Genomic DNA, 230,686 nt, shown 5'->3' on the forward strand with positions numbered 1-230,686 from the left:
GAGAATAAATAATGGAATGCATCTTGAAGGACTTCACGAATGGTTCTTCCTTTTTCAAGCACGGTATGCTGATCGAGGTAGCCGACACGGACATTTTTTGCCCATTCGACCTTTCCTGCATCTGGCTCAAGCTTGCCAGTAATAATATTCATAAACGTTGACTTTCCTTCACCGTTGGCGCCGATCAAGCCGACATGCTCGCCTTTTAATAACCGGAAGGAGACTTCGTGGAAAATGGCTCTGTCGCCAAAGCCATGACTTAAATCTTTAACAGATAATATCATTTTTTACACCTCAAATAGATTCAAAACGGCTAGTGCCTCTCATGATTATATCGAACTGTACGGCTCGATAAAAGCATCAAAAGAAAAATTGCGTTTCAAAGCTGATTTTGAGATACTTAAGGATAGATTGAATGAGGATAAAGGAGATCAACATGACGGAAAATTGGGCATTTTTGAAAGAAGCAAAGCCATTTATTCAAAAGAACTTTGAAGCGGCTGGCTTTGAGAAGCCAACAGCGATACAAGAACAAACAGCAGAGTGGATTACGGAAAAACGCGATGTGATCGCAGAATCACCGACTGGAACAGGGAAGACCCTAGCGTATGTTCTGCCGCTTTTAAATAAAATTGATGTGAGTATCAAACACCCGCAAGTCTTAATCTTGGCACCTTCAAGAGAGCTTGTGATGCAAATTTTTGATGTTGTGCAAGAGTTCAAACAAGGTTCAGACATCAAAGCTATTTCCTTAATAGGTGGGGCAAACATCAAGAAGCAGCAGGAAAAGCTAAAAAAACACCCGAATATCGTGGTGGCGACACCGGGTCGCGTACAAGAGTTAATCAAAATCAAGAAACTGAAAATGCATGAAGTGAAAACGATCGTGTTAGACGAGGCAGACCAGCTTCTTGTCCCAGAGCATATGAAAACGATCCAAGCGATCATTAAATCCACATTAAAAGAAAGACAAATCCTTTGTTTCTCTGCGACGTTGAAAGAGGAAACCGTTCAACAGATTAAAGACATTGCATCTGAACCAGAAGTATTGAAAATTAGCAGAAGCCAAGAAGAAGCGCAGAAGGTAGGGCATTATTACCTGTTATGTGATCAGCGTGACAAGGTGAAATTACTGCAAAAGCTATCACGGCTTGAGGACATGCAGGCACTTGTCTTTGTGCGAGATATTACGAATTTGAGCATTTATGCAGAAAAATTAGCGTATCACCATGTCGACCTTGGTGTGCTTCACAGTGAAGCGAAAAAAGCAGAGCGAGCTATCATCTTAAAGGAATTTGAACAGCGTGAATTCCCGCTTCTTCTTGCAACAGATATCGCAGCAAGAGGGATCGATATTGACGATCTGCCTTACGTGATCCATGCCGACCTGCCAAACGAAGAAGGCTATATCCACCGTTCAGGCAGAACCGGCCGCGCAGGAAAAGAAGGGGCTGTTATCAGCCTAGTCACACCTCAAGAGCATTCAATGCTTAAAAAAATGGCGAAAAAGCTAAATCTTTCGCTTCAGGAAATTGTTTATAAGCAAGGTCAGCTGCACCTTGCGCCCAAGCAAGCATAAAAAAAGGACCCTTCCACATGGAGGGTCCTTTCTTTTTATGAAACTTTGACAAGTTGTTTTCCGACATTTTCCCCTTTGAATAGTCCAAGGAATGCATCTGGAATGTGGTCAAAACCTTCGATAATGGTCTCTTTGTAAGTCAGTTTGTCTTCTTTTACCCATTGTGCGAGATCTTTTGCCGCCTCTTCAAAACGATCAGAGTAGTTGGCAACAATGAAGCCCTGCATCAATGCACTTGTTTTAATGAGTTTTGTTTGCACACGAGGGCCAATGTCTTCGCTTGCACTAATGTTATAAGAAGAAATGGCGCCGCAGACTGGAATACGTGCAAAACGGTTCAAATGATTCATTACAGCATCAGAGATTTCGCCGCCCACATTGTCAAAATACACATCGACACCGTTTGGACAGGCTTTTGCAATGGCGTCATCTAAATCATTTGTTGTTTTATAATTAATGGTTTCATCAAAGCCCAGTTCTTTTAAATAAGCCAGCTTATCATCAGATCCGGCAATTCCAACGACGTGGGCACCTTTGATTTTAGCGATCTGTCCGACAACAGAACCAACGGCACCTGCGGCTCCAGAAATGACAACAGTTTCGCCTTCTTTTGGCTGACCAATCGCAAGAAGTCCAAAATAGGCGGTTTGTCCTGGCATGCCCAAAATCCCTAAGTAATAAGATAACGGCGCAATGGATGGATCAATTTTTGTCAGAGACTCTGCTTTGGCAGTAGAATATTCCTGCCAGCCAAGGAATCCAAGTACAAAATCACCTTTCTCAAATTGAGGAGATTTGGACTCGACGACTTCTCCGACCACTCCACCCTGGATCACTTCATTGAGTTTAAACGGAGGTGTATAGGATTTGGTATCTTGCATTCGTCCTCTCATGTAAGGATCTACAGACACATATTTCGTTTGAATCAAGACTTCGCCATCTTGCGGCGTTGGTATATCAACTGTTTCAAAATGAAAAACATCTTTAGTAGGTAACCCTTTTGGACGTTTTGCTAATTGAATTTGTTTTTGTTGACTCATGTCAAATCCTCCCTTTCACTTGCAACCTAGATTTACATTAACATGATGCTTCTTTTCGTTCAAAACATACGGTCTTTTCCAAGCACATACAAAAAAGCAGCCACCATCTAAAAGAAGGGGACTACTTTTTTTGAAGAGAGACAGAAAGGAGCGGCGGGAGACAACCAAACAGTTGATACTCATCCGCATCACGTTCTTTTAATAAATATTCATTTGCATTTTGCATGGAGGCTTTCATCATATCGTGCGTCACAAAAGGAAAAAGGATATTTAAATATGAGGACAACAGGTCTTGTGGATCTTGTTCGATTGACTCGATATCTCCAATGTTAATAATAATAGAAAAGAGATAATCGATGCAGATGTGAAAGTGCTGTTCAGCAAACAAAGTAAGCGGCTTTGCTTTTGATTCTTCAGGATTCCATTTTTGAAAAAGCTGTTTCACCAAATCACTGACAACCCATGCATTAAACTGCTGCTCAGCTGAAAAATAATACATCAGCTCCACCCCATTTCTAGCCTCCAGTATAAGAATTGTACAACAAATGACAAGGAATGAATACGATTTTTCAGAAAATTTAGTCATATTAACAGTCTTTTTGTCAAAAATAAGTCCATAGACGCATTAAGTTCACAGAGTAAAAATGGATGTGCTGGAGGAAGGTTTAATGACAAAAGTGACGGGTAAAAGATTCGTAAGACGTTAAAGGAGGAATAATAAATGAAACCTGTTGTAAGAGAGTATTCAAATGATGAAACACTTCAAAGAGATGTGGAGCAATTAAAACAACTCGGTGTTGCAAGAGAGGACATTTATGTTCTGTCCCATGACGATGATCGAACTGAGCGTATTGCAAGCAACACAGATGCCAATACGATAGGTCCAAAAGAAGTTGGACTCAAGCATGCGGTTGGAAACATCTTTAGCAAAAAGGGAGATGAACTCCGCAATAAGATTCACGAAATTGGTTTCTCAAAAGAAGAAGCTGAGACATTTGAAGAACATTTAGATGAAGGAAAAGTTCTTCTCTTTGTGACTGACCATGAAAAAGTGAAAAATTGGGCATAAACGCCATTGTAAAAAGCCTCTTACTTTTGTAAGGGGCTTTTTTTCATGCTGCGATAATTAAAATCTACCATCTGTCTTTTTCACTATAATAAGAAAGGTTGAAAAATTGGGATAAACAGTAAAATGTCTAATTGAAAATATAGAAATATCAAAGGGTACCATCAAAAAAATGAAAAAAGTAGTGAAAATATCACAAAAAACCATTCGGGAAATAATTATGATATCTTTATTTTTATTTCAAAATGAAATGAAAATCTTGTGTAATTTAGTAGATAAATTTCTTAGTTCTATTGGTTTAAGTTGTATTTTTGTGTAAAAATAAGTGTTTTAAGGTCAAAAAACCACGAAATATACCTGTATTTTCAATTAGAAAATCATTCTAATGTTTAGGAAATAATTTGTTGACAAAATAATCTAAAAACAATATATTTGGCTTAATCAAGTTATTATGGAAGTAGTTGTTAAATTTTCGATAGGTGGATTTCAGGATCAATTCGGTAAATGATGATGCATTAAGACCTAAGGGAGAGCGCTTCTGAGGCAGAGCGATACTGAAGAAATATCTATTAGACAAAAAAATAGATGAAAGATAGCTTAGAATGGTAGATTCGTCTTTCTACTATGCCTATTTCTCAATGATATTGTTCAAGGTATTCAGAGGATCATCATAAAGAAAGCGCTTTCTAAACGATGTTAAGGAGGTGAATTCATATGAAGAAAATGTATAACAAACTGAGGCGCTGTAACAGTTGAATGGCTGTGGTTGTATGTGAAGATGAGTGCTGAAAAAGAAGAGTGACATGTGGGATGCTTCTCTCCTTTTTCAGAAAACAGATTTCCTAAAAAATCCATCTTTCATTTTATCATAAGGCTTTTTGCTTGAAAACCACCTTTATTAGGAAAGGTGATTGTGAATTGAAGGAGGTCACGTGATGAAAAAGGCTTTGTATCATGAAGACAGCGGGTTGTATTTAGAGAAAATGCGCATGGCTTTTCAAGAACACTATGAGCAAAGAACAGATATGTGGTCCACTGATCCATCATTAACAGACGCTGCTGTGATGTCTCTGAAGGCATGGCGTTCCAGGGAAAAGGATGCACTTGCTTCTGTGCTGGATATCGGCTGCGGGAACGGCAGGGCTCTTGAACATTTACAAGGACTGTCGGCATATACCGGCATTGATCTTTATGAGCATGAGGAATGGGAAGGATTAAAGAAGAGAAAAGAGGTTCCTGTCCATTTTTATCATCAAGATTTTATGTCCTGGTCGATGAATCAAGGGCGCGAGCTGACGTTTGATTTGATTTTAGATCATGGCTGCTTTCACCATCAGCACCCTGATGACCACGAACGATACTTAAAGCAGATTTCCTCGCTGCTTCATGAAGGTGGTGTCTTTTCCCTTGTTGTATGGGGAGAAGAGTGGAAAACAGGCTTAATCGGAGAAGATGGACGCTTCCATTTTTCATTCTCAGATACTCAGCTTGGAGAAAAGATTTGTACATCAGGACTTGAGCTCGTTTCGATTACACCATTACAAGCGAAGGCTGGGATCAGCCAGCATCATGTCATTGCTGTCAAAATCTAGTGCAAAGGAGGATAAACGCGATGTTTGATGTGATGGTTCTTGGTGCATACCTAGGCGGGTGTCATGCTTCAATCAATGTAGCTGAATTGAAGTACGGACTATTCATCCAATCAAAAAGGGTACAACCGGATGACGTGCATTTGAAGAACCAGAGCTTCTAGTAAAGGAGAAAGCAGCTCGAAGCTAGCAGAGATATTCTTTTAGAGAAAGAGCATGTCAGTTTCCATTCAAGAATCATCAAATGGTGTTGCTCTCTTACAGAGAATACAGCGTGAAGCTCGATTTCTGCTCCTTTGTACTGGACAAGTGACAGTCTAAAAAGAGTCTTTATGAAAGGTACTGATGGATGATTGGCATCGCACATCTATTCAGCCAGTATGACAGGAAATTTCTCCTGAGCCATGATTCTAGCTGGAACCGGTGCTCAGGATGCAAAGGGAGTGCATACACATATTCATCACGCCATCACTGCGCTGAGAGAGTTCAATGGGGTGCAGTGATGAATAGGGGGAGACAAATGAACAAGTTTGTAGCTGAACTACAATCAATGATTCATCATTTTACATTTCAAGAAAAACACTATTTGCTCGTGGGGCCAGTGAACCTGCCGATCTCTATTGAACATGAAGAAGTGCAGTTTACATGGTATGCCTTTGCGTCTGTAGAAGCTGATACAACGCCAACGGTTGAGTCTATTGTACAAATGAGTACCGAGCAGCAAACATTTTCCTCTTGTCTCCTTTTTGGCGACTTTGAAAATGAAGTGCCGCCGCTTGTGCGAATTCATAGTGTCTGCCAAACAGGGGATGTGTTTGGGTCACTGAAATGTGATTGCGGTCCACAGCTTGCATCATCGCTAAAAAAAATCACCGATTACGGAAAAGGCATGCTTGTGTATATGGCCAATCAAGAAGGGCGCTCTATTGGGCTAATGGCCAAAGCCTTCACGTATAAATTACAGGAAATGAAACTGGATACATTTGAGGCGAACAGGTTGATCGGCTGCGGAGATGATGATCGGCATTACGAGGAAGCAGCGGCTGTCTTGCACTATTTAAACAAAGGTAAACCATTGCATCTCTTAACCAATAATCCAGATAAAGTCGATTCCATTGCTGCTTACGGTCTTCCGGTTTTACGGTTTGATCATACGGTAGAAGCCTCTCTCTACAATGAGGCGTATTTAAAGGCAAAAGCAGCATCAGGGCATATGGTCGATGAGAAGAAATTAATTAATCAGTAGATGAGTTTATTTAAAGAAGGCGGGAGAAAAGCGTGAAACCTGATATCAATTGGATTCAAATCCCAAGCGGCTATGCGACGATTGGAAGTAATGAAGAAGATATGAAAAAGGCATCAGAATTTTGGAAGGACAAACTTCTGAATCCAGCCTATGGCCGTGAGAAAAAATTTCAAAAATGGCTGTACAAAGAATTTCCATCTTATCAGCCGTATATGAGCGAATTTTTCATTTCAGATACGGTCGTCACCAATGAATGGTATCAAAGCTATTGCGACGAGACAGGAAAGCCTTATCCAGAGAGCTTGACGAACCTAGAACTTGGCGGGGGAAAAGACCATCCAGCTTGGGGCATGGACATCGAGGAAGCTTTCTCATTTTGTCAGTGGCTGAGCGGGAAGCTTGGATATGAGGTATCGATCCCTACTGAGGAAGAATGGGAATATGCTGCCCGGGGCAATACGAGACATCAATATCCTTGGGGAGATGAGTTTGATCCCTCTTACTGTAATACGCACGAATCAAATATTGAAAAAACGACACCTGTCCGTCATTACGAAAAAGGAAGATCTCTATTTGGACTATATGATATGGGTGGCAATGTCGAAGAATGGGTCAACACCAAGTATCACATATATGAAGGCGGAATTGAGGTTGTAGATGATTTAACCGAGACACTCGGCAGTGATTACTACATTTTAAAAGGTGGCTCCTTCGCAAGAGGCGGAGATTTATGCAGAGTCGCAAGAAGACACGGGAAACACCCAGACCCTGTTTTTCGATTTACTGGTTTTCGTGTAGTTACTCGTCAAAAACAACATATAAAGGTGGGAGTGTAAAACCATGCATAGAGGACCGATTACATCCGTTTTATCAACTCAGCATGACCAAATTGTCTACACAGGTGGCTATGACCGCTGTATTTATAAATGGGACCGTGCCACGGGAGAAGGAACATTCATTGGCAGTCACGAGCATATCATCAACTCTTTATCCCTTTCGGAAAATGGAACGTATTTAGCGAGTGCATCGTCAGACTATACCATTCAATTATATGATACTAGCACACATACAAGAATTCGTACGCTATATGGTCATGCGGATGATGTGGAAGCTGTCGCATTTGCAAAGCAGGATACGCTTCTTGTATCGGTGTCCAGAGACAGAAGATGCTTAGTTTGGGATATTGAAACGGGAGCCATTTTAAGAGAATTTCATGGACATAGCAAGGATGTATTAGCTGTATGGATTCATGAGGATAAAGCTTATACAACTGGTGATGATGGCTATGTCCTTGTATGGCTCTATGAAACAGGAGAAATTGTAGGTGAAATTGGCCCGTTTGATTATGAGCTGGATACCATCAGCGGCAGCAATCAAAAAGAAGTATTCGCCCTTGGTAGAGACGATGGCACGGTCATCATTTATGATGCCGCTACATTACAGGAGAAAAAAATCATTAAAGCTCATTTACAAGGTGTGAAACGTGTGAATTTTTCGCCGAGCGGTAACTACTTGCTTACAGCGGGTTATGACCATCTAATTAAGCTGTGGAATTATGAAACCGGTGAATTAATTGATACGTTGCTGCCTCATAAATATCAATGGGAGCGCTCGCTTGTTTGGACAGAAGACGAGCAAGCCATTTTAGGAGCCAGCTTTGGGAAAACGTATTGTGAATGGTCAATTCAAGAAGGAAAAGTGATCTCTGATGAGCAGGAATTGGCGACACCTTCTATTAATGATATTGCGTTGACTGAAGCGGGTGATATTATCACTGCATCAGATGACGGAAAATTCAGAAAGAATGGAATCGAAATAGCAAAATCAACAGGTGTTCTCACAAATGGAGTGGCTGTTGCACGGGATGGAAGCTATTATGCATGGGGCGATCATGCGAGTCAGGTGCATATTGTACACGAGTCATTGCAGCAAATGGTCTCTTTTGATCTCAACACAGGTCCTGTCAATAGTGTGTATTTCCATGAGGAGGATCGTCAATTTTATATCGGCACTTATGGCGGTTATGTGCATGTCATTTCGACAGAACACTTAAAGGAAATCGGCCGTTCTAAAGCACATGATTGCGCAGTCAAAGCATTAAAGGTAGAAGGAGATCATATCATCACAGCGGCAGTTGAAGGAACCATCTGTCTTCTCGATAAAAAGAGTTTGTCCTTAACAGCAGAATATATCGGGGCGACAGAGCTGTTAAATGATGTATTTATTGATAGCAAAAGAGATCGTATTGCCATTGTCAGCCGTGATAAAAACGTCCGATTGTTTGATTTGCATACAGGCAGAATTTTAAATCAGCACAACGAGCATCAATATTCCATTAAATCCATCACTGTGACAGACTCTGGCTATATTGTGAGCGGAGACTATTGGGGGTATATTGTGGTATGGAATCCAGAGCTAGATGTCAATACAGGTCCGATTCGAATTGCTAAGAATGGTATTAGTGCCATTAGACAACTAGGAGATGATGTGTATGCAAGCTCATATGACGGTGGTATTTATCATATTCGAGAAGATGGCACACATACGGAAGTACTGCGCTTATTTGAACAATTTCCGAAAGAAGTAATCTCTCATTAAGAAAAAGAATGTAAGCGGGGGATTCTCATGATAAGTGTTTGCAAGGAACATATGAAAAAAGGTCTGACTGTACTCAATTGTCCGCATGTGCTCCTCATTAATAAATATGAATGTCGCAAATGCTGTTTTTGTAAACAACGAGCATCATATAAACTGTTTTATTCCTTGCCTTACTATGATCGATCTGAAAAGAAACGGCTTGAGAAAGTATAGCACATGAGAATAGAACTCCTTCATTTTCTGAAGGAGTTCTTTCCCTTGAGAGAAGAAAGGAGTCCGAGATGAAAGACGATGTTTTTTATATGAAGCTGGCGATTGCCAACGCGAAGGCGATGAAAGGACAAACCTCACCCAATCCGCTTGTTGGTGCAGTGATTGTTCAGAGCGGTGAGATTGTTGGGATTGGTGCGCACATGAAGGCTGGCGAGCCTCATGCTGAAATTCATGCGCTACAAATGGCAGGAGAAAAGGCGAAGGGAGCTGACATGTATGTGACACTCGAACCTTGTACACATCACGGAAAAACAGGCCCTTGCACCGAAGCGATCATCAAAAGTGGTGTGAAGAAAGTGCTGATTGCCACCCAAGATCCGAATCCGGTTGTTGCAGGTAAAGGAATTGCCTTTTTGAAAAAGGCTGGAATTGAAGTGGAGCAAGGTATATGTAAACAGGAAGCAGATCGTTTAAATGCTCCTTTTTTTCATTTGATGCAAACAAACCTTCCTTATGTCATTTTAAAATCAGCTATTTCGATAGATGGGAAAATTGCCACGGCTGAGCAAGAAAGCAAATGGATCACAGGAATAGAGGCGAGAACAGAAGTGCAGCGCTTACGTCAAGAAGCAGATGCGGTGCTGACAGGAGTGGAAACGATTATTCAAGATGATGCCGGCTTAATTGTAAAGGATTCATTCAACCATCAGCCCATTCGTGTCATTTTAGATTCAACATTAAGGATACCGCTTCATGCCAAATGCTTAACAGATTATAGGGCAGAAACCATAATTTGTACATCACAAGATTATGATCATCAAAAGTATCAACAGTTGATACAAAAAGGTCATCAAGTATTTGTCACAAGCGGAGAACACCGGACAGATCTTCAGGATGTGTTACACCTGTTGAAGAAGCGCTCTGTGATGTCAGTGCTTGTAGAGGCAGGGGGCAGTGTGAGTGCATCATTTTTAGAAGCATCACTTGTGAACGAAGCTGTTATCTATATGGCACCTTTGTTGATTGGAGGGAAAGATGCACCTACTTTTTTTGAAGGAGAAGGAGTAAAAAAACTAAAAGAGGCGATCCGTCCAGCGGATATTGAATATAGTATGGTAGGAAAAGATTTAAAAATGACGATGACATTTTAACGATGGAGAGAGGTCCTTGCACGCAGAGTGCAAGACCTTTCAAATTTTTTGATAAAAATAAAATTGTACATACACCTTTATCGATCATGATGAATACGATGGATTGGGGTGATTCTATGAGAAAATGTAGACAATGCGGAAAGATATACCCAACTCATTCGACAGACCACTACCAAAAAGGAAGCTGGTATGATGCGTATAAGGATGATGGCTGGGAATGTGATAGTTGTAAGAAAGGTAAATCAGACAAACCAAGGAAACCAGTAAAAAATCCATGCTGCGGAAAAGATCCTTGTGTGTGTGTCATTCAAGGACCGCCAGGGGGAAGAGGAAGAAGAGGCCCAGCAGGTCCGGCGGGTCCAGTGGGTCCAGTAGGCCCAGCGGGTCCAGCAGGAGCAACGGGCGCAACCGGTGTAGGCTTAACTGGTATCGTAGCATTTGATCCAGCGGATGCCCCAACCTATCCAGAAGGTCAAGTGGTGACATTTGATGGAAGTACGTATGTGGCGAATACAGCTTCACCAACAGGTACGCCAGGTACGTCTCCAGATTATACATTACTAGCAGCTGCGGGGGATACGGGTGCCACGGGAGCAACAGGAACAGGAGCGACCGGTGCTACAGGAGATACCGGCGCAACCGGAGCGACAGGAGCCACCGGAGATACGGGTGCCACAGGAGCAACAGGAACAGGAGCGACCGGTGCTACAGGAGATACCGGCGCAACCGGAGCGACAGGAGCCACCGGAGATACGGGTGCCACAGGAGCAACAGGAACCGGAGCGACCGGTGCTACAGGAGATACCGGCGCAACCGGAGCGACCGGAGCCACAGGAGGTACGGGTGCCACAGGAGCAACAGGAACCGGAGCGACCGGTGCTACAGGAGATACCGGCGCAACCGGAGCCACCGGAGATACGGGTGCCACGGGAGCAACAGGAACCGGAGCGACCGGCGCTACTGGAGATACCGGCGCAACCGGAGCGACAGGAGCCACAGGAGATACGGGAGCCACGGGAGCAACAGGAACCGGAGCGACCGGTGCTACAGGAGATACAGGTGCAACCGGAGCGACAGGAGTCACCGGAGATACGGGAGCCACGGGAGCAACAGGAACCGGAGCGACCGGTGCTACAGGAGATACAGGTGCTACCGGAGCGACCGGAGCCACCGGAGATACGGGAGCCACGGGAGCAACAGGAACCGGAGCGACCGGTGCTACTGGAGATACAGGTGCTACCGGAGCGACCGGAGCAACAGGAGATACGGGAGCCACGGGAGCAACAGGAACAGGAGCGACCGGTGCTACTGGAGATACAGGAGCAACCGGAGCGACCGGAGCCACCGGAGATACCGGCGCAACCGGAGCGACCGGAGCCACGGGAGCAACAGGAACCGGAGCGACCGGAGCCACGGGAGCAACAGGAACCGGAGCGACCGGAGCCACCGGAGATACCGGCGCAACCGGAGCGACAGGAGCCACCGGAGATACCGGCGCCACCGGAGATACCGGCGCAACCGGAGCGACAGGAGCCACGGGAGCAACAGGAACCGGAGCGACCGGCGCTACAGGAGATACAGGAGCCACCGGAGCAACAGGAGCAACAGGAGATACGGGAGCCACGGGAGCAACAGGAACCGGAGCGACCGGTGCTACTGGAGATACCGGCGCAACCGGAGCGACAGGAGTCACGGGAGATACGGGAGCCACGGGAGCAACAGGAACCGGAGCGACAGGTGCTACCGGAGATACCGGCGCAACCGGAGCGACAGGAGCCACCGGAGATACGGGAGCCACAGGAGCAACAGGAACCGGAGCGACCGGTGCTACAGGAGATACCGGCGCAACCGGAGCGACAGGAGCCACCGGAGATACGGGAGCCACGGGAGCAACAGGAACCGGAGCGACCGGCGCTACTGGAGATACCGGCGCAACCGGAGCGACAGGAGCCACCGGAGCGACAGGAGCCACAGGAGATACGGGAGCCACGGGAGCAACAGGAACCGGAGCGACCGGAGCAACAGGAGCCACCGGAGATACAGGTCCAACCGGAGCGACCGGAGCAACAGGAGCCACGGGAGATACGGGTCCAACCGGAGCAACAGGAGTCACCGGAGTCACAGGAGATACGGGTGCAACAGGGGCTACAGGAACAGGAGCCACGGGCGCAACTGGTGCAACAGGATCGAGTGCGATTATCCCATTTGCATCAGGTTTACCTGTCGCATTAACAACCATCGCAGGCGGTCTCGTTGGTACATCTAGCTTGGTCGGCTTTGGTAGCTCGGCAACTGGTGTCAGTATCGTAGGCGGAATCATTGATTTAACCGGAGCAGCAGGAACATTGTTAAACATGGCGTTCTCAGTTCCAAGAGCAGGAACCATTACGTCATTTGCGGGCTATTTTAGCACGACAGCCGCTCTTTCTCTAGTTGGCACGAGTATTACAGTGACAGCTAGCTTATTTGCTTCACCAACACCAAATAACAGCTTCACTCAAGTAGCAAGTGTCACATTAGCTCCAGCATTAACCGGAATTTTAACGCTTGGCGCTATCTCAAACGGAATTGCTACAGGGCTAAGTGTACCGGTCACACCAGAAACAAGATTGCTTGTCGTATTCTCTGCTACTGCAACAGGCTTATCTTTAATTAACACCGTAGCAGGCTATGCGAGTGCTGGTTTATCCATCACGTAATAAAGAAACAGGGATGACTCAATACTGAGTCGTCCTTTTTTAGTCTGTGTGAATTTTTTCTTAACTTCATGAGAAAAAATGATATGATTTTCTTAAAGTCTATTCGGGTGAATCTACTGAATTAGGGGTTGTGGCGGTGAGGATGGGCAAAAGGAAAGTCACTTTACAAACAAAAATTTTGGGGTTAATTATTGGTCTTTTGCTTGTTGTTATTGCCTTATTGACCATTTGTTTTGGTTTTCTGCAGACATCAGAAAGGCAGAGCCAAGCTGAACAGCTGGCGGTGCAAACTGCTAGAACGATATCTTATATGCCGCCCATTAAAACATCGGTGGCCACGGGAGATTCCCAAAATGAGGAACAGGATGTGCTTGAGCAAATGAAAGAGCAAGTAAGAGCGCATGCCATTTTTATCACCAATCAAAAAGGGAAGGTTCTTTTTCATACGAATCATGAGGATGTAGGAAAAACCATCAGTGTGTCGGAAGGAAGAAGTACACTGCTATTTGGAGGAACCTCCATATCTACAGGTGATTCTGGTGGTGAAACCGTTGTCAGAGGCAGTGCCCCGATTATGAAAGAAACAGGCAGTCATGAAGAAATTATTGGGACAGTCAGTGTCGAATTTTTAAAAAGAGATATCGATCAAGCGACAGCTCATCAACTCTTCAAATTAAGTTATATTGCCCTTCTTGTGCTCTTGCCTGGGGTTTTTGGAGCGATTTTTTTAACAAGGAGTATTCGAAAAGACATATTAGGGCTTGAACCGCATGAAATTGCTTCATTATATCGAGAAAGAGAAGCGATGCTGCATGCGATTAAAGAGGGAATCATTGCATTTGACCGTAAAGGTGCCATTACGATGATGAATACGTCAGCTGAACAGATGCTACGCGTCTCTTCAACGCTGCCTCTTCATATTGATCAAGTGTTGCCAAATGCCAATCTTCTTTCCTATCTAAAGGTAGAGACGATTGAACCTAACATAGAATCAGTCGTCAATGATAAAACCTTCGTGCTAAATGTCAAAAAAGTGGTGCAGGACAATCGAGTATTTGGAGGAATTGTGAGTTTCAGGGAGAAAACCGAGCTGACAAAGCTGCTGGATACATTGACAGAGGTCAGTCAATATTCAGAAGACTTGAGAGCACAAACACACGAATTTTCGAATAAACTGTACGCTATTTTAGGCTTGCTTGAGTTGAAACAAGTGGATGAAGCCATTGAGTTAATTAAAGAAGAGTATACACTTCAAAATCGCCAGCATGATTTACTCATGAAGCAAATTCGCTCTCCGAAGATACAAGCCATTTTACTTGGGAAGTTAGGAAAGGCATCTGAGAAAAAGGTTCATTTTCACATTGATGAAAATAGTTCATTGGAGCCGCTCCCAGCCCATTTAAGTTTATCTCACTTTATTACCATCATTGGCAATCTCGTAGACAATGCGTTTGAGGCTGTATTGAATAAAGAGAAAAGAGAAGTCAGCTTGTTCATCACAGATATTGGATTTGATATTATCATAGAGGTATCTGATTCAGGGGACGGTGTAGATGAAGGAGCCATTTCACAACTTTTCACAAGAGGACATTCATCAAAGGGAGAAGGGCGAGGTTATGGACTTGCCAATGTCAAAGAAGTGCTAGATGAACTTGGGGGCTGGATTGAAGTTGCGAACCAAAAAGAAGGCGGTGCCATCTTCACTGTTTACATACCGAAAGGCACAAAGGGGGAATAGGTTGTGATCAAGGTACTCATTGCGGAAGATGATTTTCGAATCGCTGCGATTCATGAATCTTATATACAAAAGGTACAAGGCTTTCAAGTGGCCGGCAAGGCAAAGAGTGCAAAGGATCTGTGGGAGGCACTTCAAAAAGAACAAGTGGATCTCATTTTACTTGATGTCTACATGCCTGATGAGCTCGGCACGAACCTTTTGCCGCTGTTAAGAGAGCGCCATCCTGAAGTGGATGTGATCATTATCACGGCTGCAACGGAAACGATGCTGTTAAGAGACGCATTGCATTATGGAGTCGTTCATTATTTAATCAAACCAGTGACCGCCCAAAAATTCACGCAGGTTTTAACCGAATATAAAGAGAAGAGAGAGTTAATCAATTCAAAAGATGAAGTCAATCAAACGATGATTGATCTGTTTTTTGGTCAAATACAGGAAGAATCGCAGCAAAAGGATGAACGAGACTTGCCAACAGGCATTAATTCATTGACTTTGGACAAGGTGAAAACATTCATGACAGCAGAGATGAACGGAATTACAGCGGAAGAACTCGGAGAAAAAATGGGCGCATCACGCACAACAGCAAGACGATACGTAGAGTATCTTGTGACAACGGGAGAATGCCGGGCAGAGCTGGCGTATGGAATCATTGGTAGACCAGAACGGAAATATTATCCCGCCAAAAAACAAACGGAGTCATAAAAATGAAAAAAGGAATACTCTTACTCATTTTGGTCTGCCTTTGTACAACGCTCACCTTTAATGAAAAAACAGCAAAAGATTCTTTCCTGGAGCACAGCCCATTATATATTGTGGTATCAGGTGTACCTGATGGCGGATTTGATCAAACAGCTCAAGTGATGAAAACCGTGCTAGAACAAGAAAAGCTAGTGGAAGAGCCTGTGCATATTCTTTATCAAAGAGGCGGAACGGTTGATAAAGGATGGACCTATATGATGGAGCGAGATGCCAATTATATCAGTTTAAATTCGAGCTTATTATTAAGCCGTAATTTGCTGGGCAGCAGTAACGTGACCATGAATGATGTCACCCCGCTTGCTATTCTTGCGGAAGAGTGGCAGGTAGTCGCAGTGCCAGTTGATTCTCCTTTCTCAGATGGAAAGGAGCTATTACACGCACTAAAAAAGAAACCAGATTCCTTAAAAATTGGGTTTGCCCCGGACTTTGGAAATGATGATCAAATCTCATTCGCACGGGCTGCTGAAATGGCAGGAATTGATCCGTACCGCATTCAGTTTTTAAAATTTGATAGTGCAGATGATTTATTTCAAGCACTCATTGACCATGAGGTAGATGCGGCAACTACGACCATTACAGAGGTTCGCCATGATTATGAAAAGAAAAGACTGAAGCTTGTTGCGACCACAACGAATCAGCGTTTAGAAGGATTCAAAGACGTGCCCACTTGGAAAGAACAGGGGATTCCGCTCATCTTCTCTCATTGGCGTGGTGTGATGGGACCAAAGCAAATGAATCAGCACGACATTCGAGCATGGGATCAGCTTCTTCAAAAAATGACGCAAACGAAGTCATGGAAAAAGCAGTTAAAACAAAAAGGCTGGACAAGCCGTTATATGAACAGTAAAGAAGCAAAGGTCTTTATGGAAGATCAATTAAGGCGATATGAGCAATTTATACAAGGAGAACAAGCGGTCAAATGAGACCGCTTTTTTTCATGGAACCAACAAAGAACAACAATTGCACAAAATGAACAAAAAGCATTTATCGACCAAAAAAGAATTAAAATTCATAATATTTACTTCAATTCAGGCGTCAGATATCATGACAGAAAGGGTTGGAAATGGGATACCAACATTTAATGAAAGCGTATACAACATAAGGGGTGAACAAAATGTTAGCGATCTTAGGATTTCTTATGATGGTTGTATTTATGGTTTTAATTATGACGAAACGTATGTCTGTTCTAACGGCATTGGTATTAACACCGATTGCATTTGCTCTTATTGCAGGTTTTCATTTTACAGAAATTTCAGACATGATTGTCAAAGGTGTACAGCAAGTTGCACCAACGGCGGTCATGATCATGTTTGCCATTTTGTACTTCGGGATTATGATTGATGCAGGTTTATTTGATCCGATGGTGGCAAAAATTTTAAACATCGTCAAAGGCGATCCATTAAAAATTGTTGTCGGAACAGCTGTCCTGACGATGCTTGTCGCACTTGACGGTGATGGAACCACAACGTACATGATTACAACAACAGCCATGCTTCCGTTATTTACACTGCTTGGCATTCGTCCGATTATTTTAGCGGGTATCGCCGGAGTCGGCATGGGGATTATGAATACGATTCCATGGGGAGGGGCAACACCTAGAGCGGCAAGTGCACTTGGCGTTGATCCATCACTTTTATTTGGCCCGATGATTCCAGTCATTGGCGCAGGGGTTTTGAGCATGATTGTGGTGGCATACTTTCTTGGGAAGTCTGAAAGAAAACGTCTTGGTGTTATTGAGCTCGAACAGCCGATTCATGCCAATGAAATGGCAGCGGCACTGCAAGATGATATTAAGCGACCGAAACTTTGGTGGTTTAACCTGACACTGACTTTGCTATTGGTTCTCTTGCTTGTGTCAGGAAAAGTAAGCTTAACGGTTCTGTTTGTTCTTGCCTTCTGTGTCGCCATTATCGTGAACTATCCGAATTTAGAGCAGCAGCGTGAGCGGATTGCGGCTCATTCAACAAATGTTTTGGCGATTGCTTCGATGATTTTTGCGGCAGGTGTTTTTACAGGCATCTTAACTGGGACGAAAATGGTTGATGAAATGGCGATTTCGATTGTTTCAGCTATTCCAGAGCAGCTTGGCGGGTTTATTCCAGTCATTGTCGCGCTAACAAGCGGGATCTTCACTTTCTTTATGCCGAATGATGCATACTTTTATGGGGTACTGCCGATCCTATCAGAAACAGCGGCAGCATACGGTGTCGATAAAATTGAGATTGCGAGGGCATCTATCATTGGTCAGCCGATTCATATGTTAAGCCCACTTGTTCCATCGACTCATTTACTTGTTGGACTCGTTGGGGTATCACTAGATCAGCATCAGAAATTTGGCATGAAATGGGCGGTTCTTGCAGTCGTCGCCATGACAGTGATGGCGGTTCTCATTGGGGCCATTTCGATCTGGTAATGAGAAGAGTGTCTGCTGCTCATGCAGGCGCTCTTTTTTAGGTCCTATTACAGGGCAAGCTCCATTCATTTGCCCTATATAAAGCCATACATGATTCCTCCAAAAGATATATTTTTGAAAAATGCTGACACTTTTGCTGTTTTTTTCTTTATAATGCAAATCAACGAAGGGAGAGGATAGCATGTCCAAACAGAAAAGTACCATTCTTTTTGCTGCTGTATGCCTCATGGCAGGAAGTTTGTCGATGGTGACCCCAGCTTCAGCGAATGCAGAGACCCCTTATTATGGAAAAAGCTATGAGCAGCCAGCCTCGGTTCAAAAACTGTATCCTGAGCCTGACGAAACGTTTGATACCCCTGCTTTTCAGAAAAAAGGAAAAGCATTTACCACACAAGAAGAGCTTCAAGATTTTTTACGTGACATTGTCAGTAAAAGTCCTTACGCCACGCAGAAACAGATTGGAACATCCATTGAAGGCAGGTCCATTCCAGCCCTCTATTTTACAAAGGATCGTCACATCTCTCCACTGTCAAAAAAGCCAACGATCTGGCTCCAAGCACAAATACACGGAAATGAACCAGCCTCCGGTGAATCTGCCCTTGTCATCGCCAAACGACTAGCAGGTGATGAAGGAGAGCGTATCCTGAGCCATGTCAACGTCATCATTGTCCCAAGAATCAACCCAGATGGTTCTTATGCATTTGACCGCAGGCTTGCAAACGGAATGGATGGCAACCGTGACCACATGACATTAGAATCTCCAGAGCTGACAGCCCTTCATCAAGAATTTAATCGCTATGCGCCCGAGGTCGTCATCGATGCCCATGAATATGATGTCGGTCAAAAGCAGTTTGAAGACATCGGTGCATCAGGTGCTCTTAAGTATCACGATTTGCTGATATTATCCGGTAAGAATTTAAACATTCCTGAAAGCATTCGTTTCACGTCAAATGAATTGTACGTCAACGGAGTACGTGAAACATTGACGAATAAAGGATTTTCCAACGATTTATATTATACAAACACAAGAGGAAAGGACGGAAAGATCGACCTTTATGAAGGCGGAACCGATGCACGAATTGGCCGAAATGCCCTGGCGCTTTCACCAGCTTTATCATTTCTTGTAGAAAGTAGGGGGATTGGAATTGGCAGAGAGGACTTTACTCGGCGTGTGGCAGCACAAGTCACCACTCATGAAAAAATCATTGAGACAACAGTGAAGCATGCTAAGCAGGTGAAGCAGCAAATGGTGACGGAGCGGCTGAAACTTGTGAAAAAAGGTCTTCAATCAAACGATGATGATCAAGTAGTCATTCAAGATGCTTTCAAGGCGCCTGTGAACGATTCACTTGAAATGGTGGATATTGAGAAAGGACAAACCACCAATGTCCCAGTGCGTTTTCATAGTGCAAGTGATGCGGTTCCTGTATTGACAAGAGAACGGCCAACAGCTTATCTCATTCTCCCTGGACATGAAGGGGTAGATCGAAAACTTAGAACTTTAGGACTGAAAAGTGTGACTTTGCCAGTTGGCATGAAAGTGCCAGTTCAAGCCTATGAGGTGACAAAACGAGTGGAAACAAGCAAAACAGATATTCAGCTTGAAACGAGACTCGTTGAAAAGAAACGTCAACTGCCAAAAGGAACAAAGGTATATGTGACTGCACAGCCAGAGACCAATTTGTTGTCACTTGCCCTTGAACCAGAATCAAAAGACAGCTATATGTCATCAGGTTTTATTGCATCGAAAGTAGGCGATGAACTACCAGTTTACCGATTCTTGTTATCTCAAAAGACGTTAGGTATAAATAAAAAGGACTAAAATCAAGTTCATTTTAGCCCTTTGTCAACCACCCTAGAAGCGGCACAGTGCGTGCCGCTTTTTCTATTTTCGTCCAGCTCTGATCTCATCGGTCATGCCTTCATACGGTGCTTCTGCGATAATCGTTTCATCGTTTACCCCAGCATGGTGGATGTACGTAATGTCTGCGAATTCTGGTACGACATACTTCGGATAGGTTTCATATTTTTCACGGGATTCTTTCATGAGGTCGATATAGTCATTTTGATAGCAAACGGTGATATCTGGACGTTCATGCACCCATTTTGGGAAGAAAATGACGCCATGCATGCGTTTTTCCTCAGGCATAAAGTTTAAAGACACGTCTGTCCCAGTCGGTTCCGTCCAGGAAACTTTGTATACCCCTTTTGTCAGTTTCACAATATTCACTTCTTGATCACGAACCCAGCGGCCTCCAACCATTCCGCTATGAATGCGGTAATCAATGGTGTGATCATTTTTAATGTAAATCTCATATTCCCAGCCATTTTCATACGTATAAATCATATGAAGTCCAACGAATTGATCCATGTTTATTCCTTCTTTCAATTAAAATGATGTTGTTTCAAACATGTCACGATTTACATGTTTATTTTAGGGTGTATGGTATACTATTGTCAAAGAATATGCGTTGGAGGCATGTCATGAGAGTACTGAAATATGCCATTCTTGGCTTACTAGATCAGCGTGAGCTGACGGGATACGATATGAAGAAACACTTTGAAGATTCCCTTGGACAGTTTTGGAGTGCGAAGCATAGTCAAATATACCCTGAATTAAAGCGGCTAACAGAAGAGGGTTTTATTGAATTTGATATTCACATACAAGGAAAGAAGCTAGAGAAGAAGGTTTATCAAATCACTGATGCAGGAAAAAGAGAACTGCATGAGTGGTTAAGGAAAAAAGGCCCGATTCCAGACACAACAAAAGATGAATTTATGTTAAAAACGTTCTTTATCTCATCTATGGATCAAAAAGAAGCGGCCGGTCTCTTCTCACATCAGCTGCAGGAGCGAACAAAGAAAGTAGAGATGCTTGAACAGAAACTGAATGTTTTAACAGAAGAAGATCCATCTGCCCAATCACTGCATTCAACACAATTCGGGCATTATTTAGTACTGACAAGAGCAATTGAAAGGGAAAAAGGGTATGTTCGCTGGCTCCAAAAGACCCTTGAAGTCATTGATTCATCCATTGTCTAAGGACAATCGTCGCACGATATGATAAAAAATGGTTTGAAACAAGTGAATTTATCAATAGAAACCGCTACAATGGATATATTCGTATTAAAGTGAGGCGAGTATGTTTGAGTAACCAAGAAGCGTTGTGGAATGAAGCAGAAGCTTTTATTTCTGTATGCTATGAAGAATTAGGCAAGTCAAATGAAGAAAAAGCAGCACGTCTGCATGAAATAAAAAAAGAAATTGAGTCTGACGGTATGTATACTCATACGCAGGAAGAATTAGCTCACGGGGCAAAAATGGCATGGCGCAACAGCAACCGGTGCATTGGGCGCTTGTTTTGGTCAACACTGCATGTGCATGACTGCCGGCACGTGACAACAGAAGATGAGGTGAAAGAGGCACTCTTTCATCATATTGAGTATGCGACAAATGGGGGTAAAATCAAACCGTCCATTACCATCTTCCCACCAGAGAATAAGGGACGGAAGGAAGTCGTTATTTATAATCATCAACTCGTTCGTTATGCGGGATATGAGTCGGAATATGGCATCATTGGGGACGAGGCATCACTTGAATTAACCAAGTTGTGTGAAGCGCATGGCTGGAAAGGCGAAGGCACGCATTTTGACCTTCTGCCACTTATGTTTCAGCTAAAAGATCAGCCGCCGGTTCTGTATGATCTTCCGAGAGAGATCGTTCAAGAGGTAGAGATCACCCATCCTGAATATGATGGATTCGGTGATTTAGGACTGAAATGGTATGCTGTTCCGATTATTGCTGATATGAAATTAGAAATTGGCGGCATTCATTACAATGCGGCACCGTTTAATGGATGGTATATGGGAACAGAAATTGGCGCACGAAATCTAGCTGACGAAAACCGCTACAATATGCTGAAAAAAGTTGCTTCTATTTTAGGACTGGACACGACAAAGAATGCGTCACTTTGGAAGGACAAAGCCATTGTCGAGTTGAATGTGGCGGTTCTTCATTCTTACCGGGAAGCAGGGGTGACCATTGTGGATCATCATACAGCTGCCCATCAGTTCAAACAATTTGAAAAACAGGAAGAAAAGGCTGACCGTAAGCTGACTGGTGATTGGACATGGCTGATTCCGCCAGTATCACCAGCTGCTACGCATATCTTCCATCGTCACTATGACAATACGATCGTGAAACCGAATTATTTTTATCAGGAAAAACCCTACCACGGGACGGAAAGAGCCTAGCGAAAAGCTAGGTTTTTTTGTATGAAATGAGTCTTTTGAATGTTGTTTGATTTGGTAAATGATGGTTTAATGTCGGTGAAATCAAAAAGGGGGAATAGAGATGAAAAAAATGACGTTGCTCATATTTTTGGCTGTATTCAGTTTCAACGGATTTCTACCGCTAGGTGATGAGAGAGCTAAAGCAACTACTGGAACAATAGTTCAGAATGTCATCGATTTAAAGGTGACAACCGATCGTTCAACTTATACTTCGCTTCATCCTCAGGTCAACGTCAACATGACCGCAACAACAAATGAAACACTTTATTATACAGCTACTATTCGAAAACTTACTTTCCCAGTGACACCAGTCTTTACACACGAAGGGTCTATCTCTGGACAAAACGCTTTCGCAGCACCTACTCGTTTATTATTTCCTAACAGTGGATCAGCCAACTATGATGTTCATGTGAGTCTCTACAAAGATGCTTCACGTACAACCTTGATTGGATATTATGTTGCAAACCCATTTACTGTTGTGAAATAAAGGACACACATCAACTATCCTCTAATCCGAAAGTCTTGATAATGGGCGAACTTGGTGAGCGGCTCCATGTCAAAATGTGTGACTTTTGAAAAAGGACTGCCTTTACGGACGGTCTCTAAAAAGTCAAAAACCTCCTGCTGCTCTCCTTCTACTTTTAACTCCACGTGACCCTCATCTGTGTTGCGTACCCAGCCTTTTATCCCTCGATTGACGGCCTCTCCTTGAACAAAATATCGAAAACCGACTCCTTGCACTCGTCCTTTTACAATAGCGTGATAATGAACCAATGTCATCTCTCCTTTTTTCTCATCGTACCATAACCTGCCTCGTTCCTTCACGTACCGACTATGATTTGACTGTCAAACCATGTAAAATAAAAGGCAATCAGACAATCAAAGGAGATGGCGAGAGTGGGGCAGACAAGGTACGACATCGAAGGAATTCAAGTAGGGCAACCTATCACCACCTATGTGAATGGTAAAGAAATCAAAACAGCCATCAACAAAAAGCGTATTCACGAGCCTGTTTATTTGAGTAAGCTCAATTTTGATGGAGATGGCCAGGGTGATTTGGTCCATCACGGAGGTGATGATAAAGCCATTTGCGTCTTTCCATATGATCACTATACTTATTTTGAGCAATTTTTAGGGGTGCCGTTACAGGAGGCAGCCTTCGGTGAGAATGTGACCGTGCATCAGCTTGTAGAGACAGAAGTCCGTATTGGAGATGTATTTCAGTTTGGGGAAGCGATTGTTGAGGTCAGCCAGCCAAGACAGCCATGTGTGAAGCTCTCTCTTAAGCATGGAAACATGAAGCTTGTGAAGGAAGTGCAGCAAACGGGATATACCGGTTTTTATTTGCGTGTGCTGAAAGAAGGAATGGTCTCTCCTGATGAAGCTCTTGTGTTAGTCGAAAAAGCGCCCCATCCCATCACTGTCCACGAAGTCAATGAAGTTAAATACCGTCAAGTAGATCAAAACAGGCTGAAAGCAGTTCTTGACGTAGATGCCTTAGCAGAAGTGGTCAGGAAGTCTTTAGAAAAACGTGTTCAGCCCATATAAAAAAGCCGTACATCTGATATGGATGTACGGCTTTTCAACATTTAAGAGCTCGTTTTCTTTTGCTCAAGAAGATTTGCAAGGAAATAAGTTTTAAAGCTTTGAAGCTTTCTTCCTTCATGCTTGGTCACACCAAGCTTCTTTAATTCTTCGACATACCAGCCTTTGCTACCATAATGCATGATAGAAAACTCCTTTCAATGGAAACTGCCTGCATTGTAACATCTCAAAAAAGGACGTGAAAAGTGTGCAGGTGTTTAGAAATGAAAACTGATTCTATCTGCCTATGATCCATGTATATGCTGGAAATAATCATTTATGAATTTGGCGGGTTGAGGGTAACGATGATCATGCCCACTGTCATAATCATGATGACAATACCGAGGTAGGTCATCATGGATTGTTTTTTCTTAATACCTACAACCGTTAAAATAATACTTTCAATAAAGAAGATAACACCGATGATGATGAACCACATATCAAATAAGACCCCTTTCGCATATCTTTGCCTATTTTACCACAGGCATTTTTGTTTAGTCGTGACAGATTCGTGAAACGGGCATGAAAAAATCCCCTCCAGTGAAGGAAGGGACCTGCTTGCTTACAGCTTTGTTAAAATAATCGGTTCGTCTTTTGTGATCACAATCGTATGTTCAATCTGTGCGACCAGGCTCTTATCAGGTGTTTTAAATGTCCAGCCGTCATCCGCTTGATAAATCGATTCAGCATTTGTTGAAATAAAAGGTTCAAAGGCGATGACTGTCCCATTCTTAAACAAAGCATTATCGAATGGATCATAATAGTTCAAAATATGGTTAGGTGCTTCATGCAGGCTTTTCCCAATACCGTGTCCTGTCAAGTTCTTAATGACGGTAAATCCTTGTTCTTTCGCTGTATTGTAGACCGCACGGCCAATTTGATTTTGTCTTTTACCGGCTTTCGCGTGCTTTAATCCTTCAAGGAATGCATCCTCTGCACACTGGCATAATGCTTCAAGACGAGCATCTCCTGTACCTAAAACGAATGAAATCCCAGTATCGGAATAATATCCATCAAGCTCTGCTGAGATATCAATATTAATGAGGTCGCCCTCTTGTAAAATGGTTTTTTCACTTGGAATGCCATGTGCGACTTCATCATTGACACTGATGCAAGTCGTACCGGGGAAATCATATTCTTTTTCAGGAGCTGAATTGGCTCCATGCTCTTCTAATATTTTTTTCCCAATCAAATCTAATTCTTTTGTAGACATGCCTGGTTTCGCTTGGCTTTTCATTTCTTCTCTTGCCAAAGCGACAATTCGGCCGACTTTTTTTAAGGCTTCTAACTCATGATCATGTTTGACAATCACTGTTCATTCCCGCTTTCTATAACTTCATTCTATTCAATAGCTTACCACATTTTACGCCAAAAGAGTAAAGGCTGAGATTCGGGTGAGATGTGGACAAATTGGTATAGATAACTAGATGTGCATATGATATATTTTTTATGAACATCATGAGAGATTTGTTCATGATGATGACGAAGGGGGGAGAAATAAGATGGTGTTTCAGTTTTTTCAAAAGTTAGGAAAATCATTTATGCTTCCAATCGCTGTGCTTCCTGCAGCGGGTATCATTTTGGCTATTGGGCGTGAAGATGTATTCAACATCCCGTTTATTCATGCAGCAGGAAATGCAATTTTTGCGAATTTGGCTTTAATTTTTGCTATGGGTGTAGCGATTGGTATTTCAAAGGACGGTAACGGGGCAGCGGCGTTATCTGGAGCGATCTCTTATTTTATTTTGTCAGCTGGTACCACGTCGATCAATTCGACCAACAATATGGGGGTATTGGGTGGTATTTTGTGCGGACTTTTGGCAGGTTACGTTTACAATAAATTTAAGGACACGAAACTGCCGGAATACTTAGGTTTCTTTAGTGGAAGACGGCTTGTGCCAATTATGACAGCACTTTTTACCATTCTATTAGCAGCCGTTTTTGGATATGTATGGCCTCCAATTCAAAGTGTGATCAATGATTTGGGAGAGTGGATTTTAAGTCTTGGAGCAACGGGTGCCGGGCTGTTTGGCTTCTTTAACCGCTTGCTCATTCCATTAGGACTTCACCATGTGTTGAATAATCTATTTTGGTTTCAATTCGGTGAATTCAGCGGAGCGACAGGTGATTTAGCACGGTTCTTCAAAGGCGATCCAAGTGCAGGTGTCTTTATGACTGGTTTCTTCCCAGTGATGATGTTCGGGCTGCCAGCGGCATGTCTTGCGATGGTTGTGACCGCAAAGCCTGAAAAACGAAAAGCAACAGCCGGTCTTATGATTGGAATGGCACTGACGTCATTTATTACAGGAATCACAGAACCAATTGAATTCTCATTTATGTTTTTATCTCCACTTTTATATGGTGTTCATGCGATATTAACTGGTCTTTCGCTCTTTATTGTCAACACCTTAGGCATTCATAGCGGTTTCGCTTTTTCAGCGGGTGCGATTGATTACGTTTTAAGTTTTGGAATAGCACAAAAGCCCATTCTGTTACTTGTAGTTGGGGTCATCTATGGCGTGATTTACTTTGTTGTTTTCTATTTCCTGATTAAATTGTTAAAGCTAAAAACACCGGGCAGGGAAGATGATGACATCGAAGATATCTCAGGTGATGATACACATACTGCTGGAGCAAGTATGCTCGTAGAGGGACTAGGCGGCAAAGACAATATCACCACAATTGACCATTGTGCAACCCGTCTTCGTTTAACAGTAGAAGATACCAATTTATTAAATGAAGGTACATTGAAAAAAGCAGGTGCCAAAGGGGTACTGACGTCAGGAAAAACTTCCGTACAAATCATCATTGGAACAAATGTCGAATTTGTCGCCGATGATCTTCGCAAGGAAGTCGCTCGGGACTAAAAAAAGCGTTCAGCCAGATCAAATGGGCTGAACGTTTTTTTGTTTTCGCTGTTCGATCACCAGTACAATGCTGATGACAACAAGTAAAAACCATGAACTGATTTTACCAAGATGGACGAGAGACCAAGCATGCTGCTGATTTGGATATTGCCATGCTCCTAAAAAGGTCGTGACATTTTCGGCCACCCAAATAAAAAAGCCAATCAGTAAAAACGAGATAACAAGCGGCATGCGAAAGGTCGATGAACCGACCTGAAAGGACACGGTTGTTTTTCGAAACACAACCACTAGGAGTAAGGTCAGCCACCAGCGTAGATCATAAATCCAGTGATGAGTAAAGAAATTGAGATAAATACATAAACTGATCCCCACTGAAAGAAACGGGTGAGGCCACGCATTCACCTTCACGCGAAGCCGAGTCAGTGCCTGATAAATATAGCTTGCCACACTGGCATACATAAAGCCGCTGTAGAGCGGAACCCCAAAAATTTTCGTATAAGCTTCTTCAGGATAGGACCATGAACCCATATGTACTTTGTAGATTTCTAAGCCTATTCCAATCACATGAAAGAGACAAATAATCTTCAACTCTGTCAGTGTCTCAAGCCGCAGCATCAGCATGAGGAGCTGTGCGATAAGGCAAAGCAGAAGAATAACATCATATCGAGGAAGAAAAGGAATAGACACGATCTTTGATAGGGCAAGCGCTGTAAAGATCATGACGGGGAATAGACATGAAATAGCCTGTAAATAAGCAAAATGAAATAATGTTTTCATACAAAATGTAACCCCTTTTTACTGTCTGAAATAACTTAGACGGAAATAGCAAGGGAAAAGTTTACCTCGACTAGATATTCATGAACAATTTGTGAATATATATGTGAAAAGGATCACAAATGATATTTACATAGTATAATAAGATCATAAAGAAAATGTGAAATATTTCACATAATTTAAAAGGAGGCATCATCATGTTTACAAAATTCTTACAAACGAATGTATGGGCAGCGGTTATCCTTTTGGCAGCAAGACTTTATATCGGATGGACTTGGCTGACATCTGGTATTGGAAAACTAACAGGCGGATTCGATGCATCAGGATATTTGCAATTTGCCATAGCTGAACCTGTTGTGAAAGATGGACATCTTGTTTATCCGTTCTATGTTTGGTTTTTAGAAAATGTCGCGTTGCCAAATGCCGGACTCTTCAGTGTCATGGTCATGTGGGGAGAAATCTTAGTTGGTCTAGGATTAATTGTTGGATTGTTCACAACAACGGCAGCCTTTTTTGGAAGCGTGATGAATGTCTCTTTCTTACTAGCTGGAACCGTCTCTGTTAACCCGCTTCTTCTTCTGATCGCCGTCTTTATCATAGCAGCGAAAGGAAATGCCGGAAAATTTGGTCTTGATTATGTAGCAGGTCCAATCCTTAAGCGAAAACTGAAAAGAAAGCCGCATTTAGAAGTGGCATCATAATAAAGAAAAGCATCCTGAGAAAACTCAGGATGCTTTTTATTTAAGAACCGGCTTTGATGAGGTTAATATGCACCACAGTCAGCTCGTGCTGACTGATATCTGGATCATGTCCGACGATAAATTCGAGCTCATAATCACCGGTCTGATAAACGTATTTTTTCTCTTTTGTTTGCGGGATGGTGCTGACTGAATCTGCTGAACCAAGCTGTTTCTTTAATAGGGAAGGAGTCATTCCTCCGATATTCGTTTCTTTTTCTACATTTGTTCCAAAATAACGGATTTCGTTAATCTTGCCTTTTTTGTCATAGTGAAAAGCAAATCCTGGGTTCCCCATCTCAGCATGATACAAATCAAAGCCGCTTTGACCGGTTTCTGGATAAGGCTGTCCTAGTTTATGCCGAACGTCTTTTTTTGTTTGAACCCCTATTTTGAGTCCTTCTGCATAGTATGGCATTTGTCCTTGATGTGCGAGCTGATAAATGCTGTTTAGCGCTGCTTTCGGCCCTTGAGGAATGGACTGTTCTGTCTCCGTTTTGGTCATGGTGTGTGCTGAAATCGCCGGGCTAAAACCGAATAAGGTGGAAGAAGCGAGTGAAGCGGTCACGACAAAAGCTGCTGTTTTTTTCATGATTAATCAATCCCTCCTTCTTCAACTATACCCGGTGCCATGTGGATCAAACGTAAAAAGCCCCAGCTGATCTTGGATCGGCTGGGGCCTTAAATGAGAAAGTTATTTGGAAGACGAGCTGGATTCATCTTTGGCGGAAGAGGAATCTTTTTCATCCTGTACTTTCTTTGTGTAGTCATAATCATTGCGTTCAATTGGTGTAAAGCCTTTAGGTTTGTAGAAACGGAGTAAATCTTCCGTGACAATCTTATCAGATGTCTCTAGCATCTTTTTCACCGTTTCGTTTTCTTGTGATGCCTTTTCAGTCGGCTCGATTTTTTCACCTGTTTTGTTGCTGTAATAGTTGTTGCCTACTTTCGTGTAGTCCTTAGACACGAAGTCTCCATTTCTAAATGGCACAAGCTCTTTAAAGTTCTTCGATAAGATATCAGAACCAGACATTAAATAGTTCTTCGTATCATCTCCGAGCAGGTGGAGAAGGGTAGGCGCAACATCCACTTCACCAGAGTATTTATGAATCTGTCCGCCTTTTACGCCTGGCACATGGATAAAGAGCGGCACACGCATAAGCTGGGCATTTTCATAGTCTCCAATTTTTTCGCCAGTCACTTTTTCCATCGCTTCATTATGGTTTTCTGAAATGCCGTAGTGGTCACCGTACATAATGACGACGGTATTGTCATAGAGACCAGATGTCTTCAAGTCATTAAAGAACTGTTCAATGGCTTCATCTAAATAATGAGCAGATTGGAAGTAGTTATCAACGACGGAGTCTCCAAAGTCGCCAGGTTCAAAATCAGTATCACCTTCATCCATACCAAATGGGAAGTGGTTTGACAGCGTAATGAATTTTGAATAAAACGGCTGTTTCAGATTTTCAAGCATTGGCATGGATTCTTTGAAGAACGGTTTGTCTTTCAATCCATAGTTCTTCGTATCTTGTTCATTCATATCGTAGTACTCAGAATCGTAAAATCTGTCATATCCAAAGGACTTAAACATTTCATTTCGGTTCCAGAACGTTTTTGTATTCCCGTGGAATTCTGCGGACGTGTATTGGTCCTTTTTCAAAATGCCAGGAAGCGCCTGATATGTGTTTTGAGCTTTGTTAATAAACACAGAGCCTTGTGATAATGGGAAAAGCCCCGTATCCATCATAAATTCCGCATCAGATGTCTTTCCTTGTCCTGTTTGATGGAAGAAGTTATCAAAATAAAACGTTTTGTTGTCATGGGCTAATGAATTTAGGAAAGGAGTGACCTCTTTTCCATTCACCTTGTAATCAATGACAAAGTTTTGCAGTGATTCAAGAGAAATCGTAATGACGTTCATGCCTTTCGCTTTTCCGTAATAAGCCGGGTTAGGATCAGCGCTGTTCGCCTTTAGATAATTCTCTACATCTGTTACGTCACTTGAATTTGCCAGGGCACGCTGGCTGTTTGATTTCACATTTTGAATGGCATCAAACACCGTAAAATTATAAGCACCCAAGTATTTGACTAAATAATTGCGGTCGAACGATCTTGATAAAAGCTCTGGGCGATCAATTTCTGCTGCGATTAAGTTGACAACAAAGATCAGAACAGAGGACACAAGAACGAGTCTAAACGATTTTGTTTTTTGAACAGGTACAGTCGCTGTACTTGTTTGCTGCTGTCTTTTCATGCGGACTGCGAGTACGATCAAGATGATGGTATCGAGAAAATAAAACATATCAGTCCAACGCATGAGTGAAAATGCACTATCACCTAATTGTCCGCCATTCGTTCCTGCCTGCATCACTGTAGGCAGCGTGATAAAGTCATTGAAGAATCGATAGTACACGATGTTTGCGTAAAGTAAAAAAGACATGAAAAAGTGAATCACAATGATAGCGGCAGGCTGCCATTTTTTCTTGAACAATAAAGCAAAGCCAAGAAAGAACAAGCTGGAGCTAATAGGATTCACAAAAAGCAAAATATGCTGAAGCACATTTGATATACCAAGTTTAAATTCGATTAAATAAGCTGTATACGTCTTGAGCCATAACAAGATGGCTGCAATTACAAAGAAGCCGAGGCCCCTTTTTTGAATAAATGTTTTCATTTAAACACTCCTTTTCTCCGTTAAACGGAAGAGGCGGAACGAAAGAAAACGAACCATTAGAATATACCATGAAATGCACAAATAGAAAAGTCATAACCGGTGAGCCGGTAAAGCAGCCTGTCCGCGCTAAAAATGGGAAGACATCGGAAATGTTCGATCTTCGAAAAACTTTTTATGAAATTCATCCTATTATTGACAGAAAATTCTGGTATTTTCCTGTTGCTATATCAATAAAACAGGTAAAAAGACACAAGTCTAAAGAATTAATTTGATTCCTACAATGGTGCTTTTAGGTGAATTTCCAGTGTTTATTAATGTTTATGCAGGTTAAGTAAAAAAAATGAGGGAATGAATGGATGAAATCACTGGATAATAATTCCTTCATGAAAATATATTGATATATTTTATTGCTTCATAAACATAAAGGTTTTGATGTGCAGTGTAAGGGTTTTATTCGTTTTGACGAGCGAACAAATTATCTAAATATACTTAAGCGAACAGTTCGACACTATAAACTTTTGAAACGGGGTCGATATAGACAGTGACAGGAAATCTTCCATTGAAAGGATTGATAGTATATGACTGTACGAGCACAGAACCTCGTTCAGAACTGGTTTCCGAGTGAGGACGGAAATGCAGAAGAGCGGAAAGAACTCATTAAATTAATGGAACAGATCATTTCAGGGGTCGATGACCTGAAGGATCCGAACCGTGCTCACCTAAAAGGTGAAAAGAATCGTGAGGAGGACTTTTACAAAAAGCTCACTGAAACAAGTCAAATTCCGATGAACGGACAACAAGCGGAACTTGTGAATGAAGAATTACTGAAGCTTTTACATAATCATCCATACCACACGAAGTATTTCTTCACGAACATTTTGCCAATGGCAAGTACACCAGGAATTCTAGGCATGCTGACGGCTATGCTGGTTAACGGAAACAACCTATGGGATGTGTATGGACCAGCAGGCGCAGAAGCTGAGGTCAGAGTGGTCTCAATGATGTCTAAGCTCATCGGATATGATCCAAATGTGAGCGGGGGCTACACAACATGGGGAGGTCAAGGGGCTATTTTCTCGGGGCTTCGTTTAGCAATTTCGAAAGTTGCACCGGAGTCATTACGAAAAGGTGTCCCGCAAAATCTTTATGCGTTTTGTTCTGATGCAGCACATTACAGCTTATTTAAGTCAATGGAAGCAACAGGGCTTGGCACAGACAACTTAATCAGAATTAAGACGAATAAAGATCATTCGATGGATATGGAAGATTTGCGTTGTCAAATGGAACGTGTTGCCCAAAATGGCGGAATTCCCGTTTATATTGTGGCAACAACCGGAACAACAGATGCCATTGCAATTGATGATGTAAAAGGGGTACGTGAAACGGCAGAAGCCATTGCTGAGGAGTATGGTCTCAAGGTGCCGCATATTCATGCGGATTCGGCGCTTGGTGGATTCTTTGCTTTCTTTAATGAGTATGATGTATCTGAAAACCCGCTGCAATTCTCAGATGGTGTTCTTCGTATGCTAAAAGAAATCAAAGCGAAATTCCAGCATCTTTCTCTTGCTGACACGATGTGCTTTGACTTTCAAAAGCTCGGCCAAACGCCGTACACATCTAGTTTATTCTTAGTGAAAAACGCAGCAGACCTAAAGCGTTTAGATCTGGAAGAACAAGAGACACCATACGTTGGACATAGAGGCTACGGCGAATACCATACGGGTTATACACTGGAATGCTCAAGAATGGGAAGCTCCATCAGCATGCTAAGTGTGCTGCTAACGTTTGGAATTGAAGGATACCAGCGCTTGCTCGGTCAATTTTTAGAGGTGAACCTTGCATTTAGAGAAGCACTTCGTCAGGAAATTCCACAAGCAGAAGTCGTCAATGATGACAATGTCGGAATGGCTACATTGTTTAGAATTTACCTAGACGGCTCTCCTCGTTTTAAGGAAGAAGTGTCTGGAGAAGCAACTGCTATGGAAATTGAGCGCAACAATGATTTGAACAAAATCCTCTTTGAAAAGCTTGGAGAGAAAAGAGACGAAATGTTCTTTGGCGATACAACGAAGTTTTTACAAGTCAATGCCAAAGAAGGTCAAGAATTCTATCTAAGTGTGAGTAAATTTTTTGTGATTTCACCTTATACGTTACCGGAGCATATCCCTCATATCGTATCTTATTTAAAAGATGTGATTGCATCTGTTTGTGGACAATTTGAAAGTGTAGAGGCTTAAATTAAAATTGAGAGTGGAGATGTAGAAAAAAATGGCGAAACAAAGGAAGTTTGGAGGACTTACGATATCCTCCAAAATCATGTCAGTCGTTGTCGTAACATTACTCGCAACCGTTGCATTATTCGTTCTAACATTTTATTTAGTTAGCCAGGATTTATCTTCCCAATTATTAAAGCAATTTGATTATCGATTAACAACAGATATTGATACAGCGAAAAAAGAAATCGATAATATGGATGGAAATGTCCTTAGCATTAGCGGGAAGGATGATCCTATTTATGTGGAGATCAAAAAGAAATTCACAGAACTGAAAGAAGATCATACGCTTGAGAACTTATACGTGTTATCAAATAAGGGCGGCAAAGAAAGAATCATCGTACTAACAGGGGAAGACAATGATTTTGATCAAGATTATGTCTTTTCAGATGAAATGAAACAAGCTCTTTCTGAAGATAAAATGGTCAAAAGCGACATTTACGTTGATTCGTATGGGACTCATAAATCCGTCTTTTTACCAATTAAAGATTCAGGCGGTGAACTCACGGGGATTTTAGGAATTGACTTAGATGCGTCTGTTGTTCCAGCAACAACGAAAAAGCTGACAATTTATATTACAGTAGCATCTGCGATTGTGCTCATCGGTGGATTACTCTTCTCATTCTTCATGGGAAGAAGAATTGCAAAACCAGCACGTTCATTAATGGAATCAGCAGATCGAATTGCAGATGGTGATTTAACTGGCATGGTAGAAGTTCAAAGTAAAGATGAGATCGGTCAATTAGCAGCTTCCTTCCAGAAAATGCAGGGACGGATCAAAGAGCTTATTGGAAAGATCTCAAACTCATCAAGTGAAGTGTCGAAAATGTCTTCACAGCTTCGCACAGTGACAACAGAATCTAGTCAAAGTGCACAACAAGTGTCAGAAGCGATGACGAATATGAGTGAAGGAATCAATGATTCAGTCGCAAACATTACAGACTGCACAACATCTGTTGCGGAAATCGATACTCAAATCGAAGGCGTGACAAAAGAAGTGGATGAAATGAAATCTGTTTCATCAGAAGTACAAGAGCAGTCAGAATCTGGTCAAAAATTGGTGCAGCATGTGCTTGAACATCTCAACATGTTACACGACATGATGACAAGCTCAAAGCAGGCGGCAGAAGAATTGCAATCACATTCAACAGAAATTGAAAGTGTCATCTCCATTATTACGGACATTTCAGCGCAAACGAATCTGCTTGCACTGAATGCTTCTATTGAAGCCGCCCGTGTAGGAGAAGAAGGAAAAGGATTTGCTGTTGTGGCGGATGAAGTCCGTAAGTTAGCTGAACAGTCAGCTGATGCAGCTAAAACGGTCTCAGACTTAGTCATTGGCACACAGGAAAATAGTCAGCGTGTCCTTGAAAGCGTGGAGGAAAGCAGTAAAGCAGTGGAAGAAGGCCGTGAGCAAATGAAAGGCACCTCGCAGAACTTCGCTGGTATTTATGATGGAGTGTCTCAATTTGCAAGCAGAACGAACAATTTGCTTCAATCTATTAAGCAGGTAGAACGCGCTTATCAAACAATTTCTACATCGATTGAACAAATTTCGGTCGTGTCAGAAGAACATGCGGCAAGCTCTCAAGAAGTAGCGGCAGCAACAGAACAACAAAGTGCTGGCATGCAGCAAATTTCAAGTGCGATTGAACAGCTCTCTGACATGTCAGAGGACTTGGCACAAATGGTATCTACTTTTAAAATCGACAAAAAATAACGAGAAAGCTGGCTCTTGTGAGAGAGTCAGCTTTTTTGCTATGCTTAACCAAAATATCAGACGATCTGAAAGGAGACGTGTCATGGATTTTGCGCAGAGATTGTCAGAAGAACGGATCAAAAAGGCGATGGACCATGGAGCTTTTGAAGGACTATCAGGCTTTGGGAAACCTCTGCCAAAGGATGATGCTGCTCATGTACCAGAAGAGCTGAGGATGGGCTATCGAATCATGAAAAATGCTGGCTTTGCCGGGGAAGAAACAGCTTTGAAAAAAGAACTAATGACGGTTAAAGAGTTACTGAAAACGAGTATAGATGGAGAAGAAAGAAAAAAACTCTCTCTCGTATGTGAGGAAAAACAAAAACGCCTTGATGAACTCACATCCAAGCGCCAAACGTTTGCTCGACCAGCCTCCTCCTTTTATAAGAATAGGGTCTACGAAAAACTAACGGAGCATAAAAAAAGATGATGACACGCTGCCTCTTTGAGCACATTGAGGGAGCTTTTTTTATGAAAGCGCTACATTTTCTTATTGACTACATGTATATACAAATATAAAATATGAAGTGAACATGTATATACAAGTTTTGATTCTTTTTTCTTATAAAAAAACGATCTCGGAGGGGATAGCATGGCTGATTATCAGGCAGCGGCAGATCAGATTGTGAAAGCCATTGGCGGCAAAGAAAACATTGATCAAGCCACACATTGTGTGACAAGACTTCGTTTTGTGCTAAAAGATGAAGGTAAGGTGGATGAGAAAGCACTAGAACAAATTGATGAAGTGAAGGGATCTTTCTCAGCGAATGGCCAATACCAAGTGGTCATTGGTCAAGGAGTGGTGAATCGGGTTTATGCCGAAATGGTCAAACAGACGGGAATCGGCGAAGCGACAAAAGAGGACGTCAAGCGTGCCTCTGATCAGAAATTAAATCCACTTCAGCGTGCGGTGAAAACGCTTGCAGATATCTTTATTCCAATCCTTCCAGCTATCGTGACAGCCGGTTTATTGATGGGGATTAATAATATTTTAACAGCTCCTGATATTTTCTTTGATCAAAAATCCATTGTGGATGTGTATCCGGCATGGGCGGATTTAGCAAATATGATCAACTTGATTGCAGGTACTGCCTTTACCTTTTTGCCAGCATTAATCGGCTGGTCGGCTGTCAAGCGGTTTGGAGGTAATCCGCTTTTAGGGATGGTCCTCGGACTGATGCTTGTACATCCAGATCTGTTGAATGCGTGGGGGTATGGAGCGGCGGAAAAGACAGGTGACATTCCTGTCTGGAATTTGTTTGGACTTGAAGTACAAAAGGTAGGTTACCAAGGGCAGGTTCTTCCGATACTTGTCGCCTCCTATTTACTCGCAAAGCTCGAATTATTTATAACAAAAAGGACACCTGAAAGTATTCAGCTGTTAGTTGTTGCACCAATTACATTACTACTCATTGGATTTTTATCATTTATCGTCATTGGTCCCGTTACATTTGCGATCGGAAACGTTTTAACATCTGGACTCGTCACAGTATTTCAGCAATTCGCAGCACTTGGCGGCCTTTTATATGGCGGATTATATGCAGCGTTAGTCATTACAGGCATGCACCATACGTTCCTAGCAGTCGATATTCAGCTGATTAACTCAAAACTGCACGGCACGTTCCTATGGCCAATGCTCGCCCTGTCTAATATTGCTCAAGGATCAGCGGCACTTGCGATGATGTTTGTCTTAAAAGATGAAAAGCAAAAAGGGCTCTCGCTGACATCAAGTATTTCTGCTTACTTGGGTATTACTGAACCGGCGATGTTTGGGGTGAACTTGCGCTATAGATTCCCGTTTATTTTTGCCCTGATCAGTTCGGGGATAGCTGGTATGTTTATTGCCTCACAAGGGGTACTGGCAAGTTCAGTCGGCGTTGGAGGCATTCCAGGAATCTTCTCGATCATTCCGAAATATTGGGGTGCATTTGCCATCGGAATGGTGATTGTGCTGATCGTCCCATTCATTGGTACCCTTTTATATGCAAAACTTAAGAAGAAGGATGTATCACAAGAACTTAACTAGTGGTGGTGAAGGAAATTGAATCAACAAACAAACGAACCGTGGTGGAAAAAAGCCGTGGTCTATCAAATCTATCCGAAGAGCTTTTTAGACACAACAGGCTCTGGTACAGGTGATATCAATGGTGTGACGAAAAAGCTCGACTATATCAAAGAGCTAGGGGCGGATTGTATTTGGCTGACCCCTATGTATGAGTCACCACAGCATGACAACGGTTATGATATTAGTGATTATACAAAAATCCATGACATGTACGGCACAATGGCCGATTTTGAGCACATGCTGAAAGAAGCACATGAACGAGGGATTCGTGTCATCATGGATCTAGCCGTGAACCATACGTCGATTTTCCATGAGTGGTTTCAAGCCTCCCGAGAGTCGAAGGAAAACCCGTATCGAGACTATTATATTTGGAAGGAGCCGAAAGCGGACGGCTCTCCTCCGAATGACTGGCAGTCAAAGTTTGGCGGGCCAGCGTGGGAATTAGATGAAGCGACAGGTGACTATTATCTTCATTTATATGATGTTACCCAGGCAGACCTCAATTGGGAACATGATGAAGTGCGCAGGAAAGTATATGACATCATGCACTTTTGGTTTGAAAAAGGGATCGATGGATTCAGACTGGATGTCATCAATAACATTTCAAAGGATCAACGCTTTTTAGATGATGCCGGGCAATCAGTGCAAGGTGACGGGCGTATGTACTATACAGATGGGCCGAGAATTCATGAATTCTTGCATGAAATGAACCAGGAAGTGTTTTCGAAATACGATAGCATGACCGTGGGGGAAATGTCTTCAACGAATATTGCAGACTGCATTCGGTATACAAGACCTGATCGGCAGGAGCTGGATATGACGTTTAATTTTCATCATTTAAAAGTTGACTATCCTAACGGTGAAAAGTGGGCCATTGCGCCATTTGATTTTCTAGAGTTGAAATCAATTCTGTCAGAATGGCAGACGAAAATGCATGAGGGCGGCGGCTGGAACGCACTCTTTTGGTGCAACCATGATCAGCCACGCATCGTGTCTAGATACGGTGATGATGGCACGTACCATCAGCAATCAGCGAAGATGCTGGCGACCACCATTCATTTGATGCAAGGCACTCCTTATATTTATCAAGGTGAAGAAATTGGGATGAAGAATCCTCGCTTTGAGGACATTTCGTCATACCGCGATATCGAATCACTTAATATGTACGAAGTCATGCTTGAAAAAGGGAAAACAAAGGAAGAAACTTTGGCGATTTTACAGGTCAAATCAAGAGATAACGCAAGGACACCTATGCAATGGACGTCGGAAAAAAATGTGGGGTTCTCAAAAGGTACGCCTTGGATTGAACCAGCTCAAAACGGCATTTCAGTAGAAGCTGCCTTAAAAGATGAGACGTCGATTTTTTATCATTATCAAGCCCTTTGTAGACTTCGCAAAGAACTTGATGTAATCACCTATGGGAGCTTTACTTTACTGCTTTCAGATGATCCAAAGGTGTTTGCGTATGTGCGAGAAGGCAAAGATGAGAAGATTCTCGTGATCAACCATTTTTATGCAGGCGAGACGGACTTTACACTACCAGATGAGCTTGCAAAGGATGTCAATGAAATGGAAGGGCAAGTCTTGCTGTCCAATTATGAGGATGTGCCGGCAGATATCAAGGGATTTACGTTGCGTCCATATGAGTCAATCGTTTATCATTTAACCAAACGCTAGTAAATGGGGCGGAAGGAAAATGAAAGAGAATAAGTTTCGAGTGATTTATGATCAGCTCGCTAGACGGATTGAACAAGGTGAATGGCAGGATAAAGGCATCCTCCCATCAGAACATGAGCTGTCTGTCATGTATGACACATCCCGTGAGACGGTGAGAAAGGCATTAAACATCCTTGTGCAAAATGGCTATATCCAAAAAATTCGTGGGAAAGGCTCAGTATTGCTGAATCGAGAGAAAATGCAGTTCCCAGTTTCGGGTCTTGTCAGCTTTAAAGAGCTTTCCCAAACGCTTGGGCGAAAGACGGTAACAACGGTTCATGAGTTCGGTTTAATCAAGCCAGATCAGTATATTCAGTCTCAGCTGAAAATCAGTGGGCAGGAGGACGTTTGGGAAGTCATTCGCTCTCGCAATATTAGCGGAGAAGAAGTCATTTTAGACAAAGATTACTTCTTGCAAAAACATGTGCAGGTCTTGTCTAAGGACATTTGTGAAGGATCGATCTACGAGTATATTGAAGGAGAACTCGGGGTCTCAATTAGTTACGCTCAAAAGGAATTTGTGGTCGAGCCATGTACTGAAGAAGATGAGAGGTATCTCGATTTGAACGGGTTTGATCATGTGGTGGTGGTGAAGAATTATGTGTTCTTGGAGGATACAAGTCTATTCCAATACACCGAAAGCCGCCACCGGCTAGATCGTTTCAGATTCGTGGATTTTGCTAGAAGAGAGAAATAGACAGGGCCGAGGCTCTGTCTATTTCAGGTTGTAGGGAAACAAGAGCAACATTCTAGGAGGACAAATGATCAGACTGAATAGACCATTAAAATTAAGAGATGTAGAAATTTTTAGCGTGATGAAAGATCACAGGATTTTATGTTATGTCATCATTGAAGACACGCGAAAACCGTTTACGGAAGAAGATAGAAAATTAGAGCCATTATGTTATATGGATGAAGAAGACATTCAAGCGATTTTGAATGTATTTCATATTTCAATTATCAGTGATGAAACATTAAATGAAGAAGATTTAACCCTTGTGAAATCGTACTTTGCTGAATTTGTGAATAACACGAACTTAACGAATTTCATTACGAGAGAATATGTTCAAAAGGATTTATATGCCGTTGATGATGAAGATGATATCACGTTCTTTAATAGAATGCTGCGTCATATAGGGTCAGATGATGTGAAAGAATTTGATGACCGTAATTGGATGTATTTATCCCAAGATTGATAGTGAGATGCAAAAAAGGACAGAGCTTCGGCTCTGTCCTTTTCTTTTAAGAAGACATCTTGATTCGTATATTGAAAGTCATTCAAGATACATAAAAATCCAATGATATCAAAAGATAATGTGGTTATCAGCGGAAGTCACCGATTTGGAAACCATTTTACCCAGTCTGATACTTATACCAGAAAATGAATTAATCTAGAACATGAAGACAGTATGCAAAAGAGTTTCTGCTATTAAATTAGTAGAAAAAAAGGTTGCTGGGTCTCGAATTCTGTATATTATTTTGTAATGAAATGATAATATATATATAGGATTTAGGGAGGATGTACTAATAGAAGAAAAATTTGAAAATTGAATAGGTGTATTCTATTTTATAAAAAAGTGCATTAAAAGAAGATCAAGAAATTGAAAGTAAGAACGAGGAAGTAGTGTCCCTCCTAAATATAAAAGAAAATAACATAATGAAAAATTTTGTGGAGAGTGAATGAATGTTTAAGGATGAAAAAACTTTCGATAGTGAAAAGAGTGTAAAGTATGTATTTAGAAAATCTTTCAAAGAAACAGATGCGCTTGTCATTGTCTTTTCTGCATTCCAAAAAATTGGTTCACCACCTAGCTATAACTATGTTCGAACGATAGAAGAGTTTGATTGCAATAAATTGTTCATACTAGATGATTTCGGGGCAAGGGCTTCTTATTATTTGTGTGAAAATAGGGACTTTTCGATTGAACGCTCGGTAATAAAATTGATCAGGAAAATCATCGAAGAAAATGACATAAAGACAGTCATATCTGCTGGATCTAGCAAAGGTGGATACGCTGCAATGTATTATGGAATAAAATACGAATTCGATTATATAATTTCTGCTTCTCCGCAATATTTACTAGGTGACTATTTACTAAAACAAACGAGAACGAACGAAGTTGTAAAATTTATGGCCGGGAATGACTTAGAGGGAGATCATATTTTTTTAAACACGATAATGAAAAATATGATAATCAAAACTCACAACAAGCCAAATATTTTAATACATTTAGGTAAAGGCGAAATGCATTATCAAAAACATGTACTGCCTTTAACGAAAGATCTAGATGATGCTGGATTACAATATAATCTCGACCTAGGAGATTATGATAAACATAGTGATGTAGCAAAGGCATTTCCACCAATATTAAAGGGGAAAATAAGGGAATATATAGGATACCCAAGTCTGGATATTGAGATTCAAAGGAACAATGTTGATGGTAGTTGTAAATTTATTGCAAAAACAGAGACTGATAATAAAGTTGCTTGGTATGTCTATCAAAACAATAAAAAGATAGATGCAAAAAACTATTCACTAGACAAATTTTATGATTTAAAGACAACAAATCATGGGGAATACAAAGTTAAGGCATTTGCACAAAATGAGAAAGGGCTAAAGGTATCTTTATTTTCCGAGCCAATCATTATTCAAATGGAACAAACTATTCAGTCGTAATTAGTTAAAGGAAGACAAAATCATTGCATGAAAAAAGACAGAGCCGAAGCTCTGTCCTTTTTCTATTAAGATGATACTTTGTTTCGTGTGCGCTTGCGCTGGTAGTAATAAAGGATACCGCCTGAGGCGAGCATGAGCAAGCCAATTAATACCGCTGTATACATCATCGTTGCCGTATTCGGCAGTGTGCCCCCTGGCATGCCGCTTCCATCCTGATTTGGATCCGAACCGCCTGGAGCAGAAGTTCCACCGTCTCCGCCAGTTTGGTCTGGAGCTGTTCCAGCAGCTTCACTTTGATTGAGTACGGTGTATTCACTAAAGTGCTCCGTTTTACCTGAGACAATCCCGTTTTCGAATGAACCGTTACTTGTTTTGGCATAGCGGTTTTTCTCACGATCGACATAATAGACACCTGGTTTCTTCGCTTTTTCAGGCGCGTCTAATGTAAAGAACAGTGTGACGGGATCTTTAAAGGTAGAGACATTTTTCTGATCTTGTTTGATTTGGAAATCGTATGTGTCGGTTAATGCGTTTTTCACTTTATTTGTTTTTGCCATTGATATATCTGTTTGTTGCTCTGACAAATTGGAGAGCGGTAATGCTAGACCGACTTTGTCATGATAGATGGTGACGTTTGGATCTTGCTCTCGTTTCTTCAGTTCAGCTATTTGCCCTTTTGATAGAGACAATTGAACCTTTTTCGCTTCGGTTGCTTTGTCTAAATAGAGCAATGCTTTGTTCGTATGCTGCACATACGTTTGGAATTTCTCATCATCTTGAATGTCATAGGCGCCTTTTCCTTTCAAGCGAGGAAGGAATACTTCTTTCACTCGATGGTCGATGACTGGAGAGATATGACCGTCTGCCTGTTCAATTTGTTCTTTGAAGATTTCATAGTCAACATAGCCTAAGTCTTCACCATGAGACGCTTCTGTAAAGACGCTGTAGCCATCACCGCCTGTGCCGACGAATGCGTTAGTCGCCACGCGGTATGTTTTCTGATCATCAATGTCAGTCAGATTGCCCTTTTGATCTTTCAATTTGACATCAATCAGTCTGCTGCCAGCTGGTTTACTCAGTGTAAACGTATATTCAATACCGGCTACATGAGGAAATGCGCCTCCGCCTTCTTCAATGCCTGAAAGACCTTGTTCAAGCGCTTTTTTAATTTGACTGCCTTTTAAATCTGCGACATATAGTGTGTTTCCAAAAGGCATCACCGTTAAAATATCCCCTAATGTGATATCTCCTTTTTCAATGCTGCCTCGAATACCGCCACCGTTTGTAATGGCAAGGTCAGCACCAGCAGATTCTTGTGCTTTCTTTAACATGCCATCTGCAATAAAGTTTCCAAGGTTCGTTTCCTTTGCACGGACGTGTTCACGCTGTCCATCTAAGAAGACATCTGACGTCCCGACTTTTTCGGTTTTTAAATCTTGGATATCTGCTTTGTACTGATCAAGAATCGCTTTTGCGTCCGCATCTTCTTTCACAGAGTCGTCGATCGTGATGAGGTCAAAAGTAGATTCTTTTGGCTGTACGACGCCTTTTTTGTCAAAGGCCACGTCTACTTTTCCTAAAAATTGTCCGTAGTCTTTTACTTGTGCAACAATCGTTGGTTCTTTTTTATTGATGACCTTTAATTTTTCAACAAGGGTGTGGGTATGACCACCAATGATGAGATCAATGCCATCTACTTTTTGAGCCAGCTCTAGATCACGGTTATAGCCAATATGTGTGAGCGCAATAATTTTATTGATTTTTTCTTCAGTTTGAATGGTTTTGACTGTTTCTTTTGCTTTTTTGTATGCATCTTGAAATTGAATGTTGGGACCACTGCTGGATGTAATGGCTGTGTCTTCAGTGGTTAGACCGAATACAGCGACCTTTTCACCATTTACATCAAGTAGAATGTAAGGGTAAATGCCAGCTTCTTTTTTCTCACCAGCTTTAAATGTTGCTGGTTTTTTCACTAAGTCGCTTAACTGTTTTTCCTTAGAGACATTCACGTTTGATGACACGATCGGGAAGTTCGGTTTTTCAAACTGATGACGGTTTTTAGCATCTACACTGGATGCGTCACCTGTCAGGAATTGACGAAGGACAGATGGACCTTTGTCAAATTCATGATTCCCAAACGTCATGGCATCGTATTTCATTAAGTTCATCAGTTTCAGATCGGCAAGTCCTTGCCATTTTGTGAAATAGAGATCACCAGAGAAGACATCTCCAGCGTCTAATAAAATATTGTTTTCGCTTTGGGCGCGAACTTCTTTGATCTTGGTTGCGCGTCTTGCTGCATCATCCAGATGGGCATGTGTATCGTTTGTATGCATCACCGTTAAATGCCAATTGTCTGTTGCAGGTGGTTCTGTTGTACCATCATCTTTAAACGCTAGCTTGTACACGCCAAGTCCGTCTGTGCTGGCATTCCGAATAAAGTCGACGCTGCTTGATTTCTCTGCGAACGGTTTTGCTAAAAGAGAAGATTCAAAAGTGACGGTTGCGCCTTTTACTGGTGCAATGGACCAGTTTTGATCTGCGCTTGGGTTAATGGTTTTTTGTTCAATAATATAATCCATCAGCACTTGGCGGTTCTCATCTGCTGAGGCAAGCACGACTTTATCTTGTGTGAGGTGCGGGAAGCCTCCGCCGCCAGATGCACGGTAGTTGTTTGTCACGACTAAAAATTCTTGATTGTCAGAAACGGGTTTTCCATTGTAAGACAAGTTTTTGATGCGGTTCGCACTAGCGTTAACAAGTGTGCCCGTTGTGCTGTATTTAGCAGGCTGTGTGACATCTACTTGGTACGTCACACCATCAATCACATCAAAATTATATGAGCGGTATTCTTCGTTTAAAATAGGCTGTTCATTTGAAGTATTTGGTTTGATTTGGTTAAACTGACCTGCAGACATTTCAAGCCAGTCTTTTACTTCACTGCCTTTTAGTTTTACAATCTGTACGGTGTTATCGTAAAGATAGAGATCGCCGATGTTTTTAATCGCTAAATCACCTTTTGCGATATTTGTATAATAGTTCACACCGTTGCGTCCGCCGGCTTTAAATGGCGCACCCGCAGAGAGAATCGGCAAGTTTTTGTACGAAGTATCTTTCATTTTTTCTTGTGCATACCATTTCTGGGCATCTGTCACGATTTGAATAGAAGGGTCATCCATCACTTGAGCGAAAAAGCTGTTAATGTCTGCTTCTGTTTTTCCAACTGGCTTTCTGACGTAATCTAGGGTGTTTTGGTGAGTTGTTTGAATGGCATTTTTCACTGTACTGTTTTGAGATGTCACCCCGGCAACGGATTCGATTTTGCCTGTTCCATCTGTGACTTTCCAGTTGCTGCCGTCTGGTTCTAGCGTTAAATCAATGACCCCGAGGTAGCTTCCCCAGTTTTTTGACATGACGACAGGAATGCCATTAATGGTTCCCTTTGCGACATCAAATTTGTCAACGCCGCTATATTCAGCGCTTGGGAATGTGCCATGCTGGTGGCCAGACACAATCGCATCAATGCCTTTTGTTTTCGTGGCAAGGTCAAAGATCATATTTTCTGATCCTTTAGGTGAAGCTGTTTTTTCAATTCCTGTATGAGCAAGAGCGACGATGACATCTGCGCCTTTTGCTTTCATTTCTGGAATGGTTTCATTGGCAGACTCCACAATATCTTGCACTTGAACTTGTCCATCTAAATGTTTCTTATCCCACGTCATAATTTGTGGTGGTACGAATCCTATGTAACCGACTTTCACAGTTTGGGAGGCTCCGTTTGCATCTTTAAAGGTTTTATCCTGAATGACATAAGGAGTAAATCGGTGTTCTCCGTTTAACTTTTTGACGTTCGCATTGACAATCGGGAAGTTGGCGCCCGCAATGGTACCGTCAAGAAAAGATAAACCGTAGTTAAATTCATGATTGCCGAGTGTACCTGCATCATATTTTAATTTGTTGAGTGTATGAATAATGGGGTGAACCTTTGTTTGATTGATGATGCTGTCTTTTTCATTTTTATAAACGTATTCTCCAAGAGGGGTTCCTTGAATCAGGTCTCCGTTATCAACAAGGAGTGTATTGGGATTTTGTGAACGGTGCTTGTCAATCAGCTCGGCTGTTTTTGCCAAACCGAATTCATTTGTTTCTTTGTCGCTGTAGTAATCGTAATTCATCATGTTCGCATGAACATCCGTTGTGGCTAAGATACTGACCTTTACGGCGCTGCCGCTTTCTGTTTCTGCATGAGTAGGTACTGCTGGGAGAATGAGACTAATCAACATAATGGAAGTGAGCAGAATAGACAGGTTTTTCCTTCGTTTAGACCTATGTGCTTGCTTCTTCACCTGATCTCCGCCTTTCTAATTTTTTTGACCACAATACCTATTGTAGAAATGTTTCGTTAACTTTTGTAGTTATTTTTTGCAGATTATTGTAAAGATAACATAAATCATACGAATTACCTTGTTAAGGGAATGTGAATGAGTCTAAATGCTTATTTTTATGAAAGGGGGTTTTCTCATAGGGATAGGATGTTTGATTTCAATTGGTGGGGGTATAGTGTGTAGTGTAAACGATAATCAAGCAGGAGGGTTTCTACATGGGTAAGAAAATTGCAGTTGTCTTAACAGATTACTTTGAGGATGTTGAATTCACCGAGCCTGCAAAAGCCTTTAAAGACGCAGGCCATGAGATCACAGTAATTGAAAACGAAAAAGGAAAAACAGTGAAAGGAAAGCAAGGAGAGGCAGAAGTAAGAGTCGATGCGTCTATCGATAACGTGAAACCAGAAGACTTCGATGCACTTCTGATTCCTGGCGGCTTCTCACCAGACATTCTGCGTGCGGATGATCGCTACGTGCAATTCACAAAAGCCTTTATGGACGAGAAAAAACCAGTATTTGCGATCTGTCATGGACCGCAATTGCTTATTACAGCGAAGACGCTGGAAGGAAGAGGCGCGACCGGTTATACATCCATTCAAGTAGATATGGAAAACGCAGGCGCCAAATTCAAAGATGAAGAAGTCGTCGTTTGTCAGGATCAGCTTGTCACAAGCCGTACACCTGATGACATTCCAGCATTTAACCGTGAATCATTAAAACTGCTCGCAAAATAAGTAGTTTTGACAGGATAAACAAAGCCAGCACCTTGCGAGGTGCTGGCTTTTTCTGTGCATGGATGTAAGAAAGCGGCGTCAACCGCAATTCAGTATCAGGTGCACAATTATTTTCTTAAGCTTTTCAGCTCGCTTGCAATGGCTTGCATTTCACTTGGGCTGAATGAAGATTTTTTCATCACCATTTGGTGAAGAAATTCAATATCTTCATACTTATCTGGACTGAAGTCTTCGGCTTTGATGACTCCAATATTCAGCATATTGAGCTTTTGCGAAATGTCTTCAATCAGCTGATTGACTTCAGCCGCTTTTTGCTGTGACAAGGGCGGCACGTCCTTTCCTGCATGTGTCGAATAATATGTCTATTTTAACAGAAAAGCAAAAGAATAAAAGGGCTATTATGACGACACTGAAATGTTTTTTTCCTTTTTCTCCTCTTTGATCTTATCAATGATTCGTTTGGATTCAAATACCACAACACCTGATAAACCGATGAGGCCAATTAAGTTTGGAATGGCCATCAGTCCATTGAGCATATCTGCTACGCCCCAAACGAAGTCATTCTTAAACACGGCACCGAAAAAGACAGCTATCACAAACACGATACGGTAATACATGACGTACGAATCCTTAGCCAAATATGTAAAGCATTTCTCTCCATAATAGGACCAGCCAATGATGGTTGAATAGGCAAACAGGAGCAACCCGATTGCCACGATGATTGAGCCAGCTGGACCGAGGAAGTGAGCAAAGGATAACGAAGTCAGCGCATCACTTTTTTCTGTTAAATACATATCTGCCATGACAATCGTAATGCCAGTGATAGAACAAACAATGATGGTGTCAATAAACACTTGCGTCATAGAGACGAGAGCTTGACGGGCAGGCATATCCGTTTTCGCAGCTGCAGCAGCAATTGGTGCTGATCCAAGACCTGCTTCATTGGAAAAGACTCCTCGTGCGACACCCCAGCGAATAACGGTTCCAATCGCACCACCTGCTACGGCTTGACCTGTAAAGGCATCTGAGAAAATAAGACTGACTGCGCCAGGAACAAGATCAGCATTCATGACAAGAATGATGAGCCCGCAAATGACGTAAAATAAAGCCATGACTGGTACAAAAATAGACGTCACTCGGCCGATACTTTTAATTCCGCCTAAAATCACGAGTGCCGTAAAGGCGGTAATGATGATACCTGTTACCCATGTTGGAATTTGAAAAGTAGAATTCATGACGCCTGAGATGGAATTAGACTGTACCAGGTTGCCGATCCCAAAGGCAGCACTGGCACCGAAAACAGCAAATAGCACCCCTAGCCATTTCTGTTTTAAGCCATGCTCTAAATAATACATAGGTCCGCCAGACATTTCGCCTTTTTCGTTTTTGACCCTGTATTTTACAGCCAGAACAGCTTCTGCAAACTTGGTGGCCATCCCGAAAAATGCAGCAAACCACATCCAAAATACTGCACCAGGACCACCTGCAATGACAGCTGAGGCAACACCGACGATATTCCCAGTACCGACAGTTGCAGCAAGAGCCGTCATTAATGCTTGGAAATGGGAGATATCTCCCTCTGATGTTTTGTCTTGTTTTGAAAAAGCGAGCTTTAAAGAATAAGGAAGTAATCTAATTTGAATGAAGAGGATCCGAAAGGTGAGGTAGATTCCAGTACCAACAATTAAAATTAATAGGGGAGGCCCCCACAAAAAATTGTTCATCGTCGTGACAAACTGCTCAATGATTCCCATCTAATGTCCCCCTTTGTTTGTGTAATTCTCCTAAAGTTTCTCCTTTTTTTGTGTATTTTGTCAATGCCGATGGGAGTTTTTCTTGCAAAGTTTCCAAAAGAAAAAGGGCTTGATATGATAGAGAAAAGGTTTTCCAAAGGGATTCTTAGGGAAAAGATAGGAGGAGAATGAAGGATGATTCATGTATTATTTGTGTGCCTCGGCAATATTTGCAGGTCACCGATGGCAGAGGCGATGTTTAGAAAACGAGTCGAAGACGAAGGGCTGAGTGAACACTTTGTGATTGATTCAGCAGGCATTGGCGGCTGGCATCAAGGCAGTCCTCCGCATGAAGGAACACGAAAGCTGCTTGATGAAAAGGGCATCAGCTATGAAGGAATGACGGCAAGACAAATCATGGATAAGGATATCACCACATACGACTATATCATTGCGATGGATGCTGAAAATGTAGGCGCCCTCCGCAGTTTAGCCGGCTATGGAAAACATCACTTTATTGGCCGTCTTCTTGACTTTGTAGAAGACGACGATCGAGACGATGTGCCAGATCCTTATTACACTGGGAACTTTGAGGAAGTACATGATTTAATTGAAACAGGAATTGATCGTTTTTTGACGTATGTAAAAAAAGAGAAACACCTTTAACTGAAAGGAGATCAGATGAGATGGAAGAGAACAAACAAATCGTGCTTCGGGGAGCTGTTATAGGCGCAGCCTGCGGCATATTGCTGACATTATTTCATCGTCCAACAAGAACTGCACTGAAAGAAAAATGGAATGACTGCCAGCAAAAGCTGGACGAATACCGCCTGGAGCCTGGCAAGATGTCTGCTTGCGTAAAGGAAAAAATGGAAGAAACGAAGCAATTGATGAGAACAGTCTCAGATGATTTGTCTTTTCTGAATGAACAGGTGAATCAGTTAAAGGAAACAACACCAAAGGTATTAGAGATTATTGAAGAAACAAAGGATCACTTTCAAAAGAAACAGAAAGATTGATCATTGGAGATGAGACGTATGGGTTTTGTTAAAGCGTTAATTGGACGCTTTTTGCTGCATGAAGGACCGGCAAAATCAGCTGAACTTGCGTATTTCTTTTTGCTTTCATTATTTCCGTTTCTCATCTTCGTGCTGACGCTTGTTGGTTATTTGCCGCTGACATCAAAGGATGTTCTAAGCGTCATTTCTGGTTATGCGCCAGAGGGAGCGCTTTCGATGATTGAATCCATTGCCGAAGAGACGCTGAATAACCGTAACGGCGGATTGTTGTCATTCGGGATTATTGCGGCACTCTGGTCTGCATCCAACGGTATTAATGCGGTTGTCAGAGCATTTAACCATGCTTACGAAGTCGAGGAAAATCGTTCCTTCATTCTCGTACGTTTAACATCGATTATCTTAACCATTGCGATGGTGCTTACGATTATTTTTGCCTTGATGCTGCCTGTCTTTGGAAAAGAGCTTGGCTTATTTGTCGCTAAATTAGTTGGGCAGTCAGATGCTTTTCTCACCATTTGGACCGCCATGAGATGGATTATTAGTCCACTGATTTTACTAATTGTTTTTACATCCCTATATTATTTTGCCCCTAATATCAGGCTGAAATTGAAATTTGTGCTACCTGGTGCCATATTTGCTTCTGTTGGCTGGATTCTCGTCAGCATGCTGTTCTCATTTTATGTAGGCGAATTTGCTAACTATAGTGCGATGTACGGAAGCATTGGGGGAATCATTATATTAATGATCTGGTTTTATTTAACCGGCATTATGATCATCCTCGGCGGCGAGCTCAATGCGCTTTTACATAAGCGTAAAATCGTACCAGGCAAGGTGTAAAGAAAACCGGGCATCCTAAAGGAGAACGAACATGTTCAATCTTGACGGATGGGGGAATAACGAATGTCTAAACAATCGAAAAAAGGCGGAAGCAACACAAAACAAAACAAAGGCCATCAGCCAAAGCACAAAACAAGCGGAAGTGCGAATGGGCAAAATGGGTATCACTAGATGAAAAAACTCCTCTGCATAGGTGCAGGGGAGTTTTTAATGATTCAATTTCGTATATAACGTTTCAGGAGAAAAGTTGATTCAGGCTTTGGCTGATAGTTTGGATCGAGCTGAAAGCCTGCTTTCATCGCAACACGTTCACTTCTGACATGCCCAACAGGACAAAAGATTTCAAATTCATCGACTTCAGGAGCAAAGGCATCTGTCATACATTTCACTGTTTTGGTCACAATACCTTGCCCTTGCGCATCTTCACCAATCCAATAGCCAATATTGCCTATCCGATGCTGAAACGTCATACGGAATACCCCAATTAATTGACCGTTTAATACGATACCCGCTTCTATATCTTTTTTTTCAGCATAGGCAGCGCGGGCAGATTGAATAAATGATTGAACATCTTCTATGCGATGACAGTGATTCACCCATGGTAGCCACTCTCCCAAGTGATCTTTATTCTGCTGGATAAGTGCAAATAATGCCTCTGCATCGGCTACTTGTAAACACGCCAATTTTAAGTCATCTGAAATGTTAAATGTAAACAAAATAGATCCTCCATTTAGTTACTTTCAACCACTGCCAGCGTCTTCCCAAATCGAACACAACAAAACACAAATAAAATCACAATGCTGACAAGGTAAAGTAAATTCATGCCCTCGAACGTCTGCACAAAGAATCCGCCAAGAACCGGACCGAGAATACTTCCTGCACTAAACGCCATCCCGCACATCAAATTCCCAGCAGGCAGCAGATGCTTTGGCAATAAGTCTGTCATATAACTGATGCCAAGTGAGAAGGTCGAACCTACAGCCATACCTGCGATAAAGAAACAGATCGCAACAGCCAAAACGGACTGAATGAAAATCCCTGCTAAAAGGAAAAAGAATGAACCGACGAGTGTCACAACTAAAATCATGCGTCGTCTGCCGAAACGGTCACTCAGCATCCCGAGAGGAAGCTGAAAAACAATACTCCCAATCGCAAACGCAGGTAAAATAAACGCAACAGCATCTATCGTCACCCCGCTTCTCAGCGCATACACAGGGAAGTTACTATTGAGCGTCGTTTCTAAAAAGCCATAGCAAAACGGCATCATAAACGCTACCCAGCCAAATTGAAACGCCTTCTTGAAGCGCTTCAAACTATTTGTCTGCTCTGACGTCTGCATTTCACATGTATCAGGATATGTATTTTTTAAAACAAACACAAGCAGCCAAATACACAAACTAACTGCACCAGACACAATAAACGGCAAGGATGGATTGATTTCAATGAGTGGTGTTAAAAAAGGGCCAGCGGCAAAACCGAGTCCAAAGGATAACCCATACAATGAAATATTTCGCCCGCGATTTCTAGATGAAGAGGCATAGGTTACCCACGTCTGTGTGGAGAAATGAAGCATATGATCACCGATGCCGATCATCAGCCGCAAGAAGAACCAGACGACATAAGATTCAATAAAGACAAAGCTAAACAAACTTAAAAAGACAGCAGCGCCCCCAATGACGATCAATGGTTTAAATCCGAAGCGGCGCAGCGGCGCTTCCATAAAAGGAGACGCAAGCAGCACGCCGAGATATAAGCCGGTGGCATGCAGTCCGTTTAACGTCGGGGAAGTGCCGGCATGTTCGAAAATAATCGAAATAACTGGCAGTAACGCTCCCTGCGAAAAACCAGATACGGATACAAGTAAAATTAAAATCATAAAATGAATTCTCGACATAAGAAGCTCCTTACAAGTTCATGCTTTCATCGTACAATGGAACCATAGGGGTTTCAATAGAAAGGTGGAAAAGGAATGAAGCTGATATACGAAAATGATCGGTGGGTCGCTAATGCTGATCAAAGGCAGCTACATATTTCAGGAAATGAAGAAGCGGGATACAGGCCGTATCAATTGTTCACCTCGGCTATTGCGGGCTGTTTTGGAGAAATGGTCATTCATGTATGCCGGAAAAAACGAATATCCTATCAAGGGCTGACCATTACGCCTGAAACGACAAGAGAAGGAACTGTAAACAAAATTACTCATATTCATTTACATATGATCTTTGAAAGCATCAGCACCTCTGATGAACAGCTGGAAAAAGTAATGAAACTTGCGTTGAAGCATTGCTCCATGGTGCAATCCGTGAAAGGAACGATTGATATCACCCTTTCACACGAACGAATCTAAATGTATATGATGCCGGCACTCACGAAAGAATAACAGTCAGATATGATGTAAAGGAGATTGGCTGTATGAATCGTTTGTTTCTTGTGATTGTCGCGATCGGTGTTCCATTATCTGTAATTGGTAGTTTTCTTCATTTCCCTCAGGCTGTCATGTTTGCCGTCTATTGTATCGCCATCATCGGTCTTGCAAGTTTTATGGGAAGAGCGACAGAGAGTCTTGCCATTATAGCGGGACCAAGAATTGGTGGGTTATTAAACGCTACTTTTGGAAATGCAGTGGAATTAATCATTTCATTTTTTGCATTAAAACAAGGACTCACCGCTATTGTCCTTGCTTCACTCACTGGCTCAGTGATCGGCAATTTACTGCTCGTGGCTGGACTGTCTTTTTTCGTTGGCGGATTGAAATTTAAACGACAAGAGTTCAATGTCCACGATGCAAGGCATAACTCTGGGCTCCTTATGTTTGCGATTATTGTGGCATTTGTCATTCCAGAAGTCTTTTCCATAGGGATGGCAGAAGATCGTCAATTTGTTTTAAGTATCGGCATTAGCATTGTGATGATTTTGCTTTATGTCGCAGCACTCTATTTCAAACTGGTCAGCCACAGAGGTGTTTATGTTGCCAAGCAGGAAATTACGGAAGGGGAAGCAGCGACGGAAAAAGAAACACCAGAGTGGTCGGGGAAGTTTGCCACGGCGATTTTACTCCTTGCGACAATTGCTGTGGCGTATATTTCAGAGCGGCTCGTCCATACATTTGACACAGTCGGAGAACAGTTTGGCTGGAGTGAGCTGTTTATCGGGGTCATCATTGTTGCGATTGTCGGTAATGCAGCAGAACACGCATCTGCTGTGATTATGGCGTATAAAAACAAAATGGATGTCGCAGTGGAAATTGCTTTCGGTTCCACGCTTCAAGTCGCCATGATGGTCGCACCGATCCTTGTGATCAGCTCTCTGTTTTTTGAAAAGCAAATGCCACTGATCTTCTCATTACCAGAGCTCATTGCCATGGCATCCTCTGTATTACTAACGGTCATCCTCTCAAATGATGGGGATACGAACTGGTTTGAAGGTGCTACATTGCTCGCTGCCTATTTCATTATGGCGATTGGATTTTTCCTTTTATAATCTTTTGTGGATAAGGGACGTCTTTCGGGAAAATACTATGGAAAAATGAATGAGAAAGAGTGATGATATGAAAAAGATGCCCCGCATCATGTTTGTTGTTCTCTTATCCTTAAGTTTTCTATACAGTTTTCCAGCCGAGGCAGCAAAGCCGTTTAAGGTGCCATCGTCTGTCGCCAGTATCTCAAAGGAAAATACGTATCCAAATGCATCACAGGATCAACCGCTGCTCCAGCCGAGCGAGCTGACGGCCGAATTATTTAAAACAACAAGTGTACCAATTGAAAATACACATTTAATTAAAATGCTGAATGAATCCAGTATCTCAGGTACACCGCTAGCAGTTGGCTACAGGGCAACGATTTTTCTTGGAAGATGGGCACTCAGCTATGATTCAAACGAAACCGTCGCCAATTGGGAATACAAAAAGGTGAACACGAATCACATTGATAATAGAGGCGGAAACAAAACAGCCATCGGCAAATATGTGCAAAAGCAACAAGTAAAAGTAAGTGGAGGGCTCACAGCAAAAGTACCAAACCCAGAAGATGTGAAAACGTTGATGATGCAAAAAGCCATCCAAAAAACAAAACTTCCGCTCGCCTTCGACACAGTGATTGGTGCAGGAACAAAGCGAGATCAGTCCTACCACGTCTCTCCGAAAAAAGCAGCATCTCTTCATGCCTATGCACCAGCGATTAATGAAAAAGGAAAGGTCACATACGGAGAAGTGTACCTTGTGCTCAAAGGAAATAAACGCAAACTTGTCGTAAAAAATGTGACCTCACAAGGAATCGGCGCTTGGATTCCTGTTCAGGATCACCTGACGTTTGGGTTTCAAGGGATGAATTAAAAACAGTCATCTCCTCTTACCAAGGGGAGATGACTGTTTTTTGATTAAGATGTCCTATCTTTTTTCTTTTTCATTTCATGAATGTAAAAATCAAAGGCGTTATATAATAACCATACAAAGAAAAGAAAGAGAAAGACTTTCGTGAATATCGTCAAATTGTTGAAAATTAAGCATAGGCCAATAAAAGGGAGGATCATAAAGCCATAATACGAAAACCACCATGTTTTAAAAATGAAACTCAGCTCCTTGGTTATTTGTGGAAACGACTCTTTCTTCATATTACATGGTCTTGAGTAGAACGTAAACCTTACCTAGACAATAAAAAAGCCAACGCGGAAGTTGAATGAATCCAACAACTACGATGGCTTAGCTGATTATTCCCCTAAATCCACATTATGATAAACTTGCTGCACGTCTTCAAGCTCTTCTAATACATCGATTAGTTTCTCGAATTGTGCTTTCGATTCATCATCTAATGTCACTTCGTTTTGAGGCAGCATTGTGATTTCAGCGACAGTAAATTCTTCTACGCCTGCCTGTTTGAACGCTTCTTGAACTTGATGGAATTGATCTGGTTCAGCGTAGACGATCACCGTATCATCTTCTTCCATAATGTCACGTACATCAATGTCTGCTTCCATTAAAAGTTCAAGCGTTTCTTCTTCACTTTTCCCTTCGACACCGATCACCGCTGTTTGGTCAAACATGTAAGCAACAGATCCACTGACGCCCATATTTCCGCCGTTTTTCCCAAATGCTGCACGAACATCAGACGCTGTGCGGTTGACGTTATTGGTCAGGGCATCAACGATCACCATAGATCCGTTTGGACCAAATCCTTCGTAACGCAGCTCATCGAAGTTCTCTTCTGCGCCGCCTTTTGCTTTTTCAATCGCACGGTCCACAATGTGTTTTGGGACACTATATGTTTTTGCACGTTCTAGGACAAAACGAAGTGCTTGGTTTGATTCTGGATTTGGCTCACCTTGCTTGGCAGCCACATAGATTTCACGCCCGAATTTTGCGTAAATACGACTTGTATTGGCATCCTTTGATGCTTTCTTTTCTTTAATGTTGTTCCATTTACGACCCATCTTATTCACTCTCTTTCAATTAGTAAATACACAGTATGAGGGTCCCCATGCTGCATGAAATCAATCTGCTTTCTATTATACATGAATCAGTCAAGAGGATAGAAGTAAGAGGGCTGAAAAGAAAAGAATTCCTTAGCTGATATGTCCAAGTTGTTCAAGCGTCTTATTTTTCTCATGCGGTCTAGTCAGCTCATCACACCGAATGATTCTACCATCTAATAAAGTAAATAACGCCATCACATCTATTAGACCGTGGTCTCCTGTGGACAGCTCAATATGTACAGTGTAACGAAAACACCCTTGCTGAGTCTCTTCATCAAACAACATATCATGAAAGGCGGGGATGTCGAGCTGTTTGGTCATGACTTTTAATGTGGAGAGATGCTTTTTAAATTCATTAAGGGAAGAGACCTTTCCATCAGTGACTTGCTGATAATCTGAAGAAAAATAAGTCTCCACCTTTTCTATATCTAATTGGATTAACACCTCTTGATACATTTGCTTAATAAAAAAATCGCTTCAGTTTTTCTCAATGTAAACACCCTTTCTTTTAGTTAATTGGTGAACTATATAATATTATAATTAACTGGTTAACTAAAAAAATTAAAAAATAACCCCATCAAAAATGAGGTTATTTTGCAGGCTGTGGATAGACGAGATCCTCAAGCAATTTCACATCATGCTGATGAAGTTGTGTGATCATTTCTTTTCGCACAGCGAGGGCGGCTTCGAAGTATTTTTCATCCTCGACCATTCCTTTTACGGTGATCTCAATCCCGCGATTCAATTTATTGAGCCCCATAATGCCATGAACCTGAAAAGGTTCAATGGCGTTTTGGAATTCATCTTTTTTCAGTAAATCATGATGCATTTGATTTAACTGATCACATGCTGTTTCTAGCGCCTTGAAAGCAATGTCAGGATTTTGGTTTGCGCTGATCAAGACTGACTCTGTGATACGCATGTAGTGCATATTGTAGTTTTGGATTTGACGAATGTCTCCGTTTGAAATGGTTAACAGCTTGCCGCTCCATTCTCTAATTTGCAAAGACCGGAGACCAATTTCTTCAATGGTTCCGTTAAAAAGATTATTGACCGTCACATAGTCACCTTTATGAATTTGCCTTTCATAAATGAGGAAGATGCCGGCTAGAATATCACGAATCAAGGTCTGAGCGCCAAAACCAATGACAATTCCAGCGACACCAGCCCCCGCAAGAATCTTCCCAAAGTCATGAAAAAATAGAGAAATCACATATAAGACAAAACATATGGAAGCTGTATACTTTGAAACCGATTTGACCAAGCTCTCAATCGTTTTTTTCTTCTTGTCTTCAATGAATTCAGTGCGTTTAAAGAAAATCTGAAGCGCTTTGTTGATCATAAAGACGGCAAGCCAAAGAATGAGGCCAACAAGGAGAATTTCAATGTATTTGTTCTTGACCACTGTCAGAAATGTTTCGTCCATCTATCGGTTACCCCCTGGCTGTACGAGAAGTAAAATCAACATCTTGATAATAACTGTTTTTCACAAGAACATTCGGACCAAGGCATTGCACACTTGGGCAATGACAATTCAGTTCTTTTGCCAATTTTGTGTTCATCCAGCGTGTATAAGCTGATTGCAACGTATCGGTTTCAATATTTCCTAATGGCGGTGTATCGCCAAAGTCTGTCACAATAATATTCCCATCAAAAATATTCACATTCAACCGTGAACGGCCATCAGGGTCATTTCGTACTGTCACATTTTTCGCTTGACGCAATCGAGTCAAGAGGCGCTGGTCTTCTTCATCTGTGCTGCATGAATAAAATGGCAATGTGCCAAACAGCATCCATGTGTTCTCATCACGAACATCGAGCAGCTGATGAATCGCATCCCGCATTTGCGGAAGCGACAATGATTCAAGGGCGCTGGCAAAATCACTTGGATACATCGGATGAACTTCATGGCGCTGGCATTTCATCTCGTCCACGATTTGACGATGGATGTGTTCAATATAAGGAAGCGTACGCTTATTCAGCATCGTTTCAGCAGATACGGTTACACCCGCTTTCACAAGTGCCTGACTATTCTCAATCATGCGGTTAAACAATTTCTCGCGCTGTTCAAAGGTTGGCTTTCGGTCCATCATTGCAAAACCAACCGTAGCAAACTCTTCGACTGTTCCCCAGTTATGTGAAATGTGTAGGACATCCAAGTATGGAATAATCTCTTCATATCGAGCCAAATCAAGTGTTAAATTCGAATTAATTTGGGTACGGACGCCGCGTTCATGGGCATACTTTAATAAAGGAACGACATATTCCCGTACAGATTTCAGAGACAGCATCGGCTCTCCGCCTGTGATGCTAAGGGAACGCAAGAGCGGTACTTCATCTAAACGGCGAAGCAGTAAATCGAGTGGCAGTGCATTCGGATCTTTTGGCTGCAAAGTATAGCCAACCGCACAGTGCTCACATCTCATGTTACACAACGTCGTTGTCGTCAATTCAATATTTGTCAGCTTCATTTCTCCGTAATCCTGCACATCGAGATAGGCTTCCCAAGGGTCGAATGCAGGTGTAATCGGGCGAAGTGCTGTTTTTTGGTTCATGGTATCTATCTCCTTTTCATTCGGGCAAACATAGACCCGCCAACAGTTAATTTTAAGCCCCATCACCGTTATACGCAAGAGGGGACACAATTGATTTACAAAGGAAAAAAAGATAAGCTATAAACAAATGCTAAAGGGAGTGTATCTATGGGCAAGGCAGCAGACAGCAAAGAGCAGCAGGTTGATTATTTAAAGAACCGATTAGATATGTTTATGAATGTGATTGATTCATTAGATCCTGAATCCACAGACGTTGAGGATATAGACAGACTCATCCAGATGATTGACGACCTAGAAGCGAAATATGAACGGTTTAAAACCGATTGGAAGGAAGAATAGCTCGCGCTGATGCGGGCTTTTTTCTTTAAATTGGCAGGTCAAAAAGTGTATGAGTACCCGGTATATTCTGCACAATAGAAGAAAAACCGGGAAGTGACGTAAATGAAAAAATGCATACTGATCTGTCTATGTGCGCTTTTTGTATCGATGCCTTTTTCAAACTTAGAAGCCGTGTCTAATCAGCCGATTCATTGGGGATTTGCTAAAAGCAAAGAGCACAAGCCAGCAGATGCCGGCAAGGAACTGACGACACTCTTAAAGAAATATGATGCTTTCTATTTAGGAAATACGAAAAAGAAAGAGATTTATTTTACATTCGACAATGGCTATGAAAATGGGTACACACCCAAAATCTTGGATGTGCTGAAAAAACATCAAGTACCCGGCACCTTTTTTGTGACTGGGCACTTCGTAAAGGACCAGCCTAAGCTCGTCAAACGTATGGCAGAGGAAGGTCATATTATTGGCAACCATTCCTATCACCATCCAGATTTAACAACAAAGAGCACGAAAGAAATCAAAGAAGAGCTAGATCGTGTCAATGAAGCGGTATACAAAATCACAGGAAAACAAGATAACCTCTACCTTCGTCCACCGCGCGGGGTGTTCAGTGAAAGGGTACTAAAGGAAACGAAACAGCTTGGCTACCAAACCGTTTTCTGGTCAGTAGCGTTTGTAGATTGGCACATCCACCATCAAAAAGGAAAACAGTATGCGTACAATCAAATGATGAAACAGGCGCATCCGGGTGCCATTTACTTACTTCATACCGTCTCAAGGGACAATGCCGAGGCACTTGATGATGCCATCACTGCTTTAAAAAAACAAGGATATACCTTTAAAAGCTTAGACGATCTCATGCTTGAAAAAGTATGGCATCTCCCTCAGCTATAGAAAAAAGCTTGCAGACATCTGCAAGCTTCAGCGTGTAGCCAAACCCTCGCATTCTTTGTCAGTTCTGCGTGCTGGTGCTCACGAATGTGAAATTCGCTCCGCGCCAGTACTCGTCCTTCCTAGACTGCAAAGGTTTTCTATCACGCTGAAACGAAGACAAAGGGCTAAAATAAAGTTCATTTTAGCCCTTTGTCAACAATCCGAAGCTTGCAGACACTGCAAGCTTTTTGACTTACCCTTCTCTTATTTTACGCTGGAACAAAAGGGGACGATGACGAGTAAAGGAGTCAATCAAGCCCTCACCGAAAATCGTGATGCTTTGCTCCCAAGGATGTCCTAGTAAACCCCAGGTCATCTCTTTTGATAAAAAGAAATAGGGAGCACAGGAACTCTCCATTCTCCAAATTCATCTTTTTCAAATGAGCCGTATGGTGTGATCGTGATATTCTCCTGAAAAGACAGCAGTGCCTTCTTTTCAAGGTCTTCATCCCCACTTAGGAGAGAAGGGTCCTCGAAATAAGCAGAGATATCATATGTGATGTAAGGAGATGGTGCTTGAAAACCGGGAAAGCGAGAGATGCTTGGGTTAAATTTAAACTTTTGATCAAATGTTTTCCATGCGTACTTTAGTTCTTTGTCTGTCAGTGGAATCCAGTTTTCCATAGTATCTCCCTTTCAAGCACTTCTCTCAAAAAACTATTTAAAAATCCTAAACCATCCTTTATGTTTAAACCACAAAAGCATCCCTGAGACAAGCAAACCCATGAAAATCAGTACGCCAAAATAGCCATATTTCCAGTGTAACTCAGGCATGTTATCAAAGTTCATCCCATATACCCCAACAATAAAGGTCAGTGGAATAAAAATCGTCGAGACAATGGTCAGTGTCATCATGATGGCATTCATTCGATTGGAATTTAGTGTTTGATAGCTGTCTCGTAAATCGGCTGTCATATCACGGTTTGACTCAACGATCTCTGTTAGTTTCAATAGATGATCATAAATATCATTAAAATATGCTTGCCGGTTTGCATCGCTTTTCATCATATTCGTGTTCACAATTCGATATAAGAGGTCCCTCATCGGGATAATGGTTCTGCGCAGTTTGAGCAAATCGGATCGAATACCGAATACTTCGTTCATTAATGTACCATACGTTTTATGTCCTTCTTCATCCTCGATTTCATTGAGCCTGTCCTCAATTTGATAAATAATAGGAAAATAATCATCGACGAGCTGGTCAATCAGCATATAAGCCATATGCTCTGGCCCGCTCTTTCGTGCTTTATCAGACCCTTTGAGCTTTCGAATGACTCGATCAATGTAGGGTGCTTCCTTTAAATGAAAAGTAACGATATAGTTTTCTCCAACAAACAGGTCGACTTCTTCAGATCGAAGTGTTTTTTGATTGAGGGCATGAAGGACGAAAAATAAATACCCTTCATAAAAATCAAGCTTTGGCCGCTGTAAATAATGGAAGCAGTCTTCAATCGCAAGCGGATGGAACTGAAAAAATTCCTTTAACAGTGCTGCTTCTTTTTCCGTTGGCGCATAAAAATCAATCCAATACCAGGCAATATCGGGGCTTGAAAGCTGCTGCAATGTTGCATGTTCAATCAAGTCGCCGTTTTTTGTCACTGCAAGTTTTTTCAGCATGTGCACCCCTCCAGACTTGCATTATATCATGAAGCAGCAGCGGTGAACTTATACGTTTTCACCATAAAAAAGCCGATCTCATCGCTGAGATCGGTCCAATGTGCGTGTATGATTGATGGATAAAGCGAGAATTAAGGACGACGGAAGTTGACGAAACCACCGTTACGGTCGAACCAACCTCTAAATGCCCAGTTGATGTAACCGCCATCACCTTTGTTTGTGAAAGATCCATTTTCAAATACCCAAACTCCGTACGTAATGCTTCCGTATTTAACAGTAGCAAACGTTTTAACACCGTTGAAACGAGTCTCATAGCCTTGGCTTAAGTTAAAGACCATGACATTGTATTTTGCGCCAGCAGCATAGAAAGCAGACTCCATTAATCCTTTGACAAAGCCTTCACGGTTCGTGTTAGCATTTGCAGCATTAATTAATGCATTGGCAATTCCAAGTACGTCAAAGTTAATGTTAACATTTGTCGCATTTGTTGAAGCTTTACCTTCAGCAGCTTTGTTTAACACAGTTTGCTGAATAGTTGTTGAAACTGGAGCAGTTTTTTGCTCAGCAGCGTCAGCGAATACTGGTAGTGTCGAAGAAACAGCAGTGGCAAGGGCAACAGAAAGAATTGTTTTTTTCATTGGTCGGATCTCCTTTGTTTTTAAATTTTGGGTCTTCTTTTAGTAAAACGTGAAACTAGGTGAAGCCGGTTATCAATGAGGTAAATATGTTCCTGCAAGATGAAACAAATGATTGCCTAATCCGCTAATTCCTTTGTTCACCTCCTTGATATGTCATAATTATACAAATATTTTTGAAATAGAAGATATCACCCATAGGTTCTATTTCTAATTTAAGGAAAATGATCCTAAAATGTTGAAGATTGCTGTCGAATTTTAGCTGAATTCGACTAAAAATTTTCATCTATCCAAAAGGAGAATGACCATAAATAAGGAAGATATAACTGATAAATTCTTGTACTCTTTATATTTAAAAGTATTCAATATAGAGAATCATTCATGCAAAGTGAAACAATCACATCTGCGTGTGTTGACAGAAAGGAAGAGGAAAAACATGTGGGAAAAACACCTATTGGTTGAACCGCCCTATCACTTCGATCAAGTGCTGAGACGTTTGTCGAGCGATCCATTAAAGGCGGTCGATCTGGATAAAAGAGAAATCAAAGTACCGATGAGGCTGAATCATAAACCGTACATTGCAGTCGTTCAAGCGACAGGAACAAAAGAAGCACCTTCGTTCCGGGTACAGGGAAACGGGCCGGAGGAAGCGATCCTTTCTGAGGTGAAGCGGATATTTGGCATGGAGCATCAATTACACGCCGTGCATGACCATTTTGCTCAAACAAATCTTGCGCCCATTTTTGAACGTCATATCGGAACGCCGCTTATGCTGGATTTCCATCTATATCATTGCTTGATGAAATGCATCATTCATCAGCAGCTCAATCTTGCATTTGCTTATGAGCTGACGAAACGGTTTGTTCATACGTATGGTGAGCAAATCGACGGCGTCTGGTTTGACCCTTTACCGGATACCATTGCATCACTTGAAACCGACGATTTGAGAAAACTGCAATTCAGTCAGCGAAAAGCGGAATATGTGATTGATGTCTCAAAGCGAATAGTGAGTGGCTCTCTGAATTTAGAAGAATTACACGACTTAACGGATATTGAAATTGAAGAACGTCTGCTTCCGATTAGAGGAATTGGACCTTGGACGGTTCAAAATGTCCTCATGAATGGACTTGGAAGACCAAATCTCTTTCCAATGGCAGATATCGGGATTCAAAATGCGATCAAACGTCACTTTGACCTGCCAGAAAAGCCAACAAAAGAAGAGATGGCAGTTTTAAGCAAGGAGTGGGCACCTTATTTAAGCTACGCCTCCCTTTATTTATGGAGAAGTATAGAGACAGATAAATAATTGAAAGGCATTTTCTCTCTTCGTCCAAGTCGTGATATACTATTCAGATGGAATAAAATGAGGACAACCGATAAAGGTTTAAATAGAACGGAGAGAATAAACGTGAAAGAAAAACAGCAAGGAGCCCTTCTGCAAAAGGGGCAGCAGTTCCCGCTTACCATTAAACGCCTTGGCATTAATGGGGAAGGGGTCGGTTATTTTAAAAAGCAAGTGGTCTTTGTCCCAGGTGCACTTCCAGGTGAGGAAGTAGTAGTTGAAGCAACGAATGTTCAAGCGAAATATGCAGAAGGTACGGTGAGGAAAGTTCGCAAGCGCTCAGAACATCGAGTGAAACCGCCGTGCCCAGTATACGAAGAGTGCGGAGGCTGTCAGCTTCAGCATTTGGCATACGAGCAGCAGCTAAAGGAAAAACGCGATATTGTCATTCAATCAATGGAGCGTCATACAAAGCTGTCGGTTGAAAAGATCGACATTAGAGCAACAATCGGTATGGAAGATCCATGGCACTACCGGAATAAAAGTCAGTTCCAAGTCGGAAGATCACATAGCGGTGACATCATCGCAGGGCTTTATGGGCTGAATTCCCATAAACTTGTCCCGATCAAGGAATGTATCGTCCAGCATCCGAAAACGAATAAAACAACAGGCGTCGTCCGCAAAATTTTAGAGAAATTCGGCGTATCTGTCTACAACGAGCGGACAAGAAAAGGCGACGTGCGCTCGATTGTTGTGCGTGTCGGCTTTGAAACAGGTGAAGTACAAGTCGTCCTTGTCACATCAAAGCCTGAGTTTCCAAAGAAAAAAGAAATCGCCGAAGCCATTCAAAAACGTCTGCCAGAAGTGACGTCTATTATGCACAATATCAATGGCGAAAAAACGTCAGTCATCTTTGGACATAAAACATCGCTCCTAGCTGGCAACATGGTCATCCAAGAATTTTTAGGAGACGTCTCCTTTGAATTGAGTGCACGGGCTTTCTTCCAATTGAATCCGAAGCAGACATTAAAGCTTTACGACGAAGCGAAAAAAGCGGCCAAACTGACTGGCAAAGAAAAGGTAGTCGATGCGTATTGCGGCGTTGGAACCATTGGAATGTGGCTCTCAGATGGAGCAAAAGAAGTAAGAGGTATGGATGTCATCAAAGAATCAATTGATGACGCGAAGAAAAATGCCAAAAAACACGGCATGAAAAACGCAACTTATGTGACAGGCACAGCCGAACACTGGCTGCCAAAATGGGTCAAAGAAGGCTTCCGTCCCGATGTTATCGTCGTCGATCCGCCAAGAACAGGCTGCGAACGCACTTTCCTAGACACCGTCAAACAAGTCAAACCAAAACGCTTTGTCTACGTCTCTTGCAACCCATCTACACTAGCAAAAGACCTCGAATACATGTCAAAAGACTACAAGATCGAATACATGCAGCCAGTGGATATGTTTCCGCATACGGCGCATGTGGAGTGTGTTGTATCAATGGTAAGACTGTAAAAAAGTGAAGTAAATAAAAGACTGTCCGTAATTTGAATACTGGTGTCTAGCTGGTAGGATAATTACGGATTTTTTTATATACTAATCCATAGTGTCGATCAGAGTAAACCATATGAATGAGGTAGAGGAGGATGGAATGAGTCAATTCGAGATTCTAACAAAATACATACCGATGCTTCACGAGGACCATATCGGAGAATGGGTGATCGATCAAGAAAATGATGGAACAGCGGAACATCCGATTCAGATGCCCTATGTGAATTATTCCGAAACGGTCCGTCGTTTTATCGAGGATGTCTATACCTTTGCAGAACAACATCAAGAAATGGAGCTTACCCGCTACAGTGAGATCCTCAAAGAAAATGGCATTGAGGGTGGAACGAACGATATGGAGAATGTGGACATCTCAAATGTAAATGCGCAGTGTGTACTGGCTCTCATCATTGGGGTTCTGAGAGCTGAACGATTTTGCGAGGGTGTCATACTCGATGTCTTTACAAAAGGAACTATTGTCAAGTGGCTTGAAAGATTGGAACGTTTGGAGTAAGAGAGACTAGTTTTCGGGGTGATCAAATGAAAAACAAAACAGATGTAGCCCACATGTTTCCTCCTATGAAAATAGAAGAAATTGATCATATTTTATTATATGATTTTGATGCAATAAAAATGGAAAAAGAAGATGAACGTATAAAATTCATTTTACAAGATCCCTATTGTCCTGATAAACATCATATTCACAGTGTGTATGTCATCTATAAAAGGTCTATACTCAATTTACTTGAAGGTAGGATTCGTTCTATTCATAGTCATGAATTCATGACTGCTAAGAAAAAGGATCGAACGATTTCTATAGAAGATATAGAATATGTATTAGAGATCGCTACAGTTGTGGTTCTTGCAAGTGAAAATAATGGAATATTGACGAATTATTTTTATAGTGGAGTCGGACAAAGGTTAGATTGTATTTTTAATCTATGTTTAGGTTATTCAACAGATTTACAAAAGAAAGAACATAAAGTAAGTTTGCAACGATTTATGGATGATATAAAGATTGTTGAAGAGATGGGATTGTTAGAAAAAATAGTAGGATAATGAGCAAAACCTAGATTTTAGAGAAATCTAGGTTTTTTTGTGCTTTTGAAAAATTTAATCAACTTCATGTTGACCTTCCCCTTAACTGAAAGGTTTATACTGTGATCAGATCAACAAAACGGAGGAGATGCAGGATGTTCAAGATCGGCGATTTTTCTATGTTAAGTAAAGTGCCTGTCAAAACCTTAAGATATTATGACCAAATTGATTTATTAAAGCCTCAGCAGATCGATCAAGATTCGGGATACCGTTATTACTCAGCTGAGCAGTTACTTGAGGTCAATCGAATTTTTCTTTATAAGGAATTAGGCTTTACGTTAAAACAAATGGGGCAGCTTCTTCGTGAAGACATTTCCGTAGAGCAAATTCAGGGCATGTTTCTCTTGAAAGAGAGTGAGATTCAGCAATTGATCGAGAGAGAACAACAGAAATTAGCCCGTATTAAGGAGCGGATGCACCTCATCAAACGAGAGGGGTGTGTTGAAAAAGAACAGGAGGTCATCATCAAATCTGTTGAAAGCAAACGCATCATGTCTTTTCAATCCAACGGAACTGTTGAAGAAATCCCTTCATTCTTTCAAATGTTTCATCATTTATTACATAAACATCAACAAGAATCGATCTCGGGACCACAAGTGGTGCTATGGAGAGAATCACTGGAGAAAGAAAGTGAGTTCGAATTTGAGGTGGGGTATTCCGTCAAATCGTTAAGGTGCTCTCTTCCTCAGGGAATGACAATTCGCACGTTACCTGCAGAAGACACCATGGCAACACTCTTATTTCATTCCCATTCTCCATCTGCACAAACAGCTTGTGTTGACCTGGCGACATGGATCGAACATAACGGATACCGCGTGAAAGATGATCAGCCGGGCCGAGAAATCTATTACCCATTGTCAGAAAATGAAGAAGGCAGGCTCATTGAAATTCAAATTCCTATTAAGAATGAAATCAAATCGTAAACATGGCCCAAAGGAGAAACGTCACGATGCAAAATAAAACCGTTGTCTATTTACTTGCTTTAGCAGCTTTTTTAATCGGAACGATCGAATACATCATTACGGGCATTATTCAAATGGTCGCACATGATTTACATGTCACAACGTCTACTGCTGGCTTATTGGTCACATCTTTAGCACTTTCGGCCGCAATCGGTGCACCGATTGTCATCGCACTAACCATCAATATGGACCGCAGAAAAATATTAACATGGACGCTGATCATTTTTATTTTAAGTAACTTCATCACAAGTATCAGCCATTCGTTTGAAATGGTCATGATCACAAGAGTTTTACAAGGAATCAGTGGGGGAACGGCGATTGTAGTGGCGATGGCGGTTGCAACTCGTCTTGTAGAACGGGAAAAAAGAGGAACAGCGATTGGCATCATTTTAATGGGATTAAGCAGCTCCTTGGTTTTAGGCGTTCCAATCGGGACATTTCTAAGCAGTATGATCGGATGGAAAGCATTATTCGCAGCCATTGGAGTGATCACGCTTATTCCGCTGATTGTGGTGTATAGGCGGATCCCTTCTATGAAAGAACAAGAGCCGGTGACGCTTCGTATGCAATTATCGATTTTAAAAGACAAGCGTATATTACTTGCAGTGGCAGTCACGTTATTCTATGTAGGGGGATATTCCACGTTATTTACCTATTTAACGCCCTTCCTGCAAAAGTCAGCCAACCTAAGCATCACAGAAATCAGTGGCATTTTGTTACTAGCGGGAATATGCAGCTTTTTAGGATCAAGCCTTGGAGGGATGGCAGCAGATAAAAAAGGGCCAATCTTCACGATTTTTTCTGGCATCACTTTGCAAATCATGATGCTCATGCTACTAGCATTTGTCACAGGGAATCTCGTGGTCATGGTGGCTGTTATCATGATATGGATGATCGCAACATGGAGTACATCACCAGCTCAGCAGCTATATCTAGTAACCCTTGTTCCGAAATCTCCTGATATCGCATTAAGTGTTAATACATCATTTATTCAATTCGGATTTGCTTTAGGCTCGGGGTTAGGGGGGATTGTGTTAAACGGAACCTCTGTATTGAACCTAAGCTGGCTCAGCGCCGGTACGGTTTTCCTTGCGTTACTCATGACCATTCTCATGGTGGCGTTTGACCGATTTTCTCAACATAAGCGTTTGAAGGTGATCGAGCAAGGAAGGTAACTTAAATTCAATTTTGTATGGAAGGGACTACTTATTTCGGGTAGTTCCTTTTTGATTTGAAGAATGCACCAGTAAAGTTGTTTATTTGATACAATAGGGGGCAATATCCAAAGATTGAAGGCATTCATATATTTCTTTTAAAAACGATGAATATCAAACAAAAGCACCACTAGACGAGGAGAGAAAATAAATGCAAATAAGCGAAGAGATCATCAATCGAAAAGGTGCTCGAAAGGGGACTGATATCCCTCATGACGTCTTGTTCCTTTTGAATCAGGGAAAAATAGAGAGTGTGAATTTAACTGAATGGCTGGCTGTCAATCATATGACGTTATTACGTCATGTTTTGCCATCCGTTGGTTTAGACCATCATTTAGACGGTTTAACATCTAAGATCACTCAACAAAAGGCTGAGTCTGGAATGAAAGCAATTCGTCTCATCGGTCAATTGTTAGATGAATGGCTACAGAAAGAGAATGGGGAAAAACAAGCGGAAGTGCTACAGGCATTTACTCACCATGTATCTGATAGCGTCCGCTGTTGGGCTGCTTATATGAACAAACACCGTTTATCAACTTTGGAAGAGAAATTGGTGTACATTCAGCCATTTGCAGCTGATCATCATTTTGGAGTTCGAGAAATTGCGTGGATGTCAGTGAGAGAAAGCCTAACGGATCAGCTCGATCAAAGTATAGAACATTTAACAGCATGGGCTAAAAGTAAAGATGAAAATATTCGCCGATTCTCAGTAGAAGCTATTCGCCCAAGAGGTGTTTGGACAAAGCATATTGAGTCATTAAAACAAGAGCCAATGAGGGCACAGCCTATTCTAGACTTGCTCAAATCTGATCCATCAACATATGTTCAAGATTCTGTAGGAAACTGGCTCAATGACGCTAGTAAAACACAACCAAATTGGGTCATAAACCTGTGTGAACAGTGGTTAAAAGATTCTGATACAAAAGCAACCAGCAGAATTGTCAAGAAAGCCAAAAGAACGATTGTGAAGGGGAATTTTTAAACACTAATATGAACTGATTAGACAGTCCATGAAAATGAGTAAGCAGTCAATTCAGCGGTTTGAGAATAGGATTAAACCCATAGAGGCAAGCGAAAAAGTAAAGGGAATTACTCTTTACTTTTTTCGTGTGTGAAAAACCAAATTCACAATAGAAAGGAAAAATATTGAAACATTTTTCCGGTAAAAACGTAGTACAGGTAGAGCTTTTATTAGAACCAATAGAGAAGGAGAGGAGTATTGTATGGAACAAGTAGCACTGAAAAAGATGAGAACAAACCAATTAGTCACATGTAATTTAATAGCTGGCATCATGATCGTGACGTTTTCAATCTTTTTTCAAATCTTACATATTCAATTAACTCATTTGTTTTTTTGTCTAGGAATTGTCATGCTCTTTCAAAGTATTTTAGGATTCTTTAAAAGGAAATCAACAAAATCTTTCATTCCCATTTTTGAGCAGGTAGCTATTTATGAAAAAGAGAAGTTAGGAAAAGAGTGGGAGAAAGAACAGAGAACAGAAAATATTTCGAGAGTAGTATTGAGTGGTCTGATGTTTTTTCAGTCATTTAGCTTCCGAGATGTAACGAACCCATTCTTTGAAATACAACCTGCATTTCTATTTTTCTTAGTGGCTATGTTTCTAGTTATTATGAATGTAAGCATGCTTTTTCGCTTTAGAAAAATTGATCGATCTACTGAGGAACACGAATTAAAAGGGTATACAAAGGAATCAAATATGATGGGTTTGGTTTTAGGCCTTTTATCAGCTATCATCCTATTCGGCTTTATCATTATTTTCGTCCTTCCATAAGATAATCACTTAACAGATTGAGGTGAAACAAATGAATGAAACTCTACAGCATCTAATAGATGATACAAGAAAGAAGTTCGGCTTAGATGATTATCGTTTAAAAAACTACGAGTATTACCGAAATGTGAATATGTTTAATGAAACAATTTATAAATTGTGTATGGAATGGTTTCCTCCACATGAAACGGAACCTGTGGACGAAGATTTAAACCCGGATGGCACAGCCGTGATAGAAGTGAATTTGAATACAGGAAAGGTTGAGAGTGCTGTTTTTGTCATGGGTAAAACATATGCAAAGGAGGGTGTGTGGTTTGATAGCGGCCAGAATGACGCCATCAAATGGATTGAACAAGAAACAGGGTTGATATATGGAGAGCACTTTCACTTGCATAAGGAGGAAAAAGGGGAGCTTATTTTTGAGGAAAAAATTGCTGGTGTACCAGTGACCCCTTCGGGCATGATTGATGTGAAATGGGATGAACATGGACAACTCATTTACTTTGTTCGTCACGGCCCATTTGTCTCAATAAAAAAGCACAGGGCTGAAAAATATACGCTGCTCATTGAGAAGATTGAAAGCTTAGCCCTTCAGCAAGTGCAACGAATCGAATGGCCTTCCTTTGATCAGAATAAAATTCGTCCAATTTATGCGTTAGAAGAAGTGTATGTAAAGAATGATGGAACCGGAATCCTCCCGTTTGAAGGTACGATACAGGAACATCAATGTCTCAATATCAACCAAATCATCAAATGGGATGAACCAATAACTGAACCTTTTGTAAGAAAGGAATTAAATATTCAAGAAGACATCTCAGATGATCAAGCCTTTTCAATTGAACCCTCACCAGATACAATGCCAATAACAGAGGAAGAAAAAGATAAGTGTTTGAAAGCAGTTCAAAACTTGTTGAGTCAGGAATATCCTAACGACACTGGAAAATGGGTTTGCATTTCTCTTCATCGTGATCATTACATTCATGCAACAGTAAAAGCAAATAGACAAGAGAGAAGCTTGCTTACAGATAAAATCTTGATATTCATTGATGCCCTTACATTTGAAGCCGTTAATTACATAGATAGAAAAGAAATGTTTAAGGAGTGTGGCATGTTGGATGAACTCCAACCTCCTGGTAAAATCACCATGACAAAACAAGAAGCCTTCGAAAAATTAAAAGATCGGTTAGAGCTGACCCCCATCTATGTATATGATTTTACAGAAAAGCAGTATGTCTTATGTGGAAAACTAGATTGTCATGATGGAGTGGATGCAGTGAGCGGGGAAGTCATTCCTTTACAGGATATTTGAATTGGCACTTTACGCTATTGAAAGAACAGTCAGTGCTGTTCTTTTTTTTGTCCCATCTCCCTCTTTTTTGCAGAAAAATGGAATTTTGTAGCAGGAAGTTGTCGTTTCATCACGAAAGAAAACAGGTAAGAATATGATCATAGGTCCATTGTTTGAATTCGTGGTGGAGTCAATGAGATGACATAGGAAACGTTATACATATTGAACATTCGTGACAGTACAGTCGATCTACAGTTCATGTCTAAAAAGTGAGTGATCATGTCTCAAGCCGTATGCGAAAATACGTGTACCGAGATCATATGATGAGTTGGTTCCGTTTGTTTTTAGGTGAGTTTGAAGCCAAGTTAGAAGAAAGTGAGGATATCTACCTTGAGTACATTGGAAGTGTTTCGTCAGTTTTTGGTTGACCATTATCCTGCGTTACAAGATGAGCTTTGGCTGAAAGATGTTGATACCCTTCGAATCTCTCCTATTCTTCATCCTTTTCTGAAAAGCAAGCTGCCAGATGGGATTGAAAAATTCACTTGTGTCCTATTCACGCAGCAAACAGATCAAACCACTGCCCCGCTCAAAGTATACCTTCTATTAGATGAATATGGGCAATCGCTCTACGCCATTGATTTGATGAATGAACAAATCGTGCTTCATTAATACAGAACCAAAAAGCTGCTTGAGAATGTCTCAGCAGCTTTTTTTTATGATGAACATTAGTTTGTCATATCAACCAATCTTCGGTGTAAGTTGTCCAATTCTTTTTTTGTTGGAAAAGAGCTGATCAGCAGCGTAGATCGACCGAATTGAAGAGGAAGCTCAGTATCGGTCACAATCATATCAACCCCAAGTAGATCCATCGTGACATCATTTAACGAATTTTCTGGACTTGTGAAAATGTGAATGAGAGGAGGCACGCTTAATTTAATTAAATCAGCAATAAACAAACTATGATAATAACCTAATGTTGAAATAACAAAAATGTTCAGCACGTTTCTCCGTTCCATCTCCAAATGAACAAGCCCTCTCCAGGAAGATGTAATGATACGAATCAATTCCCGTTCATTTTTCACAAAAGAAGCAAGGATATCGTCTGTTTTTAACTCTTGGATGATATGACTAATCCTCGAATAGAAGTAGGGAAACTGTTTTTTCACCTCTGATAAATAGCTCGATTTCTTTTTGAAAAGGAATCCATCTCTCACGGTAATTTCATTGGAATACACATAATATTGGAGAAGAACGAGTGTCATCACCTTACGATTTGCTATTTCTTGATGAAAAATCGACTCCAACTGGGTGATAAATGAATGAATGGCATCATAGAGGCGTGGTGTATGCGACTGAAAGAACGTCAATTTTTCTTCGACAGTTTCAATTGATTTAAAGTGTCCAATAGCTGGTTCGATCAATAGCAAAAAGACAAATTCATGATGATCCAGCGTCACATCAAATACGTCTTTGGCCATTCGGCAGATGTGCTCTTCCCATCTTCTAATTTGATCATAGATTCCTTTAGCCGTAGAGGTTTGTTTTTCTTCAGTTATTGAGTATGTATATTTACGGCTGATTGTAAAACCTTTTCGCATTCGGTGAATGGAAACGCCGAGCCACAGGCAGTATTTATCTATCGCCACATCTGGCACATTGACTTCAAGCACCTGAAATAGCTCCTGTAATAAATCAACTGCGTCTTGCTTTGGAATATCATCGAATGGCCAAAGCCGGCTTCCATACACTTCAAACAAAAATTCAACAAAGAATTGACGAATCTCCTTCTCATTCCCATGAAACTGCATACTATCTGGACGTAACTCAATTTCATAGGATGTAAGGATCGAGTTGATTTTATGAATCGTGTTATACAGTGTGGATCTACTGATATTAAGCGTGTCCATCCATTCATAGAAAGATCTGTTTTCTTCGAAAAAAATGCCGTCAATCAATCGGATTTCAATCGTATCTTTTAAAATTTCTTTAATATAGTAGTCCACTCGAATCGTCTGCGTATTACAAATGGAAATGCCTTGTCTTGGCTTTATGTGGATTAACGGCTCTCCATTCTCTGTTTGGAACGATTTCATTTGTTCTAAATCGCTTTGAATCGCACGAACCGAGCCGATATGTTCATTCGATATCTCTTGAAGGCTCCACCACTTATTTTTGGATACAAGCAATTTTAAAATGTTTATCCATCTCTTTGATTTATTATCAATGAGCTCCATCAAACAACTAACTCCTTCCTTTGACTTGCCTCTATATATTATGAAGTTCAGATGAAGAACATTTGAGCTCAAAATAGGCATGAAATGATTGTAATGTTTTGCCTAAATCGTTTTGTCTTCACTTTTGACGATAAAAGAGAAAAAAATTAGACGAAAACAAATGTTATTCGCTGATTCTCCATATTTTTCTTTTAAAAGGTGATAAGTATGCCATGAATCCTATAAAAATGGATCATTTTGTTTATTTTTTTGCTGCTTAAACGGTAAATGTAAGAATAAAAAGCATCGGCTTTTTGATTACCATATGGAAGGGAGTAGAAGGAATGCGATCTATATGATGCTGAACTATCTAACCATACATACCATATGAGTCATGCTTGTTTTATATGAACGTTCTATATGTGAATACATGCTTATATATGCATGTACTAATCATTTGTTGTTCGTTCCAGTATAAATAGAAAAATTCACATGTCTTCTTTTCATGTTCCCTCTCACTATTCCCCATTGCTATAGACCCCTATCCAGCTACTATATCTACTACTCATGATGACCTTTCAAACTCATGATTCATCAACTCATTTTATTCATTGGGTCTTAAGGTGCAATTTTTAGAAAAATTTGATCAGAAGCGGAGTGATTGATCAGACAGTATACAAATGATTTTTTAATCGTTGTTGAAAAATAATTGTAGAAAAGGGTGGATGTATTGAAAAGAATATTGTCGGTGGCACTGATGACCATGTTAGTCATACAGTCTATTATATTAGGAATCTTGCCTTTAGCAGGGGCACAAGCTAAAGTCATTCAAGAGAATATTTATGGGAATATTGAGTTTGCTGATAGCGAAGGAAACAAGTTATCAAGCATAGAAGATCAGCAAGTTAGAAAGGCCATTGTGCATTGGTCTATTAAAGGAATTGATCTCAAAAAGCAATATCCTTATATTCTCTCTCTTCCTTCAGTCATTCAGGTAGAGAAGGAGCAGAAAGAACTCATTACTGTCGATGACATACCTGTTGGTGAGTATACCGTTTCGAAACAAAATGAAGTGACAGTAACATTCAATGAGGATATTGAGCTTGATCCGAATTTAGAAGGATCTATAGATATTGACGTCACCAGTATAGCTGAGAAAAAAGAGAAAACAAAGCAAAACGAGCGTGAAGGAAATCTTTCAAAAGATAATTCAACCTCATCGGAGAAAGACAAAGCTGCTAACAATCAAGAAAATGTTCAAAAGACACAAAGCGATGAAGATGAGTTACTAAAAAACAAAGTGAACGTGTCTAAACGTGTAGGATTGCAAAGTGTCTCAAAACAAATGACGATCCAAGAAAATCTTCTCACTGATGCGCAATTGATATTTGAAGATCAAGAAGGAAATTCAGTAGAAAGGCCTGATATCAACTCACTGATTTCCATTAACTATAAGTGGGCCATCCCGAATGGTCATAACTATAATGGCGGCGATGAATTCCATTTCAAGGTTCCAGAGGAATTAGTCATTTATGAAAAAATCGATCGTCTCGAGATGAAATTTAATCAATCGACCATCGGTTATTTTTCTGTAGATGAAAGCGGAAATGCCTCCATCGAGTTCACAGATTTTATTAAACAATATTCAAATATCCAAGGAACACTTCAAGTATGGACACAATTAGATAAAAAAACAGTGATCACTGAAGAAAAAGAAGTGGTGATTACCCCGATTGAAGGCAAAGATACGATATCGATCCCGATTCAATACATTCCAAATGGTCCAAATGTCTCTAAAAAGGGAGAACCCAATCGATCTTACAATGCTGAAACTATTCAATGGACAGTCGATTTTAATATGGACTTAGATGATGTGAAACAAGCGAAACTGTTAGATCCGATTCAAGAAGGTCAAGCGTTAAAAAAAGATTCAATCAAGCTTTATCGTGTAGATACAAAACTAAATGGTGAAACATCGATTGGACAGCTGCTTGACGAAAACCACTACACAATCGGCCAAACAGCAGATGGTCAAGATTTCACGATTGAATTTAAAGATGACGTGCATCTCGCTTACCGTTTAATGTATGAAACGGACATTACGAATCAAGATCAGTCTGCGTTTCGTAATAAAGCGTCCCTTGTTTCTGCTGATAAAGTGATTAGTTCAGCAGAAGGAACAGTGAATGTGACAAGAGGCAGTCCTTTAAATAAAAAAGCCGCCCACTACGATCCAGTCACACAAACGATTACTTGGGAAATTCGGTATAACTATAACGAAAAAAAGCTGGCTCAAAAGGATGCTTTGATAGAAGACTTCTTTAACGGTACACAGGCACTAATATCTGACTCAATTCAAGTCAAAGAAGTCACAATTGATCAGAACGGCAACGAAGCAGGAACAAAAGCATTTGAAAATTACGTGGTTCAACCTCAAAAAAAGGATGAACAAAACGGGTTTACCTTGCAATTCAATCAAGATATTCAATCGGCTTATCTCATCACATATCAAACAAAAGCAACCGAGCGGATTTTCGAAGCTGAAGAGATTATCAATACTGTAACAGCTGGTAAAGAGAGCAAACAAGCGAAGCAAAGAATTGATCAGCAAATCCTAACGAAAAACCACGGAACACCGAATTACAAGAACAAGACCATTCCATGGCATATCACCTTTAACAAAGATCAACAAACCATGAACAACGTGATATTAAAAGATACGTTCACAAACGAAGGATTGACGCTGCAAAAAGATAGTTTAAAAGTGACGACAGGTAATACAGTGCTTGAAGAAGGCACAGATTATCAAATCGTTGAACATGCAAATGGATTTGATATTCAATTTACGAAAGAAATCAAGACAGAACATACCATCACATATACAACGTCTTTTGATTATGAAAAAAGAGCAGATAAAGATCAAAAGAACCTACGTAACCATGTGAAACTTGAATGGGTAAATGAAGATGGCAAGGATTTGACGAAGGAAAATCAATCTGTCTTTACGCCTGACACATACACGCAGTCAAATGGATTCAAGAACGGAACATATGATGCAAAGAAAAAAGAGATCACATGGAATATTGGTGTGAACTATAATTTGAAACATCTAGAAGAGGCGAAAATCGAGGATTTCATTCAAGGAAATCAGCGTTTGCTTAAAGATTCAATTATCGTCTACTCGCTTGATTTACAAGGCGGGGAAAATGGTGCGGAAGAAAAAGAGGTATTAGCGAAAGAACATTATGACATCAAATTCCTTGAAAATGAAAAGGGAGAATCAGGCTTCGAAGTCATTTTCAAACATGCCATTGATTCCCCATACAAAATCACGTATCAAACAAGTGTTGAAGGAATGGATTTAGTACAGAAAACCTACGAAAATAAAGCGACCCTTTATGATGGAAAGACGAAAGAATCAGATGTGAATGCTGTGGTGTCCATTCCAAATGGAGGGAAATACACGAGCAAATCAGGAAATCAACAAGGGAAAGTCATTGATTGGAAACTGAATATCAACTTTGGTCAATCAACAGTCCAAGATGCGACGATTATAGACCATCCGAGCAGTAACCAAGCCATAATAGAAAACTCATTTCATCTGTATTCGACAACAATAGATGAAAAGGGGCAAGTGACCAAAAAGGAAGAGCTGGAAAAAGGGAAGGATTATGAACTAGACCTTGAATTCGATCCAGATTCTTTTCAAATCAAATTTAAAGAAGAAATCACGAGACCCTATATTTTAGAATACCAATCTCTCATTTTAGATAAGGTGGGAAGTACACTTCAAAACGAAGTAACGTTTAGAGGTGAAAATGTAAAAGAAATCAAAAAGGAATCCGAAGCCTCAATTGTGGTCAAACGTACCGCTGGCATGGGAGATGGCACAGGAGCGATTGGCGCTTTAACCATTCATAAGGTAGATGCGAGTAGTGGAAAAGCGCTAAAAGGAGCAAGCTTTTCACTGACAGATGCTGCGAGCGGTATCGTCATTGGAACAAAGACAACAGATGAAGAAGGAGCTCTTCGATTTGATCGTCTTCTGTATGGTGACTATATCGTGACAGAAGAGAAAGCACCTGATGGTTATTTGAAAACGAAGGAACCGATCAATGTCACGATTGATCAGCCTTACGAATCAGGAGATCAAACGAAAACAGGAAATAGCATGACGGTGCAAAACCAAGAAATTCGTCAGCATGTGAAGCTCACGAAAAAAGACAAAGAGACGGGTACGGCATTAGAAAATGCAGAATTTGAACTGAAAAATGAATCTGGAGATACCGTCCAAACCCATTTGAAAACGGATGAAAAAGGAGAAATCCTTTTCAAACATCTTGAGCCAGGTTCCTATTATTTTGTTGAGACAAACGCACCGAAAGGCTATCAATTAAATCAGCAAAAATGGCCGTTCACCATTAAAGAAAATCAAACAGAAACAACGGTTGTCACCGCAGTAAATGACATCATCAAAGGCTCTGCTGAATTGAGCAAAATAGGTGAAGGCGGAGAGAGACTAGAAGGTGCACAGTTCAAGCTCTTAGATCAAGATGGGCATGAGCTAAAAGGTTCGCTTGTCACAGGAGAAGATGGCAAGATCACGATCAACGAACTAAGACCGGGTACGTATCAGCTCATCGAAACAAACGCACCAGACGGTTATGTATTAGATGAAACACCCATCACATTTGAAGTACCATTCGATCCGAAAGAACCAGTCATCATTTCACAAAAGAACCTCTATGAAACAAGTGGATTAGAAGTGATGAAAGAAGGAGAAGATGGCAAGAAGCTTCAAGGTGTTCGCTTTGAAATCACGGATCAAAATGACAAAGTGGTACGTAAAGATTTGACAACAGATGAAGATGGAAAGCTTTTGGTCGATCACCTCAAACCGGGCAAATATCAGCTTGTGGAGACAGAGAGTATTGATGGTTACCAAAAGAAAAATAAACCTTATCCGTTTACCATCGAAATCGCACAAAAAAAACCGGCAGAGATCAAAGTGATCAATGATCTCAAAACTGGAGCTGTCCAGCTCACGAAACTCGGTGAAAAGAATGATGTGCTTGAAGGAGCAGAATTCAAGCTTGTAGATGCAAATGGAAAAGAGATAAAAACAGGTCTTGTCACCGATGAGAACGGGAAGATCATCGTCAACGATCTGAAACCTGGAACCTATCAGTTTGTTGAAACGAAGGCGCCATTCGGTCATGAGCTTGACGAAATACCTGTCACTTTTGCTATTCCATTTAACCCTGAGAAGCTGGTCAGTGTGACAAAAGAAAATAGCCGCACAACTGGCGGAGTGCTGTTACACAAAAAAGGTGAAGATGGGAAATCATTAGAAGGGGTTGTCTTTGATCTATCTGATGCCAAAGGAAAGATAGTGGCAGGAGGAGAAGGGATTACAACCAATCAGGATGGAAAGATTACCTTCACAGGTCTAAAACCTGGAACCTATCAATTTGTTGAAAGAAAGAGTCTTGAAGGCTATGAATTGAGTACGAAACCACTTGTCTTTGAAGTTGAATTAGGTCAAAAAGACTTGATTCAAGTAGAGGCGATCAATCAGCTCAAGAAAGGTTCTGTAGAACTCACAAAAATAGGGGAAGAAAAAGAAAGATTGAAAGGCGCAGAATTTACACTTTTCAATGACGATGGTAAAGAATTGATGTCAGGTTTAACAACCAACGAAAAAGGCATCATCACTGTCAACGATTTGAAACCAGGCGCTTACCAATTGGTTGAAACGAAGGCTCCTTTTGGACATCAACTTGATGCAGAACCAGTAGACTTCAAGATTGATTTCAATCCAAATCAACTGGTGAAAGTGACAAAAGAAAATATCCGGACGACAAGTGCTGTGAAGCTTGAGAAAAAAGGGGAGGATGGTCAATTGCTCGCTGGCGTGACCTTTGACCTGATTGATGCGCACGATCAGCGTGTGAAGAAAGACTTAAAGACAGACAAAAACGGTCAACTGACAGTCGATCAATTGAAGCCAGGAACCTACCAATTTGTTGAAACAGCAAGCATTGCCGGCTATGAATTGGATCAGACACCTGTCTCATTTACGATTCGTTTAGGTCAAGACAAACCAGCAAAAGTAGAAATGATCAACAAACTGACGCCGGGAGCAGTGGAACTGACCAAAGTGGATGCTGAAGGACACACGCTGGAAAACGCAGAGTTTGCTCTTCAGAGTAAAGACGGGAAAACGTTGAAGAAATCACTTGTAACGGATCAAAAAGGAAAGCTTCACATCAACGATCTAAAACCGGGAGAATATCAATTCGTTGAAACGAAAGCGCCTCACGGCTATGAATTAGATGATCAGCCGATCCGGTTTACGATTGAGAAAAATCAGCAGAAGCCTCTTCAATTAACAGCGAAGAATCACTTGATTTTAGGAAGTCTGCGTATCATAAAGGTAGACCAGCAGACAGATAGAACCTTAAAAGGTGCAGCCTTTGACATTCGTACAAAAGCTGGGAAAACGATAAAATCTGTGACAACAGGAAAAGACGGAGAAGCCATTGTTAAAGGGCTTAAACCTGGTGATTATACACTCACAGAGACGAAAGCTCCAAATGGTTATGTAGCGTTAAAAAAACCACTCGCTTTTACAATTCAAATGGGCGAAGTGGAGATCAAGACATTGATTGTAAAAAATGCTCCAATGAAGAATGAAGAGGATCACACAAATCCTCCAGCTTCAGATCAAGGGGATCAACATCCGCCTCATGACTCAAACGGTGAATTGCCAAAGACTGGGGAAGAATGGCTACGTTATTTGATGTATGCAGGGATTTTACTAGTAGTGTCTGGAACTGTTCTTCTTGTTGTCAGAAGAAGAACCATTCAGTAAAAGGAAGGAACGAGTATATTGATGAAAAAAAGAACCTTATTAGGCAGCTTTTTGGTGGTCGCGGGACTAATGCTCATCTCCGTTCCTTTTCTATATGAGTGGCGAACTTCTCAGGAGACAGCAGCCATGGAACAGGCATTGAAAATGATTGAAGAAAATGACAGTGATGCCCTTTCTTCTATTCCACATTTAACAGTGTCAGAAGAAGACCTGCGAGATACGATGGAGCTTGAGATCCCGTCAATTGATTTAAACGAAAAAGTGCTTCCTGTTACAACAAAAGAAAATTTAGGTATTGCACTGACTCAAATCAAATCTCATCAAATGCCAGGTGAAGGAAATTTCACGATTGCAGGCCATAGAGGGTATAGAGGCGACCGGCTTTTCCGGCAGCTGCCAGAGGTGCCTAAAGGAGAAAAAGTCGTCTTACATCATCAAGCAGAAACATACGAATACAAAATTGTCAGCTCAGCTACGATTGAACCGACGGATGTGAATGTACTAAAGGATCGCGGGAAAAATGAACTGACATTAATCACTTGTACTCTTGATGGCCAGAAACGATTTGTCTTAAAAGGAATACGAATCAATGCTTCAAAGGATAAGCAACCGTCGGATGTATAACACCAACATAATAGATGATGGGTATGCTGGAAAAGCAGCGTTCACGACCGACATGTTACACCAACTGTTAGTAGAGCATTATCCCACTTTAAAAAACGAACGTTGGGATGTGGATATAGATACAATTCGGACTTCGCCTATTCTTCATCCTTTATTAAGAAGAAAGATTCCGATAGGTATTGAAAAATTCACCTGTGTTTTGTTCACGCAGCAGACAGAGTCCTTTGGAGAGCCTTTGATTGTGTACTTTTTATTGGATGAAAAAGGCGAATCGATTTACACAATGGATCTCTTGCTTGAGCAGCATGATCCACATTAAACAAGAAATAAAAAAGGAAGGTCTTTGATTAACGGGTACGGTTTTAAGGTGGGAAAATTGTATTAGTCATATAATGAGGACTCTAATTCGTATATGAATTGGAGTTCTTTTATTTGTTTATATGAAAGAGTACGAGCTATCGTCAAGACCTGTGCAGAATATATGGAGTATAGTGAAAATCGTTGATATGTTGTTGCTCCATATTTTAGATGATAAAGATTTTATAAATCGGAAAGAATAATGTTTTGACTCCAAACTTCTGATAAAATTCATTTAGATATCCATCATTCGTAGGTGTGGAGGTAAAAGAATGCTCAAAGAAGACCCTGATTATATTTTTCGTCATGATGCCCAACCAGAAGTTGTTCATGATTTAGCCGATGTAGATGAAAATGCCACCGAGTTGTTAATCACAGGAAAAACAAAAAATATTGAAAGGTTGAACTCTTTTTCTAACCTCACGACATTGTGGATTTACAAAGTGAGCCAAAAGGAATTCAATACGATCTTGAGCTTAGTTAATCCCAAAATGCTCTATATGCGTGAACTGAGAGTAGAAGATTTATCAATCATCAGTTCTCTTCAAGATGTTGAGGTATTGGCACTTGAATGGAATACAAAGGCACAAAGTTTATGGGATCTATCAAAAAACACTTTTTTAAAATCTTTATCCTTAACAGATTTTTCAAAGTTGAATGACATAGCCCCTTTGCAAAAAAACACTGGTTTAGAATGGTTGCAATTGTCAGGCGGGATTTGGAATACATTAAATTTAAATACTCTACAACCTTTAAGATACCTTAAGAATTTAAAATATCTGTGCTTATCAAATATAAAAGTGAAGGACGAGTCTTTAGAACCAATATCGGCATTAGAGGGACTCAAGGAGCTTGACATTTCAAACCAATTCCCGACAGAAGAATACGCTAGATTATCCGTAACCCTTCCAAATACGAAGTGTGATCGTTTTGCACCATACATCTTTTTATCAAGTCCTATTGTAGATAAAGATGTAATGGTAATTGGAAAGCGGAAACCGAAATTAAATTCAAAAGTCGATGGGAAAAAGTTGCAAAAATACGAAAAACAATTTAAAGCGTACCAAGAAAAGTATAAAAATTAACTTAAAAAGCAATGGATAATCTATTCCATTGCTTTTTCTATTACGCAAACAACTTCAGCCCAACGACGCCAATCACAATCAGCAGCAAGCTGAGGATACGAATCATGTTTTTCGGCTCTTTAAATAGAATCATATTAAACAAGACAGAACCCGCTGTTCCAAGTCCAATCCAAACCGTATAGGCAACGGAGACTTGAACGGAAGAGAACGAGGCGTACAAAAACAAAAAGGATAAGGCAAATCCGCCGACAAATAAAATGCCTGTCGTGAGTTGCTTTTTCTTACTGAACATATTGAGACCAATGGTTCCGCCAATTTCGCAGGCAGAGGCCAACAGTACAAAAAACCAGCCCATTTATACCGCTTCTCCTTTCTGCTCATGTGCATCTCCATCAGACACTTTCAGTCCAATAATTCCGAGAATTAAAATGCCCATAAATAAAAGCTTTTCTAATGAAAATGAACCGCCGAACAGCGCATAATCCATCAAAGACGTACCAATCGTTCCAACTCCGGCAAACACGGCGTACACAGTCCCAGTCGGCAGCTTCTCGCAAGCTTTCATTAAAAAATAAAAATCAACCGGGATCAGGCAGATAATGATCGCCCACTCCCACACAGCATCAGCTCTATTTAAACCAAACACCCAAAGTAATTCAAATAAACATGTGAGTGCAACATACATCCAGCTTTTTTTCATCGTATTTCCTCCTAAAACTGAAAAATGACGATTCGTCATTTTGAAGCCAAAAAAGAGCGTACAGCAAGTGCTGTACTAAGTTAAGGTGTCTCTATGCCGAGTGCGTAAAGAAGGAATTGCTTGACCTCTTGCTTTTGAATCAGAACCTCTTCTGTATCTGTTTCTGTAAATAAGTACATTTGCTCAGCTGATGATTCAAGTAAACCGATAATGAATTTGGCTGCATATTGACAGTTCAGATTCGCACGGACTCTTTTGTCCCGCTTAGCTTTTTCTAAAAAAGCAGCGACCCATTTGTAAATCGGCTCATAAATATCTTCCCATTCCTTTAAATGCTCGGTGGCAGCTAAGCCTGAGTAGGTGAGGGCAAGGACATCACGGTATTGCCTTGTAAAAGCGAAAATGAATTCAACAAGCGCATCTGCTTGATCGAGGACATCTGCATGCTGAGTTAATTCCTTTTCGATCGCAGGCACCATCTGTGCGATCAGATGTTCAGCGATGGCAGGCATGACAGACAGCTTTGAAGGAAAATATAAATAAAAAGTTCCTTGCGCTACTCCTGCTGTTTTCACAATATCCGATATGGTCGTCTTTTCAATTCCCTTCTCTTTAAAGGCATCAATCGCAGCAAGCATAATTTTTTCTCGTTTTGACACAGGATCACCGACCTTAAAATGACTGAATGTCAGTCAGTTTAGCGGAAAAATGACGATTTGTCAATATGGGTTTCTCGTCATTGAATAGGAGAATAAGTGATGAATAGATGCGGGCAAGCCTGAATAAGCTGTAAATATGGTCAAGCATGATGTGAGAAAGGGGCAGCTCTCCGTATGACATTCAGTGCGATGTTTTCCATGACTTATTTTCTCTTGCTCGTCCCGCTCTATTTACATATGAGATACAGACAGGCGAAAAAACAAAAACGATTTATCTATTTACGAACTGAAATCGTTCTTGCCTGTCTGTTTATGTATACAAATGTTTTATTATATTTGACGGTCTTTCCTAATCGTTTTTCCGCACCAAGGGATCAGGTGAGTGTCAACCTCATGCCTTTGCAGTCCATTTATCAAAATCTCCATGCCTATCATCATGGCTATCCCAATCTTGTTTTTTTAAATTTGGCAGGGAACATTTTGTTATTTGTGCCACTTGGTTTTTTTCTTTATCAAGCATTCCGAACCTTGCGCTCGCAAAAGGCGATTCTTGCTGGCTTTTTCTTGTCAACAATAATTGAAGTGCTTCAATGGATATTCTCGCAATCTGGTATGATTACAAGAAGCAGCGATATTGATGATATTCTCTTAAATACACTTGGCACAGCGCTAGGTTGTATGTTGTATCGGATGTATCAACGAAGGAAGGAGAAAATCAAGTGAAGCGAGTTTGTATCATTCCATGTGGGGCGAAGAAAATGTGGGACGTCCATCCAGAGGCAGGGAGCCAGCCGGCGAACCTCGTTTATTTAAGTCCGCTGCATCAGCGTACGAAAAGCTATGCCCGAACGTTCTTTTCAGACTACCTAATCATTTCAGCGAAGCATGGATTCTTAAAGGCAGATGATATTATTCATGAAAATTATGATGTGGCTTTTGGTACACCGCATACTGATCAGATAACAAGAGAAGCACTAAGTCAGCAATTTCATGAAAAACATCTCACTGCATATGATGAATTAGTGATACTAGGTGGAAAGAAATATCGAAAGGTAATCGATCCGTTATTACTTCCTCATCAGACAGCGATTTATCCGCTGGCTCCATATAAAGGAATTGGCTATATGCTTCAGGCGTTAAAGCAAGCCGTTGAGACAAAAGTAGAACTTCCGCCGCATATTTAACGTATTCACATCTACCGGTAAGCAGGGTTTTGATCATTCAAAAGAGAATGAATGAAGTAGCGATGCTGATTGTTTCATATCTTTTCAGCAGCCACTTGGATGTCCGCATCGCTTATTAGAGTGGCTATATGAAAAAGGGGGCGTATGAACATGACAACCATCTATTTAGCTGGTGATTCAACCGTTTCATCTTATCCAGATCGTCCTGTTCAAGGAGGATGGGGAGAGTTTTTACATCGCTACACAGCGCAGGGTGTGAGCGTCGACAACCGCGCAATCGGTGGAAGAAGCTCAAAAACATTCATTGAAGAAGGACGGCTTGATAAAATATTGGCTGACATTCAGCCTGGGGACTGGCTGTTTACACAAATGGGGCACAATGATGCTTCAACGGAGAAGCCCGAACGGCATACAGATCCTTTCACAACGTATAAAAGCTATTTGTCTCAATATATTCACGGAGCAAGAGCGAAAGGAGCTACACCGCTTTTATTAACGCCAGTCGGCCGCTTTCATGAAAAAGACGGAGAATATATCAATGATTTCCCTGATTACTGTGCCGCGATGAAAGAACTAGCTGATGAAGAAGAAGTCCTTCTTGTAGATTTAAATACGGCAAGCCTTCAGTTTTATCAAATTTCCGGCATAGAGAAAACGACTTCTTACTTTATGCTGTCAACAGGCATAGAGGATCGCACGCACTTTACAAAAGAAGGAGCAGATGCGATTGCAAGGCTTGTTTCGCTGGAATTAAAGGACCTTGGATTAACGATTGTGTGATGGATGACAGGACGAGAAAGCGCTCGTCCTGTTCTTTTTTTGCAGAAAGCTATTGATTCCCTTCACCAGAGTAGACTACAATAGGTACATATGATAATGAGAATCAATATCACTTATAAATAGATCAATCGATGAAAAAACGGAGGGACTCAAATGACAGATCAGCTTGAATTGTTTGACGTCACCATTATTGGCGGCGGTCCAGCAGGAATGTACACTGCCTTTTATAGCGGGATGCGGGATTTAAAGACGAAGGTACTGGAGTATAACGAAAGCCTTGGCGGAAAAATCCTCCTCTATCCTGAAAAAGTCATATGGGATGTGGGTGGTTTGCCACCAACAAGAGGTGAACAACTGATTCAGCAGCTAGAAACGCAGGCGAAAACATTTGAACCAGAGATTGCGTTGAATCAAAAAATCACGCAATTCGAGCGGGATGAGAATGGTCATATCCTGCTGACGGCTGAAAATGGCGATCGTCATTTGACAAAGACCCTCATCTTAGCCATGGGTCACGGAATACCAGTTCAGCGAAAACTTGAAATCGAGCATGCAGACCGTTATGAAGTAACAAATCTTTATTACACCGTACAGGAACTAAAGACGTTTGCAGGGAAGCGGGTGGTCATCTCTGGAGGCGGAGATTCAGCTGTTGATTGGGCAAATGCCCTCGTTCCAATTGCTGAAAGTGTGACCGTTGTGCATCGTCGTGATATGTTTGGCGGACATGAAAAAAACGTCGCCAACATGAAAGCATCTAGTGCTCGCATTCTCACACCGCATGAACTCACAGAGCTTCATGGTCAAGGTGACAAAATTGAAGCCGTCACCATTCAGCACTTAGAAACAGGCGACATCGAACGAATCGAAACCGATGCTGTCATCGTCAACCATGGCATGAAAGGTGATTTAAGTGTTCTATCAGAATGGGGACTCAAGCAAGGTGAGTGGGGACTCATCGAGGTCAATGAAAAGATGGAAACCAATTTACCTGGTGTCTATGCAGTTGGCGACTTATGCACACATAAAAGTAAAGTGCGTTTAATTGCCGGTACGTTTGTTGATGGAGTCAATGCACTCAATAGCGCAAAGCTATACATCGAACCAGAAGCAGAAAAAGTAGCGTACGTGTCTTCACATAATGAACGCTTTAAAGAGAAAAACAAAGAATTACAAACGGCTGGAGCGCGATAATCACCATTCAGTCAGACATTGAAGTGCTAAAATGGTTTATTTTAGCACTTTTTTATATGGAAGGAGAAAGAGAAAATGACCGCCTATACTCATACAATTCTTCGCATGAAAGAAAGCAGTAAACGATCTCTTTCTGTGAAACAAACGGACTCATGGCAAACATCTTCACTGATGTTCTTGACTACGGACGGTGCGGTGAGACTTGACATGGAAGGAATTCGATATGAGCTAAACGCCAAAGACAGTGTGTTGATCCGCTCAGGAATAGATGTCATGGTTCAATCTTTATCGAGCGAGCAAGTGGTGATCTATACTGTCACATTTGACCAATTCACTCTGGCACAAGATGCACAAAATGAATTGGTCTATAAGGTGAATCACGATAATCTCCCTGATAACGGGGAAGTGGTGAAAGGCTCTGCCGTCCTTTTTTCTTACATCAAACAAATACAGACGAGCCAAATCATACAAGAACAGGCGAAATGGCTGGAAGAAATCATGTTCATTTTCCGCAAACAATCCAAGCCATACAACGAAAAAGTGCATTATTCGATTAACATGATCTTGCAGTATATGGCTGAGCATTATGATCAAAAACTAACAAGAAAAGACTTAGCTCATAAGATGGGGTTTCATGAGAGTTACTTTTCTACCTTTTTCAAACAAAGTATGGGGATGAGTGTGACAGAATACATTACACAAATTCGAATAGACGAAGCCAAAAAACGTCTTCTGCAAACAGACGATCAAATTCAAATCATAGCACGGCAAGTCGGGTATGCAGACAGTTTATATTTCAGCAGGAAGTTCCGTCAAAAAACAGGGAGAACGCCCAGTCAGTTTCGAATGAACCGAAGACCAGAGCGTATTGCTGCTTTTCAATTTGTCGGGTCATTGGTTGCAATAGGCATTGAGCCTGTTTGTATTGACGAAGAAACCTATCTCCATTCAGATATACTGAAAGAACAACTGGCCGGTTCGCTCGTCATAAATGAACATACGCCTGATGACGTCTTTAAATCACTTCAATTAGATGTCATCATCGTCCCTAACTATTATTATTCAAAACCTGCATTGATCAAGCGGTTGGAGCAAATCGCACCAGTTCTTGTTCTGCCATACGTCGGTCATCATGCTGTACAAGAGGTACTGTCTATAGGACGCCTTTTAGGAAGAGAAAATGAGGCAAACGATTGGGTGAAGCGATTTGAACAGCATAGTCAACAGGCAAGAAACACCCTGTCTTCCTTTAGAGAAAAAGGCGAGACCGTTGCAATCTATGAAATGAGAGGACATGACAAAGTGTATATGTGGTCCTATGAGGCAAGAGGGGCCTTCTATCTTTACGAAACGCTTGGCTTAAAACCTCCAAAAGCCATATTAGAAGAAGTTCTTCTTCCTAATCAACATACAGTCATTCCTTTAGAGAGACTTGGAGAATACGAGGCGGATCATATGTTTTTTATTGTCTCTGACCAATATGGGTGGTATAAGCAAATGGACAAGCGAATGGAAGAAAGTGATGTTCTTCGTCAATTATCGGCTGTGAAAAATGGTACCTTTTATCCAGTAAAACTGGAGGAGTTTCGATTTGATGAAGGAGAGCGTGCACTTCTTTTGATGGACCGGTTTGTCTCTCAATTGACACAGCCAGCCTATCCAACAATTGTCCATATGTAAGTTGCGAGAATCCTCCATAGACCACTATGGGTGAGGTTGATAGAATACATGAGACTAGTAATTGATAACTATTCTCATTTGTAGTGGTGAAAATGAAGGAGGAATATGGAGATGAAAAAGACGTATTGGATATGTGCTGTCATTCTTCTAATGATATTGACGGCTTGTGGCAATAAAGAACAAGCCAAAACAGCAGAATCAAAGCAAGAAACGAAAACGGTTGAAACAGTGAAAGGAAAGATAGAGATTCCAGCTGAACCTAAACGAATTCTCGTAGATGGATATTTAGGGAGTGTGATTGCACTTGACGTTCAGCCTGTGGGATCGACCACGCAGGATTTAAAGAACGTACACTTAAAGGACAAGATAAAAGGAATAGAGGACATCAGTGACGAGCGTTCAGCTGAAAAAGCACTTAGCTTAAAGCCTGATCTGATTATCACAGCAGTACAGGATGAAAAAGTCTATGATGTGTACAAAAAAATAGCGCCTACCATCGTGTATCCTTACGGTTCTTTCAAAGATGCACATGAAGAATTGACGACGCTGGCAAAAATTTTAAATAAAGAAGAGGAAGGAAAAGCATTCCTCACCGCCTTCGATCAACGAATCGAGGCTGCTAGGAAAAAAGTGAAGTCTGCTTTAAAAGAGAATGAAACGGTCTCGATCATGGGCGCTTTTAAAAATGATGTCTATGTATATGGTAACGGAATTTATCGAGGCGGGCAGGCATTATATCAGCAATTACAGGTAAACCCGCCAAAACAGGTCAGAGATACGATTTTAAAAAGTAAGACAGGGTATGAAGTCATTTCTTATGAAACCCTTCCTGAATATGCAGGAGATTACATTTTCATTGATGAAAGCAACGGCGGAACATTTGATAAAAACAATTCTATTTGGAAGAGTCTAGAATCTGTCAAAAAAGAGCAGACCTATCAAATGGATACAGAGTTCTTCTGGCCTTACGATCCGATTGCAGTAGCCAATCAAGCGGAAGAGTTTGCTGACATATTGACAGAAATGTCTGATCGGTAGGAGGTCTGTCAATTGTTAAAGCGTTTCTTCTCATACTACAAACCATATATGGGGCTGTTTATATTAGATTTTTCCTGTGCGGTACTGGCAGCCTTACTCGAATTATCCTTTCCCCTTGCCATCAGTAAAGTGATGGACGATTTGCTGCCAAATGGTGATTGGGATGCCATTTGGTTTTGGGGCATTCTGCTCCTCGTTTTATACGTGATCAGTTCTACGATGCATTATGTCGTGACCTATTTTGGGCACAAATTAGGCATTAATATAGAAACGGATATGAGGAATCAGCTATTTTCTCATGTGCAAAGAATGTCCTTTCGCTTCTTTGACAAAAAGAAAACGGGAAAACTCGTGTCCCGTATGACAAATGATTTAATGGATATTGGTGAAATTGCGCATCATGGCCCGGAGGATTTATTTATCGCTATCATGACACTCACGGGTGCCTTTGGCTTGATGCTGTCGATTAATTGGCAGCTGGCAGTTCTCACATTTATTGTCGTTCCATTCTTGATCGGATTATCCGTCTACTTTACGAAAAAAATGTCTGCTGCTTTTGATAAAATGTTCTCGAGTATTGGTCAATTCCATTCACGTGTGGAAAACAATATTAGTGGCATACGGGTTGTGAAAGCATTCGGAAATGAATCACATGAAATGGACCGATTTATTGAACATAACGAGCAATTTAGAAAGACAAAGCTAACCACATATCAAATGATGGCTGTGCATACCGCTGTCAGTCATTTTCTTATTAAGAGTGTGACAGTGTTTGGCCTTGTATGCGGCGCATGGTTTGTGTTGCAAAAAAATATGACGTATGGGGAATTTGTGTCATTTGTACTATTAACAGGCATCTTCTTAGGACCCATTCAACAAATCAATGCAGTCATTGAAATGTATCCAAAAGGTGCAGCGGGCTTTAAACGATTTGCATCACTCATCGATCAATCGCCAGATGAAAAGGATGCGGATGATGCCATTGAAGTTGATCAGTTAAAAGGGGATATCGTTTTTGAGCACGTGTCTTTTCAATATGAATCAGACAAACCGGTTCTTCATGACATCAATCTTGAGGTGAAACAAGGAGAGACCATTGCGGTCGTAGGTCCCTCTGGTGCTGGGAAATCGACGCTTTGCAGTTTGCTGCCACGTTTTTACGAATGGCAGGAGGGTACCATTACAATTGATGGCATAGAGACAAGAAAGATGACACTGCCTTCGCTGCGGAGACAAATTGGTGTCGTCCAGCAAGATATTTATTTATTCCATGGGACCATTCGAGAAAACATTTTATACGGAAAACTCGATGCATCTGATGAAGAAGTGTGGCAGGCAGTGGAGAAAGCCCAACTGAAGGATCTTGTAAATAGCTTGCCAAATGGGCTTGATACGATCATCGGTGAACGCGGAATGATGTTATCTGGCGGACAAAAACAGCGTATCTCTATTGCACGTATTTTCCTTAAAAATCCGCCAATTTTTATTTTAGATGAAGCCACATCTTCTCTGGATACGGAGACAGAATCCTTTATTCAGGGCTCACTTGAAGAACTATCTGAAGGACGAACCACGTTTATTATTGCGCATCGCCTAGCGACCATCCAGCATGCTGATCGGATTGTGGTTTTAACAAAAGAGGGCATCAAGGAGCAAGGCAGGCATGAAGACCTGCTGGAAATGGACGGGATGTACCGGCGTTTGTATGAAACACAATTTAGAATGTAAAAGAGGAAAAGCCGGTATATTGCCGGCTTTTTAGCGTGTGATCATCATCCGACCATTAACTGCGGGGGGCAAATAACATCACACTGACACCAGCTAAACAGATCAAAGCACCCATCCAGTCATAGAAATCAGGGGTTTTGCGATCGACCCACCAGCCCCAAAACACAGCGAGAACGACAAAAACACCGCCATAGGCCGCATAAACCCGCCCAAAGGTCGGGAACTGCTGGAATGTAGGGATGACGCCGTAAGCGACCAAGATGAGGCTACCTGCGATTCCGTAGCTGACGGGTTTTGCTTCACGCAGCCACAGCCAGACAAGATAACCGCCACCTATTTCAGCCAGACCAGCTAATAAAAAAAGAACAATCGTTACAATCATTTTCGGACACTCCAGTTCTCCAGTTTCGTTCTATTATGACATGATGAAAGGATGCGTTCTACCTGATATAAATTGAGAGCCTGACGAGAGTTTGCTAAAATCAACTGAACAGTGAATGAAACACATGGATTCTTGACTTTCCTTGAGGCGAGTGATCCAAATGGTCAATCCATCCGTTGAGTAAGTACATTCTCATGAGGAACACATTTCCTTTTTCAGCGCTCTTTTTTTCTCCTTGAAAAAAGAGTAAAGTACAAAGGAGGCTTATCTCAGCAATTTGAGTGATGAGCCATACGTGAAGATTTCATGATGAATGCATAATGCTCTTTCTCATGAAAAAGGAAGGAGATGACCATGGACACACTGAAGGATTTTGAGCTGTATCACAAGATCAAACATGATCGACATAAGCCCTCGCTTGAATTATTGTACGATCGCTATGAACGTGTGTTATATTCGTTTATTTATAAAATGACTGGAAACCGTGAGCTGGCGGAGGAAGTGCTTCAAGAAGTCTTTATCAAGCTTTGGCGCGGCATAGGAGAATACAATACAGATAAAGGGAAATTTTCCTCATGGTTATTTATGATGTCACGAAACACGGCAATCGATCTATTAAGGAAACACCGAAATGAAACAGCTCTTGAAGATGAGCATATTGAATACTTGGCAGATCATCAAGAAGATGTGTCAAAAGAAGTAGAATGGAACGAAGAAAAACAAATCATACGTGAAGCAGTATCAACATTGTCGAAAGAACAGCAAACCATCATCGAAGATGTCTATTTTAAAGGAATGACACAAAAGAGCATTGCGGAAAAACTAGGCATCCCTATTGGAACGGTGAAGGGAAGAGTTCGATTGTCATTGAAGCATTTACGAACGAAACTGTCTCGCGGAGGAAAGGAGGAAGAGGCATGACTCAGTGTAAACATCAAGTCATTGATTACTTTAACGGGCATTTACAAGGAGAAGAAAAGACGCAATTTGAAGAACACATCAAACATTGCTCGGATTGCAAAGAAGAGCTTGAAGAACTGACATCGCTCATGTCTGATATTCCGTTTCTAGCAGAGGACGAAACGCCTCCGGCAGGGATGAAAGACCGCATTTTATCAAGAGTATTTGAAGAAGAGATACGAGAGACAACAATCGCTGCAAAATCGAACCCGCCTCAAGATCTCAAAATAGTTCGTGATGCAAATGAGACGAAACCGCCAATGAAGAAGAAAAATCAATGGCTTTTGCCTCTCGTTGCCGCACTACTTCTCATTTCTGCAGCTGGGAACGTGTACTTCTTAACAAATGGAACAGATCAAGCAGAACAACCTGTCAAAGTTGTTGCGACAAAATCACTGGCATCTGCCGAATCGGCAAAAACAACGGGTGCTTTTTCAGTGATTGAGCATCACGGCAAAAAAGAGCTTGTAGTGAGTGCCGACGGATTAAAAGGCCAGCTTGATTCATCAGCTGTTTATCAAGTATGGCTCATTAAAGGAGATCAGCCCGTTCCGGCCGGTGCCTTTAAAACAGATAGCAAAGGGGAGGGCACCGTCACCTATGCGTTATCTGAAAAAGAAGCAAACGAATCATGGGATACTGTGGCTGTCACCCTTGAACCAAAAAAGGATAACAAGCTTCCGCAAGGCCCTGTCGTACTGAGTGCTGCATTTTAAGCTTGATTCATGAAGGATGCCTTTTTCAGGGCATCCTTTTTTGATAGGCAGAAGGAACCTTATGACAAATGAGACGTACTACATATAGAGGTGAGACACATGCAGCGATACATAGAAAAACAACTATTTCTCTTATCAGGTAGACACGCATTTACCGCATTTTATTTTTTGGTGATCCCATTCATTATAAAAGACCTTTTTAAATCAACTCCTTTATTTATGGTCATGATCGCTCTTTTTATCATTCATCATCTAGTGACAAGTATCGTATGGTTTTATAAATCAAGAAACATTCGAAAGCGTCAATCAGGTGACCTAACCAAACGGGGACATCTCGTTGTCCAGATCATGCAGAGGCTCGAACAGCTCATGATGCTCGGTTTTGTGATGTTATTGATCAGTGGATGGATGCAGGGAGACATTGTGACGTTATTATTCACAATTTTTCTGTTCATCGTCGTTTTCTTGCAGCACATTCAGTTTTATTATGTTCAGTACTTTTTTAAATCGAGCGGCTGGTTCACCTATGTCCTCTCTTTACAAAAGGCTCGTCCTTCTTACATCGTGAGGGAACGAAGGGCTTTGAAGAAATCCTAAATGTGCAATCGCTTGCTGACTGATCCATCAGCATCAGAAATGTATGATAAAATGTGGAAAAGAAGCATGGAGAAAGGGAGTGCGAGCGAGTGAAAGCAGTTGGATTATTTGAGTATTTGCCAATTGAGCATGAACAAAGCTTGATCGATCAGGAGGTGGCAAAGCCCAAAGCAGCTGGCAGGGATATTTTGGTGAAAGTAGAGGCTGTGTCGGTGAATCCAGTGGATACAAAAGTGAGGTCACCGAAGAATCAGAAAGAAGATGAATTGAAAATTCTTGGCTACGATGCAAGCGGTACGGTGGTGGAAGTGGGCGAAGCGTGTACGTTGTTTCAGCCGGGTGACCATGTCTATTACGCAGGAGATATCACGCGACAAGGCTCAAATAGTGAATACCAGCTTGTGGATGAGAGAATTGTGGCGAAAAAGCCTGCAAATCTCTCTTTTGCCGAAGCAGCTGCCATGCCTCTTACAACAATTACGGCATATGAAGCGCTATTCGACCGAATGCATATGAAGCGGAATGCAGAAGGTTCGACCTTGCTGATCATCGGTGGAGCAGGCGGAGTGGGCTCTATCGCCATTCAACTCGCCAAATTAGCAAAGGCGACTGTGATCGCCACTGCATCAAGACCTGAAACAAATGAATGGTGTCTCTCATTAGGGGCTGATCATATCATTGACCATCACCAGCCGCTCTTAGCGCAGCTTCAGGAAAAAGGGATTGGCGAAGTGGATTACATTTTATGCTTAAATGATACAGATGGCCATTTCAAAGGGATGGCAGAAGCGATTAAACCTCAAGGGACGATCTGTACCATTGTTGAAAATCAGCACCATTTAGACATTCAATTACTCAAAAATAAAAGTGCTGCATTTGTATGGGAATTCATGTTCACACGGCCGATGTACAAAACCTCGGATATGATGAAGCAGCACGAGCTTTTAAAAGAAGCAAGTACATTATTTGAAGAGAAGAAGTTAAAACATACATTAACAAAGGTGCTCAGCCCCATCAATGCCGCCAATTTGAAGCAGGCACATCAAACACTTGAGCAAGGGAAGATGATAGGTAAATTTGTTCTAGAAGGATTTTAAGGAGGGGCAGCAGATGACATCATTACAATATCCGATTGGCTTATACGAACCGGTGGACCAACAAACGAAAAAGCAGGTGGAGGCATGGATTGATGAGTTGGCACTCATTCCTCAAAAGTATGAAGAGGCAGTTGTCCCATTGACAAATGATCAGCTGGATACCCCCTATCGGCCAGGGGGATGGACCGTTCGTCAGCTCATTCACCACGTAGCGGACAGCCATCTGAACGCCTACTTGCGATTTAAACTTGCGCTGACAGAAGAAACACCGCACATACGTCCATATGATCAGGAGGCATTTGCTTCACTTCCTGACAGTAAGGCGTCTATCAGTCTATCACTGCCGTTAATCAGCAGTCTGCATCGCAGGTGGGTCACATTACTTCGCGAGATGACAGAGGAAGATTTCAACGCTGCATATTACCATCCAGCCGATCAACAAACGGTGTCCTTATATAATGCAACAGGAATGTACGTCTGGCATTCACAGCATCATCTTGCCCATATCACGGAATTAATCAAAAGAAATCAGTGGAAGTAAAGGAGTCAACACATGTCAAGTAGAAGAATTGTCGGCGCTATGTTTATCTGCACGGCGGCATTGTTTTATATAGCAAAATTCGTTTTGTTTGAGATTCGTTATGGTGGAAATGTAGGCCCAGAAAGAACGATCGAGGAACTGGAAGATATACTCCCAGGCGGTATGTGGATCAGCATCATTTTTCTCATTATCGGTTTAGGTTATCTCTTGTGGGATGACCGGGAAGTCATTCGTCAATATCTTTTCACCCCAGATAAACAAGGAAAAGAAGAATTAAAAAAGACGGACCTCAAGTGACCGTCTTTTTTTCTTTTTTATCCACGTTCGGGACGAAGTGCTTTTTCTAAAATAGCTAGACCTTCATTGACTTTTTCTTTTTCTTCGTCATTGAGCCGTTGCAGGGAATTTTTAATTTTTTCATGCCCTTTTTGATAAATACTTCTGAAAATATTTTTCGCTTCCTCTGTCAATTCTACGACAATGATTCGACGGTCACGCTCAGAATGCTTTCGTTCCACAAAGTTCGATTGTTCTAACCGATCAAGCAGCCCTGTCATATTGGACAAAGAAGCCCCCATTTTTTCAGCAATTTCGGACACCTTAAGAGAGCCATGGTTATTGAGCAGCATGAGCACCTTCATTTGAGGCATACTCATATCCAGCTTCATCCATTCAGAAACATCTCCAAGTCCTGCAGCAGTGAGCACTTTCATATACAGCACCCATGTCTTTTTTTCCTCAGGAGATAGGATTTCCTCTTTTAGTACGGTGGTGTCATGAATATTATATTCCACGCTTGTTCACTTCCTTTAAGCGGCTCTTTTCTTTATATTACTGATTTTTACTTCTAATTGAAAGTATCATGAAGCTTTTGAATGTTAAACTGCATGAATTAAGTGGTATTTGTTGTATAATAATGGTCAGTTGAAATTAATGAAGCAACTTAGAAAGTTGGGAAAAACATGTGGAACAAAAAAACGGGTATGACGATCTTAAAAATGCTCTTTCCGATCGTGATCATCCTTGTCTTAATTTTTGTCGCCAAGCAGGAGCTGAGCGGCCTTTCCATTAAAAAGACGTTTTATATTATTGACAGCTTGAATCGAATGGACTTGTTTATTCTTGTCTTTCTTGGACTTGTCGCTGTTTTATCCATGTCCTTATATGATTTTATTTTAAGAAAAAGCCTTAATATGCCTATCAGCGGCTGGAAAACGATCCGAATTTCTTGGATCGCCAACTCCTTTAATAGTGTGCTTGGTTTCGGTGGTTTATCAGGAGCAGGGCTTAGAACGCTTCTATACAAGGAATACATAACAGATACGAAAAAACTGTTGAAAGGCATTGCCCTTTTAACATCCTCTGTTCTGCTGGGCTTATCTATTTTCAGTGATTTGATTTTAGTTAGGGTCCTGCCTGTTGAAAGTATTATTAGTCAGGAGCCGTGGTTATGGGCATTTGTCATTATTTTTGCTTGTATTGTGCCCATTTACATCATCATGGCGTCCATTCGAAAAAGCTCGATTGAGAGCGGTGAAAACGGACTGAAGCACCCGATCTATGCTTATATTGGTGCATCGTTTTTAGAGTGGCTGGCAGCTGGTCTTGTCATGTACATGGCTGTTGTCTCTATGGGGATGAACGTTGATGTCCGTATTGTATTAGGCGTCTTTGCGATTGCGTCAATCGGCGGTTTAATCAGTATGGTTCCGGGCGGATTTGGTTCGTTTGATCTGATCTTTTTACTCAGTATGCAATACATTGGGTTTGATAAAGAGATGGTGCTGACAGCGCTTGTATTGTACCGCTTCGTTTACTCCATTTTCCCGTTTATTCTTGGACTTTGTCTAGCGGCATACGATTTAACTGGAACAACACTCAGGCGTCTTGAGGGCAATCCGAGAATGGCGCCTGCTATTGAAACAACAAACGTCTTAATTGTGTTGCACCGAGCTTTGCTCATCCGTTTATTGTACGGATCTTTGTCCATTTTAACGTTTGGAAGCGGTTTGCTCATTATGGCTTCCGTTGTGCTTCCTGTTGATCGTTTAGGTGTGATTACAACCATTCCACGCTTTTTGTTATCAGGATTTAATGGTCTTTCTTTAATGTTCGGGATCATTTTAATGATTTTGTCCATTGAAGTGTATAAAAGAACGAAGCGGTCTTATCTATTGACAATGATTGCCCTAGCAGGCGGCTTTGTGTTTACTTTACTAAAAGGGTTTAACCTGAGTTTGATCTTTATATTGCCGGTCATCATGGTGGTATTTTTCTCGCTTCGAAATCAATTTGTGAAGCAGCAGGCGCCTTATTCTTTGAATCAGTTTGTGGCCGCCGCCGCCGGATATTTACTCGTGTTGTTTAACTATAATGTCATTGGGAACTTCATTTGGATGAAAATTGGACATTTTCTAAGCAAGGACTATTTGGTTCATAATGAACGGCATATCACGATGACCAGTATGATTGCTTTAATTGGCGTCCCTCTTTTCTTTTTCATTAGCAAATTGATTTTTAATAAAAAAGCAGTTCCAATCGGCGAAGAAGCCGATGAAGAAAAATTAAAAACTTTTCTCGAAGAAAAGGGAGGAAATGCTCTTAGTCATCTAGGTTTTTTGGGAGACAAAAAATTGTTTTTCTCAAGTGATGGGGAGGCGATGCTTCAGTTTGGCCGGATTGGCCGTTGCGTAATTGTGCTTGGAGATCCTTCTGGGCGTAGAGCCTCTTATCCGCTTGTACTGGAAGAATTTTTGGAGCAGACAGAAAAAGCAGGCTATCGTGTCGCTTTTTATCAAGTAGAACGTGAAGGAATGGCGCTTTATCATGACCTAGGTTTTCACTTCTTTAAGCTTGGGGAAGAAGCCATGGTCGATTTAGAAACGTTCTCTTTGTCAGGAAAGAAAAAATCAAACTTACGGGCTGTCGCAAATAAATTTGAACGAGAAGGCTATACGTTTGAAATGCTGGAGCCGCCCTTTTCAGAGGAATTGATCTCAACCTTAAAACAAATCTCTGACAGCTGGCTGGGCAAGAAAAAAGAAAAAGGATTTTCATTAGGCTATTTCCATGAAGACTACCTTCAAAAAGCACCGATTGCGATTTTAAAGGATGAACAAGGGCAGATCATATCTTTTGTGTCCTTAATGCCGATGTATCAAAAAGGAGAGATATCCATCGACCTCATGCGTCATATGCATGATGCACCGAACGGGATGATGGATGCACTCTTTATCCACCTGTTTCAATGGGCGAAAGAAAAAGGCTACACATCCTTTAACATGGGAATGGCGCCATTATCGAATGTAGGCACGTTCCACCAGTCCTTTCTGACAGAACGTTTGGCGAGTGTCATCTTCAATAACGTCAGATATATGTATAGTTTCAGCGGTTTACGGTCGTTTAAACAGAAATATAAACCAGAATGGCGCGGAAAATATTTAGCGTATAAAAAGAATACATCACTGCCTGTCACAATGGTGCTCGTCACTAAGCTGATAGGAATGGACCCAAATCGAAAACGGCGTCCATAAGTCCAAAGAACCTTTACCTTTCACTAGGTGAAGGTTTTTTTAGACAAAAGAATAGCAAAAGTGGTAAAGTTGAAGGGTAAGGGGGATGTTCACATGACACTAAATGAATGGTTTACAAAGGGATTAGCTGAACGTACATATGTACACAACATGGAGAAAAACCGTGAAAACTTACTCACGGTGTATAACCAGTACGCAATTCATCAAAAGGAAAAAGAGCTGCTTCAAAAACTTCAAAAGAAAAAGCTCAGAGCGCTTGTGATCACGGCAGATTGGTGCGGTGATGCGATGGTTAATGTACCTATTTTCATGCGTATTGCAAATGAAGCACTGATTGATGCGCGCTATTTCATTCGGGACGAGCACCTAGACCTGATGGATCAGTATTTAACGAACGGGACCGCAAGATCGATTCCGATTATCGTCATCATTGATCAGGAAGGGAAAGAAGTGGGGAAATGGGGACCTCGCTCAGCAGAAGCTCAGCGCTTTGTCGACGAGAAAAAGCCGGATAAAGATGCACCCGATTTTGAGGAAGCATTTAAAGTGTTTGCGAAAGAAGCCGCACATCACTATACGACAGATCGTTACTTATGGAAAGATATTGAGAAAGAAATAGTAGAAGTTTTGGCAAAAATATAAACCAAAAGACTACTTCGCCGCAATGGGAAGTAGTCTTTTTTTATCTTGTTTTTGCGTTTTACCTACAAAACACCGCATAAAGATGTAGAAAAACCGCAGAATTCTATCAAATACCGCAGAAAACCGCAAAGCATCACGATTTTCCCAACCACTTTTAGTTGAAAAACCTCATATATGCCATGAAATCAGCTATTTTGCCCTTATCTAAAGGCTCATATAACGCACGTCGGATGGCTTTTTCCCAATACAAGAGGCCCAGCAACTATAGTAATCTAGTTGTAATCTCCTTTGAACGAACTAAAAAAATAAATGAAGGAAAAGGGCTGGCGATCAATTTATGAAAAAAATCATCTATCTCGATCAAGAAAAAAAGAAGCTCGCTGAATCAAAGAAAAGAGAACAGCGTTCCATCAAATCACTCAGACTGCTTGTGTTTTATGACGGACAAAGTCCTTCATGTGCTAAAGCGATTGACCTGTTGAAATCACTCGATTGGAAAAACCGAATTCACTTTGAATCATTTAGACACTCACAGCTGCTGAGACTGAATAAAATTAGTGAAGAGAAGGCAGAGAAACGAATCGTGTCTATTTCCTTAGCGAAAAATCAAAAAAACTCAGGGATTTATACGTGGCTGAGAATGGCTTGTCACATCCCTGCATTATGGGGAACGGTCCCATTCATTGTACTCAGCATTTGGCTTGGCTTTGGGCAGCATGCTTACGATTATTTTGCGAGAAAACGGTACATTCATTCTGTCGAACAAGTCACCCGTCCCGATACAGATCAACAAAAGACCATCTAATCATAGAAAAAGCATGACCTTCGATCGGCAGAAGGTCATGCTTTTTTATAATACGGGATATATGATGCTAAGTGATCAAGCAGCTTCGTTGTGTAAGACATATATGCACGCTTATCAAGCTCAGAAGCCGCATAGGAAAGCAAGGTTCTAAGAGCAAACAAGTACTCATTGTGGAGCTGATTGTGTTCAAAGTAAGGAATCGCTGCTTCTACTAAATAAGTTTTCAAATCATGAGGATTCTCTTCAATCATCAATTTATAGATTTTAATCATATATAAACAGTTTGGTTGAATACGAGGCTGTTTGAGCAGCTCGTGTATGTATGGAAGCGCCTTTTTGCGATCATATTCCGCATACAATGTCGCGATTTCATAAAGCGTTTCACAGTAACGATCTTCTATCTGTTCTTGATTAAAATAATTGAGTGAATCTAGTAAATAAGGCACAGCGGATGAGAAATCGCCTTGGCGTTTTAAGAGAACCCCGTAATAAAAATAAGCTGTCATCTTAATATAAGCATCAGGGTGAAGCGATGTGTGTAAAATCACTTCTTTTAAATATCTTTTAGCTGTTTGAAAGGCCTTTAATTCCAGTGAGATGACCCCATGAATGAGTGTACAATGAATGACCCGCTTGAAATTATTTTTTTGTCTATACAAATCCATTGCTTGATGTGTGGCCTCAAGCGCATCACCGAGATGTCCCATGGCTCCAAGTGCTTTTGCATAGTGATAATACAGGTCGCTCTGTTCAACAGAAGCGTAAGAAAAGCAGCTTTCAAGTCTTTTCAATCCTTCTTCGAGCTGACCGATTTTAATCTGGTGGATGCCATCTAGATATTCAAACGTTTCTTTTTCTGTGTCAATAAAGGTTTTTTCAAACTTCTTAAGCACGCGGTGCGTTTTTAAGGCAAGCTGCTGTTTTTCTGTTAATAAATAAAATTGAAATAAGGACAAATGATACTGAATCCCTAAATCTAGCGAAAAGAACTGTTCCTCGTGATGAATGATCATTTCTGCATTTTGCTCTGCTTGATCGAGCGCATAGAAATACATGTTCATCTGAAACTCATCGAGCAATGACAACAGATGACGCGCCTTTTGAGACAGCGTTTCTTGACTAATTCCAAGCCGTTCAAGCAAAAGATTGATCGTATCTTGATTGGCCTCTTTTGAGCCATTTTCAATTTTACTTAAATGAGAGACAGAACAAATTCCTTCTGCCAACTCCGATTGGGTCATATTTTGTTTATAACGATAGAGTTTGATGATTTGCCCAATATTGATTTTCATTCCATCCAGAAGCCTCCCTTCCAATCATGGGTTGAAAGCTTTTTGAAAAAATAGCCGTATGAGACAAAGTGGAAATACCTGAAATCATTTCATCATCTTGGCTTTTTTCTCAAAATTTGTTTAAAACGTAATATGATTGTAACATTACTTGAAAAAGGCAAACAACTTTTTAGCAGAGAGGTGAGGTCTTATTTGCAAACAGCACATGATCATGTTTATAATGTGAATGAGAATCAATTTCAATTAAGGTTGATTGAAAGGATGACATATATGCCAGAAACAAAACAACAAACAGAAGCGTTAACGGTTCGAGACGCTGTCAGATATAGACGATCGATTCGAAAATTCAAAGAAACGCCGGTGAGCATTGAACAGCTTCAGCCATTATTAGAGGACGCAGTCTATGCACCCAATCATAAAATCACGGAACCTTGGCGTTTTTTATATGCAGTGACGGATGAAGCAAAAGAGGTATTTGTTGAGCGGTTTATTGCTTTCTTTAAACGCAACAATCCAGACGCAAAAGAAGAAAAGATCAATCAGTACAGAGATTATTTTTCTAAAGTACCAGCACTTTTACTTGTTGTTCTAAAAGAAGACGAAAATCCAGTTGTGAGAAATGATGATTTTGCCGCTGTGAGTGCGCTCATTCAAAACTTCCAGCTGCTGGCTTGGGATCAAGGAATCGGTATGGTATGGAAGAGCGGCCGTATTTTATACGACAAAGGGTTTCAACAGGATATGGGATTAAAGGAAAACGAACGCTTTGCCGCGATTCTTCACATCGGTTATCCAGAAGAGGTGCCTGAGGAAAAGTCACGTCAGAAGGCATCAAGCCTGCTAACTGAAATCAAATAAAAACAGACCTTTTGATAGGGTCTGTTTTTTTTTACTTATTGTTTTTTGGCACGCTGATCGGCTGCTTTCATACGTGCCATCGCTTTTACGTCATTCGGATCTGCAAGTTCTTTGGAAAATTCAACATATTCGCCATCCGTCTCTTGTGCCGCAAGCTGGTGGTTGGATTTTTTGTGTTGGTCTTTTTTCAAAGCTTTTCCCTCCTTTACAAGATCACTTTAGTTATGTGCTTGTAAAAGAGGAATATCCGTTTTATTTGTTTCTTTTTTCTGCTGCTCTTTCCGCTTTTTTGAATTCCTGCTGATACAGAACTTCCTGGGTTTTCTTCAGTTTTGAAGTCGGCTGGTGTTCTTTTTTCTTCATCAAAATCGCCCCCTCATCTCATTTTTAATAGGATGGGTGTTTTTGACAAAATTTATTCCTCTGAATGCAAAATCGCTTCTTTTAGCTCAGGGTGTAAAAATTCATAAGAAGACAGCAGTGCCTTTTTCGGCAGAGCACGTTGGCCTTCTAATACAAGCAATGACATGTCGCCAAGTGCGGTTTTGATGACAAAGGACGGCACCTTCAGCCAGTGAGGGCGATGAAGGATAGATGCAATAGTTTGCCCCAGCTGCTTCATTTGAACAGGATTTGGAGACGTGACATTGAGTGGACCTGATATGTGTTCATGTTGAATGGCATACGCAATGAGATGTGCTACATCCTCCACGTGAACCCAAGATACCCATTGCGAGCCAGAGCCAATCGTTCCACCGGCAAACAGCTTGTATGGCAAGGTCATAAGAGGAAGTGTGCCTTTTTCTCCTAGCACTACCCCAAAGCGTGTATAAACTGTGCGAATACCGAGCGCCTCAATTTTTTGCCCTTCAGCTTCCCAAAGTTTTGACGTATGACTTAAAAAGTCTGTATCGGCTGGAGGGGCCTCCTCCGTAAAATCCTCTGTCTTAGAAGTGCCGTAGATACCGACAGCACTTGCTTGAATGAGTACAGATGGTTTCGATTCCTGCGCTTCTATAATGCGTCTCACTTCTTGTGTGGATTGAATACGGCTGGAGAGAATGCCTTTTTTTGCTTTGTCCGTCCAGCGTGTGAAAATGGATTTTCCAGCAAGGTTAATCCATACATCAATCGCAGGCAATTCATGTTCAGGCTTAGCACCATCTGTCAGCCACTGCACATAGTGTAAATGATTTTGTTCGGATTCCTTTGGATTTCTTGTTAAAATATATAGATGATGTCCTTCAGCTGCGAGCACCTTTGTGACATGCTGGCCGATAAACCCGGTTCCTCCGGTAATGGCGATATTCAATTGACATCTTCTCCTCTCATATACATACCTATATCTTTCACGATTTTGAATCAGAAGAAACATCCTGACTGTTTGAAAAAAGGAGTGATCACAGGATGCCCTATATTACGAAAATCTCTGCTCAGAAAAACAATACAGAACGCGTGAACATCTTTCTTGATGAAAAGTACGCTTTTAGCGTTGATCTAGATGTGCTCGTCCAGCATGATTTGAAAAAGGGAAAAGAGCTGGACGAAGCCGATATCATAGAGATTCAATTCGGTGATGCAGTAAAAAAAGGATTTCAGCAGGCCGTCGATTATTTATCGTATCGGATGAGATCAGTGAAAGAAGTCACCGATTATTTGACGAAAAAAGACATACCAGCACCTGCTATTAGTGAAATTATACACAAATTAAAACATTATAAGTATGTAAATGATCTTGAATTTGCAGAAGCGTATGTAAGCACCCACCGAAAAACGAATAGCAAAGGCCCGTCAGTGCTAAAAAAAGAATTAAAGCTGAAAGGCATAGACGATGACACCATCGAACAAGCACTATCGCAATATCCGAATGATTTGCAGCTAGAGGAAGCAGTGAAACAAGTGCTAAAGCTGGTTAAGAAAGAGAAAAACCGGTCCGCAAAAGAAATTGAACAGCGTATCAAATTGCAGCTTCAGCGAAAAGGATTTTCATTTGATATCATTGATAAAGCCCTTCAAGAAGCCTATGATGGACAAGAAGAGGAAAAGGAAGAAGAAGCCCTTCACTATATGCTTGAGAAGGCAAAACGCAAGGTAGGTTATGACGGATCATTTGAGAAGAAAATGAAAGTGAAGCAATTCCTTTACCGAAAAGGATTTGATCTTGATACAATTGATCACGTTTTAGACAAAGGGGAATGACAGATGGAAAAACGCTATAGTGAAATGACAGAATACGAATTAAAGCAGGAGATTGCCGCTCTTTCTGAAAAAGCAAGAAAAGCTGAGCAGCTAGGCATTGTGAATGAATATGCCGTGTTGGAGCGGAAAATTGACATGGCGAAAGCCTATTTATTAGATCCAGCTGCTATTCAGACCAAAACGACTTATCACATCAAAGATACAGACGAGCAGTTTTATGTGGAGTATTTAAATGGTGTTTTTGCTTGGGGCTACAGAGTTTCAGCGCCAAATAAAGAAGATGCTCTGCCGATTTCAATGCTTACGCAAAAGGACTGATCCCTAGAGATCAGTCCTTCAGCGTGTAGACAAACCCTCGCATTCTTTGTCAGTCCTGCGTGCTGGTGCTCACGAATGTCAAATTCGCTCCGCGCCAGTACTCGTCCTTCCTAGACTGCAAAGGTTTTCTATCACGCTGAAAAGAAGACAAAGGGCTAAAATCAAGTTCATTTTAGCCCTTTGTCAACAATCTGAAGGACTGATCGTTAGAGATCAGTCCTTTTCTTTACTTCGAACGTTGTTTACGGACGTTGTTCTGAAGTACGATGTCGTGCTGCGTTTGCTGCGTTTCTCCGTTGACCTGAGAGGCAGAATGTTTAGCATTCGCCCATGGTTGAGGGTAAGCGGTTGTTCTTAATTGAACAAAGTCTTCCATATACGATTTCCCATTTGAACTCATATCTCAAGCACTCCCTTTGGAAAAATTAGCGTTTCCCTGATGCCCTCATACGTTCCTGTGGACGTGTATTCGTCTCACCGTTCGGCCTTTTAGACGCATAAGCATCTGTGGCCCCTGGTTCGCCTTCAAACTTGTGATTCACTTGATTTGGAAAGCCCTTTGCTTTATTACGCATACTGATTCCCTCCAAACAATACAAATCATTTGCGTCTTTTGAAGACGTAAGGGTAGTATATGAAAAAAGAGATTTTTTTAAAAAGGCACTTTCTGCTAGATGAAGGAGGAACCAGTATGGAACAATATTTTGAGCGATTAACCGAACAACTAATGGAAAAAAACAATATGCTCACATATGAAGAAGCACGTACATGGGTAGAGCTCCTTTGGAGTGATTTTGAAACAACCTATGCAAAGGCTGGCCGCAAGTATAAAGGACAAGAAACGACTGAACGGATTGTCCGAGAATGGATCGAAAGCTACGGCGCTCAGCTGCATTTATTTCAAAATAAACAATCGAAGGCAAACGAGCATCTGCAACAAAACGACAAAGGGCTGCTGCATTAAAAGGGTTGCCCTTTTCACTTCCACTCATCTTTTTCAATAAACAGGAAAATATATAATTGACCAAACAATTTTATGAAACAATACCCAGTCTGTGATCAAAATTACAGGCTTTTTACAATGGATAAATTTAAAATTACATTAAATTCATGTTGGTGAAAATCACTGGAAATAAAACTTTGATATAATGTAACGATTAAGGATACATGAAATTTATGGATAATAAAAAAGGGTTTCGTTTTCTGACAAAAAAGGAATAATGAACATAACAGACTATGTGAAAAAAGTGAAGAGAAGGTGCGATATGGAACGGGAACTGCTCTCTGTTATAATTCCTTCTTACAATGAAGGTGAAAACATCAGACGAATCTTTGAGGCACTCGAGGAAGAGTTTCGCGATTTTCATTATGACTTTGAAATCATCTTTGTGAATGATGGAAGCAAAGACAATACGCTTCAATACATGAGAGAGCTCTCTCACAAAAGTGCAAAAGTCAAATACATTTCCTTTTCTCGTAACTTTGGGAAAGAAGCTGCAATTTTAGCAGGTCTTGAGCATGCAAAAGGGGAAGCTGCGATCATTATGGACGCCGACCTGCAGCACCCAACGTATTTGATTCAGGATTTTGTTAGAGGCTACGAAGAAGGTTATCATCAAGTCATTGCCAAACGAAACCGTAAAGGGGACAGCAAGCTTCGTTCTTACCTATCATCGATGTATTATAAAGTGATGAACAAGGTGGTTGAAGTGGACTTGCGTGATGGTGTAGGAGATTTCCGCTTAATTTCCCGTCAAGCGATCGACGCATTGCTTCAGCTAAAAGAGGGAAATCGTTTTTCAAAAGGCCTTTTTTGCTGGATTGGCTTTGAAGAAAAGGTCATCTATTATGAAAATGTGGAAAGACAGCATGGTGATACAAAATGGTCACTAAAGAAATTATTTAACTACGGGATTGATGGTGTCATTTCCTTTAACAACCGCCCGCTGCGTATTTGTTTTTATACGGGTATTTTGATCTTATTTCTCTCTTTGATTTACATCGTGGCGACCTTTATTCAAATCGTCAGAACGGGCATCATGGTACCGGGTTATTTCACTTTAATCTCAGCTGTGCTTTTCCTCGGTGGTGTCCAGCTCTTGAGTCTAGGTGTGATCGGAGAATACATTGGCCGGATTTACTATGAAACGAAAAAGAGGCCGCATTACTTAATTCAAGAATCAAATGTCATGGAACAAGAGACAAGCTCAAAAGAACAAGACCGAGTGTTAACGCAGTTATTTAAATAACGTGGAGTCAAATAACCGGCAAGCACGAATCGCTTGCTGGGTTGTTTTGTTTCAATGAACAGTGGATCTTTTGGAGAAAGGATTTAGATGATGAAACGTAGATGGATACTCATTGGAATGTGCCTCATTCTTGCTTTATTAGGACACTCCTTTTTCTTATATGAATATACGCAAGGCCGATATATGACGGGAGATGGAGATGGCATTTCGCAAATGCTCCCGTTTAAAAAACTGCTGTATGACGAATACGTCAAAGGAAACTTCTTTTATTCCTATCAATTTGGCCTAGGCGGCGGTACATATACGCAATTAGGTTATTATTTTACAACGTCGATGGTCTTTATGGTCACAGTCGCTGTTGTCTGGCTGTTAAATGCGCTTCACCTTGTACAGTCAACAGACATTCACTTTTGGGCAAATGCTGTTATTTGGCTGAGTGTGATCAAGCTGACAGTCATTCTGTTCATCGCATATCGTGTGCTTCTTTCGATTGTGCAACATAGGCTGGGGGCGCTGACAGGTGCCGGTATTTACGGACTGTCTATTGTGTACTTTCGGCATCAAACGTTTTGGGAGTTTTTCACCGACAGCATGATGTGGCTTCCGCTGCTTGTGCTCGGGGTTGAACGGATTTTTAAAACAGGCAAGCCGGCATGGTTTATTGCGGCTTGCAGTCTCATGCTGATCAACAATTTTTACTTTGCTTACATTCACTTTATCTTTTTAGCCATTTATCTCGTCTTCAGATATATGATTAAGCTTCAAAGCGAGGAGCGAGGCTGGAAGGTGTTCTGGACACTTGCGATCTCTACGTTGTTATCGTTTGGGATCAGTGCTGCCTTTTTTATCCCGTCTGTTTACGGCTTTCTCAATAATGTAAGACCGCCGTATGAACAGGCAATTCCTTGGTTTGAGCTGCATGATCATCTGCTGTTTACAAGCAGGGTGTATTTATTGCCGGTCATCTTTCTGATTTGTCTGTTTCTCGTTCCGCTATACCGGAACAGATGGTTTTTCATGTTCACATCGATCAGTGTTCTGCTGATCATTTTTCACTACAGTCCAAAGATGGCGAGCGTGTTTAATGGTTTTTCTGCACCGCAGTACAGATTTGAATATATTCTTGCTTTTACAGTTGGAGCAGTTATAGCCATCACCATCAAGCATTTCTCGCAAATGGAGTGGAAGTGGAAAACACGTGCGGTTTTAGGCGCTTGGATTGTATTCCTTCTCGCAGTCGCCCTTTCAGAACGAGCAAAGGGAAATATGGATGTTGTTGTATTTACCGGAATAGGACTGCTTGTGATCAGCTTGTTCTTCCTCTCGATACATGCGGGAAAACGTCTGCACCTTCGTCTCTTGTCAGCTGTGCTCATCGTTGTGAGCTTACTGACAGCAGGCGTGTATCAGCAGGGCTACTTATTTGAAAGAAGCAATATTAAGAGCGTATCAGATACGTATCTGAATAGTGAGGCGTATGCTGGACATGAGCAAATGAAGCTCATTCAGCAGATTGAAAGCCGCTCAAAAGAAGATCCGCTTGCCCGGATTGATTGGATGAACGGCGTGCGCAACAACACCCCGTTATTTGAAGGCTTTCAAGGCATGAGTGCGTATTCAAGTATATTGAATCAGCATCTGCTCCATTTCTACTGGAATGACCTGCAAATTGATATGGGACGGGAAAGTGTCAGCCGGTATGCAACAATGGGGGACAGGGCGAATTTATACAGTCTGACCTACGGGAAGTATTATATGAGAGACAAATCGATGTCTTTCTCACCGCCGGTTTATTTTAAGCCCATATTGGAAAGCGAACATTATGAAGTGTATGAAAATACACGCCCGCTCCCATTTGCAAGAACAACGAGTACCGTCTATTCAGAAAAGTCACTAGAGCATGCGTCAGCACTTGATAAAGAACATGCGATGTTGCAAGGTGTGATCTTAAACAAAAAGGGAAATGCTGAAATCGACCAATCGCCTGATCGAATAAAGGATACAAACATTCATACTGAACAAGCGGTATACGAAAATGGCGTGCTTGATGTATACGGGAAAACGGGTGGGCTGAATATCACCCTCCCAGATGATATCGCTCGCGTGGGGGATGTGTATGTGAGCTTTTATGTGAAGCGGACCGACCGTAACGAAGGGTTTCAGTTATCTGTGGATGACTACGTCACATCACGCAAAAGCAATACGTCTATCTACAAAACAGGCGTTAATGACGTGACGATCAGAGTCCCTGCGGAAAAAATCCTTTCCATACGAGTTCCAAAAGGGACGTATGAGCTGAGTCAATTAAAGCTGTATCATGAGCCTTACCGCACCCTTGCGCGGGCATATGAAAAAGAAAAACAGGATGATGGCAGCCAGCAGGTGAAGCTTAAAAATAACCGCTTTACGATTTCTTATGAGAACAAGCGCGGCGATGATTATATGATTCTGCCTGTTCCATATGAAAAAGGCTGGGAGCTCACGGTGAACGGCCATCAAACCGAGATTGAACAAGCCAATTATGCGTTTATCGGTTTTCCAATAGAAAAAGGCAAAAACGAGATCGTGCTAACCTACTATCCGCCTTATATCAGAATTCTCGCATTGATTTCACTCGTCAGTTTGATCGTTGCGATTTTATATGCACGGAGAAAACACAAGAAACACCACTTTACATCATAAGTGGTGTTTTTTCTCATCATTGATACAATCTACATTAAAGCATGTGAATGGGGGAAACCATTTGACGTTAAACAAAGAGTCCACTATTGCTCATTTTGAACACTCCATTGAATGGGTACAGTCACTAACGGAATTAACAGACAAAGAATGGCGCAGAGCGATCGCTGATGGAAAATGGAGCACCGCTGAAATCATCGCCCATTTCGTTCCATGGGATGAATTTATTTTAAAGGCTCGACTAAAGGAATTTTGGAACGATCGGCCATTACCTCAAGCTCCTGATGTGCACAAAATGAATCAGCAGTCAGCTGAAAGAGCGAGAAAGGAAAAGAAAAGCGAGACGATCGTTCGATTTATTGCTGTCAGAACAGAATTACTTCAAGAAATGAAGAAAATTGAACCATCTCGCTGGAATGAACCTTTTTTTATTGGTCAAACCAAGCTGACGTTATTAAGTTATTTCCAAGGACTGATTGAACACGATACCCATCATATGAAGCAAATCAAAGAAGCACTCTCGTCAGAAAGAGAGTAGAGTCATGAAGCTTCTTTCTCAAATGGAAACGTCGCATAATCAAACAAAAAATGAAATAACCAAAGGCTTAGCGCAAAGAGAATTTCTTCAGAAGTAGTCAGCAAAATGCCGTCAACTAATTCGTCTGATACATAGACAGCACCCCAAATAAACAAAAGGTGAAATAAAACGGCATAGAAAACGATGGATCGTTTTTTGGACCGACACTTACGAACAAACCGCATGAGCACGTGTTCCAGATGTTCAAAAGAGATCCCAAGTACAACATAGATGCCCATAAACAGAATCAACGATAAAATCGATTGATAAAAAGCACCGGTCAAATGAAAGAACAGCACACAAAACAACAAAAATATGTAACAGACAGCTGATAGCGCCATGAGCCATTTCAGCCCTTGCCATAAAGCGTGAACAGATTGTTGCATGGGTAAACAACACTCCTTTACATGAAGATACCTGCAAAAAGGACAGCCTTTTTGCAGGAAGGTGGAATTAATCCTCTTTTTTAGGTGCAGCGATGACAGGATGTTTTTCTGTATCAAGCAGTTTTAAGAATTCTTCGCCTTGATCTAAATGATCCAAAACAAGCTGTTTCGGTGTGACCGCAAGCCACTGATTGAGTGAAATGTCTGCATAATGATCGCTCTTAAAGATTTCTAAGAAATAGAGCGGTTCGTCGCCTGTATTTTCTACATAATGCCCCATCGCAAATGGCACATAGCCAACGTCTCCCGCCTGATAGTTGAAGGTTCTCGCATGTCCATCAGAAGCAAAGACCGTCATTCGTGCCTTTCCAGAAATGAAATATTGCCATTCATCCGTATTTGGGTGCCAGTGTAGCTCACGAATGGCACCTGGATCAACTTTCACAAGAGCGGAGGCAATCGTTTTAGAAGCTTTGAAATTGGTAGAATCCGCAATCCACACTTGTCCGCCGCTTGACGTAATCGGCTCTTGCTTTAACAGCTCATATTTAAAGGAGTTCGGGACTTCTCCTTGCTCTGTTTTCACCTTGTCACACTCAAGGGAACCAGGAATTCCTTTTTGGAAAATATACTTCTCTTTCTCTGGCAGTTTTTCAAATTGCTCCTTTGTCATTCCAAAGTTTTGGAGCACAACTTCCTCTGGCGTATGGGCAAGCCAATCAGTCACTTGGAACGTACTATTTTCAGAGAAGGAACCATCATCAAACACAAGCAAGAATTCAGCTCCCGGTTCAAGTGCTTGAATAGAATGCGGCAAGCCTGAAGGGAAGTACCATAAATCTCCCTCGGTCACATCCTCTGTAAAATTGCGCCCCTCTGCATCAACCGATGTAATTCGGGCTTCTCCATAAATCATGTACGCCCACTCGGCTTCCTTATGCCAGTGCAGCTCGCGAATCGCACCAGGTTTTAGCCGCATGTTCACAGAGGCAAGACTTTTAGAGATTGGTAGTTCACGTACCGTGACTTCTCTTGCGTAACCGCCTTTTTCTAAACGGTTGTGCGTATCAGAAAAAGAATATTTCATGTTGGGAACCGTTCCATGATCGGTTTCTGGTGGCGTGAGCATATCTGGGTTTTGTCTGTCTCGCTCGAGATTACGTGGAATTTTGACCGTTGCTCCTTTTTCTCCTCGAATCGGCTGCGGTACACCATTTTGCTTTTCACTCATGATAAAATCCCCTTTCAACATCGTATTGTGTGAGGTGACAAAAGGCCTTTCATTTCGCCCTCGTTTTCAAAAGGTGAAACGAATCAAGAAGATGTCAATCTGATTCATCATTTTTTTGAACAGCGACCAATCGTTGGATGAGCTTGCTTAATTCATCAAACTTTCGTTCAAAACGTGTCAGCAAATAAATCGTCAAAATGGCAGGAAAGCCAGCCTGACCGAGCTGCTTCAGCCATTCCTCCGAAAAAAAGGTCTCCATTTGTCTCACCTCCCAGCGGATGCTCGTCTTCTCTATAAGTGGTATGAAAGAAGAAATAGGAAATCAAAAGGGGAGAAAATGAACCATTAGACCCGTTTCACAAAGTTTACTTTTTTTAACTTTTGTCCACTTAATGCAAGTAGAGAGAACAAAGGGGAGGATGCACATGGATTATCGGCTGTTATTGAAAGCAAAATGGAAGGAAATCGTTGACCACCCGCTCATTCAGCAGTTTTTAAGCAATCCTAAAAACCAGCAGTTGCTCCGGCAAGTCATGGAAGAGCCAAACGAAGAAAATGCGAAAAAACTAGATTCCGAGTTCAAGCAGTTTTATCAAAAAATCCGCATCATCAAGTATATTTCCACAATGATCCGCATCTTTTCAGTCGACTTTGACAAACGAGTGAAAAAAAAGCAGCAACGTTTTCCGCTCATACTCGATCATCCTGATACGCAAGAAGTGAAAGACCCTGTTCAAACAGATACGTATGAAGCTGTGCTCTTTAACCAGCAAGACTTAGGGGAGCACCTGCAAGACCCAAGATTGTACAAGGCCTATCAGCAGCTCACAGACAAACAAAAAATGGTTTTAACGCATATTTATGTTGAAGGTCAAACAATGAAAGAAATAGCCGACCGGCTAGGCGAAACGAGACAAAACATCTCAAACATCCACAAAAAAGCACTCAACAAACTAAAAGAAGAAACAGGGGGAGATGTCCGTGCAAGAAGACAAAATGACCAATGGAGAAATGGAAGAACTCATTGAAACCTTCACACCCATGATCAAAAAGAAACTACAAAACACGGCATATCAAGAAAGAGAAGACCTCGAACAAGAACTCTACATCAAACTCATCGAAAAAATAGACCGGCTGATTTACCAAGAAGGACCTGGCTTTTGGGAGTTTATTGTGGAATATATGACGAAGTTGTAAGAGGAACTGATGGTGCGAATGTCAGGTGAACATAAAATCCCTGGAACATTCGCACCTTTTTATTCGACAAAATTGGGTAAAAATGTATATTTCATGAAGGAGAAAACAAAATTCTTTATTGAAAGTTGAGGATTTTACCTATCATTTCCTAAAAAATGTTACAATTAGGGCAGAAATCGCAGTCGCACTCTATGTGAGTGCGTGGATTGAAATTGTGAGGATGTCAGATACAATATCCGCTGTTACAGTCGCACTCTATGTGAGTGCGTGGATTGAAATAATTACTTGGAGGTAGTCGATCCCATCCGCTCTTGTCGCACTCTATATGAGTGCGTGGATTGAAATGATCTTGGCTTGATACATTGGATTATCGGAAAGCGGGTCGCATTCTACATGAGTGCGTGGATTGAAATCTTGAAGTAGATGTCCCAGTAATGGTGATAGCTAGTCGCACTCTATATGAGTGCGGGATTTTAAATGATTGTGTCTTAAACGGGTATGACATTCTCAGAGATCATGATCTTACAACACCCTCTTTCAGATACAAAATCCATCAAAATATACCGTTCATTCGTATAGTGAAAACATGACTTTTTGCAGTCATGTTTTTTTCTTCTTCTTTTTCCTAAATACACCTTAAAAAATCTCAAAATAAGTCGAAATGAAAAGTAGTCAATTAGATTCAAATTTTATCCATTCGTAAAGAAATGAAGGAGGAATTGTTTTGGGTGAAACGGAGCGAACCGGTAAAGTGGAGCAGCTGATCTTAGAGAATTATCAAAGATTAAACAGCATGATATCCGAAGAAGTCGACTTTGCTTCTAATCATGGCGGGCTGACAGGAGATTCTAGAGAAGTGATGTGGTTGGAGTTTTTTCGGAAAATCATTCCTAAAAAATATTCATTAGCACAAGGTGTCATCATTATTGACTCAGAAGGAAATCATTCTAACGAAGTCGATATTGCCGTTTTTGATGAGCAGTATACGCCGTATGTGTTCCAACACAATTCGTTGAAGTTTATACCGATTGAGGCGGTTGCGGTTGCTATAGAATGTAAAAGTTCAAATTTCGATGTTGATAATTTAAAAGTTTGGTCTGACAATATAAAAAAATTAGTACCGAAAACAAAAGGAATAGCTAGGATGGCCGCCCAAGGGGTTGTCATGGTTGAAAATGATACACAGAAACGAACACGTCCTATATTAATTTTAGCAAGTAATTTAAAAAGGCAAACAGCAAACTCATCTTCAGGGATGTTTAAAAAATTAGACAAAGCATTTGACTTTATACTTATGAAACAAAAGAGTGTATTTCATTTAAGAGCTCCTAATGAAGGTGAACACCTAAGATGGTGGGCTAATGAATTAAATTGTTATGATCCAGAAAGATCTAAGAAACAAGAGGATGAAAAAAAGAAAGAAAATATTGAAAATAATGAAGATGATAGTAAAGACAAAGTGATTTCGAACAAACTCAGTGAATTACGTATTGATCACAATGAGCTGTTAACGCTAAACTTCCAATTAAATCAATTGCTGATGCTCATCAACAATCCCATGTTTTTCCCTCACTATGCATATGCCGAGCTATTTCAGAAACAGATAACAAAGTGAAGAAAGGAGAGCGACATGACAAGGGAATCTAGTAAACCCAAAACGAATTGGCATGATGTGAAACATGCGATTGACACGAAAATTCATGAGGACCAAAGACTTTTTAAAGAGCCGCTTACTATTCATTTGGTTACGCCAATGTTTGGGGGAGGGCCCAAATCAAACTCAATTGATCAAGACAGACCGATTCGAGAAAGTGCAATTCGTGGACATCTTCGTTTCTGGTGGCGTGCAACTCGAGGAGCTGCCTGCAAAAATGCGAATGAATTATCTAAAAGAGAAGCAGAGATATTTGGTCATACAGAACAAGCGAGCCAGATTCAAGTGGTAACCCATTATGAAACAGACGAAGTGAAAAGAAATTCAAAAGTATTTTTTAAAAAGAAAAATCATCCTTTTCCACGGTATGTTCTTTCAAATATGAAAGATGAAACACCATACCTCATGAAGGCGCAATTTTCTTTAAATATCCGGTTATCTAAAAAAACAACCGATTTTGAGTTAATCAAAAAAGAAGTTGAAGCAGCATTATGGGCTTGGATCAACTTCGGTGGACTTGGGCCAAGAACGAGACGTGGGTGTGGCAGTTTATATTGCAAACAATTTTCACCATACAACAAGAGGACAAAAAGCCAATTGGAAAAATGGTTTGAGCAAAAGCTTTTAGAATATGACATTCAATTGCCAGCATCAAGTCGAGAATGGCCGACGCTTAGTCGTGAATTCAAAGTACAGGCATTTCCATCATCTATGATCTCATGCTGGCAATCCGTCATTCAGACATATGAAACATTTCGAAGAAGATCAAACCCGTACAAAAAAAGGGGAAGAAGTTGCTGGCCGGAAGCAGATACTATTCGTCTGTTAACAGGTAAGGCTAAATCAGGTCATCACATCCCTTATCCAAAAGAGAAACCATTTCAATATCAAGCATTTCCTAGAGCTCAATTTGGTTTGCCTATTCAGTTCCGATTTGCTCCTAAAGATAGTGGGAAAGATCCAGATCCTGTAACGCTCCTACCTAAAGGAAAGGATCGTTTGGCTTCACCACTCATCTTAAAACCGTTAGCTATTAATCAAAAGGAATCGGTGGGCATGGTGATGGTGTTGCAGCAACCAAAGATCGAAGCGTTATCGCTTTTAGGGTACGGAAAGCCTTTGCCCAATGTGACAGATGAACAAAGTATCTACCCAACAGCCTCCTACTCAAACAACCCATTACAAGACGAGAGTGGCCGTACGCACTCATCGGCGATTCAAGCCTTTTTACATAGCAAGGAGGTGCAAACATTTTGTCAGAAGAATTACAAAAACAAACATTAATGCTATTTTCGATAGGGCCTGTTCAAGAATTTATTGCGCAAGCAAGGCGGACGCGTGATTTATGGTTTGGCTCTTTTCTTCTATCTGAATTAAGTAAAGCAGGTGCGAAGAAATTTCAGGAACTGGGTGGAACGCTTATTTTCCCTGTGTTCAACGAATCCTCTGCAAAAACAAACAACGCACCAAACAAAATATTGGGAGGAATTTCACACGAACAACCTTCATCCGTTGCAAGACAAGTAAAAAAAGCAATATATAACAAATGGAAGGAATACGCAGACTTCGTAAGAGGGATTGTGGATCCTTATATTCAAATAGGCACATGGAATCGACAAGTAGATGATTTAATAGAATTTTATGCTGTGTGGACTGAGATGCAAACTCAAGAGGAAGCGGCAAATGCGTCCGCAAGTCCATATCATATGGCTCTTCAAGAAGTCGAAGGTTTAATGGCGGCACGGAAGTCTTTAAGAGATTTTAAACAAAATGAGCCAGGGGCGTTATTCGGTGAACCAAAATCATCACTTGATGGTGGCCGGGAATCAGTTTTCCAAAAGCAAAAAACACCACAGCAAGTGGCGCAATTAGCAAAATGGGGAATTGGTGAACATGAATCATTAGATGCGATTTCAGTGATCAAACGATTGTCCTTACATAAGCATCCGAGCAAGACATTTCCATCAGTCTGCGATAAAGCTTTTGTTCCCTATCAAAACATGTTGGAAGAAAATGAACAGATGAAGAAAGCTGCCACTCAATATGTGAAAGATGTAGAAATGTATCTTGAGAATATGAATCTAACAGTAGCCCCTATTGATTTGAGTGAGGCATCGCTTTTTTATGATAGAAGAATAGAAGATTATCTTGAACAACGTGGACTTGTCGGGACCACACGAACAGAAGCGAAAAATGATATCACACAGCTGCTTGAAAAATATTTCAAAGGTGAATACAGCAAGCATCATGGCCAGCCGGTTAAACCACCAGCACCTTCACCTTACTATGCCTTTCTCATGGCGGATGGAGATAAGATGGGCAGCCAACTACGAAATATACAGCATGTAGAAAGCCATATTGCATTTTCTAAAACGCTCTCAACTTTTGCTTCAAAGGCTCGTGGGATTATTTCCAAATGTGAAGGTACATTGATCTATGGCGGTGGAGATGATGTCATGGCTTATGTACCGGTTCACAAATGCTTAGAAGCAGCTGGGAAATTACAAAGAGAATTTGTTTCAACGATGAAGGCTCATCAACATAGTGAGACACCTCCTTCGATTTCAATTGGCATCGCCATTGTTCATATGCTTGAGCCTCTTGAAGAAGTAAGAAGTATGGCACGTCAGGCTGAACAATATGCAAAACAAGAGCGAAATTCATTAGCGATTCATTTCCAAAAGCGAGGCGGAGGAGACACAATGAATATCTCAGTCTCATTTCAAATAGATCCAGTGGACTCTATCCAAGAGATGACGACGTGGTTAAAACAGTCTTATTTCACGACTGGCTTTGCATATGGCTTACGAGAGTTGTATCAAACATACGAACAGTCTCCATTTAAAAAACAGCCAGCAATTTTAGATGAACTCATTCCACTAGAGATAAGACGTCTTGCATTCAAAAAGAAAACGGAAGCAAAAACAGAGCAAGAAACGAAAGAGTGGATCGATCAATTGATTGCGAAGTATATACCGAAGAAGAATACATTAGAAGAATTACATACAATCGCTGAATGTATGATCATTGCTCTTCAACTAGAGGAGGTAAGTGGACATGCCTGAAAGATGGTTTCACATTCAACCGCTTGATCCGCTGCTTATTCGTGATGCACGCCCATTTCAAAGTGTACCGGGTATAAGGGCGCGTTCATTAAACGATGTTCCGCCGAGTGTGGTCGCAGGAACACTTCGTACAGCTCTAGCGAAGAAACGACAATCAATAAAACACACGACGCCACTTTCTTATTATGCGAAATCTCTTGTGCGAGGTCCTTTATATCGCTGGCATGATCATTTATATGTTCCAATGCCTCATGACCTTGAGTTATTCGATGATGAGTATGGCATGTATCAAGTGAGACCGAAGCCAATGATGTCGAAAGGCCAGGGCTTTTTTGGTACAGGAAAAACAGGCCGTTTTAGTGAGGCATTATGGCCGCCAATTGGAGCTGGTGCTCGTAAAAAAATGAAATCGCCGCCTGCTTTTGTATCACTAAAGTGGATGGTGAACTGGCTGACAGACGCAGTGGATGAGAGTCAGGTGAAGGAAGCCTTGACTGAATACCAACACTTGCAGAAGGAAAATCATTCGTTCAAAAATGATGCACCACCTGCATTTATTCCAGCATTACAGCGTCAGGAACGAACACAAATTGAGGTGGAAACTGGCAGTAAAAGAGCAAAAGATCAGCATCTATTTTCAACTGAATCGCTCTTATTCCCAGATGACTTTAAATTGGAGGCAGGAATAGATTTATCTACTGAAGAGTCAGAAGAATTAAAGCCTTTCTCAGGCATTCACCCAATCGGTGGTGAACGGCGGCTGGCTCATATAGAAGACCGGCCACATGTATACCAACAAGATTGGACATGTCCGGATCCTATTAAAGAATCGCTCAAAAACAAGCCGTATGTTCGCATGATATTGGCGACACCTGCTTATTTCAGTAAAGGATGGCAGCCCGGATGGCTGGATGAACAGCTCATGTCAAAACCACTATTTGATACAAATGTACGACTGAAATTGGTTTGGGCCTCTGTTCCACATTGGCAGCCAATTTCTGGATGGAGTTTAGCGAATAAAGACAAAGGGCGTGAAAAAGCAATACGACGCTTAGTCCCCGCAGGTAGTGTTTACTTCTTTACAGTAGAAGAAGGAGATCCAGCAGAACTGGCCGAAAAAATGTGGCTTCAATCAGTATCTGATCGTAACCGGCGTAAAGAAGCGTTTGATCGTGAAGATGGCTGCGGGTTAGCACTTTGGGGAACATGGAAGCCGAATGAATAAGAGGAGTGAGATGATGGAAGCAAGCCGTTGGTTTTGGATACATTGTTTATCCCCCCTCCATATTGGAGCGGGTGAAGGAATTGGCGTGATTGATATGCCTATTCAACGAGAAAAAGTAACAGAATGGCCGATTATACCTGGAAGCAGTATCAAAGGCGTGCAGCGTGAGCATTATCGCGCGAAAGGACAAGACACATTCGTACAAAAAGTATTTGGTACACAAGGAGATCAAGATGGAAGCGCAGGAGCAGTCGTCATGACAGATGGCCGGTTATTTTCATTCCCGGTGGCGAGTAGATACGGTACATTTGGATATGTGGCAAGTCCACTCATATTGAAAAGATTAGCCCGTGATGCAAAAGCATTAGGTGTATCGCTGGATATCCCTGATCTCATAGAAGAATCAAGCACGCTAGTCACCATGAATTCTAAATTAGTAGAGAATGACGAATTATATCTAGGTGAATTTCAAGGGGCTGCAAAAAAATCTCAACAACTAACCGATTTTGCTGAACAGATGGCCAAACTTTTATTCGACGATAAACAATCACAAACTCTTTGGATAGAACGATTTGTGATTGTAAGTGATGACGTTTTTCAATACATTGTCACTATGAATTCTGAAGTGACACCTCGTATTAGAATTGATCATGAAACCCAAACAGTTAGTAAAGGAGCTCTCTGGTATGAAGAGTATGTACCAGCAGAAGCCATATTTTATGGGCTCATGTGGTGTGATCGTGTCGATGGAAGAAATGATTTATCTGTTAGACACCAACTTTTAAATCAACTAGAAAAACAGATGTATCTTCAATTAGGTGGAAACACAAACGTAGGTAAAGGAAGAGTATCCTGGCGTATGACAGGAGGGGAGAGATCATGAAACTCATTCAACATCATTATGCTGAGAAAGCGTATCAACATGTGATGAATGCCAAAACGAATGAGGAGAATTTCTCAAATCAATATGGACAACTCTGTCACAGATTCGCCTCAATGATCTTAACAAATGGATTAAGGCTCACCATTACATTTTTTGAAGCAAAATCAAAAAAAGGAAATGCTTATCAACAATTCGTTCAGGATATAAAAGAAACACTAGATATACAAGGAGATTGGTCAGCTTCTAATCGAAATTACTTAATCAAATCAAGACAAGCTTTAAGTGCATCTGTTTGGTTAAAAAGATATGCGGAATCTATTTTAAAGGTGGAACAAGGGGCGGAAAATGTGGAGGACATCCAATGAATCTGTCATTAACCTTAAACAAAAGCAAATGGGAGATTGATGGTTCTGCATTGTCGAACATCATAAAGGACAGTTCGAAAAAGCAGTCATTTTATGAAAATGTGATTAGTCTACATCGAAAACAATGGGGAAAAAATCGCTTATTGTATGAAAAATTTTTGGAGCGATATTATACCGATACGAACCCCACATGCTTAGTCAAATCCATATCGCCGTTAGTCATTGGACATGGAGGAGAGGGTGTGCTTGAAACGGGATTGTTATTACACCCGATATACGGCGTTCCTTATTTACCAGGAACAGCTTTAAAAGGCGTAGCCTCTCATTATGCCCACTCTGTATTAGGTGAAAACTTTCCAGAACTAAAACAAGGTGGTAGTGATTACAACACATTGTTTGGAACAAACGAACGTGCTGGCATCATCGAATTTCATGATGCGCTCATGATGCCTGAGACGGTAGGAGAAGCATTCAAAGTAGATGTGATGACACCACATCATTCAGACTACAACAGCGTCAAGCTAGATAAGATAAACAAAGGGGGAAGTGTTCCAGCCCCTCGAGACGATGACTCACCAACACCTATTCATTTCTTAACGGTGGTCAACGGCCGCTTTCAACTTCTATTGAAAACAAAAAAGAATCTACCAGAAGAATCGGAATGGCTCGAACTCGCCAAAACCATCTTACTAGGCGCTTTAGAACACGAAGGAATCGGTGCTAAAACAAATGCGGGTTATGGAAGACTTAAAATGGACGACGTCATTTCTTAAGCCATGGTGCGAATGTGAGGTGAACATAAAATCCCTGGAACATTCGCACCGTTTCATTCGACAAAAATGGTAAATAATGTATATTTTTAGGGAGGAAAACAAAATTCTATATAGAAACTTGAGGATTTTGATGATCATTTCCTAAAAAATGTTATAATTAGGGCGGAAATCGCAGTCGCACTCTATATGAGTGCGTGGATTGAAATTAGAAAACTGTTGACATATTGGTATTACCTGAGTGTCGCACTCTATATGAGTGCGTGGATTGAAATTCTTCAAAGAATTTTGAGGCTTCAAGTCGATCTTGTCGCACTCTATATGAGTGCGTGGATTGAAATCTGTAGCTCATGACAAGCATAAAGACTCGGTTAGTCGCACTCTACATGAGTGCGTGGATTGAAATTCTATCTTCTTAAAGGTTTTCCAGTCATGACTATCGTCGCACTCTACATTAGTGGATGGATTAATAATTGCGAAAACTAACTCTGCCTCCTGCATCAGTAGTCATGAATCTAATTGAATTCAATTGTTGCTGAAATATAAAGAAGTATGATTAACAAGTTTCAATAGATTTCATACTAAGAAAAAGTCGGTGCGAATGTGAGGTGAACATAAAATCCTTGGAACATTCGCACCTATTCATTCGACAAAAATGAGAAAAAATGTATATTTTTTTAAGGGTAAAAACAAACTTCTATATAGAAACTTGTGGGTTTTGACGATTATTACCTAAAAAATGTTATAATTAGGGCGGAAATCGCAGTCGCACTTTACATGAGTGCATGGATTGAAATATGTCATTTAACTCTTTGACTGCTGCCTCTGGGTGTCGCACTTTACATGAGTGCGTGGATTGAAATAGCTAGATTTTGAATACTGTTTCCTAGCTCCTTGGGTCGCACTTTACATGAGTGCGTGGATTGAAATGAGTAGTATCATAGTTTTTTCTCAGCCTTACCATGTCGCACTTTACATGAGTGCGTGGATTGAAATACCTTTTATACAAATGTTACCCTCTACCCAATTAGTCGCACTCTACATGAGTGCGTGGATTGAAATTTTGAATCATCCCAAACGCTCGGACCATTTTTCAGTCGCACTCTAATGAGTGCGTGGATTGAAATTTACGGATGAAGAAGAACCAGAACACAATTATTAACGTCGCACTCTACCTGAGTGCATAGATCACAGTGTCTTTGTTTTATACAAATTCAACTACCTATCCAGTTCAAAATCTACACAAAATGAATAATCAATAATGTACGTCCCCCCCTAAATCCAAGCCCTACACAACAAAAAAAGACTCGCTCACACAGAGCCGAGTCTTAATTTTTTTTGCAGTTTTTCTTCACTGAAAATCCAGCCGGTATAGGAATTTTTGATTTGGTGGTCCATGTCGATATGGCAGATCGCAACAAAAGGATAGTGACCTTTGCTGCGGTAGCGCAAATCAATGAACCGTACCTCATAATGATCCTTGTATTTATCTACTTCCCACCGGTAGACAGGGGAGAAGGAGAGAAAGGCTGAAATGTTTTCATCCTGTTTGGCAATTTTCATAATCTCAGTATCAGGGACCGGCACACGGTTAAAGGTGTCTAAAATGATGATCTCACCATTCATACTGCGTCCAACATGGAAAGAGGATTTACATTTCACAGCAATACGCCATTGTCTAAACTTCATTGTAGGCGAAATGATTATTTCCTCAATCTCATCGAATCGTGCACGCAGCTGGCGTTTAATCTGAAGCTGCATGATGACCCTGACGATATAGTAACAGAAAATCACGGCATACAGCGTAATGAACGTATAGCCGGGATGCCCGCCAATCGCCCATACGACAATGGCGACAAGATGTGTAAAAAAGATGAATGGATCGAACGTGTTAATGATCCCAAGCGCTACCCATTTCTTTGAAAATGGACGAATGGCCTGCGTGCCGTAAGCATTGAAAATATCGACAAACACATGAAGCACAACGGCTAATAGTGTCCATAACCAAAGGTGAAGTAAATTTGCCCCCGGCACAAATGGGAAAATCACAGCCGGAATTAGCAATGACCAAAACAGTACAGCCGGAATGGAATGAGTAAATCCCCGGTGATTTCTTATATAAACTGCATTATTTTTTAGTTTTAGCACAGTATCAATGTCTGGTGCTTGGGAGCCGGCGATGGTCGCGATCATCACGGCGTGTGCCATGTGTGGATCTGCGCTGACGGCTGGATCTAAAAGCGCAAGTCCCCCAAGAGAAATGCCCATTACTACATGAGTACCAGTGTCCAATTGATTACCTCCTAGTTATCATGCTTAGGAACAATCATAAAAAGTATACGTCTCTCATCAAGACTATGTGCAAAATCACTTTTGCTTTATCCCGATTTAATGTAACATGTTAACGTATCTACAAACAGTATACAACAAATAAGGTTCTTTTCAGAACGTTAGCTCTCGGTTCGATAAGAAGGAGTATAGAGATGAAAGACATTCAAGAAAAGCTGGACCGCAAAGATATTGCGGGCTTTCAGCATGATTTAATCGATTGGTATGAAAAAGAACAACGAACACTTCCATGGCGTGAAAATCAAGATCCATATCGCGTCTGGGTATCAGAAGTGATGCTCCAGCAAACAAGAGTGGATACGGTCATTCCGTACTTCAATCGGTTTATGGAGCAATTCCCGACGGTGAAGGATCTTGCTTTAGCTGATGAAGAAAAGGTCATGAAAGCATGGGAAGGTCTTGGCTACTACTCACGAGTGCGTAATTTACAGGCAGCTGTGAAAGAAGTCTATGAATCCTACGGGGGCGTTGTCCCTGATACGAAAGAACAATTTTCAAAACTGAAAGGTGTAGGCCCGTATACGAGCGGCGCAGTGCTGAGTATCGCCTATAACAAGCCATACCCTGCGGTAGACGGCAACGTGATGAGGGTCATTTCCCGTATCTTGTCCATATGGGATGATATTGCAAAACCAAAAACGAGAAACATTTTCGAATTTGCGGTTGATCAGCTCATTTCCCGGGAAAAGCCGTCAGAATTCAATCAAGGGCTAATGGAGCTAGGTGCACTTATTTGCACCCCAACCTCTCCTGCATGCCTCATTTGTCCTGTAAACATGCATTGCTCGGCACTTGAGGAAGGCGTTCAGCATGAGCTGCCGGTGAAAAGTAAAAAGAAAAAGCCGACTGCGAAATCAATGGCAGCGGTGGTGTTATTTGATGATGCAGGCCACCTCTATATTCATAAGCGTCCAAGTACAGGTCTGCTTGCGAATTTATGGGAGTTCCCAAACATAGAAACAATGAAGGGAAGAAAAACGGAAAAAGAGCAGCTGATTGATTTCTTAAAAGAGGAAGCGGGTGTACAAGCAGAACTTGGTGATTTAGAAGGCACCATTCAACATGTATTTACCCACCTCATCTGGAATATTTCTGTTTTCTTTGGACGTGTGACCTCTGTATCTGATGACACGATGCTGAAAAAAGTCACAACAGAAGAATTTGAGGCATATGCTTTGCCAGTCTCACATCAAAAAATATGGAAGATGGCACTTGAACAGCCTAGTCATATTTAACCGTTGTACCATGGGTATAATCGGCTTCATTTCGGTGCAGACCCCCGCGGTTTTCAATTTCAGAAATGATTTCTCGATACTTAGATTGCCCTTCTTCGTTTAAATAAGGTAAAATTTGTTGGAAAGCATGATGAAAAAAAGCAAGCTCAGTATCTTTCCATTGATCCTTTGACATCATGCCAAGCTGGCTTAAATCGCGTCCGACATACATGAATGTAACCTCCTAATAGGAACTTTCCTATTAGTGTGAAGCGAATGGACGAAAACTATTCAAATCAGGAGATGAACCATAATGAACAAGCGTAAATGTGCACTAATTACAGGCAGCAGTAGAGGTGTCGGGAAAGAAGTAGCCCTTCGCCTGGCTGAAAAAGGATATGACATTGTCATTAACTATGCAAGAAGCAAAAAAGCAGCACTTGAAACAGCTGAAGAAATTGAAGCGATGGGTGTTAAAACATTAGTTGTCAAAGCCAACGTTGGTCAGCCAGAGAAAATCAAAGACATGTTCCAGCAAATTGACGAAACGTTTGGCCGTTTAGACGTATTTGTGAACAATGCGGCATCTGGCGTTCAGCGCCCAATCATGGATCTTGAAGAAAATCATTGGGACTGGACCATGAATATCAATGCGAAAGCCTTGTTATTCTGCGGACAAGAAGCAGCCAAATTAATGGAGAAAAACGGCGGCGGACATATCGTCAGCATTAGCTCACTAGGCTCTATCCGCTACCTTGAAAACTACACGGTGGTCGGTGTATCTAAAGCAGCACTAGAAGCTTTGACACGCTATCTATCCGTTGAGCTGTCACAAAAAAATATCGTCGTAAATGCCGTATCAGGCGGCGCCATCGATACAGATGCACTCAAGCACTTCCCAAATCGTGAAGAGCTATTAGAAGACGCTAAGAAAAATACACCAGCAGGCCGTATGGTGGAAATTAAAGACATGGTCGACAGTGTAGAATTCCTTGTATCAGGCAAAGCAGATATGATTAGAGGACAGACGATTATCGTCGATGGCGGACGTTCTTTGCTTGTTTAAAAAAATTATGAATAAGATGTACACCTTCTGCACAAATTAATGTGCGTGGAGGTGATAATGATGGATAAACAACAAAACAAAACAAACGCACAACAAGTGAAAAAACAAAACCAAGCTGCTGCACAAGGCGGTCAATATGGCACTGAATTTGCTAGCGAGACTGACGCACAGCACGTAAAAAAATACAACCAAAAAGCTGAGCAAAACAAACAACAAAACAGCTAATCACTGAAACAAAGGGAAGCACTTCATCTACGAATGAAGTGCTTTTCTTTTTGCCTCTCCCCACCATCCGACAAAACCTGTAAAACCTCTACATAAACAGTCAAAGGACTTCTTCCTTCTTTCAAGAAATGGTATAGATACAAAAAGTGGAATCGAAGGAAAGGGAGGAGTTAGATGTCTGATTTCGATCAGCTTGTCAAAGAACAAATGCAGCTTATGGATCAGCTGCTCGATGTACAAGGAGAACTTGATCTGTACTTAGAGACAGAAAAACGATTGTTGCAAGGTGAAAAAAAGGAAGAGCGGCATAAGCTTCATGATCAAATCAAACAGAAACGAGAGGAACTGCAAAAAGTCCAAACACTATTTACAAAACAGACTAAACAAGTCATCAATTCGTATAAGCAAATGGAGAAGAGCTCAACCGTGATGTAAAAGAGTGTGCCGTTCAATTGGGTTGAATGGCTTTTTCATTTCATTTTTTAATGATGTAACGGTATAATATAATAGAGACATGTTTAGTTGGGAAATTAGGTCTTTGGACTGTTAGGTTTGTTTGTTATAGAAAGTAGGGGAGAAAATATGGGCTATCCCAAGGAAGGAGAAACCATCCAAATTCAAAGCTATAAACATAATGGCTTGATCCACAGGATTTGGAATGAAACCACCATTCTGAAAGCAACGGAATTGTGTATCATTGGTGCAAACGATCGAACAATGGTGACTGAATCCGATGGCCGAACATGGATGACAAGAGAACCGGCTATTTGCTATTTTCATGCAAAACAATGGTTTAATGTCATTGGGATGCTTCGAGATGATGGGGTGTATTATTACTGCAACATCAGCTCTCCTTTTGCGACAGATGAAGAGGCGATTAAGTATATTGATTACGACTTAGATGTCAAAGTCTTTCCGGACATGACGTATAATATTTTGGATGAGGATGAATATGCAGATCATAAGAGGCAGATGAATTATCCAAAAGAAATCGATAGTATCTTACGAGAGCATCTAAATACATTACTGCATTGGATTCACCAGCGGAAGGGACCGTTTGCTCCAGAATTTGTGGATATGTGGTATGAACGTTTTTTGCGTTATACAAAATAAGTAACAGCAGCTAAAACCTGTTTGGCTTTTCAAAGCCAACAGGTTTTTGATTGCGTACGGATAAGAGGCACTGATAGATTGGGAAGGAGATTTACATGGGGGTCATAAAACGTTACATGGCTTTTGTAACACCGTATAAAAAACAGATTGCATTGACAATGGTGATCGGAATGATTAAGTTCTCGATCCCCTTAACATTGCCTCTGCTTTTAAAGTATGTCATTGATGATGTGATTCAAGGCTCTGGATCGGCTGAAGAAAAAACATCCACTCTCTTTATTATTATGGGAATCATGCTTGTATTATTTTTAGTGATGAGACCGCCTGTTGAGTACTACAGACAATACTATGCGCAGTGGACAGGCAGTAAAGTATTATTTGATATTCGGGAAAAACTGTTCTCGCACATTCAAAAGTTGAGCCTTCGTTATTACGCCAACACGAGAACAGGGGAAATTATTTCAAGGGTCATCAACGATGTGGAGCAAACAAAGGAATTTGTCATCACAGGGCTTATGAACATTTGGCTTGATTTGATGACCGTCCTGATTGTGATAGCCATTATGTGTACACTGGATCTTAAACTCACCATTGTGTCTGTCATTATTTTTCCGCTGTATGCGTTAGCAGTGAAGTATTTTTACGGACGGCTTCGCAAGCTGACAAAAGAGCGGTCGCAGGCACTGGCTGAGGTACAAGGGCACCTGCATGAGCGAGTACAAGGAATGCCTGTCATTCGCAGCTTTGCGATTGAAGAATACGAACAAGAGAATTTTCACGATGAAAATAAAAATTTCTTAAACAAAGCGATCAATCATACGAATTGGAATGCCAAAACATTCGCTGTCGTCAATACGATCACAGACATTGCGCCGCTGCTCATCATTGCTTTTGCTGGCTATACCGTCATTAACGGGTCGCTTTCAATTGGGACAATGATTGCCTTTGTTGGCTACATTGACCGGATGTACAACCCGATTCGCCGTCTCATTAACTCATCGACGACTTTAACTCAGTCAGTAGCATCAATGGATCGTATTTTTGAGTTTATTGATGAACCGTATGAAGTAACAGACAAGCCGAATGCAAAAGAAGCCAATCACTTAAAAGGAGAGGTAGAATTTAAAGATGTGTCGTTCCGTTACGAACATACACAGGAAGAGATTTTACACAATATCTCCTTGAAAGTAGACAAAGGTCAAACCGTTGCGCTTGTAGGAATGAGCGGCGGAGGGAAGTCGACACTCGTCAGCTTAATTCCAAGATTTTATGATGTCACAAGCGGATCACTCGAAATTGACGGCATTGATATTAAAGAGTACAAGGCAAGAAGCCTGCGGAATCAAGTCGGGATGGTGCTCCAAGATACATTCTTATTCAGTGACACCATTAAAGAAAATATCGCTGTGGGAGACCCAGAAGCATCCTTTGAGAAAATTGTGTCGGCGGCCAAAGCGGCTAATGCCCATGAGTTCATCATGTCTCTTCCTGAAGGATATGACACAAAGGTAGGAGAACGTGGCGTAAAGCTATCAGGCGGTCAAAAACAACGAATTTCAATTGCGAGGGTATTTCTTAAAAATCCACCGCTGCTTATTTTAGACGAAGCGACGTCTGCACTTGATTTAGAAAGTGAACATTACATTCAAGAAGCGATGCAAAAGCTGGCAAAAGATCGCACAACTTTTATTGTTGCGCACCGTTTATCAACGATTACACATGCGGACCTCATTGTGGTCATGGAACAAGGCGAGATTGTGGAAAAAGGAACACATGAAGAATTAATGAACCGAGACAGCCACTATCGTCATCTATTTACCATTCAAACATTAAATTAGTAGAAGCCTATCCGATTCTAGCGGATAGGCTTTTTTATGCTTGTCAAAAACATGACATATTTCCCAGCTTGTCTCAATACAATTTTAAAAAGTATGACGGGGTGGTGAAGATGTGAAAGAACAAAAAGTATTGCTAGATGTCAAACAGCTGTCTATTGCTTTTCAGCAAAAAAAGCAGAGAGTGCCGATCGTTCATGACATCTCATTCTCTATTCAAAAAGGAGAAACCTTAGGTATTGTGGGCGAATCTGGCTGCGGGAAAAGCATCACATCGATGTCTTTAATGGGGCTGAATCACCAAACAGAAACAACAGGTCACATACAATTTGAAGGTCAAAACCTGCTGTCACTGTCGGAGAAACAATGGCGAGAGGTCAGAGGGAATGACATCTCAATGATTTTCCAGGAACCCATGACTTCTCTCAATCCACTCATGACCATCGGCAAGCAAATGACAGAAGCCCTTTTCACACATCAGACTATCAGCCAAAAAGAAGCAAAAGTAAAGGCGGTAGATTTGCTTCAAACGGTAGGCCTGAAACAAGCAGCGTCATTACTCAAAAAATATCCACATGAACTATCGGGCGGCATGCGTCAGCGTGTGATGATTGCGATGGCGATGCTGTGTCACCCAAAGCTCATGATTGCAGATGAACCAACGACTGCACTTGATGTCACCATCCAAGCACAAATTCTTCGTTTGCTCAAAAAGTTAAATGAAGAGATGGACACCGCTATTTTATTTATTACTCATGATTTAGGCGTCGTGCGGCAAATATGCCAGCGTGTCATGATTATGTATGCCGGTCGAATCGTAGAAGAAGGAACCGTTGACCGTATTTTCCAAAAACCTCTCCATCCCTACACGAAAGGTCTTTTCGCCTCTGTTCCATCATTTAAAGAGAAAAAAGAAAAACTCATGTCTATTGCGGGTCATGTACCTAAGCCAGGAGCTATTCGGTCCGGCTGTCAATTTGCACCACGCTGTCCATATCAAATGACGCAATGTCTTGAAAAAGACCCATCTTTACAATCCATTTCACACAATCACCGCGTCGCATGTTTTCTAATGGAAGGAGGAGAAGACACTGAATCACCCACTGTTGCAAGTGAATCAACTGACGAAGCGTTATGACACATCGGCATTTTTTTCTAAACACAAACAGACGACTTTGGCTTTAAATCAAGTGTCCTTTCACGTGAAAGAAGGAGAGACGCTCGGCATTGTGGGCGAATCTGGCTGCGGGAAATCAACCCTTGGCAAAAGCTTAATGAGATTAATCGAACCGACTTCTGGCTCAATCCAAATGAAAGGAAAAGAAGTGACGCTTCTGAAAGAACGAGACATGCGTTCCTTCAGAAAAGACATTCAAATGATTTTCCAAGATCCATACGCTTCCTTAAATCCACGAATGAAAATCAAAGACATTTTAGAAGAACCGCTCATTGTTCATAAACACGGAACAAAAGCAGAAAGACAAAAGCGGGTAAAAGAGATGCTGCACATTGTTGGGTTTGACCCATCCTATGGAGACCGTTATGCGCACCAATTCAGCGGCGGTCAGAGGCAGCGTATTGGAATTGCTAGGGCGCTCATTACTCATCCAAGTCTTGTGATTGCCGATGAGCCAGTTTCCGCTTTAGATGTATCGGTTCAAGCACAAATATTGAATTTAATGCTCGAATTGCAAAAGACGCTTTCTCTGACGTACTTGTTTATTTCTCACGATCTAGGCGTTGTCAAGTATATGAGCGACCGAATTGCAGTGATGTACGCTGGCCGTATTGTAGAAATGGGTCCTGCGGAGGACGTCTTTCACAAGCCGCTTCATCCCTATACATCGCTTCTTCTGAAATCCATTCCACATATGGATCACGTGCTGGAAACGCAGGATGTGTCAGCGGAAGAATCCACCCTGGTGTCAGAAGATGGCTGTCCTTTCTATAAAAGATGTCCAAAAAGGTGGGCGCAATGCTTGCAAGCTGTTCCGCCTTTGTATGAGGAGGAAACAGGCCATGCAGCTGCGTGCTATTTATATCAAAAGGAGGAACACAATGAAGAAGACATGGTTATTCAGTAGTTTCATTCTTGTGCTGGCACTTGCGTTATTTTTAGGGGGTTGTTCATCTTCATCAACATCAGAAGAAAAAGCCACAAAAGACACTCTCGTATTCGGCAGAGGAGGGGACTCTACGTCACTTGATCCGATTACAACAACAGAAGGCGAAACCTTCAAGGTCACAGAGAATATGTTTGAAAAGCTTTTGAATTACGGTGAAAAAGACACGACCATCCATCCGGGCCTCGCAACAGAATGGGATGTTGCAAAGGACGGAAAATCGTACACGTTCTACTTAAGAGAAGGTGTGAAATTTCACGATGGCACAGATTTTAATGCAGAAGCAGTGAAATTCAACTTTGACCGCTGGATGAATGGAGATGCCGAAAAATTTCCTTACTACGGCATGTTTGGCGGCTATAAAAAAGATAAAGGGCATGTCATTAAAGACATCATCGTCAAAGGAGAGCATGAAATTGAATTTCAACTCAAACGCCCGCAGGCAACATTTCTGAAAAACATCGCCATGTCACCATTTGGTATCGCTAGTCCTGCAGCAGTTGAAAAAAGCGGTGATTCATTTAGAGAAAACCCAGTGGGCACAGGACCATTTAAGTTTAAAGAATGGAAGCAAAACGACCGTATTGTCTTAGAAAAGAACGAAGATTACTGGCAAAAAGATAAACCAAAACTGAAACAAATCATCTTCCGCTCTATTCCTGAAAACTCTGCTCGTTTAAATGCGCTTAAAACAGGCGAAATCGACTTAATGGATGGCGTCAATCCGTCCGATTTAGATGGCATTAAAACAGACAAAGCGCTCCAGCTGATTGAAAGACCATCCATGAACGTAGGTTATATCGGGCTGACAGTGACTAGAAAGCCGCTTGATAACAAGTTGGTTCGTCAGGCACTCAATTATGCAGTTGATAAAGAATCAATCATCGAGTCGTTTTATGGAGGGCTTGCTGAACCAGCAAAAAATCCACTTCCTCCGTCATTAGAAGGCTACAATGACGAGATTGAGCCATATCCATATGATCCGGAAAAAGCAAAAGAACTATTGAAAGAGGCAGGCTTCCCTAACGGTTTTCGCATCAAGCTTTGGGCAATGCCTGTGCCGCGTCCATATATGCCAGACGGGATGAAGGTAGCTGAAGTCATTCAGTCAAACTTTGAAAAAGTTGGTGTCAAAGCCGAAATCGTCACATATGATTGGGCGACTTATTTAGATAAAGCAAGTAAAGGCGAAGCAGATGTGTTCTTATTAGGATGGACAGGGGACAATGGCGATCCTGATAATTTCATCTACACATTATTAGATAAAGACAGTATTGGCGGTAACAACTATACATTCTTCCAAAACGATAAAATGCATGACATCCTCATTGAAGCGCAGACCGATACAGATCAAAAGAAGCGAAATGAATTATATCAAGAAGCTCAAGAAATCATTCATGATGAAGCGCCTTGGATCCCATTAGTCCATTCAATTCCAATGCTTGCCGCATCTAAAGATTTAAAAGGCTACCAGCCGCATCCGACTGGTTCCGAAGCATTGACTGACGTATATTTCGAATAAGCAAATAAGGGAGATCGTTCGATCTCCCTTATCCAAACAATGAAAAGGCGGTGAAAGCTGTTTGTTTGCTTATTGTATGAAGCGAGCAGGAATGCTCATTCCAGTACTGATCGGAATGACCTTAGTTGTATTTTCTATTATTCGGTTTATCCCTGGAAATCCGGCGCAGGTCATCTTAGGACAGCGGGCAACGAAAGAAGCAGTAGAGCAATTGACGATTCAGCTTGGTTTAGACCAGCCGTGGTACGTACAATATGGTCACTACATGCTGGGGCTTTTAAAAGGTGATCTAGGGACTTCCATACGAACAGGAGCGGCTATTGCCCAGGAAATGAAGCCTTACTTATTCGCTACATTAGAATTGACTTTCTTCGCTATGTTGCTGGCGATTATTGTCGGTGTGAATGCCGGAATCATTAGTGCATGGTTTAAACATTCTTTCTTTGATTATGTGGCCATGTTTATTGCTCTCATTGGGGTGTCCATGCCGATTTTTTGGTTAGGCTTAATGGGACAGTGGCTATTCTCGATTGAATTAGGTATTTTGCCGACTACAGGACGAGAAAACGTCAGAAATCCGGTAGAGTCGATCACTTATATCCATACGCTGGACACGCTTTTGCAAGGACGATTTGATCAATTCTTTGACAGCATCAAGCATTTAATTTTACCAAGTACCGCTCTCGCAACGATTCCTGCTGCGATTATTGCAAGGATTACGAGGGCAAGTATGTTGGAAGTCCTTCATTCAGATTTTATTCGAACAGCAAAAGCAAAAGGGGTACGTTCATTTTTCATCATTTATCAGCATGGGCTGAAAAATGCGCTCATTCCGATTTTAACGATTATTGGTCTTCAAACAGGTCTCTTGCTAGGCGGAGCCATTTTAACAGAAACGATCTTTGCTTGGCCGGGAATTGGGCGGTATATTTACGATGCAATTAGCTATCGTGATTATCCTGTTATTCAAACTGGCATTCTTGTTGTTGCGCTCATATTTGTGCTGATCAATTTCATTGTGGATATCTTGTATGCAGTCATTGATCCGAGGATTAAATACTAGAGAAGGGAGAGTGACGACATGGAAGCGCAAAAAGAGCTTCAAGCACCTGAACAAAAGGAAGAACGCTCTCAATCACTGATTCTTGAATCGATGAAACTGTTCTTTCAGCACAAGCTGGCGGTCATTGGCACTGTGATTGTCTTTTTATTTCTGATCCTAGCAATCTTTGCACCGCTCATTGCTCCTTATGGAATCAACGAGCAGTCACTAGGCGAACGATTTAGTGCCCCTTCAGCTGCGCATTGGTTTGGTACGGATGATTTCGGGAGAGACATATTTTCTAGAGTCGTGCATGGAGCTCGGATTTCATTATGGGTGGGTTTCTTCTCCGTTCTCGGGTCGGTTATTTTAGGGACATTGCTTGGGTTGATGGCAGGTTACGGCGGTAGATTACTGGATGCTGTCATCTCAAGACTATTTGATATTTTACTCGCTTTTCCTAGCATTCTATTAGCGATTGCGATCGTTTCCATCTTAGGACCTTCCTTACAAAATGCCCTTATTGCCATAGCGATTATTAACGTCCCCACATTTGGCCGGCTCGTTCGTTCAAAGGTGCTGAGCATTAAGCAAGAAGAATATGTTTTAGCAGCAAAGGCAGTCGGGATGTCACACCGCCGCATCGTTCTTCGTCACATACTGCCAAATAGTATGGTGCCGGTCATCGTTCAAGCGACGCTTGCGATTGGTACTGCCATTATTGAAGCGGCGGCTTTAGGATTTTTAGGATTAGGTGCACAAGCGCCAAGTCCAGAGTGGGGGAAAATGCTTGCAGATGCGAGACCTTATCTCGTACAAGCGCCATGGACTTTATTTTTCCCGGGGATTGCGATCATGCTGACGGTTCTTGGCTTTAACTTGATGGGAGATGGATTAAGAGACACCCTTGATCCTAAAATGAAGAAAATAAAATAAGACCGATTCTAAGAATCGGTCTTTTCTATTTAAGCTTCTTTTTCTTCTGTCTCAATCTCACTATCTTTTGGGTGATACGTTTGGAAGCTTGTAATTAAAGTATCTAGATGCTCCAATTCATCACGGTATTCAATAATACTCGACATCACATTCAGCATATTGTAATCCAGCAAGTCGTTTTCTTGATTTTGCTGATGCTGAATAAATGATTTCGTTAATGTTTCAAGACGAAGAGAGCATTCATTTTGGAAGTCATCGTCCTGCGGTTTCATTTTTCCAACAAATTTCATTAAGGTACGTTCATGCCAATAAAGTAAATAATCAATCTCATCTGTTAAGCTCTCTCTGAAATGCTCTGGCATCAAATGAATTTCATTTTCTAACTTATGAAGCTTTTTCAGCAAGTACAGCGCTCGATTAGACGTCATGATTGCCTGTCTGAATAAAACAAGCTTTCTAGATTTGACATAGGTCGTTTTCTTTAAATAGCTTCGTTCTTCTTTGTATAACAAGTAAATGTGATCTAATTTGATCATACGTTCTTTTATTTGATCGATGTCATCCTTTAAAGTGGAATGATCAGTAGACTGTCTGGAGCTCAGACGGATCCATTTTAAAATCTCCTCCGTATTTTCCATAATGTGATGAACAAGCTTTGTTTCATACTTTGGCGGCAGGAAAATCAAATTCACTAAAAATGAAGAAAGTACGCCTAACACCACAGTTGCTGTTCGAATTAAGGCAAAGGAAAGGAAATGATCCCCTGCACTTTCTAAAATCGCGATGACGGTTACGAGTGCAATCGGAATCGTGTGTTCAATCTTCAGCTTTAAATTAATCGCAATGACCATGACGGCAGTTAAGCCGATGATGACTGGTCCTGTGCCAAAAAGCAGACCAAACGTAATGGCAAGTGCTGCTCCAATAATATTGGCTTGCACTTGATCAACAATCGTTAAAAATGATCGATAAATAGATGGCTGGATAGCAAATACAGCTGCAATTCCCGCGAAGACGGGTGTCGGCAACCCAAGCCATGTTGCCAGGTAAAGCGCGAGTACAATGGCAATACCAGTTTTTAAAATACGGGCTCCAAGTTTCATTGGTTTTGTCCCTGCATTCCTTTCTTTTCGATAATAGATGACCACTTGTCATATATCATAAATATTTTGATGAAACAACTAAGTAATATACAGCGGTCTTCCGAAATATTCAAGTGATTTTTGAAAGTTCATGAAAACATCAAAAGAAGGTATTGAGAAAAAATGTAACAGATTCACTCGCTTTTGACAATCAAGAGCTGGTAAATAAAAAAACAGACGCATGAATTTACGTCTGTTTTTCTCCTCATTATGATTGTTTCAGTTGTTCAAACGCATGATCTACTGCTTTGAGCGTTTCAGAAATATCATTTTCAGTATGTGCAATGGTTAAGAACCAAGCTTCATATTTAGAAGGCGCGAGGTTAATACCTTGTGCGAGCATGAATTTAAAGAAACGGGCAAACATTTCACCATCCGTATTTTCAGCCTGCTCGTAGTTCACAATCGTTTCTTTTGTAAAATAAATGGTGAGAGCACCTTTTAAGCGATTCACTGTAATATCTACTTGATGTTTTTTTGCGTGGGCTAAAATTCCCTCTTCTAACATTGCCCCGAGCTGATCAAGACGTTCGTACACCCCGTCTTGTTTTAACACTTCCAAGCATGCAATACCAGAAAGGATGGAGGCGGGATTACCTGCCATCGTACCAGCTTGGTAGGCTGGTCCAAGCGGGGCGACTTGCTCCATAATTTCTTTTTTGCCGCCGTAAGCGCCGATTGGAAGACCGCCGCCGATAATTTTACCTAATGCAGTGAGGTCAGGTTTTACTTGAAGCAAGTCCTGTGCACCACCATACATAAAGCGGAAAGCTGTAATGACTTCATCATAGATGACTAGAGCCCCTTTTTCATGAGTCAGGTCATTAACCTGCTGCAGGAAACCGTCTTTAGGCTCTACGATGCCAAAGTTCCCGACAATTGGCTCAACAAGAACAGCTGCTACTTCATCACCCCAGCGGTCTAATGCTTCTTTGTAGCTGTCTATATCGTTGAATGGAACTGTAATGACTTCATTGGCAATACTTTTAGGCACGCCCGCTGAATCTGGTGTTCCTAAAGTGGAAGGTCCAGAGCCGGCCGCAACTAGCACAAGATCAGAATGGCCGTGGTAACATCCGGCAAACTTAATGATCTTTGTTCTGCCTGTATAAGCGCGAGCGACACGGATTGTCGTCATCACAGCTTCTGTCCCTGAATTGACAAAACGAACTTTGTCCAAAGCAGGCATCGCTTCCTTCAGCATCTTAGCAAAAGTGACTTCATGCTTCGTTGGTGTTCCGTAAAGGACACCCGTCTCGGCTGCTTTCGTGATGGCTTTTGTAATATGAGGATGAGCATGTCCCGTAATAATTGGACCGTATGCTGCTAAATAGTCGATATAACGGTTTCCGTCAACATCCCAAAAATAAGCGCCTTCGCCTTTTTCCATTGCAACAGGTGACCCGCCGCCCACTGCTTTATATGAACGAGATGGGCTGTTAACCCCTCCAACAATATGCTCCAGCGCCTCTTGATGTAATTTTTCTGATTCGGTGAATTTCATAAATAGCCTCCTATCTCAACGTATCACGTCGTCTATCATTATTTTAACATGCCGATGCAAGCGTCCTTAGTTGAATATCTTCTCGAAATTGGATAGGCTAATGAAAAAATAGGTTGGAGGGATTGTATCATGACAATCGAAGTGGGGCAGCAAGTACCTGATATTGAATTACTTGGTGATAATGGAGAGAAAGTAAAGCTCTCTGATTTTAAAGGGAAACACATTGTCCTTTATTTTTATCCAAAAGATATGACGCCAGGGTGTACAACGGAAGCTTGTGATTTCCGTGACCGCCATCAAAGTTTTGCCGAATTAGATGCTGTCATCATCGGCGTAAGCCCAGACGGTCAAGACAAGCACCAAAAGTTTAAAGAAAAACATGACTTACCTTTCCTGCTTCTTGTAGATGACGAACAAAAATTGTCTGAAGCTTTCGGTGTATGGAAGCTGAAAAAGAACTTTGGTAAGGAATACATGGGAATTGAACGCTCAACGTTTCTTATTAATAAAGAAGGAAAGCTTGTGAAAGAGTGGCGTAAAGTAAAGGTGAAAGATCATGTGGAAGAAGCGCTTGAGGAACTGAAAGCTCACGCTTAATATGTTGACGAGATGAGATCGGCAGTCGTGCCGGTCTTTTTTGTATAGAAGAATAGGTAAAAAAGAGGATTGTAATTGACAAAGTTTCGGCTCTGGGGGTACACTATTTATAAAGATTATAATATAAGAATATTTTTGAAAAGAGAGGTGCATGATGAAATGGCTGCTCACGAACTAAAAGACGCTTTAGATGCTCTAAAAGAAACCGGTGTTCGAATTACTCCGCAGCGCCATGCCATCTTGGAGTTTCTCGTAAATTCTATGACACACCCAACCGCGGACGATATATATAAGGCACTTGAAGGGAAATTTCCTAATATGAGTGTAGCAACGGTTTACAACAATTTACGAGTCTTCCGGGAATCTGGATTAGTAAAAGAATTAACGTATGGGGATTCCTCAAGCCGATTTGATTTTGCGACATCTGACCATTACCATGCGATTTGTGAAAACTGCGGAAAGATCGTTGACTTTCACTATCCTGGCCTTGATGAAGTAGAACAGCTTGCATCCCATGTGACAGGCTTTACAGTAAGTCATCATCGCTTGGAGATCTATGGCACTTGTCAAGAATGTGCAAAAAAAGAAAATCATTGATGAAAAAGCTGACCAGTTGAATGGTCAGCTTATTTTTATGACTTTTTTCGATTGTAGGATTCATCAAACTCTTTGCCTTCTAATGCTGGATCGAGTGTAAGTGGCTCTCTGCAATGCATGCACATGTCCACCCGCCCAAGCACTTTTGTTTCCTTCTCACAGCCTGGACATACGACACGGACTGCCTTCGTAGAAAGCATACCGATCCAAAAGTAAACGGCTGTACTCAATCCAATCGATAACACGCCGAGTAGCATAAAGAAGGTCGACAGCCAGACCGATTCCTTGAAGAACACACCGATATACATGATCAAAAAACCAACAAAAACCAAACTAAGTGCAAATGTTCTGATTTTATTAATCTTACTGGAGTATTTCGCCATCCCTAGACCCCCTCATCTCCAATATAGCACATTTTACCTTTCTGTTTGAATTAGTTATAGAGTTTTGTGAATAAATTGCTTATAATGATTCAACGATCTTTTTTCATGTATTGAAGGAATTTTGATTCTATGAGGAGAAATACATAGCATTAGAGAAGAACCTTACACCCGAGTATTGGAGGAATCACTATGGAAAATCTTCTCCGTCCTATTTATCAAGAGAGAGCAAGTCATCCAGATACATTAGCTGTGATTATAGTAGAAAGAAGGCATAAAGTATCTTCTGAGACGGATAACTTTGATGCAGCGCTTCTAGTCATCGTAAAGGATGCGGAAGAACCTTTATTTATTAAGCACTATGAATCCGATCACCAGACAGCTTCTTTAAATGTTGTCACAGATGATCAGCTGAAGGAATGGATTACCTTAGGTACCAACAGGCGTATTATTGATTGGATTTTAAACGGAAAAGTCCTGTTTGATCGAAATGAATATATTTTCAACTTGATTGATGAACTGAGTACATTCCCGTTTTCTAACCGTAAGCTCAAAATTGGTTTAGAATATGGCAAGCTCATTCGCAGATATATAGAAGGAAAAGCATTTTTTGAATCAAATCAATTCCTCGATGCATATAATTCCATTGTGCATGCCCTGCATCATCTGGCGCGTATTGAAGTGATTGATAAAGGCTTCCACCCAGAAGTGACCGTTTGGAACCAAGTACGTCATATGGAGCCGGAAGTATATAAACTTTATTCAGAGTTGATTGAAAGCCACGAAAGTCTTCATAAACGGTTAGAACTTTTATTCCTAGCGAATGATTTCTTGATTCATTCAAAAGCAGAAATTGGTGCGGCTCATTTGCGTCATGTCATGGAACAGCAGGATATTTGGCTGTTTGGCGAGCTTCTTGCACATCCTGATCTCAAACATTTCACACCTGATCTTAGTGTGATGATTGATTTCTTTGTGGAAAAAGGAATTGTGCTAGTAGAGCCAATTGAGACGAAGGGGCAAAAAATCTATCATCGAGGATATTTTGTTAAAAAAGATATTGACGTATGAATATTATGATGGTATATTATTAAACGTCGCTAATGAGCAACTGAGTTGCTTTTAAAGAAAAGCGGACAAAAAGAAATTCAGAAAAACACTTGACGCACACGATGCTCAAATGTTATATTAAGAAAGTCGCCTCTGAGCGATAATGAAGATGATCTTTGAAAACTAAACAAGACAAAACGTACCTGTTAATTCGAGTTTTTATAAAAAAATCCTATGATACATCATAGGTAGTCAGTCAAACGCTGACGAAAAACAAAACTTCGGTTTTGTACTTTTTCGGAGAGTTTGATCCTGGCTCAGGACGAACGCTGGCGGCGTGCCTAATACATGCAAGTCGAGCGGACAGAAGGGAGCTTGCTCCCGGATGTTAGCGGCGGACGGGTGAGTAACACGTGGGTAACCTGCCTGTAAGACTGGGATAACTCCGGGAAACCGGAGCTAATACCGGATAGTTCCTTGAACCGCATGGTTCAAGGATGAAAGACGGTTTCGGCTGTCACTTACAGATGGACCCGCGGCGCATTAGCTAGTTGGTGAGGTAACGGCTCACCAAGGCGACGATGCGTAGCCGACCTGAGAGGGTGATCGGCCACACTGGGACTGAGACACGGCCCAGACTCCTACGGGAGGCAGCAGTAGGGAATCTTCCGCAATGGACGAAAGTCTGACGGAGCAACGCCGCGTGAGTGATGAAGGTTTTCGGATCGTAAAGCTCTGTTGTTAGGGAAGAACAAGTGCAAGAGTAACTGCTTGCACCTTGACGGTACCTAACCAGAAAGCCACGGCTAACTACGTGCCAGCAGCCGCGGTAATACGTAGGTGGCAAGCGTTGTCCGGAATTATTGGGCGTAAAGGGCTCGCAGGCGGTTTCTTAAGTCTGATGTGAAAGCCCCCGGCTCAACCGGGGAGGGTCATTGGAAACTGGGAAACTTGAGTGCAGAAGAGGAGAGTGGAATTCCACGTGTAGCGGTGAAATGCGTAGAGATGTGGAGGAACACCAGTGGCGAAGGCGACTCTCTGGTCTGTAACTGACGCTGAGGAGCGAAAGCGTGGGGAGCGAACAGGATTAGATACCCTGGTAGTCCACGCCGTAAACGATGAGTGCTAAGTGTTAGGGGGTTTCCGCCCCTTAGTGCTGCAGCTAACGCATTAAGCACTCCGCCTGGGGAGTACGGTCGCAAGACTGAAACTCAAAGGAATTGACGGGGGCCCGCACAAGCGGTGGAGCATGTGGTTTAATTCGAAGCAACGCGAAGAACCTTACCAGGTCTTGACATCCTCTGACAACCCTAGAGATAGGGCTTTCCCTTCGGGGACAGAGTGACAGGTGGTGCATGGTTGTCGTCAGCTCGTGTCGTGAGATGTTGGGTTAAGTCCCGCAACGAGCGCAACCCTTGATCTTAGTTGCCAGCATTTAGTTGGGCACTCTAAGGTGACTGCCGGTGACAAACCGGAGGAAGGTGGGGATGACGTCAAATCATCATGCCCCTTATGACCTGGGCTACACACGTGCTACAATGGACAGAACAAAGGGCTGCGAGACCGCAAGGTTTAGCCAATCCCACAAATCTGTTCTCAGTTCGGATCGCAGTCTGCAACTCGACTGCGTGAAGCTGGAATCGCTAGTAATCGCGGATCAGCATGCCGCGGTGAATACGTTCCCGGGCCTTGTACACACCGCCCGTCACACCACGAGAGTTTGCAACACCCGAAGTCGGTGAGGTAACCTTTATGGAGCCAGCCGCCGAAGGTGGGGCAGATGATTGGGGTGAAGTCGTAACAAGGTAGCCGTATCGGAAGGTGCGGCTGGATCACCTCCTTTCTAAGGATATATGGAGCAGCGTACGTTTTTCGTCTTGTTTAGTTTTGAAGGATCATTCCTTCAAACATGTCTCTAGCGAGACAGGATTGTTCTTTGAAAACTAGATAACAATAAGTAATACATTCACATTGAATGCAATGCAAAGTTCATCACACATAGTGATTCTTTCTAAAGTAAGAAATGGTTAAGTTAGAAAGGGCGCACGGTGGATGCCTTGGCACTAGGAGCCGATGAAGGACGGGACGAACACCGATATGCTTCGGGGAGCTGTAAGCAAGCTTTGATCCGGAGATTTCCGAATGGGGAAACCCACTGCTCGTAATGGAGTAGTATCCATACTTGAATACATAGAGTATGAGAAGGCATACCCGGGGAACTGAAACATCTAAGTACCCGGAGGAAGAGAAAGCAAATGCGATTCCCTGAGTAGCGGCGAGCGAAACGGGAACAGCCCAAACCAAGAGGCTTGCCTCTTGGGGTTGTAGGACACTCTATACGGAGTTACAAAGGAACGATATAAGCGAAGAGGTCTGGAAAGGCCCGCCAAAGAAGGTAACAGCCCTGTAACTGAAATGTTGTTCTCTCCAGAGTGGATCCTGAGTACGGCGGAACACGTGAAATTCCGTCGGAATCCGGGAGGACCATCTCCCAAGGCTAAATACTCCCTAGTGACCGATAGTGAACCAGTACCGTGAGGGAAAGGTGAAAAGCACCCCGGAAGGGGAGTGAAATAGATCCTGAAACCGTGTGCCTACAAGTAGTCAGAGCCCGTTAACGGGTGATGGCGTGCCTTTTGTAGAATGAACCGGCGAGTTACGATCCCGTGCAAGGTTAAGCAGAAGATGCGGAGCCGCAGCGAAAGCGAGTCTGAATAGGGCGCATGAGTACGTGGTCGTAGACCCGAAACCAGGTGATCTACCCATGTCCAGGGTGAAGTTCAGGTAACACTGAATGGAGGCCCGAACCCACGCACGTTGAAAAGTGCGGGGATGAGGTGTGGGTAGGGGTGAAATGCCAATCGAACCTGGAGATAGCTGGTTCTCTCCGAAATAGCTTTAGGGCTAGCCTCAAGGTAAGAGTCTCGGAGGTAGAGCACTGATTGGACTAGGGGCCCCTACCGGGTTACCGAATTCAGTCAAACTCCGAATGCCGATGACTTATCCTTGGGAGTCAGACTGCGAGTGATAAGATCCGTAGTCGAAAGGGAAACAGCCCAGACCGCCAGCTAAGGTCCCAAAGTATACGTTAAGTGGAAAAGGATGTGGAGTTGCTTAGACAACCAGGATGTTGGCTTAGAAGCAGCCACCATTTAAAGAGTGCGTAATAGCTCACTGGTCGAGTGACTCTGCGCCGAAAATGTACCGGGGCTAAACGTATCACCGAAGCTGCGGACTGTTCTTACGAACAGTGGTAGGAGAGCGTTCTAAGTGCAGTGAAGTCAGACCGGAAGGACTGGTGGAGCGCTTAGAAGTGAGAATGCCGGTATGAGTAGCGAAAGACGGGTGAGAATCCCGTCCACCGAATGCCTAAGGTTTCCTGAGGAAGGCTCGTCCGCTCAGGGTTAGTCGGGACCTAAGCCGAGGCCGAAAGGCGTAGGCGATGGACAACAGGTTGATATTCCTGTACCACCTCCTCACCATTTGAGCAATGGGGGGACGCAGGAGGATAGGGTAAGCGCGGTATTGGATATCCGCGTCCAAGCAGTTAGGCTGGGAAATAGGCAAATCCGTTTCCCGTGAAGGCTGAGCTGTGATGGCGAGCGAAATTTAGTAGCGAAGTTCCTGATTCCACACTGCCAAGAAAAGCCTCTAGCGAGGTGAGAGGTGCCCGTACCGCAAACCGACACAGGTAGGCGAGGAGAGAATCCTAAGGTGATCGAGAGAACTCTCGTTAAGGAACTCGGCAAAATGACCCCGTAACTTCGGGAGAAGGGGTGCTTCTTAGGGTGTTAAAGCCCCGAGAAGCCGCAGTGAATAGGCCCAGGCGACTGTTTAGCAAAAACACAGGTCTCTGCGAAGCCGTAAGGCGAAGTATAGGGGCTGACGCCTGCCCGGTGCTGGAAGGTTAAGAGGAGCGCTTAGCGTAAGCGAAGGTGCGAATTGAAGCCCCAGTAAACGGCGGCCGTAACTATAACGGTCCTAAGGTAGCGAAATTCCTTGTCGGGTAAGTTCCGACCCGCACGAAAGGCGCAACGATCTGGGCACTGTCTCAACGAGAGACTCGGTGAAATTATAGTACCTGTGAAGATGCAGGTTACCCGCGACAGGACGGAAAGACCCCGTGGAGCTTTACTGCAGCCTGATATTGAATGTTGGTACAGCTTGTACAGGATAGGTAGGAGCCTTGGAAACCGGAGCGCTAGCTTCGGTGGAGGCATCGGTGGGATACTACCCTGGCTGTATTGACCTTCTAACCCGCTGCCCTTATCGGGCAGGGAGACAGTGTCAGGTGGGCAGTTTGACTGGGGCGGTCGCCTCCTAAAATGTAACGGAGGCGCCCAAAGGTTCCCTCAGAATGGTTGGAAATCATTCGCAGAGTGTAAAGGCACAAGGGAGCTTGACTGCGAGACCTACAAGTCGAGCAGGGACGAAAGTCGGGCTTAGTGATCCGGTGGTTCCGCATGGAAGGGCCATCGCTCAACGGATAAAAGCTACCCCGGGGATAACAGGCTTATCTCCCCCAAGAGTCCACATCGACGGGGAGGTTTGGCACCTCGATGTCGGCTCATCGCATCCTGGGGCTGTAGTCGGTCCCAAGGGTTGGGCTGTTCGCCCATTAAAGCGGTACGCGAGCTGGGTTCAGAACGTCGTGAGACAGTTCGGTCCCTATCCGTCGCGGGCGCAGGAAATTTGAGAGGAGCTGTCCTTAGTACGAGAGGACCGGGATGGACGCACCGCTGGTGTACCAGTTGTTCTGCCAAGGGCATCGCTGGGTAGCTATGTGCGGACGGGATAAGTGCTGAAAGCATCTAAGCATGAAGCCCCCCTCAAGATGAGATTTCCCATTCCGCAAGGAAGTAAGATCCCTGAAAGATGATCAGGTTGATAGGTCTGAGGTGGAAGCGTGGTGACACGTGGAGCTGACAGATACTAATAGATCGAGGACTTAACCTATATTCTAATGTGAAAAATGAACATTGTTATCTAGTTTTGAGAGAACATTTTTTGAAATATCTCTTGATTTATTTGTAATACATAGTATAATATCTTTTGTCACTAAATTGTCTGGTGATGATGGCGAAGAGGTCACACCCGTTCCCATACCGAACACGGAAGTTAAGCTCTTCAGCGCCGATGGTAGTTGGGGGTTTCCCCCTGTGAGAGTAGGACATCGCCAGGCTTTCTTCATTCCGCAGTAGCTCAGTGGTAGAGCTATCGGCTGTTAACCGATCGGTCGTAGGTTCGAATCCTACCTGCGGAGCCAATTTGGAGAGCTGTCCGAGTGGCCGAAGGAGCACGATTGGAAATCGTGTAGGCGGTAACCCCGTCTCAAGGGTTCGAATCCCTTGCTCTCCGCCACAATTTACATAATAAAGGGCCCGTTGGTCAAGCGGTTAAGACACCGCCCTTTCACGGCGGTAACACGGGTTCGAATCCCGTACGGGTCACCACTACTTTTATAGAAATACATACCAGCATTTTATTCGGAGGATTAGCTCAGCTGGGAGAGCATCTGCCTTACAAGCAGAGGGTCGGCGGTTCGAGCCCGTCATCCTCCACCATATCTTTTATATCGTCGCGGGGTGGAGCAGTTCGGTAGCTCGTCGGGCTCATAACCCGAAGGTCGCAGGTTCAAATCCTGCCCCCGCAACCAAATTTCTCTTTATTGGTCCGGTAGTTCAGTTGGTTAGAATGCCTGCCTGTCACGCAGGAGGTCGCGGGTTCGAGTCCCGTCCGGACCGCCATTTTTTAAAAAGAATACTTGGCTCGGTAGCTCAGTTGGTAGAGCAACGGACTGAAAATCCGTGTGTCGGCGGTTCGATTCCGTCCCGAGCCACCACTATTTGCCGGTGTAGCTCAATTGGTAGAGCAACTGACTTGTAATCAGTAGGTTGGGGGTTCAAGTCCTCTTGCCGGCACTGTTTTTCAAATGTGGAGGGGTAGCGAAGTGGCTAAACGCGGCGGACTGTAAATCCGCTCCCTCCGGGTTCGGCGGTTCGAATCCGCCCCCCTCCACCATTTTTATTTTCATAGGGGCATAGTTTAACGGTAGAACAGAGGTCTCCAAAACCTCCGGTGTGGGTTCGATTCCTACTGCCCCTGCCAATTATATGATTCATAACATCTATGGCGGTTGTGGCGAAGTGGTTAACGCACCAGATTGTGGCTCTGGCACTCGTGGGTTCGATTCCCATCAATCGCCCCATTTTATTATTGGGCTATAGCCAAGCGGTAAGGCAACGGACTTTGACTCCGTCATGCGTTGGTTCGAATCCAGCTAGCCCAGTTGATATGCGGAAGTAGTTCAGTGGTAGAACACCACCTTGCCAAGGTGGGGGTCGCGGGTTCGAATCCCGTCTTCCGCTCCAATTATGGCGGCATAGCCAAGTGGTAAGGCAGAGGTCTGCAAAACCTTTATCCCCGGTTCAAATCCGGGTGTCGCCTTTTTTGAAAAGACTGCCGGGGTGGTGGAATTGGCAGACACACAGGACTTAAAATCCTGCGGTAGGTGACTACCGTGCCGGTTCAAGTCCGGCCCTCGGCACCATTTTTTATTATTATAAGTTGCGCTCTTTAATGATCATGCCGGTGTGGCGGAATTGGCAGACGCGCACGACTCAAAATCGTGTTCCTCACGGAGTGCCGGTTCGACCCCGGCCACCGGTATCTATATCATCGGTAGTAAATACGATGAAATCAACGTTTCTTACACTTTGTAAGGAACGTTTTTTATTTATCTTCAATACGATTCTTATAAAAATATCGTGTACGTACCTGTCATTAAACAAGAATGTTAAAGGAGGGACATATTTGGAGATAAGGTTTGCTAATTTATCAGATACATCGGTAATACTTGATTTAATGATAAAGGCATTTATGGAGTATAAGGACGAAGAGCCACCTTCAAGTGCTTTGGAGGAAACTGTGCAATCCGTTTTAATTGCCTTAAAAGAAGGAGAGAGGAGTTTAATTTGTTATATTGATAATCAGCCAGTTGGAATGGTTCGATTTAAAATAAAAGAAGATAGTTTATATTTTTATAGACTATCAGTAATTCCAGAAATGCAGGGTCATGGTATTGCCAAAAAATTATTAAGTTTTTTAGAAAATTATGCAGTACAAGAAGAATTAACTAGTATATTTTGCAAAGTTCGTATGACCGTGATTAGAAACATAAAATTGTATAGTTCAGTGGGGTATAGCATCTACGATGAGGAAGTTGTACATAAGCCAAATGGTTTAAGTATAAAAATTGTTTCAATGATGAAAAAACTTGGTTAAAAAATTATCGATTGGAGGGTAAATTTCATGCATTTGATATGTGAAAGTGAAAAAACATAAGATTATTTGCTTGAATTAAACCAAGTCAGTTATACTAATCCTATTATTAGGTCTAATGCAGATGAACTTTTTATTCCGGCTCAAACTGAAATTGAAAAGACAAAACTTGCTTATGAGTATGTTCGTGATGAAATATCTCAATCTTGGGATATACAAGGGAAACGAGTAACATGTAATGCATCGGATGTATTAGTGTATAAGAAGGAATATGCTATGCAAAATCTAATTTGTTAGCATCTTTATTTTAAGAAATGTTGAATAAATAGCATAATACCAATGGTTCAAGGGTTCAGACGTTCAAGTACGACTCAAAATCGTGTTCCTCTGGAGTGTCGGTTCGACCCCTGCCACTGTATCTAGTTTAAGATATTCTTTATTATCGTCAATTACAGAAGAATTAAAGAATATTAACGTTTAAAACGTCTTTCTACAAATTGTAGGAGGGCTTTTTTTATTTGTTGTTTAGCTGATTTTTCACACGAAAAAATTACTTCAAATTGTGTTCAAAGGAGATTAACTTTTACTTTATTGATGGTTACCTTATGATTAAACTAAAGGGGCAGGACAATTGAAGAAGGATTGGATCAATTGTACATAGGAGATGTTGTAATGATTACGGTTAAAAATGCTGAAAGTTATCTTAAAGATAGCATCGGTGAAGAGACCGATGAGATAAAAAAGGTTTGGGAAACATTTAAGGCTTTTTCAAAGGAGACCGTTGAGGGCGAAGAAGATAAAGAAATTTTATTTCAGTGTGGTGTCTATGATTTTACGGGAGAGGAACTATTTCATCTTGATTTTGTACGTCAGTTTACAATTTATGAAGAAGATGATTATTCTCACATGGAACAACTGCACTGTGAATTTTTATTTAAACCAACAAGCGAGTTAAAAAAGTTAAAGGTGGTAGAAGAATGGTCAATGGATTATGACGATATAGATCATTTTTTTAATCATATTGAAAGTATTCATGAGTTTAAAATTCCTTTGACTTTAAAGCCGATAAAATCAGCAATATATCAAGAAGAACTTTAATTCTTATTTCATTAACGGCTGCTTTACTTTCAGAGGGTATACCTTGCCTTTTTGGAATCATTTATCATGGAGTGTCGGTTCGACTCCGGCCACCGGTATCTATTAATATTAAAAGTTTCATGATCGGTTTTTACCGTGAACCCAACGTTTCACCCTCGTGGTGAAACGTTTTTTTGTGGTTTAAATGAGTTATTTAGATGAAAATAGAATCCTATTAGAATAGAATGAGCATGTACTACTTTTAACAGAATAAACTTTTGATGATTTGCAACATTTGGTAAGATACATTTAACCATATAAGGAATCAAAATGGATTAGCGCATTCACATAAAACAGTGAATTACCTTTGTGTAACTAAATGAATATTTGTGGGTACATACACATCTTTAGCTGGCATCATCATTGTGACCCAGTTTGGGGGAGAATTTATGAAAAAACAAAATGATCATGAAGAATTACTGACAGGTGGAAATGTCTCGAACGTATATCGTTCGGGAGATACGGTTCGCAGAGAGGTAAAGTCAGACAATATGAATATACAAAAGCTGCTAAAGCATTTAGAAAAAAAAGATTTCTCCTATGCTCCAAAGTTTTTAGGGGTTGATGAAAAAGGTAGAGAGATCTTGTCCTTCATTGAAGGTGTAGCCGGTCATGATCCCTTAAAAAAATACATGTGCTCTCACAATGCTTTAAAAGAAATAGCGAGAATGCTTAGACTGTATCATGATGCTGTTAGTGATTTTCCCATTTCAGACGATTGGGAACGAATGGACAATACGCCTAACAACATAGAGGTTGTGTGCCATAATGATTTTGCGATGTACAATATTATTTTCAAAAATAAAAAGCCAGTGGGAATCATTGATTTTGATGTAGCTGCTCCTGGTCCAAAGCTTTGGGATATTGCATATACTCTCTATACTTGTGTCCCTCTCAGTAGGTTTTTTCGTACTGAAACAGGGGAGGTCGTAAATTATCATTCATTAGAGCATGCAGCCCATATAAAGTATAGAGTCAAACTGTTTTTTGAAGCTTATGGTGAGGAAATACCAGAAGATTATGTGGACATGGTGTTGCTGCGTTTAGAAGGTTTATGTCAATACATGAAGCGAAAAGCGAATGAAGGGGATAGAGCCTTTCAAAAAATGATTCATGAGGGGCACCTTGAACATTATCAAAAAGACATACAATTCATTCATGAACACAGAAAAGAATGGATTTGAGGATGCCAAGGGTTTTATAAAAGAAAAAGGACAACTCATCTTTTTACTAGTTTCATGTGGATGTTACAATTGGTTATAATAGTTCAATAGAATGAAGGTAAAGAGGCGGAGTTGTTATTTTGCAAACGAAGACGATATTACAGACTATGATTGAAGATGAGCGATCACATGATTATCCGCTTTTTAGACAGTACTGTGTAAGGAAAGAACAGGGTCTGCGTAAAGATGCGTTAAAGGTTCTTCAGTCTTTTGTTGAAGAGATGAATAAGAATGAATTTGCAGCACGGCGTTCATTTGTTGCTTGGCTGTTTGATTACATTGAACGTTTTGAGGATGGTCATCATTTGCTTGTGTATCCATTGGTACATGGGGTGATCCACCCTGTTCTTCGAGAGTGGGAAAATATTGATCCAACGGATGTGAGACCGTATCGCTGGCAAGGCTTGTTTGTGCATCAGGGGGAAGGGCTGCCCTATTTATTGAAGGCATTAGAGATGGGAGGCAGCAAAGAGCAGCGAGTGATTGTTCAAATTTGTGAAACCTATTTCTCGGCTTTGTGGTATTCGTTTCATCATATACATGAAGATCTTTATTTAAGCACCTATGAGAAAGATCATGAGCGAATTCAAGGGATTCAAGATGTCATGAAACTGATCGAAGATAAAAAGGTTCAAAGCAATGTTGAAAAACTAGCAGTCTACTATAACCAGCTCTTATCGGACTGGAAGGAATTTCAGCAGACGGAGACCAGAGGTTTTGTGAAATGGTGTGCGGATCGTAAGAAGCCCTATGAGTGGGTACAGACATTTTACTATCACCAATAGTTGTTTTTCATAAGAAAAAGGCTGGGGTCAACCCTGCCTTTTTTATTTATGCCATATTCTTTCTATTTCTACATGGTCTGGTTTAAAATATTTCAGGATGTAGATATCTGGATTGCTTAGTTGTTCCCACTCCTTGAATCCAATTGCAGGATCGGCGTGTTTTAGAAGCAGGCTCATAATATTGCCATGAGTGGCGAATAAAGTATGATCTCTTCCTAATTTTATTTGTTCATAGAGTGCCTCTACAATACGATTCATCGCTTCTTGGCTCGATTCTCCGCCTTCACAGGTCATATGCAAGTCCGAAAAACTGAGCTTTAGTTTTTCATACCAATCCTTCATTGGTTGACTGCTTAACCTACGTTCAGAGAGACGCTTATCCATTTGTACCTTTATTTGTTTGGCATAAGCAAGGGGCTCAGCGGTTTGAATCGCTCGTTTATAAGGACTTGAGATGATGTGGTTGAGCTGAATGCCGGAAAAAAACTGTGCGAGTTCATGCGATTGTGTGATGCCTTGAGGCGTTAAAGACGCATCCTCGGATTGTCCATCTGCTTGACAGTGTCTGACGAAATAATATGTCTTCATAGGGGGGACACCTTCCTCTGAGTATAAAAAATCATCCAATATTGGATGACGGTTCACGAAAGTTTAGGTTCTATTTGTTCGTGTCTGCTTCTTTGTATGGATCTATCAGTTTTGAGGTTAGGTCTAAGTTGAACAAAAAATCATCTACGGTGTCTGTGCCAAAGGGAAGAGTGGAAAAGTTAATTGGGATGCTGTCTTCTTGCGTATCTGAAGTAATCGGCTGTTTGTGCTGCTTTTTTCTCCAGTTCTTAAACAAGCGCATGTGAGGCCCCCTTTTCTAAAAAAAGATGGATTTATACATAATATACGGGGAGAGTTGTCCGAGCGTCAATTGTTTTCTTCAAAAGGATTTATTACATTTGTACGGAAAGAGCCACAGCTAAGTGCGGATCTTTCCGTGTTTTGACATGGCACGGTGTATGGCTTGTTGTACCTTTCGTTCGCATCTGATGTTGTATGGTTTCTTATGGAGTTTACTCGTCTTAAATTGACCAATTACACGGCGGACTCCTTGATCATAAATGATTAGCTTTCTGCTCGTTTGATCATTTAATAACGCTTGAAACCAGCTGTATTTTTTTAGCTGTGCTGCATTTCGTGATATATCATCTTCATCTACCTGTAAAAAAGGGATATACAGAGCAAGATTGAAGATGTCTAAAATGAATCCCATATTACCGGCCCCCTTCATATCGTTTATTACCTTTAGAAAGGGGAATGGTTCCATACAATTGGTTTTAAAAACAATCCCAGTGCATGAACCATTCTTTATTGTCTTTGTCGTAATAGAAATACATCGTGCCGTTATCACCAATCATGAACCGAGGTTTTTCTTCTGAAGCGATTTGTAGCATGAATTCTCCTGACATCTGGTGGGGAGGAGATTGGATGTAAGCCCCGTATCCACCGATTTTTGTGAACGAGTAGTTTGAGTAATGCTCGAAGAAATGATCTGTTGCTTCTTCACTTTCATTAACCTCTGATAAGTCAACGTATGACCAAGCTTCCTCCCAGCATGGATAATCCGGTTGTTCCCCTTCGAGCCACTCTATCTGGAAAGGCTTAATTCCTTTTACTTCTTCAGGGGTCTCAGCGATTTCTAATCCTTCCATTGATGAATATTCAATGAGTTTCCAGCCATCACCGTTTTTGGCGATATCGATCGGAAGGGTTTTCTTGTTGATGAAAATTTGAATCATCTTACATTCATCAAAGCCGTTCATTCCCCCTGGTACTTCGGGTAAATACATTTGTAAAATGGGAATCATAGCTCCATCTTGATCTGCCGGCCACCCTTTATCACGTTGGATGAAAAAATGACCAGCAAACCAGCTGTACTTAGAAGGATCAGGGCGAAACCCGCCTATTTTGGCTACAATAGGTGTTTTTCCTAGTTGATTTAATTCGTCAAAAGCTTTGATCTTCATTTATCCATCCCCCATTCTTTAGCCAGCAATGTGTGCATCTTGAAACGTTCCATTCATATTGCCAGAGACAATGATGACATGTCCCCAAAATAAATCTCCGTCATGATAGTAGGCTTCGAATTCTCCATTTGGATAAGCATGGAGGCTTTCAAGAGAGATGCGGCTGATAAATTGATCCGGTGTGATCTCTTCTGAATGTTCAGCGGAGTCGTCTTGTTCCTGCCAATCTTTTGCTAGTTCAATCAGCTGATTTGCTGCATATGACTTCATGGAGGCATCCCATGTTGTCTGTTCTTCTACGAGTTGTCTAGCCGTTTTCAGAGAGTCATTCATTTCTTCCTCTTCTTCAAGATTGAAGTAAAGAAGGCACTCCTCATTGCCCCACTGTATGGTTGTTTCAAATAAGTCTAGTCCTTTCACTAATTCAAAGGTACCCAGCTTGTCATCGTGGTAAAAGATAGGTTGTTGAGCTTCTTCTAATATTTCTTGAAGTTCCTTATCTTCAGTATCTGTATCAACAAGTGAAACGAGCATAAATTCACCTTCACCTTTACGTACTTGAAGTGTGACGATAGATTCTTTATGTAATTGCGCTTGTTTTTCTCGTAATCCCTTTTCATCTGTTAACCAGCACAGTCTCACTTTTTCGTTTATGATGCGGTCTTTTTCCTTCCATGCAATGAGCGGGATTGAAGCAGTCCAAAGAGTCTCTTTTCCTGCTTTTCCTGCGCCGACTCCAGAAGGTCCTGTAACAGCCATGATGTCTATCACTTCTTCTGAGAATCTTTGTTCAAATATGTTGATTTGTTTGTTTGATTTCATAGGATGTCCCCCAGCTTGATTTATTTGATGGAGCTATACCTTTATCACACCGTACATTGGCAGGGGAAATCAAGCTTTTTTTGCTTAAAACTGTTTTTTAGGTTTGTGGCAACAGAGAGGATACATGGATTGCTGGAGGTTGAGTCACAATAAAAAAGCAAATCGGTTCGGATTTTGTATAAATTTGGCTAAGTGAGTCGAAAAGCCTAGGTGATTCTTCCTTTTCTTTATAATTACTTTGACACGATTAGATGAAAAAAGTAAAGTAGTACTGAGTGATTTACAAAACCTTCATCATTCTCTGAAACATGAAGCGGCAGTAAATTTAATGTAAATGGATATTTTTCCTTTTATTTACTCGTATTTTTTTTGAAACTTATGATGCTTCTTATTCGTTATATTAAAGGAGCACATGTAACCTGCGGAGAAAAGAGCATCGGAATGCTTGGTGCAGAAGATTTACATTTGCAAAATCAATGTAAATTTTTTATGATTTCATTTATATCAGATCGAAAATAAGAAAGAAGAGGTTTTATGAAAAAAATATTTGCGAACAAATATAGCTTTTTTGTTTTGGCTGTTCTTCTATTTTGGGCAAAATCGTACACAGCCTACAAAATGGACTTTAATTTAGGAGTGAAGGGATCTTTTCAAGAGGGTCTTCTCTTATTAAATCCATTCAGTTCAGCCATCGTGTTTTTAGGACTTGCTCTCTTTTTGAAGGGGCGTAAATCGGCCATTGTTTTAATTGTCATTGACTTTATTATGACCGCACTTTTATATGCGAATGTAGCGTACTATCGTTTCTTTGATGATTTTTTAACATTCCCGACAATGAAACAAGCCGGTAATCTTGGGGGAGGTATGACCGGCGGTGTGTTAGCAAGTATTAAGCCGCATGACCTTTTGTACTTCCTTGATATCATCATTTTAATTGCCATTGTCATTTGGAGACCAGAAGTGAAGAAGTTCCAAATGAAAAAAACTTTCGCACTGCTGATTGTGGCTGCAGGTGTTGTACTGTTCTTCGTTAACCTACACTTAGCTGAAAAAGATCGTCCAGAATTATTGACGAGAACATTTGATCATAAGTATATTGTGAAATATTTAGGTGTTTATAACTATGCGATTTATGACGGCGTGCAAACCGCACAAAATGCAACGCAAGTAGCAAATGCGAGTAGTGATGATTTAACGGATGTCGTGAACTATACGACCTCTCACTATGCGAAACCAAATGCAGAATACTTTGGTCAAGCAAAAGGAAAAAACATCATCAAAATCCATTTAGAAAGCTTCCAGTCATTTTTAATTGACTACAAGTTAAATGGAGAAGAAGTGACGCCGTTTTTAAACAAACTAGCTCATGGAAAAGAAGATTTTACGTATTTTGATAACTTCTTCCACCAGACTGGTCAAGGGAAGACTTCTGATGCTGAGCTCATGATGGATAATAGTATGTTTGGCTTGCCAGAGGGTGCAGCGTTTGTGACAAAAGGTGAAAATACCTTCCAATCACTTCCTGCCATCTTAGATCAAAAAGCAGGCTATACGAGTGCAGTGCTTCACGGGGATTATAAATCTTTCTGGAACCGTGACACGATTTATAAACATATGGGAATTGATCAATTCTTCGATGCATCTTATTACAACATGGATGAAGAAAACCTTGTAAACATGGGTCTGAAGGATAAACCATTCTTTAAAGAATCAATCCCAATGTTAGAATCAATGAAAAAGCCATTTTATGCACACTTAATGACATTGACCAACCATTATCCATTTAATTTAGATGAGAAAGATGCGACAATCGCTAAGGCAACAACTGGCGATAAAACAGTGGATAATTATTTCCAAACAGCGAGATACTTGGATGAGTCATTAGAACAATTCTTTAAGGACTTGAAAAAATCGGGTCTGTATAAAGACTCAGTGATTCTATTATATGGTGACCATAACGGTATTTCTGAGAACCATAACCGTGCAATGAGTGAGATTCAAGGGAAAGAAATTACGCCATATCAAAATGCACAAAATCAGCGTGTACCGCTCATGATTCGTATCCCTGGGAAACAAGGCGGCGTGAATCATACGTATGGCGGTGAAGTAGACGTGATGCCAACGCTTCTTCACTTACAAGGTATTGATTCAAATGAGTACGTGAATTTTGGAACAGATTTATTCTCTAAGAAGCATGATCAAACTGTTGCATTCCGTAACGGAAACTATGTGACACCAAAATATACCCTTGTAGATAATACGGTCTACGATACAAAAACGGGTAAAGTGGTGAAACAAAACAAAAAGACAGAAGCGATTAAAGCCCGTGTTGATAATCAGTTAAGCCTGTCAGATAAAGTACTGTACAGGGATCTTCTTCGATTCCATAAGCTATCTGATTTTAAACCAGTGAATCCATCTGATTATTTCTATGGTAAAACAAACAAAGAGACAGAAGCGGATTCTTCTGCTAACTAACTGAGTTTTGGGCAAGCACAGAAAGGTGCTTGCCTTTTTCTCTCTTACAGCTTGATTTGTTGGCAAAATATGTTTATATTTAGGGAGAAACAAGCGTGGCGTCAGCGGTCAGCTGGCGATAACTCATTTTGTCCTAGGGGATTTCAGGAGGAGCTTATGACAACAAATACAAAAACACAAAAAAAGAAATCAGAATTATGGGGCTGGATCAAAGCCATCTTAATCGCATTTATTGCTGTTTTTATCATTCGTAACTTTTTATTCGCACCGTATATTGTGAAGGGGACTTCTATGGAACCGACACTGCATGATACAGAGCGGGTGTTTGTGAATAAAACAGTCGATTACTTCGGCGATTATAAACGCGGACAGATCATTGTTCTTGATGGGGAAGACCGCAGTACTCACTATGTGAAACGATTGATTGGTTTACCTGGTGATAAAATCGAAATGAAAAATGACCAGCTATATGTGAACGGTCAAAAAGTGGCGGAGCCTTATTTAGCATCAAACAAAAAGAAAGCTGCCGCAGATGGCACCTTGCTGACACCTGATTTTGGTCCTCTTACAGTCCCTAAAGGAAAGTACTTTGTCATGGGTGACAATCGCCAAAACTCAATGGACAGTCGCAATGGTTTAGGTCTTTTTACAAAGAGTGACATTCAAGGGACAACATCATTCGTGTTTTATCCCTTCCAAGATATTCGATTAATCAATCACTAATCAATAAGAAAAAGCACACAGGCGTGTGCTTTTTTTGTTTGGTTAAGACTGACTTTTTGAAATCGCCTGTTCTAGATCTGCCAGAATATCTTCAATCGCTTCTGTTCCAACAGATAAACGAATAAGTTCTGGTGTCACCCCTGTGGCTTTTTGCTCTGCTTCACTTAATTGCTGATGCGTTGTGCTGGCAGGGTGGATGATGAGTGACTTAGAGTCGCCTACGTTTGCAAGATGTGAGAAAAGCTGAACCGAATCAATGAGTTTTTTTCCTGCGTCTTTGCCACCTTTAATGCCGAATGTGAGGATGGCACCTTGTCCTTTTGGTAAATAAGTTTGAGCCAGCTCAAAGGATTCATGGCCTTCAAGACCTGGATAGCTGACCCATTCTACAAGAGGATGATCTTGTAAAAATTGTGCTGTCTTCAATGCATTTTCACTGTGGCGTTCAAGACGTAGATGCAAGGTTTCTAAGCCTTGCAAGAGTAAAAATGAGTTGAATGGTGATAAAGCCGCCCCTAGATCACGTAAGAGCTGTACACGTGCTTTTGTGATATAAGCCGCTTCGCCAATTGCTTCCGTATACGTCAGGCCATGATAGCTTGGGTCTGGTTCAGTCAGGCCTTTGAACTTATCGCTATCACCCCAAGGAAACTTACCGCTGTCGACGATGACTCCGCCAATGGATGTGCCGTGGCCGCCGATGAATTTCGTCGCTGAATGGACGACAATGTCTGCGCCAAATTCAATCGGTCTTAACAAATAAGGGCTGGCAAGTGTATTATCCACAATTAGAGGGATGTGGTGCTTGTGTGCAATGGCTGATACGGCTTCAATATGTAAAATGTCGCCTTTTGGATTTCCGATGCTCTCTGCATACACTGCTTTTGTTTTATCTGTAATGGCTGCTTCAAGTTCTTCAAGGTTTGAGGAATCCACAAACTTTACTGTTATTCCAAGTTTTTTCAAGGTATGAGCAAATAAATTATATGTGCCGCCATACAGACTGCTGGAGGATACGATTTCGTCTCCAGCTCCCGCAATGTTTAAAATGGAGTAAGTGGTCGCTGCTTGTCCTGAGGAGACAGCAAGTGCACCAATTCCACCTTCAAGCTCAGCGATCCGTTTTTCAAACACATCATTTGTCGGGTTCATAATACGTGAATAAATATTACCGGGTTCCTGAAGTCCGAATAAATTCGCCGCATGCTCACTATCTCTAAAACCGAAAGAGCTTGTTTGGTAAATAGGTACAGCTCTTGAATAGGTGGCTGAATCCAGTTCTTGACCTGCGTGTATTGCTTTTGTTTCTAAACGAAATTGAAGTTCTTCTGACATGTGTGTATCCTCCTTTTGTTAGATAAAACCAACTACTTTAATAAGAAATATTTAATAAGACTATAAATCTTGTTTACTGCCCGGTCAATCATTTTTTAGATAAATCTGAAAAAACAATAAATATAGTTGACATGTCGGAATAGTATGTATTAACATAAGCATACTGAAAATACCAACAAGAATCGCTGATCGGTCAACCGAAGGCTCGTTCACTCAGGCATGAGTGAAGGGCCTTTTTTTATTTTAATCAGGAGGGAAGCTGAAGATGGAGAAAAAGAAAAAACGAAAAAAATACAGAAAACATTTGGATATCACGTTAGACATTTTGATTGAGCGGAACAAATATGAGATTTACAGCAATCAAGAACGAATAGAAGAAATTTACGATCGTATTGATGAAAAGCATACAAGGTCGAAATAACCATTTTATAAAATATAGTTGATTTATAGGAATAATATGATTTAGGATGGTGCTAACAACTCAATATGAATAGCTGATCGGACAACACGAAGGCTCTTATCTCTCTTTTGGGATAAGGGCTTTTCTGTGTATTTATCTGATGACAAGAGGAGTGAACTTGCAATGACTATTTCCATTGATATTGTGGATAAGTCTTTTTGGAAAGACAAACAAACCATTCAAGTGCTTGAAGACGTAAGACTCACCATCGTTCCTGGTGAATTCGTGACGGTGATTGGTCCGAGCGGATGCGGGAAAAGTACATTGCTGAAGATGATTGGAGGCCTTGATACAGATTATGATGGGCAGATCGTGATAGGAGAAAGGCGTGTGGTAGAACCAGGAATGAAACAGGGCTTTATCTTTCAAGAGCATCGCTTGTTTCCATGGCTGACGGTCGAAGAAAATATCGCTGCCAATTTCAATTTAAAACAGGCGTCTGTTCGCCGCAAAGTGGATGAATTAATTGAAATTGTTCGGTTAAAAGGTTTTGAACACGCCTATCCACATGAGCTTTCAGGCGGGATGTCACAACGTGTTGCTATTGCAAGAGCACTCCTGCGTGATCCGGAGATTTTATTGCTTGATGAACCTTTTGGTGCGCTAGATGCATTTACACGGAAACACTTACAGGATGTACTGCTGGATATTTGGCAGGAGAAAAGAACAACGATGGTGCTTGTCACTCATGATATTGACGAATCCATTTATTTAGCCAATGAAATTGTGCTGTTACAAGCAAGACCCGGTCGAATTCATAAAATCCTTCCCGTGAACTTACCATTCCCGCGGAATAGAACGTCAACAGCTTTTCAGAGCTTAAGACAAAAGGTGCTTTCAGAATTTGAGAAAACAGATGAGCTGTTACTGACGAATGGCTCAGGAATTTAAGGAGGTCAAATTGAATGAAAAGGCAAAAAAGGATCGTTCTCTTTCTGGGTATCCTCCTTGTATTAGCTGGGTGTGGTCAAGCAGCGAATGGATCAGAAGACAAGCCGAAAGAGATTCGGATTGGGATTCAGCAAAGTCTAAGCCCACTTCTTTTAGCAAAGGAAAAAGGGTGGTTTGAGCAATCATTTGAAAAAGAAGGTGTGAAAGTCAAGTGGGTGGAGTTCCAAAGTGGTCCTCCCCAATTCGAAGGACTCGCCGCCAATCAATTAGATTTTTCACAGGTTGGTAATTCACCTGTTATAGCTGGTCAGGCAGCAGGTATTGATTTTAAGGAAATTGGTTTATCTCAGGATGGGTTAAAGGCGAATGGGATTTTAGTGAATAAGAACAGTGAGATTCAAAAAGTAGAAGATTTAAAAGGAAAAAAAATCGCCGTTGCCAAAGGAAGCAGTGGTTTTGACTTTTTATACAAAGTATTAGATCAGGCTGGTTTATCTGCAAAGGATGTTCAGATCATTCAGCTTCAGCCGGATGAGGCAATATCTGCGTTTGAAAATGGATCAGTTGATGCTTGGTCGATCTGGGAGCCGTTCTTATCACTTGAAACGATAGAAAAGGGAGCAAAGCTACTGGTTAATGGAGAAGCGACCGATTTATATTCACCTGGATTCACACTTGTCAGATCCAAGTTTGCCGATGAGTACCCTGAACTAGTGGTGCAATTTTTAAAAGTATATGACAAAGCGGTGAAATGGCAGAAAGACCATCAACAGGAAGCCATTACACTTTATGCTCGTTTGAAACAATTAGATCAGAAGGTGGTGACACAAGTATTAAACAATACAGAGCCGCTCAATGAGCCCATTTCTAAGAAGATCATAAACGCTCAGCAGCATACAGCTGATTTTCAATATCAAACAAAGGCGATTCAGCGGAAGATTGATGTCAATCAGGTGGTAGATAATTCGTTTATTGAAAAAATGCTGAAAGAGGAGAAGAGTTGATGAAAGCTGCATCTAACCCAGCCCTTGTGACTAAAACTGAGCGAATGAAGAAAAAAAGGAGAAAAGCTTCATCCTTCATCATGTTAAAAGGACTTGTATTACCTGCTTTACTCATTGCGATTTGGCAGGGAGCTGCTGCTTCCCAAATCGTTTCTTCTACTGTACTACCTGCACCCACTGTCATTGCGGAATCTTTTCGTGAGTTGATTCGTTCCGGTGAGCTGTTTGGCCATCTTTACATCAGTCTCTACAGAGCAATATGCGGGTTTTTACTTGGGGGAGGTTTAGGACTTGCGATGGGTCTGTGTGTCGGTTTTTCTAGGAAAACCGAGCAGTATGTAGATCCGACCTTGCAAATGCTGAGAACAGTTCCTCATTTAGCGGTGACTCCTTTATTTATTCTTTGGTTTGGTTTTGATGAATCAGCGAAAATTTTATTGATTGCACTTGGGGCTTTTTTTCCGATCTATATCAATACTTTTCTAGGAATTCGCAGTGTAGATAACAAGCTTTTCGATGTGGCTCGCGCTTTAGAGTTTAATCTGTATCAAAATATCACAAAGCTCATTTTACCTGCTGCCCTTCCTCATATTCTTCTGGGCGTGAGGCTTTCATTAGGCATTGCCTGGCTTGGTTTAGTGGTGGCTGAATTGATGGGGTCGAGTAGTGGAGTTGGCTACATGATTATGGATGCAAGACAATTCTCGCAAACGGATAAAGTGTTTGTAGGGATTATCATCTTTGCGGTAGTTGGTAAGATGACTGATTCATTTGTACGGCTGTTAGAAAAGCGACTGCTCAAATGGCGCACAAGTTATCAAGGTGAAAAATAATAGGAGGCGATATGATGAATATTCTATGGTTTATTCCAACGCATGGGGATGGGCGTTATTTAGGATCTTCGAAAGGGGCAAGACAGGCAGACTATCCGTATTTTAAACAAATTGCTCAAGCTGCCGATCAGCTTGGGTACACAGGGGTCTTGCTGCCTACTGGTAGATCTTGTGAAGATCCATGGCTGACAGCGGCCGCTTTAGCTGCAGAAACAACCCATTTAAAGTTTCTTGTGGCTCTTCGGCCAGGGTTGATGCAGCCATCTGTTGCTGCTAGAATGACCTCCACATTTGATCGGCTTTCAGGCGGGAGACTGCTGATCAATGTTGTAGCGGGAGGAAGTAAAGAAGAACTTGAAGGAGACGGGCTATTCATTTCTCATGATGAACGCTATGAGGCAGCAGAAGAATTTTTGACCATCTGGAAGAGGTTATTGAAAGGAGAGAATGTTCAGTTTCAAGGGAAGCATCTGCAAACACAAAATGGACGGCTGTTATTTCCACCAGCTCAAACACCACATCCACCCGTTTTTTTTGGAGGATCATCAGAAGCAGGCATTCAAGCCGCTGCAAAACATACAGATGTTTATTTAACTTGGGGCGAGCCGCCTGCACAAGTAAAAGAGAAAATCGCACAAGTGAAAAAGCAGGCTGAAAAGGAGGGAAGAACGGTGAGGTTTGGTATTCGACTTCATGTGATCGTGAGGGAAACGGAAGATGAAGCTTGGCAGGCAGCGGAACATCTGATTCGTCATTTAGATCAAGAGACTATTGATGATGCGCAAAAGACTTTACAAGGGATGGACTCAGTAGGGCAAAAACGAATGGTTGAATTACATCAAGGGAATAAAGAGAAGCTTGAAATTAGCCCTAATCTTTGGGCGGGCATTGGCTTAGTTAGAGGCGGGGCAGGAACAGCGCTCGTCGGGGACCCGCATACAGTAGCAGAACGTATAATAGAATATCAGTCTCTAGGTATTGATACATTTATCTTTTCTGGTTATCCGCACTTAGAAGAATCTTATTATTTAGCAGAACTTGTTTTCCCGCTTCTCCCATTTAAAAGAAATGGTGATGCAGGACCACACGTTCCTGCTGGTGAAATTATTGGGAACAATTACTTTCCTGATACAGCCTCTGCTGCAAGTTCCTCATAAATGAAAGCAAAGCAGTCATACTTGTCGGGCTGCTTTGCTTTTTTTATAGAAAGAGAAGCAAGTAAAATGATATGTGCTGTGGAAGAAGGCAAGGGCTTTTTTCCCAACAGTTTTTCTTGTATATACATATTTTAAGAGACAAGAGAAGAAGGAAAATATGCTCACTCTTTTGTCGGAATTATCAGTTAATATGTCGTATTTGATGTGTTAACGACATATAATTAGGACTTTTATATCTGATATATCGGGGGAATTCTTTCTATCTCAAAAAAATGAAAGATTAAATAGAAGAGATGATGAAAATGAACTATTTGAAAAAAGGCAGAAAAAAGATGGATTTATTGACAATATATGGGTTTTGTGGTTCTTATGTTGTGGTGAAAAATAGTAAAAAAGGGAGTATTTATACAGTTGAACATGAATAATTGAATAAAAAGTCACATTTTACACGAAAATATGTTCGGTCAAAAATGGGATCTTCTGTTGATGTTTGGAGTGTGACGCCTATGATACGATCATCATAAGCTGGGAGGTGAAAAGTATGACTTATGCAGCGCCGCAAGTTGACTATTCCACTATGGAACCTGCTATTATGGACCAAGCTTGGTTCTTAGTATTTGTTGCTGTCCTTCTTGGATTGGGAGCAACAGTTGTTCTAGGAGCAGCAGTTTGGTGTTTAGCAAACGGCAAGGGTAGCTTTACAGGAGCCGTTCAGTGGGAAAGTGGCTTAAAAGTCCAAATTGAATGTAAGTAGCTATACTTAGGATTCATCTTTTTACTTCTTAGATAAGACACCAGGGCTAAACCGTCTGTGGCGGGCGGTTTAGCCTGATCTGTTTTTAAAGAATATGCAGACACTTGGAGGTTATATGTTTACGATCGAGAATTTAACCAAGACGTATAAAAATAACGTGACTGCTGTCAATGATTTTCATTTGAAAATTGCCCCTCATCAAATCGTTGCTGTGGCTGGACCAAATGGATCCGGTAAAACAACGATGATTAACTGTGTACTCGGCATCATTAAGCATACAGAAGGAACCATTCATATCAAGGATGTCACAAATGATGATCCATCCTTTAAAAAACAAGTCGCCTATGTTCCAGATGATCTGCTGCTCCCTGAAGCATTGACTGGTGCTGAATATTTAGATTTTGTTTCTTCTATGTATGAATGTAAAACAATTCAAAGAAGAAATCAACTAATTGAATTGTTTGATATGGAAACAGCTTTATCAAGACCGATTGAAACCTATTCCCATGGAATGAAAAAAAAGACACAGCTGATTGCTGCCTTTATGCTTGAGAGTCAATTAGTGATCATGGATGAGCCCTTTAGAGGACTTGATATTGAAGCGGTTATAAACACAAAGAAACTGATGAAACGTTATGCCGAGCACCATGGTGCAATCTTGCTTTCAACGCATGATATGCTTTCAGCGGAAGAGCTGTGCCACAAGATCGCCATTATTTCTAAAGGAAATAAAATGGATGAAGGGACGGTTTCAGCCTTAAAAGAAAAGTATCAATCAAGCACATTGGAACAGGTGTTTCTGAAAGCTTCAATGTTAAGTGATAGGGGTGCACATTTTGATGAAATCATTAATCATTTCTAAAATGATGCTTAAAATGTGGCAGCAGGAGATGTATAAGCTCTTTGATACTCAAACGAAGCGAATCATTGTGGTCTTATTCTTTTTGTTTGCAGTCACAATGGGAGCCATCATCGGATACAGTTTTACGGGTGTCTTTATGAAGGCTTTCTTAAATGGAGATGAACGTTCACTTGGGTTGTTGGTTGTGTCGATGGCAATCAATGCATCCATTTTTACAAGCTTGTTATTTGTGCTGATCAAAGTCAGAACACCTGAACAAGATCGTTTTTCTATGCAGCTCAGCTGGTTTCCGCTGTCTACCTTTCAAAAAAGTCTTGGTTACTTCATTCCGATGGTGACAGTCGTGACAGGGCTTGTTTTATTTTTCATCGGGATCTTGCTTTTACCTAATTTTATTGCACAAGGGATCGGTATTTTCTTTATTCTTACATTCTTTTTGATGGTGCTGCTGCAATCGCTCTTTGTCTTAACGCTGCTTCAGCTCATTTACAACGTGACTTATTTACTCGTACTAAAATTAAAATTACCGTTGCAAAAATTTGCAGCGATATTTGTTTTATTAGCGCTAGTTGTAGCGTATGGAATGACACATTTCGACATCAATCAAATACAGCAATCATATGTACAGTTTGATTATCATTTGATGTATTTTACAGCGCCGTTTTTCTTAGCGGCACAAGGGATGTCTCCTGACGGGGTGAATTATGCGATTTTGATCCTCTTCATCTTATTATCTGCGGGAGGCGCATTTATTTCTCTTGCTTTAATGCCAATTATGGCTGAGAAAAAAGCGTTAACCTTTCTGCACAAACTACCATTTTCATCTTCGAAAAAGTGGTCACTCATTGTAAAGGAAATAAAGTCACAAGTGAGAAATGAAGAAAATATTTTAAACTTTCTCATCCTCCTTATTGTCATTTTATTTGTCCGTTATCAGTTTGCCTTCCGCTTTGAAGGAGAAGCTTTTTTTGTCTTATGTGCGCTAGCTGGGTTAACAGCTTTTAATTCATTTGGCAATGACAAACGTATGCTTGGGATGTATAAAACGTTTGGTCTAAGGCCGTGGGAAGTGGCTCTTTATAAGTTTCTCGGACTTTTGCTCGTTGGTGTGATCCAAATTGTTTTATTTATGATCACAACACTGACGCTCCCGGATCAGATATGGATCGTGTTGATTGGCGCTGCTGTCTTGTGTAATGCAACGGCTCTCTTTTATGTGGTAGGTATTTTATTACCCCTTGATCGAAATAATCCTTACACAGGTATTTTCTCGTTTGGAGCGCTTATTTTAATCATGATTCCGATTGTATTTATTGGAAATTATGTGATGGGGGAATCGAGTCAAATGCTTCAGTGGCTGCTTGTGGCAGGATTTGAATGTCTGCTCATCTTTGCCATATATAAAGGTTTTTCATGGAGGTATTCACATGATTCAACTTCTTAACAATAAGCTAAAGATTGAGCGGGTGCCGGCACTTGGGCCATATGTGACTTTACAAAAAAGGCATTTGACTGATACGCAGTACGGAAGCTCACTTCCAATTAACGAAAGTGCATATCATATGTTAACGAAAGTGGATGGTCAAAGGACAGAGGCGAGTATTACGGCAGAACTCGCCGATTTGTTTCAGGTCGATGAGTCTGTGATTGCCCGCGATTTTTATCAATTGATGATGGGGCTGAATCAGCATCACTTGCTGTCGATTCATTATCAATCGCCATATCGGACTGTCACAGCCTTCTGTCAATTTTTTAAGCAGTATCAAGTAAAGATGAAAGAGCGATTTGACTGCACGGGTCATTCATTTCTTCACATATTGGGTACGGCTCTGCTGATGGTGACGCGCAAAATCATCTTTTTCTGGGTGCTCTTTATGATCATGGCGGGAATCGCCTTTTTATTTATGCCTGATCCATCGATTGCAGCCATTGCGATTTATTTTACGATTATTTATTTTGGATTAATTACTGGAACTGCCTTGCATGAGGCGGCACATGGGTATGCACATCGGAAGTTCGCCGGCCGGGATGGTCCTCAAGGCTTTTTTGCGAGCGATATGATGTCTGTGAAATTTGTGAGGCCTGTTTTAGATCCGTTTCAGAAAAAACAGGTGTGGATTACACTGCTTGGTCCGCTTTTGCCGGGGCTCATTGGCGCAGCCGGAATCATTGTGACTGTTTTATTTCTAAAAGAAAATCCAATTTCGACAGGGTTTTTCATTTTTTCAATCACGTATTTTATTCAATTACTCTACCTTCTTCCGTTTATGGGGGATGGTAAGTCTATTATGAAGCAGTTATTGCTTGGTGGAATGGGAGGACAACGATCATGAACGTTCAGGCAATGAAACAAGGTGCAATTGTTGGTAGTTTCCTAGGTTTCTTAGGTTTTCCGATGTTGACCATTGGTGTTCTGTTCTATCACTTATTTCAATCAAAAACAAATAATGAATTATTATTTAACAGTCTTGCTTTTGAGATGGAAGGTTCGTCTGCATTTACGTTTCAAATCAAACCAAACTTTTTTATTTATATGGTTGTCATTTTTGTTGTCAGTTTTCTCATTGTGGCATTCCTATCAGCCATGAAACAGAAAAAAGTGAAAGATTAGGAGAATTTTCCTAATCTTTTTTTGTATAATCAACCAAATTTTAGTATAATAAAAAATAAAAGTATAAAAGGGGATATCAATGATTAAGAAATGGAGCATTCTTTTATTTACTGTTTTTCTATTAGCAGGATGCGGCGAGAAGGCTGCAGAAACAACAACGACAGAGAAAACGGTCTCTAAAATAGAAACAGAGTCTGACTCTAAAAACCAAGTAACGATTGAAAAAATGAAATTGACAAAGAAAGAAAAAAACTTACTAGAGGCATCAACGACGAATGAAATAGTAGCTCTTACACTTAAAGGATTAACGAAGAATGATAAGAGTATTACGTTTATCGGGAGCCACTACAAAAATGGCCGGCTAGTTGATAAGGAATCATCTTCTTCGACTTTTACGTTACATCAGGATGGAACTGACCAAACGATGAATATACTTTTACAATTAAGAGATGAGAAAGATACATATGAATCACAATTTAGTATGTGGTCAGACAACAAGAATGAGGGAATGACAAAAGCAACAGCAAGTTTTCCGTTCAAAGTAAGTGATTATGTTTTTTCTGCACAATCTGATACTGTCAAAGTCTCTCCTGGAGGAAAGGCACTGATTGCGTATACTGCGGCAATGGGGAAAGACGGAAATTCACCGATGCTTGAAGTGATTGAGAAAAATCCTAAGCAAGCGCTGAAGAATAAGTCACATGCCTACTTATTTTATATCCAGCTCGATAAATAACTATCGTAATATATATGGAGAATATGAAATTTTTTGACGAAAAATCTTCATATTCTCTTGACGAATTGTTAAGAAAGTTGTAACATAATAAAAGTCAACGCAATGATGTTGTCTTTAAAAGATTGATGCGGGTGTAGTTTAGTGGTAAAACCTCAGCCTTCCAAGCTGATGTCGTGAGTTCGATTCTCATCACCCGCTCCAATACATAATTTTGTTTATAACGCAGTATTTCGTTTCATAGATAAACGAAGTGTTGCGTTTTTTATTATGTCAGTATAATGTAAAAAGCACTGTCACCTACAGTGCTTTTTCAATGAGTTCATATTTACTTTCTCCACCATGTATTTGTATAAACATCTTCGTCAAGGATTGTATAAGTGCCTCACTCTTTTCCCGGGAAATAGATGGTGGGAAGAGAATGATTTGAAGAATGCTTTTTGTGTCTTGAGAAATTTGAGCTTTACTTGCTTGAGAAAATAACCCTTTAAGCTCTGCGCCATCCTGCCATTCAATATGACCAGTTTCATTTTTGGATAATGAAAGAGGCCCTTTCAATTGATCGGCATCTAATGTAAGGATAGGCAAGAAATATTTTAATGAAAAAAATATCGACAAATCCTGTACGGAATTGGTCGAGTCAATAAATTGTTCTTTTTGAATATCAGCAAGAAGCGGAAGAAAGGGGACACCTTCTAGAAGATTCGTCCATTCTTTGATCGCTGGTACTTCTTCCAAAGTTTGATCTTCATATTCAAAAAACAAAGATTCTTGAAACAGTCGCAGTCGGCCTTTTAACATTTGAGGGGATTTTTCTATCTCAATATGTGAATATTCAATCTGTCCAACATGGATAGACGGGCTTTGAGGTTGGGAGATTTCCATTTGTATCTTCACAGTGACTCACTCCAATCGGTCATGATACACTCGTATTATACTGAAAACAACTGAAGAAACAAAGAAAGGAGGTTTGCAAGGTGATTCATGTTGGACAATTAAAAGAAGAGTTAATTCAATATGCGAATGAAATTGGTGTCGATAAAATTCGATTTGCAAGTGCTGATACATTTGATTCATTAAAGGACCGCCTCATCTTACATGAATCGTTAGGGTATTTGTCCGGTTTTGAAGAGCCTGATATCGAAAAACGAACAAATCCTGCTTTGCTGCTTCCAAAAGCAAAATCAATTGTCGCCATTGCGCTCGCATACCCTTCCAAAATGAAAGATGCTCCCCGAAGTACAAAGGATGCAAGAAGAGGGATTTTTTGCAGGGCTTCATGGGGAACTGATTATCATGTTGTGCTGAAAAAAAAGCTCGACATGCTTGAAGAATTTTTGCGCAGTAAACACGAAGATATTCGGACAAAATCAATGGTGGACACAGGTGAATTGTCTGACCGTGCTGTAGCCGAACGTGCTGGCATTGGCTTTAGTGCAAAGAACTGTATGATTATCACACCAGAGTTCGGATCTTATGTCTATTTGGCTGAGATGATTACAAATGTTCCATTTGAACCGGATGAGAAAATAGAAGACCAGTGCGGAACTTGTAATAAATGTGTGGATTCATGCCCAACGGGTGCTCTTGTGAATCCAGGCCAGCTCAATTCTCAAAGGTGTATTTCGTTTTTAACACAGACAAAAGGGTTTTTACCTGACGAATTTCGCTCGAAAATAGGGAATCGGTTGTATGGATGTGATACGTGCCAAACGGTTTGCCCAATTAATAAAGGGAAAGACTTTCATCTACATCCTGAAATGGAGCCGGACCCTGAAATTGCAAAGCCGCTCTTAAAGCCACTGCTGACAATCAGCAATCGTGAATTTAAAGAGAAGTATGGTCATGTTTCTGGATCATGGCGAGGGAAAAAGCCAATTCAGCGGAATGCCATTTTGGCACTTGCTCACTTTAAAGATACATCTGCTTTGCCAGATTTGGTTGACCTGATGCATAAAGATCCAAGACCAGTCATTCGAGGCACGGCTGCTTGGGCAATCGGTAAAATTGGCGATGGTCAGCAGCTTTCAGAACTCGAAAAAGCCCTTGAGCGGGAAAGTGATGAAGAAGCAAAACAAGAGATCATCAAAGGGATTGAATTGTTACAAACACCTTTAAATACTAAATAACCTCCCATTGAACATAGAATGAACCAAACAGAGATGTTAAAAAAAGTTTGGTGGTGTCTGTGTGAAACAATTATTAGAACAAACGTTAGAAGACAGACTGGCATATTTATTAAATGGCAGTACGATCAAACAGCCGCAGCTGATGTCTGATGTGGACGCTGTGGAGAGAAAGAAAGAGCTGTTTGCAAGAAGACAAGTTGAGATTGTCAAGGCGAAAGCAAAAGCAAAACTTCTCGATTCAGCTATTCAAGATGATGGAGCTCAGCAAGTACAATATCTCGCGCACCTCACTTATGTCTGTAAGGATATAGACGATTCTTTTTATTTAGAGGAACAGGTTGAGAAAAGAGAAGCGTTTCTTTATAACGACATGCTTGTGAAAGATCGGATGATGTTAGAAGAACGACAAAAGGAAGATCAGGTGGATGAGCGCTTCCAAAATGAAGACCAATTTGGAAGAGCTTTTCACTATGACCGGCGTGCAGCTGTTCAATATGCTGAGACGTATTGGAATAAACGGAATCCAGCCTATAAAAATTTCGAAGATAACTGTACGAATTTTATTTCACAATGTCTAAAAGCAGGGAATGCGCCAACGAGAGGATATCCGAACCGTGGATCTGGCTGGTGGGTTCGTCCACATACGTGGAGCTACAGCTGGACGGTGGCACATTCGATGAAAAATTATTTAGCGAATTCCAAAGCGGGGTTGAGAGCGAAGAAGCTCAAGGAGCCGCAGGAGCTTCAAATAGGTGATGTTATTTGTTACGATTTTGAAGGTGACGGTAGGTATAATCATACAACCATTGTCGTTGATCATGATAAAGGCGGAATGCCTCTTGTGAATGCACAAACGTATGACAGCCGTATGCGTTACTGGTCGTATGAAGATTCAACGGCTTATACACCTAGTATTCGTTATACGTTTTTTCACATTTTGGACGATGCTCCGAAGGATAGTTAATGGTATAATGTTGAGCGGAAAAGAAAATTAGAGGTGAACTTTTTTGGGACTTCATGTCGTTTTATATCAACCAGAAATTCCAGCTAATACTGGAAATATTGCGCGAACATGTGCAGCAACAAATACAACACTTCATCTGATTCGTCCGCTTGGTTTTTCGACAGATGATAAAATGCTGAAGCGTGCAGGACTCGATTATTGGAAATATGCCAATGTCGTCTATCATGATTCATTAGATGAATTGTTTGAGGCTCATCCGAAGGGGCAATTTTTCTATATCACAAAGTTTGGCCAAAAGCCGCATACAACGTTCGATTACTCGCAGCTAGATGAAGACTACTTCTTCGTATTTGGCAGAGAAACGAGTGGATTGCCAAAAGATTTGATTGAACGGAATATGGATCGCTGTCTACGTTTACCAATGACAGAGCATGTTCGTTCACTGAACCTATCGAATACGGCAGCGATTCTTGTGTATGAGGCGCTTCGCCAGCAGCAATACCGAGATTTGATATAAGAACATGATAAAAGCCGAGATCCCATCTCGCTTTCAGTGAATATGTAAGTGCTGAAAATATGAACGAAATGAAAAAGGATGTTCCGCTGATGGAACATCCTTTTTTTCATTTACCAGGCTTGCCTTCGTAGCCAGCTGTGAAAATGGATACTAAAAACGTAATGATGACGCCCATCATAATGACCGTTCTCATATAAGCTCCCCCTTATCCCTTTGTTCCTTCGCTGCCGGTTTCATATGTTGTGAAGTTCGCCTTGAAAAGCAGGAGATGAAGATCATTTTTCTCCTGTTTTTCCTTTATTATGAAGGGTCTTGCGGATGGTTGTCAATTCAGTTTGCCAATTCGTCATTTTGAAGAACGAAAGCATGTAATAGGACGCCTCCGCATAGATTGTAAAACAGTATCTGATTTCTAGCTTCAATCTTGAAAGAGGAGGTTCATATGGATATTTTAAAGAAAATTGAACAGCACAGAGAAGAAGAGCAGCGACTGAAATGGGAAGGCACATTCAGCGAATATTTAGATATTATTAAAGAAAATCCACTTGTCGCTCAATCTGCTCATTCTCGCGTTTATCATATGATTAAGGACAGCGGGATTGAAGAGGAGAATGGGGTCAGAACCTACAAATTTTTTGATCAGGAGCTTTTTGGTTTAGAGGAATCATTGGAAAGGCTAGTGGAAGAGTATTTTCACCCTGCGGCTAAACGTTTAGATGTCAGAAAGCGTATTTTATTGTTAATGGGTCCAGTCAGCGGCGGGAAATCGACGCTTGTCACAAGGCTGAAAAGAGGGCTTGAAGAGTATTCACTAACAGATCATGGCGCAGTCTATGCGATTAAAGGCTGCCCAATGCATGAAGATCCGCTTCATCTCATTCCGCAAAATTTGCGGGAGGATTTTTATAGAGAATATGGCATACGTGTGCAGGGGAATTTATCACCTTTGAACTTGATGAGGCTCGAAGAGGAATATGGTGGCCGCATTGAGGATGTGAGAGTGGAACGAATTTTTTTCTCAGAGGACAAACGGACCGGCATTGGTACCTTCAGCCCGTCGGATCCGAAATCTCAGGACATTGCTGACTTAACAGGAAGTATTGATTTTTCAACGATTGCTGAATTTGGTTCAGAGTCAGACCCGCGTGCGTACCGGTTTGATGGAGAGCTCAATAAAGCGAACCGTGGAATGATGGAATTTCAGGAGATGTTAAAGTGTGATGAGAAATTTCTATGGCATCTTCTTTCATTAACGCAGGAGGGAAATTTTAAGGCGGGGCGTTTTGCGTTGATTAGTGCGGATGAATTGATTGTTGCACATACGAATGAAACGGAGTATCGATCATTTATTTCGAATAAAAAGAACGAGGCTTTACACTCAAGAATTATTGTGATGCCGATCCCTTATAATTTAAAGGTGACAGAGGAAGAACGCATTTATCATAAGATGATTTCAGAAAGTGATGTCTCAGATGTTCATATTGCACCGCACACGCTAAAGGTGGCTGCGATGTTCTCTATTTTGACAAGACTGAAAGAGCCGAAGCGGTCTGATATCGATTTGGTGAAAAAAATGCGACTGTATGATGGGGAAAGTGTCGAAGGTTTCCAATCTGTTGATATTGATGAGATGAAAAAGGAATTTCATGACGAAGGAATGAGCGGAATTGACCCGAGATATGTCATTAACCGCATTTCATCCACTATTATTCGAAAGAACATGGAATCCATCAATGCACTGGATGTCCTCCGTTCCTTAAAAGAAGGACTCGATCAGCATCCATCGATCTCAAGTGAAGATCGGGAACGTTATTTGAATTTTATTTCTGTCGCACGAAAAGAGTATGACGATATGGCGAAGAAGGAAGTTCAAAAGGCATTTGTGTATTCGTATGAGGAGTCTGCGAAAACTCTCATGGATAATTACTTAGATAATGTTGAGGCGTACTGCAATAAAAACAAACTGCGTGATCCGTTAACAGGTGAAGAAATGAATCCTGATGAAAAGCTCATGCGTTCAATTGAGGAACAGATCGGCATTTCTGAAAACGCCAAAAAGGCATTCAGAGAAGAAATCCTTATTCGGATTTCAGCTTATGCGAGAAAGGGCAAACGCTTTGATTATAATTCTCACGAGAGATTACGAGAAGCTATTCAGAAGAAGCTCTTTGCCGATTTGAAAGATGTCGTGAAAATTACGACATCGACGAAAACGCCGGATGAGCAACAGTTGAAAAAGGTCAATGAAGTAGTGGCGCGATTGATTGATGAGCATGGCTATAATTCTACAAGTGCAAATGAACTCTTAAAATATGTAGGCAGTCTTCTGAATCGTTAATAAATGAAGGAGGCATTATTGGCGCAAACTAGCACCGGTAATGTCTTTTTTAAAAATCATCGTCATTTCGACGACGGCCAGCATACGATAATGGAATCGATGGGTACAAGAATTGTCCAAAAAGGTGAGGAGGGGGATGGATGTCCCGGCAAGAAAAAAGTCAGTTTATTGTGTCTCAGGAAGACTGGTCCCTCCATCGAAAAGGCTTTGATGACCAGCAGCGTCATCAGAAAAAAGTCAAAGAGGCGATTAAAAACAATTTGCCGGATCTTGTCACAGAGGAAAGCATCATCATGTCTAATGGCAAAGATGTGGTCAAAATTCCGATCCGTTCTTTAGATGAATATAAAATTCGGTACAACTATGATAAGAATAAGCATGTAGGTCAGGGGGATGGAGAGAGCCAGGTTGGCGATGTGGTCGCTCGGGATGGATCTGACAGTAAGCAAGGGCAGGGAAAAGGTCAAGGTGCTGGAGATCAAGCCGGTGATGATTATTACGAAGCAGAAGTCTCATTAATGGATTTAGAGGAAGCGCTATTTCGTGAGCTGGAGCTACCAAATCTTAAACAAAAGGAACTTGATGATATCGTTGTCGAGGAAATTGAGTTTAATGATATTCGCAAAACGGGGTTAACCGGTAATATTCATAAAAAACGAACCATGCTGTCAGCATTTAAACGAAATGCCATGACAGGAAGCCCTTCCTTTTATCCTATTTATCCAGAGGATATTAAGTATAAGACGTGGAATGAAGTCACCAAACCAGAATCAAAAGCGGTTGTCCTAGCGATGATGGATACGAGCGGAAGTATGGGGCTTTGGGAAAAATATATGGCGAGAAGCTTTTTCTTTTGGATGACACGTTTCTTGCGGACAAAGTATGAGACAGTCGAGATCGAATTCATTGCCCACCATACAGAGGCGAAGGTCGTAGACGAGGAGCACTTCTTTTCTCGGGGAGAGAGCGGGGGAACCATTTGTTCTTCTGTCTATCGAAAGGCACTAGAGCTCATAGACGAACGATATCCTCCGTCACGATATAATATTTATCCTTTCCATTTTTCTGATGGTGACAATTTGACCTCAGATAATGCACGGTGCGTGAAGCTCGTTTCTGAAATTATGAAAAAAGCCAATTTATTTTGTTATGGTGAAGTGAATCAATATAATCGGCATTCTACGTTAATGTCAGCATATAAACATATTCAGGATGAGAAATTTAAGCATTATATTTTGAAGCAAAAATCAGACGTTTTTCTCGCATTAAAAAAATTTTTTCAGCAGGAAGAAGTTCTTTCTTAAAGAGAACATTCAAAAAAACCTTTCAGCATAAGGGCTGAAAGGTTTTTTGTGTGGAGAAGGAAGGGATCACCAGAAAAAAAGTAAAACTTTCTCTTTGACATTTCAATTTTCATTTATTAATATTTAATCTTGTTAAATATAAGTTTTTCAAAAAAGATGCCGATTGTCTTTTCTTCTTTTTCTGCTTTTTGCTCATAAGTGAACAATAAGTATAAATGGGCTGCACACCATTTTCAGCGGAGTAGAAAAAGGGGAAACAGGCAGCTCTATGAGCTTGTTTCATAATCTGTCAGATGATGGGCATTCTAAGTTTGCTAAAGCAGATGACACTATATTTTTATACATGAAAGGAGAAACAAAACATGAACAGAGGGCGTTTATTGCTAACGAATATTATTGGCCTTATTGTGATTCTTGCCATTATTGCCGGAGGTGCTTATTACTACTACGAAAGCACAAACTTCGTAAAAACAGATGAAGCAAAAGTGACAGGTGACATGTACCAAATTACAGCGCCAGCAGCTGGACAAATCAAAGGCTGGGACATCAATGAAGGTGACGAAGTGCAAAAAGACAGCACAGTTGCAAAAGTTGAAGGAGAAGCAAAAACAAACATTAAAGCAGTGGCTGATGGCACATTAGTCAAAAAAGAAGTACAAAACAACCAACAAGTGCAGCCTGGGACAGTTCTTGGTGAAACGATTGACCTAAGCAAGCTTTACATTACAGCGAATATTAAAGAAACAGACATTAAGAACATTGAAAAAGGTGACAAAGTGGACATCGTTGTAGACGGCGATCCTGATACAACATTTGAAGGAACAGTTGAACAAATTGGTTATGCAACAAACTCAACATTCAATATGCTGCCAGCAACAAACTCAAGTGGTAACTACACGAAAGTGACACAAAAAGTAGCAGTGAAAATCTCAATTAAAAATCCATCTGACAAAGTACTTCCAGGTATGAATGCTTCTGTCAAAATTTCATCTTAATGATGACTGATATCAAAAAATGAAAGGAGGTTGTCTGAGATGGCAAATCAACCTGCAGCGACAAAACAGGGAGCAGGCTCCTTGTCTTTACTGATCATTTTAATGGCCGGTTTGTTCGTAGCGATTTTAAACCAAACGCTTTTGAACGTAGCCATGCCCCATTTAATGACTGAATTTAATGTGAGTGCGACGACAATTCAGTGGCTTACAACAGGTTACATGCTTGTCAACGGTGTGCTCATTCCGTTATCTGCGTTTTTAATCACACGTTTTGGCCAGCGCAGCTTATTCCTCGTGGCGATGATTTCATTTACACTAGGGACTTTTATTTGCGGTATTGCGCCAAACTTTTCTACGATGCTGATTGGTCGTTTGATTCAGGCAGTCGGTGGCGGTATCTTACAGCCGCTCGTCATGACAACAATCCTTTTTATTTTCCCTCCAGAAAACAGAGGGAAAGGAATGGGGATTTTTGGTCTTGCGATGATGTTTGCGCCAGCTGTCGGACCAACGTTATCTGGTTATATTATTGAACACTATTCATGGCGTATTATGTTTTATGGACTTGTACCAATCGGTGCGATTGTCATTATCGCGGCTTTCTTTATGTTTAGAAATATTGTAGAGCCTAAAAAAATCAAGCTGGACACTCTTGGGGCGATTCTGTCGATCGTTGGTTTTGCTTCGCTTCTATACGGAGTGAGTGAAGCGGGAAGTGATGGTTGGACAGATCCAATCGTTTTATCTACGATTATCATTGGTGCGATTGCGATCATTCTCTTTATTTTCCAACAGCTAAAAGCGGATAATCCGATGCTTGATTTCCGCGTGTTTAAATACAGCATTTTCTCATTATCAAGTGTTATTAACATTATTATTACCGTTGCCTTATACACTGGGATGTTCTTACTACCGATCTACTTGCAGAACCTCGTTGGGTTTACTGCACTGCAATCGGGGCTATTAATGCTTCCAGGGGCACTTGCGATGCTCATTATGTCCCCAATTTCAGGGATCTTGTTTGATAAATTTGGACCTCGTCCACTTGCCATTGTGGGGATGCTGATTACGGTTGTCACCACATACGAGTTTACAAGGCTGACGATTGATACATCTTATAGTCACATTGTGCTCATGTATGCAGTACGTGCTTTTGGTATGTCACTCTTAATGATGCCAGTCATGACTGCTGGGATGAACCAATTACCGCAACATTTAAACAGTCATGGTACAGCGATGTCAAACACACTGAGACAAATCAGTGGTTCGATCGGTACGAGTTTGATCACGACAATTTATACAAATCGCACGACATTCCATTATTCCAATATGGCAGATCAAACGAATACAGCTGATCCGTTCTTTATGAATTCATTCCAGGCGGCTGTCTCTAATGTGATGCACCATATGGGCATGACAGCAGAAGCTGCTCAAAAATATGTGTCGACCCAGCTCTTTACGAAAGCACAAGTTGATTCCAATGTGATGGGCATCAATGATGCTTACATGTGGGTGACATTATTCTGTGCAGCTGGTGTGATTCTCAGCTTGTTCCTGCGAGATGTACGTAAGGATAAAAAGCGAAAAGAAAAGCAGGATAAGAAACAAGAAATGACATTGCTTCCAGCACCTAAGGAAGCAAACCAAGATGCAAGATAAGTGTGGAGGGACCGTACATGAAAATTTATGTCGTATACGATAGTGAAGGTGACCATACAAAAGCACTTGCAGAAGCGATTGCAGCTGGCGCAGGTGAAACAGAGCACGCTGAAGTGTTCATTGATCATGTGAAAGATGCGGATATCCGCAAGCTTGATCAAATGGATGCAATCATTTGGGGCTGCCCTGGTCACTTTGGTACCATTAGTTCTGGATTAAAGACATGGATTGACCGTCTTGGGTATTTATGGGCAGAAGGAAAACTCATCGATAAAGTCGGTGCCGTTTTCTGTACCACTGCCACAACACACGGCGGTTTAGAAATGACGATGCATAATTTGATTACGCCGATGTTCCATCAAGGGATGCTTGTGGTCGGCCTTCCTGGAAATGTTCCAGAAAATGCGTTATACGGCTCTTATTATGGAGCAGGTGTGACGTGCCCGATTGATTCTGATGAAGTGATTTCTTCAGAAGGCATTGAGCTGGGGAAAGCATTAGGAAGACGTGTAGCATCAGTCACTGCGTCATTTAAGCGATAAGGAGAGGGTTCTTTTGGCGACGATTATTGTAGCGTTAGTAGCTGCTGTTCTAGTCATTATCGGATTAGTAGCGTTCAATGTCAGACACGCTTCGGCCGAGAAGGAAGAGATCAAAGAAGATGTATCGAATCATCCTGACGTGCCGCATAGCGAGCCAGAAGTTGCGGCGAGACCTGTAGAGCCTGAAGTGGAAGAAAAAGCGTCAGAGCCTTCTCAGACAGATGATGCTCCGTCAGGTGATGATTTCTATAGACAGGCGCTTCAAAAGTTTAAGCAGCCAGAACCACCTGTCAAAGAAAGAGAACCAGAGACGAAAATGAATGATGATATGTATCGTTCTGCTTTACAGAAACTAAAGCAGAAGGACAAATAAAAAGAGAACCTCTCGTCAGGTTCTCTTTTTTTATTGCACAAAAAAACCGCTGGCATAAAAGCCGAGCGGTTTTCCTTCACTCTATAAAGTGCTAAAAGAGCAGATGCTCTTAAATTACGCTTTGTTAACGTTAGCAGCTTGTGGTCCACGGTTACCTTCAACGATTTCGAAAGAAACTGATTGACCTTCTTCTAAAGTTTTGAAGCCTTCGCCTTGGATAGCAGAGAAGTGAACGAATACATCGTCTTGACCTTCTACTTCGATGAATCCGAAACCTTTTTCAGAGTTGAACCATTTTACTTTACCTTCTAACATGAAATTTCCTCCTAAAGCGATCTTAACGCTTAAATTCACTATTCTTGCTCTTACACAAACTTCAAAGACGAAAACTCTTTCAAAACTTTCTTCTTAAAGATGATACGAACAAAAATAATTACCTTTACTTTACCAGTGTTTGCGGGAAAAAACAACTGTTATACGAAAACTTTTTTAAAAATAATTAGCGCTAACAAATTGAGGAAAAAGCCTATGTTAAGTGTTCTCTTTTTCGTCCAGAAAAGCTCACTTGGTTTCTGCCCGACTGCTTCGCTTTATAGAGCTCCTGGTCTGCAATAATCGGTAATTGTTTCATGTTTTCACTTGTTCCTGCATCATAAGCACATCCAATTGACACCGTAATGTGAATCGATGTTCCGTTTTGTAAATAAATTGGCTGATCCGCCATTTTTTTTCGTAAACGTTCCGCAATTTGCCATGTTTTTTCAACGGAACAATTCGGTAAAAGCACAGCAAATTCTTCACCGCCGATTCGCCCAATATAATCAGAGCTTCTTGTGTTCTTAATTAGCCTTGTTCCGATTTCTTTTAAAACGATATCTCCCTCATGATGTCCATACTGATCATTGATGGTTTTGAAATAATCGATGTCTAGATAAATCAAGGACATTTGATGGATAGGTTGCTTTAAGTTCAGAGAAAAAGCATCACTTAATATCTCATCGAATTTCCGTTTATTTAAAACACCAGTTAAAAAGTCATAATGAGCTTGGAATTTATACAAATTTAACATCTGATACGCTTTTGTTTGATGCTCAATGACATAAAAGTTAAATAAACCGGCAATATACGAGAATATCCAATAGGCAGTATGCAGTTCAAATGATCTTTCATTGACGATGATGATAAATAAAATCGTCGCTATGACGTTGCTCATGGTAATAGATAACAGCATTTTTACGACGTGATTGATATGACGCTCAGCAATTAAAAAAGAAGCTGTGGCGATAAATATCATGGAAAAAATATTAATGAAAGAAGCGACATTGGCTTCGATTAATAATCGGCCAATAATGATCACACAGGCTGCAATGAACGTTTGTGCAATGCCTCCATAAAATGCCGTTAAAATAAGGGGGATATGTCTTAAATCGATGATGGCTGGTCCTGCTTTAATAGAGAAAAACATTAAGAGGACACCGAGTAACCCAGAGATCATTCCTTTATAAATTTGTCTGAGCAGGGTGTCTTCCTTTTTTAAAAAATTCTCTTTAAACACAAGCATCAATAAATAATGGAAAGTGACAAGAATTGTTAAATTAATAAAGAGGTCTCTTAGCAAAATAAAATCACCTTTTTAAAATTACTAAAATTTGTTGCAAAAGAAAAGGGGAAACAAGATAATTAATAAAAATTTCACTTATGAGGGGTTTAAAATGAGGAGAAAACAATTTCCAGATCGAACGGACTGGCTTTCTTTTTTTGAAACGTGGCCTGATGAAGGATTTGAACGAGATATGCCCATTGAATATCAAGATCTAACGTTTCGGTTTGAGAATGAGGAAGAGCGATTTGTGGTGACGATGTCTCTTGGAGTACAAGAATTTTCTTTGAAGGCTGTTCGAAAAAAGGAGGCATTCGTTTTAGGAGTATATGCCTTTAAAACTGTGCGACATGTAGAAATAAAAAAGGATCGGCAGCATGAAAAAGAGCTGTTGATACTATTAGATGGTGTGGAACGGTTTGTTATCACGATCGAAATCACCTTCTTGCCTTCCTTCTGCATCATGGTGAAAGAGCATTTTTCAGGAGAATAAACAGGAGCCTTTCTGAAAAAAAGGCTCCTGTTTTAGTTATTTGTGCTCGATGTCATTGAGTACTTGCTGAATAGATTCATCATCCATTACATTCATGACACTTTCATCAATGTGAAGAGACTGGGCGTAAGACTCTCTCGGCGGCTGATGAGTTTGGTATGTTTTTGATGATGTTTGATGCTGGCTTGTTTCATTAGGCTGGACAGCGGTGAATGCTTGCTTGATCATTTGTCCTACTTCAGCTGTGCCTTTTGAGTCTTTACGTGAATGTGAATGGGACTCATGACGAGATGACTCATGATGGTGTTGATCTTTGCCTTTCATCGTTGAGGACAAATTCATTTGAGTCATGCTGCTTAGTCTTCTCCGTAATAGTGGTGAAAATAATGCAATGATGGCTGTTGATGCTGCGATCATTGCACCAGTACTCATACCTTTTCTCTTTTTAAACAAACGAATCCCTCCATTTGATCGTGATGATACTTCTTCATCATGTTTAGGATGACCAATCAAGGCTGATTTATGAATTCATTGCTGAAATAGAGGATGCGTGCATAAAAAGTCTGCTGGATGAAAAACCTATGAGCAAAAGGAGGGAATAAATTGATGAATAAGAAATGGATGCTATCTTTATTACTCGTTCCAACATTGATCACTGCTGGGTGTGGAATGAACAACCAAGGCGATGAACGAAGAGGAACAATGAAACGACAGTACGAAAATGTCACATATAAGAACGACAACATGAGACAGGATCAACCAAATGTGCAAACACCTCAGAAGGTGAAAGTGGCAGATAAGGCATCAGAGCTTGTTGCCAACATGTCTGAAGTGAAAACAGCGAACGTACTTGTCACAGGGAAAAATGCATTTGTTGCTGTCGTGCTTGAAGGCAATAAAAGCGGAGATGTAACAGACGATTTGAAAAAGAAAATTTCTGACAAAGTCAAATCGACGGATCAACAAATTGATAATGTGTATGTATCTGCTAATCCAGACTTTGTCGATCGTATGGCAGGGTACGGAAAACGTATTAGAAGTGGAGAGCCAATTTCAGGATTCTTCGACGAGTTTACTGAAACGGTTCGACGTGTCTTCCCTGAATCAAAATAGCTACGACAAAAGCCGTATGTCATATGCGGCTTTTTTGTTTGGAACCGCACCTTGCGCACCTGACTGCATAAAGTAAAAAATATATCACCTCTTGTTGATCTTTGTTTTTTCATAGAAAGAGAAAGAGGTTGCAGGATGAATTCAGGTGGGGAGTAAATGAAAGCAAAACCGTCATTAATTCATAAAAAACTTGTAAGCGGAATGATTGCAGCAGGTTTGATTTTTTATGCGTTCACTGCGTACTTGATTTATGTAGGATTCCAGCTGGCAGAGCAATATCTAGAGCAGCATTCTTCGCCTAAAACGGTCTTAACGGAAGGACTCAATAAGCAAGTCTATGAACATATTCGAATCTACTATGCAAAGGATGAGGGCGCCTTTGTCGATTTGACCATAGAAGCGCTGGAACAGGCAAAGAAGAGAACGATGTCAGTGTTTCAGTATGAAGCTGACAAACCGTTAGATATCATTTATTTTGATGATAAAGAGACGATTGAGCAATTTGCCGGTATTAAGCATATTACAGGTTTTTATTCTGATGTTGATCATATGATTGGATTATACCCAGATAAACGGGAAGAATTGTTGAAGAAAGAGACACTGCCTTTATACTTTTTCAACACGTTATTCATTCATGAGTATGCCCATTTCGTTTTCTATGAAAAGGTGCATGCATACAATGTATCTCCAGTCGTCTTTCCCCTTTGGTTCCATGAAGGAACAGCAGAATGGACGGCCTATGATGTGCTGAACGCCACGTCTGAACGGTTTGACGTCATTCCTTTTAAATCTCTTTATTCTGATCAAGACTGGCAAGAATCTCGCACGACGTATGAGACAGATGTTTATTTACAAAGCTACTATATGATCTATGAGCTTGTGCAGCTTTATGGACGAGATGTCATACATGAGATCATGGAGGAAACGGCGAAAACTAGTCGTTTTGATAGTGGGTTTGAACAAGCGACAGGACAACGTCTCACAGATTTTGAAGAGCAATTTAAACTGAATTATCAAAGAAAAAACGGCTGACCTGTAAATAGGTCGGCCGTTGTTTTTGGTTAATGAAGCGGTTTTTGCTGGTTGGCTTTGCTTGGCGGCATCTGCACTTGTCCCTGCATAGGGGCAAATGTAGACGTCATCGCCTGCATATCTTGAGCTGTAAGCTGCGGAACTTGATAATAGCTATGTTTGTTTTGATATAAGAAAATTTCATACGCCATTTCAATAAAGTTCGGGATTTGCGCTGCAAGCACACGTCGCACCACAGGGTTTGTGACCTCTAATGCAGTCATTGAGAGTAATCCAGCATGAGATTTCACGAGACCAAGCATATGCCCTGTAATTCCCGCATCTTTTACATCCTGTAATGATTGATTTGGCTTCTTAGGCTGAGATGGTTTTATTCCGTATGTCACCTGTGTCTGTTCTTTCATCATATAAGTAGATGTTTCTTCACTAGGCTTTTGACCAGTAGAAAAGCAATCTACCATGACGTTGTACTGGGACAATACAAATTGATATTGTCGATCTAACATGTCGGATAATGCGGGATCTTGGATAAATTGTCGAAAGATCATGTATTGATCCAAAATATTAATGGTCCCTGCTAATACCTCATGTAAATCAAATAACTCATGCCCGCCATGATTGAATTGGGACTGCTGGACATGTCCTTGAACGTTTGGTTGCTGATCGTTTTGCATAAAGAATCCTCCTTCTGTTTATACAGTCTGTTTTAATGTGAGGAAGTTTTCCTCCTTTCATGCAAAAAACATTATTTACAATTAGAGGGTTTTCTTCCTTTTTGTCGAAAAAATGTATCAGACGAATGAACATGGGGGTACCAGATGCAGGACAAAATCATTAATCGTTTGATAGAAGACGAACATGTGCAGGCACCAGTGATTGGCATCGGTGTTTCGCCGTTTGAACAGCATCATCTTGAGGCTTTTTTTCAATCATTTCCGCATGAATTAAATGCCTCTTTTATTGTTGTGCAAAATCATGTGACAGGCGATTGTGTAACTGATTTGGAAGCACTTGTTTTACCAATTGGCTACCGGGCAAAGCCGATTAAGCATGGTGAGAAAGTCATGAAAAATACGATTTATGTTTGTCCGCAGCATGCAGCTGTGACATTGACAGAAGACAAACGGCTACACATAACAGAGCAGCATCCTACGAACAAGGCGTGTGCTGTAAATTCGTTGTTTCAGTCACTTGCCAATGTGCAAAAGGAAGAGGCCTATGCGATCTTTTTTCAAAAAGGCTATTGTGTAGGAAGTGGTTTGCTTCAAATCGTTGAGCAAGGCGGTACAGCCATATCGTGCAGTGAGACAAATAGTGGGTTTGATCGTATGTATCATCAAACATTTCAAGACCCTTCTGCACTTGCGTCATATATAGCCAACATCATCAACGTTCCGCATACAGATGTTGCAGACCCTGTTTTGATCAGAATCATTGAACGTCTTGAAATGCATAAAGGAATTGCATTTTCAACCTATGAGAAGCGCAGACTGCTCTCTGTCATTCAAAAAAGAATGAGGAGTGCGAACCAATCGATCTCCTTATTGTCCGAGTACGATCGTTTATTAGAGAGAGAACCAGATGAGCTTGATCGTCTGCATGTACAGCTTTTAAGCGGCACGACTTCCTTTTTTAGAGATATGGAAGCCTTTCGAGTATGTGAACATCACATCATTCCGTCGATCATTGATAATACATTGAAAAATGGGAAATCTCGATGCCGCATTTGGATTGCAGGATGTTCTACAGGTGAAGAAGCCTATTCTTTTGCGATGTTATTTTTAGAAGAAATGAAACGAAGACAAGTGTCCATTGAACTTCAAGTGTTTGCAACAGACATCAACCGGAAAGCCATCCAAAGTGCAAGCAAAGGTGTTTATTCGCTTGAGTCTATGGCACGAATGCCAGAAAAATGGAGGGCACGATATTTCGAAAAAAAAGGTGACGCTTTTATTGTGAAGCAGTCGCTTAGAAAACATATAGTCTTTGCTCCTCACAATTTATTGATCGATTCACCTTTTATCCACCTCGATTTTATCAGTTGCCGAAATGTTCTGATGTACTTCCAGCCAGAAGTACAAAAACGAGTCTTATCTCGATTCCAATATGCACTAAAGGATCAAGGGATGTTGATATTAGGACCGAATGAAAAGGTACCCAATATCCCTCGTTTATTTCATTTGTTAAATGAAAAGTGGAACATTTACACCCACTCAAACGTTCCTAAATACAATGCAGGTCATACGGAGTTAAAAGAACGAGCTGTTCAATATATGAAAGAATTAGAGCAGGAGTATGATGCATGTTTCATCATAGACGATTGTGAGAAAATCCTCGCGATATCAAACGGTGCCTATTCTTTCTTAGCGCATGCAGAAGTCTCAGATGAATTATGTGAATATGTAACCCCTCATTATATGAAAGAGATACTAAGTCAAAGCTTTCAAAAGGTATGGACTGAAGAGACTGAGGTTGTCTTTCAACATGTCCTCATTTCGGAAAATGGAAGAAAGCAGTATGCTGATTTCACAGTGAAACATTTTGATCGCCGTTTTAAAGGAGTATACGTCATTCTCATTCGGATGAGTGAGAGAGGAAAAAATCAAAAGAACGGCAGGGACAAAGGGATGTCAGAGCAGAATTCGGTTTATCAACAGCGAATTGTCGATTTAGAAAATGAGCTCAATGAGGTCAAACAAAAGGAGCAAGAAGCAAGGGCTCAATTAAAAGAAAAAAACAAGCAAATAGAAGTGCGCGAGAAAACAAACGAGCATTTTATTAATATTATAAACAATTTAAAGGTGACAAGAGAAGAACTGTACCGGCCGTCTGTGAAGCCAGAACTTGCCACGTTGTTTGTGGACCGGGAAATGAATATTCGCTATCACACTCCTACAGCTACCTCTTTATTCACTTCAGCTCAAACCCGGCACCAGCAAACGTTTCAGTCGATGGTGAAGAAGTTATCGAAGGAAATGCTCTATCATGATATTCAATCTGTCATTTCAGATAGGCGAGTGATCGAACGTGAAATTGAAACGAACGAAGGAGAACAATTCACGGTTCATATGACGCCTTTCTATGATCAAGATCGCGAGGGAGCAGTGATGACCTGGATCAAAATGACCGAAATGACGAAATTGAAGCAGGCTCTTCATCTTGCGGTGACAGCACTTGATAACAGCCATATTCATATTGTGGTTGCAACTGGAGAAGGTGTCATTCAGTGTGTCAACCAGCGCTTTTGTCAGTTTGTACAACAGCATGAATATGACTTGATCGGAAAAGATATTTTTTCTGTCTATTATGCGTTGTGTCAATGTGATGATCTAGCGAAACAATGGGACGTGTGTTTAAGAGAGGGCAGCTGGACAGGTGAGCTGTATTTTCAGGACTTATCAGGGCGTGAGCGATGGGAAAGAGTCTCTTTACACCGAATCGATGACCCTGACAAAATGCAGTCTACTGTCATGCGGATTTCAGAGGATATTACAAGTCAAAAACAGTCTGAGAAAATGCTGATGAAGTCTGAAATGCTGTCAGCAGTTGGACAGCTTGCAGCTGGTATTGCCCATGAGATACGTAACCCACTTACGTCGTTAAAAGGCTTTTTACAGCTAATGATTCAAAGTAAAAAGTATCAGAAGGATTATGCCGATGTGATGATGTCAGAGTTTAATCGGCTTGAGTCTATTATTAACGAATTCCTTGTGCTCTCTAGAAGTAAATCTGTTAAATTTGAACCGGTGAATGTAAATCTTCTGCTCGAAGAAGTCATTATGGTCGTTGAATCTCAGGCGGTCTTAAAAGGAGTGTCGATTCAAAAGAATCTGGCGCCCTCACTGCCACATATTCAAGGCATTCCAAATGAACTAAAACAAGTGTTCCTTAACATTCTTAAAAACGGAATTGAAGCGATGGATGGAGTAACAGGTGTGATCCAAGTGACTTCATTATTGAAAAACGACCAAATGATGCTGATATTTGAAGACCAAGGAAAGGGCATACCAGAAGAGGAGATTGGGAAATTAGGTGAACCTTTTTACACAACGAAAGAAAAAGGCACGGGTCTTGGATTAATGATGACCATTAAGATTATTGAAAGCCATGGCGGTACCATTCGTTTTGAGAGCAAAAGCTTTGAAGGGACACGTGTGATTATTACGTTTCCAAGTAATTGAGATCAGCTTTACATGAAATCCATCCAGTCTTAATAATTGCTTTGTACACTAGAAGAGATGAAGTTCAAAGGGGAGAAATCTAATGAAACGTATACAATCTATTCGAATGGTCTGTTGTTTGATTTTGGTGATATTTAGTCTGCAATCTTTACTGCCTAGTATCATGACAGCTGAGGCGTTTTCTTCTTCTGAGAAAAAGCAGACTTTATGGAAACAAACAAAGCCGATGAACATAAAAAAAGCCCGAAAACTGATAGGAGAAACGGTAACGGTGAGCGGAATCGTAACAGCAGATCAATCCGCTATAGGGAATGGGAAACTATCAACATATATTCAAGACAAAACAGCTGGTCTCAATATTTATTCTGCGCAGCCTAAGAATTTTCCAGAACTGAAAGCAGGCATGAAGGTCACGGTGACTGGCAAGGTGACGACTTATAAAGGGCTCGTTGAAATTGTGCCAGATCAAGATCGTCTGAAGATAGAGGCTGTGAATCAGCCATTGCCTTCGCCAAAGAAAGTTTCCATTAAACAATTGGAATCGGATCAGGCAAGCAAATATGAAGGAAGATTAGTGAAGGTAAAAGGCTATGTAGAACAGACGCCAGATCAGCCAGCTGGCGGTGGATACAATGTGGTCATCATCGATAAAAAATATCATAGCACAGTCCTTAGAGTCATGGTTGATACGGGTGCCATTGATCAAGTGAAGACCGGAAAATGGTATGAGTTTACTGGCGTTTTAAGCAGATATGATACGCTGCAAGTACTTCCAAGACACAAAACCGATGTCAAATTGCTGAAGCACCAGCCAAAGCCGCCAAAAATCAAAAAAGAATATGAGGCAACGGTAGATCGTGTTGTGGATGGAGATACCATTCATTTGAAGAAGCCTGTGCTCGGCACAACAAAGGTACGCTTCGTGAATATGGACACACCAGAAACCTACCACAAGCCAAAAAATGAATTAGATCAAAACCAGCTGCGCTTTGGACAAAAAGCGACGGATTATTTAAAAACACTTCTTTCAAGTGGTGATCGAGTCACATTAAAGATTGGCCCGGAAGCAAAGGATGGATATGGACGTCTTTTAGCTCAAGTCAAAACCAAAAAAGGGCTGAATACGAACCTAGAGCTTGTGAAAAAAGGATATGCCCCTACTTATTTCATCTGGCCTGTTGGAGATGAAAAAGAGTATCAGATGTTCCAGCAAGCAGTGAAAGATGCCAAGGAAAAAGGGCTGGGTATTTGGAATGAAGAAGATCCTCTGCTAGAACAGCCGTTTGAATTTAGAGCACGCGAGCAGAAAAAAGGGCTCACACGTTATGTGGGGGATTCATCTGCAAAAACCTACGTATCACCTGACAGCTGGAATGAGATCGATGTAGATAAACGTGTCTTTTTTGCTTCTAAAGAAGAGGCAGAGCAGGCTGGATATCAGGCGTCAGAATCATCTAGTGAAGTCCCATTAACCATTTTAAGCATGAATGATTTGCATGGGAAAATTGATCAGCAATATGAGCTGGATGTAAAAGGTGATGGCAGTAAAGGAACATATGGACGGATGGATTATGTGGCGGCTTATATAAAACAAAAGCAAGCTGCGCAAAAAAATACACTGACAGTTCATGCAGGAGATATGATAGGCGGAAGCTCGCCGGTTTCTTCTCTTTTACAAGATGAACCAACCGTTGAACTAATGGAGAACATCGGCTTTGATGTTGGGACAGTTGGAAACCATGAGTTTGATGAAGGTGTAGATGAATTATTGCGCATTTTAAAAGGTGGAGATCACCCGAAAGGCACAAAAGGATACGATGGGCAGAACTTCCCGCTTGTTTGTGCAAACTGTGAATACAAGGATACTGGCAAACCACTTTTACCGGCCTATGAAATCATGGATGTCGAAGGAATTCCTGTGGCTTTTATCGGGGTTGTGACAACATCAGCGGCAGGTATGGTCATGCCAGAAGGAATTAAAGACATTCAATTTACTGATGAAGTCCAAGCTGTCAATGAAGCAGCGAAGGAATTAAAGCAAAAAGGGATTAAAGCGATCGCAGTTCTGGCTCATATGACCGCCTCTCAAAATGGTGATACCATTACTGGAGAAAGTGCAAGGCTTGCCAAAGAAGGTGATGACGAAATCGATGTCATTTTCGCTGGCCATAATCACGAAGTGGTCAATGGAGAGGTAAATGGAAAATTAATTGTCCAAGCCTTTGAATACGGAAAGGCAATTGGAGAAGTCAATGTCACACTTGACCGGAAAACAAAAGATATTGTCAAAAAGAGTGCAAACATTCAGTATGTGGACCAGGCTGGTATTGAAAAGGATCAGGAGGCAGCGGACATTTTAGCTCATTACGGAAAAGAAGTGGAGCCGATTATTAGTGAGGTGGTTGGAGAAGCAGGGGTCAAGATGGAGGGCGGCTATTCAAATGATGGTGATACACCACTTGGCAATCTCATTGCGGATGGCATGAGATATTCAATGAAAAGTGACTTTGCCATGATGAATGGTGGCGGCATCAGACAAAATCTCGAAAAAGGACCCATTACTTGGGGAGACCTCTTTAATATTCAGCCATTTGGAAATGTGTTAGTGAAGCTGGACATTAAGGGGAAAGATTTAGTTGATATCATTGAAGCTCAAATATCTCCTCAATTTGGACCGGATTATAGCATTTCAGGCTTTTCTTATTCGTACAATCCGTTAACATATAAAGTAGTCGACTTAAAACTGCCTGATGGTTCTTCCGTTGATTTCGATAAAACGTATACACTCACAGTGAACAACTTCATGGCGACTGCCACTGGAAGTAAGTATGCACCGATTGGGCGGCTAGGGAAAAATCCGGAAACAGGCCCAGAAGATTTAGAAGCAACGGTCGCTTTTGTAAAGAGCTTCGAGGGAGCTTCTATTGTGTATCAAAAAGAAGGCCGAATTCAACAAGCGAAACAAGAAGAAAAGGCAGCAGCAAGCTAAAGAATCATCAGCAAAGACAAAGGAGTTAACGCATGAAAAAATGGCTTGCAGTGATTGTCATGTCAGCGGGAATTGTGGTGCTTGGCTGGGGAATCTGGCAAATGGCTTCTACTCACATACAAACAGCACATTCTTTAGAGGAAGCAAAAAAGGTCGTAGAAACTGATCAAGGGATGACAAAGGAAAAATTCTCACCTGAAATGGGGAAAGCCTCTGGCATCCTGACCATTCCGAAATTAAAAGCCGATTTGCCGATTGTTGAAGGGACAGATGCGGACGACCTTGCCAAAGGCGTCGGTCATTATAAAGGCAGTTATTACCCTGATCAAAATGGACAAATCGTTTTGTCGGGACACAGGGATACGGTCTTCCGCCGGACTGGTGAACTGGATATTGGGGATCAGCTGAAAATCACTGTACCGTATGGCGAGTTTGTTTATGAAATTACGCATACGAAAATTGTGGATCAGCACGATACATCCATTATTACCTTACAAAATAAAAAAGAAGAGCTTGTGTTAACCACATGCTATCCATTTCATTTTGTCGGCAATGCACCAGAGCGGTACATTATTTATGCGAAAAGAGCATCTGTCTAACGTCAAAAGAGCCTGTATGATCAGGCTCTTTTTTCTACATATTGTCCATTAATTCAGCCATATCAGGTGGGAGCGGTGCTTCTATCGTCAGCTTTTCACCTGTGAATGGATGGTTCATGTCTACTTGTTTGGCATGAAGGGCGCACCTGTTTATCAGGTCACGTTTCCCGCCATATAATGTATCGCCAGCTAAAGGATGCCCGAGACTGCTAAGATGGACCCGAATTTGATGCGTTCTGCCTGTTTCTAATCGCAGCTTAACGGCCGTCATCTGTAAACGTTTATTGAGATGAAAGACCTTATAATGAGTCTTGGCGCTTTGACCAGTAGGAGAAACCCTCCTTCTGACGGCATGGTGTTTATCACGTCCAATGGCTGCTTGGATCGTTCCTTTCTTTTTCTTAAACAGTCCTTGTGCGATGGCAAGATACGTTCTGTTAATCGCTTTTTTTGAAAGCATTTGATCGAGTACAGCATGTGCCAACCTGTGTTTGGCAAAAATAACGGTGCCGCTTGTGTCTTGATCCAGCCTATGTATATGTCTGACCCGCTTTTCTTCTCCATTTGCTTGAAAATGGAAAGCGACTAGGTTCGCCAGCGTACCTGTTTGTCCTTTTTCATTTGGATGCGTCGGCTTTCCAGCAGGCTTTTGGACAACTAATAAATGCTCGTCTTCAAAGAGTACCTCTAATTCACCGTATTCTGGCGTCACATCACTTTCTTCCGTCTCAAATAAATCAATGAGAATCTGATCACCTGTACTCACTTTTGCAGCATGGTGGGCAGGTTTTTGATTGAGACGGACTTTTTGGTGCTCCATCCAAAAATGGATAATTGGTTTAGAGGCAGACACTTCGTCTTTTAAAAATTGACTTAAGGAAATGCCATTTTGCTGCTCACCTACTTTTAGGGAGAGCATGTGTCCTTTTATGATCATGATATTCGTCCTCTCTTTGGGTATATATAGGAAACACTTACCTTAGCGAATGACTTTTTTTCTGTGCTATTCTGAATGGAGTAGTAACGACAGAGAGGTAGATGCCACGTGAGATTAATGAAAGCTGCGACAGACCTTCAAGAGCAGGCAATTGAAGAAGTTTCAAAGGAAATTGAAGATCTCTTATCCCATTCTGTCAATGGAGAAGCGCAGGAAAAACAACCCCCGCTTACATTCATTGATGGTGTGTATAACGGGACAATGGATGATGCTTTTCGTATCTTATCAGGTCTTCAGCTATTACATACCATTATTTTAAAGCCGAAGCGACATATCACAAAACGAGATCGTGAGTTATTTGAACTCAACCGTGAACAAGTTAATGCGTGCGGCTTTTCTTTCCCGTTTGATTTAGATGATTTTGCAGGCCGTCACCTTCAAAATGCGTAAAAGTTGGTGTGAACTTCCTTGTTAACTTACAAGGTCGTCGCACATACTATTTTTAAGGGAACGGAGAAACCTTCAAGATCTGTAATACCAATTCCGCTCTTTTTCAACAATGTCTATTCTCCACGAATCGGAGCGCTTGGATCTCTTGCAGAAAGAATCGAACATGACAGGAGCCTGACAAAACGATGCAGGCTCCTTTTATACATAATCATTTTAGCAGACATTCATCTTTGAAAGTCAATTTTATTCACGATATGATAGCAGTATGGAAGATATTTCAGACTTTCGGAAAAAAGGAGTGGCCTCTTTGGTAAAGGCGATTATATTTGATTTTGATGGATTAATTTTAGATACAGAAACACATGAATATGAGGTTCTGCAGGAAATGTTTGCGGAGCATGAATCGGAGTTGCCTCTGTCTGTATGGGGAAATGTGATTGGAACACAGGCAGGTTTTAAGCCTTTTGAATATTTGGAAGAGCAGTTAGGGAAGACATTAGATCATGAGGCACTCACAGAAGACCGGCGTTCACGTTTTCAAAAGAGAATGAAGGACGAAGCAGCAAGACCTGGTGTAGAAGCTTATTTAGAAGCGGCAAAGGAGCTTGGAATTAAGATTGGACTTGCTTCCAGCTCAGATTATAAATGGGTGTCTGATCACCTGAAACAAATTGGACTTTTCGATTACTTTGAATGTATCCGCACGTCAGACGATGTGGAAGAAGTAAAACCTCACCCAGAACTTTATTTGCAAACCGCACAATGCTTAGGCGTTGAGCCAAAAGATTGCGTGGCATTTGAGGACTCTGTGAATGGGTCAATCGCTGCCAAACGAGCGGGCATGAAATGTGTCATCGTGCCAAATAAAGTGACGAGCACAGTGCAGTTTGAAGAATATGATGTTAGATTAGAATCCATGGCTGAAATCGAATTGCTCCAGCTATTCCATCAGCTTGAAAAAGAGGATCAGTAAGGGGGCAATACATCATGGCAGAAAAACTAGATTTAACGCGATTTGAAAAAAGAATGGTGATTCGAAATATTAGAGAAGAAGATATCGACCGAATCATTGCATTGCAAGAGGTATGCTTTCCAGGCATGGACCCTTGGAAAAAAGAGCACCTTGAAAGCCACCTTGAACATTTCCCAGAAGGCCAGTTCTGTGCGGAATTCGAGGGAGAAATCATTGGCTCATGTTCAAGTTTATTAATAAACTTTGATGAATACGATGATCGTCACACATGGCAGGACATCACAGATGATGGATATATCACAAACCATAATCCAGATGGGATGAATATGTACGGAATTGAAGTAATGGTCAGTCCTGAGTACCGCCGGATGAAAATCGGTCATCGTTTATACGAAGCAAGAAAAGACTTAGCGAGAAGATTAAATTTAAAAAGCATCATCATTGGCGGACGTATCCCGAATTATCATAAATATCAAGAGGAAATGACGCCTCGCCAATATGTAGAGCAAGTCATGCTGCACCAAATTTATGATCCTGTGCTATCTTTTCAGCTGTTAAATGAATTTAGCCTGATGCGGATCAATCCGAATTACTTGCCGGATGATAAAGCTTCCAGTACGTACGCAACGCTAATGGAATGGAACAATGTCGATTATCGCCCGCAATCAAAAAGATATTATAAATCGGCGTTCCCAGTACGTATTTGCGTCATTCAATATGCGATGAAACAAATTCATTCCTTTGAGGAATTTATGAATCAGGTGGAGTATTATGTTGATGTCGCATCAGATGCGTCAGCTGACTTTGCCGTATTCCCAGAAATTTTTACAACGCAGCTCATGTCTTATTTAGAGGAGCGCTCCCCAAGTCTTGCAGTGCAGCGTATCACGGAATATACCGAGGACTACATTAATTTGTTCACAGACCTTTCTGTGAAGTACAACATTAATATCATTGGTGGATCCCATTTCGTTGAAGAGGAAGGGAAAATCTACAATATCGCGTATTTATTTAGACGTGATGGAACGATTGAAAAGCAATATAAGCTGCATATCACGCCGAATGAAAGAAAATGGTGGGGGATTTCAGCTGGTGACCAAGTCCGGGTATTTGATACGGACTGCGGTAAAATTGCGATCCAAATTTGCTACGATATTGAATTCCCTGAGCTTGCTCGAATTGCAGCTGACAAAGGAGCGAAAATTATTTTCACTCCATTTTGTACAGAAGACCGTCAAGGCTATTTACGAGTACGTTACTGTGCGCAGGCGAGAGCGGTTGAAAATCAGATATATACGGTCATTTCTGGAACGGTCGGAAACCTTCCGCAAACAGAAAACATGGATGTCCAATATGCACAATCAGCAATCTTTGCACCATCTGATTTTGAATTCGCAAGAGATGGCATTGTAGGGGAATGCAACCCGAATATTGAAATGGTGGTTGTCGGTGATGTCGACTTAGAAATATTAAGAAGGCAACGTCAAGATGGGACGGTTCGTCAGCTGAAAGACCGAAGAAGAGACGTGTACCATATTGAATATAAGAAATAACCAAAACAAGCGCCCCGCAGTTATGCGAGGCGCTTTTCTTTATGTTTACATTTTCTTTAATGCGAGTGTAGCAAAGTGGGCAATGCTTTTGGCAGCTAAAAATGGAACGTCTGATTTGACAAGAGATTGATAAATCGTTTTTTCTACTTGTTTCCATGTAAGAGCAGGCTCTTCTAAAAGATTTTTTAAATCAGGTCCTACATGCTGGTTGAAAAACTGTTCAAATTGTTCGCGTTTTTCTTGTCCGGCAATCACTTCTAATTTTTGTAGCCACTTTTCTTGTTTTTGGAAAGATTGTTCGATGTTTTGTTTAATGGTGTCTGTTGTTGAAGGAAGCTGAAAATCACTTTCTGCTGTCACCTGCTTCGTTTGAATAGATGCAGCATCAGCTGTTTGTGTAATAGGTGAAGCGAATAAAAGGACAGAGGTGGAGAGCATCAAAGATTTTGCGATTGTTTTCATTAAGAAAACCTCCTAGTTCATTTAGTATTGTGCACGAGATTTATTATATATTTTTGTTAAAATAAGGTAATGAGGCTTACCGCTTATTTTTCCATGCGACAAAGGGATGCCAAATGAAAAGACGAATATACTGAATGGAAATGATGTTTTACAAAGGGAGAGGGATATGGGGCGAGAATCTAAACATCTGTATATCAATTTGCCGGTTAAGCATGTAAATGAGTCAAAGGATTTCTTTGAACAGCTGGGTTTTGACTTTCAACAAGAACTGACGAATGAACATGCTGCTTGTTTTGTGATGAATGAGACGATCACAGTCATGCTGTTATCACTTAAGCATTTCCAATCCATTTCAGAGAAGGAATTGGTAGATGCCAGAAATGGCGCAGAGGTCATTATCTCTTTACAGGTCGAGACGAGGGAAGAGGTTGATGAGCTTGTAGAGCGTGCGATCGCAGCTGGTGGTTCACCGTTTAAGGAAAAACAAGACCATGATTTCATGTATGGCTGGAGCTTTCAGGATCGTGATGGTCATTTATGGGAAGTGTTTTATATGGATGAGGAGAGAAGCGACCTTTCATAAGGGTGCTTCTTTTTTATTGATGATCAGTGGTATGATAAGAGGGTAAAAAATAAGGAATTCATCTAGAGAAAAGTAGGTGCTGCATGGAGTTTTTACTTGTCTTAATGCCAGTGTTCGGCATATTCCTTATAGGGTATATTGGGCAGAAGACAATTGGTTTTGATATACATACGCTCTCATCAATGTCTTTATATTTAATGTCACCATTTCTTGCGTTTGAAACCTTTTATCAAAATAAAGTATCGATGGACTATGTGTACTTATCTATATTTGTCGTAGGGCTTTGTCTTTCACTTGTTTTATGTGTCTTCATTTTATCTCGAATTTACGGGTATTCGAATGAAACGTATTGTGCCATGATTTTGTCATCAGCATTTATGAATAATGGAAATTACGGCACACCTGTTGTCCTTCTTGTTTTTGGAGCAGCTGGTTTAGATATTGCGATTGTGCTAATGGTCCTTCAGCAGCTCGTCATGAGTACGATCGGCATGTATTATGCAGCAAAAGGTGGAGAGGACGCGGGAGACTTGAAGGTCGTTCTAAAAAAAGTGCTGCGTATGCCGGTTGCTTACGGGGCTCTTCTTGGTTTATTATTTCAGCTCATTGACCTTTCATTACCTAAAGAGCTTATGACAGGTGTTCAGCTGGTCGGGGATGCAGCGATACCAACGATTATGCTGATTTTAGGTATGCAGCTCGCAGTGATTTCTTTTAAACAAGTGGATTATCGCAATATTTCCTATGCGGTGCTGCTCAAGCTGTTTATTTCACCTCTCATCGCCTTTGGTTTTACACTTATTTTACCTGTAGATGATTTGGTGAAACAAATTATGATTTTAGTTGCAGCGATGCCGACAGCGGCGAATACAACACTGATGGCTGTGCAATTTCGAACGAAGCCTGAGTTTGTCTCAAGCACGACGTTTCTCAGTACGATTTTAAGTATTGTGACTTTACCTGTTTTATTATGGATTTTATCCATGCACCCTCTGGGATAGGGGACGGCAAACAAAGGGGGACTTATGAATGAATGTAGATGTTCATTTTCAAGTAAGTGATGTGTTAAAAACGAAGCATTTTACGCATGCGAAAGTGTTAGCTGGGGAAAAGGGATTGTTTCGGCAGGTAAAATGGGTACATGTACTTGAAGTGCCTGCTGTAGAGGATTTGTTAAACGGAGGCGAGCTGATCTTAACGACGGCCGCAGGCTTCCATGATCAATTGGAAGTCTTTCAGGCGTTTTTAAGGCAGTTGATTGACTCAGGTGCGGCCGGCTTGTGTATTGAATTTGTACCGCTCCGGTTTGATGTACCGGAAGAACTGATTATTTATGCAGAAGAACGTGATTTTCCGCTTATTCTGTTTACAAAAGAAGTGAAGTTCGTCAATATTACACAGCATCTCCATACGATGATGATTGAGCGTCAGTATCAGATGATGGCGGATTTAGAAACACTGTCGTCCAAGTTGAATGAGCTTTTATTGACTCCTCATCCGCAGATGGATATTTTGGATCAAGTGTATCAGCACGTGAGAGGGATTCTTTTGTTGATCCCTGTTCAAGGTGAACCGATTATTTTATGTGATTCATCCAAACAAACAGAAGAGCTTGTGATGAATTATTTGCAGTATGCTTCATTACCAAAAGGATATGAAGTGACGCAAAAACAAGTCCTTGCACTCAAACAAACCTTTGCAGACCTCGTCCTCATTCATCAATCGAACACGCTCTCGGAATTTGAACTGCTTGTGATGGATAAAGGAGCGAATGCCCTTGCCCAGCAAACTTTAAGAGAGCTGTATACAGAAGAGCTGAAGAAGACAAAAGAGAATGAATGGCTGCAAAAATGGTTTCATGAAGAGCATACAGAAAGAGAAATCATAGAACACCTTGAGGAAACAGAAGGACTGAAAAAACCGACCGGCTGTGTGGTGATGCTCTTTCAAAAAAACCACCAAATAGAAGAAATCGCAGGGAATCTTTATTTTCTTGTCTCTTGCCGTTCTATTTTTCAGCGTGCTGGTTTCTATTTGATTGTGTACGAGCATCAAGGACAAACCTTATTTATTTTATTGAATACAAGAAAAGTTGAGGACTGGAAAGAGCGTGCAGAAAAAGCGGCAAACGACATCACGCAATTATATGACCGTGAGAAGCCCGGCGAGGCAGTCATCAATTATGCAATCGGTTCATATTGTGAGCAATTTCAGTACATGAGAAAAAGTTTTCAAGCAGCGAAAGAAGTGCTGCATTTAAAGAAAGTGATGCCGCAACGGATAAAAAGCCCATTTTATCAAGATTTACATATGCTTCGGTTGATGCCTGTCATGAAAGAAAGCGGGTTATTAGAATGCATGGTGAAAGAGTATTTAGAGCCGGTGATTTTATATGATAAACAAAATAGCGGCAGGCTCTATCAGACGCTGAATATCTTTTTACAGACAAACGGTTCTAAAAAAGAAACCGCAAGCCAGCTCTATATTGTGAGGCAGACGCTTTATCACAGATTGGATAAGCTTCATGCTTTACTTGGTGAGGATATGATGCAAGCGCCAAAACGTCAAGCGCTTGAATTTGCGATCCTTGCTTATGAATTTTTACAGGGGAATCGCCATTAATGGTATATGTTAGATTTGCTAAGGGATCAAGTAGAGTGTCTCATGGTTCTTTTCAATCAGTTGACGATCTGTCTAATGTAATGTGTCTGGCCCCTTTTTTATAATGAGAGTAACGACACGGGCGGTCTTGTTTCAGTTTCATATGCCTCACTTTTTATCCATATAATGAATGGAGAGGTCATATGCAGGACCGGTTTAAGTTTCTTTTATGATGAAAACGGATACATGGGGGCGTGGGAAGATGAAAACACATAACGCACAAGATCTTCAGGCGAAAGATGATCAGTTCATTTGGCATCATATGAAAGGGACAAACAAAGAAAATGAAAGTATGGTGATTCATGAGGCAGAAGGCGCATGGGTGACAGATATTCATGGAAATCGCTATTTAGACGGGGTGTCAGGACTATGGTGTGTAAATGCCGGATATGGACGTAAAGAGCTTGCAGAAGCGGCGTATAAGCAATTAAATACGATGCCTTACTACCCACTGACACAAAGCCATGTGCCAGCGATTCAGCTGGCTGAGAAGCTCAATGAATGGCTAGACGGGGACTATGTGATCTTCTTTTCTAACAGTGGTTCTGAAGCGAATGAAGCGGCATTTAAGATTGCCAAACAATATCATGCGCAAAAGGGAGAGAGTACACGCACAAAATTTATTTCCCGATACCGATCGTATCATGGCAACACAGCAGCAGCTCTAGCCGCAACGGGTCAAGCGCAGCGTAAGTACAAATATGAACCGTTAGGGCAGGGATTTATCCATGTCGCACCGCCTGATATGTATCGTCATCCTGAGGATCAAGAGAATCTGGCGAGTGCTGCGGCAATAGATCAGGCCATGACGTGGGAACTAAGTGAGACGATAGCTGGGGTCATTATGGAGCCGATCATTACGGGCGGAGGTATCCTAATGCCGCCAAAAGGGTATTTGAAGAAGGTCAAAGATATCTGTGAAGCCCATGGAGCGCTTCTCATTGTAGATGAAGTCATCTGCGGATTTGGCCGGACAGGAAAGCGGTTTGGATTTATGCATGAGGAAGTGAAGCCAGATATCATCACCATGGCAAAAGGGATCACAAGTGGATATTTACCGCTATCTGCAACGTGCGTGAAACGAGACATTTATGAAGCGTATGCAGGAGAAGATACGTATGACAGGCTACGGCATGTGAATACATTTGGCGGTCACCCTGCTTCCTGTGCGGTGGCACTTGCTAACCTAGAGATCATGGAAAACGAGCAATTAGTGGAGCGGTCAGGCACGCTTGGCCAAGACATGCTCGAACGTTTGCAAGAGTTAAAAGAGCATCCATTTGTCGGTGATGTGAGAGGAAAAGGCCTGCTGTTTGGAATTGAGCTTGTGCAGGATCAGGCGTCAAAAAAGCCAGCTGATCCAAGTGTAGTCGGTCAATTGATTACAGAATGTAAAAAGCGAGGATTGATCATCGGGAAAAATGGCGATACAGTGGCTGGTTATAATAACGTGGCACAGCTCGCACCACCGCTAAATATCACTGATGAAGACGCCTCATTCATTATTCATACTTTAAAAGAAAGCATGGCACAATTATAGCAGAGATTTCTCTGCTTCAGATTGTTGACAAAGGGCTAAAATATTATTTATTTTAGCCCTTTGTCTTCTTTTCAGCGTGATAGAAAACCTTTGCAGCCCTAGGAAGGACGAGTACTGGCGCGGAGCGAATTTGACATTCGTGAGCACCAGCACGCAGGACTGACAAAGAATGCGAGGGTTTGCCTACACGCTGTAGCAGAGAGGTTTCTCTGCTTTTTTCTATGCCCTGAAAGGATCAGGTTTTGATCGATCTGCTAGGCTGAATGGTCAATGGGCACACTAGGTGTATTGAAAAAAACATGCGATTCTATTACTGTAAGGAGAAGATAGAACCAATACACACACGAGAAGGAGACGGCATATGAGTTTTCATGATCAACCCATTCTACCTGCTGTTCGCAATATGAAGCAATTTGAGGAATTTTTAAAAAGTCCATTTACATATGGGGTCTTACTAGATGTTCACTTAGGGCGGCTTAAGGGCATCATGAATGAGGCGAATGCGCATCATAAAAAAATGTTTGTCCATGTCGATCTCATTCACGGAATCAAACATGATGAGTACGGAACGGAATTTATTTGTCAGGAAATGAAACCAGCTGGCATTATTTCTACTAGGTCTTCTGTCATAGTAAAAGCCAAGCAGAAAAAGGTATATGCCATCCAGCGAATGTTTTTACTTGATACAAGTGCGATGGAAAAAAGCATGGAGTTTGTCGGGAAACATCGTCCAGATTTTATTGAAGTATTGCCGGGTGTCGTGCCAGATTTAATTACAGAAGTGCGCGAAAGAGCTGGAATACCAATATTTGCAGGAGGATTTATTCGAACAAAAGAAGATGTAGAAAGGGCGCTTGCAGCAGGGGCGACAGCTGTCACCACATCGAATACAGAGCTTTGGAAAGCGTTCCAAAAGTGAAAAAGATAAAATGTGAAAATTGATTGACAACGTTTTCATCCTCTGTTACTATAGCACTAAGTTAATATCATGTGATGGAGAAACGGAGATCCACAACGACGCTTTACTAGGTGACAAATGACCCTGATGTAAAGTATGTTTGTTGTGGATCTTTTTTCTTTATCTTTTCTACACATTTATAGGGGATGGCAACTGAACCAGAGGAGGAATTTTTCATGACACCATTTTGGGGTGAAGTCGTTGGTACAATGCTTCTTATTATTTTCGGAGGCGGTGTGTGTGCGGCAGTCAGTTTAAAGAAATCGCTCGCTTATCAGTCCGGCTGGATTGTAATCGCTTTCGGATGGGGATTTGCAGTAGCGATTGCAGCTTATGCCACTGGAGGAATCAGCGGTGCACATTTAAACCCGGCGCTGACAATAGGTCTTGCATTAGAAGGAAGTTTTCCTTGGGCTGATGTTCCAATGTATATTGTCGGTCAAATGCTTGGCGCATTACTCGGAGCTATTATTGTCTTCTTACATTACTTACCACACTGGAAAGCGACAGACGATCCAGGTGCAAAACTAGGCGTATTCTCAACTGGTCCTGCGATTCCGCATACTTTTGCAAACGTGCTCAGTGAAGTCATTGGTACATTTGTATTGGTGGTAGGAATTTTAGCGATTGGTGCAAATAAATTTGCAGACGGAGTCAATCCGCTGATTGTTGGTTTCTTAATTGTCGCAATTGGTCTTTCATTAGGTGGTACAACTGGTTACGCAATTAACCCTGCACGTGATTTAGGTCCAAGAATCGCACATGCCATTCTGCCGATTCCAGGTAAAGGTCCATCAAATTGGAAATATGCTTGGGTTCCTGTTGTTGGTCCAATTTTGGGCGGTGCATTTGGCGGTGTTTTCTATAATGCAGCCTTTAAAGCGAACGTCACACCAGCCTTTTGGATTGTAAGCGTTATTTTAGTTGTGGTATTGTTAGGACTCTATGTTTCTACGAAAAACCAGACAAATGCTGTCAATGAAAGTATGTAAGGGGAGGAAAACACCATGGCAAAAGAAAAATATATTCTCGCATTAGATCAAGGGACAACAAGCTCAAGAGCGATCTTATTTGATCAAGAAGGTAAAATTGCCCATACAGCTCAGAAGGAATTCAATCAATATTTTCCGAACCCAGGCTGGGTAGAACACAATGCAAATGAAATTTGGAGCTCTGTTCTATCAGTTATTTCAACTGCTTTAATCGAATCAGGAATTGAAGCAGATCAAATCGCCGGTATCGGAATTACGAACCAGCGTGAGACAGCTGTTGTTTGGGATAAACATACAGGCGCACCTGTTTACAATGCAATTGTTTGGCAGTCACGACAAACATCTGGTATATGTGATGAGCTAAAAGCGCAAGGGCACGATGAAACGTTTAGAAATAAAACGGGTCTACTCATTGATGCTTATTTCTCAGGTACTAAAGTGAAATGGATTTTAGACAATGTCGAAGGTGCTCGTGAGAAAGCAGAAAATGGTGACTTACTGTTTGGCACAATCGATACATGGCTCATTTGGAAAATGACTGGCGGTCAATCACACGTGACAGATTATTCGAATGCATCAAGAACGTTAATGTTCAATATTTACGATCTGAAATGGGATGAAGAACTACTTGATATCTTAGGTGTTCCAGCTTCCATGCTGCCAGACGTCAAACCATCATCACACATTTATGGTGAAACAACAGACTATCACTTCTTCGGTAAAAATATTCCGATTGCAGGAGCGGCAGGAGATCAGCAGTCTGCGTTATTCGGTCAGGCTTGCTTTGAAGAAGGAATGGCGAAGAACACATATGGTACAGGATGTTTCATGTTGATGAATACAGGGGAAAAAGCAATTAAGTCGGATCATGGATTGTTAACGACGATTGCATGGGGCATTGACGGCAAAGTTGAATATGCTTTAGAAGGAAGTATTTTCGTTGCTGGCTCAGCGATCCAGTGGCTGCGTGATGGACTTAGAATGTTTAAAGACTCAAAAGACAGTGAAGCTTATGCTGAGCGCGTTGAGTCAACAGACGGCGTATATGTCGTACCAGCATTTGTTGGTTTAGGCACACCATACTGGGATAGTGATGTCCGAGGCGCTGTATTCGGTTTAACACGCGGTACTTCTAAAGAGCACTTTGTTCGTGCAACGTTAGAATCACTTGCTTATCAAACGAAAGATGTTTTAGATGCGATGGAAAAAGATTCAAACATCTCACTTAAAACATTGCGCGTCGATGGCGGGGCTGTAAAGAATGATTTCTTAATGGGCTTCCAAAGTGATTTGCTCGATGTACCAGTAGAACGTCCAGAAATTAATGAAACGACGGCACTCGGTGCGGCCTATCTTGCGGGAATTGCAGTTGGCTTCTGGAACGACCGTTCAGACATTGCAAAACAATGGAACCTTGACAAGCGCTTTGAACCTAAAATGGAAGAAGACAGCCGTGACTCGTTATACAGCGGGTGGAAAAAGGCTGTAAAAGCAGCTCAAGCTTTCAAATAAACAAAAAGTATGGTATACTTCAAGTAAGTTAATAGAACGGTTGGAGAACTGGAGAGACCGCAAGCACCGAAGTGTAGAAATACGCTTTGGGTGTTTGCGGTCTCTTTTTCTTTACCGTACAACATGGGAGGAACAAGAGATGACTTTTTCTAGCTTAGAAAGAGAACAAATGCTTCAGGACATGACAAAAAAACCATATGATGTGTTTATCATTGGTGGGGGTATTACTGGCGCTGGTACAGCACTTGATGCGGCTTCACGCGGAATGCGTGTCGGTCTTGCGGAAATGCAGGACTTCGCAGCAGGTACGTCTAGCCGCTCAACGAAACTTGTACACGGCGGACTTCGTTATTTAAAACAATTTGAAGTGAAAATGGTCGCAGAGGTCGGTAAAGAGCGTGCCATCGTATACGAAAACGGTCCTCATGTGACAACGCCAGAATGGATGCTTCTTCCGATGCATAAAGGCGGGACATTCGGTAAGTTTTCAACTTCAATCGGACTTAGAGTATATGACTTTTTAGCTGGCGTTAAGCATAGTGAACGCAGAAGTATGCTAAGTGCAAAAGAGACACTTGCAAAAGAACCGCTAGTGAAAAAGGATGGCTTAAAAGGCGGGGGCTACTATGTTGAATACCGTACAGATGATGCACGCCTGACAATTGAAGTCATGAAAGAGGCTGTGAAATTCGGGGCAGAAGCGGTCAACTATGCGAAAGTAAAAGAATTTATTTATGATAAAGGCAAAGTTGTCGGTGTTGTCATTGAAGATGTCACAACACAGAAAACATACGATGTATATGCGAAAAAAATCGTCAATGCGACAGGTCCATGGGTCGATCAGCTAAGAGACAAGGACCACTCAAAAGAGGGGAAACATTTACAACATACAAAAGGAATTCACTTAGTATTTGACCAATCTGTTTTCCCATTAAAACAAGCAATCTACTTTGACACACCTGATAAACGAATGGTCTTTGCGATTCCAAGAGAAGGAAAAACGTACGTGGGAACAACAGATACCGTATACAAAAAACAGCTGGAACATCCGCGTATGACAAAAGCAGATCGTGATTACGTGATCAAAGCCATTCAATATATGTTCCCAGATCTTCATATTACAGAGAAAGACGTTGAATCTAACTGGGCTGGTCTTCGTCCACTCATTCATGAAGAAGGCAAAGATCCTTCAGAAATTTCTCGTAAGGATGAGGTATGGACATCATCTTCAGGCTTAATCACGATTGCTGGCGGTAAATTAACAGGTTACCGTAAAATGGCTGAACACATTGTGAATCTTGTACGTGATGGACTTAAAGAGGAAACTGGAAAAGATTTCGGACCATGTAAAACGAAACATATGCCAATTTCAGGTGGGCATGTAGGCGGTTCGAAAAATATGGCATCCTTTGTTCAAGCGAAAACGGCAGAAGGAGCATCCGTTGGTTTGACAGAACCGATTGCACAAAAATTAGCTGAGAAATATGGCTCAAACGTCAGCAATGTCTTCAAGCGTGTGGAGCAGCTTCAAGGGGAAGCAGACAAACGAAACATTCCCGCATATGTGTTGGCTGAACTTGTCTATGCGATCGAAGAAGAATTGGCTGTTACACCTGTCGATTTCTTCTTGAGAAGAACAGGCAGCCTATTATTTAATATCAATTGGGCAAAAACGTATGCACAGCCTGTTGTTGACTATATGGCAGATCGTTTTGGCTGGGATGAAGTGACAAAACAGAAACATCAAACTGAATTAGACCGACTATTCCATGAAGCAGTCGTACCGCTTGATGCTGAATAAGTAAAAAGCCGATCGTGTATCGGCTTTTTTTATTTTGTTCATCGTTTTTTCATATGTTCATGATATAACATGACATGAAGGATAATTCCATATAAAATAACAGTAGATGTTATTTTATTGATGATAAGAGCTGGGAGGACGACCATGAGTTGGAATACGAATTATGAGCGTTGGATCAATGAGAAGCACCTGGATACTGAGCTAAGGGAATGGCTGGAGGCACATCAAGATGATCATCAAGCGCTTGAAGACTGCTTCTACAAAAACCTTGAGTTTGGTACTGGAGGAATGCGCGGAGAAATTGGTGCTGGAACGAACCGAATGAATGTTTACACTGTTCGAAAAGCATCTGCTGGTCTTGCTGCGTATATTGCAGCACATGGAGAGGATGCAAAAAAAAGAGGCGTCGCCATTGCCTATGATTCACGCCATAAATCTCCTGAATTTGCGATGGAAGCGGCCAAAACACTTGCTTCACATGGCATTCAAACATACGTATTTGACGAACTGCGTCCGACACCAGAACTCTCTTTTGCAGTTCGAGAACTGAATGCCTTTGCAGGGATTGTTGTGACAGCAAGTCACAATCCGCCAGAATATAATGGCTATAAAGTTTATGGAGAAGATGGAGGCCAAATGCCCCCATTTGAAGCAGATCAAGTCATTAAAGAAGTAGATGCCATCGAAAATGAATTAGCCATTTCAGTGGAATCAGAAGAAGTATTGAAGCAAAATGGTTTGATCCGCATGATTGGTGAAGAAATCGATCAAGCGTATATGGAAAAATTAAAAACGATTCGTGTGCACCCTGAGCTTGCAAAAGAAGTCGATGTCAAAGTGGTGTTTACCCCGCTTCATGGGACGGCGAATAAACCTGTCCGAAACGGACTTCAGGCCTTTGGTTATAAGCATGTGACGGTTGTGCCTGAACAGGAAAAACCAGATCCGCAATTCTCGACGGTTACGTCTCCAAATCCAGAGGAGCATGCCGCTTTTGAATACGCCATCAAGCTTGGTGAAAAGCAAAATGCTGATATTTTGATTGCGACAGATCCAGATGCAGATCGATTAGGTATCGCTGTGAAAAATCATGATGGTGAATTTACCGTTTTGACTGGCAACCAAACAGGCGCCTTACTACTTCATTATTTATTATCTGAAAAACAAAAACTAGGTCAGCTGCCGCCTCGCCCCGTTGTGATGAAAACGATTGTGACAAGTGAGCTTGGGCGTGCTGTTGCCTCAGCATTTGGAGCTGACACGATTGATACGCTCACTGGCTTTAAATTTATCGGAGAAAAAATCAAGCAGTTCGAGGAAAGCGGAGAATACACGTTTCAATTTGGCTATGAAGAAAGCTACGGCTATTTGATCGGTGATTTTGCACGAGATAAAGATGCAGTTCAAGCTGCGTTATTAGCAGTTGAAGTCGCAGCCTTTTATAAGAAACAAGGGAAGTCATTATATGATGCGCTTGTTGATATTTTTAAGGAATTTGGATTTTACAGAGAAGGGTTAAAGTCATTAACCTTAAAGGGGAAAGTAGGAGCAGAGCAGATTTCTGCTATTCTTCATACCTTTAGATCAAACCCGCCAGCTTCTATCGCCGGTCAGCGCATTACGGTCATTGAGGATTATCAATCAAGTCAAAGGCACCTTGTGGCTGAAAAGAAAGAAGAAACGATTCATCTGCCGGCATCAAACGTCCTGAAATATTTCCTTGAAGATGGCTCATGGTTTTGTTTACGACCTTCTGGTACGGAGCCTAAAGTCAAATTTTATATTGCAGTCAAAGGCACATCGTTAACAGACAGCGAAGAAAAGCTGAAACACTTATCAGAAGAAGTCATGAAAGTCGTCTATGACATTGTGGAAGAAACAGCTAAATAAAATATCACAAAGCCATCATGTCATGCATGATGGCTTTTTCTCAGTCAAAAGGATGAGAAAAAATCATCCTTTTTGAGAAAGAGCCGCACAGATGCTCATGGTATAATGAGCGTAATGAAAAGAGAAGGCAGAAAATGCCGGGGGTAAACAGAATGGGAGAATATCAGGAGAAGGTTGAAACATTAAAAACGTTAAAAGAAATTGCTGAAAAGCTAAATGAAGGGATGGAAATGAAGGAAACGCTTCATGAAGTGCTTCATATGCTTATGGAAGTGACAGGCTTTCAAACAGCATGGATTTATTTTATAGAAGAAGACGGATCGTATGAACTAATGGCAGAAGTGTGCTTACCTGAAGCGTTGGCAAAGGATCGAAAGCAATTGATGTGTCAAAACGATTGCTATTGCATCAACCGCTACACGAAAGGCTCACTGCAATCAGCTACCAATATCATCAATTGTAAACGGATTGAAACGGCGATTGAGCAAAAGCTTGGAGATACAGAAGGAATTACCCATCATGCAACCGTTCCGCTCCAAGCATGTAAGCGTACGTTTGGCTTATTAAATGTGGCGGCAAAAGGGAAGGTTACATTTACACAGGAGGAGCTGAATCTGCTTGAAAGTATTGCACTGCAAATTGGTACGGCTATTCAGCGCATGAAGCTTGTGCAAAATGAGCAGCAGCATGCACTTTTAGAAGAACGAAACCGGCTTGCGCAGGATTTACATGATTCTGTGAATCAAATGCTGTTTTCCGTGAGTTTGACTGCAAAGGCAGCGCGTCAAATGACCAGTGATCAACATTTAGGGGAAATGATTGATTTTATACAGCATTTATCACAAGATGCCCTCATTGAAATGCGTTCACTCATATGGCAGTTAAGACCAAAAGGACTTGAAAAAGGATTTACAACAGCGATTGAAGAGTATGCACAGCTTTTAGGTCTAAATTGTTCATTGTCTTTATCAGGCTGTATGGAAATAGATCATTCAAAGCACGAGACTTTATTTCGCGTATGCCAAGAAGCTCTAAATAATTGCCAAAAGCATGCGGGCGTTGAGAAAGTAGAGGTCAAACTGGAGCAATCAGGAGATACGTTTGGTATGAAAATCATCGATCAGGGAAAGGGATTTCAGTATGATGAACAAATGAGTCTTCCTTCATTTGGGCTGAAAGGGATGGCTGACCGTATCCGAAGAGCAGGAGGTACATTTTGCATCAATTCTGAGCTAGGGAAGGGAACGACGATTGATGTGAAAGTACCATTTTCTCAAGAAAGGAAGGGATTGTCATGAGGGTAGTCATTGCAGATGATCATCACATTGTCAGAAAAGGGCTGGTCTTTTTCTTGCAAACCCAGCCAGATGTGGACATCGTTGGTGAAGCATCCAATGGAGAAGAGGCACTAAAGGTAGTGAGGCAGACAAAGCCTGACATTGTCTTGATGGATCTCTCTATGCCTGTAATGAATGGGATTGAGGCGACAAAGCAAATGACGCTGGATATGCCGGATGTCCGCATTGTCATTCTGACAAGCTATGCAGATAAGGACTATGTGATCCCTGCTATCCAAGCGGGAGCAAAGGCTTATCAGCTCAAAGATGTAGCACCTGAAAAGCTTCTCACGACAATGATTGAGGTGCAAAATGGTACGTACCAGCTAGATGGTCATATTACAGCTTTTCTTGTCCAGCATCTAACTGAACCTAAAGAGCAGAAATGGGCATTGATGAACGAACTGACCAATAGAGAACGTGATGTCTTATTTGAAATCGCAAAAGGGAAAAGTAACAAAGAAATCGCCTCGTCGCTTTTTATTTCTGAAAAGACTGTGAAAACTCACGTGTCTCATTTGTTATCAAAGTTAGAGCTGGCAGATCGAACTCAGGCCGCTCTATATGCGGTAGATTATCAAAAAAATCAGCCGAAAGAGCTGTTGTAACAGTCATGGTGGACATTCCAAAAGACTTCATGAGTATTTCTCATGAAGTCTTTTCTTCTTTATGAAAGGCGGTTAGTAAAAGGCTGAAAAGAAAACAAAGAGCTAAAATAAAGTTCATTCTAGCCCTATGTCAACAATCTGAAAGAAAATCAACCTTTTCCTTTATGTGTACATTGGTTCAGCATATGCTTCAGCAACGGCAGCTTCTGAAGCATGGTCGATATACTGCAGGAGTCCATATAAACATTTTTCAACATCTGCATCGTTCCGGTTAAATTGATACGCATGTAAGAAATGCTCAATACGTTTCGAGAGCAAGTCATCTTGCGTACGGACCATAAGAATAAGTAAATTATCCCATTGCGAACGATGCGTATAATAAAGTGCCTTATCATAATCTGCCACATTCATTAAACCTTCTCCTTTCCCTTGAGAAGTCTTACTTAGTTTGCTCGGATCAGATCGACTTTTTCAGGGGAAAAGTTGGTGTCTGCATAAACAGGGTACCGGGAATTATAGGCTGAATAAATGCTTGATGTATGAAAAAGAATCAACCAGCAAAACCTAAACAAAATAGACATGAAAGTGAGAATATTGATATCATGCACCCGAAATTATGGATGCTTTTTGCAGCAGAAATTGTTTTATTTGGCAGTCTGATGATTCATCCATCTTCACAAGCAGCTGTGCAGCCGGCAGAGAATTGGGAAAGACTTGCGTATACTGCCTTCCAAGATGAATATGAAGGCGCCGCTTTAAACGATTATCATTACATTGGACGTACACAAGTAAATGAAGATCAGACAAAAGATGTCTTTCGCGTCACCGTGAAGGAAGGCTCCACACGATTTGCAGCACATGCAGAAATTTATTTTCATCCGGTGACGGGTCATTTGATTAGTATTAACGTATTTCGGCTATAAAAAAGCACCTCTTTTAAAAAGAGGTGCTCCAGCTGAAAAGAAGATTTATTTCATGCTTCCTTGAAGATATGAGCGAATATCCACACCGAGTGAATCCGCTAAACGCTGTCCATAATCTTCATCTGCACGATAGAAGTTGCAGATCGCAAGTAATTTCGTTTTTTCATTTACGTCTTTCAAGTCAGCTGTCAAGTTTTTGATCAATGCTTGTTTCTCTTCTTCAGAGTAGCTTCGATATTTTTCTCCAGCTTGTTTGAAATCGTTTGGTTTTTCGATTTTTTGTCTCACCATACGGTCACCATGAAGAACTGGTTCACTTTCTTTGTAGTGAGGGTTTTCTTTTGGCTGATCGTCATAACGGTTTGGTTCATAGTTAATATGACCGCTTGGACGAGTTGTTGTCATAAAGCCATCCTGTTGGTTATTGTGTACAGGCGCATAAGGACAGTTCACTGGGATGCGCATGTAGTTTGCACCTAGGCGGTGACGCTGCGTGTCAGGATAAGAGAACAGACGACCTTGAAGCAGTTTGTCTTCAGATGCTTCAATTCCTGGTACTAGGGCACTTGGCGTGAAAGCAGCTTGCTCTGTTTCAGCAAAGAAATTTTCTGGATTGCGGTTCAGTGTCATGCGGCCCACTTTTTGCAGCGGATAATCTTCCTCGCTCCACGTCTTCGTCGGATCACATGGATCATAATCTAGTTCATCATAATCACTGAGCGGCATAAGCTGAACGTAAAGATCCCATGCTGGATAATTTCCTTTTTCAATACGATCATACAAATCTCTTGTCGCATGCTGGAAGTCGTTTGCTTGAATTTCTGCAGCTTCTTCCATCGATAAATTGCGAATGCCTTCTGATGGTCTCCAGTGGTATTTCACATATTTTGTTTCTCCGTATTTGTTTACCCATCTAAACGTATGAACACCAGAACCGCGCATTTCAGCGTAGTTCGCAGGAATACCTTCGTCAGAGAAGAGCCATGTGAGCATGTGAGTGGATTCAGGTGTTAACGTCATAAAATCCCAATAACGGTCAGGATCTTGAATGTTTGTTACAGGATCTGGCTTGAGAGAGTGAACCATATCAGGGAATTTGAGTGCATCACGAATAAAGAAGATCGGCAAGTTGTTCCCAACTAGATCATAGTTGCCTTCTTCTGTATAAAATTTGACAGCGAAGCCGCGAGGGTCACGTAATGTTTCAGGCGAACCTTTAGGATGAATAACCGTTGAGAAACGGACAAAAACGTCTGTTTGTTTTCCTTTTTCACTTAAGAAGGCTGCTCTTGTATGTTTCTCCATGCTATTTTCTACTTCAAATACACCATAAGCGCCGGCGCCTCTTGCATGAACGACACGCTCTGGAATACGTTCACGGTCAAAGTGTGCAAGTTTTTCAATCAAATGGTAATCATCAAGAAATGAAGGCCCCCTGTGACCAGCAGTTCTTGAGTTTTGATTATCGCCAACTGGCACGCCTTGATTCGTTGTCAAATTTTTATGATTAGAATTTGTCATTCTTTTTCTCCTCCTGTAAACAAAAAATGGTTTCTAGCAATCTATATACCCTAATTATATTGAATCAAACATGATAGTCAATATTTATTTATAATAATTTTAAATAAATTATTATTACAAGGAGGTAAAGAAAAAGACGAAAGAAATAAATTCTTTCGCCTTAGAGCAGAAGCTCTCTTAGAGCATCTTTGTTTTGTGTTAAATCATTTAATGTGTATTGGTCAAGAACGCGTAAATAAGCAGTGAGTGCTTCATGAAGTACGTGCTTTAATGAACAAATCGGGGAGATAATACAGCTATTTTTCTTCGGATCAAAGCATTCAACCATGACTAAATCATCCTCTGTATAGCGGACAACCTCACCAATATTAATGCTTTCTGGGCTTTTCCCCAGCCTAATCCCACCATTTCTTCCGCGGATCGTTTCTACATAACCACGTTTTCCTAGATGGTAAATTACCTTTGTCAGGTGATTTTTCGAAATGCCATAAATATCGGCAATCTGCTGAATATTTGACAGTTCATTGTTTTCTCTCGAAGCTAAATAAATGAGTACCCTTAATGAGAAATCTGTATAATTCGTAAGTTTCATTTGGACGACCTCTAAACCTAATAGAGTTTTGTATCATCGTAACACATTTTAGACAAAAACTGTTCGAGAAAGTGCTAAATGTGACAACATTTAAAACATGTATTATAAATATTGCTTTTATACGTTGTCTTCCATTACGATAAAGATGTATTTAAAATACATCTTTTGAAAGAAGGAATAACGATGTTATCCACAGGTCAAATGAATGCCATTAAACAATCAGCCCCTCTTCTAAAAGCTGAGGGAACAAAACTTGTGACAGTTTTTTATCAAAATATGATTAGACAGCATCCAGAGCTACTCAATCAGTTTAATAAAACAAATCTCATGAATGGAAGCCAGCCAGAGGCGCTTGCCGCAACACTCTATCAAGCTGCACTGCACATTGACCGCTTGGCAGACTTGCTTCCTGCTGTGAAACAAATTGCCCATAAGCATGTCAGTGTCATGGTGAAAAAAGAGCAGTACCCAATCGTCGGATATCACCTTCTTGAAGCAATGAAAGAGGTATTTGGGTTATCAGAGGAAGATGACACATTGTTGGCTTGGAAGGCTGCATATGACATCATTGCGAATATATTCATCACCATTGAGGCAGAAATGATGGCTGAAAATGTGAAACAAACTGGTGGATGGGCAGATGTCAAACCGTTTATTGTGAAGAAAAAGAAACAAGAATCTCCATCACTCATTTCCTTTTATTTAGTACAGGAGGATGAATCTGAGCTACCAATGTATGAAGCTGGTCAATACATTACGGTGCAGGTAGATATGCCGGGTGAAGCCTATGTATGCAGCAGACAATACAGTTTATCAGATCAATATCACCCATCTTACTATCGCATCACAGTGAAACGAGATGGGCATGTCTCCACATTCCTGCATGATGAAATGGAAGAAGGCGATGTTCTTCACGTGAGTATGCCGCAGGGAATGTTCTGCTTGCAAGATGACACAAAAGAACCCGTTTATTTGATTAGTGCCGGTTCTGGTGTCACACCAATGATTGGTTTAGTGAAAACAGCGTCGCATAACAATCAGCCATTCACGATGATTCATGCAGACAGACTAGAGGATGTAACCGCTTTTGAACAAGAGTATGAACACGTTCTCACTTCATCTCCAGAGGGGCGTATTATCCTTTGTAACGAACAATTTGAAAAGAGTGTAAAGAGTGAGCTGGTTGAGAAGGTGGCTACGCGGATTGACCGACCTTTCCTTCAATCCGTCATTGGTGAAGGAAAAGGCCAATTTTATGTTTGCGGTTCCCCAGTATTTACTCAAGAGATGATCCTTATTTTAAAAGCGTTGGACATTCCGGAAGAGAATATCCATTTTGAAGCGTTCGGCGGGCAGTCCATGAAAGAGATGGAAGTCGTCTAAACAACTGGCTGAACATCATGTTTTTTTAGGTACGCTCATATAGTAGGGATAAGTCCGATGAGGAGGGATGGTTTCCTTGAGCGTATCTGAAAAGCGTCTTTTACAACGAGCCATTGATGAAATTACAGAAATTGCAGAAGGATTTGGTCTGGATTTTTATCCGATGAGGTATGAAATCTGTCCCGCGGAGATTATTTATACATTCGGTGCATATGGCATGCCAACACGATTTAGCCACTGGAGCTTTGGAAAGCAATTTCACAAAATGAAGCTTCATTATGATTTAGGATTAAGCAAAATTTATGAGCTGGTGATTAATTCAAATCCTTGCTATGCCTTTCTCCTTGATAACAATTCGCTTGTTCAAAATAAACTAATTGTGGCTCATGTCTTGGCACACTGCGATTTCTTTAAAAACAACTGCCGTTTCCAAAACACAAAACGAGATATGGTGGAAAGTATGTCAGCGGCAGCAGAGCGAATTAAAGAATATGAACATATCCACGGTACAAAAGAAGTCGAGTCCTTTTTAGATGCTGTATTGGCATTGCAGGAGCATATTGATCCGTCGCTTGTTCGTTCAAAATTAAGTTGGAATCTCGACGATGAAGATGAATATGAAGAGGACAAACCAAAACGTCAAACGCCATATGATGATTTGTGGGGAATGGATGAACCAAAAACACGTGAGAAAAAGAAAACGATCAAGCAATTCCCCCCAAAGCCAGAAAAAGATATATTGCTCTTTATCGAGGCACACTCCCGGGAGCTAGAGCCTTGGCAGCGGGATGTGCTGACGATGCTGAGAGAGGAAATGCTCTATTTTTGGCCACAGTTAGAAACGAAAATCATGAATGAAGGCTGGGCATCGTATTGGCACCAGCGGATTATGCGTGAACTTGATTTAGATTCAAGTGAATCGATTGAATTTGCCAAATTAAATGCAGGTGTCGTGCAGCCATCTAAGACAGGAATCAATCCTTACTATTTAGGGCTGAAGATTTTTGAAGATATTGAAGAGCGCTACGATCATCCATGCGAGGAATTAAAAAAAGCAGGAGTGACGGAAGGGTCGGGTCGCAGCAAAATGTTTGAAGTGCGAGAAATTGAATCAGACATTTCTTTTATTCGAAATTACTTAACGAAAGACCTTGTGATGAGGGAAGATTTGTACTTGTTTCAAAAGCAGGGGAGAGACTATAAAGTCATTGATAAAGAATGGAAGGCAGTCCGTGATCAGCTAGTCAGTATGAGGGTCAATGGCGGCTTTCCGTATTTGACAGTCATCGATGGCGACTATTTAAAAAACAATGAACTCTATATTAAACATTGGTATGAAGGCATTGAGCTCGATCTCAAATACTTAGAAAAGGTGCTTCCATATTTGTATCAGCTATGGGGAAGAAGTGTGCACATCGAGTCAGTTCTTGAAGGAAAAGAAGTGATGTTTTCATACGATGGAAAAGGGGTTCATAGGAAGTATCTCACTTAATGATCAAAAAAGATGTCTACGACTAGACATCTTTTTTTGTGATTAGCACTTTATTGGTTTTTCAGCAGTTTGAAAATGTGTTTCGCTTGATCTGTATTTTCCATAAGCCCTTTTAGCTGTTCGCTTGTTGGTCCATAAGCATAAAATGGTACTTCATCCCCTGTATGACCCGATGTGGTCCAGCCTGTATGAGACCTCGTATTGATGACCTTTTCGATGGCATCATCAATTTGAACAGGATCTTTTGTTTCAGCTGCCTTTTGAATAGAGGCGATTTCCTCTTTTGTGAAATCAAGGTCGATGTATTGTTTGAGTGCAGTCTCGACCGTCATACCCCCTACAATTTTGTTTGCAATGAAATCAGGTGTCTTTTTTGCTGCTTTGACAGGCTGATAATCCCAGCTGCCCGAGCCGTCTGCCCCGAAGGAAAGGCCGCCAGTTGAATGATCTGCTGTCGTGATGACTAACGTGTTTTTATCCTTTTTTGCGAAACGAATGGCTTCTTCAAATGCTTTTTCAAAATCTTTCATCTCACTCATCGCACTGACAATATCGTGGTCATGTCCAGCCCAGTCAATTTGACTGCCTTCAACCATGAGGAAAAATCCTTTTTTGTTTTTAGACAGCTGTTTGATGGCTGAGGATGTCATGTCTTGCAAGGAAGGGGTCGTTTTATCACGATCAATTGCTTTATCGAGACCACCGTCAGCAAAAATGCCTAACAATTTTTGCTGTTTGTTTTTTTGTAAGTCAGCTTTATTGGTTACGTAACGATAGCCTGCTTTTTGAAATTCTTTCGTCAAATCACGATCTTTGCGGACAAAATCGATCAGTCCTCCGCCAAGCATGACATCGACTGTATGCTGTTTGCCAATTTTCTCATCGAAGAAATCATCAGCAATGGCTGCTGTGTTTTTTCTAGAAACATCGTGGGCGGCATACGCAGCAGGTGTCGCATTGGTTAATTCAGATGTGACGACAAGACCAGTAGACTTTCCTTTGCGTTTTGCTTCTTCTAATACTGTTTTTAGTTTTTTGCCATTTTTGTTTACACCAATGGCGTTGTTGTATGTCTTTTGACCAGTTGCCATGGCTGTCCCAGCTGCTGCTGAATCAGTAATGTTACTTTTAGAATCATCAGGGTATGTTTTATGCATGCCAGTGAGGTAAGGGTCAAACGCTGTTTGCTTGGAAAGATCACCGTTGTGTTTAAATGAGCGGTAAGTTGAAAGGTAAGGTGTTCCCATGCCATCTCCAATGAGCACGATCACATTTTGTACGTCATTTTTTGGTTTCTTTTTAGCCTCAGCTTTGTCAGCCTGTCCAAATTCAATTCCTGAAAAAATACCAATCGATAACACTGATGCGGCTGCGATTGCAGCTATTTTCGTTTTCGAGCTTTTCAACACACTCATTCATTTTGCCTCCTCATTGTTTATGTATCGCTCTCACGTTTACAATGGTAGAACAGAAGTGTGGATTCCAAATGACAGCACCGTAAAGTTCACTTTAAAATTGTAAAGGTCCACTTTACATAGAATGAACCAAAAAGAGAAATGAATGTATGATTTATCTATGACAAGATGCATTTGTTTTGTCATGATTGTGTAATAAAAATGAAATAAAAAGAACCCTAAAAAAAAATATTTTTTGCCGAATTAATAAGCATAATGTCGTAGGAAGTCAAGACTATTTCTTCTGGTATTCGATCCTTATAATAGAAAGTAGATAAAAATTCGGATCACGATAGATACATACAGGAGGAACAAATGAAAAAACAATTGATCACAGCTGCAAGTGCAGTTCTACTTGGGACGACATTATTTGCCGGAGCTGCCTCAGCACAATCAGTAAAGGTTCAAAAAGGTGACTCTCTTTCTGTTCTAGCGAAAAAATACAAAACAACCGTGAGTAAGATTAAATCAGACAATAAACTGAAATCTAACACGATTTATGTTGGACAAACCTTAAAAGTGAATGGTACTTCTTCAAAAAAGGTAACGAAAACATCAAAAACAACAACAAAAGTAAAAGCGTCTTCGACGACAGCCACTCATAAAGTTGTCAAAGGTGATACTTTATCTAAAATCGGCAAAAAATATGGAATGACAGTGAAAGAGCTGAAATCGTTAAATAAACTCAAAACAGATCTGATTAAAATTGGACAAAAGCTGAAAGTGAAAAAGACGTCCAAAGTGAAACCAACACCTGTCAAAGAAAAAACAGTTGCTACTTCTTCTTTAAATACGTCTAAACTCGTAGCAGATGCGAAAGCACAAAACGGTACACCATATAAATGGGGTGGAACGACACCGAAAGGCTTTGATTGCAGCGGTTTTATGTGGTATATCATTAACAAACAAACAAAGATTTCAAGACAAACGACTGAAGGTTTTTGGGGATCAATGAAAAGCGTCTCAACACCTAAAGTTGGAGATTTTGTCTTCTTTACAACCTATAAATCTGGCCCATCTCACATGGGTGTCTACCTTGGGAACAACAAGTTTATCCACGCTGCTTCTGATGGTGTGACGATCAGCGATATGACTTCAAGCTATTGGAAGCCAATTTACCTTGGCGCAAAGACATTTGTAAATTAATAATGGATCTTAAGAGACTGCTTACTAGGCAGTCTCTTTTTTTGTATATCGTTTGCGCAGCTAAAACAGTCCTTTATCATAGCTCTCTATGAGTCTAAAGGCTTTTAAATAAGCAAAAGTGAAGACAAGTTATCAAAAGAATAATTTTATTTTCACTTTATAAAAATTATATCAAAAAAGTATAATTTTGTATGTTGTATAATAAATAGAAGAGGCCAAGCTATGATTTGAATAAAGATTGAAGAAAATCTACCATGAATATTGACAAGTATTTTGTTGATAAATAAGAATTTTCACTCTATTTTGAAAAAAAGTGTTTTCATTTTTTAATTTTCATATATAATAATTTTACGCCACCAATTTATTGCGCTAAATTAAATCTAAATATTCAGAAAATGAAGTGAATTACGAAGTGGTGGCGTCTTTAGACGGATACTAAGTTTTGGGAGTGATGGTATGAGCAATTCGTTGTTTAGAAAGAAGAGCATTTCAGAGCTAATTGCGGCAACACAAGGGGAAAAAGCGTTAAGAAAGGAATTAGGCTCATTTGACTTAACGATGCTTGGTATTGGAGCGATTATCGGTACAGGGATATTTGTTCTGACAGGTACAGGCGCCGTCACAGCAGGTCCAGGACTTGTTTTATCATTTGTAATTGCAGGTCTTGCATGTTTATTTGCGGCATTGTCATATGCGGAATTCGCTTCCACAGTGCCAGTATCAGGATCTGTTTATACATTTACGTACGCATCTATGGGAGAATTTTTAGCGTTTATCATTGGCTGGGATTTGATATTAGAATATATGCTAGCCGCTAGTGCCGTTTCAGCAGGCTGGTCAGGCTACTTTGTATCGTTTTTAAATGGGATAGGGATTCATATACCGGTTGAATTAACAGCAGCACCAGGTGGTTTAAAGGGTCAAGTGACATATTTTAATCTTCCTGCATTTATTATTTTAATGATCATCACCTTCTTGCTGTACTTCGGTATTAAAGAATCAAAACGAGTCAACAACATCATGGTCATTATGAAAATTGCGGTGATTCTGCTCTTTATTTTAGTCGCTGTGAAATATGTAAAACCTGAAAACTGGACACCATTCGTTCCTTTTGGAACTTCAGGCGTGTTAAGTGCAGCAGCTCTCGTATTCTTTGCATTTATCGGATTTGATGCAGTTGCTTCTGCGGCAGAGGAAACAAAAAATCCATCCCGCAACTTGCCAAGAGGAATCATCACTTCCTTATTGATTTGTACCATGTTGTATGTGGTAGTCAGTGCCATCATGACAGGCATTGTTCCATTTATGAACTTTGAGGGAGTATCCCATCCAGTGTCTCTTGTTTTACAAGTAGCCGGTCAAAATTGGGTGGCGGGAATTGTAGATGTTGGGGCGATTTTAGGGATGACCACGGTCATGCTTGTCATGCTGTACGGTCAAACACGTGTCATGTTTGCCATGTCTCGTGATGGCTTGGTACCAAAGGTTCTTTCAAAGGTTCATCCAAAACATAAAACACCTTATATCAATACTCTTTTCTTTGGGACATTGTCAGCATTAATGGGTGGATTCATTCCGCTTGATGAGTTGGCAAGTCTAGTGAACATCGGAACACTTTCAGCTTTCATTTTGATTTCAGTTGCTGTCATTGTCATGAGAAAAACACAGCCTGATTTACCGAGAGCATTCAGATGCCCCGCAGTGCCGCTCATTCCAATCTTGGCTATTCTATCTTGCGGACTGCTCATTTATAAGCTTGGCACCATCACATTTGTTCGTTTCTTAATCTGGCTTGCCATTGGACTTGTTGTCTATTTCTTATATTCAAGAAAGCACTCCGAATTAAACAAAAAATAAGAGTGTACAGAAAAAGCCAGTCAAGTATGACTGGCTTTTTAGTATTAAAAACCTAATTGAAGATCGACATCAATGGAGACGATCGCATAGACACAAACGATGACAAAAATATTCAGAACGACGCCTAGGAAACCTGGTCCAGTGCGGCCTTTTTTAATGAACAGTTCAATCATACCGAATGGAACTGCGGCCATTGCAAAAGGAAGCATTTGAAACGAATAAAATGTCACATTGCTAATAATGGCGAGGTTCAGCATGAGCAGCGATAAAATAGCGGTGCCGACCGAAATCCAGCCAAACACATTATGCTCTTTAAAAATTCTTACCAATTCCATAATTCCACCTCGCTCACTTTGGCCGTTTTAATACGTTTTGTCTTCACAAATTTCTCTATTTCTTTAGAAGGACCTGTGACAACAGAACCGTAAACCGTGACACCATTTTGATTGATGTAGCGTATTCGGTTAGAGAGGTCAAGTTCAGGTCTGCCAGAGATCGTTTTTGCCCAGGTTGGATGCTGGTTGACATAGGCGAGGGCATCTTTAAACTGATCAACCTCTGTTTTTGATGTGTGCTGAAGCTCTTTTAAAAATTCAGAGTCTTTCCCAGGAAAACCGATTGGACGCTGATTTCCACTTAATGAATCTTCTGTTTTTATCGCATTCCAAAGCACTTTCATATCATATTTTTTAGCAAATGAATATACGTCTTTCGGTGTGTATGCTTTGTCATAGGATACATACACTTCACTCACTGTTCCTTCAGGCAGCTTGTCTAAAGTGGTGAGTGTTTGTTTTTTAGATGTATCTGCCTGAGACGAAGGGTGCGTAAAGAAATCCTCCGTATTACGTGCGCTGTCTCCATAATAAGAGATCGTAGGCTGCTTTAATTTATCGAAAAACATTTCGATTTGTTCACTGCCGATGGCTTCTGTTTTATTGCCAATTTGTTTTTGTAGCTTAAGTTCTGTGTTCATACCAAACAGTTTGACTTGCCCTTTTAAATCCTTCATATCAATGGCGACATTCGGTTTTGTTAGGGCGACTGTTACAGCGGCCGTTTCCATAAAATGATTGCCTTTACTGTCTGCTCCGCCAACGCCGTAGTATAGATAACTACCTAGTGTACAAAGCGGTAAAATAATCAGTGTAGATATGACAGCAAGCACAGAAATACGTAAATAGGACTTTCTTTTTCCGTATTGTAAAATGGCTTTTTGTTTTTCAGGACTGATGGAGAAGTCTGTCCAATCTGAGTCATTTAGTTCTTGGCTTAAGCGTTTTTCATTTTCTTCGAGCTCTTCTTCAAACGCCATCATTTCTTCTTCATTCATCTCGCCATTATTATATTGTTCCCATCGCTTATTAAACTCTTCATTCATCATTAACACCTCTGTTATATAGTGCTTTTAGGCGCTGCCTTGCACGAAATAAAACACTTTTAAAATTTGCTTCAGTAATATTCATGACCTTGGATGCTTCTTTGTAATTCAGTTCTTTTAAATAATACAATGTCAACGCTTCCTTGTAGTTATCTGGAAGCTGCTCCAAATACATGTTGAGAACTTCTTTTATTTCAATCTGTTCAGCAGGACTTTGTACAGACGTTTGTAAAAGACCGCCAATGAGATCATCCGATATGGTCACTTCTTTTTTATGTTTCCTGACATAATCAATAAAAGCATTTCGTGCCACCTGAAATAACCAAGGTTTCACTTTGCTATGGTCGTAGGAATGAATATGTATATAAGCACGCATAAAGGTTTCCTGCAATAAGTCCTCTGCCAAATGTTTGTCTTTTGTCATGGAGAGCAGAAACCTGTAAACATCGTTCATATACATTTGATAAATTTCATCGATCGTCACTGATTTTTCTCCCCTCTATGTTATACACGCATAAGAAAGGCATAAAGTTGCACGAAACTTCTCATAGGCCGTACATTACTCATCTCTTTCACCGAATCAAAATCATTTCTCCTTATCATAGCGAAATTTGCATCATTTATAAAGTGTTTTCAATAGAACAAATCAGGAAAAAAACTCAAAAAACGACAATTTTGGACACATTTCTTCCTCTATTCTCTCCTAAAAACACATGCTTGAATACAGAAGGAGCAGTAATCTTAAGTGAAAAGATGATTTTAGTGAACCGTCTCTATTTTATCAGCAGGAGAAAATTTTTAGTACCAGGTAATAAAAAATTTGTTATAATAGATACAAATCCTTCATTCTTCAAACAAAGGAAGTGCACTATGTATAAATTTTCAGGCTATACCGTCAAAGCATTTTTTGCTCTCCGAGGCGGAATCAAAGTATATCAAAAAGAGAATCTGCCAACAGACCGGGGGTTTGTCATTGCTTGTACGCATGAGGGTTTTGTGGATGTTCTTGCATTAGGCGCAGGAATTCTTCCGTTTGAGATCCACTACATGGCGAAAAAAGAATTGTTTGCAAATAAATGGATCGGCGGATTTTTAAAGAGGATTCATGCTTTTCCAGTTGATCGAGAGAATCCTGGGCCAAGCAGTATTAAAACGCCCATTAAATTATTAAAAGAGGGAAAGATCGTTGGGATTTTTCCGAGCGGCACACGTACAACGGAAGATGTTCCTTTAAAAAGAGGGGCCGTTACGATTGCTCAGCTCGGCAAATCACCAATCGTTCCAGCAGCGTACAAAGGACCTTCTAATGCAAAAAGCCTTTTTAAGAAGGGGAAAATGCGCTTAATCATTGGTGAACCGATTGAGCAGTCTGAATTTGATCATCTGCCGCCAAAAGAAAGATTAGGTGCGATGACAGAAGTATTAAACACAAGAATCAAAGAACTTGAAGCTAAGTTAATCGAAAAGGGATAAAGAAAACGACCACTTGCTTAGGCAAGGGTCGTTTTTTTCTTAAGAAGCGCCTTCTTCAGCTGCTTCTAATAGTTGTTCGTTTAGTTTTTTGACTTCGATGTATGCCACATGGTGTCCATCGACTTCATTAATGATAAATTCATAGCCTTGTTCACGAATCGCGTCATTTTTCTCGACTTCATATTTTTGTGTAAGGAACCAGCCACCGATTGTGTCGACTTCTTCGTTATCAAGCTGAATACCTAGTAGCAGGTTGACTTGATCCACAAGGACCTTTCCATCAAAGATGTAGTGGTCTTCTCCCAATTTACGCACTTCGTTGATTTCATCAATATCGAATTCATCACGAATCTCACCGACAATTTCTTCAAGGATGTCTTCAACTGTTACAAGTCCTGCTGTACCGCCATATTCATCTGATAAAATGGCCATGTGTACACGCTCACGCTGCATTTTAAGAAGTAGATCATGAACAGGAACTGTTTCAATTACATGAATAATCGGGTTTACAAAATGTTCGATCGTATCACTTGTGGAACATTCACCACTAATACATGCAGTGAGTACTTCTTTAATATTCACAACACCGATGATGTTGTCTTTATCGCCATCTTCAATTGGATAACGTGTATATTTCTCGACTTTGGTCACTTTCAGCATTTCCTCAATCGTAATATCGTGCGGGAAGCTGACAACTTCGGTACGAGGAATCATAATTTCTTTCGCCAGACGGTCATCAAATTCAAAAATTTTATTCACATATTTGAATTCAGACTGGTTAATCTCGCCGCTTTTATAGCTCTCAGATAAAATAATCCGCAATTCTTCTTCAGAGTGCGCCATGTCATGCTCAGAAACTTGCTGAAGACCGAACGCTTTTGTTAACAAACGAGCAGATCCATTTAATACCCAGATAAACGGGAACATCACTTTGTAAAAAATCATAAGTGGTCTAGCAAATAGAAGGGACACTTGCTCAGCCTTTTGAATGGCGAGTGTTTTTGGTGCAAGCTCTCCAACCACGACGTGTAAAAACGTCATAATACTAAACGCAATAATAAAAGTGACAATAGAACTAGCTGATTGAGGAATGGACAGCTCTACAAATAGTGGAGCAAGCATGTGCGCAATTGTTTCTTCCCCTAACCAACCAATTCCAAGGGCGGTAATGGTAATACCGAGCTGACAGGCCGACAGATACTCATCAAGGTGAGTCGTGACATGCTTGACAGCAACTGCTGTTTTATTACCTTCTGCGATTAACTGATCAATTCTTGAGCTTCTTAAGCGAATGATCGCAAACTCTGATGCAACGAAAAATGCGGTTAAAGCTATAAGCAAAGCAACTATAAGTAAATTAACTATGTCCAATTAAGGCCTTCGTTCTGACTTTGAGAACGAAGGTAACACCTCCTGTTTAGTAAAAATTTTAACTTAACAGCAGTAAAAATGATTGGACAGCCGTCATCTTCTCAGGTGTAAGCTGTTCTTTTAATTTTTCACGTTGTTCTGGCTGAAGCTGCTTACAACGTACCAAAATGCGGTCCATATGCTCATTCATCCGATCGATATCAGAGGTTAAATGGACAAGTTCATCAGGATCTTCCTTTTGAGAAGGGAATTGTTCATCTAATCTGGATTTGATGTCAGAAAGAGCCAATCTCTGCTGTTTGCAAAGAACGATTAATTGTAATCGTTTTAAAGCATGTTCATCGTAATAACGATAATTAGAGCAAGATCTAACAGGCGCAAGCAACCCTAGATTCGTATAATAATCTACAGTTCGTTTCGTCACCTGTGCAATCTGTGCTAGTTCACCAATACGATACTTTTTCTCAGCCCCATCTGAACATCTCCTCCTAACCGTCACGTTATAGTTTATGAAAATAGTTTAATATAATTCGAGTCTGAAATACAAGATAATTGTTCAGATTTCCTGCCAATATGAAGAAACAAAGGGTATTTCCATCAATTTAGGTTGTCATCTCTAAAATACTGTAGCGATACAGGAATTTTCAGATTATTTATGGTAAGATAAAATGAATACCGTTTCATATATATGTAGAGAGACGGATTTTACGTGAACCGGAGGTGGTTAAGTGGGGCCCTCAAAGTAGTCTTATTTAATCAGTTAACCGTTTTGCAAAAGACAACATCATCAATCAGGAGGTGACTCCTTGTTCTTCTAAGAAAGAGCAAGGTTAAATGGACGATATTGTTAATCTGAGTATAGTCGGAGTTTTGATTGCTTTAACAGCTTTCTTTGTTGCATCTGAATTTGCCATTGTAAAGGTGAGAAGTTCAAGAATTAATCAGCTTGTTGCCGAAGGGTCCAAAAAGGCTATCATGGCGAAAAAGGTGACATCAAGGCTAGATGAATATTTGTCAGCCTGTCAGCTCGGTATTACAGTGACATCCCTTGGTTTAGGGTGGATCGGTAAACCGGCAGTAAAAGAACTTTTAGTTCGAGGTTTTGGTTTGACAAACATTCCTGATTCAGCAATCAGCCTGATCTCAGCAACACTTGCGTTCTCTATTATTACCTTTTTGCATGTAGTTGTTGGCGAGCTTGCACCAAAAACACTTGCCATACAAAAGGCAGAAAAAATGACGCTTTGGCTGTCAGGACCGCTGCATGCATTTTATATCCTTATGTACCCTTTCATTTATGTGTTGAACGGGTCAGCCCGTGTACTAACGAAAATGATGGGTATCGATATGGGGTCTGAAAAAGAACATTCCCATTCCGAAGAGGAATTAAAGATTTTATTATCTGAAAGCTTAAAAAATGGGGAAATCAACTCATCAGAATATAATTATATGAACAAGATATTCGATTTTGATAATCGAATCGCAAGAGAAATTATGATACCGCGAAGAGAAATTTGTGCGATTCCAGAAGATATGCCGTTAGACGAAATACTGGCGATCATGACAAAGGAAAAGTACACACGTTTCCCCGTGTTTTCAGGGGATAAAGACCATGTCATTGGCATGCTCAACAAAAAGCAGCTCTTTGCAGATATTGTGTATCTAGGAGAAAAAGATCAACTGAAGCTTCAAGATTATATTTATCCAGTGATTGAAGTGATTGACACGATTCCAATTCAAGAGCTTCTCGTCAAGATGCAGCGCGATCGAATGCATATGGCGATTTTAACGGATGAATATGGCGGGACATCTGGACTTGTTACAACGGAGGATATTTTAGAAGAGATTGTTGGAGACATTCGAGATGAATTCGATGAAGATGAGCAGCCGGTCATTCAAAAGAGAGCGGAGCATCATTATATATTAGATGGAAAAGTGAGATTAGAGGAAGTTCAAGATTTGATCGAAATGTCATATCATGATGAAGAAATTGATACGATAGGCGGGCTAATCTTAAATGAGAACATTGATATCCGAGAAGGACAATCCATTTACCTTGATGATATTCGGATGAAGGTCTTGGAGATGGATGGACGCTATGTGAAAAAGATCGACCTGAAAAAAGGCGTCACATCATCAGAAAAAGAAAATACACGCACAGGGCTTGATATAAAAGAGCCGCTGTTAGTAAATGAAATGACCTTGAGCGAAAAATAAGCTCAAGGTTTTTTTAGGTATTTAGCCTCTTTTTTGAGAATATATGTTCGTATATAATAAGAACAAACGTTCGTAAAAGGGGGATGGACATGCTCTGGTATGAAACAGCAAGTATCGCGGAGAAAAAAACCTCAATGAAACGTATTGAGTTTCATTTAAAAAATTTCAAGAACTATCAAGCAGCCATTTTAAATATTGAAAGACAGCTTGAAAAGCGAAGTTCTCTCCAACATCATCATATGGCACGTCAAAAATTAGAAGAGCAGAAAAGCCAGTATGAACTGATTGTTGCTTGTATTGAAACGGCTTTAAAAGAATTGGATGAAATAGAGCAGCAGCTCATTGATTATAAGTATTTTCGAGATTGGCGCATGGCAAAATGTGCAATCGAAATCGGCTATAGTGAGAAGACACTATTTTTAATGAAGCGCCAGCTGATGGATCAACTGCTCATCAGCCTAGCTGCCATCACAGATATTTAAAAAAGAAGTTGTCCTATTTGATAAAACGCCGCAAAAAGGCATAAAGAGCCGATAATTGTCACAAGTAAATAGGCAGCAAGCTTTCCTATTTGACGCTGCATCAGCATCGTCGCAGATTCTACACTAAACGTAGAGAATGTGGTAAAGCCGCCAAAAAAACCGGTTCCTATGATCACTAGCAGTGGATGATTGGACGTTACAGCGCCTGTGAGAAAACCCAAACCGGCTGCACCTAATAAATTAATGAAAATAATACTGTACGGGAAAAGGGCATGGGATGGAGTTTTCTGGATTGTTTGGCTGATGAAGAAACGACATGCACTACCGATCCCTCCAGCTACAGCTGTACAAAAAACAATCATTTATCTGCTTCCTTTCTGCTGCTTATTTTGATGAAAGAGCCGTTCAGCAAGGATCAGGCCAGCTAAAGCAGCGGCTACTCCAGCAATGACTGAGAGCAGGATGTACATCATACTTAAATTGAACTGCCCTGCCTGTAACAGAAGAACTGTCTCTTTAGAAAAGGTGGACATGGTCGTAAACCCGCCGCAAAACCCTGTTCCAATCAAAGCTGCAAGATATTTTTTTCCTTTCTGAAATAGAAAGTATCCTGTCGCAAAACCAAGAAGCAGGCTGCCGGAAATATTTTCAATCATCGTTGCATATGGGAATGTCTGGCTGATGACAGTTTGGCTTAGTTCATATCTGCAAAGTGTACCAATCAATCCACCGATAAAAACGGCGAAATAAGTTTTCATGTGCATCATTTCTCCTTTTGAAAAAATAGCGGGTTATCCGTTACCACACCATCAATTGGATATTTTTTGATTCGATCCGCTGTTTTTTGATCTTTTACAGTCCATATAAACACATCCATCCCGAATGTGTGGATGCGGTCTATCCACCATCTATTGATCATCGTTTTCTTCATATTAAGACAATTTGCAAACGAGCTGTATGTCGTTAACTTTCGTTTCGTTAGTTTAAATGCATCAGGCTTTATAATCAAAGCTGTGCGAAGAGAAGGGGCGAATGCTTTAATTCTTTGTAGTGCATGAACATCAAAAGATTGAATGATGATATGACGAGAATAGGCAAACCGATTGATGATGTCGACAACGGCCTTTTCGATTCCTATCTGCCGTTTTGGGTGTTTGATCTCGATCAATATCCCAATCCGCTGACTGTATCTTTCAAGAATTTCTTGTAATGTTGGAATTCGTTCATTCGTATACTGTTGGTCAAACCAGCTTCCTGCGTCCAGTTTTTTCAACTGATCAAGTGTATAGCTTTTGACTAAGCCGTTTCCGTTCGTCGTTCGCTCAACGGTATCATCATGGATGACGACGACGTGCTGATCCATTGTCATTTGTACGTCTAATTCAATATAATCTGCTCCTTGCTCGACAGCTACATCAAACGCAGCGATTGTATTTTCTGGGGCTGCGCTTGATGACCCTCTATGTGCGATAATATACACTTGCTCCAGCTCCCTGACATAAGTTCTGGTCTTATCATATCAAATGCTTTGGTGGTTTTCCTTCTTTACTATATGGAGAAGAAGAGCGCCGTATTATCATGGAACCTCATGTACCGAAAAAGCTTGATGTATCATTTTGAAAAATTTACAGGAATAGAGCAAGCTTTGATTGAGTAAACCTGAATTACATCAATTTTTCTTCGATCAATTTTGTCCAAATCGTCAGCGTTCGTCAAAATATTAGTGCTTTCGTCATGTTGACTGAAAATTCTGATGTTTTATAATGATGAAAAGGAGGCGAGATGATTGGGTAAAGGGAGAATTAGAGTGGAAGAACGTATTAAGGCCGAAACGGATGCTGAAATGTTTAAAGCGACTCTCCTTGATCAGGCTCAGAAGAAAAAGTAGTTTGCTGCCCGTCGATATGTCTCAAGCCAAAATTTCATAATTGAACATCATGCCTCGGGATAGGTCCCGAGGCTTTTTATATAGAGATCAGACATTTAAGAGAGGACATAAACGAAGGTTATATTATAAACTAGAGAGGATTGTTTTAAAGGAGAGAGACAGAGATGTTTACACAAAAATGGATGGATACATATTTTACAGTCGATATTGCGATCCAAATAGGCATTAGCCTTTGTATTTTATTGCTTTTTTTATTACTTCGAAAAGTATTTACGAAATACTTGTTTCACCTGCTCTTTAAGCTGACAAATCGGTCTAAAACCGAAGTCATTAACCAAATTGTCGTGGCGTTTGAAAAACCTGCGAGACTGTTTTTTGTGGCACTAGGTTTATATTTTGCGTTAAGACAAGCCCCATACTTTGAGCACCATATGGATGTCATTGTCAAATTGTATAGATCTTCTATTATTTTGATGCTGACGTGGGGGCTTTGTAATCTAACCGCAGCTTCTTCCTTCTTATTTCAAAAAGTGAATTCAAAATTTGAATTAGAGATGGATGATATTTTAGCCCCATTTTTATCAAAGGTTCTTCGGTTTATGATTATTGCACTGAGTATTAGCGTCATTGCACAAGAATTTAATTATGATGTAAACGGACTTGTGGCAGGGCTTGGCCTAGGTGGTCTTGCTTTTGCACTCGCTGCGCAGGATACAGTGGCGAACTTTTTTGGAGGAATTGTGATTATTACAGAGAAGCCTTTTACAATGGGCGATTTTGTAGAGACTCCAAGTGTACTTGGGACTGTAGAGGACATTACCTTCCGAAGCACAAAATTTAGAACACCTGCTGAAGCGGTGGTGACCGTGCCAAATTCGACCCTTTCAAAGGAGCCGATCACAAATTGGACGAGAATGAATAAACGTCAAATTACGTTCTCCGTTCGCGTATCTTACAATACACCGAAAGAAAACATTGATAAGTGCATCAAACGTCTGAAGCAAATGCTTTATGATCATGATGGGGTTCATAAGGAAACGATTATGGTGAATTTCGATGTGCTGGCAGACAGCTATTTAAACTTATTCTTTAACTTTTATACAAACACAACGGCTTGGTCTGAAAACCTGGATATTAAGCAGGATATTAACTATCGCATTATTGATATTTTCCATGAAGAAGGGGTAGAATTTGCTTTCCCTGGACAGACCATTTATATGAAACAAAAAGGTGAGAAACAGCTCGGTGAATAAAGGAGGAATGGTGGTTGGATCAAACAAAAGTGGCAGCGCTAAGAGAGAGATTATCAAAGGCCTCACATATTACAGTCCTTTCAGGTGCTGGGATGAGCACAGAATCGGGAATTCCCGATTTTAGATCAACGGGTGGACTATGGACAGAAGATACTTCTCGCATGGAGGCAATGAGCCGGTCCTACTTTTTATCACATCCGCATCAATTTTGGCCGAAATTCAAAGAATTGTTTCAAATGAAGATGAGTGGAGAGTACGAGCCAAACGCTGGACATGCTTTTTTAGCCAATTTAGAAAAGCAAGGAAAACGCGTGGATATTTTCACGCAAAATATCGATGGTCTGCATAAAAAAGCGGGAAGCCAGCATGTGTATGAACTGCATGGTTCCATTCAAACAGCTACATGTCCATCATGCGGGTCAACATACGAACTGCCTTATTTATTACAAGAAGAGGTACCGGTTTGTGAGCGGATTTCATCAGACGGCCGTACATGTGGACGAGTACTTAAAACAGATGTTGTCCTTTTTGGGGACATGGTGAAGCACTTTGATCAAGTGGAGAAATCGCTCCTGCAAACGGACATGCTACTCGTCATGGGAACGTCCTTAGAAGTGGCACCAGCCCGATATATTCCAGAAGATGCTGCTCATCATCCTTCCATCTTTAAGGTCATGATGAATTTAAGTGAAACGGAATTCGATCCGCTGTTTGATCTTGTCTTTCACGAACGAATTGGCGAGCTTGTGAATGCTTTATAAATCATAAAAAACCCGCATCCAATAGGTGCGGGTTTGCTTTATTGTTGAAGTGGCTTCATTGTTTCATCAAGGACTTCAAACGTGTAGCCCTTCGCCTTTAATTGTGTGATCAGACTGTTTAAGTATTTTGCAGTAGCTGGCTGATCATGCATTAAGATGATTTTTGGCTCTTTCGGGTACTTGGTTTCAAGTACCTGCAGCTGATTTAATACTTCTGGTACATATTTTGAGCTTTTATATTTCCAGTCAAGACTGTCAATGGTCCAGTCCCAGTATACAAAGCCTTTTTGTTTTAAACGTGTTTTTTGCTGGTCTGTTAAGTTTGGAGAACTGCCATAAGGTGTTCTCACAAGATGTGTATATTCACCAGTAACAGAAGCCAATATACGTTGATCTTCTTTCATTTCATTTACAGGAGAATCACTTTTTTGATAAAAGCGTTTCACATCATGCGTGATGCCATGAAGTCCTAATTGATGACCTTCTTGATGAAGTCTTTTCACAGCTGCTGGGTGTTCTTTGATTTGCGGCCCGAGCATAAAAAATGTGGCCTTCACTTGCTGTGACTTTAGCACATCTAACAGCTGATTTGATGTAGCAGAAGGGCCATCATCAAAGGTCAAAAAGATCGTTTGATCCGTTACATGTTTGTTTGGATTGATCTTAAAATGTGCATCTAATGTTTTTGGCGAATCATCTTTTGCTTTCAGACTTGTACTTGTGTCTCGAAATGGACTGCTCGCAGACACTTCATTCGGTTGATCTGCTGCCTGCATATTGGTTTTAGACATATCCCAAATGAAAAAAAGGATCAATATCAGGATGACTAGACCAATCGCCTTTGAGAGCAGCATCGTGTTTGAAGGTGTCTGTTTTTTCGTAACCCGTTGCATTACAATCGCTCCAATAAATCAGTAGTTTGTGTCGAATCATGTAGTGGATTCTGTCTTTTTTCGCTGTTTTTTGTCGTGCTCATATGGAGTAAGTATACAGGAAAAAAGAGCCTATGAATATAGAAGATGCTAAAAAATTGGAATCTTTTTGGTTATGAATCTATATTTGTTACAATAGAAGGTTATCCAGTCAAATGGATATGAAATAATTCTGAATAATCATTGAAACGTTTACATTTATCCGCTAAGATAGCATCAGATTCAACCATTAAGCAAAGCGAAGGGGAGATTCCATATGAAAGTATTGTACAATGGGGATTTTATTGAAAAAAAAGATGCACATGTTGATATTGAAGACAGAGGCTATCAATTTGGCGACGGAGTCTATGAGGTCATCCGCGTATATAATGGGACTTTGTTTACATTAAAAG

222 protein-coding genes, 17 tRNA genes, 3 rRNA genes, 3 pseudogenes and 2 CRISPR repeat arrays (2 of these 247 cut by a window edge) are annotated in these 230,686 nt (G+C 41.1%); of the genes and pseudogenes, 176 read left to right on the plus strand and 69 right to left on the minus strand.

Features of this window, described 5'->3' with window-relative positions; translation table 11 throughout:
- Positions 1-284 carry the start of an ABC-F family ATP-binding cassette domain-containing protein gene (locus NST73_RS03710; RefSeq protein WP_008343192.1) on the minus strand. 1,270 nt of this gene lie to the left of the window's left edge, so 284 of the gene's 1,554 nt are visible here — the first part of the coding sequence; the start codon lies at positions 282-284; the stop codon falls past the left edge of the window.
- A 152-nt stretch (positions 285-436) separates the two neighbouring features.
- Here NST73_RS03710 and NST73_RS03715 point away from each other — a divergent pair, with 152 nt between their 5' ends.
- A complete protein-coding gene (locus NST73_RS03715; protein WP_039170359.1) occupies positions 437-1,579 on the plus strand; it encodes a DEAD/DEAH box helicase in 1,143 nt (380 codons plus the stop codon).
- 35 nt (positions 1,580-1,614) lie between these two features.
- Here NST73_RS03715 and NST73_RS03720 read toward each other — a convergent pair whose 3' ends face one another.
- Positions 1,615-2,619 (minus strand): NADP-dependent oxidoreductase, encoded by a 1,005-nt coding sequence (locus NST73_RS03720; protein ID WP_096881116.1) that lies wholly within the window; start codon positions 2,617-2,619, stop codon positions 1,615-1,617.
- A gap of 121 nt (positions 2,620-2,740) precedes the next feature.
- Entirely contained in the window at positions 2,741-3,118 is a 378-nt protein-coding gene (locus NST73_RS03725; RefSeq protein ID WP_017366799.1) for a YfmB family protein, read from the minus strand.
- Between the two features lie 222 nt (positions 3,119-3,340).
- Between NST73_RS03725 and NST73_RS03730 the strand changes: the two genes are divergently transcribed.
- From NST73_RS03730 to NST73_RS03790, 13 genes are all read left to right on the plus strand, one after another.
- Complete coding sequence (locus tag NST73_RS03730; RefSeq protein WP_017360406.1) at positions 3,341-3,688, plus strand: general stress protein; 348 nt, start codon at positions 3,341-3,343, stop codon at positions 3,686-3,688.
- A gap of 932 nt (positions 3,689-4,620) precedes the next feature.
- Complete coding sequence (locus NST73_RS03735; protein ID WP_041506626.1) at positions 4,621-5,277, plus strand: methyltransferase domain-containing protein; 657 nt, start codon at positions 4,621-4,623, stop codon at positions 5,275-5,277.
- Between the two features lie 20 nt (positions 5,278-5,297).
- A complete protein-coding gene (locus NST73_RS03740) occupies positions 5,298-5,438 on the plus strand; it encodes a hypothetical protein (protein ID WP_274660836.1) in 141 nt (46 codons plus the stop codon).
- Between the two features lie 356 nt (positions 5,439-5,794).
- Positions 5,795-6,520, plus strand: a complete 726-nt coding sequence (locus NST73_RS03745) for a GTP cyclohydrolase II (RefSeq protein WP_017360404.1) — start codon at positions 5,795-5,797, stop codon at positions 6,518-6,520.
- Positions 6,521-6,552: 32 nt separating this feature from the next.
- Positions 6,553-7,356: an SUMF1/EgtB/PvdO family nonheme iron enzyme gene (locus NST73_RS03750; RefSeq protein WP_024718589.1), complete on the plus strand. Its 804-nt coding sequence runs from the start codon at positions 6,553-6,555 to the stop codon at positions 7,354-7,356.
- A 4-nt stretch (positions 7,357-7,360) separates the two neighbouring features.
- Positions 7,361-9,118 carry a WD40 repeat domain-containing protein gene (locus NST73_RS03755; RefSeq protein WP_342499398.1) on the plus strand — a complete coding sequence of 586 codons (1,758 nt, stop codon included), beginning with the start codon at positions 7,361-7,363 and terminating at the stop codon, positions 9,116-9,118.
- Between the two features lie 281 nt (positions 9,119-9,399).
- Positions 9,400-10,482 (plus strand): bifunctional diaminohydroxyphosphoribosylaminopyrimidine deaminase/5-amino-6-(5-phosphoribosylamino)uracil reductase RibD, encoded by a 1,083-nt coding sequence (gene ribD / locus NST73_RS03760; protein WP_342499399.1) that lies wholly within the window; start codon positions 9,400-9,402, stop codon positions 10,480-10,482.
- Between the two features lie 116 nt (positions 10,483-10,598).
- Complete coding sequence (locus tag NST73_RS03765; protein ID WP_342499400.1) at positions 10,599-13,181, plus strand: exosporium glycoprotein BclB-related protein; 2,583 nt, start codon at positions 10,599-10,601, stop codon at positions 13,179-13,181.
- A gap of 142 nt (positions 13,182-13,323) precedes the next feature.
- Positions 13,324-14,919 (plus strand): sensor histidine kinase, encoded by a 1,596-nt coding sequence (locus NST73_RS03770; protein WP_342499401.1) that lies wholly within the window; start codon positions 13,324-13,326, stop codon positions 14,917-14,919.
- A 3-nt stretch (positions 14,920-14,922) separates the two neighbouring features.
- Positions 14,923-15,621: a response regulator gene (locus NST73_RS03775; RefSeq protein WP_017366803.1), complete on the plus strand. Its 699-nt coding sequence runs from the start codon at positions 14,923-14,925 to the stop codon at positions 15,619-15,621.
- 2 nt (positions 15,622-15,623) lie between these two features.
- Positions 15,624-16,601, plus strand: a complete 978-nt coding sequence (locus NST73_RS03780; protein WP_024719340.1) for a tripartite tricarboxylate transporter substrate-binding protein — start codon at positions 15,624-15,626, stop codon at positions 16,599-16,601.
- Between the two features lie 191 nt (positions 16,602-16,792).
- On the plus strand, positions 16,793-18,091 hold the full coding sequence (locus NST73_RS03785; protein WP_024719341.1) for a citrate:proton symporter: 1,299 nt from the start codon (positions 16,793-16,795) through the stop codon (positions 18,089-18,091).
- 181 nt (positions 18,092-18,272) lie between these two features.
- Positions 18,273-19,913, plus strand: coding sequence for a M14 family metallocarboxypeptidase (locus NST73_RS03790; RefSeq protein WP_135010350.1), 1,641 nt, complete (start codon positions 18,273-18,275; stop codon positions 19,911-19,913).
- 63 nt (positions 19,914-19,976) lie between these two features.
- On the opposite strand, the gene NST73_RS03795 is transcribed toward NST73_RS03790, so the two are convergent.
- Positions 19,977-20,462 carry a phenolic acid decarboxylase gene (locus tag NST73_RS03795; protein WP_008341777.1) on the minus strand — a complete coding sequence of 162 codons (486 nt, stop codon included), beginning with the start codon at positions 20,460-20,462 and terminating at the stop codon, positions 19,977-19,979.
- A gap of 113 nt (positions 20,463-20,575) precedes the next feature.
- Here NST73_RS03795 and NST73_RS03800 point away from each other — a divergent pair, with 113 nt between their 5' ends.
- The 3 genes from NST73_RS03800 (at position 20,576) to NST73_RS03810 (ending at position 22,870) form a co-directional block, all read left to right on the plus strand.
- Positions 20,576-21,133 (plus strand): PadR family transcriptional regulator, encoded by a 558-nt coding sequence (locus tag NST73_RS03800; protein ID WP_039168079.1) that lies wholly within the window; start codon positions 20,576-20,578, stop codon positions 21,131-21,133.
- A 104-nt stretch (positions 21,134-21,237) separates the two neighbouring features.
- Complete coding sequence (locus tag NST73_RS03805) at positions 21,238-22,344, plus strand: nitric oxide synthase oxygenase (RefSeq protein WP_047946767.1); 1,107 nt, start codon at positions 21,238-21,240, stop codon at positions 22,342-22,344.
- A 100-nt stretch (positions 22,345-22,444) separates the two neighbouring features.
- Positions 22,445-22,870, plus strand: coding sequence for a hypothetical protein (locus NST73_RS03810; protein WP_144680257.1), 426 nt, complete (start codon positions 22,445-22,447; stop codon positions 22,868-22,870).
- Between the two features lie 14 nt (positions 22,871-22,884).
- Here the strand turns inward: NST73_RS03810 and NST73_RS03815 are convergent, their stop codons facing one another.
- Positions 22,885-23,163: an acylphosphatase gene (locus tag NST73_RS03815; RefSeq protein ID WP_178896595.1), complete on the minus strand. Its 279-nt coding sequence runs from the start codon at positions 23,161-23,163 to the stop codon at positions 22,885-22,887.
- A gap of 117 nt (positions 23,164-23,280) precedes the next feature.
- Here NST73_RS03815 and NST73_RS03820 point away from each other — a divergent pair, with 117 nt between their 5' ends.
- Positions 23,281-23,931, plus strand: coding sequence for an MOSC domain-containing protein (locus tag NST73_RS03820; protein ID WP_144680255.1), 651 nt, complete (start codon positions 23,281-23,283; stop codon positions 23,929-23,931).
- 41 nt (positions 23,932-23,972) lie between these two features.
- Here the strand turns inward: NST73_RS03820 and NST73_RS03825 are convergent, their stop codons facing one another.
- The 3 genes from NST73_RS03825 to map all read right to left on the minus strand — a co-directional run bounded on the left by NST73_RS03825 (position 23,973) and on the right by map (position 25,279).
- The gene (locus NST73_RS03825; RefSeq protein ID WP_008341771.1) at positions 23,973-24,110 is read right to left on the minus strand and encodes a YflJ family protein; all 138 of its coding nucleotides are present in this window, start codon (positions 24,108-24,110) and stop codon (positions 23,973-23,975) included.
- A 134-nt stretch (positions 24,111-24,244) separates the two neighbouring features.
- On the minus strand, positions 24,245-24,406 hold the full coding sequence (locus NST73_RS03830) for a hypothetical protein (RefSeq protein ID WP_008341770.1): 162 nt from the start codon (positions 24,404-24,406) through the stop codon (positions 24,245-24,247).
- Positions 24,407-24,529: 123 nt separating this feature from the next.
- Entirely contained in the window at positions 24,530-25,279 is a 750-nt protein-coding gene (gene map / locus NST73_RS03835; protein WP_008341769.1) for a type I methionyl aminopeptidase, read from the minus strand.
- A 190-nt stretch (positions 25,280-25,469) separates the two neighbouring features.
- On the opposite strand from map, the gene nagE reads away from it, so the two are divergent.
- Positions 25,470-26,834: an N-acetylglucosamine-specific PTS transporter subunit IIBC gene (gene nagE / locus NST73_RS03840; protein WP_048002726.1), complete on the plus strand. Its 1,365-nt coding sequence runs from the start codon at positions 25,470-25,472 to the stop codon at positions 26,832-26,834.
- An 18-nt stretch (positions 26,835-26,852) separates the two neighbouring features.
- Here the strand turns inward: nagE and NST73_RS03845 are convergent, their stop codons facing one another.
- Positions 26,853-27,611, minus strand: a complete 759-nt coding sequence (locus NST73_RS03845) for a DUF817 domain-containing protein (RefSeq protein WP_058336533.1) — start codon at positions 27,609-27,611, stop codon at positions 26,853-26,855.
- 194 nt (positions 27,612-27,805) lie between these two features.
- On the opposite strand from NST73_RS03845, the gene NST73_RS03850 reads away from it, so the two are divergent.
- Positions 27,806-28,309 (plus strand): DoxX family protein, encoded by a 504-nt coding sequence (locus NST73_RS03850; RefSeq protein WP_058336532.1) that lies wholly within the window; start codon positions 27,806-27,808, stop codon positions 28,307-28,309.
- A 40-nt stretch (positions 28,310-28,349) separates the two neighbouring features.
- Here NST73_RS03850 and NST73_RS03855 read toward each other — a convergent pair whose 3' ends face one another.
- Both NST73_RS03855 and NST73_RS03860 read right to left on the minus strand, forming a co-directional pair.
- A complete protein-coding gene (locus NST73_RS03855) occupies positions 28,350-28,937 on the minus strand; it encodes a YjgB family protein (RefSeq protein ID WP_058336531.1) in 588 nt (195 codons plus the stop codon).
- Positions 28,938-29,039: 102 nt separating this feature from the next.
- Entirely contained in the window at positions 29,040-31,022 is a 1,983-nt protein-coding gene (locus NST73_RS03860; RefSeq protein ID WP_008341764.1) for an LTA synthase family protein, read from the minus strand.
- A 578-nt stretch (positions 31,023-31,600) separates the two neighbouring features.
- On the opposite strand from NST73_RS03860, the gene NST73_RS03865 reads away from it, so the two are divergent.
- The 8 genes from NST73_RS03865 to NST73_RS03900 all read left to right on the plus strand — a co-directional run bounded on the left by NST73_RS03865 (position 31,601) and on the right by NST73_RS03900 (position 41,512).
- Entirely contained in the window at positions 31,601-33,259 is a 1,659-nt protein-coding gene (locus tag NST73_RS03865; protein ID WP_008341763.1) for a pyridoxal-dependent decarboxylase, read from the plus strand.
- 31 nt (positions 33,260-33,290) lie between these two features.
- On the plus strand, positions 33,291-35,015 hold the full coding sequence (locus tag NST73_RS03870) for a methyl-accepting chemotaxis protein (protein WP_024720238.1): 1,725 nt from the start codon (positions 33,291-33,293) through the stop codon (positions 35,013-35,015).
- An 82-nt stretch (positions 35,016-35,097) separates the two neighbouring features.
- Positions 35,098-35,484, plus strand: coding sequence for a DUF1992 domain-containing protein (locus tag NST73_RS03875; protein ID WP_035391356.1), 387 nt, complete (start codon positions 35,098-35,100; stop codon positions 35,482-35,484).
- A 162-nt stretch (positions 35,485-35,646) separates the two neighbouring features.
- Entirely contained in the window at positions 35,647-37,080 is a 1,434-nt protein-coding gene (gene treP, locus NST73_RS03880; RefSeq protein WP_017358785.1) for a PTS system trehalose-specific EIIBC component, read from the plus strand.
- A gap of 15 nt (positions 37,081-37,095) precedes the next feature.
- On the plus strand, positions 37,096-38,796 hold the full coding sequence (gene treC, locus NST73_RS03885; RefSeq protein WP_342499402.1) for an alpha,alpha-phosphotrehalase: 1,701 nt from the start codon (positions 37,096-37,098) through the stop codon (positions 38,794-38,796).
- Positions 38,797-38,815: 19 nt separating this feature from the next.
- Entirely contained in the window at positions 38,816-39,532 is a 717-nt protein-coding gene (gene treR / locus NST73_RS03890) for a trehalose operon repressor (RefSeq protein WP_007496585.1), read from the plus strand.
- Positions 39,533-39,596: 64 nt separating this feature from the next.
- Positions 39,597-40,031, plus strand: coding sequence for a terpene synthase (locus tag NST73_RS03895; RefSeq protein ID WP_342499403.1), 435 nt, complete (start codon positions 39,597-39,599; stop codon positions 40,029-40,031).
- Between the two features lie 488 nt (positions 40,032-40,519).
- The gene (locus tag NST73_RS03900; RefSeq protein ID WP_144680247.1) at positions 40,520-41,512 is read left to right on the plus strand and encodes a Two component regulator three Y domain-containing protein; all 993 of its coding nucleotides are present in this window, start codon (positions 40,520-40,522) and stop codon (positions 41,510-41,512) included.
- Positions 41,513-41,577: 65 nt separating this feature from the next.
- Here the strand turns inward: NST73_RS03900 and NST73_RS03905 are convergent, their stop codons facing one another.
- On the minus strand, positions 41,578-45,858 hold the full coding sequence (locus tag NST73_RS03905; protein WP_144680245.1) for a multifunctional 2',3'-cyclic-nucleotide 2'-phosphodiesterase/3'-nucleotidase/5'-nucleotidase: 4,281 nt from the start codon (positions 45,856-45,858) through the stop codon (positions 41,578-41,580).
- A 254-nt stretch (positions 45,859-46,112) separates the two neighbouring features.
- On the opposite strand from NST73_RS03905, the gene NST73_RS03910 reads away from it, so the two are divergent.
- Positions 46,113-46,631 carry a type 1 glutamine amidotransferase domain-containing protein gene (locus tag NST73_RS03910; protein WP_007496591.1) on the plus strand — a complete coding sequence of 173 codons (519 nt, stop codon included), beginning with the start codon at positions 46,113-46,115 and terminating at the stop codon, positions 46,629-46,631.
- 107 nt (positions 46,632-46,738) lie between these two features.
- Here NST73_RS03910 and NST73_RS03915 read toward each other — a convergent pair whose 3' ends face one another.
- Both NST73_RS03915 and NST73_RS03920 read right to left on the minus strand, forming a co-directional pair.
- Positions 46,739-46,954, minus strand: a complete 216-nt coding sequence (locus NST73_RS03915; protein WP_008341757.1) for a DUF1128 domain-containing protein — start codon at positions 46,952-46,954, stop codon at positions 46,739-46,741.
- Positions 46,955-47,029: 75 nt separating this feature from the next.
- Entirely contained in the window at positions 47,030-48,385 is a 1,356-nt protein-coding gene (locus tag NST73_RS03920; RefSeq protein ID WP_041090695.1) for a sodium:alanine symporter family protein, read from the minus strand.
- A gap of 174 nt (positions 48,386-48,559) precedes the next feature.
- On the opposite strand from NST73_RS03920, the gene NST73_RS03925 reads away from it, so the two are divergent.
- The 4 genes from NST73_RS03925 to NST73_RS03940 are packed head-to-tail and all read left to right on the plus strand — an operon-like array spanning position 48,560 to position 50,395.
- The gene (locus NST73_RS03925) at positions 48,560-49,030 is read left to right on the plus strand and encodes a low molecular weight protein-tyrosine-phosphatase (RefSeq protein WP_008341755.1); all 471 of its coding nucleotides are present in this window, start codon (positions 48,560-48,562) and stop codon (positions 49,028-49,030) included.
- 20 nt (positions 49,031-49,050) lie between these two features.
- A complete protein-coding gene (locus tag NST73_RS03930; RefSeq protein WP_035391343.1) occupies positions 49,051-49,383 on the plus strand; it encodes a hypothetical protein in 333 nt (110 codons plus the stop codon).
- A gap of 18 nt (positions 49,384-49,401) precedes the next feature.
- Positions 49,402-50,220, plus strand: coding sequence for a YhjD/YihY/BrkB family envelope integrity protein (locus NST73_RS03935; protein WP_008341753.1), 819 nt, complete (start codon positions 49,402-49,404; stop codon positions 50,218-50,220).
- Between the two features lie 31 nt (positions 50,221-50,251).
- On the plus strand, positions 50,252-50,395 hold the full coding sequence (locus NST73_RS03940; protein WP_186365932.1) for a hypothetical protein: 144 nt from the start codon (positions 50,252-50,254) through the stop codon (positions 50,393-50,395).
- A gap of 40 nt (positions 50,396-50,435) precedes the next feature.
- Here the strand turns inward: NST73_RS03940 and NST73_RS03945 are convergent, their stop codons facing one another.
- Positions 50,436-50,936, minus strand: a complete 501-nt coding sequence (locus tag NST73_RS03945; protein WP_342499404.1) for a GNAT family N-acetyltransferase — start codon at positions 50,934-50,936, stop codon at positions 50,436-50,438.
- Positions 50,937-50,950: 14 nt separating this feature from the next.
- Positions 50,951-52,114 (minus strand): MFS transporter, encoded by a 1,164-nt coding sequence (locus tag NST73_RS03950; RefSeq protein WP_342499405.1) that lies wholly within the window; start codon positions 52,112-52,114, stop codon positions 50,951-50,953.
- Between the two features lie 75 nt (positions 52,115-52,189).
- Between NST73_RS03950 and NST73_RS03955 the strand changes: the two genes are divergently transcribed.
- From NST73_RS03955 to NST73_RS03965, 3 genes are all read left to right on the plus strand, one after another.
- Positions 52,190-52,567 (plus strand): OsmC family protein, encoded by a 378-nt coding sequence (locus NST73_RS03955; protein ID WP_041090698.1) that lies wholly within the window; start codon positions 52,190-52,192, stop codon positions 52,565-52,567.
- 65 nt (positions 52,568-52,632) lie between these two features.
- Complete coding sequence (gene cax, locus NST73_RS03960) at positions 52,633-53,700, plus strand: calcium/proton exchanger (RefSeq protein WP_144680239.1); 1,068 nt, start codon at positions 52,633-52,635, stop codon at positions 53,698-53,700.
- Positions 53,701-53,788: 88 nt separating this feature from the next.
- Positions 53,789-54,550 carry a YfkD famly protein gene (locus NST73_RS03965; protein ID WP_223255680.1) on the plus strand — a complete coding sequence of 254 codons (762 nt, stop codon included), beginning with the start codon at positions 53,789-53,791 and terminating at the stop codon, positions 54,548-54,550.
- 374 nt (positions 54,551-54,924) lie between these two features.
- On the opposite strand, the gene NST73_RS03970 is transcribed toward NST73_RS03965, so the two are convergent.
- The 4 genes from NST73_RS03970 to yfkAB all read right to left on the minus strand — a co-directional run bounded on the left by NST73_RS03970 (position 54,925) and on the right by yfkAB (position 58,241).
- Entirely contained in the window at positions 54,925-55,644 is a 720-nt protein-coding gene (locus NST73_RS03970) for a YebC/PmpR family DNA-binding transcriptional regulator (protein WP_007496614.1), read from the minus strand.
- A gap of 132 nt (positions 55,645-55,776) precedes the next feature.
- Complete coding sequence (locus tag NST73_RS03975) at positions 55,777-56,130, minus strand: nuclear transport factor 2 family protein (RefSeq protein ID WP_235672226.1); 354 nt, start codon at positions 56,128-56,130, stop codon at positions 55,777-55,779.
- Positions 56,131-56,275: 145 nt separating this feature from the next.
- Positions 56,276-57,112, minus strand: a complete 837-nt coding sequence (locus tag NST73_RS03980) for a mechanosensitive ion channel domain-containing protein (protein ID WP_025206933.1) — start codon at positions 57,110-57,112, stop codon at positions 56,276-56,278.
- A 7-nt stretch (positions 57,113-57,119) separates the two neighbouring features.
- Complete coding sequence (yfkAB, locus tag NST73_RS03985; RefSeq protein WP_017358799.1) at positions 57,120-58,241, minus strand: radical SAM/CxCxxxxC motif protein YfkAB; 1,122 nt, start codon at positions 58,239-58,241, stop codon at positions 57,120-57,122.
- A gap of 147 nt (positions 58,242-58,388) precedes the next feature.
- On the opposite strand from yfkAB, the gene NST73_RS03990 reads away from it, so the two are divergent.
- The gene (locus NST73_RS03990) at positions 58,389-58,580 is read left to right on the plus strand and encodes an SE1561 family protein (RefSeq protein WP_003218031.1); all 192 of its coding nucleotides are present in this window, start codon (positions 58,389-58,391) and stop codon (positions 58,578-58,580) included.
- Positions 58,581-58,682: 102 nt separating this feature from the next.
- On the plus strand, positions 58,683-59,474 hold the full coding sequence (gene pdaA, locus NST73_RS03995) for a delta-lactam-biosynthetic de-N-acetylase (protein ID WP_039168013.1): 792 nt from the start codon (positions 58,683-58,685) through the stop codon (positions 59,472-59,474).
- Positions 59,475-59,706: 232 nt separating this feature from the next.
- Here pdaA and NST73_RS04000 read toward each other — a convergent pair.
- The 3 genes and pseudogenes from NST73_RS04000 to NST73_RS04010 all read right to left on the minus strand — a co-directional run bounded on the left by NST73_RS04000 (position 59,707) and on the right by NST73_RS04010 (position 61,768).
- Positions 59,707-60,137, minus strand: a pseudogene (locus NST73_RS04000) (DUF2716 domain-containing protein).
- Between the two features lie 33 nt (positions 60,138-60,170).
- The gene (corA, locus tag NST73_RS04005; RefSeq protein WP_041506595.1) at positions 60,171-61,130 is read right to left on the minus strand and encodes a magnesium/cobalt transporter CorA; all 960 of its coding nucleotides are present in this window, start codon (positions 61,128-61,130) and stop codon (positions 60,171-60,173) included.
- A 131-nt stretch (positions 61,131-61,261) separates the two neighbouring features.
- Positions 61,262-61,768, minus strand: a complete 507-nt coding sequence (locus NST73_RS04010; protein WP_024720250.1) for a hypothetical protein — start codon at positions 61,766-61,768, stop codon at positions 61,262-61,264.
- Positions 61,769-62,201: 433 nt separating this feature from the next.
- On the opposite strand from NST73_RS04010, the gene NST73_RS04015 reads away from it, so the two are divergent.
- The 10 genes from NST73_RS04015 (at position 62,202) to NST73_RS04060 (ending at position 71,616) form a co-directional block, all read left to right on the plus strand.
- Positions 62,202-63,071, plus strand: coding sequence for a DNA-3-methyladenine glycosylase (locus NST73_RS04015; protein WP_144680229.1), 870 nt, complete (start codon positions 62,202-62,204; stop codon positions 63,069-63,071).
- Positions 63,072-63,167: 96 nt separating this feature from the next.
- Positions 63,168-64,559, plus strand: a complete 1,392-nt coding sequence (gene rlmD / locus NST73_RS04020; protein ID WP_144680267.1) for a 23S rRNA (uracil(1939)-C(5))-methyltransferase RlmD — start codon at positions 63,168-63,170, stop codon at positions 64,557-64,559.
- Between the two features lie 136 nt (positions 64,560-64,695).
- Entirely contained in the window at positions 64,696-65,106 is a 411-nt protein-coding gene (locus tag NST73_RS04025) for a DUF6508 domain-containing protein (RefSeq protein WP_342499406.1), read from the plus strand.
- Between the two features lie 26 nt (positions 65,107-65,132).
- On the plus strand, positions 65,133-65,651 hold the full coding sequence (locus tag NST73_RS04030; RefSeq protein WP_217967433.1) for a hypothetical protein: 519 nt from the start codon (positions 65,133-65,135) through the stop codon (positions 65,649-65,651).
- Between the two features lie 134 nt (positions 65,652-65,785).
- The gene (locus tag NST73_RS04035; RefSeq protein ID WP_024720257.1) at positions 65,786-66,613 is read left to right on the plus strand and encodes a MerR family transcriptional regulator; all 828 of its coding nucleotides are present in this window, start codon (positions 65,786-65,788) and stop codon (positions 66,611-66,613) included.
- 26 nt (positions 66,614-66,639) lie between these two features.
- Positions 66,640-67,827: an MFS transporter gene (locus NST73_RS04040; RefSeq protein ID WP_342499407.1), complete on the plus strand. Its 1,188-nt coding sequence runs from the start codon at positions 66,640-66,642 to the stop codon at positions 67,825-67,827.
- A gap of 190 nt (positions 67,828-68,017) precedes the next feature.
- Positions 68,018-68,848, plus strand: coding sequence for a DNA alkylation repair protein (locus NST73_RS04045; RefSeq protein ID WP_342499408.1), 831 nt, complete (start codon positions 68,018-68,020; stop codon positions 68,846-68,848).
- A 241-nt stretch (positions 68,849-69,089) separates the two neighbouring features.
- Positions 69,090-69,659: a hypothetical protein gene (locus tag NST73_RS04050; RefSeq protein WP_024720260.1), complete on the plus strand. Its 570-nt coding sequence runs from the start codon at positions 69,090-69,092 to the stop codon at positions 69,657-69,659.
- Positions 69,660-69,690: 31 nt separating this feature from the next.
- Positions 69,691-70,965, plus strand: coding sequence for a hypothetical protein (locus tag NST73_RS04055; protein ID WP_058336517.1), 1,275 nt, complete (start codon positions 69,691-69,693; stop codon positions 70,963-70,965).
- 369 nt (positions 70,966-71,334) lie between these two features.
- Complete coding sequence (locus NST73_RS04060; protein WP_017366847.1) at positions 71,335-71,616, plus strand: hypothetical protein; 282 nt, start codon at positions 71,335-71,337, stop codon at positions 71,614-71,616.
- Positions 71,617-71,672: 56 nt separating this feature from the next.
- Here NST73_RS04060 and NST73_RS04065 read toward each other — a convergent pair whose 3' ends face one another.
- Complete coding sequence (locus NST73_RS04065; RefSeq protein ID WP_342499409.1) at positions 71,673-73,181, minus strand: helix-turn-helix domain-containing protein; 1,509 nt, start codon at positions 73,179-73,181, stop codon at positions 71,673-71,675.
- A gap of 700 nt (positions 73,182-73,881) precedes the next feature.
- Between NST73_RS04065 and NST73_RS04070 the strand changes: the two genes are divergently transcribed.
- The 4 genes from NST73_RS04070 (at position 73,882) to NST73_RS04085 (ending at position 82,100) form a co-directional block, all read left to right on the plus strand.
- On the plus strand, positions 73,882-80,034 hold the full coding sequence (locus NST73_RS04070; RefSeq protein ID WP_342499410.1) for a SpaA isopeptide-forming pilin-related protein: 6,153 nt from the start codon (positions 73,882-73,884) through the stop codon (positions 80,032-80,034).
- 21 nt (positions 80,035-80,055) lie between these two features.
- The gene (locus NST73_RS04075) at positions 80,056-80,658 is read left to right on the plus strand and encodes a class D sortase (RefSeq protein WP_216895767.1); all 603 of its coding nucleotides are present in this window, start codon (positions 80,056-80,058) and stop codon (positions 80,656-80,658) included.
- The gene (locus tag NST73_RS04080; protein ID WP_216895769.1) at positions 80,651-80,977 is read left to right on the plus strand and encodes a hypothetical protein; all 327 of its coding nucleotides are present in this window, start codon (positions 80,651-80,653) and stop codon (positions 80,975-80,977) included. The genes NST73_RS04075 and NST73_RS04080 overlap by 8 nt, the downstream gene beginning before the upstream one ends.
- A 310-nt stretch (positions 80,978-81,287) precedes the next feature.
- A complete protein-coding gene (locus tag NST73_RS04085; protein ID WP_203144193.1) occupies positions 81,288-82,100 on the plus strand; it encodes a leucine-rich repeat domain-containing protein in 813 nt (270 codons plus the stop codon).
- Between the two features lie 40 nt (positions 82,101-82,140).
- Here the strand turns inward: NST73_RS04085 and NST73_RS04090 are convergent, their stop codons facing one another.
- From NST73_RS04090 to NST73_RS04100, 3 genes are all read right to left on the minus strand, one after another.
- On the minus strand, positions 82,141-82,455 hold the full coding sequence (locus tag NST73_RS04090) for a multidrug efflux SMR transporter (RefSeq protein ID WP_007496650.1): 315 nt from the start codon (positions 82,453-82,455) through the stop codon (positions 82,141-82,143).
- The gene (locus NST73_RS04095) at positions 82,456-82,800 is read right to left on the minus strand and encodes an SMR family transporter (protein WP_003217798.1); all 345 of its coding nucleotides are present in this window, start codon (positions 82,798-82,800) and stop codon (positions 82,456-82,458) included.
- Between the two features lie 80 nt (positions 82,801-82,880).
- On the minus strand, positions 82,881-83,459 hold the full coding sequence (locus NST73_RS04100) for a TetR family transcriptional regulator (RefSeq protein WP_144668014.1): 579 nt from the start codon (positions 83,457-83,459) through the stop codon (positions 82,881-82,883).
- A gap of 174 nt (positions 83,460-83,633) precedes the next feature.
- On the opposite strand from NST73_RS04100, the gene NST73_RS04105 reads away from it, so the two are divergent.
- The 7 genes from NST73_RS04105 (at position 83,634) to NST73_RS04135 (ending at position 91,063) form a co-directional block, all read left to right on the plus strand.
- Positions 83,634-84,182, plus strand: a complete 549-nt coding sequence (locus NST73_RS04105; protein ID WP_144680207.1) for a VanZ family protein — start codon at positions 83,634-83,636, stop codon at positions 84,180-84,182.
- Positions 84,179-84,643 (plus strand): DUF6884 domain-containing protein, encoded by a 465-nt coding sequence (locus NST73_RS04110; RefSeq protein ID WP_024720270.1) that lies wholly within the window; start codon positions 84,179-84,181, stop codon positions 84,641-84,643. The genes NST73_RS04105 and NST73_RS04110 overlap by 4 nt, the downstream gene beginning before the upstream one ends.
- A gap of 150 nt (positions 84,644-84,793) precedes the next feature.
- Positions 84,794-85,423, plus strand: coding sequence for a rhamnogalacturonan acetylesterase (locus NST73_RS04115; RefSeq protein WP_039167979.1), 630 nt, complete (start codon positions 84,794-84,796; stop codon positions 85,421-85,423).
- 153 nt (positions 85,424-85,576) lie between these two features.
- Positions 85,577-86,617, plus strand: coding sequence for an NAD(P)/FAD-dependent oxidoreductase (locus NST73_RS04120; RefSeq protein WP_024720272.1), 1,041 nt, complete (start codon positions 85,577-85,579; stop codon positions 86,615-86,617).
- Positions 86,618-86,692: 75 nt separating this feature from the next.
- Entirely contained in the window at positions 86,693-88,297 is a 1,605-nt protein-coding gene (locus NST73_RS04125; protein ID WP_342499411.1) for an AraC family transcriptional regulator, read from the plus strand.
- A gap of 111 nt (positions 88,298-88,408) precedes the next feature.
- Complete coding sequence (locus NST73_RS04130; RefSeq protein WP_024720274.1) at positions 88,409-89,335, plus strand: ABC transporter substrate-binding protein; 927 nt, start codon at positions 88,409-88,411, stop codon at positions 89,333-89,335.
- Between the two features lie 12 nt (positions 89,336-89,347).
- Positions 89,348-91,063, plus strand: a complete 1,716-nt coding sequence (locus NST73_RS04135; RefSeq protein ID WP_041090731.1) for an ABC transporter ATP-binding protein — start codon at positions 89,348-89,350, stop codon at positions 91,061-91,063.
- Between the two features lie 55 nt (positions 91,064-91,118).
- On the opposite strand, the gene NST73_RS04140 is transcribed toward NST73_RS04135, so the two are convergent.
- Positions 91,119-91,445: a YnfA family protein gene (locus NST73_RS04140; protein ID WP_017358827.1), complete on the minus strand. Its 327-nt coding sequence runs from the start codon at positions 91,443-91,445 to the stop codon at positions 91,119-91,121.
- A 354-nt stretch (positions 91,446-91,799) separates the two neighbouring features.
- On the opposite strand from NST73_RS04140, the gene NST73_RS04145 reads away from it, so the two are divergent.
- The 6 genes from NST73_RS04145 (at position 91,800) to NST73_RS04170 (ending at position 95,653) form a co-directional block, all read left to right on the plus strand.
- Positions 91,800-92,366, plus strand: a complete 567-nt coding sequence (locus NST73_RS04145) for a sigma-70 family RNA polymerase sigma factor (RefSeq protein WP_017358828.1) — start codon at positions 91,800-91,802, stop codon at positions 92,364-92,366.
- Positions 92,363-93,121: an anti-sigma factor gene (locus NST73_RS04150; protein WP_268373721.1), complete on the plus strand. Its 759-nt coding sequence runs from the start codon at positions 92,363-92,365 to the stop codon at positions 93,119-93,121. Before NST73_RS04145 ends, NST73_RS04150 begins: the two co-directional genes overlap by 4 nt.
- Positions 93,122-93,220: 99 nt before the next feature.
- Complete coding sequence (locus NST73_RS04155) at positions 93,221-93,718, plus strand: hypothetical protein (RefSeq protein ID WP_144680203.1); 498 nt, start codon at positions 93,221-93,223, stop codon at positions 93,716-93,718.
- Between the two features lie 89 nt (positions 93,719-93,807).
- Positions 93,808-94,815, plus strand: coding sequence for a zinc-binding alcohol dehydrogenase family protein (locus NST73_RS04160; RefSeq protein WP_096881144.1), 1,008 nt, complete (start codon positions 93,808-93,810; stop codon positions 94,813-94,815).
- A gap of 13 nt (positions 94,816-94,828) precedes the next feature.
- Complete coding sequence (locus NST73_RS04165; RefSeq protein WP_144680201.1) at positions 94,829-95,356, plus strand: YfiT family bacillithiol transferase; 528 nt, start codon at positions 94,829-94,831, stop codon at positions 95,354-95,356.
- Between the two features lie 12 nt (positions 95,357-95,368).
- On the plus strand, positions 95,369-95,653 hold the full coding sequence (locus NST73_RS04170; protein WP_144680199.1) for a hypothetical protein: 285 nt from the start codon (positions 95,369-95,371) through the stop codon (positions 95,651-95,653).
- Between the two features lie 17 nt (positions 95,654-95,670).
- Here the strand turns inward: NST73_RS04170 and NST73_RS04175 are convergent, their stop codons facing one another.
- A complete protein-coding gene (locus tag NST73_RS04175; RefSeq protein WP_008341672.1) occupies positions 95,671-96,150 on the minus strand; it encodes a MarR family transcriptional regulator in 480 nt (159 codons plus the stop codon).
- Between the two features lie 168 nt (positions 96,151-96,318).
- Here NST73_RS04175 and mprF point away from each other — a divergent pair, with 168 nt between their 5' ends.
- The 3 genes from mprF (at position 96,319) to NST73_RS04190 (ending at position 100,336) form a co-directional block, all read left to right on the plus strand.
- Positions 96,319-98,889 carry a bifunctional lysylphosphatidylglycerol flippase/synthetase MprF gene (mprF, locus tag NST73_RS04180; protein ID WP_144680196.1) on the plus strand — a complete coding sequence of 857 codons (2,571 nt, stop codon included), beginning with the start codon at positions 96,319-96,321 and terminating at the stop codon, positions 98,887-98,889.
- A gap of 93 nt (positions 98,890-98,982) precedes the next feature.
- Positions 98,983-99,531: a thioredoxin family protein gene (locus tag NST73_RS04185; protein WP_035703746.1), complete on the plus strand. Its 549-nt coding sequence runs from the start codon at positions 98,983-98,985 to the stop codon at positions 99,529-99,531.
- 337 nt (positions 99,532-99,868) lie between these two features.
- On the plus strand, positions 99,869-100,336 hold the full coding sequence (locus tag NST73_RS04190; protein WP_007496690.1) for a DUF393 domain-containing protein: 468 nt from the start codon (positions 99,869-99,871) through the stop codon (positions 100,334-100,336).
- Positions 100,337-100,371: 35 nt separating this feature from the next.
- Here the strand turns inward: NST73_RS04190 and NST73_RS04195 are convergent, their stop codons facing one another.
- Complete coding sequence (locus tag NST73_RS04195) at positions 100,372-101,628, minus strand: transcriptional regulator (RefSeq protein ID WP_008341668.1); 1,257 nt, start codon at positions 101,626-101,628, stop codon at positions 100,372-100,374.
- 270 nt (positions 101,629-101,898) lie between these two features.
- Between NST73_RS04195 and NST73_RS04200 the strand changes: the two genes are divergently transcribed.
- Positions 101,899-102,486 carry a nitroreductase gene (locus NST73_RS04200; RefSeq protein WP_024720283.1) on the plus strand — a complete coding sequence of 196 codons (588 nt, stop codon included), beginning with the start codon at positions 101,899-101,901 and terminating at the stop codon, positions 102,484-102,486.
- 35 nt (positions 102,487-102,521) lie between these two features.
- Here NST73_RS04200 and NST73_RS04205 read toward each other — a convergent pair whose 3' ends face one another.
- The 3 genes from NST73_RS04205 to NST73_RS04215 all read right to left on the minus strand — a co-directional run bounded on the left by NST73_RS04205 (position 102,522) and on the right by NST73_RS04215 (position 103,798).
- Complete coding sequence (locus tag NST73_RS04205; RefSeq protein WP_008341997.1) at positions 102,522-102,677, minus strand: YfhD family protein; 156 nt, start codon at positions 102,675-102,677, stop codon at positions 102,522-102,524.
- 61 nt (positions 102,678-102,738) lie between these two features.
- Positions 102,739-102,849, minus strand: coding sequence for a YfhE family protein (locus NST73_RS04210; protein WP_017358836.1), 111 nt, complete (start codon positions 102,847-102,849; stop codon positions 102,739-102,741).
- A 52-nt stretch (positions 102,850-102,901) separates the two neighbouring features.
- Entirely contained in the window at positions 102,902-103,798 is an 897-nt protein-coding gene (locus tag NST73_RS04215; protein WP_342499412.1) for a TIGR01777 family oxidoreductase, read from the minus strand.
- A 95-nt stretch (positions 103,799-103,893) separates the two neighbouring features.
- On the opposite strand from NST73_RS04215, the gene recX reads away from it, so the two are divergent.
- Complete coding sequence (recX, locus tag NST73_RS04220; RefSeq protein ID WP_017358838.1) at positions 103,894-104,685, plus strand: recombination regulator RecX; 792 nt, start codon at positions 103,894-103,896, stop codon at positions 104,683-104,685.
- A gap of 3 nt (positions 104,686-104,688) precedes the next feature.
- On the plus strand, positions 104,689-105,003 hold the full coding sequence (locus NST73_RS04225; protein ID WP_008341991.1) for a YfhH family protein: 315 nt from the start codon (positions 104,689-104,691) through the stop codon (positions 105,001-105,003).
- 226 nt (positions 105,004-105,229) lie between these two features.
- Here NST73_RS04225 and NST73_RS04230 read toward each other — a convergent pair whose 3' ends face one another.
- Complete coding sequence (locus NST73_RS04230) at positions 105,230-105,403, minus strand: YpzG family protein (RefSeq protein WP_003217811.1); 174 nt, start codon at positions 105,401-105,403, stop codon at positions 105,230-105,232.
- A 25-nt stretch (positions 105,404-105,428) separates the two neighbouring features.
- The gene (locus tag NST73_RS04235) at positions 105,429-105,578 is read right to left on the minus strand and encodes a small, acid-soluble spore protein K (RefSeq protein WP_003217849.1); all 150 of its coding nucleotides are present in this window, start codon (positions 105,576-105,578) and stop codon (positions 105,429-105,431) included.
- 116 nt (positions 105,579-105,694) lie between these two features.
- Here NST73_RS04235 and NST73_RS04240 point away from each other — a divergent pair, with 116 nt between their 5' ends.
- From NST73_RS04240 to NST73_RS04255, 4 genes are all read left to right on the plus strand, one after another.
- A complete protein-coding gene (locus NST73_RS04240; protein ID WP_017366871.1) occupies positions 105,695-105,967 on the plus strand; it encodes a YfhJ family protein in 273 nt (90 codons plus the stop codon).
- Positions 105,968-106,268: 301 nt separating this feature from the next.
- A complete protein-coding gene (locus tag NST73_RS04245) occupies positions 106,269-107,252 on the plus strand; it encodes a glycosyltransferase family 2 protein (RefSeq protein ID WP_008341983.1) in 984 nt (327 codons plus the stop codon).
- 87 nt (positions 107,253-107,339) lie between these two features.
- Positions 107,340-109,934: a YfhO family protein gene (locus NST73_RS04250; RefSeq protein WP_144680185.1), complete on the plus strand. Its 2,595-nt coding sequence runs from the start codon at positions 107,340-107,342 to the stop codon at positions 109,932-109,934.
- A gap of 61 nt (positions 109,935-109,995) precedes the next feature.
- A complete protein-coding gene (locus NST73_RS04255; protein ID WP_039167943.1) occupies positions 109,996-110,469 on the plus strand; it encodes a DinB family protein in 474 nt (157 codons plus the stop codon).
- A 2-nt stretch (positions 110,470-110,471) separates the two neighbouring features.
- On the opposite strand, the gene NST73_RS04260 is transcribed toward NST73_RS04255, so the two are convergent.
- The 3 genes from NST73_RS04260 to NST73_RS04270 all read right to left on the minus strand — a co-directional run bounded on the left by NST73_RS04260 (position 110,472) and on the right by NST73_RS04270 (position 112,384).
- The gene (locus NST73_RS04260) at positions 110,472-110,894 is read right to left on the minus strand and encodes a regulatory YrvL family protein (RefSeq protein WP_144680181.1); all 423 of its coding nucleotides are present in this window, start codon (positions 110,892-110,894) and stop codon (positions 110,472-110,474) included.
- 67 nt (positions 110,895-110,961) lie between these two features.
- Entirely contained in the window at positions 110,962-112,125 is a 1,164-nt protein-coding gene (locus tag NST73_RS04265; protein ID WP_008341972.1) for an oxalate decarboxylase family bicupin, read from the minus strand.
- 94 nt (positions 112,126-112,219) lie between these two features.
- Complete coding sequence (locus tag NST73_RS04270) at positions 112,220-112,384, minus strand: YvrJ family protein (protein WP_073415715.1); 165 nt, start codon at positions 112,382-112,384, stop codon at positions 112,220-112,222.
- A 166-nt stretch (positions 112,385-112,550) separates the two neighbouring features.
- Here NST73_RS04270 and NST73_RS04275 point away from each other — a divergent pair, with 166 nt between their 5' ends.
- The 9 genes from NST73_RS04275 (at position 112,551) to cmr6 (ending at position 121,287) form a co-directional block, all read left to right on the plus strand.
- On the plus strand, positions 112,551-113,153 hold the full coding sequence (locus NST73_RS04275; protein ID WP_047947015.1) for a sigma-70 family RNA polymerase sigma factor: 603 nt from the start codon (positions 112,551-112,553) through the stop codon (positions 113,151-113,153).
- Positions 113,101-113,322 carry a sigma-O factor regulator RsoA gene (gene rsoA, locus NST73_RS04280; protein ID WP_073204404.1) on the plus strand — a complete coding sequence of 74 codons (222 nt, stop codon included), beginning with the start codon at positions 113,101-113,103 and terminating at the stop codon, positions 113,320-113,322. Before NST73_RS04275 ends, rsoA begins: the two co-directional genes overlap by 53 nt.
- A 179-nt stretch (positions 113,323-113,501) precedes the next feature.
- Positions 113,502-113,801: direct repeats of the CRISPR family, unit length 19 nt; unit sequence TGAGTGCGTGGATTGAAAT.
- A 245-nt stretch (positions 113,802-114,046) separates the two neighbouring features.
- Entirely contained in the window at positions 114,047-114,937 is an 891-nt protein-coding gene (locus NST73_RS04285; RefSeq protein WP_338704815.1) for a DUF6602 domain-containing protein, read from the plus strand.
- A 15-nt stretch (positions 114,938-114,952) separates the two neighbouring features.
- Positions 114,953-116,260: a type III-B CRISPR module RAMP protein Cmr1 gene (gene cmr1 / locus NST73_RS04290; RefSeq protein WP_342499413.1), complete on the plus strand. Its 1,308-nt coding sequence runs from the start codon at positions 114,953-114,955 to the stop codon at positions 116,258-116,260.
- The gene (gene cas10 / locus NST73_RS04295) at positions 116,230-118,041 is read left to right on the plus strand and encodes a type III-B CRISPR-associated protein Cas10/Cmr2 (RefSeq protein WP_342499414.1); all 1,812 of its coding nucleotides are present in this window, start codon (positions 116,230-116,232) and stop codon (positions 118,039-118,041) included. Before cmr1 ends, cas10 begins: the two co-directional genes overlap by 31 nt.
- Positions 118,034-119,266, plus strand: a complete 1,233-nt coding sequence (gene cmr3, locus NST73_RS04300; protein WP_342467893.1) for a type III-B CRISPR module-associated protein Cmr3 — start codon at positions 118,034-118,036, stop codon at positions 119,264-119,266. The genes cas10 and cmr3 overlap by 8 nt, the downstream gene beginning before the upstream one ends.
- 10 nt (positions 119,267-119,276) lie before the next feature.
- On the plus strand, positions 119,277-120,149 hold the full coding sequence (gene cmr4, locus NST73_RS04305; protein ID WP_342467894.1) for a type III-B CRISPR module RAMP protein Cmr4: 873 nt from the start codon (positions 119,277-119,279) through the stop codon (positions 120,147-120,149).
- Entirely contained in the window at positions 120,146-120,514 is a 369-nt protein-coding gene (gene cmr5 / locus NST73_RS04310) for a type III-B CRISPR module-associated protein Cmr5 (RefSeq protein WP_041106375.1), read from the plus strand. Before cmr4 ends, cmr5 begins: the two co-directional genes overlap by 4 nt.
- The gene (cmr6, locus tag NST73_RS04315; RefSeq protein ID WP_342467895.1) at positions 120,511-121,287 is read left to right on the plus strand and encodes a type III-B CRISPR module RAMP protein Cmr6; all 777 of its coding nucleotides are present in this window, start codon (positions 120,511-120,513) and stop codon (positions 121,285-121,287) included. The genes cmr5 and cmr6 overlap by 4 nt, the downstream gene beginning before the upstream one ends.
- A gap of 174 nt (positions 121,288-121,461) precedes the next feature.
- Positions 121,462-121,757: a CRISPR direct-repeat array (repeat unit 32 nt; unit sequence GTCGCACTCTATATGAGTGCGTGGATTGAAAT).
- Positions 121,758-122,595: 838 nt separating this feature from the next.
- Here the strand turns inward: cmr6 and NST73_RS04320 are convergent.
- The gene (locus tag NST73_RS04320; RefSeq protein WP_035391259.1) at positions 122,596-123,576 is read right to left on the minus strand and encodes a metal-dependent hydrolase; all 981 of its coding nucleotides are present in this window, start codon (positions 123,574-123,576) and stop codon (positions 122,596-122,598) included.
- A gap of 191 nt (positions 123,577-123,767) precedes the next feature.
- Between NST73_RS04320 and mutY the strand changes: the two genes are divergently transcribed.
- On the plus strand, positions 123,768-124,868 hold the full coding sequence (mutY, locus tag NST73_RS04325; RefSeq protein ID WP_144680177.1) for an A/G-specific adenine glycosylase: 1,101 nt from the start codon (positions 123,768-123,770) through the stop codon (positions 124,866-124,868).
- On the opposite strand, the gene NST73_RS04330 is transcribed toward mutY, so the two are convergent.
- Complete coding sequence (locus tag NST73_RS04330) at positions 124,855-125,079, minus strand: hypothetical protein (RefSeq protein ID WP_008341962.1); 225 nt, start codon at positions 125,077-125,079, stop codon at positions 124,855-124,857. The genes mutY and NST73_RS04330 overlap by 14 nt on opposite strands.
- Positions 125,080-125,160: 81 nt before the next feature.
- Between NST73_RS04330 and fabL the strand changes: the two genes are divergently transcribed.
- The 10 genes and pseudogenes from fabL to NST73_RS04380 all read left to right on the plus strand — a co-directional run bounded on the left by fabL (position 125,161) and on the right by NST73_RS04380 (position 134,709).
- Entirely contained in the window at positions 125,161-125,913 is a 753-nt protein-coding gene (fabL, locus tag NST73_RS04335; protein ID WP_007496726.1) for an enoyl-[acyl-carrier-protein] reductase FabL, read from the plus strand.
- 75 nt (positions 125,914-125,988) lie between these two features.
- Positions 125,989-126,138 (plus strand): annotated as a pseudogene (locus tag NST73_RS04340) (gamma-type small acid-soluble spore protein); the annotation flags it as partial.
- A 174-nt stretch (positions 126,139-126,312) separates the two neighbouring features.
- Positions 126,313-126,573, plus strand: a complete 261-nt coding sequence (locus tag NST73_RS04345) for a YgaB family protein (RefSeq protein WP_045034510.1) — start codon at positions 126,313-126,315, stop codon at positions 126,571-126,573.
- A 147-nt stretch (positions 126,574-126,720) separates the two neighbouring features.
- Positions 126,721-127,251 carry a DUF402 domain-containing protein gene (locus NST73_RS04350; protein ID WP_008341956.1) on the plus strand — a complete coding sequence of 177 codons (531 nt, stop codon included), beginning with the start codon at positions 126,721-126,723 and terminating at the stop codon, positions 127,249-127,251.
- A gap of 95 nt (positions 127,252-127,346) precedes the next feature.
- Complete coding sequence (locus NST73_RS04355; protein ID WP_178929581.1) at positions 127,347-129,089, plus strand: ABC transporter ATP-binding protein; 1,743 nt, start codon at positions 127,347-127,349, stop codon at positions 129,087-129,089.
- A gap of 112 nt (positions 129,090-129,201) precedes the next feature.
- Positions 129,202-130,224, plus strand: a complete 1,023-nt coding sequence (locus tag NST73_RS04360) for an ABC transporter ATP-binding protein (protein ID WP_178929580.1) — start codon at positions 129,202-129,204, stop codon at positions 130,222-130,224.
- Entirely contained in the window at positions 130,193-131,170 is a 978-nt protein-coding gene (locus NST73_RS04365; RefSeq protein WP_080688153.1) for an ABC transporter ATP-binding protein, read from the plus strand. The genes NST73_RS04360 and NST73_RS04365 overlap by 32 nt, the downstream gene beginning before the upstream one ends.
- A complete protein-coding gene (locus tag NST73_RS04370; protein ID WP_178929579.1) occupies positions 131,145-132,731 on the plus strand; it encodes an ABC transporter substrate-binding protein in 1,587 nt (528 codons plus the stop codon). The genes NST73_RS04365 and NST73_RS04370 overlap by 26 nt, the downstream gene beginning before the upstream one ends.
- 61 nt (positions 132,732-132,792) lie before the next feature.
- Positions 132,793-133,794, plus strand: coding sequence for an ABC transporter permease (locus NST73_RS04375; protein ID WP_007496737.1), 1,002 nt, complete (start codon positions 132,793-132,795; stop codon positions 133,792-133,794).
- Positions 133,795-133,812: 18 nt separating this feature from the next.
- Positions 133,813-134,709: an ABC transporter permease gene (locus NST73_RS04380; protein ID WP_008341942.1), complete on the plus strand. Its 897-nt coding sequence runs from the start codon at positions 133,813-133,815 to the stop codon at positions 134,707-134,709.
- 29 nt (positions 134,710-134,738) lie between these two features.
- Here NST73_RS04380 and NST73_RS04385 read toward each other — a convergent pair whose 3' ends face one another.
- Positions 134,739-135,812 (minus strand): aromatic acid exporter family protein, encoded by a 1,074-nt coding sequence (locus tag NST73_RS04385; RefSeq protein ID WP_024718258.1) that lies wholly within the window; start codon positions 135,810-135,812, stop codon positions 134,739-134,741.
- A 247-nt stretch (positions 135,813-136,059) separates the two neighbouring features.
- On the minus strand, positions 136,060-137,355 hold the full coding sequence (locus NST73_RS04390; RefSeq protein ID WP_007496744.1) for a glutamate-1-semialdehyde 2,1-aminomutase: 1,296 nt from the start codon (positions 137,353-137,355) through the stop codon (positions 136,060-136,062).
- A 129-nt stretch (positions 137,356-137,484) separates the two neighbouring features.
- On the opposite strand from NST73_RS04390, the gene bcp reads away from it, so the two are divergent.
- Both bcp and perR read left to right on the plus strand, forming a co-directional pair.
- Positions 137,485-137,952 carry a thioredoxin-dependent thiol peroxidase gene (gene bcp / locus NST73_RS04395; protein ID WP_007496746.1) on the plus strand — a complete coding sequence of 156 codons (468 nt, stop codon included), beginning with the start codon at positions 137,485-137,487 and terminating at the stop codon, positions 137,950-137,952.
- Between the two features lie 159 nt (positions 137,953-138,111).
- On the plus strand, positions 138,112-138,549 hold the full coding sequence (perR, locus tag NST73_RS04400) for a peroxide-responsive transcriptional repressor PerR (protein ID WP_003217782.1): 438 nt from the start codon (positions 138,112-138,114) through the stop codon (positions 138,547-138,549).
- 35 nt (positions 138,550-138,584) lie between these two features.
- Here the strand turns inward: perR and NST73_RS04405 are convergent, their stop codons facing one another.
- Positions 138,585-138,932, minus strand: a complete 348-nt coding sequence (locus NST73_RS04405; RefSeq protein WP_007496750.1) for a YgzB family protein — start codon at positions 138,930-138,932, stop codon at positions 138,585-138,587.
- Positions 138,933-139,121: 189 nt separating this feature from the next.
- On the opposite strand from NST73_RS04405, the gene NST73_RS04410 reads away from it, so the two are divergent.
- From NST73_RS04410 to NST73_RS04525, 24 genes are all read left to right on the plus strand, one after another.
- Entirely contained in the window at positions 139,122-140,000 is an 879-nt protein-coding gene (locus tag NST73_RS04410; RefSeq protein ID WP_025206981.1) for a nucleotidyltransferase-like protein, read from the plus strand.
- 273 nt (positions 140,001-140,273) lie between these two features.
- Positions 140,274-141,822 (plus strand): 16S ribosomal RNA (locus tag NST73_RS04415).
- Positions 141,823-142,004: 182 nt separating this feature from the next.
- Positions 142,005-144,935: ribosomal RNA gene (locus tag NST73_RS04420) — 23S ribosomal RNA — on the plus strand.
- Between the two features lie 110 nt (positions 144,936-145,045).
- Positions 145,046-145,161: ribosomal RNA gene (rrf, locus tag NST73_RS04425) — 5S ribosomal RNA — on the plus strand.
- Together the 16S, 23S and 5S rRNA genes with 16 tRNA genes alongside form the textbook arrangement of a ribosomal RNA operon.
- Positions 145,162-145,170: 9 nt before the next feature.
- Positions 145,171-145,245: transfer RNA gene (locus NST73_RS04430), tRNA-Asn, on the plus strand.
- A 4-nt stretch (positions 145,246-145,249) separates the two neighbouring features.
- Positions 145,250-145,340: transfer RNA gene (locus NST73_RS04435), tRNA-Ser, on the plus strand.
- A gap of 17 nt (positions 145,341-145,357) precedes the next feature.
- Positions 145,358-145,432: transfer RNA gene (locus tag NST73_RS04440), tRNA-Glu, on the plus strand.
- A gap of 35 nt (positions 145,433-145,467) precedes the next feature.
- Positions 145,468-145,543: transfer RNA gene (locus NST73_RS04445), tRNA-Val, on the plus strand.
- Positions 145,544-145,558: 15 nt separating this feature from the next.
- Positions 145,559-145,635: transfer RNA gene (locus NST73_RS04450), tRNA-Met, on the plus strand.
- A gap of 14 nt (positions 145,636-145,649) precedes the next feature.
- Positions 145,650-145,726, plus strand: a tRNA-Asp gene (locus tag NST73_RS04455).
- Positions 145,727-145,745: 19 nt separating this feature from the next.
- Positions 145,746-145,821 (plus strand) — tRNA-Phe (locus NST73_RS04460).
- Between the two features lie 6 nt (positions 145,822-145,827).
- A tRNA-Thr gene (locus NST73_RS04465) sits at positions 145,828-145,900 on the plus strand.
- 15 nt (positions 145,901-145,915) lie between these two features.
- Positions 145,916-146,000: transfer RNA gene (locus NST73_RS04470), tRNA-Tyr, on the plus strand.
- Between the two features lie 13 nt (positions 146,001-146,013).
- Positions 146,014-146,087: transfer RNA gene (locus NST73_RS04475), tRNA-Trp, on the plus strand.
- 24 nt (positions 146,088-146,111) lie between these two features.
- A tRNA-His gene (locus NST73_RS04480) sits at positions 146,112-146,187 on the plus strand.
- 9 nt (positions 146,188-146,196) lie between these two features.
- Positions 146,197-146,268, plus strand: a tRNA-Gln gene (locus tag NST73_RS04485).
- Positions 146,269-146,275: 7 nt separating this feature from the next.
- Positions 146,276-146,350, plus strand: a tRNA-Gly gene (locus tag NST73_RS04490).
- A gap of 5 nt (positions 146,351-146,355) precedes the next feature.
- Positions 146,356-146,426 (plus strand) — tRNA-Cys (locus tag NST73_RS04495).
- Between the two features lie 14 nt (positions 146,427-146,440).
- A tRNA-Leu gene (locus tag NST73_RS04500) sits at positions 146,441-146,529 on the plus strand.
- Between the two features lie 37 nt (positions 146,530-146,566).
- Positions 146,567-146,648 (plus strand) — tRNA-Leu (locus NST73_RS04505).
- Between the two features lie 144 nt (positions 146,649-146,792).
- Positions 146,793-147,263, plus strand: a complete 471-nt coding sequence (locus NST73_RS04510; RefSeq protein ID WP_082627065.1) for a GNAT family N-acetyltransferase — start codon at positions 146,793-146,795, stop codon at positions 147,261-147,263.
- Positions 147,264-147,932: 669 nt separating this feature from the next.
- Complete coding sequence (locus NST73_RS04515; protein ID WP_048001794.1) at positions 147,933-148,358, plus strand: hypothetical protein; 426 nt, start codon at positions 147,933-147,935, stop codon at positions 148,356-148,358.
- A 428-nt stretch (positions 148,359-148,786) separates the two neighbouring features.
- Positions 148,787-149,581 (plus strand): phosphotransferase, encoded by a 795-nt coding sequence (locus tag NST73_RS04520; RefSeq protein WP_342499415.1) that lies wholly within the window; start codon positions 148,787-148,789, stop codon positions 149,579-149,581.
- A gap of 119 nt (positions 149,582-149,700) precedes the next feature.
- The gene (locus NST73_RS04525) at positions 149,701-150,405 is read left to right on the plus strand and encodes a hypothetical protein (protein ID WP_342499416.1); all 705 of its coding nucleotides are present in this window, start codon (positions 149,701-149,703) and stop codon (positions 150,403-150,405) included.
- A 42-nt stretch (positions 150,406-150,447) separates the two neighbouring features.
- Here NST73_RS04525 and NST73_RS04530 read toward each other — a convergent pair whose 3' ends face one another.
- The 5 genes from NST73_RS04530 to NST73_RS04550 all read right to left on the minus strand — a co-directional run bounded on the left by NST73_RS04530 (position 150,448) and on the right by NST73_RS04550 (position 153,242).
- Positions 150,448-150,993, minus strand: coding sequence for a histidine phosphatase family protein (locus NST73_RS04530; RefSeq protein ID WP_212360753.1), 546 nt, complete (start codon positions 150,991-150,993; stop codon positions 150,448-150,450).
- A 70-nt stretch (positions 150,994-151,063) separates the two neighbouring features.
- Entirely contained in the window at positions 151,064-151,255 is a 192-nt protein-coding gene (locus NST73_RS04535; RefSeq protein ID WP_008349128.1) for a hypothetical protein, read from the minus strand.
- A gap of 117 nt (positions 151,256-151,372) precedes the next feature.
- A complete protein-coding gene (locus tag NST73_RS04540; RefSeq protein ID WP_212360750.1) occupies positions 151,373-151,666 on the minus strand; it encodes a hypothetical protein in 294 nt (97 codons plus the stop codon).
- Positions 151,667-151,730: 64 nt separating this feature from the next.
- A complete protein-coding gene (locus NST73_RS04545; RefSeq protein WP_047947338.1) occupies positions 151,731-152,420 on the minus strand; it encodes a DUF1963 domain-containing protein in 690 nt (229 codons plus the stop codon).
- Between the two features lie 18 nt (positions 152,421-152,438).
- Entirely contained in the window at positions 152,439-153,242 is an 804-nt protein-coding gene (locus NST73_RS04550) for a DUF2262 domain-containing protein (protein ID WP_144678983.1), read from the minus strand.
- 534 nt (positions 153,243-153,776) lie between these two features.
- Here NST73_RS04550 and NST73_RS04555 point away from each other — a divergent pair.
- Positions 153,777-155,720 (plus strand): LTA synthase family protein, encoded by a 1,944-nt coding sequence (locus NST73_RS04555; protein ID WP_144678982.1) that lies wholly within the window; start codon positions 153,777-153,779, stop codon positions 155,718-155,720.
- A gap of 156 nt (positions 155,721-155,876) precedes the next feature.
- Positions 155,877-156,443, plus strand: coding sequence for a signal peptidase I (lepB, locus tag NST73_RS04560; RefSeq protein ID WP_039170157.1), 567 nt, complete (start codon positions 155,877-155,879; stop codon positions 156,441-156,443).
- Positions 156,444-156,485: 42 nt separating this feature from the next.
- On the opposite strand, the gene NST73_RS04565 is transcribed toward lepB, so the two are convergent.
- Positions 156,486-157,778, minus strand: a complete 1,293-nt coding sequence (locus tag NST73_RS04565; protein WP_019743963.1) for a homocysteine synthase — start codon at positions 157,776-157,778, stop codon at positions 156,486-156,488.
- A 265-nt stretch (positions 157,779-158,043) separates the two neighbouring features.
- On the opposite strand from NST73_RS04565, the gene NST73_RS04570 reads away from it, so the two are divergent.
- The 12 genes from NST73_RS04570 to NST73_RS04625 all read left to right on the plus strand — a co-directional run bounded on the left by NST73_RS04570 (position 158,044) and on the right by NST73_RS04625 (position 167,287).
- Positions 158,044-158,199, plus strand: a complete 156-nt coding sequence (locus NST73_RS04570) for an FbpB family small basic protein (protein WP_034647783.1) — start codon at positions 158,044-158,046, stop codon at positions 158,197-158,199.
- 162 nt (positions 158,200-158,361) lie between these two features.
- Positions 158,362-159,129, plus strand: a complete 768-nt coding sequence (locus tag NST73_RS04575; protein WP_096881168.1) for an ABC transporter ATP-binding protein — start codon at positions 158,362-158,364, stop codon at positions 159,127-159,129.
- A 14-nt stretch (positions 159,130-159,143) separates the two neighbouring features.
- Positions 159,144-160,133: an aliphatic sulfonate ABC transporter substrate-binding protein gene (locus NST73_RS04580; RefSeq protein ID WP_041093314.1), complete on the plus strand. Its 990-nt coding sequence runs from the start codon at positions 159,144-159,146 to the stop codon at positions 160,131-160,133.
- A gap of 44 nt (positions 160,134-160,177) precedes the next feature.
- Positions 160,178-160,966, plus strand: coding sequence for an ABC transporter permease (locus NST73_RS04585; RefSeq protein WP_225310416.1), 789 nt, complete (start codon positions 160,178-160,180; stop codon positions 160,964-160,966).
- Between the two features lie 14 nt (positions 160,967-160,980).
- Entirely contained in the window at positions 160,981-162,123 is a 1,143-nt protein-coding gene (gene ssuD / locus NST73_RS04590; protein WP_047947124.1) for an FMNH2-dependent alkanesulfonate monooxygenase, read from the plus strand.
- A gap of 541 nt (positions 162,124-162,664) precedes the next feature.
- Positions 162,665-162,877: a hypothetical protein gene (locus tag NST73_RS04595; RefSeq protein WP_003211695.1), complete on the plus strand. Its 213-nt coding sequence runs from the start codon at positions 162,665-162,667 to the stop codon at positions 162,875-162,877.
- Positions 162,878-162,992: 115 nt separating this feature from the next.
- A complete protein-coding gene (locus NST73_RS04600; RefSeq protein WP_041507552.1) occupies positions 162,993-163,739 on the plus strand; it encodes an ABC transporter ATP-binding protein in 747 nt (248 codons plus the stop codon).
- Complete coding sequence (locus tag NST73_RS04605; protein WP_342473953.1) at positions 163,717-165,183, plus strand: hypothetical protein; 1,467 nt, start codon at positions 163,717-163,719, stop codon at positions 165,181-165,183. Before NST73_RS04600 ends, NST73_RS04605 begins: the two co-directional genes overlap by 23 nt.
- On the plus strand, positions 165,167-166,072 hold the full coding sequence (locus NST73_RS04610) for a PqqD family protein (protein ID WP_138278312.1): 906 nt from the start codon (positions 165,167-165,169) through the stop codon (positions 166,070-166,072). Before NST73_RS04605 ends, NST73_RS04610 begins: the two co-directional genes overlap by 17 nt.
- Positions 166,069-166,350 carry a hypothetical protein gene (locus NST73_RS04615; RefSeq protein WP_138278314.1) on the plus strand — a complete coding sequence of 94 codons (282 nt, stop codon included), beginning with the start codon at positions 166,069-166,071 and terminating at the stop codon, positions 166,348-166,350. Before NST73_RS04610 ends, NST73_RS04615 begins: the two co-directional genes overlap by 4 nt.
- 79 nt (positions 166,351-166,429) lie before the next feature.
- Positions 166,430-167,086, plus strand: a complete 657-nt coding sequence (locus NST73_RS04620) for a hypothetical protein (RefSeq protein ID WP_024719933.1) — start codon at positions 166,430-166,432, stop codon at positions 167,084-167,086.
- A 127-nt stretch (positions 167,087-167,213) separates the two neighbouring features.
- Positions 167,214-167,287: transfer RNA gene (locus tag NST73_RS04625), tRNA-Gly, on the plus strand.
- 96 nt (positions 167,288-167,383) lie between these two features.
- Here NST73_RS04625 and NST73_RS04630 read toward each other — a convergent pair.
- Complete coding sequence (locus NST73_RS04630; protein ID WP_326242509.1) at positions 167,384-167,980, minus strand: hypothetical protein; 597 nt, start codon at positions 167,978-167,980, stop codon at positions 167,384-167,386.
- Between the two features lie 83 nt (positions 167,981-168,063).
- Here NST73_RS04630 and queG point away from each other — a divergent pair, with 83 nt between their 5' ends.
- From queG to NST73_RS04675, 9 genes are all read left to right on the plus strand, one after another.
- Complete coding sequence (queG, locus tag NST73_RS04635) at positions 168,064-169,212, plus strand: tRNA epoxyqueuosine(34) reductase QueG (RefSeq protein ID WP_026050065.1); 1,149 nt, start codon at positions 168,064-168,066, stop codon at positions 169,210-169,212.
- Positions 169,213-169,273: 61 nt separating this feature from the next.
- Positions 169,274-170,176 carry an amidase domain-containing protein gene (locus tag NST73_RS04640; RefSeq protein ID WP_008349082.1) on the plus strand — a complete coding sequence of 301 codons (903 nt, stop codon included), beginning with the start codon at positions 169,274-169,276 and terminating at the stop codon, positions 170,174-170,176.
- A gap of 43 nt (positions 170,177-170,219) precedes the next feature.
- Entirely contained in the window at positions 170,220-170,693 is a 474-nt protein-coding gene (gene trmL, locus NST73_RS04645; protein WP_003211950.1) for a tRNA (uridine(34)/cytosine(34)/5-carboxymethylaminomethyluridine(34)-2'-O)-methyltransferase TrmL, read from the plus strand.
- Between the two features lie 442 nt (positions 170,694-171,135).
- Complete coding sequence (locus NST73_RS04650; protein WP_017360374.1) at positions 171,136-173,031, plus strand: PrkA family serine protein kinase; 1,896 nt, start codon at positions 171,136-171,138, stop codon at positions 173,029-173,031.
- A 140-nt stretch (positions 173,032-173,171) separates the two neighbouring features.
- Positions 173,172-174,335, plus strand: a complete 1,164-nt coding sequence (gene yhbH, locus NST73_RS04655) for a sporulation protein YhbH (protein WP_041507549.1) — start codon at positions 173,172-173,174, stop codon at positions 174,333-174,335.
- A 362-nt stretch (positions 174,336-174,697) separates the two neighbouring features.
- Positions 174,698-175,330, plus strand: coding sequence for an HlyD family efflux transporter periplasmic adaptor subunit (locus NST73_RS04660; RefSeq protein WP_007497037.1), 633 nt, complete (start codon positions 174,698-174,700; stop codon positions 175,328-175,330).
- A gap of 39 nt (positions 175,331-175,369) precedes the next feature.
- Positions 175,370-176,989, plus strand: a complete 1,620-nt coding sequence (locus tag NST73_RS04665; protein WP_144678978.1) for a DHA2 family efflux MFS transporter permease subunit — start codon at positions 175,370-175,372, stop codon at positions 176,987-176,989.
- A 17-nt stretch (positions 176,990-177,006) separates the two neighbouring features.
- Positions 177,007-177,531: a flavodoxin family protein gene (locus tag NST73_RS04670; RefSeq protein ID WP_041507547.1), complete on the plus strand. Its 525-nt coding sequence runs from the start codon at positions 177,007-177,009 to the stop codon at positions 177,529-177,531.
- 13 nt (positions 177,532-177,544) lie between these two features.
- On the plus strand, positions 177,545-177,904 hold the full coding sequence (locus NST73_RS04675; RefSeq protein WP_144678977.1) for a hypothetical protein: 360 nt from the start codon (positions 177,545-177,547) through the stop codon (positions 177,902-177,904).
- 114 nt (positions 177,905-178,018) lie between these two features.
- On the opposite strand, the gene cspB is transcribed toward NST73_RS04675, so the two are convergent.
- Both cspB and NST73_RS04685 read right to left on the minus strand, forming a co-directional pair.
- The gene (cspB, locus tag NST73_RS04680) at positions 178,019-178,219 is read right to left on the minus strand and encodes a cold shock-like protein CspB (RefSeq protein WP_008349061.1); all 201 of its coding nucleotides are present in this window, start codon (positions 178,217-178,219) and stop codon (positions 178,019-178,021) included.
- Between the two features lie 211 nt (positions 178,220-178,430).
- The gene (locus NST73_RS04685; protein ID WP_045034824.1) at positions 178,431-179,522 is read right to left on the minus strand and encodes a diguanylate cyclase; all 1,092 of its coding nucleotides are present in this window, start codon (positions 179,520-179,522) and stop codon (positions 178,431-178,433) included.
- 94 nt (positions 179,523-179,616) lie between these two features.
- On the opposite strand from NST73_RS04685, the gene NST73_RS04690 reads away from it, so the two are divergent.
- Entirely contained in the window at positions 179,617-179,997 is a 381-nt protein-coding gene (locus tag NST73_RS04690; RefSeq protein WP_342499417.1) for a hypothetical protein, read from the plus strand.
- A 36-nt stretch (positions 179,998-180,033) separates the two neighbouring features.
- On the opposite strand, the gene NST73_RS04695 is transcribed toward NST73_RS04690, so the two are convergent.
- Positions 180,034-180,450, minus strand: coding sequence for a hypothetical protein (locus NST73_RS04695; protein ID WP_045034826.1), 417 nt, complete (start codon positions 180,448-180,450; stop codon positions 180,034-180,036).
- A gap of 153 nt (positions 180,451-180,603) precedes the next feature.
- Between NST73_RS04695 and NST73_RS04700 the strand changes: the two genes are divergently transcribed.
- Together NST73_RS04700 and NST73_RS04705 are read left to right on the plus strand one after the other, a co-directional pair.
- Entirely contained in the window at positions 180,604-181,110 is a 507-nt protein-coding gene (locus tag NST73_RS04700) for a YhcN/YlaJ family sporulation lipoprotein (RefSeq protein WP_008349054.1), read from the plus strand.
- Positions 181,111-181,266: 156 nt separating this feature from the next.
- A complete protein-coding gene (locus NST73_RS04705; protein WP_342499418.1) occupies positions 181,267-182,142 on the plus strand; it encodes a hypothetical protein in 876 nt (291 codons plus the stop codon).
- Positions 182,143-182,171: 29 nt separating this feature from the next.
- On the opposite strand, the gene NST73_RS04710 is transcribed toward NST73_RS04705, so the two are convergent.
- Positions 182,172-182,816: a spore coat protein gene (locus NST73_RS04710; RefSeq protein ID WP_342499419.1), complete on the minus strand. Its 645-nt coding sequence runs from the start codon at positions 182,814-182,816 to the stop codon at positions 182,172-182,174.
- A gap of 144 nt (positions 182,817-182,960) precedes the next feature.
- Between NST73_RS04710 and NST73_RS04715 the strand changes: the two genes are divergently transcribed.
- The 3 genes from NST73_RS04715 to NST73_RS04725 all read left to right on the plus strand — a co-directional run bounded on the left by NST73_RS04715 (position 182,961) and on the right by NST73_RS04725 (position 189,911).
- Complete coding sequence (locus NST73_RS04715; RefSeq protein ID WP_342499420.1) at positions 182,961-186,323, plus strand: CheR family methyltransferase; 3,363 nt, start codon at positions 182,961-182,963, stop codon at positions 186,321-186,323.
- An 82-nt stretch (positions 186,324-186,405) separates the two neighbouring features.
- Positions 186,406-189,312 (plus strand): 5'-nucleotidase C-terminal domain-containing protein, encoded by a 2,907-nt coding sequence (locus NST73_RS04720; protein ID WP_342499421.1) that lies wholly within the window; start codon positions 186,406-186,408, stop codon positions 189,310-189,312.
- A gap of 32 nt (positions 189,313-189,344) precedes the next feature.
- On the plus strand, positions 189,345-189,911 hold the full coding sequence (locus tag NST73_RS04725) for a class D sortase (protein ID WP_160758337.1): 567 nt from the start codon (positions 189,345-189,347) through the stop codon (positions 189,909-189,911).
- A 34-nt stretch (positions 189,912-189,945) separates the two neighbouring features.
- On the opposite strand, the gene NST73_RS04730 is transcribed toward NST73_RS04725, so the two are convergent.
- A complete protein-coding gene (locus tag NST73_RS04730; protein ID WP_342499422.1) occupies positions 189,946-190,848 on the minus strand; it encodes an RluA family pseudouridine synthase in 903 nt (300 codons plus the stop codon).
- Positions 190,849-190,956: 108 nt separating this feature from the next.
- On the opposite strand from NST73_RS04730, the gene NST73_RS04735 reads away from it, so the two are divergent.
- From NST73_RS04735 to NST73_RS04745, 3 genes are all read left to right on the plus strand, one after another.
- Entirely contained in the window at positions 190,957-191,298 is a 342-nt protein-coding gene (locus NST73_RS04735; RefSeq protein WP_024719947.1) for a DUF5365 family protein, read from the plus strand.
- Positions 191,299-191,605: 307 nt separating this feature from the next.
- Positions 191,606-192,271 (plus strand): HAD family hydrolase, encoded by a 666-nt coding sequence (locus NST73_RS04740; RefSeq protein WP_342499423.1) that lies wholly within the window; start codon positions 191,606-191,608, stop codon positions 192,269-192,271.
- A gap of 14 nt (positions 192,272-192,285) precedes the next feature.
- Complete coding sequence (locus tag NST73_RS04745) at positions 192,286-193,824, plus strand: bifunctional GNAT family N-acetyltransferase/carbon-nitrogen hydrolase family protein (RefSeq protein WP_007497061.1); 1,539 nt, start codon at positions 192,286-192,288, stop codon at positions 193,822-193,824.
- A 45-nt stretch (positions 193,825-193,869) separates the two neighbouring features.
- Here NST73_RS04745 and NST73_RS04750 read toward each other — a convergent pair whose 3' ends face one another.
- Entirely contained in the window at positions 193,870-194,286 is a 417-nt protein-coding gene (locus tag NST73_RS04750; protein ID WP_024719949.1) for a hypothetical protein, read from the minus strand.
- 166 nt (positions 194,287-194,452) lie between these two features.
- Here NST73_RS04750 and NST73_RS04755 point away from each other — a divergent pair, with 166 nt between their 5' ends.
- From NST73_RS04755 to NST73_RS04805, 11 genes are all read left to right on the plus strand, one after another.
- Entirely contained in the window at positions 194,453-194,869 is a 417-nt protein-coding gene (locus NST73_RS04755; protein WP_024719950.1) for a VOC family protein, read from the plus strand.
- 83 nt (positions 194,870-194,952) lie between these two features.
- A complete protein-coding gene (locus NST73_RS04760) occupies positions 194,953-195,870 on the plus strand; it encodes an AEC family transporter (protein ID WP_007497064.1) in 918 nt (305 codons plus the stop codon).
- A gap of 28 nt (positions 195,871-195,898) precedes the next feature.
- The gene (locus tag NST73_RS04765; protein WP_342499424.1) at positions 195,899-197,491 is read left to right on the plus strand and encodes a PucR family transcriptional regulator; all 1,593 of its coding nucleotides are present in this window, start codon (positions 195,899-195,901) and stop codon (positions 197,489-197,491) included.
- A 241-nt stretch (positions 197,492-197,732) separates the two neighbouring features.
- Positions 197,733-199,070: an aspartate aminotransferase family protein gene (locus NST73_RS04770; protein ID WP_342499425.1), complete on the plus strand. Its 1,338-nt coding sequence runs from the start codon at positions 197,733-197,735 to the stop codon at positions 199,068-199,070.
- A gap of 361 nt (positions 199,071-199,431) precedes the next feature.
- Positions 199,432-199,989 (plus strand): glycerol-3-phosphate responsive antiterminator, encoded by a 558-nt coding sequence (locus NST73_RS04775; RefSeq protein WP_017360356.1) that lies wholly within the window; start codon positions 199,432-199,434, stop codon positions 199,987-199,989.
- A gap of 215 nt (positions 199,990-200,204) precedes the next feature.
- On the plus strand, positions 200,205-201,020 hold the full coding sequence (locus tag NST73_RS04780) for an MIP/aquaporin family protein (protein ID WP_008349011.1): 816 nt from the start codon (positions 200,205-200,207) through the stop codon (positions 201,018-201,020).
- Between the two features lie 15 nt (positions 201,021-201,035).
- Positions 201,036-202,532: a glycerol kinase GlpK gene (gene glpK, locus NST73_RS04785; RefSeq protein ID WP_007497075.1), complete on the plus strand. Its 1,497-nt coding sequence runs from the start codon at positions 201,036-201,038 to the stop codon at positions 202,530-202,532.
- Positions 202,533-202,671: 139 nt separating this feature from the next.
- The gene (gene glpD, locus NST73_RS04790) at positions 202,672-204,333 is read left to right on the plus strand and encodes a glycerol-3-phosphate dehydrogenase (RefSeq protein WP_135009106.1); all 1,662 of its coding nucleotides are present in this window, start codon (positions 202,672-202,674) and stop codon (positions 204,331-204,333) included.
- A gap of 144 nt (positions 204,334-204,477) precedes the next feature.
- The gene (locus tag NST73_RS04795) at positions 204,478-206,223 is read left to right on the plus strand and encodes a phospho-sugar mutase (protein ID WP_024719954.1); all 1,746 of its coding nucleotides are present in this window, start codon (positions 204,478-204,480) and stop codon (positions 206,221-206,223) included.
- Between the two features lie 152 nt (positions 206,224-206,375).
- Entirely contained in the window at positions 206,376-207,521 is a 1,146-nt protein-coding gene (locus NST73_RS04800; RefSeq protein WP_217967396.1) for a GAF domain-containing sensor histidine kinase, read from the plus strand.
- Positions 207,518-208,168, plus strand: coding sequence for a response regulator transcription factor (locus NST73_RS04805; RefSeq protein ID WP_144678971.1), 651 nt, complete (start codon positions 207,518-207,520; stop codon positions 208,166-208,168). The genes NST73_RS04800 and NST73_RS04805 overlap by 4 nt, the downstream gene beginning before the upstream one ends.
- A 162-nt stretch (positions 208,169-208,330) precedes the next feature.
- Here the strand turns inward: NST73_RS04805 and NST73_RS04810 are convergent, their stop codons facing one another.
- On the minus strand, positions 208,331-208,579 hold the full coding sequence (locus NST73_RS04810; RefSeq protein ID WP_008349000.1) for a YhdB family protein: 249 nt from the start codon (positions 208,577-208,579) through the stop codon (positions 208,331-208,333).
- 248 nt (positions 208,580-208,827) lie between these two features.
- On the opposite strand from NST73_RS04810, the gene NST73_RS04815 reads away from it, so the two are divergent.
- Positions 208,828-209,091, plus strand: coding sequence for a YqzG/YhdC family protein (locus NST73_RS04815; protein WP_235632470.1), 264 nt, complete (start codon positions 208,828-208,830; stop codon positions 209,089-209,091).
- A gap of 45 nt (positions 209,092-209,136) precedes the next feature.
- On the opposite strand, the gene NST73_RS04820 is transcribed toward NST73_RS04815, so the two are convergent.
- Positions 209,137-210,612: a catalase gene (locus NST73_RS04820; protein ID WP_024719958.1), complete on the minus strand. Its 1,476-nt coding sequence runs from the start codon at positions 210,610-210,612 to the stop codon at positions 209,137-209,139.
- A 160-nt stretch (positions 210,613-210,772) separates the two neighbouring features.
- A complete protein-coding gene (locus NST73_RS04825; RefSeq protein ID WP_041507532.1) occupies positions 210,773-211,204 on the minus strand; it encodes an Rrf2 family transcriptional regulator in 432 nt (143 codons plus the stop codon).
- 183 nt (positions 211,205-211,387) lie between these two features.
- On the opposite strand from NST73_RS04825, the gene NST73_RS04830 reads away from it, so the two are divergent.
- Positions 211,388-212,587, plus strand: coding sequence for a globin domain-containing protein (locus tag NST73_RS04830; RefSeq protein ID WP_144678969.1), 1,200 nt, complete (start codon positions 211,388-211,390; stop codon positions 212,585-212,587).
- A gap of 76 nt (positions 212,588-212,663) precedes the next feature.
- On the plus strand, positions 212,664-214,079 hold the full coding sequence (locus NST73_RS04835; RefSeq protein ID WP_024719961.1) for a SpoVR family protein: 1,416 nt from the start codon (positions 212,664-212,666) through the stop codon (positions 214,077-214,079).
- Positions 214,080-214,129: 50 nt separating this feature from the next.
- Here the strand turns inward: NST73_RS04835 and NST73_RS04840 are convergent, their stop codons facing one another.
- Positions 214,130-215,494, minus strand: a complete 1,365-nt coding sequence (locus NST73_RS04840) for an alkaline phosphatase (protein ID WP_041507529.1) — start codon at positions 215,492-215,494, stop codon at positions 214,130-214,132.
- 354 nt (positions 215,495-215,848) lie between these two features.
- On the opposite strand from NST73_RS04840, the gene NST73_RS04845 reads away from it, so the two are divergent.
- Positions 215,849-216,679: a C40 family peptidase gene (locus NST73_RS04845; RefSeq protein ID WP_007497097.1), complete on the plus strand. Its 831-nt coding sequence runs from the start codon at positions 215,849-215,851 to the stop codon at positions 216,677-216,679.
- 456 nt (positions 216,680-217,135) lie between these two features.
- The gene (locus NST73_RS04850; protein WP_024719963.1) at positions 217,136-218,536 is read left to right on the plus strand and encodes an amino acid permease; all 1,401 of its coding nucleotides are present in this window, start codon (positions 217,136-217,138) and stop codon (positions 218,534-218,536) included.
- Between the two features lie 44 nt (positions 218,537-218,580).
- Here the strand turns inward: NST73_RS04850 and NST73_RS04855 are convergent, their stop codons facing one another.
- The 3 genes from NST73_RS04855 to NST73_RS04865 are packed head-to-tail and all read right to left on the minus strand — an operon-like array spanning position 218,581 to position 220,401.
- Positions 218,581-218,871: an anti-sigma factor gene (locus NST73_RS04855; protein ID WP_342499426.1), complete on the minus strand. Its 291-nt coding sequence runs from the start codon at positions 218,869-218,871 to the stop codon at positions 218,581-218,583.
- The gene (locus NST73_RS04860) at positions 218,859-219,917 is read right to left on the minus strand and encodes an anti-sigma factor (protein ID WP_047946623.1); all 1,059 of its coding nucleotides are present in this window, start codon (positions 219,915-219,917) and stop codon (positions 218,859-218,861) included. Before NST73_RS04860 ends, NST73_RS04855 begins: the two co-directional genes overlap by 13 nt.
- A complete protein-coding gene (locus NST73_RS04865) occupies positions 219,910-220,401 on the minus strand; it encodes a sigma-70 family RNA polymerase sigma factor (protein WP_008348979.1) in 492 nt (163 codons plus the stop codon). Before NST73_RS04865 ends, NST73_RS04860 begins: the two co-directional genes overlap by 8 nt.
- Positions 220,402-220,787: 386 nt before the next feature.
- On the opposite strand from NST73_RS04865, the gene NST73_RS04870 reads away from it, so the two are divergent.
- Positions 220,788-221,390, plus strand: coding sequence for a 1-acyl-sn-glycerol-3-phosphate acyltransferase (locus NST73_RS04870; RefSeq protein WP_024719965.1), 603 nt, complete (start codon positions 220,788-220,790; stop codon positions 221,388-221,390).
- Positions 221,391-221,429: 39 nt separating this feature from the next.
- Here the strand turns inward: NST73_RS04870 and NST73_RS04875 are convergent, their stop codons facing one another.
- Entirely contained in the window at positions 221,430-222,761 is a 1,332-nt protein-coding gene (locus NST73_RS04875; protein WP_008348975.1) for a hemolysin family protein, read from the minus strand.
- 58 nt (positions 222,762-222,819) lie between these two features.
- Complete coding sequence (locus NST73_RS04880; RefSeq protein WP_034620022.1) at positions 222,820-223,260, minus strand: MerR family transcriptional regulator; 441 nt, start codon at positions 223,258-223,260, stop codon at positions 222,820-222,822.
- A 335-nt stretch (positions 223,261-223,595) separates the two neighbouring features.
- On the opposite strand from NST73_RS04880, the gene NST73_RS04885 reads away from it, so the two are divergent.
- A complete protein-coding gene (locus NST73_RS04885) occupies positions 223,596-224,978 on the plus strand; it encodes a hemolysin family protein (RefSeq protein ID WP_025207018.1) in 1,383 nt (460 codons plus the stop codon).
- An 89-nt stretch (positions 224,979-225,067) separates the two neighbouring features.
- A complete protein-coding gene (locus NST73_RS04890) occupies positions 225,068-225,460 on the plus strand; it encodes a hypothetical protein (protein ID WP_024719967.1) in 393 nt (130 codons plus the stop codon).
- On the opposite strand, the gene NST73_RS04895 is transcribed toward NST73_RS04890, so the two are convergent.
- The 3 genes and pseudogenes from NST73_RS04895 to NST73_RS04905 form a co-directional block, all read right to left on the minus strand.
- Positions 225,457-225,822, minus strand: a complete 366-nt coding sequence (locus tag NST73_RS04895; RefSeq protein ID WP_007497111.1) for a CrcB family protein — start codon at positions 225,820-225,822, stop codon at positions 225,457-225,459. The two genes, NST73_RS04890 and NST73_RS04895, sit on opposite strands and share 4 nt — an antisense overlap.
- Positions 225,823-226,224 carry a fluoride efflux transporter CrcB gene (crcB, locus tag NST73_RS04900; RefSeq protein WP_045034844.1) on the minus strand — a complete coding sequence of 134 codons (402 nt, stop codon included), beginning with the start codon at positions 226,222-226,224 and terminating at the stop codon, positions 225,823-225,825.
- Positions 226,160-226,940 (minus strand): annotated as a pseudogene (locus tag NST73_RS04905) (glycerophosphodiester phosphodiesterase family protein). The gene crcB and the pseudogene NST73_RS04905 overlap by 65 nt, the downstream one beginning before the upstream one ends.
- Before the next feature lie 306 nt (positions 226,941-227,246).
- Between NST73_RS04905 and NST73_RS04910 the strand changes: the two are divergent.
- The 3 genes from NST73_RS04910 (at position 227,247) to NST73_RS04920 (ending at position 229,362) form a co-directional block, all read left to right on the plus strand.
- Entirely contained in the window at positions 227,247-227,348 is a 102-nt protein-coding gene (locus NST73_RS04910; protein WP_017360338.1) for a YhdX family protein, read from the plus strand.
- Between the two features lie 164 nt (positions 227,349-227,512).
- Positions 227,513-228,601, plus strand: coding sequence for a mechanosensitive ion channel family protein (locus tag NST73_RS04915; RefSeq protein ID WP_047946622.1), 1,089 nt, complete (start codon positions 227,513-227,515; stop codon positions 228,599-228,601).
- Between the two features lie 14 nt (positions 228,602-228,615).
- Positions 228,616-229,362, plus strand: a complete 747-nt coding sequence (locus NST73_RS04920; protein WP_047946621.1) for an NAD-dependent protein deacylase — start codon at positions 228,616-228,618, stop codon at positions 229,360-229,362.
- Between the two features lie 38 nt (positions 229,363-229,400).
- Here the strand turns inward: NST73_RS04920 and NST73_RS04925 are convergent, their stop codons facing one another.
- Positions 229,401-230,255, minus strand: coding sequence for a polysaccharide deacetylase family protein (locus NST73_RS04925; protein ID WP_047946620.1), 855 nt, complete (start codon positions 230,253-230,255; stop codon positions 229,401-229,403).
- Between the two features lie 295 nt (positions 230,256-230,550).
- On the opposite strand from NST73_RS04925, the gene dat reads away from it, so the two are divergent.
- Positions 230,551-230,686, plus strand: partial view of a D-amino-acid transaminase gene (gene dat / locus NST73_RS04930; protein WP_144678965.1) — the 5' portion only. Its footprint extends 719 nt past the window's final position; only the first 136 of its 855 coding nucleotides appear in the window; its start codon is at positions 230,551-230,553; its stop codon lies beyond the right edge, outside the window.

This window comes from Bacillus sp. FSL W7-1034, assembly GCF_038593365.1.
Classification (GTDB): Bacteria; Bacillota; Bacilli; order Bacillales; family Bacillaceae; genus Bacillus; species Bacillus altitudinis.

Coding starts and splice junctions, on each gene's coding strand:
- NST73_RS03715 (WP_039170359.1), top strand. CDS start 437: ATGACGGAAAATTGGGCATTTTTGAAAGAAGCAAAGCCATTTATTCAA.
- NST73_RS03720 (WP_096881116.1), bottom strand. CDS start 2,619: ATGAGTCAACAAAAACAAATTCAATTAGCAAAACGTCCAAAAGGGTTA.
- NST73_RS03725 (WP_017366799.1), bottom strand. CDS start 3,118: ATGTATTATTTTTCAGCTGAGCAGCAGTTTAATGCATGGGTTGTCAGT.
- NST73_RS03730 (WP_017360406.1), top strand. CDS start 3,341: ATGAAACCTGTTGTAAGAGAGTATTCAAATGATGAAACACTTCAAAGA.
- NST73_RS03735 (WP_041506626.1), top strand. CDS start 4,621: ATGAAAAAGGCTTTGTATCATGAAGACAGCGGGTTGTATTTAGAGAAA.
- NST73_RS03740 (WP_274660836.1), top strand. CDS start 5,298: ATGTTTGATGTGATGGTTCTTGGTGCATACCTAGGCGGGTGTCATGCT.
- NST73_RS03745 (WP_017360404.1), top strand. CDS start 5,795: ATGAACAAGTTTGTAGCTGAACTACAATCAATGATTCATCATTTTACA.
- NST73_RS03755 (WP_342499398.1), top strand. CDS start 7,361: ATGCATAGAGGACCGATTACATCCGTTTTATCAACTCAGCATGACCAA.
- ribD (WP_342499399.1), top strand. CDS start 9,400: ATGAAAGACGATGTTTTTTATATGAAGCTGGCGATTGCCAACGCGAAG.
- NST73_RS03765 (WP_342499400.1), top strand. CDS start 10,599: ATGAGAAAATGTAGACAATGCGGAAAGATATACCCAACTCATTCGACA.
- NST73_RS03770 (WP_342499401.1), top strand. CDS start 13,324: ATGGGCAAAAGGAAAGTCACTTTACAAACAAAAATTTTGGGGTTAATT.
- NST73_RS03780 (WP_024719340.1), top strand. CDS start 15,624: ATGAAAAAAGGAATACTCTTACTCATTTTGGTCTGCCTTTGTACAACG.
- NST73_RS03785 (WP_024719341.1), top strand. CDS start 16,793: ATGTTAGCGATCTTAGGATTTCTTATGATGGTTGTATTTATGGTTTTA.
- NST73_RS03790 (WP_135010350.1), top strand. CDS start 18,273: ATGTCCAAACAGAAAAGTACCATTCTTTTTGCTGCTGTATGCCTCATG.
- NST73_RS03795 (WP_008341777.1), bottom strand. CDS start 20,462: ATGGATCAATTCGTTGGACTTCATATGATTTATACGTATGAAAATGGC.
- NST73_RS03800 (WP_039168079.1), top strand. CDS start 20,576: ATGAGAGTACTGAAATATGCCATTCTTGGCTTACTAGATCAGCGTGAG.
- NST73_RS03810 (WP_144680257.1), top strand. CDS start 22,445: ATGAAAAAAATGACGTTGCTCATATTTTTGGCTGTATTCAGTTTCAAC.
- NST73_RS03815 (WP_178896595.1), bottom strand. CDS start 23,163: ATGACATTGGTTCATTATCACGCTATTGTAAAAGGACGAGTGCAAGGA.
- NST73_RS03825 (WP_008341771.1), bottom strand. CDS start 24,110: ATGCATTATGGTAGCAAAGGCTGGTATGTCGAAGAATTAAAGAAGCTT.
- NST73_RS03830 (WP_008341770.1), bottom strand. CDS start 24,406: ATGTGGTTCATCATCATCGGTGTTATCTTCTTTATTGAAAGTATTATT.
- nagE (WP_048002726.1), top strand. CDS start 25,470: ATGGTGTTTCAGTTTTTTCAAAAGTTAGGAAAATCATTTATGCTTCCA.
- NST73_RS03845 (WP_058336533.1), bottom strand. CDS start 27,611: ATGAAAACATTATTTCATTTTGCTTATTTACAGGCTATTTCATGTCTA.
- NST73_RS03850 (WP_058336532.1), top strand. CDS start 27,806: ATGTTTACAAAATTCTTACAAACGAATGTATGGGCAGCGGTTATCCTT.
- NST73_RS03855 (WP_058336531.1), bottom strand. CDS start 28,937: ATGAAAAAAACAGCAGCTTTTGTCGTGACCGCTTCACTCGCTTCTTCC.
- NST73_RS03860 (WP_008341764.1), bottom strand. CDS start 31,022: ATGAAAACATTTATTCAAAAAAGGGGCCTCGGCTTCTTTGTAATTGCA.
- NST73_RS03865 (WP_008341763.1), top strand. CDS start 31,601: ATGACTGTACGAGCACAGAACCTCGTTCAGAACTGGTTTCCGAGTGAG.
- NST73_RS03870 (WP_024720238.1), top strand. CDS start 33,291: ATGGCGAAACAAAGGAAGTTTGGAGGACTTACGATATCCTCCAAAATC.
- NST73_RS03875 (WP_035391356.1), top strand. CDS start 35,098: ATGGATTTTGCGCAGAGATTGTCAGAAGAACGGATCAAAAAGGCGATG.
- treP (WP_017358785.1), top strand. CDS start 35,647: ATGGCTGATTATCAGGCAGCGGCAGATCAGATTGTGAAAGCCATTGGC.
- treR (WP_007496585.1), top strand. CDS start 38,816: ATGAAAGAGAATAAGTTTCGAGTGATTTATGATCAGCTCGCTAGACGG.
- NST73_RS03895 (WP_342499403.1), top strand. CDS start 39,597: ATGATCAGACTGAATAGACCATTAAAATTAAGAGATGTAGAAATTTTT.
- NST73_RS03900 (WP_144680247.1), top strand. CDS start 40,520: ATGTTTAAGGATGAAAAAACTTTCGATAGTGAAAAGAGTGTAAAGTAT.
- NST73_RS03910 (WP_007496591.1), top strand. CDS start 46,113: ATGGGTAAGAAAATTGCAGTTGTCTTAACAGATTACTTTGAGGATGTT.
- NST73_RS03920 (WP_041090695.1), bottom strand. CDS start 48,385: ATGGGAATCATTGAGCAGTTTGTCACGACGATGAACAATTTTTTGTGG.
- NST73_RS03925 (WP_008341755.1), top strand. CDS start 48,560: ATGATTCATGTATTATTTGTGTGCCTCGGCAATATTTGCAGGTCACCG.
- NST73_RS03930 (WP_035391343.1), top strand. CDS start 49,051: ATGGAAGAGAACAAACAAATCGTGCTTCGGGGAGCTGTTATAGGCGCA.
- NST73_RS03935 (WP_008341753.1), top strand. CDS start 49,402: ATGGGTTTTGTTAAAGCGTTAATTGGACGCTTTTTGCTGCATGAAGGA.
- NST73_RS03940 (WP_186365932.1), top strand. CDS start 50,252: ATGTTCAATCTTGACGGATGGGGGAATAACGAATGTCTAAACAATCGA.
- NST73_RS03950 (WP_342499405.1), bottom strand. CDS start 52,114: ATGTCGAGAATTCATTTTATGATTTTAATTTTACTTGTATCCGTATCT.
- NST73_RS03955 (WP_041090698.1), top strand. CDS start 52,190: ATGAAGCTGATATACGAAAATGATCGGTGGGTCGCTAATGCTGATCAA.
- cax (WP_144680239.1), top strand. CDS start 52,633: ATGAATCGTTTGTTTCTTGTGATTGTCGCGATCGGTGTTCCATTATCT.
- NST73_RS03965 (WP_223255680.1), top strand. CDS start 53,789: ATGTTTGTTGTTCTCTTATCCTTAAGTTTTCTATACAGTTTTCCAGCC.
- NST73_RS03970 (WP_007496614.1), bottom strand. CDS start 55,644: ATGGGTCGTAAATGGAACAACATTAAAGAAAAGAAAGCATCAAAGGAT.
- NST73_RS03980 (WP_025206933.1), bottom strand. CDS start 57,112: ATGGACGAAACATTTCTGACAGTGGTCAAGAACAAATACATTGAAATT.
- yfkAB (WP_017358799.1), bottom strand. CDS start 58,241: ATGAACCAAAAAACAGCACTTCGCCCGATTACACCTGCATTCGACCCT.
- NST73_RS03990 (WP_003218031.1), top strand. CDS start 58,389: ATGGGCAAGGCAGCAGACAGCAAAGAGCAGCAGGTTGATTATTTAAAG.
- pdaA (WP_039168013.1), top strand. CDS start 58,683: ATGAAAAAATGCATACTGATCTGTCTATGTGCGCTTTTTGTATCGATG.
- corA (WP_041506595.1), bottom strand. CDS start 61,130: ATGCTGAAAAAACTTGCAGTGACAAAAAACGGCGACTTGATTGAACAT.
- NST73_RS04010 (WP_024720250.1), bottom strand. CDS start 61,768: ATGAAAAAAACAATTCTTTCTGTTGCCCTTGCCACTGCTGTTTCTTCG.
- NST73_RS04015 (WP_144680229.1), top strand. CDS start 62,202: ATGTGGGAAAAACACCTATTGGTTGAACCGCCCTATCACTTCGATCAA.
- NST73_RS04025 (WP_342499406.1), top strand. CDS start 64,696: ATGAGTCAATTCGAGATTCTAACAAAATACATACCGATGCTTCACGAG.
- NST73_RS04030 (WP_217967433.1), top strand. CDS start 65,133: ATGAAAAACAAAACAGATGTAGCCCACATGTTTCCTCCTATGAAAATA.
- NST73_RS04035 (WP_024720257.1), top strand. CDS start 65,786: ATGTTCAAGATCGGCGATTTTTCTATGTTAAGTAAAGTGCCTGTCAAA.
- NST73_RS04040 (WP_342499407.1), top strand. CDS start 66,640: ATGCAAAATAAAACCGTTGTCTATTTACTTGCTTTAGCAGCTTTTTTA.
- NST73_RS04045 (WP_342499408.1), top strand. CDS start 68,018: ATGCAAATAAGCGAAGAGATCATCAATCGAAAAGGTGCTCGAAAGGGG.
- NST73_RS04050 (WP_024720260.1), top strand. CDS start 69,090: ATGGAACAAGTAGCACTGAAAAAGATGAGAACAAACCAATTAGTCACA.
- NST73_RS04055 (WP_058336517.1), top strand. CDS start 69,691: ATGAATGAAACTCTACAGCATCTAATAGATGATACAAGAAAGAAGTTC.
- NST73_RS04065 (WP_342499409.1), bottom strand. CDS start 73,181: ATGGAGCTCATTGATAATAAATCAAAGAGATGGATAAACATTTTAAAA.
- NST73_RS04075 (WP_216895767.1), top strand. CDS start 80,056: ATGAAAAAAAGAACCTTATTAGGCAGCTTTTTGGTGGTCGCGGGACTA.
- NST73_RS04080 (WP_216895769.1), top strand. CDS start 80,651: ATGTATAACACCAACATAATAGATGATGGGTATGCTGGAAAAGCAGCG.
- NST73_RS04085 (WP_203144193.1), top strand. CDS start 81,288: ATGCTCAAAGAAGACCCTGATTATATTTTTCGTCATGATGCCCAACCA.
- NST73_RS04090 (WP_007496650.1), bottom strand. CDS start 82,455: ATGGGCTGGTTTTTTGTACTGTTGGCCTCTGCCTGCGAAATTGGCGGA.
- NST73_RS04095 (WP_003217798.1), bottom strand. CDS start 82,800: ATGAAAAAAAGCTGGATGTATGTTGCACTCACATGTTTATTTGAATTA.
- NST73_RS04105 (WP_144680207.1), top strand. CDS start 83,634: ATGACATTCAGTGCGATGTTTTCCATGACTTATTTTCTCTTGCTCGTC.
- NST73_RS04115 (WP_039167979.1), top strand. CDS start 84,794: ATGACAACCATCTATTTAGCTGGTGATTCAACCGTTTCATCTTATCCA.
- NST73_RS04120 (WP_024720272.1), top strand. CDS start 85,577: ATGACAGATCAGCTTGAATTGTTTGACGTCACCATTATTGGCGGCGGT.
- NST73_RS04125 (WP_342499411.1), top strand. CDS start 86,693: ATGACCGCCTATACTCATACAATTCTTCGCATGAAAGAAAGCAGTAAA.
- NST73_RS04130 (WP_024720274.1), top strand. CDS start 88,409: ATGAAAAAGACGTATTGGATATGTGCTGTCATTCTTCTAATGATATTG.
- NST73_RS04140 (WP_017358827.1), bottom strand. CDS start 91,445: ATGATTGTAACGATTGTTCTTTTTTTATTAGCTGGTCTGGCTGAAATA.
- NST73_RS04145 (WP_017358828.1), top strand. CDS start 91,800: ATGGACACACTGAAGGATTTTGAGCTGTATCACAAGATCAAACATGAT.
- NST73_RS04150 (WP_268373721.1), top strand. CDS start 92,363: ATGACTCAGTGTAAACATCAAGTCATTGATTACTTTAACGGGCATTTA.
- NST73_RS04155 (WP_144680203.1), top strand. CDS start 93,221: ATGCAGCGATACATAGAAAAACAACTATTTCTCTTATCAGGTAGACAC.
- NST73_RS04165 (WP_144680201.1), top strand. CDS start 94,829: ATGACATCATTACAATATCCGATTGGCTTATACGAACCGGTGGACCAA.
- NST73_RS04170 (WP_144680199.1), top strand. CDS start 95,369: ATGTCAAGTAGAAGAATTGTCGGCGCTATGTTTATCTGCACGGCGGCA.
- mprF (WP_144680196.1), top strand. CDS start 96,319: ATGTGGAACAAAAAAACGGGTATGACGATCTTAAAAATGCTCTTTCCG.
- NST73_RS04185 (WP_035703746.1), top strand. CDS start 98,983: ATGACACTAAATGAATGGTTTACAAAGGGATTAGCTGAACGTACATAT.
- NST73_RS04190 (WP_007496690.1), top strand. CDS start 99,869: ATGAAAAAAATCATCTATCTCGATCAAGAAAAAAAGAAGCTCGCTGAA.
- NST73_RS04195 (WP_008341668.1), bottom strand. CDS start 101,628: ATGAAAATCAATATTGGGCAAATCATCAAACTCTATCGTTATAAACAA.
- NST73_RS04200 (WP_024720283.1), top strand. CDS start 101,899: ATGCCAGAAACAAAACAACAAACAGAAGCGTTAACGGTTCGAGACGCT.
- NST73_RS04210 (WP_017358836.1), bottom strand. CDS start 102,849: ATGAAGAAAAAAGAACACCAGCCGACTTCAAAACTGAAGAAAACCCAG.
- recX (WP_017358838.1), top strand. CDS start 103,894: ATGCCCTATATTACGAAAATCTCTGCTCAGAAAAACAATACAGAACGC.
- NST73_RS04225 (WP_008341991.1), top strand. CDS start 104,689: ATGGAAAAACGCTATAGTGAAATGACAGAATACGAATTAAAGCAGGAG.
- NST73_RS04230 (WP_003217811.1), bottom strand. CDS start 105,403: ATGAGTTCAAATGGGAAATCGTATATGGAAGACTTTGTTCAATTAAGA.
- NST73_RS04235 (WP_003217849.1), bottom strand. CDS start 105,578: ATGCGTAATAAAGCAAAGGGCTTTCCAAATCAAGTGAATCACAAGTTT.
- NST73_RS04240 (WP_017366871.1), top strand. CDS start 105,695: ATGGAACAATATTTTGAGCGATTAACCGAACAACTAATGGAAAAAAAC.
- NST73_RS04245 (WP_008341983.1), top strand. CDS start 106,269: ATGGAACGGGAACTGCTCTCTGTTATAATTCCTTCTTACAATGAAGGT.
- NST73_RS04250 (WP_144680185.1), top strand. CDS start 107,340: ATGATGAAACGTAGATGGATACTCATTGGAATGTGCCTCATTCTTGCT.
- NST73_RS04260 (WP_144680181.1), bottom strand. CDS start 110,894: ATGCAACAATCTGTTCACGCTTTATGGCAAGGGCTGAAATGGCTCATG.
- NST73_RS04265 (WP_008341972.1), bottom strand. CDS start 112,125: ATGAGTGAAAAGCAAAATGGTGTACCGCAGCCGATTCGAGGAGAAAAA.
- NST73_RS04270 (WP_073415715.1), bottom strand. CDS start 112,384: ATGGAGACCTTTTTTTCGGAGGAATGGCTGAAGCAGCTCGGTCAGGCT.
- NST73_RS04275 (WP_047947015.1), top strand. CDS start 112,551: ATGGATTATCGGCTGTTATTGAAAGCAAAATGGAAGGAAATCGTTGAC.
- rsoA (WP_073204404.1), top strand. CDS start 113,101: ATGTCCGTGCAAGAAGACAAAATGACCAATGGAGAAATGGAAGAACTC.
- cmr1 (WP_342499413.1), top strand. CDS start 114,953: ATGACAAGGGAATCTAGTAAACCCAAAACGAATTGGCATGATGTGAAA.
- cmr3 (WP_342467893.1), top strand. CDS start 118,034: ATGCCTGAAAGATGGTTTCACATTCAACCGCTTGATCCGCTGCTTATT.
- cmr4 (WP_342467894.1), top strand. CDS start 119,277: ATGATGGAAGCAAGCCGTTGGTTTTGGATACATTGTTTATCCCCCCTC.
- cmr5 (WP_041106375.1), top strand. CDS start 120,146: ATGAAACTCATTCAACATCATTATGCTGAGAAAGCGTATCAACATGTG.
- cmr6 (WP_342467895.1), top strand. CDS start 120,511: ATGAATCTGTCATTAACCTTAAACAAAAGCAAATGGGAGATTGATGGT.
- mutY (WP_144680177.1), top strand. CDS start 123,768: ATGAAAGACATTCAAGAAAAGCTGGACCGCAAAGATATTGCGGGCTTT.
- NST73_RS04330 (WP_008341962.1), bottom strand. CDS start 125,079: ATGTATGTCGGACGCGATTTAAGCCAGCTTGGCATGATGTCAAAGGAT.
- fabL (WP_007496726.1), top strand. CDS start 125,161: ATGAACAAGCGTAAATGTGCACTAATTACAGGCAGCAGTAGAGGTGTC.
- NST73_RS04345 (WP_045034510.1), top strand. CDS start 126,313: ATGTCTGATTTCGATCAGCTTGTCAAAGAACAAATGCAGCTTATGGAT.
- NST73_RS04350 (WP_008341956.1), top strand. CDS start 126,721: ATGGGCTATCCCAAGGAAGGAGAAACCATCCAAATTCAAAGCTATAAA.
- NST73_RS04355 (WP_178929581.1), top strand. CDS start 127,347: ATGGGGGTCATAAAACGTTACATGGCTTTTGTAACACCGTATAAAAAA.
- NST73_RS04370 (WP_178929579.1), top strand. CDS start 131,145: ATGAAGAAGACATGGTTATTCAGTAGTTTCATTCTTGTGCTGGCACTT.
- NST73_RS04380 (WP_008341942.1), top strand. CDS start 133,813: ATGGAAGCGCAAAAAGAGCTTCAAGCACCTGAACAAAAGGAAGAACGC.
- NST73_RS04385 (WP_024718258.1), bottom strand. CDS start 135,812: ATGAAACTTGGAGCCCGTATTTTAAAAACTGGTATTGCCATTGTACTC.
- NST73_RS04390 (WP_007496744.1), bottom strand. CDS start 137,355: ATGAAATTCACCGAATCAGAAAAATTACATCAAGAGGCGCTGGAGCAT.
- bcp (WP_007496746.1), top strand. CDS start 137,485: ATGACAATCGAAGTGGGGCAGCAAGTACCTGATATTGAATTACTTGGT.
- perR (WP_003217782.1), top strand. CDS start 138,112: ATGGCTGCTCACGAACTAAAAGACGCTTTAGATGCTCTAAAAGAAACC.
- NST73_RS04405 (WP_007496750.1), bottom strand. CDS start 138,932: ATGGCGAAATACTCCAGTAAGATTAATAAAATCAGAACATTTGCACTT.
- NST73_RS04410 (WP_025206981.1), top strand. CDS start 139,122: ATGGAAAATCTTCTCCGTCCTATTTATCAAGAGAGAGCAAGTCATCCA.
- NST73_RS04515 (WP_048001794.1), top strand. CDS start 147,933: ATGATTACGGTTAAAAATGCTGAAAGTTATCTTAAAGATAGCATCGGT.
- NST73_RS04520 (WP_342499415.1), top strand. CDS start 148,787: ATGAAAAAACAAAATGATCATGAAGAATTACTGACAGGTGGAAATGTC.
- NST73_RS04530 (WP_212360753.1), bottom strand. CDS start 150,993: ATGAAGACATATTATTTCGTCAGACACTGTCAAGCAGATGGACAATCC.
- NST73_RS04535 (WP_008349128.1), bottom strand. CDS start 151,255: ATGCGCTTGTTTAAGAACTGGAGAAAAAAGCAGCACAAACAGCCGATT.
- NST73_RS04540 (WP_212360750.1), bottom strand. CDS start 151,666: ATGGGATTCATTTTAGACATCTTCAATCTTGCTCTGTATATCCCTTTT.
- NST73_RS04545 (WP_047947338.1), bottom strand. CDS start 152,420: ATGAAGATCAAAGCTTTTGACGAATTAAATCAACTAGGAAAAACACCT.
- NST73_RS04550 (WP_144678983.1), bottom strand. CDS start 153,242: ATGAAATCAAACAAACAAATCAACATATTTGAACAAAGATTCTCAGAA.
- NST73_RS04555 (WP_144678982.1), top strand. CDS start 153,777: ATGAAAAAAATATTTGCGAACAAATATAGCTTTTTTGTTTTGGCTGTT.
- lepB (WP_039170157.1), top strand. CDS start 155,877: ATGACAACAAATACAAAAACACAAAAAAAGAAATCAGAATTATGGGGC.
- NST73_RS04565 (WP_019743963.1), bottom strand. CDS start 157,778: ATGTCAGAAGAACTTCAATTTCGTTTAGAAACAAAAGCAATACACGCA.
- NST73_RS04570 (WP_034647783.1), top strand. CDS start 158,044: ATGGAGAAAAAGAAAAAACGAAAAAAATACAGAAAACATTTGGATATC.
- NST73_RS04575 (WP_096881168.1), top strand. CDS start 158,362: ATGACTATTTCCATTGATATTGTGGATAAGTCTTTTTGGAAAGACAAA.
- NST73_RS04580 (WP_041093314.1), top strand. CDS start 159,144: ATGAAAAGGCAAAAAAGGATCGTTCTCTTTCTGGGTATCCTCCTTGTA.
- NST73_RS04585 (WP_225310416.1), top strand. CDS start 160,178: ATGAAGAAAAAAAGGAGAAAAGCTTCATCCTTCATCATGTTAAAAGGA.
- ssuD (WP_047947124.1), top strand. CDS start 160,981: ATGAATATTCTATGGTTTATTCCAACGCATGGGGATGGGCGTTATTTA.
- NST73_RS04595 (WP_003211695.1), top strand. CDS start 162,665: ATGACTTATGCAGCGCCGCAAGTTGACTATTCCACTATGGAACCTGCT.
- NST73_RS04600 (WP_041507552.1), top strand. CDS start 162,993: ATGTTTACGATCGAGAATTTAACCAAGACGTATAAAAATAACGTGACT.
- NST73_RS04605 (WP_342473953.1), top strand. CDS start 163,717: ATGAAATCATTAATCATTTCTAAAATGATGCTTAAAATGTGGCAGCAG.
- NST73_RS04610 (WP_138278312.1), top strand. CDS start 165,167: ATGATTCAACTTCTTAACAATAAGCTAAAGATTGAGCGGGTGCCGGCA.
- NST73_RS04615 (WP_138278314.1), top strand. CDS start 166,069: ATGAACGTTCAGGCAATGAAACAAGGTGCAATTGTTGGTAGTTTCCTA.
- NST73_RS04620 (WP_024719933.1), top strand. CDS start 166,430: ATGATTAAGAAATGGAGCATTCTTTTATTTACTGTTTTTCTATTAGCA.
- NST73_RS04650 (WP_017360374.1), top strand. CDS start 171,136: ATGGATATTTTAAAGAAAATTGAACAGCACAGAGAAGAAGAGCAGCGA.
- yhbH (WP_041507549.1), top strand. CDS start 173,172: ATGTCCCGGCAAGAAAAAAGTCAGTTTATTGTGTCTCAGGAAGACTGG.
- NST73_RS04660 (WP_007497037.1), top strand. CDS start 174,698: ATGAACAGAGGGCGTTTATTGCTAACGAATATTATTGGCCTTATTGTG.
- NST73_RS04665 (WP_144678978.1), top strand. CDS start 175,370: ATGGCAAATCAACCTGCAGCGACAAAACAGGGAGCAGGCTCCTTGTCT.
- NST73_RS04670 (WP_041507547.1), top strand. CDS start 177,007: ATGAAAATTTATGTCGTATACGATAGTGAAGGTGACCATACAAAAGCA.
- cspB (WP_008349061.1), bottom strand. CDS start 178,219: ATGTTAGAAGGTAAAGTAAAATGGTTCAACTCTGAAAAAGGTTTCGGA.
- NST73_RS04690 (WP_342499417.1), top strand. CDS start 179,617: ATGAGGAGAAAACAATTTCCAGATCGAACGGACTGGCTTTCTTTTTTT.
- NST73_RS04700 (WP_008349054.1), top strand. CDS start 180,604: ATGAATAAGAAATGGATGCTATCTTTATTACTCGTTCCAACATTGATC.
- NST73_RS04705 (WP_342499418.1), top strand. CDS start 181,267: ATGAAAGCAAAACCGTCATTAATTCATAAAAAACTTGTAAGCGGAATG.
- NST73_RS04710 (WP_342499419.1), bottom strand. CDS start 182,816: ATGCAAAACGATCAGCAACCAAACGTTCAAGGACATGTCCAGCAGTCC.
- NST73_RS04715 (WP_342499420.1), top strand. CDS start 182,961: ATGCAGGACAAAATCATTAATCGTTTGATAGAAGACGAACATGTGCAG.
- NST73_RS04720 (WP_342499421.1), top strand. CDS start 186,406: ATGAAACGTATACAATCTATTCGAATGGTCTGTTGTTTGATTTTGGTG.
- NST73_RS04725 (WP_160758337.1), top strand. CDS start 189,345: ATGAAAAAATGGCTTGCAGTGATTGTCATGTCAGCGGGAATTGTGGTG.
- NST73_RS04730 (WP_342499422.1), bottom strand. CDS start 190,848: ATGATCATAAAAGGACACATGCTCTCCCTAAAAGTAGGTGAGCAGCAA.
- NST73_RS04745 (WP_007497061.1), top strand. CDS start 192,286: ATGGCAGAAAAACTAGATTTAACGCGATTTGAAAAAAGAATGGTGATT.
- NST73_RS04750 (WP_024719949.1), bottom strand. CDS start 194,286: ATGAAAACAATCGCAAAATCTTTGATGCTCTCCACCTCTGTCCTTTTA.
- NST73_RS04755 (WP_024719950.1), top strand. CDS start 194,453: ATGGGGCGAGAATCTAAACATCTGTATATCAATTTGCCGGTTAAGCAT.
- NST73_RS04760 (WP_007497064.1), top strand. CDS start 194,953: ATGGAGTTTTTACTTGTCTTAATGCCAGTGTTCGGCATATTCCTTATA.
- NST73_RS04765 (WP_342499424.1), top strand. CDS start 195,899: ATGAATGTAGATGTTCATTTTCAAGTAAGTGATGTGTTAAAAACGAAG.
- NST73_RS04770 (WP_342499425.1), top strand. CDS start 197,733: ATGAAAACACATAACGCACAAGATCTTCAGGCGAAAGATGATCAGTTC.
- NST73_RS04775 (WP_017360356.1), top strand. CDS start 199,432: ATGAGTTTTCATGATCAACCCATTCTACCTGCTGTTCGCAATATGAAG.
- NST73_RS04780 (WP_008349011.1), top strand. CDS start 200,205: ATGACACCATTTTGGGGTGAAGTCGTTGGTACAATGCTTCTTATTATT.
- glpK (WP_007497075.1), top strand. CDS start 201,036: ATGGCAAAAGAAAAATATATTCTCGCATTAGATCAAGGGACAACAAGC.
- glpD (WP_135009106.1), top strand. CDS start 202,672: ATGACTTTTTCTAGCTTAGAAAGAGAACAAATGCTTCAGGACATGACA.
- NST73_RS04795 (WP_024719954.1), top strand. CDS start 204,478: ATGAGTTGGAATACGAATTATGAGCGTTGGATCAATGAGAAGCACCTG.
- NST73_RS04800 (WP_217967396.1), top strand. CDS start 206,376: ATGGGAGAATATCAGGAGAAGGTTGAAACATTAAAAACGTTAAAAGAA.
- NST73_RS04805 (WP_144678971.1), top strand. CDS start 207,518: ATGAGGGTAGTCATTGCAGATGATCATCACATTGTCAGAAAAGGGCTG.
- NST73_RS04810 (WP_008349000.1), bottom strand. CDS start 208,579: ATGAATGTGGCAGATTATGATAAGGCACTTTATTATACGCATCGTTCG.
- NST73_RS04815 (WP_235632470.1), top strand. CDS start 208,828: ATGATTCATCCATCTTCACAAGCAGCTGTGCAGCCGGCAGAGAATTGG.
- NST73_RS04820 (WP_024719958.1), bottom strand. CDS start 210,612: ATGACAAATTCTAATCATAAAAATTTGACAACGAATCAAGGCGTGCCA.
- NST73_RS04825 (WP_041507532.1), bottom strand. CDS start 211,204: ATGAAACTTACGAATTATACAGATTTCTCATTAAGGGTACTCATTTAT.
- NST73_RS04830 (WP_144678969.1), top strand. CDS start 211,388: ATGTTATCCACAGGTCAAATGAATGCCATTAAACAATCAGCCCCTCTT.
- NST73_RS04840 (WP_041507529.1), bottom strand. CDS start 215,494: ATGAGTGTGTTGAAAAGCTCGAAAACGAAAATAGCTGCAATCGCAGCC.
- NST73_RS04845 (WP_007497097.1), top strand. CDS start 215,849: ATGAAAAAACAATTGATCACAGCTGCAAGTGCAGTTCTACTTGGGACG.
- NST73_RS04850 (WP_024719963.1), top strand. CDS start 217,136: ATGAGCAATTCGTTGTTTAGAAAGAAGAGCATTTCAGAGCTAATTGCG.
- NST73_RS04855 (WP_342499426.1), bottom strand. CDS start 218,871: ATGGAATTGGTAAGAATTTTTAAAGAGCATAATGTGTTTGGCTGGATT.
- NST73_RS04860 (WP_047946623.1), bottom strand. CDS start 219,917: ATGAATGAAGAGTTTAATAAGCGATGGGAACAATATAATAATGGCGAG.
- NST73_RS04870 (WP_024719965.1), top strand. CDS start 220,788: ATGTATAAATTTTCAGGCTATACCGTCAAAGCATTTTTTGCTCTCCGA.
- NST73_RS04885 (WP_025207018.1), top strand. CDS start 223,596: ATGGACGATATTGTTAATCTGAGTATAGTCGGAGTTTTGATTGCTTTA.
- NST73_RS04890 (WP_024719967.1), top strand. CDS start 225,068: ATGCTCTGGTATGAAACAGCAAGTATCGCGGAGAAAAAAACCTCAATG.
- NST73_RS04895 (WP_007497111.1), bottom strand. CDS start 225,822: ATGATTGTTTTTTGTACAGCTGTAGCTGGAGGGATCGGTAGTGCATGT.
- crcB (WP_045034844.1), bottom strand. CDS start 226,224: ATGCACATGAAAACTTATTTCGCCGTTTTTATCGGTGGATTGATTGGT.
- NST73_RS04915 (WP_047946622.1), top strand. CDS start 227,513: ATGTTTACACAAAAATGGATGGATACATATTTTACAGTCGATATTGCG.
- NST73_RS04925 (WP_047946620.1), bottom strand. CDS start 230,255: ATGCAACGGGTTACGAAAAAACAGACACCTTCAAACACGATGCTGCTC.